At 40.3% G+C, this 217,624-nt stretch carries 217 protein-coding genes, 2 tRNA genes and 2 pseudogenes; 110 read left to right on the top strand and 111 right to left on the bottom strand.

All coding sequences use genetic code 11. The features are described 5' to 3' along the window. Positions 1–436: pseudogene (locus tag VB620_RS04785) on the bottom strand (photosystem II q(b) protein); the annotation flags it as partial. Positions 437–783: 347 nt separating this feature from the next. Between VB620_RS04785 and cofG the strand changes: the two are divergent. Together cofG and VB620_RS04775 are read left to right on the top strand one after the other, a co-directional pair. Beyond that, on the top strand, positions 784–1,749 hold the full coding sequence (cofG, locus tag VB620_RS04780) for a 7,8-didemethyl-8-hydroxy-5-deazariboflavin synthase subunit CofG (RefSeq protein ID WP_323194993.1): 966 nt from the start codon (positions 784–786) through the stop codon (positions 1,747–1,749). A 230-nt stretch (positions 1,750–1,979) separates the two neighbouring features. Then, entirely contained in the window at positions 1,980–3,269 is a 1,290-nt protein-coding gene (locus VB620_RS04775) for an ABC transporter ATP-binding protein (protein WP_323194992.1), read from the top strand. A gap of 182 nt (positions 3,270–3,451) precedes the next feature. Here VB620_RS04775 and VB620_RS04770 read toward each other — a convergent pair whose 3' ends face one another. After that, positions 3,452–4,045 (bottom strand): Uma2 family endonuclease, encoded by a 594-nt coding sequence (locus VB620_RS04770; RefSeq protein WP_323195003.1) that lies wholly within the window; start codon positions 4,043–4,045, stop codon positions 3,452–3,454. A gap of 146 nt (positions 4,046–4,191) precedes the next feature. Beyond that, positions 4,192–6,720: a mannose-1-phosphate guanyltransferase gene (locus tag VB620_RS04765; protein ID WP_323194991.1), complete on the bottom strand. Its 2,529-nt coding sequence runs from the start codon at positions 6,718–6,720 to the stop codon at positions 4,192–4,194. A 357-nt stretch (positions 6,721–7,077) separates the two neighbouring features. Here VB620_RS04765 and VB620_RS04760 point away from each other — a divergent pair, with 357 nt between their 5' ends. Together VB620_RS04760 and VB620_RS04755 are read left to right on the top strand one after the other, a co-directional pair. After that, a complete protein-coding gene (locus VB620_RS04760; protein WP_323194990.1) occupies positions 7,078–7,269 on the top strand; it encodes a hypothetical protein in 192 nt (63 codons plus the stop codon). 100 nt (positions 7,270–7,369) lie between these two features. Next, positions 7,370–7,843 (top strand): SH3 domain-containing protein, encoded by a 474-nt coding sequence (locus tag VB620_RS04755; RefSeq protein ID WP_323194989.1) that lies wholly within the window; start codon positions 7,370–7,372, stop codon positions 7,841–7,843. Positions 7,844–8,007: 164 nt separating this feature from the next. On the opposite strand, the gene VB620_RS04750 is transcribed toward VB620_RS04755, so the two are convergent. The 5 genes from VB620_RS04750 to pheT form a co-directional block, all read right to left on the bottom strand. After that, positions 8,008–8,406 (bottom strand): hypothetical protein, encoded by a 399-nt coding sequence (locus VB620_RS04750; protein WP_323194988.1) that lies wholly within the window; start codon positions 8,404–8,406, stop codon positions 8,008–8,010. A 134-nt stretch (positions 8,407–8,540) separates the two neighbouring features. Beyond that, positions 8,541–8,810: a YciI family protein gene (locus tag VB620_RS04745; protein WP_323194987.1), complete on the bottom strand. Its 270-nt coding sequence runs from the start codon at positions 8,808–8,810 to the stop codon at positions 8,541–8,543. A gap of 135 nt (positions 8,811–8,945) precedes the next feature. Then, positions 8,946–9,158 (bottom strand): type II toxin-antitoxin system HicB family antitoxin, encoded by a 213-nt coding sequence (locus VB620_RS04740; RefSeq protein WP_323194986.1) that lies wholly within the window; start codon positions 9,156–9,158, stop codon positions 8,946–8,948. 2 nt (positions 9,159–9,160) lie between these two features. Then, positions 9,161–9,349 carry a type II toxin-antitoxin system HicA family toxin gene (locus VB620_RS04735; RefSeq protein WP_271762089.1) on the bottom strand — a complete coding sequence of 63 codons (189 nt, stop codon included), beginning with the start codon at positions 9,347–9,349 and terminating at the stop codon, positions 9,161–9,163. A gap of 176 nt (positions 9,350–9,525) precedes the next feature. Then, on the bottom strand, positions 9,526–11,961 hold the full coding sequence (pheT, locus tag VB620_RS04730) for a phenylalanine--tRNA ligase subunit beta (RefSeq protein ID WP_323194985.1): 2,436 nt from the start codon (positions 11,959–11,961) through the stop codon (positions 9,526–9,528). 418 nt (positions 11,962–12,379) lie between these two features. On the opposite strand from pheT, the gene VB620_RS04725 reads away from it, so the two are divergent. Next, positions 12,380–13,330: an RpnC/YadD family protein gene (locus VB620_RS04725; protein ID WP_323194984.1), complete on the top strand. Its 951-nt coding sequence runs from the start codon at positions 12,380–12,382 to the stop codon at positions 13,328–13,330. Between the two features lie 234 nt (positions 13,331–13,564). Beyond that, the gene (locus VB620_RS04720; RefSeq protein WP_323195002.1) at positions 13,565–14,734 is read left to right on the top strand and encodes a homocysteine biosynthesis protein; all 1,170 of its coding nucleotides are present in this window, start codon (positions 13,565–13,567) and stop codon (positions 14,732–14,734) included. 89 nt (positions 14,735–14,823) lie between these two features. On the opposite strand, the gene VB620_RS04715 is transcribed toward VB620_RS04720, so the two are convergent. Further along, entirely contained in the window at positions 14,824–15,822 is a 999-nt protein-coding gene (locus tag VB620_RS04715; protein ID WP_323194983.1) for a hypothetical protein, read from the bottom strand. Positions 15,823–16,194: 372 nt separating this feature from the next. Between VB620_RS04715 and VB620_RS04710 the strand changes: the two genes are divergently transcribed. Continuing rightward, on the top strand, positions 16,195–17,067 hold the full coding sequence (locus tag VB620_RS04710) for a tetratricopeptide repeat protein (protein WP_323194982.1): 873 nt from the start codon (positions 16,195–16,197) through the stop codon (positions 17,065–17,067). A gap of 101 nt (positions 17,068–17,168) precedes the next feature. Here VB620_RS04710 and VB620_RS04705 read toward each other — a convergent pair whose 3' ends face one another. The 4 genes from VB620_RS04705 to VB620_RS04690 all read right to left on the bottom strand — a co-directional run bounded on the left by VB620_RS04705 (position 17,169) and on the right by VB620_RS04690 (position 21,420). Next, positions 17,169–17,783 carry a TMEM165/GDT1 family protein gene (locus VB620_RS04705; protein WP_323194981.1) on the bottom strand — a complete coding sequence of 205 codons (615 nt, stop codon included), beginning with the start codon at positions 17,781–17,783 and terminating at the stop codon, positions 17,169–17,171. A 301-nt stretch (positions 17,784–18,084) separates the two neighbouring features. Further along, a complete protein-coding gene (locus VB620_RS04700) occupies positions 18,085–18,591 on the bottom strand; it encodes an SgcJ/EcaC family oxidoreductase (RefSeq protein ID WP_323194980.1) in 507 nt (168 codons plus the stop codon). Positions 18,592–19,115: 524 nt separating this feature from the next. After that, positions 19,116–20,843, bottom strand: a complete 1,728-nt coding sequence (locus VB620_RS04695; RefSeq protein ID WP_323194979.1) for a succinate dehydrogenase/fumarate reductase flavoprotein subunit — start codon at positions 20,841–20,843, stop codon at positions 19,116–19,118. A gap of 259 nt (positions 20,844–21,102) precedes the next feature. After that, a complete protein-coding gene (locus VB620_RS04690; RefSeq protein ID WP_323195001.1) occupies positions 21,103–21,420 on the bottom strand; it encodes a hypothetical protein in 318 nt (105 codons plus the stop codon). 798 nt (positions 21,421–22,218) lie between these two features. Between VB620_RS04690 and VB620_RS04685 the strand changes: the two genes are divergently transcribed. The 4 genes from VB620_RS04685 (at position 22,219) to VB620_RS04670 (ending at position 25,166) form a co-directional block, all read left to right on the top strand. Next, positions 22,219–22,584, top strand: a complete 366-nt coding sequence (locus tag VB620_RS04685) for a Mo-dependent nitrogenase C-terminal domain-containing protein (RefSeq protein ID WP_323194978.1) — start codon at positions 22,219–22,221, stop codon at positions 22,582–22,584. 22 nt (positions 22,585–22,606) lie between these two features. Next, positions 22,607–22,879: a cupin domain-containing protein gene (locus tag VB620_RS04680; protein ID WP_323194977.1), complete on the top strand. Its 273-nt coding sequence runs from the start codon at positions 22,607–22,609 to the stop codon at positions 22,877–22,879. Between the two features lie 379 nt (positions 22,880–23,258). After that, a complete protein-coding gene (locus VB620_RS04675; RefSeq protein ID WP_323194976.1) occupies positions 23,259–24,005 on the top strand; it encodes a creatininase family protein in 747 nt (248 codons plus the stop codon). A 156-nt stretch (positions 24,006–24,161) separates the two neighbouring features. After that, on the top strand, positions 24,162–25,166 hold the full coding sequence (locus VB620_RS04670; RefSeq protein ID WP_323194975.1) for a phosphate ABC transporter substrate-binding protein: 1,005 nt from the start codon (positions 24,162–24,164) through the stop codon (positions 25,164–25,166). A 37-nt stretch (positions 25,167–25,203) separates the two neighbouring features. Here the strand turns inward: VB620_RS04670 and VB620_RS04665 are convergent, their stop codons facing one another. The 3 genes from VB620_RS04665 to VB620_RS04655 form a co-directional block, all read right to left on the bottom strand. After that, positions 25,204–26,595, bottom strand: a complete 1,392-nt coding sequence (locus VB620_RS04665; protein ID WP_323194974.1) for a malic enzyme-like NAD(P)-binding protein — start codon at positions 26,593–26,595, stop codon at positions 25,204–25,206. 126 nt (positions 26,596–26,721) lie between these two features. After that, on the bottom strand, positions 26,722–26,925 hold the full coding sequence (locus VB620_RS04660; RefSeq protein ID WP_323194973.1) for a hypothetical protein: 204 nt from the start codon (positions 26,923–26,925) through the stop codon (positions 26,722–26,724). Between the two features lie 314 nt (positions 26,926–27,239). Continuing rightward, on the bottom strand, positions 27,240–27,614 hold the full coding sequence (locus tag VB620_RS04655) for a cytochrome c (protein WP_323194972.1): 375 nt from the start codon (positions 27,612–27,614) through the stop codon (positions 27,240–27,242). Between the two features lie 208 nt (positions 27,615–27,822). On the opposite strand from VB620_RS04655, the gene petG reads away from it, so the two are divergent. Then, entirely contained in the window at positions 27,823–27,936 is a 114-nt protein-coding gene (petG, locus tag VB620_RS04650; protein ID WP_010995538.1) for a cytochrome b6-f complex subunit V, read from the top strand. Positions 27,937–28,012: 76 nt separating this feature from the next. Here the strand turns inward: petG and rsmD are convergent, their stop codons facing one another. Then, positions 28,013–28,561: a 16S rRNA (guanine(966)-N(2))-methyltransferase RsmD gene (rsmD, locus tag VB620_RS04645; RefSeq protein WP_323194971.1), complete on the bottom strand. Its 549-nt coding sequence runs from the start codon at positions 28,559–28,561 to the stop codon at positions 28,013–28,015. 110 nt (positions 28,562–28,671) lie between these two features. After that, the gene (gene hisH / locus VB620_RS04640; RefSeq protein WP_323194970.1) at positions 28,672–29,307 is read right to left on the bottom strand and encodes an imidazole glycerol phosphate synthase subunit HisH; all 636 of its coding nucleotides are present in this window, start codon (positions 29,305–29,307) and stop codon (positions 28,672–28,674) included. A gap of 58 nt (positions 29,308–29,365) precedes the next feature. Between hisH and VB620_RS04635 the strand changes: the two genes are divergently transcribed. Both VB620_RS04635 and VB620_RS04630 read left to right on the top strand, forming a co-directional pair. Next, on the top strand, positions 29,366–29,878 hold the full coding sequence (locus VB620_RS04635) for a peptidase C15 (RefSeq protein ID WP_323194969.1): 513 nt from the start codon (positions 29,366–29,368) through the stop codon (positions 29,876–29,878). A 41-nt stretch (positions 29,879–29,919) separates the two neighbouring features. Continuing rightward, on the top strand, positions 29,920–31,275 hold the full coding sequence (locus tag VB620_RS04630) for a DUF3370 domain-containing protein (protein WP_323194968.1): 1,356 nt from the start codon (positions 29,920–29,922) through the stop codon (positions 31,273–31,275). A 97-nt stretch (positions 31,276–31,372) separates the two neighbouring features. Here the strand turns inward: VB620_RS04630 and VB620_RS04625 are convergent, their stop codons facing one another. After that, on the bottom strand, positions 31,373–31,618 hold the full coding sequence (locus VB620_RS04625; RefSeq protein ID WP_323194967.1) for a type II toxin-antitoxin system HicA family toxin: 246 nt from the start codon (positions 31,616–31,618) through the stop codon (positions 31,373–31,375). Further along, positions 31,611–31,817: a type II toxin-antitoxin system HicB family antitoxin gene (locus VB620_RS04620; protein WP_323194966.1), complete on the bottom strand. Its 207-nt coding sequence runs from the start codon at positions 31,815–31,817 to the stop codon at positions 31,611–31,613. The genes VB620_RS04625 and VB620_RS04620 overlap by 8 nt, the downstream gene beginning before the upstream one ends. Positions 31,818–31,942: 125 nt before the next feature. On the opposite strand from VB620_RS04620, the gene VB620_RS04615 reads away from it, so the two are divergent. Both VB620_RS04615 and VB620_RS04610 read left to right on the top strand, forming a co-directional pair. Continuing rightward, positions 31,943–32,821 carry a bile acid:sodium symporter family protein gene (locus VB620_RS04615; protein ID WP_323194965.1) on the top strand — a complete coding sequence of 293 codons (879 nt, stop codon included), beginning with the start codon at positions 31,943–31,945 and terminating at the stop codon, positions 32,819–32,821. Between the two features lie 16 nt (positions 32,822–32,837). Further along, positions 32,838–33,776 carry a 50S ribosomal protein L11 methyltransferase gene (locus VB620_RS04610; protein ID WP_323194964.1) on the top strand — a complete coding sequence of 313 codons (939 nt, stop codon included), beginning with the start codon at positions 32,838–32,840 and terminating at the stop codon, positions 33,774–33,776. Between the two features lie 171 nt (positions 33,777–33,947). On the opposite strand, the gene VB620_RS04605 is transcribed toward VB620_RS04610, so the two are convergent. The 3 genes from VB620_RS04605 to VB620_RS04595 form a co-directional block, all read right to left on the bottom strand. Further along, positions 33,948–34,940: a DnaJ C-terminal domain-containing protein gene (locus VB620_RS04605; protein ID WP_323194963.1), complete on the bottom strand. Its 993-nt coding sequence runs from the start codon at positions 34,938–34,940 to the stop codon at positions 33,948–33,950. A gap of 120 nt (positions 34,941–35,060) precedes the next feature. Next, positions 35,061–35,570, bottom strand: a complete 510-nt coding sequence (locus tag VB620_RS04600) for an AAA family ATPase (protein ID WP_323194962.1) — start codon at positions 35,568–35,570, stop codon at positions 35,061–35,063. Positions 35,571–35,643: 73 nt separating this feature from the next. Then, complete coding sequence (locus tag VB620_RS04595) at positions 35,644–36,933, bottom strand: glucose-1-phosphate adenylyltransferase (RefSeq protein WP_323194961.1); 1,290 nt, start codon at positions 36,931–36,933, stop codon at positions 35,644–35,646. A 258-nt stretch (positions 36,934–37,191) separates the two neighbouring features. Between VB620_RS04595 and VB620_RS04590 the strand changes: the two genes are divergently transcribed. From VB620_RS04590 to VB620_RS04550, 9 genes are all read left to right on the top strand, one after another. Continuing rightward, positions 37,192–38,637, top strand: a complete 1,446-nt coding sequence (locus tag VB620_RS04590; RefSeq protein ID WP_323194960.1) for a glycoside hydrolase family 13 protein — start codon at positions 37,192–37,194, stop codon at positions 38,635–38,637. 62 nt (positions 38,638–38,699) lie between these two features. Then, positions 38,700–38,939, top strand: a complete 240-nt coding sequence (locus VB620_RS04585) for a DNA-directed RNA polymerase subunit omega (RefSeq protein ID WP_323194959.1) — start codon at positions 38,700–38,702, stop codon at positions 38,937–38,939. 28 nt (positions 38,940–38,967) lie between these two features. Then, entirely contained in the window at positions 38,968–39,528 is a 561-nt protein-coding gene (locus VB620_RS04580; protein WP_323194958.1) for a hypothetical protein, read from the top strand. Positions 39,529–39,567: 39 nt separating this feature from the next. Then, positions 39,568–39,933, top strand: coding sequence for a DUF1818 family protein (locus tag VB620_RS04575; RefSeq protein WP_323194957.1), 366 nt, complete (start codon positions 39,568–39,570; stop codon positions 39,931–39,933). Between the two features lie 50 nt (positions 39,934–39,983). Next, positions 39,984–40,057: transfer RNA gene (locus VB620_RS04570), tRNA-Pro, on the top strand. A 285-nt stretch (positions 40,058–40,342) separates the two neighbouring features. Further along, the gene (locus VB620_RS04565; RefSeq protein WP_323194956.1) at positions 40,343–40,558 is read left to right on the top strand and encodes a DUF433 domain-containing protein; all 216 of its coding nucleotides are present in this window, start codon (positions 40,343–40,345) and stop codon (positions 40,556–40,558) included. 2 nt (positions 40,559–40,560) lie between these two features. Then, complete coding sequence (locus tag VB620_RS04560; protein WP_323194955.1) at positions 40,561–40,881, top strand: hypothetical protein; 321 nt, start codon at positions 40,561–40,563, stop codon at positions 40,879–40,881. A 24-nt stretch (positions 40,882–40,905) separates the two neighbouring features. Further along, on the top strand, positions 40,906–41,190 hold the full coding sequence (locus VB620_RS04555) for a hypothetical protein (protein ID WP_323194954.1): 285 nt from the start codon (positions 40,906–40,908) through the stop codon (positions 41,188–41,190). A gap of 21 nt (positions 41,191–41,211) precedes the next feature. Continuing rightward, the gene (locus VB620_RS04550; RefSeq protein WP_323194953.1) at positions 41,212–41,790 is read left to right on the top strand and encodes a hypothetical protein; all 579 of its coding nucleotides are present in this window, start codon (positions 41,212–41,214) and stop codon (positions 41,788–41,790) included. 134 nt (positions 41,791–41,924) lie between these two features. On the opposite strand, the gene csaB is transcribed toward VB620_RS04550, so the two are convergent. Continuing rightward, on the bottom strand, positions 41,925–42,956 hold the full coding sequence (gene csaB, locus VB620_RS04545) for a polysaccharide pyruvyl transferase CsaB (RefSeq protein WP_323195000.1): 1,032 nt from the start codon (positions 42,954–42,956) through the stop codon (positions 41,925–41,927). Between the two features lie 42 nt (positions 42,957–42,998). On the opposite strand from csaB, the gene VB620_RS04540 reads away from it, so the two are divergent. From VB620_RS04540 to VB620_RS04520, 5 genes are all read left to right on the top strand, one after another. Further along, on the top strand, positions 42,999–43,346 hold the full coding sequence (locus tag VB620_RS04540; RefSeq protein WP_323194952.1) for a DUF2499 domain-containing protein: 348 nt from the start codon (positions 42,999–43,001) through the stop codon (positions 43,344–43,346). Further along, positions 43,343–43,651, top strand: a complete 309-nt coding sequence (locus VB620_RS04535) for a DUF3593 domain-containing protein (RefSeq protein WP_323194951.1) — start codon at positions 43,343–43,345, stop codon at positions 43,649–43,651. The genes VB620_RS04540 and VB620_RS04535 overlap by 4 nt, the downstream gene beginning before the upstream one ends. A gap of 66 nt (positions 43,652–43,717) precedes the next feature. Further along, entirely contained in the window at positions 43,718–44,488 is a 771-nt protein-coding gene (gene hisA / locus VB620_RS04530) for a 1-(5-phosphoribosyl)-5-[(5-phosphoribosylamino)methylideneamino]imidazole-4-carboxamide isomerase (protein WP_323194950.1), read from the top strand. A 28-nt stretch (positions 44,489–44,516) separates the two neighbouring features. Next, a complete protein-coding gene (locus VB620_RS04525) occupies positions 44,517–45,080 on the top strand; it encodes a hypothetical protein (RefSeq protein WP_323194949.1) in 564 nt (187 codons plus the stop codon). Positions 45,081–45,154: 74 nt separating this feature from the next. Continuing rightward, entirely contained in the window at positions 45,155–45,922 is a 768-nt protein-coding gene (locus VB620_RS04520) for an ABC transporter ATP-binding protein (protein ID WP_323194948.1), read from the top strand. Here VB620_RS04520 and VB620_RS04515 read toward each other — a convergent pair whose 3' ends face one another. Next, positions 45,923–46,693, bottom strand: a complete 771-nt coding sequence (locus tag VB620_RS04515) for a response regulator transcription factor (RefSeq protein WP_323194947.1) — start codon at positions 46,691–46,693, stop codon at positions 45,923–45,925. It abuts the gene before it with no gap. Between the two features lie 573 nt (positions 46,694–47,266). Between VB620_RS04515 and VB620_RS04510 the strand changes: the two genes are divergently transcribed. Further along, positions 47,267–47,515 carry a DUF6761 family protein gene (locus tag VB620_RS04510; RefSeq protein WP_323194946.1) on the top strand — a complete coding sequence of 83 codons (249 nt, stop codon included), beginning with the start codon at positions 47,267–47,269 and terminating at the stop codon, positions 47,513–47,515. Between the two features lie 271 nt (positions 47,516–47,786). Here the strand turns inward: VB620_RS04510 and grxD are convergent, their stop codons facing one another. The 3 genes from grxD to VB620_RS04495 all read right to left on the bottom strand — a co-directional run bounded on the left by grxD (position 47,787) and on the right by VB620_RS04495 (position 49,472). Then, the gene (grxD, locus tag VB620_RS04505) at positions 47,787–48,110 is read right to left on the bottom strand and encodes a Grx4 family monothiol glutaredoxin (RefSeq protein ID WP_323194945.1); all 324 of its coding nucleotides are present in this window, start codon (positions 48,108–48,110) and stop codon (positions 47,787–47,789) included. Positions 48,111–48,187: 77 nt separating this feature from the next. Continuing rightward, positions 48,188–48,445 carry a BolA family protein gene (locus VB620_RS04500; RefSeq protein ID WP_323194944.1) on the bottom strand — a complete coding sequence of 86 codons (258 nt, stop codon included), beginning with the start codon at positions 48,443–48,445 and terminating at the stop codon, positions 48,188–48,190. Between the two features lie 454 nt (positions 48,446–48,899). Continuing rightward, complete coding sequence (locus tag VB620_RS04495) at positions 48,900–49,472, bottom strand: hypothetical protein (RefSeq protein WP_323194943.1); 573 nt, start codon at positions 49,470–49,472, stop codon at positions 48,900–48,902. A gap of 256 nt (positions 49,473–49,728) precedes the next feature. Between VB620_RS04495 and VB620_RS04490 the strand changes: the two genes are divergently transcribed. After that, complete coding sequence (locus VB620_RS04490) at positions 49,729–51,831, top strand: S8 family serine peptidase (protein WP_323194942.1); 2,103 nt, start codon at positions 49,729–49,731, stop codon at positions 51,829–51,831. A gap of 139 nt (positions 51,832–51,970) precedes the next feature. Here the strand turns inward: VB620_RS04490 and VB620_RS04485 are convergent, their stop codons facing one another. The 3 genes from VB620_RS04485 to grxC form a co-directional block, all read right to left on the bottom strand. Continuing rightward, positions 51,971–52,693, bottom strand: coding sequence for a lysophospholipid acyltransferase family protein (locus VB620_RS04485; RefSeq protein WP_323194941.1), 723 nt, complete (start codon positions 52,691–52,693; stop codon positions 51,971–51,973). A 114-nt stretch (positions 52,694–52,807) separates the two neighbouring features. Further along, on the bottom strand, positions 52,808–53,290 hold the full coding sequence (tadA, locus tag VB620_RS04480; protein WP_323194940.1) for a tRNA adenosine(34) deaminase TadA: 483 nt from the start codon (positions 53,288–53,290) through the stop codon (positions 52,808–52,810). Positions 53,291–53,456: 166 nt separating this feature from the next. Then, positions 53,457–53,777: a glutaredoxin 3 gene (grxC, locus tag VB620_RS04475; RefSeq protein ID WP_323194939.1), complete on the bottom strand. Its 321-nt coding sequence runs from the start codon at positions 53,775–53,777 to the stop codon at positions 53,457–53,459. Positions 53,778–54,266: 489 nt separating this feature from the next. Here grxC and glpX point away from each other — a divergent pair, with 489 nt between their 5' ends. After that, positions 54,267–55,304, top strand: coding sequence for a class II fructose-bisphosphatase (glpX, locus tag VB620_RS04470; protein ID WP_323194938.1), 1,038 nt, complete (start codon positions 54,267–54,269; stop codon positions 55,302–55,304). A 236-nt stretch (positions 55,305–55,540) separates the two neighbouring features. Beyond that, positions 55,541–56,827 carry a glutamyl-tRNA reductase gene (locus tag VB620_RS04465; RefSeq protein ID WP_323194937.1) on the top strand — a complete coding sequence of 429 codons (1,287 nt, stop codon included), beginning with the start codon at positions 55,541–55,543 and terminating at the stop codon, positions 56,825–56,827. Between the two features lie 21 nt (positions 56,828–56,848). On the opposite strand, the gene VB620_RS04460 is transcribed toward VB620_RS04465, so the two are convergent. Next, the gene (locus tag VB620_RS04460; RefSeq protein WP_323194936.1) at positions 56,849–57,202 is read right to left on the bottom strand and encodes an ArsR/SmtB family transcription factor; all 354 of its coding nucleotides are present in this window, start codon (positions 57,200–57,202) and stop codon (positions 56,849–56,851) included. Between the two features lie 167 nt (positions 57,203–57,369). Between VB620_RS04460 and VB620_RS04455 the strand changes: the two genes are divergently transcribed. The 3 genes from VB620_RS04455 to VB620_RS04445 all read left to right on the top strand — a co-directional run bounded on the left by VB620_RS04455 (position 57,370) and on the right by VB620_RS04445 (position 59,695). Continuing rightward, positions 57,370–58,071, top strand: coding sequence for an MBL fold metallo-hydrolase (locus VB620_RS04455; protein WP_323194935.1), 702 nt, complete (start codon positions 57,370–57,372; stop codon positions 58,069–58,071). Positions 58,072–58,283: 212 nt separating this feature from the next. Further along, positions 58,284–58,820, top strand: coding sequence for a rhodanese-like domain-containing protein (locus VB620_RS04450; RefSeq protein ID WP_323194934.1), 537 nt, complete (start codon positions 58,284–58,286; stop codon positions 58,818–58,820). Further along, a complete protein-coding gene (locus VB620_RS04445; protein ID WP_323194999.1) occupies positions 58,820–59,695 on the top strand; it encodes a sulfite exporter TauE/SafE family protein in 876 nt (291 codons plus the stop codon). The genes VB620_RS04450 and VB620_RS04445 overlap by 1 nt, the downstream gene beginning before the upstream one ends. 203 nt (positions 59,696–59,898) lie before the next feature. Here the strand turns inward: VB620_RS04445 and VB620_RS04440 are convergent, their stop codons facing one another. Together VB620_RS04440 and VB620_RS04435 are read right to left on the bottom strand one after the other, a co-directional pair. Further along, positions 59,899–60,681, bottom strand: a complete 783-nt coding sequence (locus tag VB620_RS04440) for an ABC transporter ATP-binding protein (RefSeq protein ID WP_323194933.1) — start codon at positions 60,679–60,681, stop codon at positions 59,899–59,901. 57 nt (positions 60,682–60,738) lie between these two features. Beyond that, entirely contained in the window at positions 60,739–61,875 is a 1,137-nt protein-coding gene (locus tag VB620_RS04435; RefSeq protein ID WP_323194932.1) for a branched-chain amino acid ABC transporter permease, read from the bottom strand. 123 nt (positions 61,876–61,998) lie between these two features. Here VB620_RS04435 and VB620_RS04430 point away from each other — a divergent pair, with 123 nt between their 5' ends. The 3 genes from VB620_RS04430 to VB620_RS04420 all read left to right on the top strand — a co-directional run bounded on the left by VB620_RS04430 (position 61,999) and on the right by VB620_RS04420 (position 64,246). Then, a complete protein-coding gene (locus tag VB620_RS04430; RefSeq protein WP_323194931.1) occupies positions 61,999–62,196 on the top strand; it encodes a hypothetical protein in 198 nt (65 codons plus the stop codon). A 61-nt stretch (positions 62,197–62,257) separates the two neighbouring features. Further along, positions 62,258–62,515: a cytotoxic translational repressor of toxin-antitoxin stability system gene (locus tag VB620_RS04425; RefSeq protein ID WP_323194930.1), complete on the top strand. Its 258-nt coding sequence runs from the start codon at positions 62,258–62,260 to the stop codon at positions 62,513–62,515. Positions 62,516–62,659: 144 nt separating this feature from the next. Further along, entirely contained in the window at positions 62,660–64,246 is a 1,587-nt protein-coding gene (locus VB620_RS04420) for a glucose-6-phosphate isomerase (RefSeq protein WP_323194929.1), read from the top strand. Positions 64,247–64,480: 234 nt separating this feature from the next. Here VB620_RS04420 and VB620_RS04415 read toward each other — a convergent pair whose 3' ends face one another. Beyond that, positions 64,481–64,990 (bottom strand): hypothetical protein, encoded by a 510-nt coding sequence (locus tag VB620_RS04415; RefSeq protein WP_323194928.1) that lies wholly within the window; start codon positions 64,988–64,990, stop codon positions 64,481–64,483. Between the two features lie 195 nt (positions 64,991–65,185). Here VB620_RS04415 and VB620_RS04410 point away from each other — a divergent pair, with 195 nt between their 5' ends. Both VB620_RS04410 and VB620_RS04405 read left to right on the top strand, forming a co-directional pair. After that, complete coding sequence (locus tag VB620_RS04410) at positions 65,186–65,371, top strand: hypothetical protein (RefSeq protein WP_323194927.1); 186 nt, start codon at positions 65,186–65,188, stop codon at positions 65,369–65,371. Between the two features lie 437 nt (positions 65,372–65,808). Continuing rightward, positions 65,809–66,651, top strand: coding sequence for a CFI-box-CTERM domain-containing protein (locus tag VB620_RS04405; protein ID WP_323194926.1), 843 nt, complete (start codon positions 65,809–65,811; stop codon positions 66,649–66,651). A gap of 146 nt (positions 66,652–66,797) precedes the next feature. Here the strand turns inward: VB620_RS04405 and VB620_RS04400 are convergent, their stop codons facing one another. Continuing rightward, on the bottom strand, positions 66,798–67,049 hold the full coding sequence (locus VB620_RS04400) for a hypothetical protein (protein ID WP_323194925.1): 252 nt from the start codon (positions 67,047–67,049) through the stop codon (positions 66,798–66,800). A 574-nt stretch (positions 67,050–67,623) separates the two neighbouring features. Here VB620_RS04400 and VB620_RS20835 point away from each other — a divergent pair. Next, positions 67,624–67,746, top strand: coding sequence for a hypothetical protein (locus tag VB620_RS20835; protein WP_407674180.1), 123 nt, complete (start codon positions 67,624–67,626; stop codon positions 67,744–67,746). 160 nt (positions 67,747–67,906) lie between these two features. Here VB620_RS20835 and VB620_RS04390 read toward each other — a convergent pair whose 3' ends face one another. Next, positions 67,907–68,221: a P-II family nitrogen regulator gene (locus tag VB620_RS04390; protein ID WP_323194924.1), complete on the bottom strand. Its 315-nt coding sequence runs from the start codon at positions 68,219–68,221 to the stop codon at positions 67,907–67,909. A gap of 605 nt (positions 68,222–68,826) precedes the next feature. Here VB620_RS04390 and VB620_RS04385 point away from each other — a divergent pair. Next, positions 68,827–69,870: a sodium-dependent bicarbonate transport family permease gene (locus VB620_RS04385; RefSeq protein WP_323194923.1), complete on the top strand. Its 1,044-nt coding sequence runs from the start codon at positions 68,827–68,829 to the stop codon at positions 69,868–69,870. A 300-nt stretch (positions 69,871–70,170) separates the two neighbouring features. On the opposite strand, the gene ndhO is transcribed toward VB620_RS04385, so the two are convergent. The 4 genes from ndhO to VB620_RS04365 all read right to left on the bottom strand — a co-directional run bounded on the left by ndhO (position 70,171) and on the right by VB620_RS04365 (position 72,580). Further along, positions 70,171–70,386: an NAD(P)H-quinone oxidoreductase subunit O gene (gene ndhO / locus VB620_RS04380; RefSeq protein ID WP_323194922.1), complete on the bottom strand. Its 216-nt coding sequence runs from the start codon at positions 70,384–70,386 to the stop codon at positions 70,171–70,173. A gap of 118 nt (positions 70,387–70,504) precedes the next feature. Continuing rightward, positions 70,505–71,347 (bottom strand): DNA-formamidopyrimidine glycosylase, encoded by an 843-nt coding sequence (locus tag VB620_RS04375; protein WP_323194921.1) that lies wholly within the window; start codon positions 71,345–71,347, stop codon positions 70,505–70,507. A gap of 209 nt (positions 71,348–71,556) precedes the next feature. After that, positions 71,557–71,769: a photosystem I reaction center subunit IV gene (locus tag VB620_RS04370; protein WP_323194920.1), complete on the bottom strand. Its 213-nt coding sequence runs from the start codon at positions 71,767–71,769 to the stop codon at positions 71,557–71,559. A gap of 226 nt (positions 71,770–71,995) precedes the next feature. After that, on the bottom strand, positions 71,996–72,580 hold the full coding sequence (locus tag VB620_RS04365) for a PAP/fibrillin family protein (RefSeq protein WP_323194919.1): 585 nt from the start codon (positions 72,578–72,580) through the stop codon (positions 71,996–71,998). Between the two features lie 244 nt (positions 72,581–72,824). Here VB620_RS04365 and VB620_RS04360 point away from each other — a divergent pair, with 244 nt between their 5' ends. Next, a complete protein-coding gene (locus tag VB620_RS04360) occupies positions 72,825–73,061 on the top strand; it encodes a DUF3134 domain-containing protein (protein ID WP_323194918.1) in 237 nt (78 codons plus the stop codon). Between the two features lie 170 nt (positions 73,062–73,231). Continuing rightward, the gene (gene mraY / locus VB620_RS04355) at positions 73,232–74,335 is read left to right on the top strand and encodes a phospho-N-acetylmuramoyl-pentapeptide-transferase (protein ID WP_323194917.1); all 1,104 of its coding nucleotides are present in this window, start codon (positions 73,232–73,234) and stop codon (positions 74,333–74,335) included. A 162-nt stretch (positions 74,336–74,497) separates the two neighbouring features. On the opposite strand, the gene VB620_RS04350 is transcribed toward mraY, so the two are convergent. Then, positions 74,498–75,019 (bottom strand): MogA/MoaB family molybdenum cofactor biosynthesis protein, encoded by a 522-nt coding sequence (locus VB620_RS04350; protein WP_323194916.1) that lies wholly within the window; start codon positions 75,017–75,019, stop codon positions 74,498–74,500. A 71-nt stretch (positions 75,020–75,090) separates the two neighbouring features. Next, positions 75,091–75,429 (bottom strand): photosystem II reaction center protein Psb28, encoded by a 339-nt coding sequence (gene psb28 / locus VB620_RS04345; protein ID WP_323194915.1) that lies wholly within the window; start codon positions 75,427–75,429, stop codon positions 75,091–75,093. Between the two features lie 372 nt (positions 75,430–75,801). Between psb28 and VB620_RS04340 the strand changes: the two genes are divergently transcribed. Next, positions 75,802–77,412: an FkbM family methyltransferase gene (locus tag VB620_RS04340; RefSeq protein ID WP_323194914.1), complete on the top strand. Its 1,611-nt coding sequence runs from the start codon at positions 75,802–75,804 to the stop codon at positions 77,410–77,412. Between the two features lie 177 nt (positions 77,413–77,589). On the opposite strand, the gene VB620_RS04335 is transcribed toward VB620_RS04340, so the two are convergent. From VB620_RS04335 to VB620_RS04305, 7 genes are all read right to left on the bottom strand, one after another. Then, the gene (locus VB620_RS04335) at positions 77,590–77,853 is read right to left on the bottom strand and encodes a type II toxin-antitoxin system RelE family toxin (protein ID WP_323194913.1); all 264 of its coding nucleotides are present in this window, start codon (positions 77,851–77,853) and stop codon (positions 77,590–77,592) included. Continuing rightward, positions 77,850–78,065, bottom strand: a complete 216-nt coding sequence (locus VB620_RS04330) for a hypothetical protein (RefSeq protein ID WP_323194912.1) — start codon at positions 78,063–78,065, stop codon at positions 77,850–77,852. Before VB620_RS04330 ends, VB620_RS04335 begins: the two co-directional genes overlap by 4 nt. Before the next feature lie 228 nt (positions 78,066–78,293). Next, positions 78,294–80,525 (bottom strand): O-linked N-acetylglucosamine transferase, SPINDLY family protein, encoded by a 2,232-nt coding sequence (locus VB620_RS04325; RefSeq protein ID WP_323194911.1) that lies wholly within the window; start codon positions 80,523–80,525, stop codon positions 78,294–78,296. Between the two features lie 149 nt (positions 80,526–80,674). Then, positions 80,675–82,903: an O-linked N-acetylglucosamine transferase, SPINDLY family protein gene (locus VB620_RS04320; RefSeq protein ID WP_323194910.1), complete on the bottom strand. Its 2,229-nt coding sequence runs from the start codon at positions 82,901–82,903 to the stop codon at positions 80,675–80,677. 28 nt (positions 82,904–82,931) lie between these two features. Further along, positions 82,932–85,163, bottom strand: a complete 2,232-nt coding sequence (locus VB620_RS04315; RefSeq protein ID WP_323194909.1) for an O-linked N-acetylglucosamine transferase, SPINDLY family protein — start codon at positions 85,161–85,163, stop codon at positions 82,932–82,934. A 119-nt stretch (positions 85,164–85,282) separates the two neighbouring features. Next, the gene (locus tag VB620_RS04310) at positions 85,283–85,801 is read right to left on the bottom strand and encodes a type IV pilin-like G/H family protein (RefSeq protein ID WP_323194908.1); all 519 of its coding nucleotides are present in this window, start codon (positions 85,799–85,801) and stop codon (positions 85,283–85,285) included. Between the two features lie 734 nt (positions 85,802–86,535). After that, positions 86,536–87,858 carry a class I SAM-dependent methyltransferase gene (locus VB620_RS04305; protein ID WP_323194907.1) on the bottom strand — a complete coding sequence of 441 codons (1,323 nt, stop codon included), beginning with the start codon at positions 87,856–87,858 and terminating at the stop codon, positions 86,536–86,538. A 413-nt stretch (positions 87,859–88,271) separates the two neighbouring features. Here VB620_RS04305 and VB620_RS04300 point away from each other — a divergent pair, with 413 nt between their 5' ends. Further along, entirely contained in the window at positions 88,272–89,243 is a 972-nt protein-coding gene (locus tag VB620_RS04300; protein WP_323194906.1) for an FkbM family methyltransferase, read from the top strand. 182 nt (positions 89,244–89,425) lie between these two features. Continuing rightward, positions 89,426–90,793, top strand: a complete 1,368-nt coding sequence (gene trxB, locus VB620_RS04295) for a thioredoxin-disulfide reductase (RefSeq protein WP_323194905.1) — start codon at positions 89,426–89,428, stop codon at positions 90,791–90,793. A 38-nt stretch (positions 90,794–90,831) separates the two neighbouring features. Here trxB and VB620_RS04290 read toward each other — a convergent pair whose 3' ends face one another. After that, complete coding sequence (locus VB620_RS04290; RefSeq protein WP_323194904.1) at positions 90,832–91,245, bottom strand: putative toxin-antitoxin system toxin component, PIN family; 414 nt, start codon at positions 91,243–91,245, stop codon at positions 90,832–90,834. After that, complete coding sequence (locus tag VB620_RS04285) at positions 91,242–91,481, bottom strand: hypothetical protein (protein ID WP_323194903.1); 240 nt, start codon at positions 91,479–91,481, stop codon at positions 91,242–91,244. Before VB620_RS04285 ends, VB620_RS04290 begins: the two co-directional genes overlap by 4 nt. A gap of 149 nt (positions 91,482–91,630) precedes the next feature. Here VB620_RS04285 and VB620_RS04280 point away from each other — a divergent pair, with 149 nt between their 5' ends. Beyond that, positions 91,631–92,518, top strand: a complete 888-nt coding sequence (locus tag VB620_RS04280) for an ABC transporter permease (protein ID WP_323194902.1) — start codon at positions 91,631–91,633, stop codon at positions 92,516–92,518. Between the two features lie 76 nt (positions 92,519–92,594). Next, positions 92,595–92,777 (top strand): hypothetical protein, encoded by a 183-nt coding sequence (locus VB620_RS04275; RefSeq protein WP_323194901.1) that lies wholly within the window; start codon positions 92,595–92,597, stop codon positions 92,775–92,777. A 96-nt stretch (positions 92,778–92,873) separates the two neighbouring features. Here the strand turns inward: VB620_RS04275 and VB620_RS04270 are convergent, their stop codons facing one another. Further along, the gene (locus VB620_RS04270) at positions 92,874–95,441 is read right to left on the bottom strand and encodes a tetratricopeptide repeat protein (RefSeq protein WP_323194900.1); all 2,568 of its coding nucleotides are present in this window, start codon (positions 95,439–95,441) and stop codon (positions 92,874–92,876) included. A 98-nt stretch (positions 95,442–95,539) separates the two neighbouring features. Between VB620_RS04270 and VB620_RS04265 the strand changes: the two genes are divergently transcribed. Then, positions 95,540–96,445, top strand: a complete 906-nt coding sequence (locus VB620_RS04265; protein ID WP_323194899.1) for an ROK family protein — start codon at positions 95,540–95,542, stop codon at positions 96,443–96,445. 71 nt (positions 96,446–96,516) lie between these two features. On the opposite strand, the gene VB620_RS04260 is transcribed toward VB620_RS04265, so the two are convergent. Together VB620_RS04260 and VB620_RS04255 are read right to left on the bottom strand one after the other, a co-directional pair. Next, entirely contained in the window at positions 96,517–96,939 is a 423-nt protein-coding gene (locus tag VB620_RS04260) for a hypothetical protein (protein ID WP_323194898.1), read from the bottom strand. A 142-nt stretch (positions 96,940–97,081) separates the two neighbouring features. After that, positions 97,082–98,719 (bottom strand): CTP synthase, encoded by a 1,638-nt coding sequence (locus VB620_RS04255; RefSeq protein WP_323194897.1) that lies wholly within the window; start codon positions 98,717–98,719, stop codon positions 97,082–97,084. Between the two features lie 90 nt (positions 98,720–98,809). Between VB620_RS04255 and VB620_RS04250 the strand changes: the two genes are divergently transcribed. The 3 genes from VB620_RS04250 to VB620_RS04240 all read left to right on the top strand — a co-directional run bounded on the left by VB620_RS04250 (position 98,810) and on the right by VB620_RS04240 (position 101,809). Further along, on the top strand, positions 98,810–100,606 hold the full coding sequence (locus tag VB620_RS04250; protein ID WP_323194896.1) for an N-acetylmuramoyl-L-alanine amidase: 1,797 nt from the start codon (positions 98,810–98,812) through the stop codon (positions 100,604–100,606). Between the two features lie 211 nt (positions 100,607–100,817). After that, positions 100,818–101,117: a hypothetical protein gene (locus VB620_RS04245; protein WP_323194895.1), complete on the top strand. Its 300-nt coding sequence runs from the start codon at positions 100,818–100,820 to the stop codon at positions 101,115–101,117. Further along, positions 101,117–101,809 carry a DUF6745 domain-containing protein gene (locus VB620_RS04240; RefSeq protein WP_323194894.1) on the top strand — a complete coding sequence of 231 codons (693 nt, stop codon included), beginning with the start codon at positions 101,117–101,119 and terminating at the stop codon, positions 101,807–101,809. Before VB620_RS04245 ends, VB620_RS04240 begins: the two co-directional genes overlap by 1 nt. A gap of 67 nt (positions 101,810–101,876) precedes the next feature. Here the strand turns inward: VB620_RS04240 and VB620_RS04235 are convergent, their stop codons facing one another. Next, positions 101,877–103,715, bottom strand: a complete 1,839-nt coding sequence (locus VB620_RS04235; RefSeq protein WP_323194893.1) for a vWA domain-containing protein — start codon at positions 103,713–103,715, stop codon at positions 101,877–101,879. Between the two features lie 24 nt (positions 103,716–103,739). Here VB620_RS04235 and VB620_RS04230 point away from each other — a divergent pair, with 24 nt between their 5' ends. Beyond that, positions 103,740–103,922: a hypothetical protein gene (locus tag VB620_RS04230; protein ID WP_323194892.1), complete on the top strand. Its 183-nt coding sequence runs from the start codon at positions 103,740–103,742 to the stop codon at positions 103,920–103,922. Here VB620_RS04230 and VB620_RS04225 read toward each other — a convergent pair. Beyond that, entirely contained in the window at positions 103,869–104,507 is a 639-nt protein-coding gene (locus tag VB620_RS04225; protein WP_323194891.1) for a histidine phosphatase family protein, read from the bottom strand. The two genes, VB620_RS04230 and VB620_RS04225, sit on opposite strands and share 54 nt — an antisense overlap. A gap of 480 nt (positions 104,508–104,987) precedes the next feature. Between VB620_RS04225 and VB620_RS04220 the strand changes: the two genes are divergently transcribed. Further along, positions 104,988–105,113: a hypothetical protein gene (locus VB620_RS04220; protein WP_323194890.1), complete on the top strand. Its 126-nt coding sequence runs from the start codon at positions 104,988–104,990 to the stop codon at positions 105,111–105,113. A gap of 39 nt (positions 105,114–105,152) precedes the next feature. On the opposite strand, the gene VB620_RS04215 is transcribed toward VB620_RS04220, so the two are convergent. Beyond that, positions 105,153–105,662, bottom strand: a complete 510-nt coding sequence (locus tag VB620_RS04215) for a DUF2085 domain-containing protein (protein ID WP_323194889.1) — start codon at positions 105,660–105,662, stop codon at positions 105,153–105,155. A gap of 40 nt (positions 105,663–105,702) precedes the next feature. Continuing rightward, on the bottom strand, positions 105,703–107,814 hold the full coding sequence (gene argZ / locus VB620_RS04210) for a bifunctional arginine dihydrolase/ornithine cyclodeaminase (RefSeq protein ID WP_323194888.1): 2,112 nt from the start codon (positions 107,812–107,814) through the stop codon (positions 105,703–105,705). 285 nt (positions 107,815–108,099) lie between these two features. Between argZ and VB620_RS04205 the strand changes: the two genes are divergently transcribed. The 3 genes from VB620_RS04205 to hxpB all read left to right on the top strand — a co-directional run bounded on the left by VB620_RS04205 (position 108,100) and on the right by hxpB (position 112,008). Further along, the gene (locus tag VB620_RS04205; protein WP_323194887.1) at positions 108,100–109,785 is read left to right on the top strand and encodes an energy transducer TonB; all 1,686 of its coding nucleotides are present in this window, start codon (positions 108,100–108,102) and stop codon (positions 109,783–109,785) included. Between the two features lie 73 nt (positions 109,786–109,858). Next, positions 109,859–111,223: a tRNA (N6-isopentenyl adenosine(37)-C2)-methylthiotransferase MiaB gene (gene miaB, locus VB620_RS04200; protein WP_323194886.1), complete on the top strand. Its 1,365-nt coding sequence runs from the start codon at positions 109,859–109,861 to the stop codon at positions 111,221–111,223. 122 nt (positions 111,224–111,345) lie between these two features. Beyond that, a complete protein-coding gene (gene hxpB, locus VB620_RS04195; protein ID WP_323194885.1) occupies positions 111,346–112,008 on the top strand; it encodes a hexitol phosphatase HxpB in 663 nt (220 codons plus the stop codon). Between the two features lie 57 nt (positions 112,009–112,065). Here the strand turns inward: hxpB and VB620_RS04190 are convergent, their stop codons facing one another. Then, entirely contained in the window at positions 112,066–112,914 is an 849-nt protein-coding gene (locus tag VB620_RS04190; protein WP_323194884.1) for a lysophospholipid acyltransferase family protein, read from the bottom strand. A 98-nt stretch (positions 112,915–113,012) separates the two neighbouring features. Continuing rightward, positions 113,013–114,470 carry a protein adenylyltransferase SelO gene (locus VB620_RS04185; protein ID WP_323194883.1) on the bottom strand — a complete coding sequence of 486 codons (1,458 nt, stop codon included), beginning with the start codon at positions 114,468–114,470 and terminating at the stop codon, positions 113,013–113,015. 495 nt (positions 114,471–114,965) lie between these two features. On the opposite strand from VB620_RS04185, the pseudogene VB620_RS04180 reads away from it, so the two are divergent. The 9 genes and pseudogenes from VB620_RS04180 to VB620_RS04140 form a co-directional block, all read left to right on the top strand. After that, a pseudogene (locus tag VB620_RS04180) lies at positions 114,966–115,151 on the top strand (IS701 family transposase); the annotation flags it as partial. A gap of 269 nt (positions 115,152–115,420) precedes the next feature. Beyond that, the gene (locus VB620_RS04175) at positions 115,421–116,242 is read left to right on the top strand and encodes an alpha/beta fold hydrolase (protein ID WP_323194882.1); all 822 of its coding nucleotides are present in this window, start codon (positions 115,421–115,423) and stop codon (positions 116,240–116,242) included. A 107-nt stretch (positions 116,243–116,349) separates the two neighbouring features. Then, positions 116,350–117,825: a leucyl aminopeptidase gene (locus VB620_RS04170; protein WP_323194881.1), complete on the top strand. Its 1,476-nt coding sequence runs from the start codon at positions 116,350–116,352 to the stop codon at positions 117,823–117,825. 161 nt (positions 117,826–117,986) lie between these two features. Continuing rightward, positions 117,987–119,012 carry a phosphate acyltransferase PlsX gene (plsX, locus tag VB620_RS04165; protein WP_323194880.1) on the top strand — a complete coding sequence of 342 codons (1,026 nt, stop codon included), beginning with the start codon at positions 117,987–117,989 and terminating at the stop codon, positions 119,010–119,012. A 105-nt stretch (positions 119,013–119,117) separates the two neighbouring features. Next, positions 119,118–120,110, top strand: a complete 993-nt coding sequence (locus VB620_RS04160; protein WP_323194879.1) for a beta-ketoacyl-ACP synthase III — start codon at positions 119,118–119,120, stop codon at positions 120,108–120,110. A 247-nt stretch (positions 120,111–120,357) separates the two neighbouring features. After that, positions 120,358–121,239, top strand: coding sequence for an ACP S-malonyltransferase (gene fabD, locus VB620_RS04155; protein WP_323194878.1), 882 nt, complete (start codon positions 120,358–120,360; stop codon positions 121,237–121,239). A 162-nt stretch (positions 121,240–121,401) separates the two neighbouring features. After that, on the top strand, positions 121,402–122,268 hold the full coding sequence (locus VB620_RS04150; protein ID WP_323194877.1) for a hypothetical protein: 867 nt from the start codon (positions 121,402–121,404) through the stop codon (positions 122,266–122,268). A 193-nt stretch (positions 122,269–122,461) separates the two neighbouring features. Continuing rightward, positions 122,462–123,100 carry a lysophospholipid acyltransferase family protein gene (locus VB620_RS04145; RefSeq protein ID WP_323194876.1) on the top strand — a complete coding sequence of 213 codons (639 nt, stop codon included), beginning with the start codon at positions 122,462–122,464 and terminating at the stop codon, positions 123,098–123,100. Between the two features lie 76 nt (positions 123,101–123,176). Further along, positions 123,177–123,473 (top strand): DUF2288 domain-containing protein, encoded by a 297-nt coding sequence (locus VB620_RS04140; protein ID WP_323194875.1) that lies wholly within the window; start codon positions 123,177–123,179, stop codon positions 123,471–123,473. A 64-nt stretch (positions 123,474–123,537) separates the two neighbouring features. On the opposite strand, the gene VB620_RS04135 is transcribed toward VB620_RS04140, so the two are convergent. From VB620_RS04135 to tnpA, 3 genes are all read right to left on the bottom strand, one after another. After that, complete coding sequence (locus VB620_RS04135; protein WP_323194874.1) at positions 123,538–124,065, bottom strand: YdcF family protein; 528 nt, start codon at positions 124,063–124,065, stop codon at positions 123,538–123,540. Between the two features lie 274 nt (positions 124,066–124,339). Further along, positions 124,340–124,413: transfer RNA gene (locus VB620_RS04130), tRNA-Arg, on the bottom strand. Positions 124,414–124,598: 185 nt separating this feature from the next. Then, on the bottom strand, positions 124,599–125,012 hold the full coding sequence (tnpA, locus tag VB620_RS04125) for an IS200/IS605 family transposase (RefSeq protein ID WP_323194873.1): 414 nt from the start codon (positions 125,010–125,012) through the stop codon (positions 124,599–124,601). Positions 125,013–125,088: 76 nt separating this feature from the next. Between tnpA and VB620_RS04120 the strand changes: the two genes are divergently transcribed. After that, entirely contained in the window at positions 125,089–126,264 is a 1,176-nt protein-coding gene (locus VB620_RS04120; RefSeq protein WP_323194998.1) for an RNA-guided endonuclease InsQ/TnpB family protein, read from the top strand. Positions 126,265–126,315: 51 nt separating this feature from the next. Here VB620_RS04120 and VB620_RS04115 read toward each other — a convergent pair whose 3' ends face one another. Next, positions 126,316–127,413 (bottom strand): tocopherol cyclase family protein, encoded by a 1,098-nt coding sequence (locus tag VB620_RS04115; RefSeq protein WP_323194872.1) that lies wholly within the window; start codon positions 127,411–127,413, stop codon positions 126,316–126,318. A gap of 30 nt (positions 127,414–127,443) precedes the next feature. Between VB620_RS04115 and VB620_RS04110 the strand changes: the two genes are divergently transcribed. From VB620_RS04110 to VB620_RS04095, 4 genes are all read left to right on the top strand, one after another. After that, the gene (locus tag VB620_RS04110) at positions 127,444–128,061 is read left to right on the top strand and encodes a J domain-containing protein (protein WP_323194997.1); all 618 of its coding nucleotides are present in this window, start codon (positions 127,444–127,446) and stop codon (positions 128,059–128,061) included. Between the two features lie 176 nt (positions 128,062–128,237). Beyond that, entirely contained in the window at positions 128,238–128,975 is a 738-nt protein-coding gene (locus VB620_RS04105) for a TIGR04255 family protein (protein WP_323194871.1), read from the top strand. Continuing rightward, the gene (locus tag VB620_RS04100) at positions 128,975–129,268 is read left to right on the top strand and encodes a hypothetical protein (protein ID WP_323194870.1); all 294 of its coding nucleotides are present in this window, start codon (positions 128,975–128,977) and stop codon (positions 129,266–129,268) included. Before VB620_RS04105 ends, VB620_RS04100 begins: the two co-directional genes overlap by 1 nt. After that, positions 129,265–129,804 (top strand): hypothetical protein, encoded by a 540-nt coding sequence (locus VB620_RS04095; RefSeq protein WP_323194869.1) that lies wholly within the window; start codon positions 129,265–129,267, stop codon positions 129,802–129,804. The genes VB620_RS04100 and VB620_RS04095 overlap by 4 nt, the downstream gene beginning before the upstream one ends. Before the next feature lie 295 nt (positions 129,805–130,099). Here VB620_RS04095 and VB620_RS04090 read toward each other — a convergent pair whose 3' ends face one another. The 3 genes from VB620_RS04090 to pgeF all read right to left on the bottom strand — a co-directional run bounded on the left by VB620_RS04090 (position 130,100) and on the right by pgeF (position 132,781). Further along, entirely contained in the window at positions 130,100–130,933 is an 834-nt protein-coding gene (locus tag VB620_RS04090; protein ID WP_323194868.1) for a metallophosphoesterase, read from the bottom strand. Positions 130,934–131,021: 88 nt separating this feature from the next. Next, on the bottom strand, positions 131,022–131,840 hold the full coding sequence (locus tag VB620_RS04085; RefSeq protein WP_323194867.1) for a metallophosphoesterase: 819 nt from the start codon (positions 131,838–131,840) through the stop codon (positions 131,022–131,024). A 146-nt stretch (positions 131,841–131,986) separates the two neighbouring features. Then, positions 131,987–132,781: a peptidoglycan editing factor PgeF gene (gene pgeF / locus VB620_RS04080; RefSeq protein ID WP_323194866.1), complete on the bottom strand. Its 795-nt coding sequence runs from the start codon at positions 132,779–132,781 to the stop codon at positions 131,987–131,989. A 70-nt stretch (positions 132,782–132,851) separates the two neighbouring features. Here pgeF and VB620_RS04075 point away from each other — a divergent pair, with 70 nt between their 5' ends. Both VB620_RS04075 and VB620_RS04070 read left to right on the top strand, forming a co-directional pair. Continuing rightward, positions 132,852–133,664 carry a biotin--[acetyl-CoA-carboxylase] ligase gene (locus VB620_RS04075; RefSeq protein ID WP_323194865.1) on the top strand — a complete coding sequence of 271 codons (813 nt, stop codon included), beginning with the start codon at positions 132,852–132,854 and terminating at the stop codon, positions 133,662–133,664. An 89-nt stretch (positions 133,665–133,753) separates the two neighbouring features. Next, positions 133,754–135,427, top strand: coding sequence for a peptidoglycan DD-metalloendopeptidase family protein (locus tag VB620_RS04070; RefSeq protein WP_323194864.1), 1,674 nt, complete (start codon positions 133,754–133,756; stop codon positions 135,425–135,427). An 80-nt stretch (positions 135,428–135,507) separates the two neighbouring features. Here VB620_RS04070 and VB620_RS04065 read toward each other — a convergent pair whose 3' ends face one another. Beyond that, complete coding sequence (locus VB620_RS04065) at positions 135,508–136,170, bottom strand: riboflavin synthase (RefSeq protein ID WP_323194863.1); 663 nt, start codon at positions 136,168–136,170, stop codon at positions 135,508–135,510. A 339-nt stretch (positions 136,171–136,509) separates the two neighbouring features. On the opposite strand from VB620_RS04065, the gene VB620_RS04060 reads away from it, so the two are divergent. The 6 genes from VB620_RS04060 (at position 136,510) to VB620_RS04035 (ending at position 141,070) form a co-directional block, all read left to right on the top strand. Continuing rightward, positions 136,510–137,001, top strand: coding sequence for a bifunctional nuclease family protein (locus tag VB620_RS04060; RefSeq protein WP_323194862.1), 492 nt, complete (start codon positions 136,510–136,512; stop codon positions 136,999–137,001). 91 nt (positions 137,002–137,092) lie between these two features. After that, positions 137,093–138,223, top strand: a complete 1,131-nt coding sequence (locus VB620_RS04055; protein ID WP_323194861.1) for an aldo/keto reductase — start codon at positions 137,093–137,095, stop codon at positions 138,221–138,223. 66 nt (positions 138,224–138,289) lie between these two features. After that, positions 138,290–138,892 (top strand): Uma2 family endonuclease, encoded by a 603-nt coding sequence (locus tag VB620_RS04050; RefSeq protein WP_323194860.1) that lies wholly within the window; start codon positions 138,290–138,292, stop codon positions 138,890–138,892. A 91-nt stretch (positions 138,893–138,983) separates the two neighbouring features. Then, a complete protein-coding gene (locus tag VB620_RS04045) occupies positions 138,984–140,141 on the top strand; it encodes an AAA family ATPase (RefSeq protein ID WP_323194859.1) in 1,158 nt (385 codons plus the stop codon). Positions 140,142–140,143: 2 nt separating this feature from the next. Further along, positions 140,144–140,791 carry a DUF3226 domain-containing protein gene (locus VB620_RS04040; RefSeq protein WP_323194858.1) on the top strand — a complete coding sequence of 216 codons (648 nt, stop codon included), beginning with the start codon at positions 140,144–140,146 and terminating at the stop codon, positions 140,789–140,791. Between the two features lie 84 nt (positions 140,792–140,875). Further along, positions 140,876–141,070 carry a hypothetical protein gene (locus tag VB620_RS04035; protein WP_323194857.1) on the top strand — a complete coding sequence of 65 codons (195 nt, stop codon included), beginning with the start codon at positions 140,876–140,878 and terminating at the stop codon, positions 141,068–141,070. A gap of 10 nt (positions 141,071–141,080) precedes the next feature. On the opposite strand, the gene VB620_RS04030 is transcribed toward VB620_RS04035, so the two are convergent. Then, positions 141,081–141,287 (bottom strand): hypothetical protein, encoded by a 207-nt coding sequence (locus VB620_RS04030; RefSeq protein ID WP_323194856.1) that lies wholly within the window; start codon positions 141,285–141,287, stop codon positions 141,081–141,083. A 244-nt stretch (positions 141,288–141,531) separates the two neighbouring features. Between VB620_RS04030 and VB620_RS04025 the strand changes: the two genes are divergently transcribed. The 3 genes from VB620_RS04025 (at position 141,532) to VB620_RS04015 (ending at position 143,682) form a co-directional block, all read left to right on the top strand. Then, on the top strand, positions 141,532–142,143 hold the full coding sequence (locus tag VB620_RS04025; protein ID WP_323194855.1) for an exopolysaccharide biosynthesis protein: 612 nt from the start codon (positions 141,532–141,534) through the stop codon (positions 142,141–142,143). 142 nt (positions 142,144–142,285) lie between these two features. Beyond that, positions 142,286–143,095 (top strand): class I SAM-dependent methyltransferase, encoded by an 810-nt coding sequence (locus VB620_RS04020; RefSeq protein ID WP_323194854.1) that lies wholly within the window; start codon positions 142,286–142,288, stop codon positions 143,093–143,095. 62 nt (positions 143,096–143,157) lie between these two features. Continuing rightward, a complete protein-coding gene (locus VB620_RS04015) occupies positions 143,158–143,682 on the top strand; it encodes a hypothetical protein (RefSeq protein ID WP_323194853.1) in 525 nt (174 codons plus the stop codon). A gap of 24 nt (positions 143,683–143,706) precedes the next feature. Here the strand turns inward: VB620_RS04015 and VB620_RS04010 are convergent, their stop codons facing one another. Next, positions 143,707–144,858, bottom strand: a complete 1,152-nt coding sequence (locus VB620_RS04010) for an extracellular solute-binding protein (protein ID WP_323194852.1) — start codon at positions 144,856–144,858, stop codon at positions 143,707–143,709. A gap of 259 nt (positions 144,859–145,117) precedes the next feature. Between VB620_RS04010 and VB620_RS04005 the strand changes: the two genes are divergently transcribed. Next, entirely contained in the window at positions 145,118–145,495 is a 378-nt protein-coding gene (locus VB620_RS04005; RefSeq protein WP_323194851.1) for a hypothetical protein, read from the top strand. Positions 145,496–145,598: 103 nt separating this feature from the next. Here the strand turns inward: VB620_RS04005 and cobT are convergent, their stop codons facing one another. The 3 genes from cobT to VB620_RS03990 form a co-directional block, all read right to left on the bottom strand. Then, complete coding sequence (gene cobT / locus VB620_RS04000) at positions 145,599–146,729, bottom strand: nicotinate mononucleotide-dependent phosphoribosyltransferase CobT (RefSeq protein WP_323194850.1); 1,131 nt, start codon at positions 146,727–146,729, stop codon at positions 145,599–145,601. A gap of 4 nt (positions 146,730–146,733) precedes the next feature. Then, entirely contained in the window at positions 146,734–147,444 is a 711-nt protein-coding gene (locus VB620_RS03995) for a DUF2232 domain-containing protein (protein WP_323194849.1), read from the bottom strand. A gap of 80 nt (positions 147,445–147,524) precedes the next feature. Continuing rightward, complete coding sequence (locus VB620_RS03990; protein WP_323194848.1) at positions 147,525–148,226, bottom strand: Crp/Fnr family transcriptional regulator; 702 nt, start codon at positions 148,224–148,226, stop codon at positions 147,525–147,527. An 876-nt stretch (positions 148,227–149,102) separates the two neighbouring features. On the opposite strand from VB620_RS03990, the gene VB620_RS03985 reads away from it, so the two are divergent. After that, complete coding sequence (locus tag VB620_RS03985) at positions 149,103–153,104, top strand: hypothetical protein (RefSeq protein WP_323194847.1); 4,002 nt, start codon at positions 149,103–149,105, stop codon at positions 153,102–153,104. Positions 153,105–153,153: 49 nt separating this feature from the next. Here the strand turns inward: VB620_RS03985 and VB620_RS03980 are convergent, their stop codons facing one another. Further along, positions 153,154–153,282: a hypothetical protein gene (locus tag VB620_RS03980; protein WP_323194846.1), complete on the bottom strand. Its 129-nt coding sequence runs from the start codon at positions 153,280–153,282 to the stop codon at positions 153,154–153,156. Positions 153,283–153,439: 157 nt separating this feature from the next. Between VB620_RS03980 and VB620_RS03975 the strand changes: the two genes are divergently transcribed. From VB620_RS03975 to VB620_RS03965, 3 genes are read left to right on the top strand one after another with little or no spacing between them, the layout of a single operon-like run. Further along, positions 153,440–153,571, top strand: a complete 132-nt coding sequence (locus VB620_RS03975) for an element excision factor XisH family protein (protein ID WP_323194996.1) — start codon at positions 153,440–153,442, stop codon at positions 153,569–153,571. Further along, on the top strand, positions 153,559–153,888 hold the full coding sequence (locus VB620_RS03970; RefSeq protein WP_323194845.1) for a XisI protein: 330 nt from the start codon (positions 153,559–153,561) through the stop codon (positions 153,886–153,888). The genes VB620_RS03975 and VB620_RS03970 overlap by 13 nt, the downstream gene beginning before the upstream one ends. 8 nt (positions 153,889–153,896) lie before the next feature. Further along, positions 153,897–154,172 (top strand): hypothetical protein, encoded by a 276-nt coding sequence (locus tag VB620_RS03965; RefSeq protein WP_323194844.1) that lies wholly within the window; start codon positions 153,897–153,899, stop codon positions 154,170–154,172. Between the two features lie 35 nt (positions 154,173–154,207). On the opposite strand, the gene VB620_RS03960 is transcribed toward VB620_RS03965, so the two are convergent. The 7 genes from VB620_RS03960 to VB620_RS03930 form a co-directional block, all read right to left on the bottom strand. After that, positions 154,208–155,041, bottom strand: a complete 834-nt coding sequence (locus VB620_RS03960; protein WP_323194995.1) for a carbohydrate ABC transporter permease — start codon at positions 155,039–155,041, stop codon at positions 154,208–154,210. A 5-nt stretch (positions 155,042–155,046) separates the two neighbouring features. Continuing rightward, on the bottom strand, positions 155,047–160,494 hold the full coding sequence (locus VB620_RS03955; protein ID WP_323194843.1) for an ATP-binding sensor histidine kinase: 5,448 nt from the start codon (positions 160,492–160,494) through the stop codon (positions 155,047–155,049). A gap of 128 nt (positions 160,495–160,622) precedes the next feature. Next, complete coding sequence (locus VB620_RS03950) at positions 160,623–161,168, bottom strand: 5-formyltetrahydrofolate cyclo-ligase (protein ID WP_323194842.1); 546 nt, start codon at positions 161,166–161,168, stop codon at positions 160,623–160,625. A gap of 66 nt (positions 161,169–161,234) precedes the next feature. After that, positions 161,235–162,194: a GDP-L-fucose synthase family protein gene (locus tag VB620_RS03945; protein WP_323194841.1), complete on the bottom strand. Its 960-nt coding sequence runs from the start codon at positions 162,192–162,194 to the stop codon at positions 161,235–161,237. Between the two features lie 23 nt (positions 162,195–162,217). Beyond that, positions 162,218–163,294, bottom strand: a complete 1,077-nt coding sequence (gene gmd / locus VB620_RS03940) for a GDP-mannose 4,6-dehydratase (RefSeq protein WP_323194840.1) — start codon at positions 163,292–163,294, stop codon at positions 162,218–162,220. 598 nt (positions 163,295–163,892) lie between these two features. Next, positions 163,893–164,675 carry a sugar transferase gene (locus tag VB620_RS03935; RefSeq protein ID WP_323194994.1) on the bottom strand — a complete coding sequence of 261 codons (783 nt, stop codon included), beginning with the start codon at positions 164,673–164,675 and terminating at the stop codon, positions 163,893–163,895. Positions 164,676–164,783: 108 nt separating this feature from the next. Further along, entirely contained in the window at positions 164,784–165,929 is a 1,146-nt protein-coding gene (locus VB620_RS03930; protein ID WP_323194839.1) for a glycosyltransferase, read from the bottom strand. A gap of 235 nt (positions 165,930–166,164) precedes the next feature. Between VB620_RS03930 and VB620_RS03925 the strand changes: the two genes are divergently transcribed. Both VB620_RS03925 and rfbB read left to right on the top strand, forming a co-directional pair. Beyond that, positions 166,165–167,103: an NAD-dependent epimerase/dehydratase family protein gene (locus tag VB620_RS03925; protein ID WP_323194838.1), complete on the top strand. Its 939-nt coding sequence runs from the start codon at positions 166,165–166,167 to the stop codon at positions 167,101–167,103. Between the two features lie 396 nt (positions 167,104–167,499). Further along, the gene (gene rfbB, locus VB620_RS03920) at positions 167,500–168,579 is read left to right on the top strand and encodes a dTDP-glucose 4,6-dehydratase (protein WP_323194837.1); all 1,080 of its coding nucleotides are present in this window, start codon (positions 167,500–167,502) and stop codon (positions 168,577–168,579) included. 52 nt (positions 168,580–168,631) lie between these two features. Here rfbB and pgsA read toward each other — a convergent pair whose 3' ends face one another. Together pgsA and VB620_RS03910 are read right to left on the bottom strand one after the other, a co-directional pair. Next, complete coding sequence (pgsA, locus tag VB620_RS03915) at positions 168,632–169,153, bottom strand: CDP-diacylglycerol--glycerol-3-phosphate 3-phosphatidyltransferase (protein ID WP_323194836.1); 522 nt, start codon at positions 169,151–169,153, stop codon at positions 168,632–168,634. Beyond that, positions 169,150–169,713: a Uma2 family endonuclease gene (locus VB620_RS03910; protein WP_323194835.1), complete on the bottom strand. Its 564-nt coding sequence runs from the start codon at positions 169,711–169,713 to the stop codon at positions 169,150–169,152. The genes pgsA and VB620_RS03910 overlap by 4 nt, the downstream gene beginning before the upstream one ends. Positions 169,714–169,860: 147 nt before the next feature. On the opposite strand from VB620_RS03910, the gene VB620_RS03905 reads away from it, so the two are divergent. The 10 genes from VB620_RS03905 to VB620_RS03860 all read left to right on the top strand — a co-directional run bounded on the left by VB620_RS03905 (position 169,861) and on the right by VB620_RS03860 (position 178,443). After that, the gene (locus VB620_RS03905; RefSeq protein WP_323194834.1) at positions 169,861–171,270 is read left to right on the top strand and encodes an aspartate ammonia-lyase; all 1,410 of its coding nucleotides are present in this window, start codon (positions 169,861–169,863) and stop codon (positions 171,268–171,270) included. 135 nt (positions 171,271–171,405) lie between these two features. After that, positions 171,406–171,636 carry a type II toxin-antitoxin system Phd/YefM family antitoxin gene (locus tag VB620_RS03900; RefSeq protein WP_323194833.1) on the top strand — a complete coding sequence of 77 codons (231 nt, stop codon included), beginning with the start codon at positions 171,406–171,408 and terminating at the stop codon, positions 171,634–171,636. Then, positions 171,621–172,025 carry a type II toxin-antitoxin system VapC family toxin gene (locus tag VB620_RS03895; RefSeq protein ID WP_323194832.1) on the top strand — a complete coding sequence of 135 codons (405 nt, stop codon included), beginning with the start codon at positions 171,621–171,623 and terminating at the stop codon, positions 172,023–172,025. Before VB620_RS03900 ends, VB620_RS03895 begins: the two co-directional genes overlap by 16 nt. A gap of 111 nt (positions 172,026–172,136) precedes the next feature. Next, positions 172,137–173,108, top strand: a complete 972-nt coding sequence (locus tag VB620_RS03890; RefSeq protein WP_323194831.1) for a DUF362 domain-containing protein — start codon at positions 172,137–172,139, stop codon at positions 173,106–173,108. A 294-nt stretch (positions 173,109–173,402) separates the two neighbouring features. Next, positions 173,403–174,512, top strand: a complete 1,110-nt coding sequence (locus VB620_RS03885; RefSeq protein WP_323194830.1) for an AAA family ATPase — start codon at positions 173,403–173,405, stop codon at positions 174,510–174,512. Further along, on the top strand, positions 174,509–174,997 hold the full coding sequence (locus VB620_RS03880; RefSeq protein WP_323194829.1) for a hypothetical protein: 489 nt from the start codon (positions 174,509–174,511) through the stop codon (positions 174,995–174,997). Before VB620_RS03885 ends, VB620_RS03880 begins: the two co-directional genes overlap by 4 nt. Before the next feature lie 756 nt (positions 174,998–175,753). Continuing rightward, positions 175,754–175,939, top strand: coding sequence for a hypothetical protein (locus VB620_RS03875; protein ID WP_323194828.1), 186 nt, complete (start codon positions 175,754–175,756; stop codon positions 175,937–175,939). A 539-nt stretch (positions 175,940–176,478) separates the two neighbouring features. Continuing rightward, positions 176,479–176,991: an inorganic diphosphatase gene (locus VB620_RS03870; protein WP_323194827.1), complete on the top strand. Its 513-nt coding sequence runs from the start codon at positions 176,479–176,481 to the stop codon at positions 176,989–176,991. A 138-nt stretch (positions 176,992–177,129) separates the two neighbouring features. Beyond that, positions 177,130–177,513, top strand: coding sequence for an aspartate 1-decarboxylase (panD, locus tag VB620_RS03865; RefSeq protein WP_323194826.1), 384 nt, complete (start codon positions 177,130–177,132; stop codon positions 177,511–177,513). 12 nt (positions 177,514–177,525) lie between these two features. Further along, the gene (locus tag VB620_RS03860; RefSeq protein ID WP_323194825.1) at positions 177,526–178,443 is read left to right on the top strand and encodes an MBL fold metallo-hydrolase; all 918 of its coding nucleotides are present in this window, start codon (positions 177,526–177,528) and stop codon (positions 178,441–178,443) included. Between the two features lie 182 nt (positions 178,444–178,625). Here the strand turns inward: VB620_RS03860 and hemJ are convergent, their stop codons facing one another. From hemJ to psbQ, 6 genes are all read right to left on the bottom strand, one after another. Then, positions 178,626–179,210: a protoporphyrinogen oxidase HemJ gene (gene hemJ / locus VB620_RS03855; protein WP_323194824.1), complete on the bottom strand. Its 585-nt coding sequence runs from the start codon at positions 179,208–179,210 to the stop codon at positions 178,626–178,628. Positions 179,211–179,536: 326 nt separating this feature from the next. Continuing rightward, positions 179,537–180,385 carry an alpha/beta fold hydrolase gene (locus VB620_RS03850; RefSeq protein ID WP_323194823.1) on the bottom strand — a complete coding sequence of 283 codons (849 nt, stop codon included), beginning with the start codon at positions 180,383–180,385 and terminating at the stop codon, positions 179,537–179,539. A 51-nt stretch (positions 180,386–180,436) separates the two neighbouring features. Continuing rightward, entirely contained in the window at positions 180,437–181,513 is a 1,077-nt protein-coding gene (locus VB620_RS03845; protein WP_323194822.1) for an NAD(P)/FAD-dependent oxidoreductase, read from the bottom strand. A gap of 93 nt (positions 181,514–181,606) precedes the next feature. Beyond that, positions 181,607–182,368 carry a LemA family protein gene (locus tag VB620_RS03840; RefSeq protein ID WP_323194821.1) on the bottom strand — a complete coding sequence of 254 codons (762 nt, stop codon included), beginning with the start codon at positions 182,366–182,368 and terminating at the stop codon, positions 181,607–181,609. A gap of 2 nt (positions 182,369–182,370) precedes the next feature. Continuing rightward, positions 182,371–183,624, bottom strand: coding sequence for a TPM domain-containing protein (locus VB620_RS03835; RefSeq protein ID WP_323194820.1), 1,254 nt, complete (start codon positions 183,622–183,624; stop codon positions 182,371–182,373). Between the two features lie 161 nt (positions 183,625–183,785). Beyond that, positions 183,786–184,244: a photosystem II protein PsbQ gene (gene psbQ, locus VB620_RS03830; RefSeq protein WP_323194819.1), complete on the bottom strand. Its 459-nt coding sequence runs from the start codon at positions 184,242–184,244 to the stop codon at positions 183,786–183,788. 347 nt (positions 184,245–184,591) lie between these two features. On the opposite strand from psbQ, the gene VB620_RS03825 reads away from it, so the two are divergent. Beyond that, positions 184,592–185,020 (top strand): hypothetical protein, encoded by a 429-nt coding sequence (locus VB620_RS03825; RefSeq protein WP_323194818.1) that lies wholly within the window; start codon positions 184,592–184,594, stop codon positions 185,018–185,020. Positions 185,021–185,058: 38 nt separating this feature from the next. On the opposite strand, the gene VB620_RS03820 is transcribed toward VB620_RS03825, so the two are convergent. Both VB620_RS03820 and VB620_RS03815 read right to left on the bottom strand, forming a co-directional pair. Beyond that, positions 185,059–185,949: a leucine-rich repeat domain-containing protein gene (locus tag VB620_RS03820; RefSeq protein WP_323194817.1), complete on the bottom strand. Its 891-nt coding sequence runs from the start codon at positions 185,947–185,949 to the stop codon at positions 185,059–185,061. 292 nt (positions 185,950–186,241) lie between these two features. Beyond that, complete coding sequence (locus VB620_RS03815; protein ID WP_323194816.1) at positions 186,242–186,658, bottom strand: thiol-disulfide oxidoreductase DCC family protein; 417 nt, start codon at positions 186,656–186,658, stop codon at positions 186,242–186,244. A gap of 308 nt (positions 186,659–186,966) precedes the next feature. Here VB620_RS03815 and dps point away from each other — a divergent pair, with 308 nt between their 5' ends. Further along, the gene (gene dps / locus VB620_RS03810) at positions 186,967–187,533 is read left to right on the top strand and encodes a DNA starvation/stationary phase protection protein Dps (RefSeq protein WP_323194815.1); all 567 of its coding nucleotides are present in this window, start codon (positions 186,967–186,969) and stop codon (positions 187,531–187,533) included. A gap of 280 nt (positions 187,534–187,813) precedes the next feature. After that, positions 187,814–188,530 (top strand): pirin family protein, encoded by a 717-nt coding sequence (locus tag VB620_RS03805; protein WP_323194814.1) that lies wholly within the window; start codon positions 187,814–187,816, stop codon positions 188,528–188,530. A 169-nt stretch (positions 188,531–188,699) separates the two neighbouring features. On the opposite strand, the gene VB620_RS03800 is transcribed toward VB620_RS03805, so the two are convergent. Together VB620_RS03800 and VB620_RS03795 are read right to left on the bottom strand one after the other, a co-directional pair. Next, on the bottom strand, positions 188,700–189,701 hold the full coding sequence (locus VB620_RS03800; RefSeq protein ID WP_323194813.1) for a coiled-coil domain-containing protein: 1,002 nt from the start codon (positions 189,699–189,701) through the stop codon (positions 188,700–188,702). 136 nt (positions 189,702–189,837) lie between these two features. After that, complete coding sequence (locus VB620_RS03795; RefSeq protein ID WP_323194812.1) at positions 189,838–190,623, bottom strand: hypothetical protein; 786 nt, start codon at positions 190,621–190,623, stop codon at positions 189,838–189,840. 150 nt (positions 190,624–190,773) lie between these two features. Between VB620_RS03795 and VB620_RS03790 the strand changes: the two genes are divergently transcribed. The 4 genes from VB620_RS03790 (at position 190,774) to VB620_RS03775 (ending at position 194,634) form a co-directional block, all read left to right on the top strand. After that, entirely contained in the window at positions 190,774–191,511 is a 738-nt protein-coding gene (locus VB620_RS03790) for a class I SAM-dependent methyltransferase (protein ID WP_323194811.1), read from the top strand. 107 nt (positions 191,512–191,618) lie between these two features. Beyond that, the gene (locus VB620_RS03785; protein ID WP_323194810.1) at positions 191,619–192,809 is read left to right on the top strand and encodes an AGE family epimerase/isomerase; all 1,191 of its coding nucleotides are present in this window, start codon (positions 191,619–191,621) and stop codon (positions 192,807–192,809) included. A 185-nt stretch (positions 192,810–192,994) separates the two neighbouring features. Beyond that, complete coding sequence (locus VB620_RS03780) at positions 192,995–194,104, top strand: phosphotransferase enzyme family protein (RefSeq protein WP_323194809.1); 1,110 nt, start codon at positions 192,995–192,997, stop codon at positions 194,102–194,104. Beyond that, positions 194,101–194,634: a DOMON-like domain-containing protein gene (locus tag VB620_RS03775; protein WP_323194808.1), complete on the top strand. Its 534-nt coding sequence runs from the start codon at positions 194,101–194,103 to the stop codon at positions 194,632–194,634. Before VB620_RS03780 ends, VB620_RS03775 begins: the two co-directional genes overlap by 4 nt. Positions 194,635–194,708: 74 nt before the next feature. On the opposite strand, the gene VB620_RS03770 is transcribed toward VB620_RS03775, so the two are convergent. After that, positions 194,709–195,443: a phosphoadenylyl-sulfate reductase gene (locus VB620_RS03770; protein ID WP_323194807.1), complete on the bottom strand. Its 735-nt coding sequence runs from the start codon at positions 195,441–195,443 to the stop codon at positions 194,709–194,711. A gap of 124 nt (positions 195,444–195,567) precedes the next feature. On the opposite strand from VB620_RS03770, the gene VB620_RS03765 reads away from it, so the two are divergent. Further along, complete coding sequence (locus VB620_RS03765; RefSeq protein WP_323194806.1) at positions 195,568–196,506, top strand: methyltransferase domain-containing protein; 939 nt, start codon at positions 195,568–195,570, stop codon at positions 196,504–196,506. Between the two features lie 281 nt (positions 196,507–196,787). On the opposite strand, the gene VB620_RS03760 is transcribed toward VB620_RS03765, so the two are convergent. The 16 genes from VB620_RS03760 to rfbF all read right to left on the bottom strand — a co-directional run bounded on the left by VB620_RS03760 (position 196,788) and on the right by rfbF (position 217,399). Beyond that, entirely contained in the window at positions 196,788–198,221 is a 1,434-nt protein-coding gene (locus VB620_RS03760; protein ID WP_323194805.1) for an O-antigen ligase family protein, read from the bottom strand. Positions 198,222–198,267: 46 nt separating this feature from the next. After that, entirely contained in the window at positions 198,268–199,224 is a 957-nt protein-coding gene (locus tag VB620_RS03755) for a glycosyltransferase family 2 protein (RefSeq protein ID WP_323194804.1), read from the bottom strand. Continuing rightward, positions 199,142–200,371, bottom strand: coding sequence for a glycosyltransferase family 4 protein (locus VB620_RS03750; protein ID WP_323194803.1), 1,230 nt, complete (start codon positions 200,369–200,371; stop codon positions 199,142–199,144). The genes VB620_RS03755 and VB620_RS03750 overlap by 83 nt, the downstream gene beginning before the upstream one ends. Positions 200,372–200,427: 56 nt before the next feature. After that, entirely contained in the window at positions 200,428–201,438 is a 1,011-nt protein-coding gene (locus VB620_RS03745; protein WP_323194802.1) for a glycosyltransferase family 2 protein, read from the bottom strand. Between the two features lie 41 nt (positions 201,439–201,479). Beyond that, a complete protein-coding gene (locus tag VB620_RS03740) occupies positions 201,480–202,502 on the bottom strand; it encodes a glycosyltransferase family 2 protein (RefSeq protein WP_323194801.1) in 1,023 nt (340 codons plus the stop codon). A gap of 408 nt (positions 202,503–202,910) precedes the next feature. Further along, positions 202,911–204,761, bottom strand: coding sequence for a heterocyst formation ABC transporter subunit HepA (gene hepA, locus VB620_RS03735; protein WP_323194800.1), 1,851 nt, complete (start codon positions 204,759–204,761; stop codon positions 202,911–202,913). Between the two features lie 161 nt (positions 204,762–204,922). Beyond that, positions 204,923–205,669, bottom strand: a complete 747-nt coding sequence (hepC, locus tag VB620_RS03730) for a heterocyst development glycosyltransferase HepC (protein ID WP_323194799.1) — start codon at positions 205,667–205,669, stop codon at positions 204,923–204,925. A 646-nt stretch (positions 205,670–206,315) separates the two neighbouring features. Continuing rightward, positions 206,316–208,559 carry a GumC family protein gene (locus VB620_RS03725; protein WP_323194798.1) on the bottom strand — a complete coding sequence of 748 codons (2,244 nt, stop codon included), beginning with the start codon at positions 208,557–208,559 and terminating at the stop codon, positions 206,316–206,318. Between the two features lie 207 nt (positions 208,560–208,766). After that, on the bottom strand, positions 208,767–209,855 hold the full coding sequence (locus VB620_RS03720; RefSeq protein WP_323194797.1) for a glycosyltransferase: 1,089 nt from the start codon (positions 209,853–209,855) through the stop codon (positions 208,767–208,769). 413 nt (positions 209,856–210,268) lie between these two features. Beyond that, a complete protein-coding gene (locus VB620_RS03715) occupies positions 210,269–211,582 on the bottom strand; it encodes an NAD(P)H-dependent oxidoreductase (protein WP_323194796.1) in 1,314 nt (437 codons plus the stop codon). A gap of 56 nt (positions 211,583–211,638) precedes the next feature. Beyond that, positions 211,639–212,196: a dTDP-4-dehydrorhamnose 3,5-epimerase gene (rfbC, locus tag VB620_RS03710; RefSeq protein ID WP_323194795.1), complete on the bottom strand. Its 558-nt coding sequence runs from the start codon at positions 212,194–212,196 to the stop codon at positions 211,639–211,641. A gap of 36 nt (positions 212,197–212,232) precedes the next feature. Beyond that, positions 212,233–213,087 carry a phytanoyl-CoA dioxygenase family protein gene (locus tag VB620_RS03705; protein WP_323194794.1) on the bottom strand — a complete coding sequence of 285 codons (855 nt, stop codon included), beginning with the start codon at positions 213,085–213,087 and terminating at the stop codon, positions 212,233–212,235. Between the two features lie 71 nt (positions 213,088–213,158). Beyond that, positions 213,159–214,136 (bottom strand): glycosyltransferase family 2 protein, encoded by a 978-nt coding sequence (locus tag VB620_RS03700; RefSeq protein ID WP_323194793.1) that lies wholly within the window; start codon positions 214,134–214,136, stop codon positions 213,159–213,161. Between the two features lie 125 nt (positions 214,137–214,261). Then, positions 214,262–215,290: an NAD-dependent epimerase/dehydratase family protein gene (locus VB620_RS03695; protein ID WP_323194792.1), complete on the bottom strand. Its 1,029-nt coding sequence runs from the start codon at positions 215,288–215,290 to the stop codon at positions 214,262–214,264. A 60-nt stretch (positions 215,291–215,350) separates the two neighbouring features. Beyond that, on the bottom strand, positions 215,351–216,565 hold the full coding sequence (gene lhgO / locus VB620_RS03690; RefSeq protein WP_323194791.1) for an L-2-hydroxyglutarate oxidase: 1,215 nt from the start codon (positions 216,563–216,565) through the stop codon (positions 215,351–215,353). A gap of 60 nt (positions 216,566–216,625) precedes the next feature. Then, positions 216,626–217,399 (bottom strand): glucose-1-phosphate cytidylyltransferase, encoded by a 774-nt coding sequence (rfbF, locus tag VB620_RS03685; RefSeq protein WP_323194790.1) that lies wholly within the window; start codon positions 217,397–217,399, stop codon positions 216,626–216,628. Positions 217,400–217,624: the final 225 nt, after the last annotated feature.

Genomic DNA, 217,624 nt, shown 5'->3' with positions numbered 1-217,624 from the left:
CAACACAGATCCAAGGACGCATACCTAAGCGGTAAGAAAGTTCCCATTCACGACCTAAGTAGCAAGCTACACCGATCAAGAAGTGGAAAATTACCAATTGGTAAGGACCACCGTTGTACAACCACTCATCTAAGGAAGCTGCTTCCCAGATGGGGTAGAAGTGCAAGCCGATAGCGTTGGAGGAAGGAACAACTGCACCTGAGATGATGTTGTTTCCGTAAATTAAGGAACCAGCTACGGGTTCGCGGATACCATCGATGTCTACAGGAGGTGCTGCGATGAATGCGATGATGAAGCAAGTGGTAGCAGCTAGTAGGGTTGGGATCATGAGAACGCCGAACCAACCGATGTAAATCCGGTTGTTGGTGCTGGTGATCCACTCGCAGAAGCGATCCCATACGTTGGCGCTTTGGCGCTGTTGTAAGGTAGTAGTCATGTTTTTATGATTGCGGTTATGTATGTATAAATCAGGTAGGTGTTCTTACCTGCTGTTCACATAGTAAATGATTTATTGCGATTTGTAAAGAGTTTTCACAAAAAAGTTTACATTTTATTTGAAAAACCCCCAAACCCTGATTTTGGAAGGATAATTAAGTCTGTGCATTTGTAACATTTTATAAAAATTGTCGGGTGGGTTAGATGATCAGCAAGCTGTACATCACACCAAAAAATGAATTTCCGTCGTAACCCACCGCAAGATTTATCGGTTTTTATACCCCACCTCTAACCCCACTGGTGAGGAGGGGAGGTCATATCTGTTAACCTGTCCCTACAAAACCTCTGATGGTAACTTCACATTCCCGCATCGTTACCTATAGCCCTGCTTATACCATCGTCCCGACTTATGAATGTTTCAATCGTTGTACATACTGCAACTTTCGCACCGCACCTGGTGAAAGCCCCTGGATGACTTTATCAGCAGCAGAAAATATTTTGCTACAACTGCAAAGCCAAAAAGTCTGTGAAATACTCATTCTTAGTGGCGAAGTGCATCCCCAGTCAACCCAGCGCCAGAATTGGTTTCAGCTAATTTATGATTTATGTGAGTTAGCTTTGAAAATGGGATTTTTACCACATACTAATGCGGGAATACTGAGTTTTGCGGAAATGCAAAAGCTGAAGTCTGTAAATGTTTCTATGGGTTTGATGCTGGAACAGTTAACCCCAACATTGTTAAATACTGTGCATCGCCACGCACCCAGTAAATTACCAGAAATAAGGTTGGAACAATTAGCATGGGCGGGAGAGTTGCAGATTCCCTTTACCACGGGGTTACTTTTAGGAATTGGAGAAACTGAAGATGATGGCTGGGAAACATTAAACGCTATATCTGATTTACATCAGCGTTACCATCATATTCAAGAAGTCATATTACAACCCCACAGCCCCGGAAATCAGCAAACCTTTGATGCAGAAGCTTTTGACCCTCATCAACTACCAGAAGTGATTGCGAAAGCACGTCAGATTTTACCGCCAGATATTGCAATTCAAATTCCGCCAAATTTAGTTGAAGATGATGGATGGTTACTGGCTTGTATTGAAGCGGGTGCGGGAGATTTAGGCGGAATTAGCCCCAAAGATGAAGTGAATCCTGATTATCCTCATATTCAGGAACAAGCTTTGAGGAAAATTTTACAGCCTGGGGGGTGGGAGTTGGTGGCGCGTTTACCTATTTATCCCCAGTTTGATAGTTGGTTGACGGGTGATTTAAAAATGGCTGTGGAACATTGGCGAACTCAGATGATATAAAGCTGAAAAGTTGAGTTGTGACACAATTAAACATTTTTGCTATCCATCCACCAAGACCTGTTTCAATGGTGGATATAAGAAGAAACTTTTAGTTATGAAAGCGATCGCCTTTGGCTAAAGTGAATAAGCTGAATGAGGGATAACTACTCCCATACTCCCCTAATATCTGGGCTTGTCTAGGATTTATCTAGCAGTCAGCTATCTATTTCATACCCTTATCCCTAATACTCGTGGCGCAAGTTGTTTTAGAAAATATTTATAAAAGTTTTCCCCAGCGTAAAGGGGAAGGTGTCGCCTCTCAGACCTCTGACAGTGAGAGGAATAAAGATGAGTTACAACCAGCAGAAATTATTAATGTCTTACGGCGGATTAATCTGACCATCGCCGATGGTGAATTTATGGTGCTGGTGGGGCCTTCGGGTTGTGGGAAAAGCACTTTACTACGGTTAATTGCTGGGTTAGAGACGATGACGGGTGGGAATATTACTGTAGGCGATCGCCTAATTAATTACCTACCTCCCAAAGAACGAGATATTGCGATGGTGTTTCAAAATTACGCCCTCTATCCTCACATGACGGTGTATGACAATATCGCCTTTGGACTGCGACGAAGAGAATTAGGGGATAGGGTAACTGAGGAATCTTCACTTCCCGATTGGGCGAAAAATCTCTTGGTGGGTGTTACCAGAAAGTTACCTAAAGGACTGCGTTACATTTCTGACAAAGAAAGGCAAGTGGATCAGCAAGTGCGAAATGTTGCCCAATTATTGCAAATAGAAACTTTGCTGAATCGCTTACCCAAACAGCTATCTGGGGGACAAAGACAACGGGTCGCATTAGGAAGAGCGATCGCCCGTGACCCCCAAGTATTTTTAATGGATGAACCCCTGTCTAACTTAGATGCGAAACTCCGCGCCGAAACCCGCGCCCAAATTGTCAAATTACAACGCCAATTAGGAACCACGACGATTTACGTTACCCACGACCAAACCGAAGCCATGACAATGGGCGATCGCATTGCAATTATGAATCAAGGTCAAATTCAGCAAGTCGCCTCCCCATTAGAACTTTATAACCGTCCTGCTAACCGCTTTGTCGCCGAATTTATTGGTTCACCACCGATGAATTTTATTCCAGTGACATTTCACGCGCCATTATTAATTACCCATGAAAATTTTCGCCTCACTCTCCCAGAAATTTGGGAAAAATCTCTGCAAAAATATGACAAGCAAACCATCATTTTAGGTATTCGTCCAGAACACTTGATATTGAGCGTACCTGCTACCAAAAATTTACCTGTCAAAGTAGACTTAGTGGAAAATCTGGGTAATGATTCCTTCCTAGTGGTGAAAATTTCTCAACCTGAATCTCCAATTACTCACACAGATAATTTTCTCCAAGTCCGCATCCCACCAGATAGATTAGTCAGTTTTGGTGAGCAATTATGGTTATCATTAAATTCTGAAAAACTCCACTTTTTTGACCCAGAAACCAAGTTAGCGATATTTCCCGGAAATTAACCGCAAAATTACCAATGTTTAAACACAGATTAGGGATAGACAAAATGGCTTTGCTGAGTGGGAATATGAATTTATGGCACGCAGAGACGCAGAGGCGCGGAGAGTAAGAGATTAAGAGATGGAATTTTTGAATTTCATACTCATATTCAGCAATGCCGACAAAATTATCTGAAACCCATTCACTATGGATTTAAAATAATATTCACATCTAGAATAAAACCCGGTAAAATATCTTCCCCAGATAGCTGTGGTGGATGATCAAAAGAGAAATTTAAAACTTCTACATCTTGTCCCGGTCGATAAACTTCAACTAAAGGCGTTTGCGGGTCAATTAACCAACCTAAACGCGCACCATTTTCTCGATATTCCGACATTTTGGTGCGTAATTTATCTAAAGCATCACTTTCTGAACGCAGTTCAATCACAAAATCAGGACAAATAGGCGGGAAACGACGTTTTTCATCTTTGCTTAAAGCTTCCCAATTTTCTAACTTCACCCAAGCAGCATCAGGACAACGATAAGCCCCACTGGGTAATTTAAATTCAGTGGAAGAGTCAAAGACTTTACCCAACTTGGTTTTACGGTTCCATAAACCGAGTTCCATGTTAATATTCGAGTTTCTGATGCCGCTTTCTCCACCTGTTGGAGACATAATAATTAATTCTCCAGTTTGGGTCAATTCTAATTGCCAAGGTTCGTTAGCAATGCAGAGTTGATAAAACTGCTCATCAGTTAAACCTACTGCTGGAGGTACGTTTAAGGTGAGGCTTTCCATGCTCATGTTTTGCGAATGAAGTTAATTCCATTATCGCGCTGTCGCTTTTTGACCGCTAAACATATCTTAAATCTGGAAAATTTCCCAAAATTCAGTAGTCAGTAAATAGTCTGATAACTGACCACTGATAACTGATAACTGAATATTTACACCTCGGCTGGTTGGTGTTCCTGTTGTCTTTCTACAAAAGCCTGAACACGAGTGCGGTAGTTTCTCAGGGTGTCATCTACCCAATCACGATCATTACTATTGGCATATAAATGTACTAAAGGCTCACTAGCATCTGGTAGAACTAATAGCCAACTATCATCGTAGGGTTGGCAAATTTTCACCCCATCAATTAACTCTAAGTTTTGGGCTGGGTGTGTTTCGACTAAATAACGCATTAGCGCCCCTTTAGCGGTCCAAGGACAACGGACTGTATAGGTTTTGTGAACTACACGGGGTAATTCTGAACGTGCTGTAGCTAGCGATCGCTCTTGAATTGTCAGCATCTCAATTAACTTAGCAATGCAGAACATAGAATCAAATCCCGGATGGAGATGGGGGAAAATAAAACCAGTTTCTCCACTACCTCCTAACACTACATTGGGATATTTCTGAGAAGCCTCCATTAAAGCTGTGGGATTAGCTTTAGTGCGAATTACCCGACCATCATGACGGCGAGCCACTTGTTCCACAGCACTAGAAGCATGAACAGGTACAACTACAGTGCCTCTGGGGTTAGATGTTAAAATCATGTCTACCATTAGGGCTGTCAATAGTTCCCCCCGAATGGGAAAACCTGACTCATCTACTAAAATCAGTTGTTCGCCATTAGCCGAAACTTGTACACCAAAGTTAGCTTTCAACGCCTCCACCACATGACCTAACTGAGTCAGCAGGGCTTCCCGATCCATCACTGACATAGCGGATTTATTCACACTTGCATTCAGCACCACCGCATCAGCGCCAAATTTGTCTAACATCAGTGGTAAAACTGCGCCAGACACAGCATAAACATAGTCAATTACGACTTTTGCCCGACTGTTGCGGAGAGTCTCTACATTTAACAGCTTTTCAAAGGCTGTACAATAGCGTTCCATGACTTGACTGGGATAGGCCACATCGCCAATTTCATGAATTTGCGATCGCCGCATATCCTCTTTAAAATAAGCCCCTTCCACCTTCTTCTCCAAAGCCTTGGTGATATTAATCCCCTTAGCATCCATAAACTCAATCAAGATATAATCGGGGCGGTCTGGGTGTACCCGCACATGAATACCACCAGCCACAGACATAGTAGGTATAACTGTGCGTGCGATGGGAATAGCTGTAGCATCCAGGTTTTGAATATCCACACCGACAGACATCAAGCCAGCAATTAATGACCGAGTAACCATGCGAGAAACATTGCGCTGGTCACGGGAAACTGTCACCTTAGAGCCGGGTTTCAAAGTGGAACCGTAAGCAGAACCCAACTTGACAGCAAACTCTGGGGAAATATCAATATTCGCTAATCCTTGGACACCACGTTGTCCAAATACGTTGCGTTGAGCAGTGTTACCCCAAATCAAGTTAATATTTAAAACTGCCCCTGATTCGATTTTTTTACTGGGCCACACCCGCACATTGGGGCTAATTTGGGCTTCTTCGCCGATAGTAGATAGTGAACCCACCACAGCCGCTTCTAAGACATGGGCGCGACGGTCTACACGAGTCCCACGAGAAATTACACAGGCGCTCAGATGTGCTTCATCTCCAATAATTGAACCATTCCACAAAATTGGTCGTTTGAGGTTAGCATCAGCCCCAATAGTGACATTATCCCCAATGATGGTTCCGCCTTCAATCTGGACTCTAGCCCCAATGCGGCAATTATCACCAATCACGGCGGGAGTATCAATTATTGCGGTCGGGGCGATAAAAGTATTTTGTCCCACCCACAAATCTGGTGAAACTTCTTTATAAGCAAACTCTAGTTTTACTTTGCGTTCTAAGGCATCATACTGAGCTTCACGATAGGCATCTAAATGACCGACATCGCACCAGTAACCTTGGGCAATGTAACCATATATGGCTTCGCCTTTTTCCAGCATTAAGGGAAATAAATCTTTGGAAAAGTCGCTTTCAGTATTAGATGGCAGATAATCCAATACTTCTGGTTCCAGGATATAAATACCAGTGTTGACGGTATCAGAAAAAATTTCACTGGTAGAGGGTTTTTCTAAAAAGCGGCTAATATGTCCTTCGGCATCGGTAATTACTACCCCAAACTCCACTGGGTTAGGAACTCTGGTTAAAACTAAAGTTGCTTTGGCTTGTTTTTGTTTATGAAAGGCGATCGCCGCCGTTAAATCAAAATCTGTGATACTATCACCGCTAATTACCAAAAAAGTTTCATCCAGAAGTTCAGCAATATTTTTCACACAGCCAGCTGTACCTAGAGGCTGGTCTTCTTCCACAGCATAGGTCATCTGCACCCCAAAATCACTACCATCTTGAAAATAATCTCGCAGAACATCCGGTAGATAATGCAATGTAGCAATCACTTCTGTGATTTGATGCCGCTTCAACAAATTGATAATATGTTCAGCAATCGGTCGATTCAGAATGGGAACCATCGGTTTAGGCAGATCACAAGTTAACGGACGTAACCGTGTTCCTGAACCGCCTGCCATCAGTACTGCACGCATAAATTCTCCTTAGCTATTTGCAGCTTATACTGCTTACAGACCTTTGAGATTGTGTTGTATCTTCTTTCTTTAGTGTCCTATGGATATTGCTATTTGAGGAACTGACCTAAGAAGCATTTACTGAGAAATAAGTAAATCTACTCATCACCTTAACTTGTGTGTTCAGAGATAATTAGGATGGGAACCTACGAACATTAGTCAGCAATCTTACTAAGAATCGCCTGAAATTACGGTAACACCTGCAAGTATCAAGACAATTAAAGATTTTGTACTTTTAACAATCTGGGTGCTGCATAATGTCAATAGTATGGTACTGCTTAACTTAAATTTTCTCAGTCATAAAGGGAGTCGATGAGAATGATCGAATTAATTATTTTGGGTGTAATTGTGGTCTATGTAGGTGGTGTTTGGAAGTTATGGACTGGCTTTGAGCGAACTAATTTTAGTCGGACTTTTTCTAATCGCCTGGGGTTATCATTACTATGGCCAGCTTTATTTATTGCCAATAAGTCATATCGTCGCAATTTTAGAAAGGCTTTAAAAGGCTAGTATCCTCTATGACAAGGGAATAGGGTAAAAACGCTGTGCTTAAGTAAATTAACACTTTCTAGCCTGTAATCATATATCTGAGACTTCGGAAGTTTAAATTATGGTTCGTCCTGTTATAGTGATTGCGATCGCTAGTTCCATTGGTATTATTTCTCTCATTACCCTAGCCCAACACCGCCAGAGACCCACCCCGCAAGCAGAAGGTGACGACAATTCAGTAGTTAACGAGCGCCAGATACCTAACCCGGAAACAGAAGGTGACTACAATTCAGCAGTTACCAAATTTCCCGATGGTAGTGAAGCTATATTATTGTCATGGTTCAATAATATTCCTAGTGGTACACTCAATTGTCATAGCGCTCCCGGACTAAATCAGCCAGTTATCCACGAATTTAAACCAAATGACCTGCTTCAAGCTGATGCAGGCAAAAATAATTCTCAAGAACCCATTATTAAAGATTCGCAAAGTAAACCTTGGCTGCGGGTGAAAATAGTCAACAATCAAGGAGAAACTCCAGGAACTTGTTTTGTGAGAGCTAATCAACAGTTTATCGAACCCAATTCTTTAGAATGAAAATTATTAGTAGGCTGATTAATTACCTACTAATAACTATGAATCTCCTAGCCAGAAAACTGGTCTATAAATTTGTCATTTCTTTGGGCAAGTGTAGATATATATAAATAGCCAAATCTGGAGTTCTAAAATCTACAATTTGCTCAGAAATTACAAACTCTAGCTTATTTTCTGTTATTTAAAATATGGATAGCTGCACCCGCAGCTGCACCATCCACAGCATCACCCAGAGGTTCGTTACAACGTCCGCCAGTAATAGCACCAGCCAGACTACCAGCCACAGCACCCACTCCCGTATCTTGAGCTAAGTTACGATTTTTGCGGTTGCGTCTATTGCTATTAGCCGCGTTCACAGCAGCACCAGCCGCCGCACCTTTAACAGCATTATTAACTAAAGAACCGCATCCTCTCACAGCACCAGACGCAGCACTAGCAGCAGCACCAGTACCTATATCTCTGAGAAATTCACTAGCATCAGCCCTTTGAGCCGGAAATAAACTTAAACCACTTAAACTTGCAGCCATGAGGCTGGGTAGAACTATACGTTTTAAGATGTTATTCATGTTAGTACGTTGTTAAGCATTGAAAAACTTTTTAGTTGTCGCAACAACTAATTACATTATGATTGTTACTGAAAAAAAATCATCAGCGCATCTACTAAAAGCTAGAATTATTGATGTAATTTTCGGAATCACATTTAAAAAGCCTGAATCCACTCTTTGATAAAGTATTCCGTCCAGATACCATTTTTCCAGTAGGGGTCATTTTCCACCAACTGGCTGACAGTTGCTTCGTCTTCAGCTTCGTAAATTCCAAAGACTTTGGTACTATCCTTTGTAGGGCCAAGGGTAATCAGTACACCCGATTCTTTCTGTTTTGCTAATCCGTCTAAATGCTCTTGACGATAGGGAGCGCGTTTTTCGAGGACGTTTTCACAGTAACTTCCCCACATAATATATTTCGGCATAATTTAGGTGTTAATTCTGTAGATATCTGCCAAGAGTTTAGTATATCCCGTGTTGGCATTGCTGATTTGAAGTATGAACAGGATTTTGATTTTTTCTATATCGCCGCTATATTACCCCTTCAACAGACAATGGAATTATGCAGCTACATCAACATAATCACATTCTGTTTGCGGCTGAGGAATGTTTAATCCATCTTCTACTAATGCTTCTAAGTGAAAAGCAATTGCTTCCTGAATATTGTGTTTAACTTCTTCTATTGTGTCACCAATACTCACACATCCAGGTAAATCAGGTACGTAAGCAGAATAGTTTTCTGAAGCTTTTTCAATAATAATTGCATAACGCATGATCATTCCTCCAATTGTGCTTGTTTAAGAATACTTTTAAGAGTGCCAATTCCTAAATCTTTGGAATGTTTACCAGGAACAGTTACTGTTCCCAGTTTATTAGGGTGTTTATATTGACGATGACTTCCTTTAGTTCTCGACAAATACCATCCATCGGCTTCTAATATTTTGATAATTTCAGAAACTTTCATTGTTTACCTTATCATTTTTCACTTTTTGTTTTCAGCATAAAATAACCTTACCGATGTATTTTTAACTATTAAGTATTCATGCAAAATTACAGCACATTTTACCTGAATGAGGTACACTTGGACTAATAAGTTTAGATTTTGGATCGAATATATCCAAAATCTAAAACTACTATTAATTAACTTCTGAGGTTAACGCCGAATTTCTCCACTAAAGCCTCGCGGACTTTATTGTGAACTGGTTGTACTTCTGCATCGGTAAGGGTGCGATCGCCTGACCGATAAATTAACCGAAATGCTAAACTACGTTGTCCGGCGGGAACATTTTCACCGCGATATTCATCAAACAATTCCACTGATTCCAGCAGTCCCTTTCCGGCTTTATTAATGGATTTTTCAATGTCAGCCACTGAAACCTTTACAGGGGCGAAAAAGGCAATATCCCGATCGCTGGCTGGATAGGTAGAATAAGCATGGAATTTGGGAACCAGAATCTCATCTTGATCAAGAGCATCCAACAGCACATTAATATCAAGCTGGAACACATAGACAGAATCTGGTAAACCTTTATCCTGTCGCAATTGAGGATGGAGTTGTCCAAAAATCCCCAGTCTGTTACCACCCACCCATAAAGAAGCAGTGCGTCCTGGATGTAAACGTTCATCCCGACAATCGGGTTGATATTCCACCTTTAAGTTAAGTTGTTGGAAAACCCCTTCTAAAATACCTTTAGCGTCAAACCAGGTCATCGGGTTTTCAGTGCTACCTTTTGACCATTTACCAACAGAGCGATCGCCCCCCATAATACCAGCGATCGCATCAGTTTCCTGCAAACCGTCTTCTTCCTGCCAGAAAATGCGCCCCAGATCAAAACCATTCAGCGCACCATTTCCCTGCTCCAAATTGTATTGAAAAGCATCAATCAAACCAGCAATCAAATCAGTTCGCAGAGCCGAATATTCCACAAATAGCGGATTACTCAAAACCACCTGACGATTATTCCCAGGTTTTACCAAAGAATAATGGATCACTTCCGTTAATCCTTCCGCCCTCAAAGAAGCCCGTAACTTGCGGATTAACTCCTGATCTAAAGATAAATAACCAGCCTCAGACTTCTCTGGTAAAGTATCACAAAAATTGTCATAACCATAGAGACGGGCTAACTCTTCAATCAAATCAATTTCCCGTTCTAAATCCCGGTAACGATAGGGCGGAACTGTCACCGTCCAACTCCCTTCCCCAGAAGCAGCCAACTGACAACCCAACGCCGTCAGAATCCGCTCAACATCCGCTTCGGTGATTTCTCCTGTCTCTTCGCCCAAATCCACGGGACCCAGCAACTCATTAACCTTATCTAAACGTAAGGAAATAGAACGACTCCAACTAGATTGGTCTGGGCGAGTATCAGCAATTTCCTGTTGGACAATTACCCCATTAGCCAGTTCACTCAACAGTGATAAAGCCCGGTTACAGGCGATTTCCAACTCAGCCCGGTTGACTCCTCGCTCATATCTTCCAGAAGCCTCACTTCTTAACCCCACACTCCGGGAAGAACGACGAATAGCCACAGAATCAAACAAAGCTGCTTCTAAAACTATGCTTTGAGTACCGCTATGAACTTCCGTTTCCTCTCCACCCATCACACCCGCCAGTGCAACAGGAGTATCATTAGCAGTAATTAACAAATTTTGGGTTGATAAATTCCGGGTTTGTCCATCCAGAGTCTTCAAAGATTCCCCAGAACCAGCAAAGCGAACACCAACAGTTAAACCCTCACCACCAGCAACAGACTGTAAACGGTCTTTATCAAAAGCGTGTAGAGGTTGTCCCCATTCCCACAAAACAAAGTTAGTAATATCCACCACATTATTTATAGGACGCACCCCAGCAGATCGTAAACGCTGTTGCAACCATTCGGGAGAAGGGGCAATTTTTACCTGCTCAATGACTGTACCAATATAAGCTGGACAGGCTTGCTGCTCGGTAATTTTTAATGTTAAATTACCCCCAGCTTTTAACACTGATGCTGCACCAGGTGTAGGAATACTCAACTTACCACCAGTCAAAGCTGCGACTTCCCGCGCTATCCCCACCATACAAAGAGCATCAGCCCGGTTAGCGGTTGCAGTCACATCTAAAATTACATCATCTAAACCTAATAACGGACGCACATCACTACCCAAAGGTAGATTTTCCTGAGTAAAAATATGGATTCCGTCTGCATCGGTGGGTAAACCGAGTTCCTTTAAAGAACAAATCATCCCTTGAGAAGGGACACCGCGTAGTTTTGCAGGTTTAATTTTTAAGTCGATATTCGGTAAATAAGTGCCTGTAGTTGCTACTGGGACATAAATATCAGCCTTGACATTAGGCGCACCGCAGACAATATTTAAAGTCTCAGATGCACCAATATCTACTTGACAAACACTTAATTTATCCGCGTTAGGGTGGGGTTGACGCTCAACCACCTTCCCCACAACCACGCCATTCGCCCAAGTATGACGATCTTCAATTTCTTCTACCTCAAACCCTGCCATTGTCAGAGTTTCCGCCAATTCTTCTGGACTAAGTGTAATTTCTACCAGTTCCCGCAGCCAATTTAGAGAAATACGCATGGAGTGTGTTTGCTTATTGAAATATTGTCGAGTGCTGTACAGAGCGAATTAAGCTCGTCTTAACAGAAGTATCTTGAATCATCCTACCGAAAATTTGGGTTGAGAGCGTCGCCCGTTATTAACCCTTATCGAGCCACTTTATTGTATAAATCACTTTATTATTGAGTATAGGTGTCTCAGAATACTAGGCCGTATGTTCAAAGTCTAGAAGTAGTTTGGGTTAAGCGCAGCGCAACCAAACGAAGCCAACTAAATATTGGGTAAAACTTCGCCCAACATACAGCAGTTTCCATTTCAATAGAGTACAGATTTATCTGTGTTTATCTGTGGTTGATTATTTCTTGGTGTATCTCATCAAGCTGCAATACGCTGTATAAACAAATACTCTTGCACAATTATCAATACTATTTTAATCACAATGATGGAAATCACAGCTAACTATGATGAAACCTGGAAGGAAGTAATAGGAGATTATTTTGATTCATTTCTCACCTTCTTTTATCCAGAAATATATCCGCAAATAGATTGGACTAAAAACCCGATTTCTCTAGATAAAGAATTAGAACAGATTACCGCATCTGCCGACAGTAAAACACGCCATGCTGATAAGTTATTTCAAGTGTGGTTATTAGATAATCAAGAAGTTTGGATACTAATTCATGTAGAAGTACAAAGTCAATATGATAAAGAATTTTCTCAAAGAATGTTTATCTATAACTATCGAGCTTTTGATTTATATCAGAAACCAGTTATTAGTTTAGCCATACTAGGAGATGAAACTAACAGTTGGCGACCTAGTTGTTACCAATATGGTTTAGGAAGTAGTCAATTAATCTTTAACTTTTCTAGTGTTAAGCTTTTAGATTATCAGTGGGAGGATTTAGAGCAAAGTAATAATATTTTTGCTATAGTGGTAATGGCACATTTAAGGACTAAAGCCACTAACAGCAATTTGTTAGCTAGGGAACAGTGGAAATGGAACTTAGCTAGATTACTTTATGAAAAAGGTTATAACCGTAAAGAAATTGTTGATTTGTATAAAGTCATTGATTTAATGATGGCTTTATCTGAAGACCTACAATTAAGTTTTGAGGAAAAATTAGCTAACTATCAAGAGGAACGAAAAATGCCACTTTTAACTAACATCGAACAACGTGCTATAGAAAAAACCACAAAACAAACTCTGAAACAAAATATTATCAAACTTGTTCAAGTGCGGTTTGGTGATATTCCTGAAAATATAGTGGTAAGTATTAATCAAATTGATGATATATCTTTTTTGGAACAGATATTTGTATCAGCAATTAGTATTAATTCTGTAAAGGAAATTGCACAGCTTGTTAACTCTAGTTTATCAGAAGCAGATTAATAGATGTAGGTTTGGTTCAGCAACAGTGAAAACCAAATTATACCAATTTAATATAAAGATGCAGACAAATAACCCTATCCTAACCCTCTGCTCTCGTGGGGAGGTAACTGGAGAGGTAGAAATAATATGCAGCCTCATAAATAATTGGTATTACTAAAATTAATGTCAGGAAAAATCCGATTAAAAGAAGCAAAAAAATCGGGTTCAATTACTTATGGGAAAATTATATTTAAAATGCGAACAATTGCCGAAATCAACGAAAAAATCAGCCACCAACGTGCAGTGGTATTGACAATTGAAGAATTAAAAGCACGAGTTGCCGAAATCGGCGTGAGCAAAGTTGCGAAAGAAGTCGATGTAATTACCACTGGGACATTTGAGCCAATGGAATCCAGTGGTGCAATTATTAATTTGGGACATACTGACCCGCCAATCAAAATTCGGCGTTGCTGGATAGATGGAGTACCAGCATACTCAGGTTTTGGTGCAGTAGATTTATATTTGGGTGCGAGCTGTCCTGTAGATGTAATGGATGGGGAGGAAGTCAAGGAACAGGGTGGTGGTCACGTAATTGAAAATTTAATCGCCGGCAAACCTGTACATATAAAAGCCCAAGGACAAGTTACAGATTGTTACCCACGGGCGACTTTTGAGACGACTGTTACCCGCGAGACAATTAATCAGTTTTATTTATTTAATCCGCGTAATCTCTACCAAAATTTTATTGTAGGTGTTAATGGTGGCGATCGCTCACTGTTTACTTACCTCGGCCCTTTACAACCGAGCTTGGGAAATGCCGTTTACTCCAACCCTGGCGCGGTTTCCCCCTTGCTCAACGACCCGGATTTACAATTAGTGGGTATTGGCACACGCATCTTTTTAGGTGGCGGTATTGGCTATGTTGCTTGGGAAGGTACACAACACTTTCCCTTACAAAAACGTTTACCCAATCGTACACCCATTGGCCCTTCTGCCACCTTAGCTTTAATCGGTGATGCCAAACAAATGGATGCGCGTTGGGTGCGGGGTTGTTACTTTAAAAGCTATGGGCCTTCTTTAATGTTGGGTGTAGGTGTCCCCCTCCCGGTATTAAACGAAGAAGTAGTTAAACGCTGTAGTGTCCAGGATAAAGATTTAGTAGCGCCAATCGTCGATTTTTCCATTCCTCGGCGAGTTCGTCCTACCTTTGGATTAGTGAGTTACGCCCAACTCAAGTCTGGGCGCATCACCATAGAGGGCAAAACTGTGAGAGTTGCTCCCCTAGCCAGTATGTATTTTTCTCGGCAAATCGCCTTGGAATTAAAACAATGGATTTCAGCAGGTACTTTTACCCTCACAGAACCCGTTGCTCAAATTCCGATGGACAGATCATTTTTACCCCAAGACCGTTGGACAGATTTTTAGGACTGGGGATTGGGTATTGGAAACTAAAAATCTTTCTTTCCCCCCTGCTCCCTGCTCCCTGCCCCCCTGCCTCTTATCCCCCCTACTCCCTACTCCTGAGTTGGTTTTGTCCGTTTAATGGGCTTAGGAGTAGGTGCTTTTGGTATCGGTTTGGATACCGCCGAGAGTTCACCGGCTGTTTTCTTGATTGGTTTCGGGGTTTCCCCATTGTGTCTACGGGGAAATGGTTTTCTCCCACCCCCAGCGCCATTACGAGGGCCACCTTTAAAGTTTGGTTTGCGTTTTTTAGGCAAATCAGCGATCGCATCGGCTTTTTCTAATACCAATACGTCACCTTCTCGTTTAGCTTTAAAGTCCCAGAACTTGCTGACAGCTTTGGTGGTGAGTACACCGCGCAGTTTCAACTTAAAATATTTGGGTTTATCACTGGATTTGCGTGGAGCTTGCTTAATTTTAACCACTAAGCTCTTAGCGTCAAAAGACTGGTAAACTACCTCGCCACGTACAGAAAAACTACCATCACAAAATTCGGAGGCAGATCCCACTTTACTTGTAGATTCTTCTTGGTCTGCAAGCAAATGATCATCAGTTTCTTGCAACTCTTGCGATGCGGTATCTTGCTTCTCTTCTGTTGGCTGTTTAGCGAGTTTATCTGGCTCCCAAACGCCCACAATTTGCAGGTGTAAGCTGTCGTTCTCTTGTCTCGTGCGGGGATAAACTACCCACAAATGCTCTTGTTCTAAATCTAAATGATTTTTGACTAAGCTCATAATCCGGCCGAGTAATACGGCATTTAGCTCTACACCATCCTGGGTTAGCAGCGTACCTTGAGTAAATTGCTCGGCGCTAGCAGTATAGCGACCTCTGACTAACCCGATAGCTCGGTATTGCATCGGTTCACTAGGAGGTGGAATCGGTTGCAGACGATGAGCTAAGTTTCCATTGGAGTCAGTTTCCTTGGAATTAATAGATAAGATTTCCAGGTTTGCTACTTTATCAGAATTAGTAGCTGCCTCTTGATGGTTTGGAGGCTGATGATTGGTAGAAGAGTTAGAAAATTCAGGCGAAGGCATCAGGTCGGAAGTCATAAAAACTCCTTGCGGCGGAGATACATCCCATTTTGGGATTTAACAAAAGCAATAAAAAGCGTCTTTGTGCTGTTGGTGAAAGTATATTGGCTGTTCACAAACCTACACCAGAGCAATCAATAGAATCGTAAAGACGTTACATTTGCATTAAGACACTAATGTAACTTAGAGCCTTTACACTAGTTTCGGAAGCATATCATAAGTACAATTCTGACGGTTCCTCCTAAAGTCATCACTTAATTTAGTAGTGTGAATAGTTATTTGTTATAAAATTCACAGACAATTGGCGGGATTCCGCAAGGTTTTGGAAAATTTTCGCTTTCAAATTTATATCAATGATCAAGTCGTTTGAATTCTGGAGGAAGACAGCACGTGTCTCAATCGCGCAATCGTTGGGTAGTTAGGATCGTCTTAGCGCTAGCAGTAACTGCTTTTGTGGGTATTTCGGTAATTCCGATTATTAGCGCCATTAATAATCCTTCCCCCTCAAATCAAAGTACTGCTACCACTAACAACAGCGCCGCTTCCTCTGACCAATTATCAAAATTGCAAGACGAAGTTCGAGGTTATGAATTGGTTTTGCAACGGGAACCAGAAAATCAAACCGCTCTCAATGGCTTATTACAAGCGAGGCTGCAACTACTAAGTTTAAAACAAGGTGATATTCGAGAGGTGATTCCACCTCTGGAAAAACTCGCTCAACTTAATCCCGAAAGGACTGAATATGGGGTACTGTTAGCCCAAGCAAAACAGCAAATGGGAGATCAGGAAGGAGCAGCTCAAGCTTATCGCTCAATTTTAGACACTAAACCCGGTGATTTGAATGCTTTGCAGGGTATGGTAGCTTTATTGCTAGATCAGCAACGTCCTGAAGCCGCCGTGGGTTTGTTGGAAGAGACGATCACTAATGCTAATCAGACGAATAAGGTTCAGCCTGGAAGTGTTGATACTGTGGCTGTACAGGTTCTATTGGGTACTGTTCACGCTTCTCAACAGCGTTATCCTGAAGCTACTTCTACCTATGATCAGGCAATTAAGGAAGATCCTCAAGATTTTCGCCCGGTTTTAGCAAAGGCTATGCTTTTCCGAGAACAGGGTAAGGTCGAGGAGGCTAAACCTTTGTTTGATAGCGCTGTGGCTTTAGCCCCTGCTCAATATAAGGACGAAATTAACAGGGCGGCGGCTTTACCGAGTCCGACTCCTGCTGAATCGCCGGAAACTCCTGCTGAGGATTCAGGGGAATAGGGAGTAGGGTGTGGGGAGTGTGGGGAGTGTGGGAGGTGTGGGGAGTGTGGGAGGTGTGGGAGGTGTGGGGAAAGATTCTCAAACACCCAGTCCCCAATCCCTTAAATTCCTTCTACAGCAGCGACGATTCCGAATATCAGAAATAGACATCCGCCGGCAAAGGTGAGTTGACGTTCTGAAATGCGTCCGGCTATCAGTCTACCGCCAATGACTGCGATCGCTGTACATAAGGCGTGTCCTAAAACTGCCCCGGTCGCTACTCCCACGGTATTATATCTGGCGGCTAGGGCAATGGTGGCAATTTGTGTGCGATCGCCCCACTCTGCTACAAATGTGAGTGTAAAGGCTTCTATTAAAATTGCTAATGGGGTTTTTGACTTTGTTTGTAACTCTGCTTTTTCTACCGCCTCTTTAGCCTCATCTATTTCTTGATCACTGCTAAAATCAGACATTTTAATAGCTTGACATAACAGCTTTACACCAAAGGCAAAAAATAAAACTATTTCTGCATACTTAAGATATATTGTGGGCAGTAAAGATACTACTTGCCCGAATAGTACCGAAAGAATTGTCATCGCAGCTAAAGCCGATGCTACACCAATGAAGACTAGCTTCCGGGGGTGTTTCATAGCTAAAATCACAGCGATAAAAAAGGTTTTATCACCTAGCTCGGAAACTGTAATTAATAATAAACCCGCCGTAAATGCTGTTAACACTCTTTGAAACTCCTGAAGGATTTTTTACCTGTGTGGAGCTTCAATGAGGGTTTTGACACTTCACTAAAGCTCACACATTTTCTTGTGTAAACTCAGTGAAGGTCTCGCTACCAAATATTTTTTATTTGTCATCTGAACCAGGCTCATCACCAGTATGTTGATTCAGATGTACTGGCTTTGCAATTACAATTAATTTCTTGCCAGCAGCTACTCCCCTTCAATTTAGAATTAAATTCTATATCTTTCCCTAGTATAAGTCAAGCAAAATTCCCTACTACTGAACTTGACCTTGGCTCCAGAACTATTCAGCACCATTATTAATTGTTTCTGGCATAGCTGAAGAGTGATGTTCTGTTATTAGCCATTCATTCCCGAATTTGTGATAAACAAAAGTGTATCTGGCTTTAACATCCTCAATCTCACCATTATTTATAATTCTAAATGTATATGTGCCTGAATCAATAGCCACACCGCAATAAAGGCGAATATTACGGTCATTAATTCTACCTACGGGTTGCAGTTTTAAAAATTTGACAAAATAATCCTGAATTTCTTCATGATTTTGTCGCACTTGGTTGGAAACTGTCGGTAATAAAACAGCATTTTTAGCATAGTTCTGGGTAACTAAATTTGGATCACCAGTTTGTAAGGAGTTGTTCCATCGGTCGAAAAGTTGAGCAATTTCTGGTCTAGTAACCCTGGGACATTTCCATTTGGCTTCGACAGTATTTATTGGCAGAATACTTGCACAAGAAATTGTTGCACCAAAAATTGATAATAGGGCAGATCGAGCAATTATCCTTTTCATAACTCTTTGATTTTGATGCGACGGTGAACTGTGAATACTTCTACTTAATTGTTGTTAGTGACAAATTCAGAGGTAGTTTTGTAGCGCTTCAGTTTTTACCATAGATTGAATAGCTATCTTGAAACTATGCCCATATAAAAATCAATTAGCCCATAAATAACTATTCAGAGCAATCATCAAAAATAATTATAGTTCATCTTTTTTCGATAGTTTGTAAGATAAAAGCTTTAATTTATTTTTTATCCTATGAAAAGATAGTTAAATGTTTAAAAAATATGACTTACGGTACAGTATTTTTTAGGATAGCATTCATCGAAAAATGTAAGGGTAAAAATACCTAATGCTTTAGATATTTCTTTATTTTCTGAGTTTTAATCTGATAATTAATATGTTTTTATATGATTAGCTAATAGATTTTTCTATAAAGTCAATAAAACTCTAAAGTTTGATTATGGGGTGGATGTATTTTGGTTTATATTAAACACCCAAATCCCCAAAATCAATAATTTAATTTAGGAAGATTTCTAATACTTCCGTTCTTTTGGCTCAAACATATTAATTACTACTGGGCGATATTGAATGTTAATATCTGTTGGTGAATAATAAGCCATTGTGTGTTGGAGAAAATTACTGTCGTCTCGCTGGGGATAATCTTCACGGAAGTGTGCGCCACGACTTTCTTGGCGATTTAGGGCTGAGGCGAGAATTGTTTTTCCTACTACCATTAAGCTTTGTAATTCTAGGGCTTCTACAAGTTCTGTATTCCAACAACTACCTTTATCATCTAAATAAACTTGCGGGTATTGCTGTTGCAATTCTGTGATTTTTTGTAAACCTTCGCGCATGACTTCTTCAGTCCGGAAAACAGCACAGCATTCGGTCATACAATCTTGAAAGGCTTGACGAATTTGGTTAATACGATATTCACCAGGTTGTTCTATTAAGGCTTGTATTTGTTGCTGCGCTTGTTTGATATAGGCTGACTCATCTACATCTGGTAACTGACGATGCTGGACGTATTGAGCGATCGCCGCCCCGGTACGCTTACCATAAACTATACATTCTAGCAGCGAGTTACTACCCAGGCGATTAGCACCATGCACAGAGACGCAAGCTGTCTCACCAGCAGCAAAAAAGCCGGGAACTAAATTATCACCACTGCTGCGGACTTGACCATCAGTGTTAACAGGGATACCACCCATACAATAGTGATTTGTGGGGCGAATCGGCATCGGCTGAGTGACTGCATCCACACCTACGAGGCGATGGGCTTCTTCCCAACAGAAGGGAACACGACTCATGATTTTTTCTTTACCCATGTGTCGCAGGTCAAGATAGACACAGGGACCGCCCGCACTACCATCGGGGTGAACACCACGCCCAGCCCGAATTTCGTAAGTGATCGCCCGTGAGGTAATATCACGAGGGGCTAGTTCCATGCGACTGGGGGCATAATTTTTCATGAAGCGATCGCCTTCACTATTAATCAAATACGCCCCTTCTCCCCTCACAGCCTCGGAAATCAGCACCCCGACCGGATATAAACCAGTGGGGTGAAACTGCACAAATTCCATATCTTCTAGGGGTAAACCTGCGATCGCCGTCATTGCCAAGCCATCACCCGTAGAAGCATAATCATTAGACGTAGTATTATAAACGCGACCATAACCACCAGTCGCAAACATCACCGCCTTCGCCCGCAAAACCTCTATATGTCCATCCAACAGGTGAAACATCACCACACCCTTCGCCTCACCTGATTCTAAAATCAAGCGCATCACATACCATTCTTGATAGATATGCACACCATAACGCCGCAGATTATTAACCAACTCATGCAGAATCGCGTGACCAGTTTTATCCGCCGCATAGCAAGTGCGATTATGAGAATGTCCACCGAAAGCGCGTTGGGCGATGCGACCATCAGGTAAACGCGAAAATAAAACCCCCATGTGTTCCAAATCAATTACCACATCCGGGGCTTCCTGCGCCAAAATCGCCACTGCGTCTTGGTCTGCTAAATAATCAGAACCTTTAACAGTATCAAAAGCGTGTGCTTCCCAAGTATCTTCAGAATCAACATTTTTTAGGGAAGCCGCCATCCCGCCTTGGGCTGCTACGGAGTGGGAACGGATAGGATGAGTCTTAGCCACCAAAGCTATATTTAAACTAGGATCAGTCCGGGCGATTTCCACCGCAGCGCGACATCCCGCCAATCCACCACCAACAATAATTACATCATGTTCCAGCATAGTTAGCCCTGTTTGCAGTAAGTTGTTGTTCTATTGTAGAGAGGGCTTGATTTTTGTTTGCACATTTGCCTATTGCATCACATTTTCCTTTTGATGTTTTCTTTACTGCTTCAGAGTGATTGTTGATATCCCCTACCTCAATATATTTACTGGTAGACGAGCTATCATCCAAAATTTATCTGATTAAAGCTAAAAAAATACCCTGCGGATGACAGGGTATAAAACTGAGAATTTTGACTATTTGCGATCGCCACTTAAATTAGGTAGTGGCTTGTACTGGTTGTTGTTGAGAAATATTACCAGGTATGGGTTCAGTTTTAGTGGCTGGAGATACAGCTGTGACTTCAATATGGTTGAATAACGTAGTGACAAACGCAAACAGCAAAAATGGTAGTGATAACAGGACTACCAGACCCACAGTTACTAAAGCATAAACGGGGCGTTTAGCACCCATCAACGCCAAAGCAGATGCCAAACTAATCGTGATTGTAATTAACCAAATAATAATTTGACCATAGATATCACCAAAGGTCAGAGTGCAGACAAATCTGTATTGTTGAGTATTATTTTTGTTCATCATATTTTATCATTACTGCAATTTTATCCTATAGTTTCTACGTTAAAGCTATGTTTGCCTGGCGGTCAATTTCTCAATATTTTGGCAAGTTTTGTAATATCACTTCACAAATATTGCGTGGTTGTAAAGTATAAATTTAGTCTTGTGGCTAATCCCTTCCCTAAACTTCAATTATAATACTTGTATTTCAATTAGCATTTTTGTAAGTATTTTCTCGTACTCAACTTACTTGGCAACATACTATCAATGAGAGTATGTACTATGATCTGTAACTTCCTAAGTCCGGGATTAGTTTGTACTTATCAAAGGATATTCTGTAGTTAACTAAATAATATCCATTAGATAGTTGGTAGTAAAAGTTACATTTTAATGAGTGTTTATTCGCTAAAATATTTTCAGGCTAGGGATCTAAATAGAAATTTAGCCTCGCTGGATAAACGTTACAACCTACTTGTCCCTACAAAATCACAATTAATACTACTGGGTAGTTTATGAACGATGAATTTCACTTCCATATAGGGGATCATTATCTTAAAGATTGGAAATTCATAAGTTAATGAAATACCATTTTTATATTTTCTTTGTTATTTTGTATTTAACGGGACATTTATTGATTATCCGGTGGGTTTAAATATGAAGTAAGAGAACTTTTTACCAACAAATTCTATCGAAATTAATCACTTTGTGCTAACACTCATTTCAGCCATTAGCTCGATGGAAATGCTCAACATAGATTGTGTGGTAAATACCAAGATTCCCAAATAATTGATCAATACAAGGAAGACCTTGCTTAGAACTATGCTTAAAACAAATAATCAACATATTCTTCTACCTGCTTTTATCAAGTCCGTAGAAGTAGAATCAGGGAATCAAGTAGGTAGTAAAAACAGATTCGCGCGACCCAAATTCGACTTACTGCAACCATTGCGTAACCGACTAGACAATTTGGAAATCAAAAATCGTGGCTTTGCTCACTTTATTGCTAACTTGATTCCTGCCCAATGTCCTTTTGAGCGTGATATTGTCCTATTTGGTCGCAAAATCGCCCATATTCCTCCTATGTGTAAGCTCAATCCACTGTATGATGAATTTGTCGGCTTGCGCTTTCGGGCATTGTGTTATTTAGTAGATGAGTGTGGAGAAGATATCCAGACATACTGCTAAATCCCTACCGAGAAAACGTAGCATGGAAATTAAAATTGAGCATCAACCTAGTCAAGAATATCTTAACGAATTAGGTGTTTTCCAGTGGGGAATTTGGGAAAAAGAAATATCTAAATTTCCCTGGACTTATGATTCTCCAGAAACTTGCTATTTTTTGTTAGGTGATGTCGTTGTTACTCCTGATGGTGGACAACCAGTGCAAATGGGTAAAGGCGATTTAGTAACTTTTCCTGCTGGTATGTCTTGTACATGGGAAATTACAAGGGACGTGAAAAAACATTATTGCTTCTTTTAGTCAATAGTCTAGAATTAATTTCCTGGTCTTTTTCTGGCTTTGATTGTCCAGAATATCAACATCTCTACAATGGATTGAACTAAAATTGAATACAAGGATTAGGGATACAGTAATACTGTGTCCCTTAGAGTTTTATGTGTCGCAAAATTATGAGAGAACTAACCACAGAGACGCAGAGGACACAGAGGAAGAAAAGTTACCAAGGGTTTTTGCGTCAGTCTTGGTTATGTGTCGCAAAATGATGAGAGAAGTAACCGCAAAGGACACAAAGGAATAAGAGTTACTCAGGGTTTTTGGGTCAGTTCTAATATGGTAGTAATTTCTGTGGGAAATTTTTAAGATAGAAATTAGATATACCTAAACTAAATTGTTCTGCAAAATGCAACTACATTTAAGCACTTGGCCAGAAGTTGAAACTTATTTACAACAATCACGGGGTATTATTCTCCCCATTGGTTCTACAGAACAACATGGCCCCACGGGTTTAATTGGGACTGATGCGATTTGTGCAGAAGCGATCGCCCGTGGTGTGGGTGAAGCAACTCAGGCACTCATTGGCCCTACAATCAATGTGGGTATGGCATTACATCATACTGCTTTTCCCGGTACTATAAGTCTGCGTCCCAGCACGATGATTCAAGTAGTACGCGACTATATCACTTGTTTAGCCAAAGCTGGTTTTAGCAAGTTTTATTTTATCAATGGACATGGCGGTAATATCGCCACTCTGAAAGCTGCTTTTTCGGAAACTTACTCACATTTGGAAGATTTGCAAATCAGCAACGCACCGCAGGTACAATGTCAAGTTGCTAACTGGTTTATGTGTAGTTCTGTGTACAAACTTGCTAAAGAATTATATGGTGATCAAGAAGGTTCTCACGCAACCCCCAGTGAAGTAGCTCTGACTCAGTATATTTATCCAGAGGCGATTAAACAAGCGCCACTCTCACCAGAAGTTGCTAGTGGACACAGAATTTATAGTGCGACTGATTTCCGCAAAAGTTACCCAGATGGGCGGATGGGTTCAAATCCAGCTTTAGCAACACCAGAACATGGTAAGCAATTTTATGATTTGGCGGTGAAAGAACTCAGCAATGGGTATTTAGAATTTTTGAATGCAGAATAGGATGTCTGAGAAAACAGATTATGGCAGAATTTTAAATCTATCTATCGTCAAATACGGAATTGAGGAGAGGGAAATTGTATTAAAGTATGACAAGATACCCTTGGATGGTAGCTGAAAACCTCTATAAATTTGGTTAATTAGGGTCAATACTAAAATATGGCTACAAACAGCAAAAATCGAGAAATACTCATTCTGGTGTTGACTCTGTTGCTCACTGTTGGCATTTTAGGATTGGGTGTACGTTATTTCCCGCGATTGTCTGGACTGATGCAAAGTTCTGAGTCTCCTAATCAGGATTCCTCCCAGTCTTTAAATAATAATGATCCCTCTTCTGGTTCTAAATCTCAGCCAGTTGCGAGTTTTGATCTCAATACTTTAGATACCAGTTTACCCAACCCAACGATTTTAAGTATTGATGGCAGTGTAAGTATAGTTACTATAGTTAAGCAGTTTCAGGTTGCCTATAATTTTATCAATCCTAACTTACCTACAACTTATGGAATACCTGACGGTAAACCTAATGGTACTAATGCCGGATTGAAAAATCTGATTGATGGTAAGGTGTTGATGGCAGCTATTTCACGTCCCCTAAATGGTAGTGAGTTGGAGGCGGGAATTGTGGGAGTACCCATCGCTCGTGATGCTTTGGCTATAGCGGTAGGTGTGAATAATCCATATCAAGGCGGATTAACTTTAGAACAGTTGCGTTTGATTTTTTTAGGAGAAATAACTAACTGGTCGGATGTGGGTGGACCGAATCTCCCTATCAAAGTGATTAACCGTTCTCGTGATAGTGGGACTCATTCCTTTTTCCAGGAGTCCGTACTTTCTGGTAAATCTTTCGCTCCTGATGGTGCTAATTTTACTACTGTTGACCAAGATGAAACTACGCCAATTTTACGGGCTTTAGGTAATGATGGTATTAGCTACAGTACTGTTACCCAAGTGGAAAATCAGCAAACTGTCCGCATTTTGCCAATTAATGGAATGTCGCCTACAGATAAAGCTTTAGTGAAAAATGGGACTTATCCGATTAGTCGGGTGGTTTATTTAGCTGTCCCACGGAAAACCAGCCCAGCTGTGAAGCAGTTTTTGGAATTGGCTTTATCTCCTTCTGGACAAGAAGGTGTACAACGGGCTGGTTTTGTTCCGGTGAAGTAGGTAGTGGGCTGACAATGATTTTTCCACTCCTGTGTGATTAACTCTTGGCGATTCCTTCTTGGCGGGCGGCTTGTTGAACAGCAGCAGCGACAGCCGGCGCAACCCGTTTGTCAAAGACTGATGGGATGATGTGTTCCCGGTTTAAGTCTGAGGGTTTAACTAGGGAGGCGATCGCACTGGCGGCTTCTAAATACATATTGGTAGTAATTGTCTGGGCGCGACAATCTAAAGCACCGCGAAATACTCCGGGAAAGGCTAAAACGTTATTGATTTGATTGGGGTAGTCACTACGACCTGTGGCCATAACAGCGACAATTTTACTGACTAATTCTGGCTGAATTTCAGGAATGGGGTTAGCCATAGCAAATACAATGGGATCTTTAGCCATTGCTTGTACCATTTCTACTGTCAATACTCCCGGTGCGCTCACGCCAATAAACACGTCTGCGCCTTGCATTGCACCCCCCAGAGTCCCCTGGGCTTTAACGGCAAATTCCTGCTTTTCTGGGGTTAAATCGGTGCGACTGGTGGAAATAATGCCTTTGGAGTCACACATCCAAATTTTTTCGGCTCCTGCTTTGCGAAGTAACCGAGCGATCGCCACTCCAGCCGCACCAGCACCATTAATCACAATCCGGATTTGTGCGATGGATTTATTCACCAGTTTTAAGGCGTTAAATAAGGCGGCTAAGGTGACAATGGCTGTACCGTGTTGGTCATCATGAAAAATGGGTATATCCAGTTCGGCTCTTAATCTTTTTTCGATTTCAAAGCAACGAGGGGCTGCAATATCTTCTAAGTTGACACCACCAAAAACGGGGGCGAGATTTTTAACTGTACGGACAATTTCCTCTGTATCTTGGGTATCCAGACAGATGGGGAAAGCATCTATACCCGCAAATTCTTTGAAGAGCATGGCTTTACCTTCCATGACTGGTAAGGCGGCGGATGCACCGAGATTTCCTAAACCTAAAACGGCACTACCATCAGTAATAATAGCTACAGTATTTTGTTTGATGGTTAAATGATAAACTTGCTCTGGATCTTGAGCGATCGCTGTACAAATGCGACCAACTCCAGGTGTGTAAGCCATTGCTAAGTCAGAAACACTGTTGAGGGGAATCCGACTGGTGATGCTAATTTTACCGCCACGATGCAAATTAAAGGTGCGATCGTAAACACTGATTAATTTAATATCTGGTAATTCTTTGACTGCTTGGACAATGGTTTCGGCGTGTTCTGTACTAGCAGCATCTATAGTCAAATCACGGGTAGACTGATGGCGGGTTTGCTCGATTAAATCAATTTGTCCCAAATTACCGCCACTGGTGGCGATCGCCTGGGTAACTGAAGCGAACATTCCCACATGGTTAGGAATTTGTAACCGCAGGGTCACACTAAAACTAGAATTAGGAGTTAGCTGTGTCATTGTAATTTTTGATTTTAAGTTTTAGATTTTATCTCAAATCCTTAAGGTATTACGTCCCGCCCACGATCACCGATGTATATTTAGCAGATATTTCGCAAAATAGGATGATCTTTTACTGACAGGTGATTAGGGTCTGCGACTAACACCACTCAATATACCTGCACCAATTGAAAACAGAACAATTGCCCAAATTATATATGTGGGAATTCCATCAATTACACCAATTCCCAGCAAGAGATAAATTATGGCTGTCAGTAATAAAGCCAAACCGATAGAAACACCGAAAATGTATAAAAATCTTCTAATTTCAGAGTTAGGGGGTTGACTCACAAATATCACTCCTTAATCATGGGTGTAAGTAATTCCAGAATCACGCCACTCATTTTTGCATATTGAGATACATCAGGAGTTAATATCCGATCGTCAATTACTACAAGCAGTATTGTTAAAAATGCCTAGAACAGCCTTTTAATCAAGGCTTTTTATCCTAAATCTCAAATTTCTATCAGTGGTAATTTCACTATAAAACTTGACAAAGTAATATTTCCTACTCTGTACGTGTACAAAATATATACTCTGTTTTTAGTCTCACACACCAATACTTAGATACCTACCGTTAGCTGGAAAATTTGGACAATTTTAAACTACAACGTTTCTAAATAGCTCAATAAATCTGCCATTTCCTGCACACTAGGTTGAAATTTTGGCATAGGCGGTGTTTCGCCACTAATAACTTGGCGAATTAGCTGGTATTTTGACTTACGCTTTGAGACCCCTTGCAAACTAGGGCCAACTAGCCCATTCGCTTCCAGTCCATGACAAACAGCACAATTAATTTGAAAGATAGCGTGTCCCTGAACTGAGTCCCCTTGCAAGGAAAGGACATTTTTGACATACGGATCAGAAGCTCTCACCATTTGAACACCAAAAATGCCCAAAGGGGCTGCTAGCAGTATTACCAGAGCCAATGAGGTGATCCACTGTATCCGAGTTTCTGGTTTGGTAATTTGGTTATCCAAAAGGTTTGCCGTGAAAGTGAATTTAATAAAAGTTTTTCATCCCCTACACATAGCTTAAAAGTTCTTGATGGTGTCTGCAAGCACAAATGATAATTTTTTTATGATCATTTATTCTCTAAAAACATTGTAGAGCGAGGGATTCATCTCCAATTTGGTAGAATGAACAGCAGAAACGAATATTGAACATTTGCAAACAGGAGATTATGAAGTGGTTGAACCCCTACTCTCAGGTATTGTCCTTGGTCTGATTGTTGTGACTTTGGCTGGGCTGTTTTACGCCGCCTATAAGCAATACAAGCGCCCCAACGAATTGGGCGGTTAAAATTTCCGAGTAGAGATGCGATTCATCGTGTCTCTACAAACAGCATTTTTCTGGGACTGCATTTCCACCATTGACTCTATTGATCGATAATTCTGTAGAAAGTCAGCGCCGTGTTACCGTAAACCTTTTGGCGGCAAATTTCCCAAGTGGGGATGACTGGTGGTGTCCAACCTTGGGGATTGTGTTCTACAGCTATTTCACCATCCACAGCTAATAAATCATGGTGGGCGATCGCCTCTAACACTGGCTGATATAATCCACTAGCATAAGGTGGATCAAAGTAAATTTTGTCAAACTGCTGACCTGATAATTTTTTTAATTGCTGCACCACATCACCGCGCAATAGTTGCCATTTTTGTTCCCCATGCGCCACCTGTTGCCAATTCTGCTGAATAATAGCATTGGCTCGGCTAGATTTTTCAATTCCTACAACTAAACTGGCTCCTCTACACAAAGCCTCTGCACCCATCGAACCACTACCAGTACACACATCTAGCCAACAACACCCGGTAATTTCTCCTTGCCATATATTGAATACAGCCTCTCTCACCCGCGCACTGGTGGGTCTAGTAGCTTCCCCTGATAAAGTTTTAATTTGGCGATTCCCGTAAATTCTCAGTGTCATTGGTCATTAGCCCTTCGACTACGCTCAGGGTAAATCATTGGTCATTAGTCATGGGGAAAAACCGTGAGAAAATATTCACAACAAAGGGCAAAATCTCAGTAAAAGTTAGATTATGCAGCAATTTTTTCGCGGACTTGGGCAACAAAATTAGAGAGAATTTGCAACCCGATATTAGAAGACTTTTCCGGGTGGAATTGGACTGCTGTTAAGTTATCACGAGCGATCGCAGCTGTGATATTTTGAGAACCGTGAGTAACAGTCGCTGCTCGAATAGTGGGATCAGTCGGGTCAACATAATAAGAGTGTACAAAATATACCCAAGGATCAGCTGGCAAATGTTCCCACAAAATACTTTTTCGTTGCGTGAACTCTAATTGGTTCCATCCCATGTGGGGAATAGTAATACCTGCTTCTGGTCGGAATCGGCGGACTTTTCCGGGGATAATTCCTAGCCCTGGTTGAACACCTTCTGCACTGGATTCAAAGAGAATTTGTAATCCTAAACAGATGCCTAAAAAGGGTTTCCCAGATGAGATCGTATCTTTAATGGGTTGTTCTAAACCACGCGCTCGCAGATGTTGGACTGCGGGATCAAATGCTCCTACCCCTGGTAAAACCACAGCATCTGCCATTTCTAACTCTTTAGCAGAATGAGTAATGTGAGGAGTTGCTCCAGCTTTTTCTAAACCTTTGCAAACTGAATGCAAATTTCCCATATCGTAATCTACAACTGCAATCACTGGCATTGACCGGCTCCTTGTAAGTTTATTATGGAGGGTGTTTCTATTCTAAATAATATTTCTTATGGCGAAAAGAATACTATTAACTTCTTTTGATATTTGGTTGCGGGAGCAAAAGTCAAATTCTAGCGATGATTTATTACTGGAAGTGATTAAACTTGACTCCCTATCTCATGATTTAAAATTTCTGCGGCGTTTACCTGTAGATGAAAATCAGGCTAGTTCACAAGTAATTTCAAAAATCGCCGAACTCCAACCCGATTATATTATTTGTTGTGGGATGGCTGCTAGCAGGACAAAACTAAGTCTGGAAGCGGTTGCTAGCCATAATCAAAGTGTTTTGCCAACCACTATTAATTTGGAAAAATTAGTAACAGATGCAACAGCAATTGAGATTAGTTACGACTGTGGTAAATTTGTTTGTGAGGCTCTTTACTATGCAGTTTTGAATTACTTGTACCAAAATCGACTGCCAACACCATGTGTTTTTGTCCATGTTCCCCTGTTAAATCCAGAGAATTTGCCCCTCATCTTGGCTGATTTCTTATTAATTATTAACAATCTGGCACTTTTATAAAACCCTCTCCGTCTCTAAAGGGAACCAATTTTCTCAGTATTATGTTGTCATTATTACTAAATTTCATCCTCGCCCAAACAACACCAGCTACCCCACCCCCGGAAGAAGTGGTAAAACCCCAAGAAGTCCGCCCTTTACCGGGAAAACTGGATACTGTGCCAGTATTTAATAGCAATAGTCCGGAATTAGTTTTAAAAGAAGGAATTTTACTCTCTACTTTTCCCCAGGATGGGAAACAAGTTCCAGAGGCACATTTAAATTATCCCTTTGAAGGGCGATTTGATATTTTTGCCCACCACATTGCGAAGGCCGAACCACCGGAAGATTTGCGATCGCTGCATTTAGGAATTATCCTGCACAATCCAGGTACGGAACCAGTAACGGTAAATATTTTGCAAGCTGCAAGTTATTTAAGTCAACCAGATGCACCATTTATGCAGTTACCGGCTCAAAGTGAGAACATCTTAGGTAATATTTTTGCAGGGCCAGGCGATCGCGCGGTGTCTGATGTCTTAAGAGGAAGGCGACAAGGAACTTTCCCCGCCCAAATTGTCATTCCCCCAGGGCAGAATAAAATGTTATTAAATTTGCCCATACCAGTTAAAGAACTCACACCACCTTTAAATGGTCGCTCCACATTAATGCGGTTGCAGAGTAATGGTACTGTTTATGCAGCTAGTATGGCTTTATTTGCCCGTCAGAACGCCGATGGTAGTGAGCGTGCGCCGACTTTAGCCGAGTGGGAAAACCTACTAGAAACTGGTGAATTGTCAACTCCCAGAGATAAGGTTCCCACACCCTTAGAAGCTACCGACCAACCAAGAATTTATGGACGTGTCGCGGGAGTGGCTCAGGGTTCTCAGTGGAAATCCTTAGTTGTAGATAATCCCACAGCTAAATATTTGACAATTCCTCAAAGTGGAGAAGCCTTTTCCTATCCTTTAAGTAGCTTGCATGGCGGCACTTTAGGGACAAATCAAATTCAAACCGCACCCATGCTGGTACGTTATCCTGATACCGCTTATATGGCTCATGGTAACTATGGCATTCAATATAGTTTACAGTTACCCCTACATAATAATACTGAAAAGACTCAAAGCGTGAGTGTAGCTGTGCAGACACCAATTAAGGAAGATAATTTAGTTAAACAGGGATTACGTTTCTTTGAGACAACAGCACCGCAAGTATTTTTCCGGGGGTCAGTGCGGTTACGTTACACCGATGACAAAGGTTTCCCCAGAACGCAGTGGTCGCATTTAGTGCAGAAGCGTGGTCAACAGGGAGAACCATTAGTTTTATTGAATATACCAGCTGGCGATCGCAGACTAGTAGAAGTAGACTTCATCTATCCCCCAGATGCGACACCACCGCAAGTATTAACCGTCTCAACTCAATAGAGAATATCGCTATTTGGTAAAAATTCCCACAGTCTGATCAACTGTGGATTTAAACACATCTTTAACTTAGTTTTCGTTGGGAATTAAGTACAAATTACTACAAATTATCCAAAAGCTCTTCAACTGAAACATCAGCTTGATTCAAAATACTTTTGAGTGTTCCTACTGCTAAAGTTTTCTTGTGTAATGGGACAACACAAACTATTTCGGCCAAACTCTCATTTTCGTCAACTACTTGTTTTTTTAAGATGACATGACTTCCACTTTGTCTTGTTTGGATAAACCCTAAGCGTTCTAATGCACGAATGACTTTAGCAGCAGGTACTCGTGGTAGCTTAGGCACTTATCACCTCAAATGTAGTTAACAAACGCGGATTAGATTGGGGAACAGAAACTTCTTCCAGGTAAAGTTCAGTTGCTTCTTTGAGATTAGCGATCGCCTCTTCTATGGTTTCTCCTTGGCTAGCTGTTCCCACCTCTGGACATTCAGCTACATAAACATCTTCTTCCCAATACACAATTGCCGTTAATGTGCGAGTCATAATCAAAAATTATGGAGCGATCGCCCCAGGATGATCAACTCAATAATAGCAAGCAATCATCAGAATTTAACCGAGAATACGGTACAATCCAGAGGGATTTTTCGTGTCACCAACCCAGGTTCAGGATGGAAGCAAATTTTCTCACGGCTGTTTTTCTGCCCTTGGCTCTATTTATTATCATGTTAGGTATGGGGTTATCCTTGACCCCAGAAGATTTTAAACGAGTTGTCATTTATCCCAAAGCAGTGATTACTGGCTTAGTAGCGCAGTTAATCATGTTACCTATAATCGGCTTTGGTATTGCTTCCCTGTTTCCTCTGGAACCGGAACTAGCAGTAGGGGTAATGATTTTAGCCGCCTGTCCTGGTGGACCCACTTCTAATATGGTGACATTTTTAGCTGCGGGAGACGTTGCTTTGTCTGTCACCCTCACAGCTATCAGTAGTTTAATTACAGTTTTTACCATTCCTCTGGTAGTCAATTTTTCAATGCAGACATTTTTAGGACAAGGGACAACACTACAGTTACCTTTTCTCAAAACTGTTTTACAGATTGCAGTCATTACACTGATACCAGTAGCAATTGGCATGGTAGCAAATAAATATGCTCCCGGAATAGCCGCAAAAGCAGATAAACCTGTGAAGTGGGTATCTTTATTTTTCCTCGCGGTGGTGATTACCGGGGTATTGCTACGGGAACGAGAGAATTTTATTTCCTATGTCATTGATGTCGGTTTGGTAACTCTGGTTTTGAATTTAGTCACAATGGCTTTAGGTTTTGGAATTGCTACCTTAACCAAATTAGGAGAAAAACGCACTACGGCGATTACAGTAGAAGTAGGTATTCAAAATGGAACTTTAGCGATCGCCATCGCATCCTCCGAGACACTGTTGAATACCCCCACAATGGCCATTCCCGCAGCTATTTACAGTTTACTAATGTTTGCTACTGGTGCTGGATTTGCATGGTGGGTTAATAGTCGCCAAAGCTTGTCCAAAGCCTGAAAGTTAGGAAAATAATATGTCCTGGATCGAATTAACTCTGCATACAACCCATGAAGCCGTTGATTGGGTGTGTACCTTACTTGCGGAAACTATTGATATTAAAGATATTTATATTACAGAATATGCAGAATCTCACTCGGCTAATTCTGATTGGAAATGTACAATTCAGTTATATTTACCCAACGATATCGGGGCGCGGACAAGTGTAGAAAAAATTGAAACTTTGCTTTCCCCTTTGCATCGCACGGGAATGACCACAGCCATTGAAACAAGCATTGTTGAAACTAAAACAGATATCGCAAAACCACTCATTCATCCCATTGGGGAAAGATTTGTGATAGTTACTTCCGATACACCTGATCTTTCGGAGATACCAGACAAAATCACCTTAAAACTTCCGAAAACCCTCGCCTTTGGTAGCGGGTTACATCCAGCCACTATTCTCAGTCTGCGACTGCTAGAACGCCATCTAGAAGCTGAAATGCAGGTACTAGACTTTGGCTCAGGTTCAGGGATTTTAAGTGTAGCCATGGCAAAAATGGGAGCTAATGTTTTAGCCCTAGATAATGACAGTGTAGCTGTAGAAGCCACTCAGGAAACTGTCTCTTTGAATGGTGTAGCGCCCCAAGTCAAGGTCATGCAAGGTAGCCTGGGCTGTGGTAGTGAACTGGGGCATTGGCTGGGTGGAAACACAGTTAAAGATGTCTCAAAAATTGAAACAAAAGACACCTTCGATCTAATTGTTGCCAACATCTTTGCACGGGTACATATTGCCCTGGTTGACGATTTTAGAGCAGCATTACGTCAAAATTCACCGGGGCTACTAATTACAGCCGGATTTACCACAGATCATGAAGAAAGTGTGACCACAGCCCTAACTGAAGCCGGCTTTGAGGTAATCGATTGTGAACGATTAAACGAATGGGTTGCATTTGCCCATCAGTGTAATTCGTAGTTCGTAATTCGTAATTCGTAATTCGTAATTCGTAGTTCGTAATTCGTAGTTCGTAATTCGTAATTCGTAATTCGTAGTTTACTTAAGGTTCTTGAAGTAACTAAGTTTATACTCAGCACTCAGCACTTTTCTAGGGAGACGTTCCCCCCAAACGTCCCTACAGAGGAAACCTCAAAACTTGAACTGATCTAAATGACTGCGGGGATTGTAGGTACGGATAGCCCGAATTTTTTCATAATATTCTCGCTCTTGGGCGCTGAGGTCTTTTGATGGTGCGATCGCCACCTTCACCAACTGATCAGTACGTCCACCCTTAGTTAAAGGCCAGCCCTTACCCCGCAACCGTAAAGATTGACCAGAACGCACACCCGCAGGTAACTTCACATTCACCGAACCATCAGGTGTGGGAACATCAATTGAAGCCCCCAAAGTCGCTTCATCTGGGGTAATAGGAACCTCACACACCAAGTTATCCCCTTCAAATTGGAAAAATGAATGTGGCTGAAGTTCAACCTTTAAATATAAATCACCCCGTTGTTGAGTCATGGGGTTCAATTGACCTTTACCCCTGACCCGCAAGCGAGTACCAGTTTTAGCCCCAGAAGGAATACTAACTTCAATAGTTTCATTACCTAAACTAAAGCGCTTTTTGACACCACCAAACGCCTCAGCCAAAGTTAAAGAAATCGACGCTTCTGAGTCTTGCGCCCCACTCGTACCCACATCTTGAAACCCAAAATCATTAAAGCCGCCATAACCACTGGGTCTACTCCGAGAAGTACTATAAGAATAGCCTTGTCGCCCACCACCACGGGGACTCGGACCACCAAACCGTCCTAATAACTCATTGACAAATTCATCAAAACTGCCATATTGACTGAAATCACCCATATCCACACCAGCACCGCCGGAGGGGAAACCGTCGCCCGCTTGTTTCCAGTATTGACCGAATTGATCGTACTTTTTACGCTTATCAACATCTGATAAAACTTCGTAGGCTTCACTTACTTCTTTAAATTTCGCCTCAGCGTCCTTGTTATTGGGGTTAACATCAGGGTGATACTTACGAGCTGATTTACGAAAAGCTTGTTTAATTTCTTCTGGAGTGGCAGTTTTACTGATTCCTAAAATTGCGTAATAGTCTTTGAAGTCGGTTGCAGCCATCTACCATCCTCCTATAAAAATTCTGTTATGTTTTTTCGTAAAATGTGAGCTAGGATTTTTCCTGGGTAAAATCCCAAGAATCGGGAACTCTGATTTTAAATTAACAGACAATACAACAATTCAAGTGTGGTTCCCTCCGACAACATCGGTGCAATTTCCGTACTCCCTTTTTTCAGGAAAACAAATCAGCTTGTCAATTCCTTCTTCTAGGGTAGGGGGTGCATCCCGGAGTTGACGATACATTCGCCAGATTATTTCTTGGGGAACTTGGCGTTGACGCTGTTGATTCCGTGCTAAACACAGCCAAACAGGAGTTCTCACCCATAACCCGATAATTTTTGTAAAACCGACCTCACGGGCTAAGGCGATAATTTCCCGGCGCTTTCGCCTCTGGGCATTAGTAGCATCAAAAATGGTGGTTTGCTTTGCTGCTACTGTTTGTTTAAATTGCCTTTCTATTTCTCGCCAAATCAACAGCCAAGGTCCTTGAGTTGCTTCCGAACCAAAAAGCTGCCCCCGAATTGCATCCGTTGAAATCAGGTGCATTGGGGGGCATTGTGTGACTAATTGTTGCGCTAGGGTTGATTTACCACTACCAGGCATACCAATTAGTAAAAATAGTTGCGTCACTTTTCCTGTATTCGGGTCAATGGTTAATTAGTATTTATCACTAAAAAATCACCTAGTGAATAATAACGAGTGACTAAATTATAGTGCCGTCAGGAATTACTGCATTTTTCAAGACAACAACAATACCACTGCGGATGTAGAAGCCTTCATTTTCCCGTTCTGCTTCCTGTACGTTATCTTTATTGATAATCTTGACATCACAACCGATCTGAGCATTTTTATCAACGATCGCACGGCGAATAATCGTATTGGGACCAATACCTACGGGAATGTCGCCTTTTTCTAAAGTACATTGACGTTCCACAAAAGGTTGATAAAAGTCTGCACCCATTAATAGGGATTCTTCGATCACACAACCAGCTTCAATGCGCGATCGCACTCCCAAAACTGAATGTTGAATCCGACAATCTTTCAAAATACAACCTTCGCCCACAATTGACTCTGTGACATGGCAACTCAGCAGTTTACTCGGTGGTAAATAACGGGCGCGAGTATAAATTGGGGCTTTTTCATCGTAGAAGCTAAAAGGTGGTAAAGGTTGTTTAGTTAAAGCTAAATTCGCGTTATAAAAAGCTTCGATTGTCCCAATATCTTCCCAGTAATCATCAAATAAGTAAGCTTGGACATTGTAATCCTTGCTAGCATCAGGAATAATTTCTTTCCCAAAATCGGTACTTTCTAAAGATTCCCGCAACAACTTGATCAAAACATCTTTTTTAAAGACATAAATTCCCATCGAGGCGATATAGGGCTGTAATTTCGCTTGTTCTGGCGATAATCCCAGTATACTAGTATCAACCTTCATCCTTTCTAATTCAGCACCTTTGGGCTTTTCGCTAAAATCAATCACCCTCCCAGAATTGTCTATTTTCATCAAGCCAAAATCTGAAGCCCGGCTTTGATCTATAGGAATAACTGAAAGCGTAATATCAGCACCCGTTTCCCGGTGACGCTGGATAAACTGGCTGTAATCCATGCGGTACAGGTGATCTCCTGAGAGAATCAAATACTCATCCGCATCCCATTCATTCAACAGCCAGAGGTACTGACGCACAGCATCAGCCGTACCTTGGAACCAGTTAGGATTTTCTGGAGTCTGCTGTGCAGCTAAGACTTCCACAAAGCCCTCATTAAAGCCGGTAAAATTATAGGTACGGGCGATATGGCGATTCAGAGAGGCTGAATTAAATTGTGTCAGCACATAAATTTTGTATATCTCGGAATTGATGCAATTACTGACAGGGATATCTATCAGGCGGTATTTTCCGGCTACCGGTACGGCTGGTTTAGCACGTAGTTTCGTTAGCGGATACAGACGAGTACCCGCGCCACCACCAAGAATGATTGCTAATACTTTTTTCACAAAATTTCTCCCAACGGCCTTTCAACTCTCACCTTCAGTTTAGGACGGTCTGAGACTACTGGTAAGGGGTGATCAAAGATTCCTTTTGACTTGAGTTAAAAGAATCCTATTATTAATGGATGACTCACTAGGATAAGTGTTGCAAATTTTACCAAGAATCAAAACCCCTGTAGATATCTTGTATGGAACGTCTCTATATTTGCTTTGAGCAACACCAAAAATTGAATATCATCAGTGAGAGATGATTTAAATTAATTCATGGAAATTCAAACCCCAGACTGGGTAAAGCACGCTGTTTTTTATCAAATATTTCCAGATCGCTTTGCTAGAACCCAACAACCTCAAAAACGATTGTTAAATGATGCATCTTGGGAAAATTGGGAAACTATGCCCACACTCCAAGGTTATAAAGGCGGCGATTTATGGGGAATTATTGAGCAGTTAGACTATATTCAGGATTTAGGAATTAACGCTATTTACTTTACTCCGATTTTTCAATCAGCCAGTAATCACCGCTATCACACCCATGATTATTATCAGGTTGATCCTTTGCTGGGGGGTAATCAGGCTTTTCGGAAATTTCTGGATGCAGCCCATGAACGCAATATTAAAGTTGTGCTGGATGGGGTTTTTAATCACGCGAGTCGGGGCTTTTTCTTTTTCCACGATATTCTCGAAAATGGCCCCCATTCTCCTTGGGTGAATTGGTTCAAAATTACAGATTGGCCTCTTGCGCCTTATACGGGAGATTTACCAGCCAATTATGAAAGTTGGGCGGATAATCGAGCTTTGCCAACTTTTAACCATGATAATCCGGATGTGCGAGAATATATTATGGAAATTGGCGAGTATTGGCTAAAATTTGGCATTGATGGCTGGCGGTTAGATGTGCCATTTGAAGTGAAAGCACCAGGGTTTTGGCAAGAATTCCGCGATCGCATTAAAGCCATAAATCCCCAAGCTTATATAGTGGGGGAAGTGTGGGGAGATTCCCGTGAATGGCTAGATGGTACGCAATTTGACGGGGTGATGAATTACTTATTTACTGGGCCGACCATTGCCTTTACCGCAGGCGATCGCGTAGTTTTATCACAAGTAGAAAACCGTGATTATCAAACCACCCCACCTCTATCAGCTGCCGAATATGCCCTGAAAATGCAGGAATTACTGCAACTATACCCCTGGGAAATTCAACTCACCCAACTAAACTTATTAGCCAGTCACGACACAGCCAGATTAATCACCATTGCTGACGGCGACCAACCCAGCGTAGAATTAGCCACATTACTATTACTCACTTTTCCCGGTGCGCCTAGTATTTACTATGGTGACGAAGTTGGTTTACCCGGAGGAATCGATCCTGATTGTCGGCGTGGTTTTCCCTCCGCAGCTAATTGGAATCAGGAACTTCTCAACATTCACCGCGAATTAATTACACTGCGTCACAAACACCCAGCCTTGTGTACAGGAGATTACCAAGTATTATTCGCCCAGGGAGAACTATATATTTTTACCAGGACGTTAGGAACCGAAGAATTAATTATTGCCGTGAACGCAGATACAGCGATCGCCACGGCTAGCATAGATGCAGCCAGTTTACACACCCAACCCCAGAAAATTCTATATGGCGCTGGGGAATATCAATGGTGTGATCAAGAACTTTCCTTAACTCTTCCTCCACGCAGTGGCTGCATTCTGGGCTAAAATACGCAGCATTAAATTCTAAGTACTGCTAAACTGGGGGATAACCTCATGAACCACTGAATATGCTAAAGCGTTCCAAATTCGAGACTACCCAGTCTCAGATCATGCACCGTTCTGAAGAATTAATTAGTGCAGCTTCCAATCGCTACCGCATTACAGTTCAGGTGGCAAACCGTGCTAAACGTCGCCGTTATGAAGACTTCGACAATCCATCAGAAGATGTGATGATGAAGCCAGTATTGAGGGCAATTATCGAAATGTCCGACGAACTGACACAACCAGAAATCATTGGCGAACTATAAATTTAGACTTTTGCAGAGGTGAGTGAGGATGAGCCAAAATTTATCATTCATTCCGACCCGACTGCAACTTAGACAAGCACTCACTACTTTTATAGTGGTGGGTGTAGTGCTATGCAGTTTAGGGTTAAATAAATTACAACCTGCCATCGCCCAAAGAATCAGCCCAGGAGACATTTGGCAGCAAGTATACCAGGAAATACCAGACCTACCTAAAGAGAATCAGTACATCAGTAAAGATACTGGCACAATTGCTGAAGAAAATACCTTAGTTAGTCGCCTAATTACTTATCATATTTATCGAAAAGGACGCGCCCCCAACTATCGCTTAGATTGGAAACTTACCCTAGCCGATTACCTCAACGCCAACGAAATCATCTATGATCACTCCTATCCTGGTAATGACACATTAAAGCAAAATCCTCTAGAAAGCGATCGCACCGTCATCACCAACCTCACTCGCCAACAAAGAAACCAACTCGTACAAGTATTAACAGATATATTTAATCCCACATCTCAGAACAGCCAAACAACACCCACACCCAAAAAACCCCAATTACCCCAAACTGGTGGCGCGGAACTTCTCAAATAAAAAACCTCTTTGCGCCCCTTTGCGTTTCAAAACCAACTCATGGAACAACTCATCAAAAGCGGACAGGGTTGGCGAATTGGCTGGAAACCCAACGCCGAAAAATTCCAGGGATTATTAGGCACAGACGATTGGGCTATAGAACTCACCGCAGCCGAACTAAACGACTTTTGCCGACTATTCGCACAGCTAGCAGACACCATGAAACAACTCGCAGCTGAATTAATGGCAGAAGAGAAAATTGCCTGTGAAGCCGAAAGCGATTTATTGTGGATGGAAGTAGAAGGCTACCCCCACGCCTACACTTTGCGCCTGATATTAAATACAGGAAGGGGTGTAGAAGGTCAATGGGAAGCCGCCGCAGTGCCAGAATTACTACAAGCAGCCGGGATGTTGAAAGTTTTTTAACTTAACCCCTTGATTATTCCAGAGCTTTGCATTAGAATAATAATTCTGACCGGGGCGTAGCGCAGCTTGGTAGCGCGCCACTTTGGGGTAGTGGAGGTCGTGGGTTCGAATCCCGCCGCTCCGATTGACAAAAGACCCTAGCCTGCTAGTCTTTAAATCAAAGATTAGCGGGCTTTTTAATTTTTAAAATTCTTCTGATTCACATTTTTGACATACGTTGAAATACTAAATCAGATATCTTGGGAAAGATTTTCCAATCATAAGCATAAGCACGATCTTCTCCAATCTGACACACCCTACAAAATCCTTACCCTGTAAATCCTTAAATCCTCTATATCCTGATTCTGACAATTGCTAGTTTATAATTGATCCAAGTGTAACTTTTCCATTTACCAAGGAGGAATCAGTCATGAAGGGATGGGAAACTTTAGATGCAATAGAAAGACAATCTGATAAAGTAAGTGGAGCATGGGTATTTCGAGGAACAAGAGTTCCGGTTACTGCATTATTTGAAAATTTGCGCGATGGTGCAACAGTAGATGAATTTTTGGAGTGGTTTCCACCTGTGCAAAGATCACAAGTTGAAGCTGTACTTAATTATGAGCTTGAAGCATTAGCTGCTTAGATATGAAAATTCTTTTTGATCAGGGAACTCCAGTACCACTACGAAAATATTTAACAGATCATTCTGTAACAACAGCTTATGAAGAAGGATGGTCTAATTTATCAAATGGAGATTTATTAAAAGCTGCTGAAAATAAAGGATATGAAATACTTGTTACAACGGATCAGAATTTGCGTTATCAACAGAATTTGAGCGAACGTCAAATTACAATTGTAGTTTTACTATCAACTTCATGGCCAAAAATTCGGACACAAGTTGATAAAATTTGTTCTATTATTAATACCACTGAATTTTGTGATTATAAAGAAATCTCTATCATCTAGTTCAATTAGAAGTGTTATAGAAATATGTACATTTTTGTACATTCATTTGATGTTGATAATTTTGAAGTAACAACATCTCCTATAGCTGAAACATCGGATAAAAAAGCAACAGGCGTTATATTAAAAATACAAGTTAAATATACTAAGACTATTTATCATAATAGAATACAAGAATCTAAGGAATCTGGAGAAATTATTTGGTTGCCTCCAACTACAAAAATATCAATTTATGATGCTATAAATCTAATTTTAACGGAACGTTATGGTCTAAAAATTGAAGAAACATCACCACCTTGGATAGAAGACTAGAAACTTCCCAATCAAATTATTTTGGAAGAAAAAATCTTAAATTACACTAATGAAGTTAAACATTTAGAAACTCTAATAATCATAGAACAAGAAAAATCAAAAGTTGTAAAACGCTATCATAAACTCCTATATGAGCAAGGCGTAGATGGATTAGAACCTATTGTACGCGAGGTATTAAGAGAATTAGGTGCTACAGTAGATCACCCTATTAAAGGAGAAAATAGAGACGATGGATTACTTGAAGACCCTACAGGTCGAGAAGCAATATTAGAAATTAAAGGTAGAAGAAATAAATCTTTATCACTAGATGATGTACGCCAGCTAGACAACTGGGTCAGAGATGCACTTTATAGTGATAATCCAAAAAATAGAAAAGGTATACTTATTGTTAATATGTATTGTAATCTTCCCCTTGAACAGCGCCAAGAACCATTTCCAGCTAATTGTATTGACATGGCTAAAAACAACAAATATTGCTTATTGACTACGAGACAGCTTTATTATGCAATTTGTTTAAAGCAACAAAATGAATTTCAAGAAACAGAATTTTGGGATACAGTATTCAATACGGATGGTGTTTGTTCATTACCTGAGATTTAAGTTTAATCGAATCTTCTTCTTTGCGCCTTTGCGCCTAACGTACTTCGTACTTCGCCACGCTGATGCGTGAAACAAATCCATATCTTAATTCAGCAACGCCGAAATAATAAATTACAGATGTAGACGCAAAGTCACTACTCTATACTCAAAATATCTTTGTGCATGAAAGCACGATCTACTAAAGATTGAATTTGGTTAGATGATAGAGGCTGACCATTAGTATAGTGTTCTATCCAGGTTTTACTAATTAGATTTGGGTCATCTGGTAAACTGGCTAAATCCCATCCTGGCATTTCTAAATCTTCCATCAAACGGTTGACTTTAGGATCATAACTGAGTGCAAAACAGCGACAACCTTCAGCCGCAGCCATGATTAAGCTGTGCAGACGCATCCCAATGGCCATATCTACACCTTGATAGACACCTTTTAATAGTTGCGGATCTTCTAACATCAGAATTTTACTGACATCTGGTAATTGGGGTTGAATGGCTTCGGCAATTCCTAAATCTTCACTTTTCTGAAATGGCAACAGTAAAATAAAGGCTTGGGTCGCTTTCTGAAAATCTACTAAGGCGCGGGTTAAATTAGCTAACCGCTTTTCTGTGAGTTGGGGATGATTTCTCAAATTCACCGCTACTCTGGGCGAGGGTAAATCTGCAAGTTCTGGTACTGGCTGACTTTGTAAAGCCCAAACTGGGTCAGGCGCGAGTACACAAGGAATTTGCCAATCATTTAGTAAAGCTGCACTCACGCGATCGCGCACACTAACTCTGCTACAATATCCGAAGGAGTGTTGTGCTAACCAGCGAGTTTGGGGACGCACTAAAGGTCCAATACCTTGCGCCCAAGCCACAGTTTTTAAACCCATTTTCTCAGCCAATGCCATCAACCCGCCATAATAAAATGGACTCATGGTACTGGTGACATCTTGAATTAAACTCCCACCGCCCCAGATGAAAACATCGCAAGAACGCAAAGCCTGTAATACAGGTAAAACTTCCATGCGATTATGAGATTCTACCTGATAGCGATCGCGCGTTTCCTCTGGATTGCCAGAAAGCACCACAGGAGTCACATGAGATGGTAGCATTTGCAAAAGGGTCGCCAATAAAGCCTCGTCACCACCATTACCCTTACCGTAATACCCAGACAATAACGCCCGCATCTTTGCCATTGTGAATGTTGAATTTTAAATCTTGAATTACTTATGCACGCCCTTTCTATCCCCACCTGGATTATTCACGTTTCTAGCGTAATTGAGTGGATTGTTGCCATTTGGTTAATTTGGACTTATGGCGAACTCACCAATAACCGGACATGGGGAGCATTATCTTTTGCCATGTTACCAGCTTTAGTTAGTGCTATGTGCGCCTGTACCTGGCATTATTTCGATAATTCCCCAGCTTTAGAATGGTTGGTAACACTACAAGCAGCTATGACCTTAATTGGTAATTTTACACTGTGGGCAGCTGCGGTATTGATTTGGCGTTCCACTAAAGCAGAAGATACCACAACCGAGACTGTCACACCCGAACCTATGAAATCAAATTCATGATATCCAAAGAAACCCTATTTGCACTTTCTTTATTTCCCTACTTGGGTTTCTTGTGGTTTATTCGCCGCAGTCCCCAAACCCCACCTATCGCCCTCTATGGATTTTATGGGACTTTGGTATTTGTTGCCATTACCATCCCCGCCGCCATTTATGCAGAATTGAATTATGGCGTTTCCCTCGCCGACATTGATTGGTTACACGGGGGTGCAGAAGTTTTTTTAACCTTGGCGAATATTCTCCTCGTGGTGGGTTTCGCCCAAGCTATTAGAGAATTAAAAATGAAAGTTAAGTCCCCAGAGAAATAACTCATTTGTGGTTAAATCTCCTGGCTATTGACATCAAGTAAAAATTATGATAATAGGAATAAATAAATGGAAGTAATCCCAGCCATTGACTTATTAGAAGGACGCTGTGTCAGACTATATCAAGGAGACTACGAGCGATCGCAAGTTTTTAGCGAGAACCCAGTAGACATTGCTAAACAATGGGTTGACCAAGGCGCAACCAGATTACATTTAGTTGACTTAGATGGTGCAAAAGCAGGTAAAGTAGTTAACCTCAAAGCAATTGCAGCGATCGCCGAAGCCGTGACAGTCCCCATAGAAATTGGTGGCGGATTGCGCGATCGCACCAGCATTCAACAAGTATTTAACTTAGGAGTACAATGGGCAATTCTCGGAACCATAGCCGTAGAACAACCCCAGCTAGTACAAACACTCTGTGAAGAATTTCCCGGAAAGATTATCATTGGCATAGATGCCCGTAACGGACTAGTAGCCACTCGTGGTTGGTTAGAAACCTCCGAAATCTTAGCCACCCAACTAGCCGTACAAATGCAAGAACTCGGCGCAGCAGCCATCATCTACACAGATATCCATCGAGATGGCACACTCATCGGTCCCAACCTAGAAGCCCTCAGAGAACTAGCCGCAACCATTTCCATTCCCATAATTGCCTCTGGGGGAGTCAGTTCCGTCACCGACCTATTGAGTCTCTTAGGCTTAGAAACCCAAGGAGTCACAGGCGTAATCGTGGGTCGCGCCTTATATACAGGCGATATTGCACTCAGAGAAGCACTCAACGCCATCGGTCCCGGACGCATCCAGGATATTCCCCCCAACATCGACTCCAGCTTTGCTTAACTAAAAAATTCACCCCAGTAATTTAGCCGTGACAGCAACATCAGCCCAAAACTCAACCTCAGTGTTTAATCTGTCTCCCTTAATTCGGGTTACACTACTGAGCCTATATATAGCACTCACAGTCCCCCTACCATTCTTAGCCCAAGCAACAGCCGCACCCATCCAGCCAGAATTATTGTGGATAGGAATCAGTATAGGCTTTGTGGGTTTATATGCAGTATTGACAGAAAGAGTCATAGTAGATGATCAAGGGATTCAGGTAACTTATCCCGGCTGGGTTCCCAGCTTCTTTCGTAAAGGCTGGACATTACCCTGGTTAGATGTCAAAGAATTAAAACCCCGTTCCACAGGTCAAGGGGGATTAGTCTATTATTTTCTCAGTCAGGATGGAAAAGCCTACTTATTACCGATGCGTGTAGCCGGATTTTCCCGCCTAGTAAAAATAGTAGAAACCAAAACCGGCATAGACACCACAGACGTTCGCACCTTAGCCCAACCCTGGATGTACTTCATCCTCTTCGGATTCACCCTATTATTACTATTGGTAGATGCCTGGACAATTATCACAGCATTAGGGATGTCTCAGTTATAAATTAACCAAACATCCATTTCTTCCTTCTTCCTTTGTGTACTTTGCGTCCTTTGCGGTTCGTTTCTCCATAAAACTTGAACAATCAAACCACAGCCAAAATCAGGCTAGAACAAATTAGCTTATCCGCCAAGCTGAAACCGCAACTTCAGGGATACCCAATATTACAGGATATCTCCTTTGAAGTATTTCCAGGCGATCGCATAGCCATAGTCGGCCCATCTGGTGCTGGTAAAACCTCATTACTACGCCTCATCAACCGCCTTAGTGAACCCACCAGAGGCAAAATTTACCTTGAAAATCAGGAATATAGCCAAATTCCCGCCATACAGCTACGCCAAGTAATCACCCTCGCATTACAAGAAGCAAAACTGTTAGGAATGACAGTCCAGCAAGCCTTAGCATATCCTTTAATTTTACGAGGTTTGCCCCCAAACACAATTCAAGAAAGAATTGATTATTGGATAGAACAGCTGCACATTCCTAGAGAATGGTTGGGAAGGAATGAATTACAACTGTCTACTGGACAGAAACAACTAGTAGCCATCACCCGTGCTTTAGTTATCCAACCCCAAGTTTTACTATTAGATGAGCCAACATCAGCGTTAGATGCGGGTACAGCCGCCAATCTTGTGCAGACCTTAACTCAGATCACTCAAACTCATCAAACCACAATTTTGATGGTAAATAACCAGCTTGACTTAGCCCAGATGTTTTCCAACAGATTATTATATTTACAGCAAGGTCAGTTACTCACAAATCAAACAGCCCCTGAAATCAACTGGACTAACTTACAAGAACGCCTAATACAAGCAGAAAAACAAGCAGCCGAAGAATGGATTTAATTAAGAACTTTGACTGCTAACTGTAGAACGCGGAGGAGTAAACCTTTCCTTAGTTAACTTACTTGCTAGCTGCGGCACATTAGGTTTGAGACTTTCCATATTAAATCGATATCCCACATTCCGGATAGTTTGAATCAAACTAGGTTGACGAGGATCGAGTTCAACCTTTTTCCGTAACGATAAAACATGAGTATCAATCGTGCGCGGATTGTCAATTGCATCAGGCCAAGCGCGACGTAGTAATTCCGTCCGACTCAAGGCGGCTCCTCCAGCCTGTGCCAAAACATAGAGTAAACTAAACTCCTGGGGCGTTAAATCAATAAACTCACCGTGGAAACGCACACGGCGCTGTACCAAATCAATTTGCAAGCTGCCATAATCCAGATAAGCTGGTGCAGTAGGGGTACGCCGACGGCGAATTAGCGCCTCTACCCTAGCCAAAAACTCTTGCATTCCAAAAGGTTTGCTGAGATAATCATCAGCCCCCGCCTTTAAACCTGCGACAATATCAGCCTCATTACTACGAGCTGATAACATCAAAATTAATGGCTGTTGCTGAGAATGCAACCAACGACAAAACTCAATACCATCACCATCAGGTAAATCGGCATCAAGAATCACCAGTGTTGGCTGTTGACTTAAAAAAACTTCCCTTGCTTGATAAATGCTGGCGGCTTGATGAACACGGTATTCTAACTGTTGCAAGTGCCATCCCAGCAACGACCTTAAATGGGGATTCCCCTCAATGATTTCAATACAAACCGAACCCACAGTGGCAATACCCCTTAGCGTCGATGAATTTCAAAGTAACAAGGTCATGCTCAAGGTTTTGTAGTCTTTGTTACTTCCATTCCGATTAACTTGACATTTTCTCATTCTAAAAGTACTAAAATCCTTGACGGAAGCCTTTCCCAAAGCTGAATTACTACTATTATTTAATTTATTCTTAAATTTTTGTTAGACTAAGGAAAACCTATTTTTGGTTAAACTTCCTCCCTCAAAGGGACGAGACTAATCCCATAAACGATAACTAAACAGGGTGAAATCTACCGAAGCTATATTTAATCTTTTTGTCTAGTCGGATTAATAAATTTAGTAAAATTTGTCATCGTAATCATCCAATAAATCCCGACAGTTGACAAAAAGAATTATGAAAATAGCTGATCAAACTATCATATTCCAAAGTTTCTAGAATAGGATGGGATTACATTGTAATTGGGGGAGGATCTCTCTGACAGTAGACATTTTGTCCTTGACTTGAAGCAACGAATGTGAAAATAACACTTCACATTTCAGCGTCAATCGTTTACAATCCTCGTTCTAAACCGACTAAATATAGCAGTTATGCTCCAAGACACACAAACCATCCGCTACTACCAACGAATTACCGATGCCTTCGTCGAGTTATCCAATCGCGGTTATCGGACGGATGATCTGCGGATGTATTTGGATGGATATCTAGCCGCACTGCGACAAAGTAACATTATCGAACCTATATTGATTCATCGCTTAGAGGAGGAAGCTAGGCGCTACCTATACGATGCCTCGAATTTTGTCAGAACTCAACCAGAGGCACAACTGGATTATTATTAATGTCTTTTAACGGGTAATCCGTCCGAATGCTTTAACCATTCAACGCTGATGATTATAGCATATCTTTGGCGTTGATCAAGGCTCTAGTGCTGTGAAATTTGGAAGTATCTGATTATCTTGCTGAAGTCCACACCCACAAGGACATTGGAGATTTGAGCATTAGAATGTAGAAAAATTTGCCCAGGAGACAAACCCACTCTAGTGGGTTGCAAATCCCGGATTTTAGCTGAGTCTGCCTGGGCGGGCTTTTTTTATGTATCTCTAATAGAAATTAAGAAGCCAGCGCTACTTCTACCACTTCCTGCAATTCACCTTTTTGGTAGAGTTCAATCAAGATATCGGAACCACCCACAAATTTACCATCAACATAGACTTGGGGAATGGTCGGCCAGTTGGAGTATTCCTTAATACCCTGACGGATTTCTGGGTCAGAAAGAACGTCAACGGTTTCAAAGGGAACTGCCAAGGTGTTGAGAATCTGCACAACGTTGTTAGAAAAACCACACTGAGGCATCAACTTGTTGCCCTTCATGAATACCATGATTTTGTTTTGTTGTACTAAATTATCAATTTTTGCTTTGGTTTCTGGAGTCATGGACTTTTTGTTTCCTATGTTGCTAATAGCCAAATGTCAATAGTCAGTGTTTCAGTGGCAATTTTAACTGATCGATTTTAAGAAGCTGCTGTGGCTTGCCACGCTTCTGGGGTATAGGTTTTTACTGCCAAGGCATGAATTGCTTCAGTTGACATAGCTTGCCGCAAAGCACCATAAACTAACTGGTGTTGTTGTACAAGTCCCTTATCGGCAAACTGCGATGAAACTACTGTTACTTGGTAGTGGTCGCCGCCACCAGTCAAGTCTTGCACCTGAATTTGAGCATCAGGCATTTCCGCCTTGATCATTTCCTCAACTTGCTGCGGATTAATCATCGCAATTCCTGAAAAAACTTACTTTTCTATTATTCATCACCAACCGACTGCTGATGCAGATGGGAATTACCCATCCTACGATTAGGGATTCCTCGTTATTCTCATGGCTGAGATTGGGTTTCTTATCTAGTATTGTAGGGCAAAAACAGATTTTCCGAGTCTTAAGTTCTACCTAAATCGTGATCTACTACCACTATATAGACTGACGGTGTACACACAAATCCAAGACCTTTTAATTTGATTAGGGCGTGTTATTCACTTTAATCCTAACGCACCGAAAATTCAGGATGGGATGAAGCAATTTGATCATATTTATGTGTACACTGTAGCTATATATACGTAAAGATGATTTTTGATTATCCCTTGACTAACTTCTATCGGTTTGGGGATGAACTGGTACTTGACCCCAATGAAGCGTTAAGAAATCCTCTCTCCTTCAGGAAGAGGAGGTATGTCAACGAGGAAAAGGTGCATCCACAAAACCTAATTCAAATAGCTGTTGATAGGCTTTCGTGCCTAATTCTCGTGTAGGGTTTTGACTTTTAATAATTTGAACTAACAAGGGAACGGCTAATTCTGGCTGATTTTGCGCCCTATAGACTAATGCTAATTTATAGGTGGCTTCATCTCGCTTTTGTGCGGTTTCTAGGGCTTTTTGACGCTGGGAATCGGAAACTCGATTATCAATTCCAGTAAAGCTAGCGTTTAATTCTTGATAGAAATTAGATAGTTGATTATAAACTTGGCGTGCTTCTTGGAGTTTCTCGGCTGCTAAGGTGTAATCTTGCGAAGAAATGGCTTGATCTGCTGCTTGTATGAGCTTTTCGCCTCCATCTATACTCAAAATACTATTATTTTGGGCTGTAGGACGGAGTGTGTTGGGATCGTTGGGTTCAATAATTTCTACTTGACTATAAAGACTGGGTAGCTTTTGTATCTGAGCATTTACAGGTGATAGCAGACTGATAAATAGGATAAATGATAACGAAGTAAGGGGAATTAAAGGACGAACGGCGACAGAGTTCATGGGTTCAGTTGGTGTGACAATTAGATCAAAAAGAAATGGAAACTTCGGGTATCTTAACTCTGTTTTTGTTTTTGACGACACAAAGTTACATACTGATGTTCCTGTGATTTAGACTAAAAATTCCTTGAATAGAGTTCCCATTTTTCCCAGATAGCAGTTATTACCTATGTGCGGTATACATCAGGGATAAATACAGATAATCTAGTATCTCATTAGAGGGGGAAACCCTAGATAATTAATCACTAAATTTGCTGCTATGAATGATGACGCTAATTACTCGAATTTTGCCCCAGGTGGTGTACCAGCAAGCAGTCGGGGGATGGTTTTACAACGGGGTGGGGAAGAATTAATTTTAGAAAAGGTTTTAGACTGCTTCACTGTTCGTTTGATTGGGGAATTGACTCCGCAACAATTATCTCAGGTGATTGGTGGCTTTTGGCACGGTAGTATTCCCCAAGCAGATTTGGAAATTTTTACGGTTTTACCCCAGCAGTTAGAGTCGGCGATGTCTCAAGCGCGAGGTTCTAAAAATGTGGCTTTTGCTGGTCATGTTTACAGAATTACAAGTAATCCTGGAACTTTTGTGTATTTGAATGACCAAGTTACTGTTCAGTTTGCTTCTGGGGTAGATGCTACCACTATTGAGGCGATCGCCAGTAAATTTGGCTTGGTGAAACATAAACCTGTGTTGGGTGTGGCTGATACTTTTGTGTTTTTAGTTAGTAAAGAAGCTAGAGAAAATCCTCTGAAAATTACTAATCAGTTACAAGGTTTGTCGGCGGTGTTAGTTGCTGAACCGAATATTTTGGTGAAAAGTGAGTTACATTACAGACCCCGTGATTCTATGTATCCTCAGCAATGGTATCTTCACCACAATGGCGGAAATCAGTTGGTAGGGGGTTCTCATATTTCTGCGGAACAGGCTTGGGATATTACTCGTGGTGTGCGTTCTGTGGTGGTGGCTGTGGTGGATGATTCTTTTGATTTGCAGCATCCAGATTTGCAGGGTATGGGGAAAATTGTTGCTCCCAGGGATTTACGGAATAATGATTTTTTACCGATTCCTGGTGAGAAAGAAACTAGTCATGGTACGGCTTGTGCTGGTTTGGCGATCGCTGAAGAGAATGGGACGGGAATTGTGGGGGTTGCTCCTGGCTGTGCATTGATGCCGATTCGGAGTACTGGTTTTCTGGATGACCAATCTATTGAGGATATGTTTAATTGGGCGATTGATCAAGGAGCTAGTGTAATTTCCTGTAGCTGGGGAGCTTCTGCGGTCTATTTTCCTTTATCTTTGCGCCAACGGGCTGTGATTAGTCGGGCTGCGACTACGGGACGGAATGGTAAGGGTTGTGTGGTGATGTTTGCGGCGGGAAATGCTAACCGCCCCCTCAAAGGTACTGTGAATGAACGGAATTGGCCGGACAATTTATTACAAGGTAATACTGAGTGGTTAAGTGGATTTCCTTTACATCCAGATGTGATTGCTGTGGGGGCTTGTACTAGTTTAAACAAGAAGGCGGCTTATAGTAATTGGGGAACTAATATTGCTGTGTGTGCGCCTAGTAATAATGCTGCACCGGGATTGAGTTTTCAGGGTAGGGGTTTTTTGAATACCCAACCTGCGATCGCATCGGCTCTTCCCGGAAAAAAAATTCTCACTATCGATCAAGTTGGAGAGGCAGGTTTTGATGTTGATAATTTTACTACTAATTTCGGTGGTACTTCTAGTGCTACTCCTTTGGTAGCAGGTGTGGCGGCCTTAATTTTGTCGGCAAATTCTAACTTAACGGCGCAGGAGGTGAAGTCAATTCTGGAAGAAACTGCTGATAAAATTATTGATTCTGACCCAGATCCACAATTGGGTATGCAAGAAGGTACTTACAACAGTAATGGATATTCTCAATGGTTTGGTTATGGGAAAGTGAATGCAGCGAGGGCGGTACAAGTAGCCCAGAAACTAGCTGGTTCTGTGTTGTCTGCGAATAAATATGTGAGGGCTGACAATTCCCGTCAGGTCAGTATTCCCGATGATAATCTACAGGGAATCACCAGTGCGATCGCCATTAGAGAATCCAGCAATATTAAAGATATTCAAATAACAGTTAATATCACCCATGATTTTTTAGGGGATTTAGAAATCTATTTAATAGCTCCCAATAATCAACGGGTATTGTTGCAAAACCGCACATTAGGTTGTCGCACTAATTTACAAACAACATACACAATTGCGTCGCACCCCGCCCTCAAACAGTTACTTTCTCTTTCCGCTAGAGGAAATTGGCAGTTATGGTTAATCGACTATGCTTCCCAAGATGTCGGAAAACTCAATAGTTGGTCATTAGTCATTGGTCATTAGTCAATCAATTTTAGATTTTAGATTTTAGATTTTGGATTAGACTGCAATCTAAAATCGCTTTCTCCAAAATCCAAAATTCTTTGCTCCCCACACTCACTACTCCCTACTCCCTACTCCCAAACTACGTAAATATATATAATTATTGATTACTTAATTTTTCTAGAACGAATTTTAAGTCTGATGTGAGATTTTGGGCATTTTGTTTGATTTTACCCATCGTGTAATCTGAGACATTTAACGGCTTACCAATAGATATTTTTACCCCTGTACCCCACTGTGGATAAGGTTGGCTATAGTTAATACTCACGGGGACAATTTTTATATCTAATCCTGGTCGATTCAATTCAGCACTCAAAGATAAACGCGCAATTCCTGGCTTTAACGGGTGAACTGTGCCATCCCGATAAATATTACCTTCTGGATAAATAACTAATGTTTCTTGTTGTTGAAGTAATTCCACAGCATGACGGAGAGCAGTAATAGCAGGATTTTGAGGATCGACAGGAAACCCTCCCATACTTCTCACTAACCAGCCTTGCAGTCCTTGACACTCATTAATAGTTACCATAAATCTCAAGTCTCGCCCTGTCACACAGCGTCCAGTAGCATAGGGTAGAAGCAATGAATCCCAGCGTGAGCGATGGGTAGGAGCCAAGATCACAGGGCCAGTTAAGGGAATATTTTCTTGTCCAGTGATTTCAATTTTTCCAAAGAATAACGGTAAAAGAAAATGCTGCCCCAATAGATAGAAAAAAGGACTTAACCAAGGAGAGACCCGCGAGGTAGTATGAGCTACCTTCGTATTTGGTTTTTTACTAGCTGATATTTTTTGGGAAGTCTGATCGTAAGTATAAATTTCCATAATGGTGGTAGCTGCTGCTTGTTGCGTAAAATATAACTAACCCTTGATTAATTACACGGTAGTTTTTCTTGGGTAAATTGTGTTCAAGCTACTGGACAGTTTGATCTCTGTCTTTTATTTTTTTTGACGACGTTTGATAAACCAGGTTTGTAATTGCTGACGACAACTTGCTTCTAAAACACCTCCCAGCACTCGTAGCCGATGATTAGAAGCAGCACTATCAGGAATGTTAGTAACAGTGCGAACTGCGCCAGTTTTAGTATCGTCCACTCCATATACCAGCATTTCTAAACGTGCGTGTACAATAGCACCTGCACACATGGGACAAGGTTCGAGGGTGACGTAGAGGGTACATTGATTTAACCGCCAATTATCTAAACGTTTGGCGGCTGCTCTGAGAGCGATGATTTCTGCGTGAGCCGTGGGATCTTGGTCACGTTCTTTTCGGTTTTCACCTTCAGCAATTAAATTACCACTAGAATCAATAATTACAGCGCCAACGGGGATTTCACCTGCATCACCTGCAATTTCTGCTAAGTCTAGGGCGCGTTTCATCCATTGGCGATGTCTCAGATATTCTGGATTTTCAATTAGCATTTTCCCCTCAGTATTGAGAAAGTCAGGATTTATAGCTATGTCCATCAAAATTACGACAGAAACAGATCATGAAACCTTTACAATTAGCGAGTTTCCAGCCTGTTCCCTGTTCCCTGTTCCCTGCTATAAATCCTGACTAAAAACTGGAGCAGTATTTAGGATATTGCTATGAAAATTCTGGCTCACTGGCTAAAAGTGAGTCGAGTTGAACTTTGGTATCTAGCTGATAAAGTTCATCACAACCACCAATGTGCTGATTATTGATGAAAATCTGTGGTACTGAACGACTACCATTAGCACGTTCGGCCATTTTGTCTCTGGCTGCTGCGTCACCATCAATTTTATATTCTGTGAATTTGACACCTTTCCAAGAAAGCAACATCTTGGCACGGATGCAATAAGGACAGGTTTGCCAGGTGTAGATTTCTACGTTGGCTTTGACTCGTTCGGGATGGCGACCAAAAAGCTGGTTGAGAAAATTCAGCATATTTTTTCTTATGGAGTTTTGTTAATTATTTCTAGCCTAATTGATCGCTGGGGTGGTCAACAAAACATCTCTATAGCGGAGGATTGTAGTGAATGTAGGTACTTTAGGACTAATAAAATAGATTGAGATGAATCAAATTTATGTAGGACTTACGCATAATCTACGTTTTCTTGGCGTTCTTCTCCCAAGGGGAGACGCTACGCGTTAGCGGAGCTTTCGCTTTAGCGATAGGCGGCTTGGCGGTATGCGCTTCGCGCACGCTACGCGAACGATAAATCAAGATTTTTGGCAATTGTTGCGTAAGTCCTGTTATGGTGAAAAATCTACTGTGCTTGTGATGGTGGGAGAGAGTTATTGAACTTAAGCAGCAAAACTTAACACTTGTCTGAGTGGATAGTGTTTCCCAGGTGTATCCGCCCTTTGGTAGACTTGAAGACTGATAATAGCCAAATAAAAAGACTTCGGTCAAGCAATTTAGAGGGTGACTCTGTGGAAAATACACTTGGATTAGAGATTATTGAAGTAGTAGAGCAAGCGGCGATCGCTTCCTCAAAGTGGATGGGTAAGGGCGAAAAGAACATTGCTGACCAAGTTGCAGTGGAAGCTATGCGGGAGCGCATGAACAAAATCTATATGCGGGGACGCATTGTGATTGGTGAAGGCGAACGTGATGAAGCTCCTATGCTCTACATTGGCGAAGAAGTGGGTATCTGTACTCAACCAGATGCGAAAAACTTCTGTAACCCTGATGAATTAATTGAAATTGATATTGCTGTTGACCCATGCGAAGGCACAAACTTGGTGGCTTACGGTCAAAATGGTTCCATGGCAGTTTTGGCAATTTCCGAAAAGGGTGGTTTATTTGCTGCGCCTGACTTCTACATGAAGAAACTGGCAGCACCAGCCCCAGCAAAAGGTTTGGTAGACATTAACAAATCAGCTACTGAAAACCTGAAAATCCTCTCTGAGTGCTTAAACCGTTCTATAGAAGAATTGGTGGTTGTGGTGATGGATCGTCCCCGCCACAAAGAACTAATTCAAGAAATTCGTACTGCTGGTGCAAGAGTCAGACTGATCAGTGATGGTGACGTTTCTGCGGCTATTTCCTGCGCTTTTGAAGGTTCTAATATCCATGCCTTGATGGGTATCGGTGCTGCACCAGAGGGAGTTATCTCGGCTGCGGCTATGCGCTGTTTGGGAGGACATTTCCAAGGGCAACTAATTTATGATCCTGCTGTAGTGCAAACCGGTTTAATCGGTGAAAGCAGAGAAGGTAATCTGGCACGGCTGAAGGAAATGAACATTAATGACCCTGACAAGGTTTATAATGCTGACGAATTAGCCTCTGGAGAAACTGTTTTATTTGCGGCTTGCGGTATCACCCCCGGTACTCTAATGGAAGGTGTGCGCTTCTTTAAGGGTGGTGCTAGAACTCAAAGTTTGGTAATTTCAAACCAGTCTAAAACTGCCCGGTTTGTTGATACTATCCATTTGTTTGACGAACCTCAAAGTTTGCAATTACGTTAGTAATTTGAGGGATTAGGGACTGGGAGGAGGCAGAGGAGCAGGGGGCAGGGTGCAGAGGGGAATGAATTGGACTTGGATGAAATTCTTCTCCTTTTCTGTTCTTCAAGCTCCCATGCTCTCGCTCTTCTTCTAGGGAATGGGGAAGACTGTTCCTCATCCCTAATACCTAACTCATTTCTCACAACTAATACAAAATCATCAATAATCAACAATCCATTACCAATTACTGATAAATAATGAATATTGCAGTGGTGGGGTTAAGCCATAAAACAGCCCCAGTTGAAATCCGGGAAAAGCTGAGTATTCCAGAAACACAAATTGAAAGTGCGATCGCTGATCTGTGCAACTATCCCCACATTGACGAAGTAGCAATACTTAGCACTTGCAACCGCCTGGAAATTTACATTGTTACTAGTGAAACTGAACAAGGTATTAGAGAAGTTAATCAGTTTCTTGCCGAACAGAGTAAGTTACCTGCACAGTCTCTGCGTCAACACTTGTTTATGTTGCTCCATGATGATGCTGTGATGCATCTGATGCGGGTAGCAGCTGGGTTAGATAGTTTGGTTCTGGGAGAGGGTCAAATTTTGGCTCAGGTGAAAAATACTCACAAACTTGGGCAGCAATATAAAGGTATAAAAACAGTTCTAAATCGATTATTTAAACAATCTCTGACTGCTGGTAAACGTGTGCGGACTGAAACGAGTATCGGGACTGGTGCTGTTTCTATCAGTTCGGCGGCTGTGGAGTTGGCTCAAATCAAGGTGGCTAATTTGGCGGCTTGTCGTGTCTCTATCTTAGGGGCTGGGAAAATGTCTCGTTTGCTAGTACAACATCTGGTTTCTAAGGGTGCTGGACAAATTAGCATTGTCAATCGCTCTCAAGAACGCGCCCAGGACTTAGCCAAACTTTACCCTGAACAGTCTATTAACACTCATAAGCTATCAGAGATGATGCCTGTGATTGCCGAGAGTGATTTAGTATTTACAAGTACCTCTGCTACTGAACCAATTCTGCACCGCGCTAATCTGGAACCAATTTTAGATTCTAATCGCTCTGTGATGTTATTCGATATTTCTGTACCACGTAATGTTGACAGTGATGTGAATGAATTAGCAAATGTGCAAGCTTTTAATGTGGACGATTTGAAAGCGGTTGTGGCACAAAATCACGAAAGTCGCCGCCAGATGGCTCAGGAAGCGGAGAAACTTTTAGATGAAGAGGTGGAAGCTTTTGATGTTTGGTGGCGATCGCTAGAAACGGTCTCTACTATTAGTTGTCTGAGAAATAAAGTTGAAACCATCCGCGAACAAGAATTGGAAAAAGCTTTATCTCGACTGGGTTCGGAATTTGCGGAAAAACATCAAGAAGTCATCGAGGCTTTAACTAGGGGAATTGTGAATAAAATTTTACATGACCCAATGGTGCAATTACGAGCGCAGCAGGATGTGGAGGCCAGAAGGCACTGTATGCAAACCCTGCAAACTTTGTTTAATTTAGATGCAGGTGAGCAATTTAGCTAAGATCATGGGACATGGGGAATCTTAGCCCTTTGTCCCCCATTCTCTACTCTCTAATTGGGATAACTGTTGGGTTTGTTCTTGTAGTCGCACCGCTAGGCGATCGCACACTAAATCACACAACTGAAATAATATCGGATCAGCAATTTCATAAATTACACTAACTCCCTCTGGTGTTCTTTTGACAATACCCGCTTGGGCTAAAATTTTTAAATGCTTTGATACGTTGGCTTGTCCTAGTCCCGTTTCCGTCATAATCTCCGTGACGTTTTTCGCCCCAGTTTTTAAACAACACAAAACCTGTAGTCTACTCACTTCGGACAAGACTTTGAAATAATCTGCAACTTGGCTAAGAGCGGGGGGAAATATCTCAGACATGAAACACTAATTATCTTAATGATTTATACAGATTATTCTACTATATGGTAGAGATTATTTTACTATATAGTAATATAATAGTAAGCATAAGAAATAAATATTTAACCGCCATAGAAGCGTAAACCTCTGACCGTCAAGAAAAACACCATTTTTTTGGGGAAAATCAAATGTTATTCCGTCAACTTTTTGATGACGAATCTAGTACATATACTTATTTGATTGCTGACGAGATTACTAAAGCAGCCATTCTGGTTGATCCGGTGGTCGATAATGTGGAACGCGATCGCCAATTAATTGCAGAGTTAGGTTTAACATTGCGCTACTGCTTAGAAACTCATATTCATGCTGATCACATTACAGGTACTGGGAAATTACGTGAATTAACTGGATGCTTGGGAATTGTTCCGCAAAATGCTTTAGCTAGCTGTGCTGACAGATACATTCAACATGGAGAAATCCTGCATCTCGATGGAGTTACTATCGAAGCGATCGCCACCCCAGGACATACGGATAGTCATCTGGCTTACTTAGTTAACAGTGAACGAGTGCTAACAGGGGACGCTTTATTAATTCGTGGTTGCGGAAGGACTGACTTTCAAAGTGGCGATGCGGGAACTTTATTCGACTCAGTTACCCAAAGACTATTTACACTTGCAGACCATACCTTAGTTTACCCAGGACATGATTACCGGGGATATACCGTTTCCACCATCGCTGAAGAAAAGCAGTTTAACCCACGCTTTCAAGGACGTAACCGGGATAACTTCATCGAACTGATGAGGAATTTAGACTTACCAAATCCTCGGAAAATGATGGAAGCAGTACCAGCAAATCAACATTGCGGTAATGAATTATTAGTTCAACATTAATCGGGATTTATCCAAAATTATGGAAAACGTATCGCTAAAGCGAAAGCTCCGCTAACGCGTAGCGTGCGCGTAGCGCATACCACAAAGGACACAAAGGACACGTAAAGCCTTCGGCATAGCTTCGCTTACCGCGTAGCGTCTCCCCTTGGGAGAAGTTAAGAGGGTTTCAGAGAGTTCTTGCGTAAGTTCTATTAATATCAAAAAGTAAAAATATGAATCCACAAACTCAAGTAAAATTAGTTGATGCTTTCACCCTGAAAACATGGACTGATAAAGAAAAAGTACAGTTAATTGATGTACGTGAACCTGGAGAATATGCAGCAGAACATATTCCAGATGCTAAACTTTTACCCCTGTCTCAATTCCAAGCAGAACAAGTAGATTTCCCCCGTAATACTAAAGTTGTTCTCTATTGTCAGTCAGGGAAAAGATCCGAACAAGCAGGACAAAAATTAATCAATGCTGGGTTTTCCGAATTTGCACAACTTCAAGGAGGGATTACAGCTTGGAAGCTATTAAACTACCCCACTAAAATTAATAAGAATGCACCCATTAGCTTAATGAGACAAGTTCAAATTGTCGCCGGTTCTTTAGTATTTACCGGAGCTATTTTAGCTGCATTTGTTTCGCCGTGGTTTTTAATTTTGAGTGGCTTTGTTGGTGCTGGTTTAGTATTTGCAGGGGTGACTAACACCTGTGCGATGGGAATGCTGTTAGCGAAATTACCCTACAATCAAAATGTCAAATGATTACATGGATATTAGGACATATTCTAGCAACTGGTATTGGCGTTAGCTTAGGATTAATTGGTGGCGGTGGTTCCGTTTTAGCATTACCAACATTGGTTTATGTGATGGGAATAGAACCCAAATCTGCTGTAGTCATGACCTTAGTGATTGTCGGAACCGTGAGTTTAATTGGAGTGATTCCCCATTGGCGACAGGGAAACGTCAATTTTAAAACGGCATTTATCTTTGGTTCTGCTACGATGCTAGGGGCTTTTGCTGGTGCTAAAATCGCCAATTTACCATTCATCACAGGTACTTTGCAAATGCTCCTATTTGCAGTGATGATGTTTTTAGCGGCTGGGTTAATGATTCGGCGTAATGCTAAAACTACAACAAAAAAACCTCCCGAAAAACCAATATTAGAACTTTATCCCCAACCAGTTTGTAAATATTGTTGGTTGTGGCTGGTCAGCGAAGGTTTAGGTGTGGGTATATTAACGGGATTAGTAGGAGTTGGGGGAGGATTTGCGATTATTCCGGCTTTGGTGATTCTAGGAAATATCCCGATGAAAGAAGCAATTGGAACTTCTCTTTTAATTATTGCAGCTAATGCTGTGTCTGGATTTTTAGGCTACTGGGGAACAGTGGATTTAGATTGGAATATCATCGGTTCTTTTATTATAGCTGCCAGTATTGGCACTATTTTCGGTGCTTACCTATCTAAATATATTGATGGCAAAAAATTACAGAAATATTTTGGTTATTTTTTGTTAGGAGTAGCAGCTTTTATTTTGTTCCAAAATCGTGGGATTCTGGAAGAGTTTAGGAGTCAGAAATCTGCAAATTTGTCCTATAGTAATTCTCAAAAAATACATAGATATAGCAATCCTGTTTGATTTATATAGGACTTACGCAAAATCTAGGTTTTCTTGGCGTTCTTGGCGGCTTGGCGGTTAGATAAATCAAGATTTTTCGCAATTGTTGCGTAAGTCTTATTATAAACGGATTTTTTTAAGGAACCACAGAGACACAGAGAGCGCAGAGGTGGAGAAATACGGGGCGTTCATGTTTTATTGAGGATTGCTAAAACGGGGATAGTTTATTTTCCTAAGTAGGCTTCTAAGACTTGGGAATTGTTTTGAATTTCTGCGGGATTTCCTTCTGCTAAATTTTGACCTTCAGCCATGACCCAAACGCGATCGCACAATGTCATGATTACATCCATATTGTGTTCAATAATCAGAAAAGTCATGCCATCTTCACGGTTCCACTTCAAAATGCGATCGCAGATATCATCAATCAATCTCGGATTCACACCGGCGGCTGGTTCATCTAATAAAATTAACTTGGGATTCGTCATTAACGCCCTTCCCATTTCCAATAACTTTCGCTGTCCACCAGACAAACCCCCAGCATATTCCTGAGCTTTTTGCGCCAATCCCACAGACTCTAACAAAAACATTGCTTGCTCTTTAAATTCCTTTTCTTCCTGGGCGACAATGTGGGGTTGTAACTGTACTTGCCAAAAATTTTCCCCGGTTTGTTTTTGCGCCGCCAACAGCATATTATCTAACACCGACAGGCGCGAGAGAGTTCTCGCTACTTGAAATGTTCTAACTAATCCTTGCTGGGCGATTTGGTATGGTTGCAGGTTTTGAATGGGTTCACCATCAAAAATTACTCTCCCTTTATCTGGGTGAATAAAATTAGAAAGGAGATTGAATAAAGTAGTTTTTCCCGCACCATTAGGCCCAATTAAGCCAGTAATACTACCTTTATTCACCTCAATTTTGGCATCTTTAACCGCTTGAATACCGCCAAAACTTTTACAAAGTCCCGTAGCGGCTAACAAAGGAAGTGCAGGTGACTGATTATTTTCCATAAAAATTCCTTCTCAATTCATTAAAAATTATTATTTTCCCCAATCCCCAGTCCCCAATCACTTACCCAAAGTCAGTTCATCTTTTTTACCCAAAATACCTTGAGGTCGCCAAACCATGAGTAACATTAGAATCAAACCAATAACCATGATGCGAAATGCACCTAATTGGTCAGAAGATAGATTAGTAAAAATTTTCGGTAAAAATTCCCTGGTTGCGGCATCGTAAGTAAAGAAAATCACCGCCCCCAAGATTGTGCCAATATTATTCCCAGAACCGCCTAAAATTACCATAATCCAGGCATCAAAGGTGAGTTGTGGTTGAAAATTATCCGGGTAAATGGCGCTAATTTGCCAAGCAAAGAAAGCCCCAGCGATACCTGCGATCGCACCTCCTAACATCAGTGATTGAACTTTATACCAAAAAACATTTTTACCCATAGCTTTGGGTACTTCTTCATCCTCACGGATAGCTTTTAGCACTCTTCCCCAGGGCGATCGCACCAGAATTTCTAACCGCCAAAACACCACTGCTAACACCAACAACGACAACAACATCAAACCTGCGGCGGGTTTATAATCATACAAGCTAATCATCCCAGAAATATAAATTGCAGTTATCAAAACAGCAAAAACAATTCCCACACCCAACCGCGAAGCTAACTCTTGCTTCTTACTCAGTCTTTGACTCGCATCAGCCAACAGAGATTTCTGCGCGGTGCGAATCCATCGCCACAATGCAAACAAAGTAATCACAGCCAGAACTGTCAGCAACCCCATCATCCCCAATCTGACAAAGAAATGCGGCGTTGTCGATAAAGGTATGGGATAACTCTGCACACCAAAAGCCCCAGGTGTCCAGGTATCATTCACAGGTAACTCTTGATTATTCACCAGTAACCGAATTAATTCTCCTACCCCAATGGTGACAATAGCTAGATAATTTTCTCGCAAGCGCAGAGTTGCAAAACCAATAATCAAACCCAACACAGCAGCGACCATTGCGCCAATCACTGTGGAAACCAGTAGGGGGATTCCCTGAAGGCTTAACAACACCGTAGTATAAGCACCCAGAGCCATAAAAGCGATATGACCAAAATTAATTAACCCTGTGTAGCCCCACTGTAAATTCAGTCCTAAACTAAACAAAGCGAAAATTGCTGTAGAAATTGCTAAAAAGATGAGATATTCAACCATGTTAATTTATTTCAAATATGCGTTATCTATAATCCGTTAACTCCAGATAATCTTATCCTGTCACTCAACGTTGTCAATTTTCGGGAATAATGGTGGTGTGATTTCACCAATTTTATAGTTATTATGAATTTGCTGAGAATTAGAATCCATCACTTAATTGAGCAATTAAGTGACGAGGAATTACAAAGTGTCTGGGATAATATCTATGCTTTGCATTGCGACTCTTATATGTGGAGAGCAATACAGCAAGCCAATGAATTACAGCAGCCGTGGGATATTTTAACCCATGAAGAAGCGAAAAGAATGTTAGTCTTTTTCTAAACTAGCAGCGCTTTCCAGCTAATTTTCAGTCAACCTAAATTTTTATTAAGGTAACATCAGAGTGAGTTTGGAAGTGCGATACGCCAGGTCTTTTTTGGTAGACCTGAAGAATTTAGAGCCAGCTGTCTACCAGAGGGTGTATGATTTTGTGTTTTTTGAGTTTGCGGAAAATATGCCTCTCCATAGTCTCCCACAGTTGCGGTGTCTTGATGCTGAGGGCATTTTCCACCGTTTCACTATCGACAATTATCTAGTGGGGATTGAAATTAGGGGTGAACTTGTGAAATTTCTCCGTGTCATACCCATGCCGGATGTTTAACTTCCATCGCAAATGTTACATTAGAGGCCTGTCTGGGACGGATGCCGAATACCCAACACTTAAAACTGTATAAGGCTAGGCAGGGATGGCTGTAACCATACATTAAACTGGTTTTTGAAGCAATACTTTATTTGAGATTTCCCTATGGATGCAACGGCACTTTGGCAACGATACCAAAACTGGTTATATTTCCACGAGGGATTAGGACTTTATCTAGATGTAAGTCGGATGGGTTTTGATGAGGCTTTCGTGGAGTCGTTGCGCCCGAAGTTTGACAAAGCATTTGCGGATATGGCGGAATTAGAGAAGGGTGCGATCGCCAATCCTGATGAAGACCGCATGGTTGGACATTACTGGCTGCGAAATCCTGATTTAGCACCCACTCCAGAAGTTACCCAGGAGATTGTCCAAACTCTGGAACAAATCGAAGCCTTTGCTGAACAAGTCCACACAGGTTCAGTACATCCAACTAAAGCCAGTCGTTTTACAGATGTGATCTCCATTGGAATTGGTGGTTCCGCCTTGGGGCCGGAATTTGTCGCCGAAGCCCTCAGTCCCGACTTTCCACCCCTGAACATTCACTTTATCGACAACACTGACCCCGCCGGAATTGACCGCATTTTAACTCAGTTACAAGATAAACTATCCAGCACACTGGTTTTAGTCATCTCCAAATCTGGAGGAACACCAGAACCACGCAATGGCATGATTGAAGTTAAAGCCGCCTTTGCTAGTAAAAAATTAGACTTTGCTAAACAAGCTGTAGCCATTACTAGCCTTGGTAGCAACTTAGATAAAATCGCCCAAACAGAAGGCTGGTTAGCGAGATTTCCCATGTATGACTGGGTAGGAGGACGCACCTCAGAGTTATCTGCTGTGGGGCTTGTACCAGCCGCATTACAAGGCATAGATGTTCGCGCCATGATTGATGGTGCAAAGGAAATGGATGACGCTACCCGCGTTCCAGATGTGAAAAATAACCCGGCGGCTTTGTTAGCTTTGGCTTGGTATTTTTCCGGTAATGGTAAGGGTGAAAAAGATATGGTTGTTCTCCCTTACAAGGACAGCTTGTTGTTGTTCAGTCGCTATTTGCAACAGCTAGTGATGGAATCTTTAGGTAAAGAAAAAGACTTAGACGGAAATACTGTTTATCAAGGTATCGCCGTTTACGGTAACAAAGGTTCCACAGACCAACACGCTTACGTGCAGCAATTACGTGAGGGTGTACCAAACTTCTTTGCTACTTTCATTGAAGTCTTAGAAGACCGTGAAGGTAAATCTTTAGAAATTGAACCTGGAGTGACATCAGGAGATTTTCTTTCTGGTTTTCTCTTAGGAACTCGACAAGCGCTTTACGAAAATCAACGGGATTCCATTACAGTCACGATTCCCCAAGTCAACCCCAAAACTGTGGGGGCGTTAATTGCTTTGTATGAAAGGGCTGTGGGTTTATACGCCAGTTTAGTAAATATCAATGCTTACCACCAGCCGGGGGTAGAAGCTGGTAAAAAAGCGGCTGCGGCTATTCTGGATTTGCAATCTAAGGTTGTAGCTGTATTACAAAAGGAAAAAACCGCTTTGTCTCTGGAAGAGGTGGCGCAAAAAGCGGGTGCGGCTGAAGAAGTGGAGGCTATTTACAAAATTCTCCGCCATTTACAAGCCAATCAGCGCGGTGTGGTATTCACAGGTGATTTGGGTAAACCTGCTAGTTTGAAGGTTTCTGTGGGTTAATTAGTTTTACCCCAAATTTGTAGGTGGGTTAGCAACGGTGTGACCCACCATTATTAATTAAATTTAGAAGTGAAAATATGGATTGGTGTCACGCAGAGGCGCAGAGAACGCAGAGGTAAGAGAATTGTGTTATTTGGGGGTGGTTGGTAAGTCGCGGAGAAAGTAAAAGCGATCGCTCTTCCAATTTTGTCCTAATAAACCTATCCTAATAAATCTAGAGAATAATACCTTAATTTAATCAACCATATCGACTTGTTTAATTACATCTAAAGATAACTCTAATACCTCTGCAATTTGCTCGTCGCTCAAGCCAAACTGCCGTAATTTATTAATTTTTTCAATTTGAGTTTTATTCTTATTACGCTGCTGGGACTTAGAAGTAACAACCTGATTTTTACCTGGTTTAGTTTTAGGTTGTTTAAAACCAACATTTATACAGCCAATTAAATTACTATTAATACTATTATTACCCAAAGAAATATTCACATTTCCTTGACGTTCTAGAACTGATTTAAGATTACCTTTATCAATTGGTTCATCAAAAATATCAGATAAAATTTGTAAGAGTTCGTAACCGACATCCTTTGCATGACCTGCGCTACAACCACAAGTTTCTGCAATATCCGCATACTTTTGATGCTTTAGCGTTCCCTCAATAACTCCACGCTGCAAGTCATTAAGATGATTGCCTGTGTTAAGAAAAACAGCCTCATCCACAAGTTGCAGTAGTTCGTGAACCTGCATATTTAGGTATGTAAAGTAACATGAACAATTTTAGCAGACTTTATCCGTATTTTTCAGCTTTTTTCCGTCCTTTTGGTAACTTTTTTTTGCAATTTGCTTTTTTCCGCTTTTCAGGTTTAGGTGAGTGGTGTAAATTTGGGATAAATGAATACAAGGTTGCAGTTGAGAAGCTATATCGGAAATAGGAGATAAATCATGAGTGATAACGGCAACAAAATTGGTGAAGTTAAAACACCATCGGATACAAGCTACTACGTTTATTGGAATCAATCTACTGGGAATGTGTACGTTGCTGCCGAATATGCTGGTAACGCTTCAACAAAAGCTGAAGCCATGAAAAAAGCTAGTTATTATGCAACCACTACAAAAATTATGAAATGAATTAGGACGTTTCAGAAAGTGGCAAGCCTAAAATGATGCAAAAAATAGTAGGTTGGGTTGACTTCAGGAAATCCAACATCATTGGCAGCGTTGGGTTGCGCTTTGTTTAACCCAACATACATCTAAGGCACTGTTTTAGGCTTGTCACTTCAATGCTAATGAACTTATACCCTTAAGAAGATGCATAAACATATTTATCCTTAATTGTCAAGATCACTATACTTGATTACAGGTGATCTACATAAGTTCTAGAAAACTCTAGTAAAGTAATTCTGGATACCATTAATGACTAACCACCAAAGTAACAAATATGTCTAGCCAAATATTAGCAGGATTTGGTTGTACTTTGTTTAAACCAACCTACTTCTAAGGTAATATTTTAGGCTTGTCAGTCCACTACTAACAAACTTAGATACAAAAAATAGAGAGGTAAAAACATGAGCGGTAGCTTTACAGAAAAGATGATTCAAACTTCCACACAAGATTACAAACTTCATATAGGGAGGGGAGATTTTTATGTAGAAGAGGATAACCCTCAAAAAGCTTTCAAGGAATATATCGATGCAATGTACCATTTACGCGAATTATTATTTTATGCAAATATATTAGAGAGAGATAATCCTAGCACAGACACTCAAATCTTCAGCTTAACGTCTTTAACTAGAACTCTGATCAAAATATTAAGATGTTATTTAGAAATTACACTAGAGCATCGTAAATTTCTTTTTTTGTTGTGGTATATGAAGGATACATATACAGCATTAGGTAAATTAGAAGCGTATTTTGATGTTGATATATTAAAACTATATCAAAGTTCTGGAGAAGAAATAGACAGATATTTCAAAGATCCTAATTTAGGTGAAACAGTAGAAGTATTAGTTCAAAGAATATCTGGGCTTGCATCAACAAAAGAAGGTCTTGCAGAAATTGATAATGGTGATGAAGACTTCAAGAAATTACGGGAAAATCTGGAGGAGATATGCGCTCTTGAAATTTGTCCTGTTAGACCAAAATCTATTAATTACAGTAGCAAGAGTAGTGACGGTTGTTTTATTGCGACTGCTGCTTACTCAACACCGTTTCATCCTGATTTAGATACCTTTAGAAGTTTTAGAGATCGTAAATTGCGTTCCAATCTTTTAGGAAAAGGTTTCATTGCACTGTACTACAAGTTTAGTCCTACTATTGCAGAATACCTTAATAAAAATTTGTTACTAAAAGGATTTATAAGAAGACGCTTAGAGCATTTAGCAGCGTGGATGAGAAAGCATGAAAATTAATCATAGATTTAATTATTGTAGAGTTGGCTAGTAATCGCAGGGCAAACAAATCTAAAGCATGAAATTCATATTTTGCAACCCGCCCAGGCGGGTTTTGTTTGTATAGCCGTGATTTTTAATATCCTGGAAAAATGATTATGGCATATTTAAAATTTCCTGCGACCGTTTGATATTATTTCTTTCAGAGAGTATCCAGTTTTGGAAATTGCGATCGCACCTTGTGCCTCTAACTCTTCAAATATATGCTTATAATCACCTACCTTCTGACCCTTAGAGATAATTCGCTTATTTAGTTGACCTTTTTTGACTTCCTGCTGTTTTCCGCCCAAATCCCACAAAGCCAGCAGCAAGCGTGTTTTAGCTTGGTTAGCCTGTAAAATCTTTGTTTCCGCACCCATACCATGTGTCCTATGAGACTAATAATTATTATCATAATGTGGTTTCATAAAATTCGCCACAAAAAAATCATCATTTATCTACTAGCCATGTCCCACAAATAGCTAAGTTGAGAAATGAAAAAAAATTAACTATATAACGGTATTTTTCCTATAAAATTCACATAAATTATCAATATCAAATAGTCCTGGAGATTAGATATCACAAAACTATCCAGGTAAAACCATTAATTTTATTTAGTCACCATAACCCGACTTAATTTGTATATCTGTGCTTTCCCAAAGGCTAGTAAAATAATTATTTTATCGCCAAAATTACCCGCACCTGATTAATATCATTGTGCCTCTAACTCTTCAAATATATGCTGATAATCTACTACCTTCTGACTCCTAGAGATAATTCTGTTATTTGGTTGATGAATGCTATCCCCACGCTACAAAAAATCAACTCGCTGAGGATAACTTGAACACTCACTTGAGAGCTTTTATTTATCAGGAATTTCTCCCAAATGAAGCCCTGCAAATACTCAACAAAATTGAGTTTTATTATCCGCCTAAGTATGAAAGTTGATTGAATATGACTGAAATTGAGTTGATAGGCGAGAAAGAACGGGGTTCGGGTGAAGAACAGGCTAAACGCACTCAAAACGGCATCCTCCATCCCATAGCAGGTATTTTTGCCCATGCGTTTGTCCGGTAGCGATGACAAACGCTGGTGAAACGAACCGATTAGCGTCTCAAACAAACCCCGTCCTTACAACCGTTCTAGCTCTCTTGGATCTCTCAGATGTCATTAAAAGACCGAGATTACCAATGCTTGAACAGCTTTTTGCCAAAATAAAAATTGCTGGGGTTTTAAGTCAGAACTTGTGCGCGCGCAGTACCTCCGCGTCACAGAGATAGGTGATTCCCGAATAATCGTCGAAAAACTGCGCTGCGACCTCATCCGAAATCTTCAGGGCCATCTCCCGATCGATGGTGAGTACCTCTATCTTGATATTCGAGTAGCTGTCGCCAACGCTGGGTTGTCCTGACGAGCGTACGTTGCGACTGCCTTTACCGCCAGCCTCCATCACCGTATAACCGCTAGCACCTGCTTCGTCGATAATCTTGGCGATCTTTTTCAGCAGCAACTTTTCCGTGATGATGACTAGCTTCCTAGCTTGCTGGGTCATTTGGGTTACCTCTTAACGCGTTCTGTTATGACAATTCAAGACAATACTCTATGGTTTTGCCTTGAACAATATTTTTAAGTTTATGCCAAATATCAGCGAATCCACTACCCTCTGTGGAGAAAAATTGACTCAGATTACTGGAAGTATTTTATAAAAAAAACTTATCATTTTGTTCCTATGCCCACCATCCAACATCAGATTGCAGCAGACACTAGGTAGAATCAATGTTTCCTGCTGGCTGATCAGGGCATCGGCAGCTGCACAGTCTTTTCTCCTCGTGAGCAACAGTAGCAAGCTCTAGAGACAAATTAATAACGCCCAAGCTGATTGCGATTGACAGCGCCATCCAAGGTAATTTGGGAAGTGCAGTGATAGAAAGCGCTTCTTAATCACAACAATGTATAGAGAAAATTCTGCGATCGCAATTTACATTGACCAGACACATACGGTTTCTCTGAAACCAAAAGAAAAACTTATGGTTTGAATTGGAAATTACTTAGTATATTCATGCAGTGCGATCGCAAATTTGTGCAGATTTTCAGATAAGCTTAAGCACATACCTACTGTTCTGACCCCTCATATCTGAATTAAGGAGAAATTCCAACATGGATTTTTTGTCCGATTTTTTGCTGCGCTTTGTGTCGCAGTTACAGTCCCCGACACTCGGCTTTCTGATTGGTGGTATAGTCGTTGCCTCCCTCGGTAGCCGACTATCAATTCCAGATCCAGTGTATAAATTTATTGTTTTCATGTTGCTCATGAAAGTCGGACTGACTGGTGGTCAGGGTATCCGCAGCTCCAATCTAGCGGAGATTCTGTTGCCTGCAATGTTCGCAGTGATAATGGGGATACTTATCGTGTTCATTGGGCGCTATACGTTGTGCAACTTGCCAAAGGTCAAAACCGAGGATGGCATTGCGACCGCAGGCTTGTTCGGTGCTGTGAGTGGCTCTACCTTAGCTGCTGCCCTGACGCTACTGGAAACGCAAAAAATCACATATGAGCCTTGGGCTGCCGCACTTTATCCTTTCATGGACATCCCCGCGCTGGTGACAGCGATCGTCTTGGCCAGCATTTATACCAAAAAGCAGCGCGATATATCAAACGAGTATCCCAGCAAGCAAAGCAGTAACGCAGACACAAAGGTCAAAATATGGCCGATCATCCAGGAAAGTCTCCAGGGTTCTGCTCTATCAGCACTGCTACTCGGCCTCGCTCTAGGCCTAATAACTCGTCCAGAAAGTGTCTACGAAAGCTTTTACAGTCCCCTATTTCGCGGACTACTTTCGGTACTGATGCTAATCATGGGTATGGAAGCGGCTGCAAGGCTTAAAGAGCTACGCCAGGTGGCCCAGTGGTACGCCGTATATGCCTTTATTGCGCCGTTGCTACACGGTTTCATTGCCTTCGGTTTCGGCATGATTGCCCACTACCTCACGAACTTCTCCTATGGCGGCGTAGTTATCCTGGCCGTCATCGCTGCCTCCAGTTCAGACATCTCAGGGCCGCCCACTTTACGAGCTGGTATCCCATCAGCTAATCCTTCCGCCTACATCGGCGCGTCCACAGCCATCGGCACGCCAGTTGCGATCGCCTTGGGAATACCGCTTTACATCGGTTTAGCCCAGGCGCTGATGGGCGGCGGTTGATCCCATGTGGGTCAAGGCAAATCGCCATGAGGATGAGATGCAAATAAGCTCAACACTTTACTAATAGTTTATCAACCAAGATTCCTTTAACTCAGGATTAAGCTCGTTTGTTTTAGAACTTGTCGCACACTTTCGTGGGAAATACTCTCACTATGCGGCTTTACCTGTTTTGGTGAATTTTTCTAGAATTTGACAGACTACTAGGGAATAGGTCAACTTTGTCAGACATGGCAAAAACTCTCTTAGTGAGAACTTGCTGATCAACAAAACCCATTCCCTAGCTGCAAATCAACTATAAATTTAGTTAAACTCTTCCAACTGATCCAAACGTAACCAAATATTTGGTGTTGGTACTTTTCCAAATTTTACTAGAGCGTAATCACCTCTAAGATCAACAATTTCGCCCTCACTATCAAACAAATAAGAAGGAAGGCGAGGATCACTGGCTTTGGCTTCCAGACTATTTTCTAGTTTTTCGCGGATAGCGCGAACCATGTTTCCCTTTTTGATTGCCATAAATTTGCTCTTGAATTTGTCGATGGTTTTAAAAGGATTTTAACTTGCGGCCAGATGCAATTTCAGTTAAGAATATCTTTCCCACAAAGACACAAGGAAAATATTCGCCCCAGTCGCCTCAACTTTGACACTGGGGGCAGAAATGACTAGAACGCCCAGCTAATTTAAGGCGCTGTATGATAGTATTACACACTCGGCAGGGTTCCCCAGTCCGGTTATATACCCACGCTACACCGCCATAATTACCGTTAACCCCTTGCACATTCAAGAAGTTGCTAAAGGTTGTACCACCGGCGGCGATGCTGGTTTCCAGTACTTGAATGATGGCTGCGTGTAAAGGCTTAATTTGCTCTAGCTGCAAATCTATACAGAGGGTTGTGGGTAAAATACCACTTTTAAATAGTGCTTCATCAGCATAAATATTACCTAACCCTGCTACCACTGACTGGTCTAATAGTGCCGTTTTAATGGGACGACGGCGATTTTTTAATTTAGAGGCGAGATATTCAACGGTGAATTGGGGTGAAAAAGGGTCTACTGCTAATTTTGCTAAACCCGTCATGATGCTTTCTACTGGTTCTCCTGGGGGAACCCACCACATTTGTCCGAAGGTGCGCTGATCTACAAAGCGTAATTCTTGTTTATCCCCAAAATATAATCTGACTCTGGTGTGCTTGTGTACTGGTTGATCTTGGTCTAACCACAGTAGTTGACCAGTCATTCGTAAATGCACTCCTAACCAGGGATTCTGGGGTGCGGGTGTGAGTTCTGCTAAAAGATATTTACCACGACGATGCCACGAGGCGATCGCACTACCGGTAATTTGAGAAATAAACTCATCCATAGAAAAAGGGTAGGCGATGGTGCGGTTTAGCAACACATCCCCACCCGTAATTTTTTGGTGCAGGGTCAATTTATTTAGACCTCTGCGGATTGTTTCGACTTCAGGCAGTTCCGGCATTTAAGCTGAGTAAGCAGTATTGGGGATTACATGAGCAAAGATTGGTAACTATATAAATACCATTGCGTGGCTGATTTTACTGCCAACATCAATCCGCTAGGCGGAGTCATTACTCTTAGTCATTATTCCTGAGTTTTGAGACTCAAAAGGCGCAGAGCATAAACTCTCAACCATTAATGACTAGTTTATCCCCTTTGGGGTTTTGCCGCTTATTTCTTGGCTTTAGCCTTTGGTGCTTCTACTTCTACTAACTCGTCTAGGGCAAAGTTATTGGTGTTGATACCAGAGTAATTGACCTTATCAAACCGGACAATTGCTGCGTATTTGATGCCGCTTTGGTCTACAGAAGCCACTGTGCCTAACTCCTGAAACCAGTAGGATTCGGGGCGGAGAATACGTACTTTAGAACCACGTTGAACCATGAGTATCTTCCCTTTTAATGAACTATGGCAATATATAGGGCTATTTGATTTCACTGTACATCCTGAAGGTCGTTCAGAGAGGATTTGTTAAGTTATTTATCTACTACATCTCCCTTTTGGCACTTATCCAGGCTACAGCTGCAATTTAAAATGTGTGTCAGGCACTGCTTGACAAAAACCCCATGATCGATTAATTTCGTTCGCAACTAGAGAAATTTGCAAAAGTTCATGTTTTACTCAAAACAAATACGCTACCCTCGTTCCCCCTGCCAATTCGCAAATCGCTATCTATATAAGTGATGTCTAACCAGCCTTGCTGTTTATCACTGTTTAAGACAGTATCAAAAGCCGAAAATTTTTTCCCAGTTTCAATTTGCTGGATAAAACTGGCGGGAGAACTGTAATCTATTAAACGTTTTAAACCCAAAATCGAGCGCTGGAATTTTACTTGGATGCGTTTTTCTGAAACTGGTGTAAATTTAGCAGCTACTGTAACTAATCCTTCTAAATAAGGTAAGCCGTAAATTTCGGCTATGTTATAAACGGTGGTGGTATCGACCCGGATACATTGATAAATCTGACCAAGTTTACAGAAAGGAAGACGATCTATATTTAAAAGACCTTTGCTGGTTGTATAGATTAAGCGCCAATCACCATTGAGCAAATTCGTTGCTTCTAGGGGGCGCGGTGTAGGGTTGAAGTCTTCTAAGTTGGCGATCGCCGCTAAAATAGCCTGTTTTTGGGCTTCACTAGCGAGTAAACCCCGATTTGTTCCTGCGATCGCATCGATAAGATTTGCTTTACCAAGCATGGTTAATCACCTCAAAAATCATTAACAATCATCTACCTGAAATTGAATTAATATCTTGTGTATGTATAGAGTCCTACAAAAACCCAACAATCTATTTGTGCCAGCTTTACCACTATTAAATAAAATAATTCCGTCAGCTTGCGGATTTATTCACCCCAGAGTTGAATGGATAATTAAATTATCCCTTGTCAGTGATAAACTGCTTAATGTCTAGTTACATGAACCTTTTTGTGTGTTCGTAGATATGTTGAATTCTCCCTTAAGTGAAGCAGCCCGCAATCAACGCGCCAGAGTCATTCCATTACAGCAAGAGTTCTCGATGATGGACTGGTTGCAAATGCAAGGACGGTTGGTAGCGCGTAACGTTGAAGAAACCGGGTTGTTACAAGAACAAGAAATATCTGAGTTATTGAGTTCCGAAGACGGAATAGATGATTACGATATGGATGATGACAATAATGCAAGAATAGACGATGATTAGCCTCCAGAGGCTAGAGAGGATGACCGCAGCACGGAAGCAAAAAATCTCACATCAAAAGTGAAAGTACTTCTGAAATGGGAAAATATGAGTTTGCTTTTACCGTGTTCCATTAGGTAATATTTATTATCCTCATTGTGAAATTTTATAAGTGTGGAGTGAAGGGAATTTTTGTGGACGCTAAATTATCTCCTAACCGAGGAACAAATATTTCGGGTATTACATTAGCTTCTAGTTTAGTTGTCGCACTGACGATCGCCGCTTGGACATTAGATTACTTGGGTAATAGAAGCCCTTGGCAAGGAATGTCACTAACTTTACCATTGTTGCTGTGCGCTCTCGGTTCAGCTGCTATGGGTTTTGTCGTCATCCCCATGCTACAAGCACTGAAAACTGGGCAAATCATCCGAGAAGATGGACCCCAAGCTCATTTAAAAAAAGCTGGTACACCCACTATGGGGGGTATATTCTTTGTCCCTATAGCTGTGGCGATCGCCTGTATATTATCTAATTTTGCTACAGAAGTACTTGCTGTTTCGGCTTTAACTCTCAGCTATGGATTTATTGGCTGGCTGGATGATTGGCAAATTCTCCGCCGGAAATCAAATAAAGGTATATCTCCCAAGATGAAACTAGGTTTGCAAATTGGATTTGCAGCTTTATTTTGTCTGTGGCTAATGTTGACTCAGGAATCTCAGATTACAAATATCGCTTTACCTTGGGTAAGTTTTACACTGCCTTTAGGATTTTTATTCTGGCCTGTGGCTGGATTTGTGCTAGTTGCAGAAAGTAACGCCACTAATTTAACTGATGGTATTGATGGTTTAGCAGCCGGAACCGTGGCGATCGCTTTACTAGCATTAGGTGCTGTCATCGCCCCTGCTTACCCTGGATTAATGGTGTTTTGTGCCGCATTAAGTGGCGGTTGCTTAGGTTTCTTAGCTCATAACCGCAACCCAGCCCGCGTCTTCATGGGTGACACTGGTTCCCTCGCACTGGGTGGGGCTTTAGCGGCTGTAGCACTACTAACCAATAGTTTAGTCGCCCTGTTTATTCTCAGTGGGATTTTCTTTGTAGAAACCCTGTCTGTGATAGCCCAAGTAACTTATTACAAAGCTACTAAAGGACCCGATGGTAAAGGTAAACGTTTATTAAAAATGGCTCCTTTACACCATCATCTAGAGTTAACCGGTTGGTCAGAATTACAAGTAGTAACAGTCTTTTATATAATCGCTGTCATTTTAGCTGTGATTTGTTTAGCGACAGCACCTTTTTAAAATTTTTGAACTTTTAAAAAACTAATTTAACAAACTACTACCTCCGGATATCTGGGGGTTTTTGATTTGTCCCCAAGCAACTATAGCAGGGAGCAGGGAGCAGGGAGCAGGGGGAAGCCTTGAAACTCTTTAATTACAATGGTTTTATAATCCGTTTGTGTCCTAAGCACCTTGGGGGTTGCTATAAATTCCCATTTGACTCACCAAATGAATCATTTCTGGCAAAATTAGCTTTTCCATCCCCAAACGCACTGCATTACTGGAACCGGGAAGGGAGAAAATTAACTTATTTTGATAAACTCCAGCCACAGCGCGAGAGGCGATCGCCCGTGAACCAATTTCTTGATAACTTAAAAATCGGAACAACTCCCCAAATCCGGGTAAGGTTTTCTCTAATAATTTCTCAATCGCATCATAGGTGGTATCTCTGGGAGCAATACCAGTACCACCATTAAATATGAGTACGTCTATATTAGTATTTTTACTTAAATATTTTATTTGTTCTTGAATCTCGGCTGGCTGATCTTTGATAATTTTATATACTCCCACAACATGATCGGCAGCAACCAGCAATTGCTGAATTAGCTGACCACTTTTATCAGTTTCTGGGTCACGAGTATCACTGACTGTAATTACAGCACAGGTGACGGTTTTTCCTGAGTCTGGGTGTGGTTGTGGTGACACAATGATCGAGATATAGGGGGACGAAGAGAGGGGGAATGAGGGTGATATTTACCCCACACCCCAAGCCATATCTATTCAGCTTTATTAAATCCCAAACCGTTTTGTTCGGCATAGCGTTCCATAAAGCGCATAAAACGTTCCCATTCTTCGGCGGACTTCATAACGTGAACTGCTTCTAGTCCTTCTGCTTTACCGTTGATAAATTTACCCTTAACTTCGCGGGTAACTATTTCGCCTTCTTCGTCAATTAGGTACATCCCGGTGACTTCTTCGGTGCTACCTTCCGCCAATATTTGAGGCTTAGTAAAGATAAAGGTTGCTGTACCACTGTCACCAGTGCGCGATCGCGTCAAGCGTACTTCTGGAACTACTTCTTCGTCAATCCCTTTAGAAAACTGAATTTTGACCATGATCTGTGTATGTAAAATTTTGTAATGTAATGCTTAACTTTCCATTCTCTCATAGAAACACTCCCTGACATACTGCCTCAAGCATTTTCCCACGGTTCCCCCTTCAGATAACTTTCCAGTGCATCCGTAATTAGTTAAATTATAGTTTTGGGTTTTTGGGCGATCGCACTACCTAACTCCACCGCCGCCTAATTTCAATCTTGGAACTCAATCATGCAAATATGCATTCACATCCCATGCAAAATTGAGAAATGTATCTGCAAAAAGTATCTCAGATGTTAATTTTTGCCCTATCCTGGGTATCATCTCTAATAGATACTTATAGTAACTTAAGTAATTACCCCGTTTAGATACATTTAACTTGGTTAAAATATGAACTTCCAGCCTGCTACAGAACACATATATTTCCAATATATTCAAAAGTTAATTCCTTGCATTCAACCTGATAATTTATCTAAAATTGCCCTCATTCTGGAAAAAACTCCTTGGGATGAGCCTGAGTCGTCGGCTGATTGGAATAACATCGCAGTAGTCGCTTTAACTGAAGCAGAACAGTGTCATGACAATCTCACCATGCGCTCAATGTATCTAGAAATGGCTATTGAAGCTCTGAATAATGGTTTAAACATCGATAGACATCCTATCTGTGCAGCTCATCTGGCTTTAATTCATAGCATGATCGGTGAAGCATCACAAGCCGTAAAAATGTCATTTAACACCTTAATTAACACTTTCCAATCTGCTTATGTGTCCTCTGAAAATCAAAGCAATTTTTTAATCTATATTTTTGTAGATAACAATAAATTTTCACAAAATGAGCAAGAATCCTGGGAAGAAATTTTATTTTCCTCCAATAGTTACCAACAGGCATTATTCTTATTAAATGAGATCATACATCAAGCACAGATAGCTTTTTACACAGGGGTAAGTCGTCGGTTCTTACATTTAGCTGCTCAGCTGTCACCAAATTCAGTGAATACTATTCTCAAATTGGGAATATCTAGCTTAATGGCTGGAGAACAAGAAGGAGTTTTATATTTACATCAAGCTAGAAAGTTAGTACCAGATTCTGCACCTATTCTGCAAGCACTTTACTTGGCTTATCGCAATTTAAATCAAATAGAAGTAGCAGATTATTGGCAAAAAGTATCACGTCAATTTTATCAGTCAAATTCCCTCACTCCAGAATGGTCTTGGACTCAATTACCAGCAAGTAGTTCCTTTACTTATGTGCCTTTTGAAAGTAATATTATTTTGGCAGTTGAGCCAAGTTTGCGTAGTATTGCAACTAGTGTGTTAATTAGTGAGCAAGACTGGTTTGAGAAAGAAATGGAGTTTTGGCGCAATAGTATTAAACCCGGTATGACGGTGATTGATGTTGGAGCTAATGTCGGTGTATATACTTTTAGTGCTGCGTTAAAAGTTGGCTCTCAGGGACGAGTTTTTGCTGTTGAACCCTTCTCAGTTTGCGTAAATTCTTTAGAGGAAACTTGTAGAATTAATCAACTTTCATGGGTCAATGTTTGCGCAGGAGCTGCGAGCGATCGCAATGGTAATATAAAATTACTACTACATTCTGCTAACGAACTTAATCAAGTAGTTTCCGAAGATGAAGCCGAGAAAATGACCGGACAAGCTTTTCAAGAAGCCAAATGTTTTACATTAGATAGTTTAGTTCAGCAAGAAAACATCACCCAAGTAGATTTTCTGAAGTTAGATGCAGAAGGTCATGAAATGGCTGTGTTAGTGGGGAGTGAAAAATTAATTACTGAATTTGCCCCAGTAATTTTATATGAAAATATTGCTGGTAGCCAAGGTAGCAATATTGAAGTAGCAGAGTATTTACAGAAAATAGGCTATGAACTATTCCACTATCAACCTTATATAAACAAATTAATCCCAGCCAATTCCGATAGAGATTTTCAAGAAGAGTTAAACATTATTGCTCTAAAACCAGAAAAACGCTTCATGTTTGATTTTTGAATAAACAACTTTTCAAACAAAGTTCGTAGTCAATACTTTAGGTCTTCTGAAAAGATACTACATTCCTGACTATGAGCTTACTAAAAGACACATTTAATATGATAACTCTTGTGGGGAGGGCAAAGATGTCCTCCCTATACCTATTCAGATAAGATATGCTAGATATATAAATATAAATTATTGTTTGCGATAAATTTCTCGACGATGTTTCGCTTTAACTATAGTAACTAATAAAACATCATCTTGTATTTGATAGATAACTCGATAATCGCCTACTCGAATACAGTAAAGCGATAATTCACTTTCTAACTTTTTTACACCATCAGGACGTGGTTCAACAGCTAATTCTTGAATTTTTAAATCAATTCGTTCTCTAATCTCACTTGGTAATTTTTTTAATTGTTTTACAGCACCCTTAGTAAATTCGATTTGATATATCACAATTTTAATTCTTGCTTGTACTGTTCCCAAGTGACAGTACCATTGACTTTTGCATCTTCTAATTCAGCAACTGCATCTCTAATATCCTCTTCATCTTCACGTTCACTAATATCTAAGAGTTCTAAAACCTCTTCTAAGGTTCCTTCATAAGCCTGTTCTAGCCGTTCAGATATTGCCTTTAACAAAGCTTGCTTTTTAGTGGTAGCTTCCATGTTTATACTTATTGCAGATTTTTTCAAGTCTTACTTATTTATGTTAACTCCACTCAATTATACCAAAATTTATTCTTTCAGGTTCCTATTCAGCACTTTAGTATCTATAAAAGATTAGGATGAGCGATTTACAACAAACATATTGCAACTCAAATAACGACACATCTTAATATTATAAATCTTGTGGGGGTGGGCAAAGATACTCTCCCTTATGTACTTTTATGTACTTTAATCACCATTTTCTGTAACAAATTTTTCCCACATCTGCTGATATGCTTTCTCCATCTCCCGCGTAAACTCTTTTCCATTCCATAAAGGTGCAGACTTTTTACCCTGTTTTAACTTCCAAGAAATTTGCTGTCGTAATTCTGCATCTTTACCTAAACGTACTCCCCATTCCACATATTCCTCATCACTCCAGGCGATACCTTCTGTAATTCCTGCATTAATCATCATCGTATAACTATTGCGGGCTGAAAATTGTTGTCCCACCTTCGTGACTAAGGGAATTTCTCGCCAGAGGGTTTCTAAAGTCGTAGTGGCTCCATTATAAGGAGAGGTATCTAACACGATGTCAGCCAGGCTCAGATTGGCTCTATGAACTGCTTCTGTAGGCATAAGAGGCAAAAACTTCAAGCGATTTATATCCACATCTTGAGATTTCGCCAAATCTCCATAAAATTTCTCAGAAGCATCTTTATCAGCGTGTCCTTTAATCAGCAAATAACTATTCGGTACTTCCTTAAGAATTGCGATTTGTAATTTAGTATGTTCCAGATGACGTTTATAACCGCTTTGAGTCACAAAATAAACAACAGCATCATCAGAAATATCTAGCTGTTCTCGTCTTAGGGTGGGAACATTTACTTCAAAACCATCAACAGCAACATAGGTTTGAGGTAAACGCCAGATTTTTTCTTGGTAATAGTCTTGAGCATTTTCAGGAAGCACATAGGGGTCAGCAATAAAATAATCAATGGTTGATAAACCAGATGCATCCCATCCTAACCAAGTAACTTGAATAGGCGCAGGTTTAACGGCTAAAATTTCCGCAGAAAGGTCAAAAGTTAAACTATCCAAATCTACTAAAATATCAATACCATCTTCATGAATTTGTTTAATAACTTCATGGTTTTGCGTCGTGCCATAACTGTATGATTGGTCAGATTTTTCTCTAAACGACTCTTGTAATCCATTATCGTTTTTATCAGGTAACATCATATAGGAATAAATCTGAAAATTTTCCCGATTATGATGACTAAAGAGCCATCGAGCAATCCAACCTACTGAATGCTGTTTGAGAAAACTAGAAATATAACCTATTTTTAAAACTTTATTCTTTGATTTATTACTAGGTAGTGAATAACGATATTGTTTAATAATATCTTGATCAAAAACTTCTATATTTTTCAGGCACAAACTCATTAAATCATTTTGCAAAGGACGAATTATTGCAGGTTCATCTTGAAAGTAAGGAAAGAAGAACATCGAAGTATATAGGCGTGACACCAAACCATTATTCTTGATTATCGGAGATTCTTGAATCAGCGCAGCAATTAATTCTGCTTGTTTGTTTATCGCTTCACAAGCATCATCCCAATAGCCTGTCGAAGCCATTAATGCTCGGAGTAATGTTTGATGAGAATATACTTTTTGAGTTAATGTTTCTGAATATAAAATCAACTTTTTAGCAGTATTAATTCCTTCAGAATATTGACGTGAATCTTGGTATGCTGTACTTAATTGCAAGAGTATATCTTGATTTTCTGGACTTATTTTTAATAAAATTTGCAGGATTTTCGCTGCATAAAGATTTCTTTTCAAAAATTCCTTGATATTAATAACGCCAGAGATCACGATATATCTAAACTCACTAATATTCTGTCCTTGATGTTTGATTATATTGGTGAATATTTTAATAAAATTTAAAGTGTAACCTGCTAGAGGTGTCAATTCTAAAATATTTTTAGTAACTTTTAAAACTAAGTTACAGTCTATCTGGTTATAATCAGGAGTTGATTCCAGAATTTCAATAATATTTAATTCATCCCAGTACGCATCATCTAAGATTTTTAATTGCACTGCCAAGTCAAAACTCGACAATAAATTATTAACATCTGTGGGGTTGATGCTTCTCAGATGTTGGCGAATTGTCCAAGCTAACTCTTTCTGCTCTAGTTGTTCTTGGCGTTTTGCTTCTAACTCTAATATTTGACTTAGTTCCCCTGTCCACTGGTCAATTTGTTGGTGATCATCTGTTTCACCCATTGCTAAAAACCAAGTCAGGGGAGCTTCTTCTTCCTCACCTTGTAAGATAAAACATAATCCCAAATACCAGTAATAAACTTTTACTTCTGGTTCTGCTGTAATTGCTTGTTCAAAGTAACTGGCTGCTTTCTGATAATGTCCGTGGATAATATACTGATAGCCTTCTTCAACTTTTACAGACTGATTATTCATTCTATTTCTTCTCGATTTTATGGATAATCTATATTAATACTATTTGATTTGTAGCTAGACACTTAGAGTGCATATAGCCCAGGGGAATAGCTGCGATAGATCGCACCCTAAAATAATTAATTTATTATAGAGAAAACCTGATTCCTCTATTAATCTAGCTTGTCAACATATATTTCCCACATCTGCTGATATGCTTTCTCCATTTCACGGGTAAACTGTTCTCCATTCCATAAAGGTGCAGACTTTTTACCCTGTTTTAACTTCCAAGAAATTTGCTGTCGTAATTCTGCATCTTTACCTAAACGTACTCCCCATTCCACATATTCCTCATCACTCCAAGCAATACCTTCTGTAATCCCCGCATTAATCATCATCGTGTAACTATTGCGGGCTGCAAATTGTTGTCCGACCTTTGTGACTAAGGGAATTTCTCGCCAAAGGGTTTCTAAAGTGGTAGTCGCCCCATTGTAAGGAGAAGTATCTAACACCACATCCGCCAGGCTGAGATTAGCTCTATGAATGGCTTCTGTGGCCATATAAGGCAAAAACTTAAAGCGACTTATGTCCACACCTTTAGATTTTGCCAAATCTCCATAAAATTTCTGAGAAGCTTCTTCATCCGCGTCTCCTTTTATAAGCAAATAACTATTTGGTACTTCCTTGAGAATTTGGATTTGTAGTTTACTATGCTCCAGATGACGTTTATAACCTTTTTGAGTCACAAAATAAACAACAGCATCTTCAGGAATATCTAGTTGTTCTCGTCTGAGAGTGGGAACATTCACTTCAAAGCCGTCAACAGCAACATAGGTTTGAGGTAAACGCCAGATTTTTTCTTGGTAGTAGTCTTGAGCATTTTCGGGAAGCACATAGGGGTCAGCAATAAAATAATCAATAGTTGATAAGCCAGAAGCATCCCAACCTAACCACGTAACTTGAATTGGCGCAGGTTTAATGGCTAAAATTTCAGCACAAAGGTCAAAAGTTAAACTATCTAAATCTACTAAAATATCAATACCATCTTCATTGATTTGTTTCACTGCATCATATTTTTGTTTGGAATTATAACTATATGATTTATCAGATTTTTCTATAAACCACTGTTGTAATCCATTATCAATTTCAGTAGGTAAAATTATATAAGTATATATCTGAAATTCTTCGCGGTTATGATGAATAAACAGCCAGCGAGCAATCCAACCTACTGAATGTTGTTTCAGCGAATGAGAAATATAGCCTATTTTCAATAGTTTCTTTTCTGTTTTATTGGTAGGCAAGGAATAACGATATTTTTTTATAATATCTTGGGCGGAAATTTCTATACTTTTCCGACATAAACTCATTAAATCATTTTGCAGAGGGCGAATTGTTGCAGGTTCATCGTAGAAGTATGGAAAAAAGAACATCGAAGCGAATATACGTGATACAAATACATTATGATTGATAATAGGAGATTCTTGAATCAAGGCGGAGATTAATTCCTGTTGTCTGTTGATAGCTGCACAAGCTTCATCCCAATAACCTGTTGAAGTCATTAATGCTCTGATCAACATCATAGTTGCAAATACTTTTTGCGTTAATGTTTCCGAACATAAAACTAATTTTTTCGCAGTATTAATTCCTTCGGTATGTTGACCAGAATCTTGGTATGCTGTACTTAGCGGCAAGAGTATTTCTGGTTCTTCAGGAGCTATTAATAATAAAATTTCTAGCATCTTTGCTGCATAAGTATTTTTTTTAAAAAGACTCATAATCCTTACAGCACCAGATATCATGATATAAATAAATTCACCTATTTTTTCACGTTGCATTTTAATGATATTCGTGAAGATTTTAATTAAATCTAAGGTAAAGTCTGCAAAAGGTGTAAATTCTAAAATATCTTGAGTAACTTTTAAAATCAAATCACCTTCGACTTGGCTATAATCAGAAATTGATTCAAGAATATCTATAAGATTTAATTCACCCCAATAATCATCATCAAATATTTTTAATTGCAGTGCTAAATGAAAACTAGACAACAAATTATTAATATCTATAGGATTGATTGTTCTCAGATGTTGGCGAATTGTCCAAGCTAATTCTTTGTCGTCTAATTGTTCTTGACGTTGTGCCTCTGACTCTAATACTTGACTTAATTCCCATGTCCACAGATTAATTTGTTGCTCAGAGGATGTTTCACCCATCCCTAAAAACCAAGTCAGAGGTGCTTCTTCTTCCTCACCTTGTAAGAGCAGACACAATCCCAAATACCAGTAATAAACCTTGACATCTGGTTCAACTGTAATGGCTTCTTCAAAGTAACTTGCTGCTTTGTAATAATCTCCTTGGATGATATATTCATAGCCTTCTGCAACTTTCACAGACTGATTAATCATGATATTTCTTCTCTGTATAATTGATAATTTATTCCTGCAAATTGTCTACATATATTGACCACATCTGCTGATATGCTTTCTCCATCTCACGAGTAAACTGTTCGCCATTCCATAAAGGTGCAGACTTTTTACTCTGTCTTAATTTCCCAGAAACTTGTTGTCGTAAACTTTCATCTTTTCCAAAACGTACCGCCCATTCGACATATTCCTGATCACTCCAAGCTATACCTTCTGTAATACCAGCATTGATCATCATGGTATAACTATTACGGGCTGAAAATTGTTGTCCCACTTTTGTAACTAAGGGAATTTCTCGCCACAGGGTTTCTAATGTGGTAGTCGCTCCATTGTAGGGATAAGTATCTAAAACCACATCCGCAAGGCTCAAATTAGCTCTGTGAACCGCTTCTGATGGCATAAAAGGGAGAAACTTCAAACGACTGATGTCAATATCTTGAGACTTTGACAAATCTCCATAAAATTGACGAGAAGCATTTTCATCAGCTTCTCCTTTAATCAGCAAATAACTATTTGGTACTTGCTTAAGGATTGCAATTTGTAATTTTGCATGGTCGAGGTGACGTTTATATCCTTTTTGAGTCACAAAATAAACAACAGCATCTTCAGGAATATCTAGTTGTTCTCGTCTGAGAGTGGGAACATTCACTTCAAAGCCATCAACAGCAACGTAAGTTTGAGGTAAACGCCAGATTTTTTCTTGGTAGTAGTCTTGAGCATTTTCGGGAAGCACATAAGGGTCAGCAATAAAATAATCAATGGTTGATAAACCCGTAGCATCCCACCCTAACCAAGTCACTTGAATTGGCGCAGGTTTAATGGCTAATATTTCCGCAGAAATATCAAAAGTTAAACTATCCAAGTCTACTAAAATATCAATGCCATCTTCATGAATTTGTTTAACAACTTCATAGTTTTGCTTTGAGCCATAACTGTATGATTTATCAGATTTTTCTCTAAACCACTGTTGTAATCCATTATCTTGTTCAGTGGGTAAAATAATATAGGAATAAATCTGAAATTCTTCGTGATTATGATAATTAAATAGCCATCTAGCAATCCAACCTACTGAATGCTGTCGGAGAGAATTAGAAATGTAGCCGATTTTTAAAACTTTCTCTTTTTGGTTATCAGTATGACGGGTATAACGGAAATTTTTAATAATATCTTGGGTATTATTCTCGATATTTTTGAGACATAAACTCATCAGTTGGTTTTGCAGAGGTCGAATTATTGCGGGTTCATCTTTAATATAAGGAAAGAAAAACATGGAGGAAAATAAACGTAAGATAAAAGGATTTCTGGTGATGGGAGAAGATTCATTAATCAAAGAAATAATTAATGATTTTTGCTGTTCTAATACTGCACAAGTTTCTTCCCAATACCCTGTCGCTCGCATTAATGACCTCATTAACAAATGATTGCTAAATATTTTTTCTGGTAAACTCTTAGCTATTAAATTTAGTTGTTTTGCTGTATCAATACCTTTACTATATTGTTCAGAATCTTGATAGGCAATACTTAATTGAATTAGTATTTCGCGGTTTTCAGGAGAAATTAACAATAAATTTTCCAGTATATTTGCTGCATGAGCAGGATTCCTGAAAGAACTCATAATTTTCACAGCAGCATATATTAATATGCTGATAAAAGTTTGAGTATTCTCTCCCTGTTTATAAATAATATTAGTAAATAATTTAATCAAATTTACAGTAAAATTTTCCAAAGGTGCAAAGTCTAGAATTTCTTGGCTGACTTGCAAAACTAAATTAGAGTCAATTGAACTTTTATCAACATCATATTCCAGTATTTCTCTTAGATTTAACTCTTCTAAATATTCATTATCTACGATTTGTAATTGAATCGCTAAATGCAGACTGTGTAATAAATTATTAATATCTGTAGGATTTATGCTTCTCAGATGTTGGCGAATTGTCCAAGCTAACTGTTTTTGTTGTAATTCCTCTTGGCGTTGTGCTTCTGATTCTAATATTTCACTTAATTCCTCTATCCACAACTCAATTTGTGCGGAATCATCTGTTTCACCCATCCCTAAAAACCAAGTCAATGGCGCTTCTTCTTCCTCTCCTTTTAAGATAAAACATAATCCTAAATACCAGTAATAAACCTTTATTTCTGGTTCAACTGAAATGGCTTCTTCAAAGTAACTCGCTGCTTTTTGATAATCTCCTTTGATGAGGTATTCATAGCCTTGTACAACTTTCATCGGCTGATTTTTCATTCCCTTAGTTCTCTATTCTATGGATTATCTGTTAATAGAAAAGGCACGATACATCGTGCCTCCTAAATATTACTAAATTATTGAGTTAGTTTTAGATAAGTTTAATTCAACTAGGCTAATCAGGTACCAACTTGGGTACTACCACCAGCGCATTGTGAACCACTAGTTGGAGCAATAGCAGCAGCTCCAGGAGTATCTGTTTCGCAAAGAATAGCGATACTAGTAGCATCACTGGTAGGACCAACTTGTAAGATGGTAACAGCACCTGAATAGTCTCTGAGAACTGCAACCGTACTTTCACCAGCACTATCAGCACGTGTAGTAGCGGTATCTGTGGTTGTGTAGGTATAATTGACAGTTTGAGTATTAATACCTATACCCAAAATATCTACTGCTGAACCAAATACACTCTTCTCAGTGAAGTAAGCTTGTTGACCTTTGTTCAAGGAACCAACATAGGTTTTAGCTTCAGACTGCTTGGCTTTGTTAGCTTGGTTCAAGAAGGAAGGCAGAGCGATAGCGGATAGAATACCGATGATGATGATAACAACTAACAATTCAATGAGGGTAAAACCTTCTTCGTTTTTCTTTTTGTTGAGGATGTGTTGGAGGAATTTAGCTTTTAATTCGGTTTTCATGATAAGTAATTTCCCTGTGTTGTAAACTGTTTTCCCGTTCTAGATATAACTTACCCACTCTTGATCAGTTTCATATCACCCCCAGCAAAAAATTTTTTTATTTTCCTGCAAATCCTCCTAAAAGCCCGAAAAATCAAGGTTTTAGATTGAATGTAGATTGGGTTAAGGAGCAAAACCCAACATTACCCAAGATTTTGTTTACATAATAAAGAAGCTTTGGAGGTAATTGCACCCCATCCCAAACCCTACGTTGTACACACAAGTCGGGCAATTCTCTTTTGTGTCACAAGACCCCACCCCTAGCCCCTCCCCGCAAGCCTACCGTGTACACAGAAGTGATCTAATCGCCCCCTAGCCGCCAATTATGGGGGAACAAGAATTTTCAAAGTCCCCCAAGTTTGGGGGATTTAGGGGGCAAAACAGTCTCAAACGCAGACAGGTAGGACTTGTGTGTACACCGTAGCCCCGCAAGGGAGGAGGGGAACTGGCTTTACAGTTAAATCAGTTTTTAGAACTGAAAACTCTCTTTGGCTCAGGATGTGTGTACACCATAGCTAGGTGAGGAGAGGAGAGCATACATATAGATAGATATTGCTCGAATGACCCAAGCCATCACCGAACCGCTCCCAATACATATATGATCGGACAAGAATTTTCAAAGTCCCCCACACTTGGGGAATTTAGGGGGCAAAACAGGCACAAATCGAGGGAGGACTAAATTCCTTACTACGAACTTAGCGCTCCAGCATGACGTAACCAAAGCTTTCTAGGCTGATGAGCAACTGTTTCACTAGATTGAAGGCTGCTTCTGACTCTGTAGGCTCTAAAGTCACAGGATCTAGAGGGCGAAATTGTTGCCAACGCTCTACCAAAGCCATCATCGACTGGGGTTGCTCTAATAAAGGTATTAAGCAAGTGGCTCTTGAGTTCTCTAATTCTTTAATTCCCTCTGCGGGTGATAAATATTGACAAATCGGAAATGGTCGCAGGTCTTGTACACAAGCAATGAGTTCTGTTTGAAACTTGGGAATTTTTAACTGAGGACACAGATGTACTGTAGAAACTTGCCAATCTGAATCAGTCCATTCTGCAACTGGTAGGATATCTGGGGTTGTATCAGGATGACCACACCAAAAGTCAATCAACCTATGCACAGGATGTAGCAGTTCAAATAAATGTAGGCGTTCTTCTATAGATATATCTGGTAAGGTCATTGCTAAAAAGGTGGGTAAATTATCTGGTTCTTTGAATAAATCCAACAATTCCCACTGTCGCCAGTTCACCATACTGATAAACTCTAGGTCAGACTCTACCAAAGCTGAGAACATATCGGGGATAGTGTAACCTTTATCGCCTTGGAACAGGTAATTCATTAAAATTCTTTCTTTGCCCTCCTCTCCGTCATAATTACCATCCCAGGTGATAGCTTTCAGATGTACATGACCTTTTAAAGCCTTCATAGTGTCTTTAAGAATTTCTATTTCCATTTCTTCTGGGTTTCCGTCCATTAACCCCATCATGGTGAAAAGTTGTTGGGCGCGGAAAAAATAAACTCTCTGCAAGGCGCTATGAAGATTAGTCCGAATAATTCCCTCTGGTTTTAGCACTGCTTTCATGGCTTTTAAGCCCACGGTTATATCCGGTAACAGATACAAAAGTTCATCACAGTTAATATAATCAAATTGTTCATTTAGCTGGGGCAATTCTTCCAGGGCTAAAACATGAAACTCTGCATTTTCAAATCCATGATGTTCTAACCGTTGTTGTGCCAGTTTAATTGATTCTGCGGAGATATCAACGCCGACAATTTTGGCTCCTGGATTAGCTTCTGCTAATATTAATGATTTATAACCAGTTCCACAACCAGCATCTAAAATAACCTTACCTTTGGTATCAATAACTTTTTGGTTTCTGACATAATAAGATGTCACTAAGCTATGAATATAAAGTAGCTGAGGTTCTTTTTTAGGTGATTTATCGAGGGGAATGTGGGGATAGGGAGAACTATCAAATTGCAGGCGGATTTTTTCTAATAGTTCAGATGCTATATCTACCATGTTATGTTTCCTGATAATCAATTTTGTAGTGGGGGTAAGTAGTTACACCAGTTTTATTTTTCCCTATTTTGCATATTTTTAACACAACATAAACCAAAGTTTACCCCGAAATCCTGTATTGAGTCACAATAAGGAAAATTTGGAAGTCCCCAACAAGGTAAGGTTTACGCCGAATATGGGTGATAAGTAAGTCGGCGTGAAAGTTTCAATGTATGTCATGGCGAGTGGAACGGAGTGGAACGAAGCGATCGCAAGGGTTTTGGAATTTTTATATTTACATAGTTAGGTTTATTTGTGCCGACTTACTTATGTAGATTGAGGACTAAAGTCCTAACTACTAGCTTGTTATGATTGACAGTGTCAGATGTGGGATAGATACTAGCTGATAAAAGTACACGCAAAGGAAAGAAACTATGTCTGTTTTTCTCAAAAGTCTGAAAGAAAAAGGTTTCCTAGACCAAGTTCATCTAACAATCTGTAACATAGGATCTCGTAAATTATCATCTCAAGATGACTATGGGGCTGGTGCTTGGAATTTATTTGCTCCTAACTTGACTATTTACGGTTTTGATGCTGATGCTGATGCTTGCGAAGCTGCTGAAGCTGATTTGGAAACGCGGGGAATCAATTGGACTGAAAAACATATTCCTTTAGCGCTGGGTCAGTCCATAGAAGAGAGAACACTTTATGTGACTAAGCATCCTATGTGTAGTTCTCTGTATGCGCCCAATGAAGCATTTACAAACAGATTTGCTAGTTTGCCAGAATTATGTAATTTAGATTTTACTTTGCAGATGGAGACAACTACGTTAGATACTTTTTGCGATGCTGAAGGAATTAATACTATAGATTTTTTACAAATTGATGTTCAAGGTGCGGAACTGGAGGTTTTAAAAGGAGCATCTAAAATTTTAAGCCGGGGGGTATTGGGAATTGAGACAGAAGTGGAATTTTCACCTATATATGTCAATCAACCTTTATTTGCTGATATAGATAGCCATTTAAGGGAACATGATTTTACATTATTTGATTTAAGAAATGCTTATCGTGTGCGAGCGCGTTCCCCCATTGCATCAGCAGAGCGTCAGGGACAGTTGCTCTGGGGAGAGGCTTATTATCTCCAAGATCCGCTTAGGGAAAATTCTAATTTTCAGATTAAGGAACCAGAGAGAATTTTAAAACTAGCTTGTATAGCTGATGTTCTCGGTTTTCCTGATTATGCTTTGGAGCTACTAGAATATTTAACAGTTAATTCTGGTAGTCATCCTGAATATAACTTTGCTGAAATTATTATCGATACCTTATCTAATTTCCCTGAATTGGTGGAGAGGGGTTTAGATTCCTTGGCTGTAGTCGCTAATATTCGTCCTTTTTTAAATAATTAAAGTTGGTAGTCAGGACTTTAGTCCTCTCAAAAAATTATTGGTGGGTTACGCTCTCGCTTTAACGCAGCCATGCGTTGTGCTATACCCACCCTACAAAATTTGAAAGCAAGAGGGGGTGAGGTTCTGTAGCATTACCAGGCTAATAATGCTATATTATCCGTAGTCGTTATGAGTTTGTCCATATGAGTAACCCAACTGTAGAAAATTTAGTAATTATTGGTTCTGGCCCAGCAGGCTATACGGCGGCTATTTATGCGGGACGAGCGAATTTAAAACCTGTGGTGTTTGAAGGGTTTGAGGTGGGGGGTTTACCGGGTGGTCAATTAATGACTACGACGGAGGTGGAAAATTTTCCGGGGTTTCCGGCGGGGATTACGGGGCCGGAATTGATGGATAATATGAAGGCGCAAGCTGAACGCTGGGGGGCGGAGTTATATACTGAGGATGTGATTTCTGTTGATTTGAGTCAGCGTCCTTTTATTGTCCGGTCTTCAGAAAGGGAAGTTAAAGCCCATAGTATTGTGATTGCTACTGGTGCAACTGCGAAGCGTTTGGGTTTACCTACTGAACAGTTATTCTGGAGTCGGGGTATTTCTGCTTGTGCAATCTGCGATGGTGCAGTACCAATGTTTAAGGGTGCAGAGTTGGCTGTTATTGGTGCTGGGGACTCGGCGGCGGAAGAGTCTATTTATTTAACTAAATACGCTTCTAAGGTCAATCTGCTGGTGCGTTCTGACCAGATGCGGGCTTCTAAGGCTATGCAAGACCGGGTGTTGAGTAACCCCAAAATAGAGGTACATTGGCATACGGAAGCGGTGGATGTGTTCGGTGATGGTGAGATGGCTGGGCTGAAGGTGCGTAATAATCAAACTGGTTCAGAAGGTCAGCTTGATGTTAAGGGTTTGTTTTACGCTATCGGTCATAGTCCTAATACTGCTTTATTTGAAGGACAGTTGGAACTGGATGAGGTGGGTTATGTGATGACGAAAAATGGTTCTGTGGAAACCAGTGTGGAAGGTGTGTTTGCGGGTGGGGATGTGCAGGATCATGAGTTTCGTCAAGCAATTACTGCTGCTGGTTCTGGCTGTATGGCGGCGATGTTGGCGGAACGCTGGTTATCTGCGAGGAATTTAATTACGGAATTTCATCAGTCAGGGACGGGAGTTGATGAGTTAGCAACCGATTCTGCTAATAGGACTGAGGTGGAGGTGACGGTTGATTTTAATTTGGTGGTGACTCGCCATGAGGGGGGTTATGCTTTGAGAAAATTATTCCATGAAAGCGATCGCCTAATCATTGTTAAGTATATTTCTCCTGGTTGCGGCCCCTGTCATACCCTGAAGCCAATATTAAATAAAGTGATAGACGAATTTGAGGGTAAAGTTCACTTTGTCGAAATTGATATTGAGCAAGACCGAGATATTGCGGAAAATGCCAATATTATTGGGACTCCGACGGTGCAATTTTTTAAAGATAAGGAATTGTTGCAGGAAGTCAAAGGTGTGAAGCAAAAGAGCGAGTATCGTGAGATGATTGAGAGTTATCTTTAGAAAGTCGGGAAGTGGGTTGTCTCTATAGCACTATATACTCACTTTCCCTCTTGGCAAACTAACCTGTTAAATAAAGACACAGAAATAATCGTAGTATTTAGCAAAGTTTGTGCCTGATTAAAATCAGAATACCCGGTAATCAAAAAATCCGCATCTGCGGCTACAGCACAAGCTAAAAACTTTGCATCTTTTCTATCTTTAGGAAAATCAATTTCTACATTCACATCAATGAGCGTTATGAAGTTATCAATAATTTCAAACCATTCAGATATCACTTCATCTGTCAACTTAAACTTCCGGCGACTTAAAACTTCTTTATATTCCCTGACAATTTCTGGAGAAACTATCCACTCCCAATCAGGATGAGCAAAAATAAACTGAATAACGGATCTTGGTACTCTACCTTTAAGGATGGCGGAAACTAAAACATTTGTGTCAACAACAACTTTCATTCTCCGCGTCTGTAAGCTTCTATTTCTGCTTCTATTTCAGCTTCTGTAATATCTTCTACTCCTGGTAGCAATTGTGTTTTATCAAACAAATCTTTCATTTTCTTACTGATTTCCGCTTTTGGGTTATCCTCAGCTAAAATAATTATTTCTACTCTCTGTCCTGCTTGAAAAGGTAAATCAGATAATATTATTTGCCTTGGGTCTGTTATGGTGATGTATTTTTTGTAAGCGTTCATAATTCTGCTCTTAACTCCAGAAAAAATGAGGCATAATTCGACCTCTTTCTCAGTGTAGCTCTGTATTCACCGCTAAGGAATAACCAGAGCATCCCCAAACTGTAATCTTATATGTAAAATAGTATCTTGCTTTACGCAGGCGATCGCACATGGCCACTACTAAACGTCAGATACCGAATTTTTTACGTTTTGCCCAAAATGCTAACCTTTCCCAAAAGTTAATGCTGATTGGCATAGCTATTACCTTATTTTTCCTGTTTCTGGCGTTTTTCGCTCCCGTTTTACAAAGTCGGGGATGGTTGCAAAATCCTAGAGAGTTTCTCTCTAACCCCATTCAAGAACCACCCTCAGCCAAATATTGGTTTGGTACAAGTCGTCTGGGACATGATGTATTTTCTCGGACATTGTTTGGCGCTCAAGCTGCACTGCAAGTAGTGATTTTAGCTACAGCATTGAGTATGTTTATTGGTGTGCCTTTGGGGATGGTAAGTGGCTATCTGGGTGGTAAGTTAGATAAGGTGTTGCTGTTCCTCATGGATAGTATTTACACCTTGCCGGGGCTGCTACTGTCTGTTACGCTGGCTTTTGTTGTGGGGCGGGGAATTTTCAATGCGGCGATCGCCATTAGTATTGCTTACATTCCTCAATATTATCGTGTAGTCCGTAATCACACTGTCAGCGTTAAAACAGAAGTATTCATTGAAGCAGCGCAAGCAATGGGTGCTTCTACTTGGGTGATACTATCGCGCTATCTATTTTTTAACGTCATTCAAAGTGTACCCGTACTATTTACCCTTAACGCCGCCGATGCTATATTAGTATTAGGGGGTTTAGGCTTTTTAGGGCTAGGACTTCCCGAAGAAGTTCCAGAATGGGGACATGATTTAAGACAAGCTTTAGAAGCCTTACCCACAGGTATTTGGTGGACTACTCTATTTCCTGGTTTAGCAATGACATTAATGGTAGTAGGGTTATCACTACTTGGTGAAGGGTTAAATGAGCTTGTCAATCCTCGTCTAAGAAGAAAAAATAGATGATTGGTAATTGGGAAAAATAACTAAGAACCAATAACTAATAGAAATTAACAACTGATAAATTGAGAGACTATTTATTGTGAACGATAAATTTACTTTAATTGCAGCTGCTACTGGTGGTTTAATGCTTTCTGTGGCTTTATCTGGAATTCTCAGAGGTGAACCAGTCACAGGTTTAGAAAATTACAGCATGAATGCAAATCAAATTACTCATGTGCAAATGGTTGGTAAAAAAAGCCATAATCAAAGAAATCAAGGTTAGTTATTACCCTTGATTTATGTCTTTGGATATTTTTTATTAAACGCAGATTAAAACAGACAAACGCGGATAATAGATAATTTTTATCCGCTTCCTTATCTATTTTAGATTTACGTTTGCAACTTGGAGAATTTTTTCAAAATCATCAATTTTAATGAAAATATCTTCAGCAAATTCTTGGGGATATATAAAATGATGTAAATACCAACCAAGTAAGGTTTCACCAATGAGATAGTAATAATCTAAACTAACTAAATTACTAATCCACCAATAACAATGATATACATAATTTGGTGAAAATAACTCAATTACTTTAGTACCCGGTTGACAAAATACTAAGTTTGTTAAACCACTACCATGAGGAGAAATAATAATCTCTGCTTCGGAAAATAATAATGCTTGTTCTACGACTGACATTGATTCTAAAGTTACTGTTTCAAAACCATAGAATTTCAGCAGGTTTAAAATTTCATCTTCATTAATAATTCTACGACTTTTTGCTAATTTGCGAGTCAAATAAATCCTTTTTTTAGACTTTGTAATTTTGACATTTTCTGAAATTTCAGAACTTAAAAACTGTTGTTTTAAAAAACTACAAGTCCAACTTGGCATCCATGCAACACAACCAGGAAAAGATGGTACAATTAACTCTGTAGCTTGTAAATGTTGAATTTCCCTAATATTAAGTTGCTTTTCCTCTGGTATTTGTAATTTCATTAAAGTTTCTTTCTGAAAAGTTAATTGATTATCCACCACAAAATAGTCTATATCGGCAAAATCATAATTGCTAATTCTTAATAATTCCCATCTGGGTAAAACATCTAACATCCAATGGAAATAAACATGATTTGTTAATCCTGCTAAAATAGCAACTTTACCTTCAATAAAGTGAATAGGAGGTAATTTTTGCATTGCTAAAATAGGATGTTGGCTGGGATGTTTATCAGGATGGTTAGGACTTAATATAGGAAAATATGGAGAAATATCTGCTAGAAAATGCGATTCATCTGTCATAATAGCAGACTCAGTTTGATCAGAACTCAACCAAAATCTACCTTGAGGAATTTTCACCACATAAGATGATGGTAATTTAACTAAATTTCCAAATCTAAAACTATAATGTATTTGATTATTAATAGATTTGGGATAAGTTAATTTTACATCTATTTCTGGATAAATATTAATATAATTTTCTATGCTAAATAAATCGTTGTTATCTAACCATTCTTGAGTTGATTCATGAAAATTTCTGGGAGTCAGAACAAGCGGAATTTGTGAAAGGTCAAATCCTCCAAACTCAGATAAATTAGTTAATAGTTCATTTACTAATGATGTCACAGATGAATTGATTTCTATAGCTTTTTGAAAATAAAAAATTGCTTCTTTATTTTGGTTGTTATTCCCTAATATAAATCCTAAATATGCTAAAGCTGAGGGAGATTTTGGTTCTAGTTTAAGTTGCTGTTTTAATACATTAACTGCTTCTAAAAAATTACCATTTCTAAATAACGCAATTCCTAAAAAATGATATGCTTCTGTTAAATGGGAATTAATTTCTATGGCTTTCCTTAAATCATCAATAGCTTTTTGATAATCTCCTAATTTTAACCAACATTTACCAAGAATAAAATAAATTTCTTCTCGTTCATCATCGGGTATTTTTCTTAAAATTGTAATTGCTGCTGTAGGTTGATTTTGATTTAACAATAAATTACTTATTTCCAAATAAGCTGGTAAATCGTTGGGTTCATTTGCTAAGATGTTCTCAAGTAGCCGCAAAGATATTTCTGGGTAAATATTAACAATTAGTTTATGTATTAATAAATAGATTTCTTGAATTTCTAATCGGGAGTTATTTAGAGATTTAATTAACTCAATATCATTAGGAATAACTGTTTCCGAAAAAAATATTAAAGCTTGACAAAAATCAGGTTGTAAATTAATAGCTTGTTGGAAATAATTAACTGCTGATTGAAAATCACCTTTATGTAAAAATACAAAACCTAAATCACTATAAGCAGGTGCATAATCATTTTGGATTTTAATCACCTGTAAAAAACAATCTTTAGCTAATTCCCATTCTTTAATATAAGAGTAACATAACCCTAGTTGATAATAATAAAAATAATCTTCCTGTAAAGCAATGGTATTTTGATAATTTTCTATGGCTTTATTAAATTTTCCTAATTTATGCCAGATATAACCTTGATAAAGATATGCTTCTAAATAATCTGGTTGAATTTGAATAACATTCTGCCAACAGGAGATAGCTGCTTCTAAATCACCTTGGTTTGCTATTGTATGACCTAATTGATAATATACTTCCGCTTGGTTATTATCCCATTCTAATATAGTCGTAAAAATTTTTTGTGCTATTTCAAATTTCTGATCATCAAAATATTTTTGAGCTTGGTTTTTTAGAAAATTAATAAACTCAATTAATACAACATTTTCCTGTTCCAAATCTATATTTGCAAAACTTAATAACCATGTCATTTGACATTGTTCTTCATCCCCTTGCAAAAGCCAAGATAAACCTAAATACCAATATAAATAAATCTTTTCAGGTGCTAACTCAATACATTGTTCATAAAGATTAATAGCAATAGTAAAATCCTCTTGTTGTAAATAAATATCTGCCTGTTGTTGTAGTTCCTGAATAGTCATAATAATTAATGTTAAAATTTTTCTGTTTTTAGGAATCTCCAAGTATTAAGTATAAAATACAAAACAACCAAACTATAGGAAATTATAGGAAATAACCTGTGCAGCAAGAGCAAGTGATTGGTATTGATGTCGGGGGAACTGCAATTAAGCTGGGACGCTTCCAACCTGACGGTACTTGCTTACAATGTTTGACTGTGGCTACTCCCCAACCATCAACACCAGAAGCTGTGTTAGAGGTAATTATAGATGCGATCGCCCAAGTAGACCCTTATAATCAAGCTGTGGCCATTGGTGTGGGTACTCCTGGCCCGGCAGATAAAACCGGACGCATTGCCCAAATTGCCATCAACTTACCAAAATGGCAAAATGTACCTTTAGCCGACTGGTTAGAAGCGAAGACAGGTAAACCCACCGTTATTGCTAATGATGCTAATTGTGCCGGTTTAGCAGAAGCTTGGTTAGGTGCTGGTCGCTACTTTGACAATTTGATTTTATTAACTTTGGGGACTGGTGTTGGTGGTGCGATTATTTTAAATGGCAAACTATTTGTCGGACATCAAGGCGCAGCTGGGGAACTGGGTTTAATTACCCTACACCCCGATGGACCTATCTGTAAGAGTGGGAATTGGGGTTCTTTAGAACAGTATGCTTCAATTACAGCAATTCGTTGCCGCACAGGTAAGGAACCCTGGGAATTAGGCGCACTGGCGGCTGAGGGAGATATCAAAGCATTGACTTTTTGGCAGGAATATGGTAGAGATTTGGGTATAGGTTTAGCTAGTTTGATTTATGTGTTAACACCCCAAGCAGTTATTCTGGGTGGTGGTATCAGTGCTAGCTTTCAGTTTTTTTTCCCCGCACTTCAGAAAGAAATTGAGCAACGAGTCATGGCTACATCCCGCGCAGGTTTACAGATTTTACCAGCACAATTAGGTAATTCAGCCGGAATGGTAGGTGCAGCAAAATTAGTCATTAGTCAATCAATTTTAGATTTTAGATTTTAGATTTTGGATTAGACTGCAATCTAAAATACTCCCCACACTCCCCACACTCCCCACACTCCCCACACCCCTACCTAAGACAAAGAATATCCTGTGGACTGCTGCACAAAACTTAAGATTTTTTTATAAGATTCTGGATTACTAACTGGGCTAATAATAATAGGGATAGTACCATCAGGTAACCAAAAGGTAATTCTGCCATTAGTTTCTTGACAAAAGGAGCTAATGGATATGAGGTTAACTATATATTCTTTGCGCTCATAGATAATTTTGACCCAATAAGAATCATCTAGCTCTAATCCGCTAATATATTTCAAATATTCTCGCAGTTTTTCATAGTCGTCTAAATGAGTCTGCGGAGTCAGTACAATCGGAATAGCGGAATCAGGTAACCAAAAAGTCATTCTGCCGTTTTCTTCATGACAAAAAGCATTAACTCGCTCAAAATTGACTATATATTTTTTCCTATCGTAAAGGATTCTCACCCAGTACGCCACAACATCTCCTTCAGTTTGAAGTTTATATATAAATGAAAATGATGCACCCTGTCTATAACCAAAAATAGCTCTATTCCTGAGAGGATGTTGCTTAGTACTAATTCAAAACTCAAAAAAGCGACCTTCTTGAGTTTTGAATGGGTCAAGAAACTTCCACAGGTGTTGGTAAGTTAGACATAGAATGAGTCCGGTTAATCGCTGCTTCCATAAATCCTTTAAATAAAGGATGTGGAGTGCTTGGACGTGAATGAAACTCTGGATGAAATTGACAAGCTAAAAAGAATGGGTGGTCGGGAAACTCGACAATTTCCACTAAGCGCCCATCTGGGGAAGTGCCACTAATAACATATCCAGATTCCAACAATATATTACGATAAGTATTGTTAAACTCATAGCGATGTCGATGGCGCTCATCAACTATTTCTTTTTGATAAAGATTAGCAGCCATACTGTTAGGAACAAGATGACAAGGATAAAGTCCTAATCTCATGGTTCCGCCTAAATCAACTACCTCCTGCTGTTCTGGTAACAAGTTAATCACTGGGTAGTTAGTTTCGGGGTCAAATTCGGCACTGTTCGCACCGTTTAATCCCTGAACGTTTCTCGCCCATTCAATAACAGCGCATTGCATTCCTAAGCATAAACCTAAGAAGGGAATTTGGCGATCGCGTGCATATTGAATGGCAGCAATTTTACCATCTACGCCGCGAATCCCAAAACCGCCAGGAACTAAAATACCATCAACACCTGCTAAATAGGTTTCCGGTGATTCTTTTTCTAAATCTTCAGAGTTCACCCACCGCAAGCGCAAATCACCATAGGTATCAATAGCAGCATGACGTAGGGCTTCCACTACAGACAGATAAGCATCACTTAATCGCACATATTTCCCAACAATGGCAATTTCTACAGTATACTTAGGACTGTATAGACGTTCTACCATTGTTTGCCACTGCACCAAATTAGGCTGGCGTTGTTCCATTTGCAGCAAATCTAAGACTTGCTCTGCCAGTCCTTCTTGTTCTAGATTGAGGGGGACTTCGTAAATACTGCTAGCATCCTGGGAAGTGATGACACATTCTGGGGCAACATCGCAAAATTCTGATAATTTGCGTCTTAATCCTAAAGGTAACGTGCGATCGCACCGACAGACTAAAATATCTGGTTGAATTCCAATTGATCTCAATTCCTTCACAGAATGCTGGGTAGGCTTAGTCTTCATTTCCCCAGCCGAAGCTATCCAGGGTATGAGGGTAACGTGCATATACAACACATTTTGCCGTCCCACCTCCTTCCGTAACTGGCGAATAGCTTCTAAAAACGGTAGTGATTCAATATCACCCACCGTACCACCAATTTCCGTAATTAATACAGACGGATTCGTATCTTGAGCAACAGTCAGAATCCGCTCTTTAATTTCGTTAGTAATATGCGGTATAACCTGTACAGTCCCACCATTGTAGTCTCCGCGCCGCTCTTTATTAATCACTGCTTGGTAAATTGAACCAGTGGTAACACTGTTTAACCGTGACATGGAGGTGTCTGTAAAGCGTTCGTAATGTCCCAAGTCTAAATCTGTTTCTGCGCCATCCTTAGTGACAAAAACTTCCCCATGTTGGAAAGGACTCATTGTACCTGGGTCGATATTAATATAAGGATCGAGTTTCAAAATCGACACCGAATAATTGCGCGATTTGAGTAAACGTCCCAGACTTGCTGCTACAATGCCCTTGCCAATACTGGAAACTACACCTCCAGTTACAAAAATAAATTTAGTCATAGTATAGTAGTTGGAATTTTTAGCAACTTCTGAAAAATCATCCCGTCATTGTGCCACAGTCGCTGTGGTGAAACCTTTTGTACTGTTATCGTGAAAAAACTTCTAGGATTAGTAATATTAGGGTTTATTGTTACCTCCTCTGTAATAGCTTTGGCAGAACCATCACTTTTAGTTGTTTATCCCCGGAACAAACACCAAACAAGCTCAGAAAAAATCTTCTTCATTGGTACAGCACCAGCAAATGGACAGGTTCTCATCAATGGTAAGGCAATTGACCGCAGTCAAGCAGGCCATTTTGCCCCAAGTTTTCCTTTGCAGTTGGGAGAAAATCTCTTTACTGTACGTCACCAAAATCAACAACTAGAAATTAAAGTTACAAGGCTGGCGACCCAGCCTGAGTTACCTCAAGAATTAGGTTTTGCCAAAGATTCCCTGATTCCAGCAGCCGACATTGCCAGACTACCGGGAGAATTAATTTGTTTTAGTGCGATCGCACCTCCTAACGCCAGTGTATCTGTGAATCTGGCTAATCAAACGATTTCCCTTACACCCCAACCTCAACAGGTAACACTACCCAGTAATTTAGCTGCACTCACCGGAAATAACCAACCTAATGCCCAGTCTATCCCAGGAAAGTATCAGGGTTGCACCACTTTTGCACAACCTGTTGCTGTCTCCTCTGGTCAGAACATGATTTCTGCTGCTAAAAACAGGGATTTGGGTACACCGAAATTTCAACTAACGCTGAATGGTAAGACAATAACTCAACCAGGAACTGGCAAAATTCAAATTCTCTCACCTGCAAATTTAGCAGTTGCGGAGGTAGTAGCAGATGCAGGTGTAGCGCGTACAGGACCCAGTACCGATCATTCCAGACTCACCCCACTACCGAAAGGCACACAAGCATCAATAACAGGTAGTGAAGGTGAATGGTTGCGCCTAGACTATGGCGGTTGGATTAATAGTCGAGAAACTCGCGTTTTACCAGGTGCTATTCCCCCAAGCACAATAATTCGCAGTGTCGGATATCGCCGACTAGCTAGTACTACAGAAATAGTTTTCCCGCTACAAGTTCCCGTACCAGTGAGTGTAGAACAGGGTAATGGTCATTTTACTCTCACACTTTACAATACTACTGCTCAAACAGACACAATTCGTTTAGATGATGACCCTGTAATTTCTCGTTTAGATTGGCAGCAGGTGGCTCCAGGAGAAGCAAAATATACCTTTAACCTAAAAAAAGCTCAACAGTGGGGATATAAGCTGAAATATGACAATACAACCCTGACTTTAGCTTTGCGTCATCCACCCAAATTGGGAAGGGAAAGACAACGACCCCTATCTGGCATTAAAATTCTACTCGATCCCGGACATGGTGGCAAAGAATCTGGTGCAGTTGGTCCAACTGGATATCCAGAAAAAGATATAAATTTAGTTGTATCCAAGTTATTCCGGGATGAATTGGTGAAACTAGGGGCTACAGTGGTGATGACTAGAGAGACTGATGTTGATGTTTCTTTGGGCGATCGCGTGGCTATGATAGATCGAGAATCACCGGCGATCGCACTTTCCATACATTACAACGCTTTACCCGATAGTGGTGATGCGGAGAATACCAAGGGAATCAGCACTTTCTGGTATCATCCCCAAGCTCAAAGCCTAGCTATATTTATGCAAGATTATCTGGTGAGGAAGCTCCAGCGAACTTCTCAAGGGGTATATTGGAACAGCCTAGCTTTAGCGCGTCCCCACACCGCACCATCGGTTTTATTGGAGTTGGGTTTTATGATTCACCCTGAAGAGTTTGAATGGGTGAGAAATTCTTCAGAACAGAAGAAGCTAGCTAAGGTTTTGGCTGAGGGGGTTTTGGAGTGGTTTAAGAAATGATTTTTTCACGCAAAGGCGCAAAGTCGCAAAGGAAGAGAAGAAGGGATTTACTTATTTGTTGAAAAATAATCGGGTATAAATTTAATTTCAACTCAAGGAGACTTTTATTTTTCGTTATCAACTCTCAAATTCTCTGAGCCTCTGCGTGAACTACAACCCCAAAATCCTATAAAATCAGAAGATGTACGGCGGCAATAAATCACAAACTGATATGCTTTACAGACATGGTGACGTTCTCATTAGCAAAATTGCGTCTTTACCTATAGGTGTGCAAAAGCGGACAGGTGCTACTCTGGCTCACGGTGAAATTACTGGACATAGCCACCGTATTCAGCAAACCCAGGCGGTACAATTGTGGGTAAATGGTAGTGAACTATTTCTGGAAGTCAAAGCACCCAGTGCGACTTTAATCCACGAAGAACACCGCGCTATTCAACTACCCCAAGGGTTTTATCGAGTTTGGAAACAACGTGAATACCGCCCTGATGCTTACGTAGAGGTAGAAGACTAATGCTGAATCTCATGTCCAAGGGGCGTATCCCTAAAAAACCAGTGAAACAGCACCCCAATCATGAGCCTGTATCGCCTGAAACTGCGAGAAAACTGATTTTGGCACATCGCGCCTGGGATGGAATGCGGGTTTTAGGTAATCTGAATTTAAGCGGTGCATCGGATATTTACAATTTACCCGAAAATCTCACCTGTGAAAGCTTAGATATCAGCGACTGTGTAAATTTAACCACTCTTCCCGAAGGTCTGCACGTCACTCATGAAATTGAATTAGCTGGTAGTGGAATTACTAGTTTACCTGCGGGACATGGTTTCATTTTATGCTGGCGAGGGGTGCAGGTAACAGATGACATTGCTTTTGCATCTGACTCTATTACGGGACAGGAGATTCTCAATATAGAGAACGTGGAATTACGCCGTGTACTGATAGAGCGGTTGGGGTATGAAACATTATTGCAGCAAGTGGGGGGCTTAATCCGCGATCGCGATCAAGACGCAGGTGGAGAACGTCAACTTGTATACATTCCCTTGGAAGATGACGAACCATTAATGGTCTTAAAAGTCAGCTGTCCATCCACAGGACACATTCATGTTTTGCGCGTTCCCCCCCATATTAGAAGTTGTCATCAAGCAGCAGCCTGGATTGCCGGTTTCACCAACCCAGATGATTATCATCCTTTAATTGAAGCCTAATAATTCGTAATTCGTAATTAAGCATTGCCTAAACTCTTCTCCCCCCTGCACCCTGCCCCTCTGCCTCTTAAGTCGGTTGAACAAAACGTTTAATTTCCCCGCAAGCTATATAAGACTTACCATCAGGGGCTGTTTTTACTTCATCAACAACGTAAAGCATACCTTCCTCCCTGACTGAACGAGGAAAACGCATATTCCAATCTGGTTCATAACCATCAGAAACTACCCTCGCCCTGAGTTTACTACCATCTTTAATACACTGCACTAACACCCGACTATCCACAGTATCAGTTGTCTCCAAGTCAGCAGCACTGGCGGGACCTTTAGAAGCTTTACCCGTGTTAACTCGTTGAGTAGTTTTGCGGTTTACAAATATATCTTCTACACCGGGTTGAGCAAAACGGGTAATGTTTCCCTGGACACGGTAAAAAGTGCGATCGCTCGAAAGTTGTAATCCTTCTACAACATAGCGTGCGCCCTCAGCCCGAATTGCTCTAGGAAACTGGACATTTTTGCTGTTATCGTAACCATCCGAAACCACTTTCACCCTTAATTTACCGCCTTCCCGAACACATTCCAGTTCCACACTGTCACCGACTTCATTGACAACTGGTATTGCATAGACTTCATCACCAGCAGTCACACCACGACCTGCTAAGTCGCTACGATTCCGAGTCATTGTCTGGTAACTTTGGTCTCGCAGTTCTTTTCGTCCCGCATTACCCAAAGCTTTTTGAGCGATGCGACTTGCAAAATACTCCAGTTGTTCTATTTCTTCGGCTATTTCAAAATTCTCATTTAACCCTTTATCTTGAAGCTCTTTGACTAATAACCGTAGGGTTTGTTCAGCTTCTTGATGTTTACCATGTTCAGCTAAATCCAGGGCGATTTCTTTAGCTTTAGCAATCGTCAGGCGACTGAGTTCTAAAATGACATGACTGGAAGACGCTGCTGCTGATTCCTCGATAGTACCCACTTTAGCCAGGACATCTGCTGTACCTGACACACTTGCAATCAGATTATCTTGGACAACATCAGCGCTGTAATGTAGCTTCATCACAGGTAAATCGCCAACGGGAGCGGAGGAGATATCTAGACTCAACCCTAAAAGTTTGTCTTCTCCTTCGTAAAGCTCACCCAAATTAATTACAGGTTGACCAGATTGATTCTGAGTGACTGTAGATAGACTTAGAGTATCTACGAGGTTTACACCCTCAGCCAATTCCAGAGTTACTGTGAGGTTTTGACCGACTACGGCTCGCAGACTGTCTAACTCAATACTAAATACTTCCGTAGCTTCATCAATGCTTTGAATAAAGTAGAAATTACCATTGGCGGCTCTAGCCATACCAATTAATAAATCCTCATTAAAACCTTGAGCAAAACCTAATGTAGTTGTGGTAATTCCTTCCTCAGCTTTTTTCCCCGATGTCGCTGTCAATACCTGAGGGTCTCTAATACCCATATTGGCGTGACCATCAGTAAGTAAAAGCACACGGTTGATTTTCTGTGGGTCAAGTTGGGCTTGGACATATTCGCAACTTTGGAGCCACCCCCCGGATAAGTTAGTCATACCCCCGACTTCGACTTTGCGGATAGATTGTTTCAGTGCTGGCTTATTAATTACTGGCTGGGGTGAGATAACAGTATCTACTCGATCATCGTAAACTACTACGGAGAGAATATCATTTGATTCGAGCTGATCGACCACAGACTCAGCTGCTTTGAGTGCATGATGCAAAGGAAGACCCGCCATAGAACCGGAGCGGTCAATTACCAGAGAGAGATTAAGATTACGTCGGGGAGATTCTGGAACATCAGCCCGAAAACGGAGCAGAATATTTGTTTTTAATGATGATCCTGTAGGTAGAATAGCTTGGTCAAAGTCGTAACTGGTATTAATCATTTGATATAGCCTTCTGAGTTAACTGTGGTCAGCTACAAGCCTGATAGTGTAGGTGTATCAGTGTTGCCTTTAGTTTACCCAGAAAGCAGTATGAACTTGATGAAAAGTGAGGCTAAACTAATTTTTATCCAAGTTAGCGATCGCTATTTCATTTTAGGTTCCGGGACGAGAGCGAATATGATCGGGTATATGATGGCGATCGCCTAATATTTCTAATAAAGGCCCGTGAACGTCAAATGTAACCATACTTACCGACGCGACCAAAATATTCACCCGATAACGATAGCGTCCTAAATCAATTCCCAGTAAACTGCAAAGCATAATCCGAATCGTGGCTTTATGGGAAACCACTAAAACATTACCTTCGGGGTGTTTTTCTTGAATTTCAGCAATTACAGGCATAGAACGGTTAGCAATATCTACCGCAGTTTCTCCACCAATCGGTGCATTCCAAGCAGGTTCGGTCAACCATTTTACATAGTTTTCTGGGTAATTCTCTTTAACAAATAATTTACTCTTGGTTTCCCAGTCGCCGTAACTACCTTCTCTTAGTCCGTCACGTAACTGCATCTCCATACCAATAGCATCGCAAAATGGCTTGGCAGTGGCCATTGTCCGCTTCATTGGGCTAACATAAGCGGCTGACCACTTCAAATTTTGATAAGCATCAGCAAAACTGGATGCCATCTGCATCCCTTCAGAAGTCAACTCCGCATCAGTTTCACCACAGAAATTACCACTTTGACTAAAAGTAGTTTCACCATGTCGCAGTATATATAAATTCAGTGCCATAGCTTATATCACGATGAGGATAAAGGAGTTTGTTTGACATACTCCCCGCCCCAGAAGGGACAGGGATTCTAGGATACTGGCGGAAAATGCGGACTCAAGCCCGTCTAACTTTTCCTCTCCTACTGGAAAATGCCCTCACCAGTTGGATTATTCCAAACTACCAGAGTTGGTTTTCTGACTTTAGGCTTCGTAGAACTTAATTGAGTCGGTGCATTTTACCGCTAGCAACTCGTTTCTTCCCAACTAAACTACTCAGCTACATTCTTACAGTGCGTCTAAGATTTTACCAACCCAACTTCTGGGTCGAACCCTATACCTTAAGTATGTCGAAAAACTTGCCATTTATTTTACAACGATTACAGACTATGATGCATCAAGATTCTTTGCCTAAATCACGCTCTCGAAAGCCGTCCTGAAGAGACGGGGCTTTACACCCCATTTTTTGGTAAAAATAAACTACCATTAATCTTCCAATCGAGTGTGTTATACCACAACAAAGTCATCAACCACAAAAGTCAATCAACCACAAACTGGGGTGTGGGGAGTGTGGGGAGTGTGGGGAGTGTGGGAGGTGTGGGGAGTGTGGGAGGTGTGGGAGTGGGTTGAAATCCTTTTGGTGTCTAAGTGTGATTATCTGTTGATGTTCTAACTTGCTTTTAGCTGCGACTCATGGAAAATCGGCATAGTAAATAAACCCCAAGCCAAACCCGTAATTAACCCAAAGGGTGTCACCAAATAATTATTAAAATCCCATAATCCAAAAATCTGTGCAGCCAACTCCAAAGGATAAGCCATCATCAACACACTAGCCAAAGCCGCACCATTCCAACCATATTGACTTAACCAATAAAAACCCTGACCACCAGTCACCCCATATAACAAACGAGTAAAGAGCAACCCCGTCACAGTACCATAGCAACGCATACACACAGCCATAATAAACGGGGGTGCTAAATCCAAACCCATATCAGGTTGCGGACAAACATGATTACCCATGAAATAAATAATGTCCGCAATTATCCCCAGCAAAGACACATCAGACGCAGCCAAAAAAGGAGCAACAGGAGGGCCAAAAACCATCCCTACCAACAGGAAATCAGCAATAAAACTCACCCAATTAACCTGCAAACCTTCCTGAAAAGCTAGTCTTGCCATTCTTCTTCTTTGCGCCTTTGCGCCTTTGCGTGAAACATTCTTAACCTACACTAGCAACATAGGGATTTGTCAACTTCTCCAACTGCTGAATCAACAGACTGAGGAACAAACCGACATCTGTCACCACACCCACGGATTCCACAGAACCGCGATCGCTTAACTTAGTAACTACAGCCGGATTAATATCCACACAGACCATTTTCACCCCAGCCGGAGTCATATTCCCCACACCAATAGAATGCAGCATGGATGACAGCATCAAAACCATCTCCGCACCTTCAATCAGTTTGGCGTATTCTTCCTGCGCCTGAATTAGATTCATTTGGGTATCAGGTAAAGGTCCATCATCCCGAATAGAACCAGCTAGGCTAAAAGGCACATTGTTAGAGACACATTCATACATGACCCCACCTTTAATTACTCCCGCTTCCACAGCCTTAGCAATGCTGCCATAACGACGGATAGTATTAATAGCTTTGAGGTGATGGCGATGTCCACCCCGGACGGCTACACCCCTCTTCATATCTACACCGAGGGAAGTTCCCATCATATTTTGCTCCATGTCGTGGACGGCGATCGCATTGCCACCCAAGAGTGCCTGGACATATCCTTCCCGAATCAGTTGCGCCAAATGTTCGCCGCCGCCAGTGTGAATCACCACAGGTCCCGCAGTGACAACTACTTTACCACCAGCATCCCTAATTTTACGTAGTTCCCAAGCCACTTGCTCAACCACAAGTTCCACACGTCTTTCGCTGGAAACCCCGGCTGACATAAAGCTAAATTCTTGAGAATTACGCTGTTCGCGGGATTCTGTTTTGCGGACGGTACGGATACCGAGGACATCGACAATTACGCTGTCACTTACTTCTAAATCACGTAATAATTTACAGCTAGCTACCAAACCATTGGCAGTTTTAGTAATGGCGATCGCTCCATCCATGCGCTGATTCTCCACCTTCACCCACTGACCATTAATCCGTACTTCCGTAGGATAAATTGTACTTACGTAGAAATCATCAGGAGCCACCCCAGCTTGAATCACAGGCTGTAACTTAGCATCTCGTTCATTTTGGGGTAAATCGACAGCACCCAAATCAATTAACTGAGAGATGATTTCTTCCATCACCTCATGGGAAGGCGCTGACACCCGCACCTCAGCCGCAGATGTGCTTTGGCGTTGTTCTCCCAAGTTAAAATTCATTACTTGGAAACTTCCACCAGTATCTACAATCAAATCTAAAGCCCGGTTAATCAAACCAGAATCTAGCAAATGCCCTTCCATGCGAATCACCCGGCTTTCTACCGAGACATTGGCATGAATGTCTGTATCTAGTGGTTCTGTGACTCGTAGTGTCAGACATTTAGCTGCACCACCTGCTTTCAGAAATTCTGTCAGAGGCGTTTCAATGACTCGGAAACCGACATCGGCTAAACGTGCTTTTAAAGCATTGCTAGCCTTATTCATAATCACGATGCTTTCCACATTCACCGTATTACAGGCAAAGTTGACCGCATCAGCTTCAGTAATGGCTATGCGCTTTTCTGGTGCAACTCGCATTTCTATTAAGCGGTTGGAATAAGCATCAAAAGCACCGGGATAATATAATAAATAGCCATTAGCTAAAGGACAGAAGCAAGTATCTAGATGATAGAAGCGCTCATCAATTAATCGCAGGGATAACACCTCAATATCTAGCCATTTAGCTAAGTAAGGGTGAGAATCCAATTCTGAACGGAAACCATATCCAGCCCATAACCAACGTCCTTCCCGATCTAAAAGTGCATCTCCCGCACCTTCAAACGGTAAATCTTTAGGGAGCAAATTAACTGTATAACCGTTTTCTTCAAACCAAGTTTGAAAGAAAGGCTCTTCTCCTTGACGTTCTTTGTGCAAAAATCGACTGAGAACGACATTTTCTCCCAGAACTAAGCCAGCGTTAGCCGTGAATACCATGTCAGGCCAACCAATCTGGGGCGTAACTAAATCGACAATGGCGTGTTTTTTCAGGACTTCGTAAAGTTTCTGCCATTGTTCTACGGCGCGATCGCGCGAAGACTTGTGAATATTCCCTTCCATCCAAGGATTAATCACATAATCCACATCGTAGTGGTCAGGGGCGCACATCAAAAAGCGAATCGAGGAAGTCATACAAATATAATTACGAGCGTTGAGATGCTACAAGCCTACTGCAAAGAAGGTTTTTTGTGGTGATAATTTTTGGAAATCAGTTATTAACCCCTTGTTAAACTTACTCCTAGTTTTTTAGATCAATTCTCAATATCAACTCCCAAAAAACTTCGCTACATACAAACCCAAAAACTCAGAAAGAATCAGTCTTTTTTCAGATCACCGAAAAAATTTACTCGTTGACTTGTTATTTTCAACTGGGCGTTTTATTATAACTGAATAATTGAGAATAAATAGCATTAAGATATGGGATTCTCTGGAATTACTATTAAATATCGTTCGCAAGAAAATGAAGCTCTGAAGAATTTTCTAATTTACAGTCTGATTGCTTCTCTAGTGCTACATATTGCCTTACTGTCATTCGCCATAACTAATCTACTGAAGAAAACACCAGTAGATATAGAAGATGAACCCATAGATGTCACAATTATTGATTTTCCTCTTGAGGAACTAGAAAAAGCACCTGAAGAGATGCTCAAAGAAGAGCAAATACCAGAACCTAGCAAGATTATTCCCACTAACAATAACTCACCCACCCCAGCCAGAAACGAAGTAGTTGCACTGGAGTCGAAGCCACAAATTACGCCAACAACCTCTGTTACACCACCAATTCCCAAAATGGAGAGTTTCACAACTCCACCAGTTCCACAAGCCCCACCACCACCACAAATACAAAAAACAACAGCCCCCACACAGCCAACTAGCCCCCCCCGACAACAAGCCATAGCCAAATTAGAATCTTTACTGACATCAAAATCATCAGAATCCAGAATTGCTGCACCTCCGAAAAATCAAAGTAGCGAAAAACTCCAAGAATCATTAACTGGGGTCCGAGATTCCAGAGTTAGCCAGGAAACTAATGTCAACAGTAATATTGCTGCACCCCCGAAAAATCAAAGTAGCGAAAAACTCCGAGAATCATTAACTGGGGTCCGAGATTCCAGAGTTAGCCAGGAAACTAATGTCAACAGTAATATTGCTGCACCCCCGAAAAATCAAAGTAGCGAAAAACTCCGAGAATCATTAACTGGAGTTCGAGATTCCAGAGTTAGCCAGGAAACTAATGTCAGCAGTAATATTGTGGCAAATTCAAGTAAACCTAGTACAACCAATGCAGTATCCACAGCCAGTACAGGTAATAGCACAAACAATACAAGAGTCCCACGTGCGATCGCCCCAGTAGCCACAGCGCCAGCCAGTGTACCAAAACCTAGTAATAGTCAGGGTAATTCTAATGGTTCATTGAGTGGGCGTGCAGCTTGTGTTCAATGTAATACTAGCTATCCAGAGTTTGCGAGAAGGCAGGGCATCGAAGGCAAAGTAAAAGTAGCAGTTGATACTGATGCCCAAGGTAATGTCACAAATGTTAAGATTCTTAGCTCTAGTGGTAACAGAAGATTGGACGAAGCAGTCAAGAAACAAGCCGCTAATTGGAAATTGAAACCCTCAGAAAGTGGTAGACAACGCGTGTCAATAGATACAGAGTTTGCTCTGGAAGGTTCACGAAGATATCGCCAAGTCCAGGAACGGAAAAAGAAGCAAGAAGCAGCAGCCACAGAGAGAAGTCCTCAGACCACAACTACCAAGACTCCTACACCCAGCAAAAAGGAAGAAAGCATGAGACCACAACCAGAGTCTGCACCATCTTCCAATGAAGCCAAACCTGTAACCATACCAGTCAGAACACCTAGTCAGCCTACTGAGAACAGTACGACAGGTTCATCCTCTGAAACTGAGACAAATCCTACCCCTAGCCCAGAAAATATGAAAGATTCTTTGCAGAACGAGAGAACACCAACACCAGAAGTAGACACAAATCGTCGTCCGCGTGCAATAGAAAATACTCCTTCTACTAATGAAAATCAATTGCAAAATTCTTTACATCAAAATGTAGAACCAGCAGAGTCATCAGAAAGTGGCAGTCAGGAGTAACGAATAGGACTCTTGTTTCAATAAGATAGAATAGGGATAAATTCTATATACTTGCTAATCAGCATCATTGCCCATGACCACTTCTAATCGCCGTTACCACATTATTACTTTCGGTTGCCAAATGAATAAAGCCGACTCCGAGCGCATGGCTGGTATTTTAGAAGACATGGGCTTTGAATGGTCAGAAGATCCTAATGATGCAGATTTAATTCTCTATAATACTTGCACGATTCGAGATAACGCTGAACATAAGGTATATTCTTACCTCGGTAGACAAGCCAAACGCAAGCATGAGCAGCCTAACTTAACATTGGTTGTTGCTGGTTGTGTTGCTCAACAAGAAGGGGAAACTCTGTTACGACGAGTGCCAGAACTGGATTTGGTCATGGGACCACAACACGCCAACCGTCTCAAAGATTTGCTGACTTCGGTTTTAGAGGGTAATCAAGTTGTGGCTACTGAGTCGGTTCACATTATGGAAGATATTACCCAGCCACGAAGAGATAGCAGTGTAACTGCTTGGGTGAATATAATTTATGGCTGTAATGAACGCTGTACTTATTGTGTAGTTCCTAATGTGCGTGGTGTAGAACAATCCCGGACTCCAGAAGCTATCCGGGCGGAAATGGAGGAATTGGGGCGACAAGGTTACAAGGAAATTACCCTACTCGGTCAGAATATTGACGCTTACGGGAGAGATTTACCGGGAACAACTCCAGAAGGTCGGCATCTGCATAATTTCACTGATTTACTTTATTCTGTGCATGATATCCCTGGCATTGAACGGTTGAGATTTGCTACTAGTCATCCCCGTTATTTTACTGAAAGATTAATCCAGGCTTGTGCGGAGTTGCCCAAGGTGTGTGAACATTTTCATATTCCCTTTCAATCAGGGGATAATGAACTATTGAAAGCTATGTCACGGGGTTATACTCACGAAAAATATCGGCGGATTATTGATACAATTCGGCGGTATATGCCTGATGCTTCCATTAGTGGTGATGCTATTGTGGGCTTTCCGGGAGAGACAGAAGCGCAGTTTGAAAATACTTTAAAGTTGGTGGAAGATATTGGCTTCGATTTGTTGAATACGGCTGCATATTCTCCGCGCCCTGGTACACCGGCAGCTTTGTGGACAAATCAACTCAGTGAAGAAGTTAAGAGCGATCGCCTACAAAGATTAAACCACTTAGTTAACGTCAAAGCCTCCGAGCGATCGCAACGTTATATGGGAAGAATCGAAGAAGTCTTAGTGGAAGATCAAAATTCCAAAGATCCCACCCAAGTTATGGGACGCACCGGCGGGAATCGTTTAACTTTCTTTACTGGTGATATTAATTTATTGAAAGGTAAAATTGTCAAGGTAAAAATCACCGAAGTTCGGGCTTTCAGTTTGACAGGTGAACTTGTAGAAGTGCGCCAAGCAGTCACAGTGTAATTTTACGGCTAGATTAGTCTGCATGGTGTCCCTCAAGCCGGAATTTCCTTTAAATTAACTTTTGAGAGTTCCCAGCCAGGTATACTCATTATTCTTGAGATGGACGCTTAAAGGAGATGGAGATGATAGACTCGGCAATTATCTTTGATATGGACGGTTTGTTGATCAACAGCGAACCTTTTTGGCGCAGAGCGGCAGTAGAGGTATTTAATGCCCTGGGAATACCGCTAGAAGAAAGTATGTGCCATCAAACAATGGGTTTGCGAATTGATGAAGTCGTCAGCTATTGGTGTGCAAAATTTCCTGGGACACCTACGAATCAGTCTGAAGTTGCTGAACAGATTGTTAATGGTGTCAGCGAACTGGTGACGACCATCGGAGAACCCCAACCTGGTGCAGTTGAAATAGTACAACTGTGTCAGCAGATGCACTTACCATTGGCATTGGCTACCTCATCGTCAATGCGTCTCATAGAAGCAGTGCTAAATAAGCTAGGTTTGCAAGACACATTCGATGTTGTCAGTTCGGCTCAGACAGAGGAATTTGGCAAGCCTCATCCAGCAGTGTATCTGACTACTGCCCATCGTCTTGGTGTACAGCCGAAAAAGTGTGTGGCATTTGAAGACTCAATTACTGGTATCATCAGCGCCAAAGCTGCTTCTATGCGATGTATTGCTGTCCCAGCACCAGCAGAACGGGAAGATCCTCGATTTGCGATCGCAGATGTCAAGCTAGATTCACTGGAACAAATCAACGAATCGTGGCTGAAGGAGTTTATCTCCTAATCTCCCTAATATCTAGTCTGTCTATTTTCACCAAAAACCAACCTAAACTTTTCTTAATCAGACCTTAGCACCGAGTTTAACTAATTGGTCTAACTCTTGCTGCATTTCACTGACAACTAATTCATAACATTCATTCACATATTGGCGATCGCTCGCCGCCTCCCGTCCGTAGCGTTCAAATACAATAGGTTTACACACCTGTGTTTGCATGGGTATTGGTAATGGGAAATTCGGAAGCGGTCCAATTCCTAATCCCCAAGGTAATCCCAGATAAATAGGAAAGACCACCGGATCAATGCCAAACAACCACGGCATTCCCCATTCATGGAATTGTTGTAAAACTTTATACAAATCAGTCAACACAATTAGAGTATCGTGAGCGCCAGCAGAAATCACCGGGACAATCGGGACATTTTCTCGTAGCGCCAGCTTAATAAATCCTTGTCTTCCAGCAAAATAAATTGTATTCCGTAAATGATGCGGTCGAAACACATCCTCTGCTCCCCCAGGATACACCAGTACACTAGCCCCAGAACGCAACGCCGTGTAAGCCATTTTCGGATGAGCAATAACTGCTCCAGTCTTAGCAGCTATTTTTGCTATGTCTGGAGCCACTTCCCAAACTGTAGGATGCATCAGACCGTAAATAGGTCTCTCTAAGCCAAATTTGCGGAACCAGTCATACATCATCATCGACATATCAGGAGCCGCCAGCCCTCCGTTATGAGAACCAACAAACAGAACTTTTTCTTGGGGTGAAATATGATGCCAACCACTAGTTTGAACTCGAAAATAGTAATGATAGAAAAAGCTCAATAAGGGCATCAATAATTCAATAAACTTTGGATCTCGCGCATCCAAAGACCAACCAAGTTTATTTTCAATTTTATCTTTCGCTTCTAACATCTAGGCGTGTTGATTGAATTAGTTCAAATTCGATTATTGCTCTGATTAGAGTCAGATTTATTTAGTATATTTGCTTCAATTATACTATATTTTTACATCTACTTTTGAGATTGAATTTTTTTAACTAAATCATTAAAAGGTTGCCAATTATCTTCTTGAGCAATGGGTTCCCAAACTGATTCAATGATTGGTCTTAATAATACTGTTTGGGGATTACTCTTGATTAGAGTTTGGGCAATTACAGCCATCTGTTCTGGTGCAAAATTATTGAGAATTTGATGATATATTACACACCAATTATTCAAAATATTAGATGCACCTGATGTTGGCATAATATCCGCCCCGTTTAGTACCAGAGTCGAATCCTCTCGCCATTTAGTCGAAAAAGTTCGCGCTATTTCAGAGAAAAACAGATGATAACCAATTTGGCTTTCTTGTAAAAATTCAATAGTTAAATCTAATAGCTGATTTGCTTCTGGAAAATCTAACTTTTCAAAGCCCAGTTTTTTCCACATTAATCTCCGGTATTCAGCTTGGTAATAACCATTGAATTTTGTTAATGCAGAATCCATTTCTCCCTTGTCAATAATTGCCTTTAATGGTTCCTGGAGTAATTCTAAATTTAACTGACAAATACTAGGTTGATGACTATAACAGTAGCGTCTATAGTAGTCAAAATATGCAGCTGTAAAATATGGGTCATAAGTAGGAATAAAAGCATAAGGGCCATAGTCAAAACTTTCCCCCGTAATTGACATATTGTCAGTATTCAGAACTGCATGACAAAAGCCAGCCGCCATCCACTGCGCTACTAGTTCTGCTACCCGTTTGACTAATTCTGCATAAAATAAAACATATTGATTTTCTTTGCCCATTAAATGAGGATAATAATATTCAATTACGTGATCTAAGAGTTTCTTGCTTAAATCTGGTCGCTGCAAATAATGTAGGCGTTCAAAAGTGCCAAAACGTATATGGGAACTGTTCATCCTCACCATTACACATGAGCGAGTCGGTGAAGGTTCATCACCACGCCATAGGGATAAACCAGTTTCAATCATTGTCAAACAGCGAGAGGTACGTACACCTAATTGGTGTAATGCTTCTGCTGCTAAAACTTCTCGCATTCCGCCTTTAAGGGTCAGCATTCCATCACCACCACGGGAGTAGGGTGTTTTACCGGAACCTTTAGTACCAAAGTCGTACAATTCGCCATCCGTGGCGCGGACTTGTCCGTAGAGAAAGCCTCTACCATCACCCAAATTGGGGTTATATGTCCCGAACTGGTAGCCGTGGTAACGTAGTGCTAATAATGGTTTGCGTCCGTGAAATTTACCAAAGGCGGTGATAAAATCTTCATCTGTTACTGCTTGAGGGTCTAGTCCTAAACGCGGTAGTAGTGCATCATTGCGCCACCGTAAAATATGTTGGGGAAAATCCGCCGCTATCACTTCGTCGTGGTAATCATTACCTAAAGACTCTAATGCTGGTTCGTAGTTGAGGGTGAGAAAGGGATGGTCAGAATTTTCGTTGTGGGAAGTTTCGGCTAAATTCATAAAGGAGAAATGCTCATTGATTCTATCTTTTATCCTACCGCAGCCAGTGTGAAGTGTATGACTATCAATATGAATTTGTCTTTAGCTGTTAAATTTAATATTTTGATTTGATCATAGAAGTTATTATCTTAAATTTAGGGATTGCTACTGCATATTTGCTGATTTTTGACAATCAATTATTTAAGCAAGAATAATGTTGTTTGAATTATGTATAAAACAGAAGTATTGATATTTATCATGGCATTTCTATTGTAGATTAGTTACATTGAAAATGTTAATCATGAGACCATTTAGTTAGAGAATGTTTGAAAAGTCTTATTGTCGGTAACAAAACATTCTAGATCCCTCTAAATCCTCCTTTATCAGGGATAATTAAGTGCCTAAAATCACAGCCGAACACTTTTAAAACAACCTCTTAAGACTGAGAGCATCCCACTTTGGAAGATATACGAGTAATGGGAGAATAAAAAAGAAAACCCAAGCAAGTAGGTTATTCTCCTCATGACCCCAGAAAAACAAGCACATCCACAAGTATCCCTACAGGAAGTAGTGAGGATAAATTCGGCACATTTACTAAATACGTTAAAACAACAAAGATTAAATAAGTTAAAGAAAAAATTAGATGGTCAAGCAATCACGTTAGTAATAGATGAAACAGGAGATAGGAAAAAAGGTAAAAAGAAAGTTGAAGATGTTAATCATCTCTTGTCTGTCCGTTGTGCTTACCTCAATGGTTTACTTGCTATCTAATATTTCTGCCGAACTGGGATGCTCCCCAATTTTTTTAATGAATATTTTTGAATTGGTGTTTCTATATATGACTAGCTGATAAAGTCATACTTTTTGGGGAATTGAGTTAATCTTAATTGTTTAGGTTATATTCAATGTGGTTTTTACTACACAGGTTATGATTTTATCATAAAACCAAAAAGTTAAATTTAAATTTACCCATGCCAAAAGTTGAGTTAAAGCCTTGTTTCCTGATTCCTAATCAAGTGCAACTAGAGCATCCGTTGTTTGTCTATTTACCAGGATTGGATGGCACTGGTGAATTATTGCGATCGCAAACTGCGGGTTTAGAAGTCGGCTTTGATGTCAGGTGTTTAGCGATCCCCAGACAAGACCTCAGTAACTGGGATGTCTTAAGCAATAACGTCTTAGACTTGATTCATGGGGAATTAGAAAAAACCTCTCAAAGACCAGTTTATCTCTGTGGTGAGTCATTTGGAGGTTGTTTGGCGATGAAAGTAGCAACCCAAGCACCACAGTTATTTAAGCGAGTTATATTAATTAACCCAGCATCAGCCTTTCAGCTGCGTCCTTGGTTGACCTGGACATCCCAACTGACTAACTTCGTTCCAGAATACTTTTATGAGGTAGGCGCACTCGGTTTATTACCCTTTCTAGGCTCGTTATCACGTATTCCTCGCCACCTGCGCCATGAACTGCTGAAAGCTATGCGTTCTGTACCCCCGGCTACAGTCAACTGGCGATTGTCTCTACTGAAAGAATTTAGTGTAACTGAAGCGCAGTTAAGACAGCTAAACCAAGCAGTTTTACTCATTGCTGGTGCTGGCGATCGCCTATTACCCTCCGTAAACGAGGCTAAACGCTTGGTAAATATTTTACCTAATCCCCAGGTGGCTATATTACCTGAAAGTGGACACGCCTGTTTACTAGAAAATCAGATCGATCTCTATGAAATCTTACAAGAGCAAAATTTTGTAGAAGAACATCAGATCAAATCCCAGCAGGGAGTAGGCTTAACCTGAGTGCCGCTTCCGAGTAAGTCTCAGAAGTAAAAACTAGGGATGTGTGAGCCAAAATTGAATTTTAAGTAATACTGGTACAAGCAGCAAAACTTAAATAAAATCACAAAATGAAAATTCAACCTAGTGACGCGCCACTATTAAACTGGACAGGGGATACTTTAGCCCTGGGATTATTTGAAGATGCAGTAGCGTTAACTGGTGACCTAGCCAAATTAGATCAGCTGTTTGCCGGCGTTTTAAAAGAACTGATTGCTGAAGAAGAATTTACCGCCAAAGCCTACAGCACTATTTTTACTCGTGTTACTGGTAGTAGCTCTATCAGGAAAGTAATTTTAGTGGGTTTGGGAAAAGCAGAAGCTCTGAAAGCAGAAACCCTACGACGGGCGGCGGCGGCTGTGGCTAGGGTGGCAAAAAAGCAAAAAAGCAAAAATCTGGGCTTGAGTTTTCCATTGTGGAATAACGACTCAGCAGCAACGGCTCAGGCGATCGCCGAAGGTACACAACTAGCACTTTTTCAAGACAACCGCTTTAAATCTGAGCCAGAAGATAAAGGCATAAAAATTGAAACCATAGATTTACTGGGGTTAAGTGGACAGGAAGCCGCCATTACCCGCGCTGATCAAATCGTGTCGGGAGTAAACTTAGCCAGAGAATTGGTAGCAGCACCAGCCAATGAAGTTACACCCATTACCTTGGCAGAAACAGCCCAGGCGATCGCCACTGAACACGGCTTACAACTACAAATTTTAGAACGGGAAGACTGCGAAAAATTGGGTATGGGAGCTTTTCTGGGAGTTGCTCAAGCTTCAGAATTGCCACCAAAATTCATTCATCTCACATACAAACCCCAAGGTACAGCCAAACGCAAACTAGCAATTATTGGTAAAGGTTTAACCTTCGATTCCGGCGGACTCAATATTAAAGGTGCTGGTAGCGGTATCGAAATCATGAAAATTGATATGGGTGGTGCTGGTGCGACCTTTGGTGCAGCCAAAGCCATTGCCCAAATTAAGCCAGATGTGGAAGTTCATTTCATTTCCGCCGCCACGGAAAACATGATTAGCGGTCACGCCATGCACCCAGGAGACATCCTCAAAGCATCCAACGGCAAAACCATAGAAGTTAACAACACCGATGCTGAAGGGCGTTTGACCTTAGCCGATGCCTTAGTATATGCAGACAAATTGGGAGTAGATGCGATCGTTGACTTAGCCACCCTCACAGGTGCTTGTGTTGTGGCTTTGGGTGAAGATATTGGCGGCTTATTTACTCCCGACGATGCCATAGCCTCCCAGATCGAACAAGCTGCCGAAAGCGCTGGTGAAAAAATATGGCGGATGCCAATGGAAGAAAAATATTTTGAAGGACTGAAATCTGGGATTGCCGACATGAAAAACACCGGGCCGCGTCCTGGTGGTTCCATTACTGCGTCACTTTTCCTCAAGCAGTTTGTTAAAGACACCCCTTGGGCGCACTTAGACGTTGCTGGCCCAGTGTGGGCAGATAAAGACAACGGTTACAACAGCGCCGGGGCTACAGGTTACGGCGTGCGGACCCTAGTTAATTGGGTCTTAGCACAGTAGGGAAAGAAGAAGCAGGGGAGCAGGGGGGAAAGATTTTTAGTCCCCAGTACCCAATCCCCTAAAGTAGTAATAACGACCTAAATAATACGGTAGTCACAAACTTCCGGTTTTTGAGCAAAGCCATCTGGTAAAATTTGTAAGGTTTCTAGTAGCTCTAAGCAATGGGATCGACTGGTGTACGGATAGCAATTGACGCAATGGGAGGGGATCATGCACCCGGTGAAATCGTTGCCGGCGCACTACGCGCTAGTGAAGAATTGGGTGTAAAAGTATTATTAGTTGGTGATCCCCAACAAATCGCAGCTGCCCTGCCCCCAAAAACTAATTTGGAGCGGGTAGAGATCGTTCCTGCGGAGGAAGCGATCGCAATGGATGAGGAGCCTTTGAATGCCGTCAGACGCAAACGCAAGGCTTCGATTAATGTGGCGATGGATTTAGTCAAACAAAAACAGGCAGATGCTGTCTTTTCTGCGGGACACTCTGGGGCAGCTATGGCATCAGCTTTGCTTCGTCTCGGACGATTGCCAGGAATTGACCGCCCAGCCATTGGCACGGTTTTTCCAACAGTCAAAGCTGGTAAACCAGTACTGATACTTGATGTTGGTGCTAATGTTGACTGCCGCCCTAAGTTCTTAGAACAGTTCGCTGTTATGGGGTCAACTTATAGCCAGTATGTATTAGGTATTCCTAAACCTGAAGTAGGTTTGTTGAATATTGGTGAAGAAGACACCAAGGGCAATGAAGTAGCTCTACGCGCCCATCAGTTACTCAGAGAAAATTCCCAAATTAATTTTATTGGTAATGCAGAAGGGCGTGATGTCCTTTCCGGTAACTTTGATGTGATTGTCTGTGATGGATTTGTAGGTAATGTGTTATTAAAATTTGCCGAAGCAGTAGGAGAAGTAATTCTGCAAATATTGCGAGAAGAATTACCCCAAGGATTGCAAGGTCAAATTGGTACGGCAATTTTAAAACCTAACCTGAAGCGAGTTAAACAGAGAATGGATCACGCCGAACATGGTGGTGCTTTGCTTTTAGGGGTAGCCGGAGTCTGTTTTATTGGCCACGGTAGCTCTCAAGCTCCTTCTATTTTTAATGCCATTCGCATGGCAAAGGAAGCTGTAGATAATCAGGTGCTGCAAAGACTTCAGTCCCAGTATGAAATTCTACAGCAGGAAACAACTTAGAAGTTAGTCACAAAACTAGCGATCAATAGCTGGAAAGGAGTCATTGGTCAATAGGAAAAGACTAATGACTCATGACTAAAAGGCTTATAGCTTGGGAGACGAGGAGTGGAAAACTTAGGCATAGCAATTACAGGAAGCGGTTCGGCAGTACCAAAAACTCACCTCAGTAACCAGGAACTGACTGAACTGGTGGAAACTTCGGATGAGTGGATTACCTCAAGAACAGGAATTAGTCAACGGTGTTTAGCCTTGCCAACTGAGTCAGTGAGTAGCCTCGCTGCTGATGCTGGTAGTCAGGCGATCGCGGCGGCGGGAATTAAAGCGACAGACCTCGACTTGATTTTACTAGCCACATCCACCCCTGACGACTTATTTGGCAGTGCTTGTCAAGTTCAGGCAGAATTAGGCGCAACTAACGCCGTAGCCTTTGATTTGACAGCCGCTTGCTCTGGGTTTGTATTTGGACTAGTCACTGCTGCCCAATATATCAAAACAGGTGTTTATCAAAATGTACTGTTAATTGGGGCCGATATCCTCTCGCGCTGGGTAGATTGGGAAGACCGACGGACTTGTGTCTTGTTCGGTGACGGTGCTGGAGCAGTAGTATTGCAAGCCAATCAAAGCGATCGCCTATTAGGATTTTCCCTCAAAAGCGATGGTACACAAAACCGCTACCTTAACCTTGCCTATGCCCCCTCTTCCCAAGAATTACTCCCCAACGTCAAAGTCACTAAAGGCACTTACCAACCCATCACCATGAACGGCAAAGAAGTCTACCGCTTTGCTGTGCAAAAAGTCCCAGAAATTATTGATAAAGCTTTATTTCAAGCTAATCTCACTGTTGACCAAATAGATTGGTTACTATTGCACCAAGCCAATCAGCGCATTCTGAATGCCGTTGCTCAACGCCTAAATATTCCCGAAGAAAAAGTAATTAGTAATCTTGCCAATTATGGTAATACCTCCGCCGCATCTATTCCCCTAGCCCTAGATGAAGCCGTGCGGCAAGGCAAAATTAAACCTAATGAAATCATCGCTGCATCTGGCTTTGGTGCTGGACTCACTTGGGGCGCAGCTATCTTTAAATGGGGAAGATAAGAGGCAGGGGAGAAGATAAGAGGCAGGGGAGCAGGGTGCAGGGTGCAGGGGGGAAGAAAATTTTCGGCGTTGCTGAATCAAAGTATGAAATGCCAAAATTACCATTCTTGTTCTTCGTACCTTTGCGCCTTTGCGCCTTTGCGTGAGACAAATTCATACTCTCAATCAGCAACGCCAAATTTTCCATCTCAATCCCCGATACCCAATGACCAATGACTAACGACCAATGACAAATGACAAATGACAAATGACTAAAACTGCATGGGTGTTTCCCGGACAAGGTTCTCAAGCCTTGGGAATGGGAATTGATTTACTAGATATACCTACCGCTAAACAGAAATTTGCTGAAGCCGAAGCAATTTTGGGCTGGTCTGTAACGGACTTATGCCAACACGAAGAAGAAAAGTTATCACAGACGCTCTACACACAACCAAGTCTTTATGTAGTAGAAAGTATCCTAGCTGATATCCTCCGGGAACGGGGACACAAACCAGATGTAGTTGCTGGTCACAGTTTAGGTGAATATATTGCCCTGTATGTTGCAGGTGTATTTGAGTGGTCGGCTGGATTACGCTTAGTCAAGCGTCGTGCTGAACTCATGGATAGTACCGCAGGTGGTATGATGACTGCTCTGATGAACTTTGACCGCGAACAGTTAGAAGTAATTCTTGCGGAAACACCAGATGTAGTTTTGGCTAATGATAACAGTCCGGCTCAGGTGGTGATTTCTGGAACTCCAGAGGCTGTACGCTTAGTTATGTCGCAGGTGAAAGCTAAACGCGCTATACCCCTAAAAACCTCTGGGGCATTTCACTCACCCTTAATGGCAGCTGCGGCGGCGGAGTTCCAAGACGTTCTAGAATTAGTAGAATTTCAGCCGGCTGTTTTACCAATATTATCTAATGTAGATCCGATTCCATCTACTGATTCTCAGATCATCAAGCAGCGTCTCAGCCAACAAATGACAGGCTCGGTACGCTGGCGAGAAATTTCTCTGGAATTAGCAACACAAGGTGTTGAGCAAGTAATGGAAATTGGCCCTGGTAATGTGCTAACTAATTTAATTAAACGCACTACCCCGGATTTAAGTTTAAAAAATGTGCGTAATGCTGCTGAATTGCCAGTTTAGTTTTTCAAGCTAAATCATGAGCAAAGGAGAGTCAACCTTATGCATACACAGTTGTCTGATCATGAAAGAGAAATAGCTCTGAAATATCAATTTGGCAAGTTTCTCAAAATTGATGAAATCCCGTGCAAAAATTATTTTGCACGTAATGAATTGGTGGGGACAGTGATCATTAGTTTGACATTTGCCACTTTTATGAGTGCTTTTCTGATAGGGCTTTTTTCGTCGCTCATTGAGGGACTTAGCAATATCTGGGAATTATTGAATCTCAAACCCTTAAATTCACTCAATTTGTTATCACCTTCAGGCAAACTACAAAATACATTAACTCTGCAAATTACGTTTGGTGTATTTTTAGTCCTGGTTTTCTGGATGTTTTTTGTTTCTTCTAAACTAAAATATGCTGAGAGAATTGTTGCTTTTGAGCATGGTTTTTATCAGATAAAGTTAGGTTTTTTCCGACGAGAGCAAGAGATTCATTGTAGATATGAAGATATTAAGTATATCAGAATTTCCGGTAGCGAATCTGCGACCTATGTGAATGGTAAACCGACCAGTTATACTCACATTATCAGCTATCAATATTATATGGGAAAGCGTCAAAAAATGCCGCCTTTTGGTATTTATGCTGATGTGGCAGGTTGTAGTTCTAAGTCACTGGTCTTATTTAAATTGATTGGAAAATTATTCAAATCCAGATTGATGCCTCAAATCATGGCAGACTTGCAAAGTGGTAAAGAGGTTGATTTTCAGGGATTCAAAGTTAGTGATCAAGGGATTAGAACGAATCAGAAATCATTCTATCCTATTAATCAGATTAAAGAGTTGAGATTTTATCTGGATTCTGATGGTGATGGATTTGAACTTGAACCTAAGCCAGAATTTAAGGATAACAAGAACTGGCGACATTGGGGTAGTAGAACTGTGTATATTCGTTCCATTGACAACCCTCATCTATTCCTGGAAGTCCTAGAGATGCTCAAAATACCTGTCAATTTTGATGCACTTCCTGAATTAGCCAATATTAAGTAGATATAGTCATGGGATTGGCGGGATGTTGTTTAGAACTGAACAGTGATACAAAGATGCAACTGAGCCACTAGCGTACAAGATGTTATTGTCGCACCTGAATAGTCTGTAAATAAGCTAAATCTAACTCTCCTGAATGACTAAAAGCGATCGCAATGGCTTATGCTAAATTTGAATCTTAGTTGAATTATCTTCCGTGACCAGAGAACGCGAACCTTTAATCAGTCTGGCACTTTACCACGCTTTTAAGTGGTCTATTGTCAGCCCTATGCTTCATGCTTACTTTCGGGGGCGCATTTATGGGGTGGAAAATGTCCCCCAATCAGGGCCGCTAGTGGTAGTGAGTAATCATGCTAGTTACTTTGATCCACCCATTGTCTCTAATTGTGTACGTCGTCCAGTGGCTTACATGGCGAAGGAAGAATTGTTTGAAGTCCCGGTTTTGGCGCAAGCAATTAAATTGTATGGTGCTTATCCAGTGAGTCGGGGTAGTGGCGATCGCAATTCTATCCGTTCCGCCCTAGAGTATCTTGATAATGGCTGGGCTGTAGGTGTTTTTTTAGAAGGTACTCGTACTCCCGATGGTAAAATTACAGATCCTAAACGAGGGGCTGCATTACTAGCTGCGAAGGCGAAAGCACCATTCTTACCCGTGAGTTTATGGGGTTCTGACAAGATATTACAAGCAGGTTCGGCTATCCCTTGTGCTGTTCCTTTAACTATTCGCATTGGTAAGTTAATTGATGCACCCAGTTCGACTAATAAGGAAGAATTACAAGCTGTTACCCAACAGTGTGCGACAGCAATTAATGAGTTACATGATTTAGGACGTTAGAAGCATGGCGATCGCCCCCTGAGTCAAAGCATAAATTAAGGTAAAATCGGCGGTAGAATCATCAAGACGGGGAATTATGTCGGATTTAAGAACAGAACTCACAGAAAATCTAGATGAAGCTGAGTGGGATTGGCTAATTCCTCACGTTGTACAACGGGATGCGGTGATTGTCGTCGCCCAGAGTTTAGATTTGCTGGATGTGGGAGTGGCGATCGCCAGTAATCAAGTGTCATCTGTGCAACAATGGATGAATGAGCAATTAATAGCTAAACCTTCAACTACACAAATGGGAATGTGGAATAGCGATCGCACAAAGCGATTTCAAACTTTGATTATTCAGCCCTATGTTCTCATCCAAGAAATGACAGTATAAGAAAATATCACAGCAATTCTGGGAATATTTGGGTGGATCTCCATCTATCCAAATCCCCCCCCATTCACCGTTTTTTGAGATGTTCTGCACCAGTATAACCAGTCGCCACCCACATTAAAGCCCTCGCTCCATCACGGATAGATTTATCGACAGGTTCACGCATATTTTGGGAAGGTACTACCACAGGTTTTAATTGAATACCTCGACTTCCGAAAACTATCTCCCCAATCACACGGGCGCGAGGCATATGGAACTCCGAAGTAATTAAGTAAACACTCTTAATACCTTTAGCTTGTAACTCATCTACTAATGTAGTAAAATTAGTAACAGTATCTACTGCTTGATAATCCAAATATAATCTTTTCGGATCAACTCCAGCTTTAGCAAAGACACTCTGAGTTGATTGCGGTGGACTACCACCAGAAATCCAAATCGGTAAACTTGGATGTTCCCTGGCAAAATTGGCAGTGAACTTTTCTCGTTCTAAACGCGTCGTAGAACCACCCAATACTAACACTGCTTGGGGTGGTACCTTTTCAATTTTCGATTCTTGGTATCCCAACCAAACAAATAGAGGTAGGGCGAAAACCATAAATCGAAATGAATGACCTATAAATAATCTATGGTTCTTCAAGGCTCTATAATTTATTCTGTTGAGTCCAGGATTCCATCAGAAAAAAGATTAGCAAGTATGTAGGTTAGCAGATTTTGGAAAAATCCAGTTTAATATCCAGAATACTTTTATTTAATACATGGTCAAACACTTATTAACAGGAGATATAGAAATTGACCCTGTACATAGACTTGGAGCCGGAACATTCAATAACTATTCCAACTCCCCTGTTTATAGACTTTTGTTCTGATAACGGGACTGGCCAGGCTCGAACCGGCGACCTAGCGCTTAGGAGGCGCTCGCTCTATCCATCTGAGCTACAGCCCCAATTATAAGTCTTATTCTAGCAGATGGCAGTTACTATGATAGCAATAGTTTTAGCTTAAACAGCAAGAAGCCTCTGACTTAGCACTATCGTGGTAAGTGATGAGATGAATTGCGCGTGAGTTGACGACAGTCTCCCGACCAATGAGACAGCGAGGAAGGGAGACACGGAGGAAACGAGCATTTCCTTATTCTTCCGGTGAATTTTGATTTTCAATATATTTTCGTAACGTTGAAATAGTTATCCCACCACAACTAGCTACAAAATAAGATCCGTTCCAAAAAACATCTTTCCAATAAATTTTTGCTAGATGCTCTGAAAATTCTTGGCGTAATTTTCTAGAAGAAACTGATTTAAGATTATTTATCAGTTTGCTTAATTCTAAGTCCGGGTGGTACTGAAATAAGCAATGAATATGATCTTCCTCTCCATTGAACTCCACAAGCTTGCAGTCCCATTTTACTAATAGTTCCTCTAAGATAAGATGAAGTCGCTGCAACATCTCTCCAGTCAAGGCTTTGCGTCTATATTTTGTCGTCAAAACTAGATGTACTTTTAAATCGCTGACCGACCTTCCTTTCGATACAAAATCATTTTTCACAAGCTTATTGGCATATCTATTATAGTTAGTGTATGCTAAAACAGCAACACCAACACCAGAAAAAAGCAAAAATCAGGTGCGGATATCATACCAATACAAAATTAAGCCGACGAAAGAACAGGCAGAAAAGATTGACGAAACGCTAGAAAAATTGCGTTATCAATATAATTATTTGCTTGCTCAACGGTTTAATTGGTATGAACAAAACCGTTCTCCTATTGATAGGTGTTCCATTTTCGTTTGTCATTTACCAGAACTCAAGGATAAGCCAAATTATTACAGCCAAAAAGCATCATTAACTCAACTTAAAAAAGACCGTCCTTGGTACAAATGTATTCATTCTCAGGTGCTACAAGAAGTTCCTAGAAAAGTTGAATTAGCCTTTGACCGATGGCTGAAAGGTGATGTTAATGGCAAAAAATCGGGCAGACCTAGATTTAAAGGTGCGGGGCAATATAAAACATTTATATATCCTCAATTTAAGATACATTATTTTGCTGACAACAAAATAACGCTTTCAAAAATAGGTGATGTAAAAGTAATTGTTCATCGTCAAATACCCGATGGGTTTGATATTAAAACTGTGTCTGTCACCAAAAAAGCAGACGGATATTATACAACTCTAAGCCTTGATGATAAAACAGTTCCATCCGTTAAGCCTGATTTTAATGCTAATAATATTGTTGGTATTGATGTAGGACTAATTGATTTTATTGTTACATCGGACGATGGAAGGATTGCAGCCCCTAAGTTTCTGCGTAAGGCTGAACGTAAATTAAAATCCGCGCAACGTCGCGTTTCTCGTAGAAAAAAAGGGTCTAATCGTCGTAAAAAAGTGATTAAAAACCTGGGTATTCAACACAAGAAAGTATCAGATACCCGCAAAGATTTCCACTTTAAGACTGCAAACAATCTACTAAAAAAGTACGATGTGATTGCTGTAGAGAAGTTGAATATAAAAGGACTCGCTAGAACATGGTTGGCAAAAAGTATTCATGATTCTGGTTGGGGACAATTTATAGCGATTCTTTCAAACAAAGCCGAAAATGCTGGTTTGAAAGTAATCGCTGTAAACCCAAGCGGGACAAGCCAAGAATGCTCTAGTTGTGGTCACAAAATTAAAAAGCCGCTATCTCAAAGAATGCACAACTGTCATGTATGTCATGCGAGTTTGTGCAGAGATTTGAATGCGGCTATAAATATCAAGAACCGTGGGACACACGGTCTTAAAGCTCAACTAATGTCTTCATAGAGGAGTCGTTGAGAAGCCCACACTCACCTGAAGGGGAGTGTGTGGAGTATGTCACCTAGAGTACCAAGAATTATCCCAAGAACCGCCACCGATTTCTAAACCACAAACAGAGCTTTGTGCTTTCAGGATTGTCTGAGATTTACTATTAGTTAATTTTCGTAATTCCAAATTTAACTTTCCTTGCATGGTATCCCGACAACAAAATAATAAACCATTGGCTGTTGGCGCACGCAGGGGTGTACCCGGTAAATTAGTAGTTCCGGTTAATTCAATCTCATAATCTGAGTTTCTAGCCCACATTTGCCATCTACCCCAGGGCTGAATATTCCATTCTACTTTGGCATTCCAAGGAACAAATTCATAAAACTTACCTTGATAATGCAAGCCAATCATAGCCACAGATTCCATCCACCACAGAACACCGCGCCTACCACCACCAGCAGTTAAGGCTAAATCAGGTTCGCCATCAAAGCTATTACAATTTAACCAAAACCATTTTTGGGGAAAAGCACCGCCCCAATTCTTTTCTCCGTAAGCGGGAGCGTTGGTAAATTCATAAATTTTACCATTCCAATCAATCCAACCACTGGCTGAACCGTGAGCCATTAAAATTTGCCAACCAGGTTCAAAAATCTGTAACGATGATAGCCAACCGGCGGTTGATTGTTGAAGACTATTTTGATTTCCCCAATAGTAGATGGGTTGGATTTCGTATCGCCAACGGCAATAATTACCAGTTGCGGGATCATGAATCTCTCCCTGATTTAAAGTGGCTGTAGCTTGATAGCCTTCTTGAATATGATCTTCAAACTCGCTGGGAATAAGGTATTGAGGAGGGGTTTTGAGGTGGGTTTTACCCCAATGACCTAATGCAAGAACGTCTTTACTACCCCAGAATTTTTGGACATCAGGAAAGGTCCGACATATATATTCGTCATTTACCCCCAGGACTTGGGCTGCACCACCGCTATAGGATTTACTACCAATGGGGTCTTCGATGGAGTACATGAAGGCGAAGGTTTGACCACAATCGGGTAAAGTTACGCGATAATACCAACCTTCGAAGAAGCGGCGACTACTACCATCCCAATGGTATCCACTATGAGGGGTTTGGGTTAAATGAGGAAATTTTACGGGAATAGTTAACATATATCTATATTGTTGCCTATTTCTGGGAGTATGCGCGATCGCCTTGAGATAAATGATGCTTATAAAATTTTAGGACTTACACCGGGTGCATCACCAGAACAGGTGAAGCAAGCTTACCGTAAGTTGGTGAAAATTTGGCATCCTGACCGCTTTTCTGACCCACAGCAGAAACAGGAAGCAGAGGAGAAAATTAAAGATATCAATATAGCTTACAACAAACTCAAGTCGGAACTGCCCCATACTGTGACTGAGCCAGAAAATACCGCCAGTAATCAAGTAAATATCTCTGTGAAGCGCTGGGATGCGGAGACTTTTTATAATTGGGGAGTGGAGAATGCTAGCCAGGGAAAATATGAGGAGGCGATCGCAGATTTCACCAAAGCCATTCGTCTAAATCCTAATTATGTGGAAGCATACAAATATCGGGGCTTCGTTTGTGATCAACTGGGATTTGAATATCGAGCGAGTTCTGATTTAAATAAAGCCGAATCCTTAGAAAGGGGAGTCAGCTATGAAAATATTTATTCTGGTGCGAGATATTCCCGATGGTCAAGGTCATCCAGACCTGTCTTTAAGCGTAAATCCCTTTTATCCAGATGGTGTCAGCAAATTAAAAGGCTGTTGAGGATGAACAGGCGATCGCACTAGAATGTGTAATCTTAAAGTAGAGAATATATATTCTCTGCAAATTTAATTCACTCATTGCTAACTCCCTATCAAGCCATAATTTACAGCCAAAGCAAGGAAACAATTGAAGATATTTATTGTAAAAGGATTGTAATGTACATTGCCTCTGTTGACACAGGCAGTTTACGATAATTAGTATGCAAGCACGAAAACACTACTCACGCCCTCCAATAACTGAAGCATTGATTGATATACAAGTTCAACTTCCACAAGAAGTTAACCTTGATATTTTGGCACAGGTATATTTAAGTATTCAAACAGAGTACCCCAAGCGAGAAGAAATGCTTATGTTTCAGGGGCAAATGACTGCTGGTGCTAGTGTTGAGGCTACAGCAAGCCAATCTCAAATCGGCTACAGGATCTTTAGCGACGACCAAAAGCAGATTCTGCAATTACGTTTGGATGGCTTCACTTTCAGTCGGCTTGCTCCCTACGACTGCTGGGAAACATTTCGGGATGAAGCAAAGCGACTGTGGAGTATCTATCAGTCTTTGGTAGATCCACAGGCCATTACTCGGTTAGCGGTAAGGTATATTAACAGGCTAGATATTCCACTACCTGTTGGTGATTTAAAAGATTACTTAAGGACATTTCCTGAAGTTTCCTCTAACTTGCCGCAAGGACTAAGTGGCTATTTTATGCAGCTACAAATTCCTCAAGAGAAACTAGCAACAATGCTTGTTATCAACCAAGCACTAGTTCCTCCTCCAACACCTGATTTTATTTCTATATTGTTGGATTTAGACTTGTTTCTAGAACGGGATATTCCCCAAAATGGAATAGAACTTTGGAACATTGTGGAACAAATGCACGAACAGAAGAACAGAGCTTTTGAGGCTTGCATTACAGAATATACAAGGGAGTTGATGAACTAATGGCTACAATAACCCCTCCACGTCCTAATGACACCTTAACCCTACCCAGATTAATTGTACTTGAGCCAAGAGCTACCTCTCAGTTACAAAGTCCAGAAGGACGAAAAATAGCAGAGGTCACAGAAAATGCTTTGCAAGTTTTAATTCAGATCAAAGAATACTTAGAATCTATTAAAACTATTGGTGAAGTAGATTACAATGTAGTTCCACCAAAACGCTCAGAGCGGGTAGTGATGCGCGCCCAGTTCAAGGGGCGTAAAAAACCCATGCCCTATTTTTTAGAGGAAGAATGATAATAGACCCTTTTTGGGTGCAGGTTAATGAACCAACTCTCAGGCAAGGTGATTACCTGCCTGGGTGTCTTGTACCAGTCCCATTATTTGACCCTACAACTTTTGGAAAAAAAAATAATGAAACTCAAGAAGTAGAGGTAGAAGTAAACGAACTAGATTTAATTGTTCTCACTCAAAGTTGTGATTTAGATAACAAAAAAGTTAGTCAAGTAGTTGTATGTACAATTAATCATATTTTAGAATTTGAGGAAGCCAACTCAGAATTTGCCAAAAAGGGAAAGTGGAACGAGGTTTTAAAGGGTAAAATTGAGGGTTTACATCTACTTGCATCGCCAACTGACCCTGGCAATAATAGGGAAGCTCTGGTTGTAAATTTTAGAGAAATATATAGTTTACCTTATGAATATATTGTGAAACACTCCACAGATATCGGTTCTAGGTGGCGGTTAAAATCTCCTTACTTAGAACACTTTTCTCAAGCATTCGCAAGATTATTTATGCGAGTTGGTTTGCCGTCTTCAATTCCACGTTTTTAGAGAGAAAAATTACTGGCACTATTGTTTAATAGTGTGAATATGTAAGTGAATGGGGCGATTCTCCAGTATTTCAGGAATAGTTACTGTTGACTCCTGGCGTGTTGTCAATAATATAGATACCGCTAGCTAAACTGACCCATAAAGATCCAAATATTAAGAAAAGTTACGAAAACTGTCCACTTTACTTGAGTTATTGTAAGCTATTTCTGAAATTTTCTCACAAAATTGTAAATTTAATAAGCCGCCATAGGTTACTGATACTTTTCCATCGTAACTCGTGGCGGTTTATGAATAACTAGAGGCTGACTAAAGTAATTACAGTCACTTCTGGGGGACAAAATAAACGTCCTGGGCGATAAGTTCCTAAACCGCGACTGACGTATAACTGATTTTGAGATACTTGATGAAAACCTTTTGTCCATTCCCAATACTGCACGACTTTCCCACAATCTCCTAGTAATAATGGTTTCCAACGGCGGATTTTTGCAGGAAGTTTTTTGAGGAACTTTTGATAATGACAAATCACAGGTCCAAATCCTGGGATGACAATATGACCTCCGTGAGTATGTCCAGATAGTTGCAAATCTACTCGCCATTTTTGCAAAATTTTGGCAGTATCTGGATTGTGGGATAAGACAATGCGGGGTGTATCAGAATTGAGTATATCCATTACTGGTGCGGGGTTAAATTCCCGTGACCAATATTCAGCTAGCCCTACTATGGGTAATTGTTTTCCTAGAGGATAGGCGATTTCATTCCACAGGACATGAATCCCAGCGCTAGTTAGTGCAGATGTGATTTCTGTTTTTGAATGCTTGTAATGTATATCGTGATTTCCGAGTACGGCGTAAATACCAGAACTACTTTGTAAATGTTTGAGTCGTGAGGCTAGTTGGTGAATTGGTGTAGGATCATCGGTTACATAGTCACCTGTTAAGAGAATTATATCGGGTTCGGCTTCGTTAGTGGCTTCTATAGCCTGTGCTAATAATTCTTCAGAAATTCTGATTCCATCATAATGAAAATCTGTCAACTGTACCAGCTTTGTACCTTGTAAAGATTTTGGTAAATCCGCAATCTTAACCGTTAATTCATCTACTCTTAAACGTCCGGTAAACAACCAGTGCATAGTGCAACAGATACTCCTTATACCAGTATTTACAGCTTATCAAAAATTCAAACATCCTCTTCATTTAATGTCAAAACTTCAGGATGATTTATGCTCTTTGGAGGATAATTTCTGTAATTTCTGGGGGACAAAATAAACGTCCTGGTAAATAAGTTCCTAACCCGCGATTAACATATAGTTGATTGGTTCCCAGTTGATGTAAACCTTGCGCCCATTCCCAATGGTGGATGAAAAAGCTTTTTTTTCGCCTAGAGGGAAAGGGATATCGAATTTGTTGCTGAATTTTTTGGTAACAAAGTAATATGGGACCGATTCCTGGAATGACGATTTGTCCGCCGTGTGTGTGACCCGATAATTGCAAATCTACGCGCCATGCTTGCAATAATTCCGCAGTATCTGGGTTATGAGATAAGACTATCCGAGGTGTGTCGGGGTGGAGTTGGTTCATGACTGCTGCGGGATAGAATTCTGGGGAATAACGATCTGCTAGTCCTACTAATGGCAATTCTATTCCCCAAGGATAGGCGATTTGATTCCACAGGACGTTAACGCCAATGTTGGTGAGGGCGTGGGTAATTTCGCTTTTTGAGTGTTTGTGACGAATATCATGGTTACCCAGGACTGCATAAATACCAGCTTGACTTTGTAGTTGTTTGAGTTGTGAGGCTAGGGTGTGTATGGGTTCTGGGGTGGTGGTTACATAGTCGCCAGTTAATAAGACTAAATCTGGTTTTAATTGGTTGCTAGTGGCGATCGCCTGTGCTAATAATTTATCCGACAGTCGCAGACCATCATAATGAAAGTCCGACATTTGCACCAATTTCTTACCTTGTAAAGATACAGGTAAATCTGTAATCTTAACCGTTAATCTCTGTATACTCAACGGTCCAGATAACAACCAGTGCATAACATCTTTAGTAAAATTTAATTATAGAGTAATACAGATAATTAACTGCCAATTAATGTATGTATTTTTTAACTTGATCGACTTGTGACCGAAGCTTATAGAATGATAGAGACAGTTTAGCTAAAACATCATCCTTTAATTGTTAGTTAGCTGACAATTCCTGACCATTGAACTTTTTTATGTTGGTCTCGACGATAAGAAAAGAAATATTCTGGTGTTTGGTAAGTACAGTGAGGGGCGATCGCTATTTGTGCGGTGCTAATACCCAAATTTTCCATTTGTAAAGCATTAATTCGGCGCACATCTAACTTAACTTTTCCGGGGTTGGGGTCTGGGAATAGGGGTGAATTGGGTAACTGATGTAAAGCATCAATAATTTGCTTTTCTGCTGTGTGGGGTGTAATGCTAGCGCCAATTTCCGCCGCTACCTCCAGAGACACTTGGTAAACTTCACCGCCGATGGCGGGTCCCATAGCAATGCGTAAATCATCGAGTTGACTACCTTGGTCTTGTAGTCGGGCGATCGCTTGAGGAACAATCTTCGCAGCTGTCCCCCGCCAACCCGCGTGTAGTGCGGCTACTTGTCGAGTTTTAACATCCCCAATCAATACAGGTGTACAATCGGCGCTGGCTACCCACACAGCTTGTAGTTGCTGTTCGGTAATTAAACCGTCCCCCAAAGCCAAAACGGAATCTCCTGACCCTGTAACATCGTTTCCACCTGCTGTTAACTTGCTATGGATTTCTTGGGGAGTCAGAACTATATTGCCATGTACCTGTTTTAAACGATAAGCTGGTGCTTCTGGGTGCAGAACTTTTGTTAGATCTTCAGGCGATCGCGGCCAAAACTGCTGAGTAAAAAAGCCGTGTTGCCAATCTTGGAGAAGACTACAAGTAAGATAGGGTAGTCCTTGCCAATTGTGCCAGTTCCAAGTGTGCATCTTGAACCAAACCTCAACAGAAATCAATCAATCAATGCTAACTTGAACAACGGGATTTCGGTTAACTGCTGTGGGATTTAATCGGCAACTCTGGGAAAATCATTTAGAATCGGGACTGAGGTATAGTGATTTACCAACGTCCTTACATATTTTTGAAACTGTTCCGTCAACTAATCAGACTCTGTGGGCTTTACTGCAACAGGGGGCGGATAAAAATTCCGTAGTAATTGCTACTCAGCAAACTGCTGGTAGAGGACAATGGGGGCGTGAGTGGATTTCTCCAACAGGGGGACTATATCTTTCGGTAGGTCTTGTACCTACACTAGAAGCTAGTGATAGTTATCAGCTCACCTTAGCTACTGCTTGGGGAATTGCGGCTGAATTGCGTCAGTGCGGTATAAGTGTGGGCATAAAATGGCCTAATGACTTAGTATTGCAGAATCGCAAACTCGGCGGTATTTTAACGGAAACAAAAGTCCACAATGGCAAGATCATACAAGCAGTGGTTGGTGTCGGGATTAACTGGACTAATTCAGTACCAGATACTGGCATCAATCTCCAATCTTGGCAACTTTCCCAGCCGACTCAGGCTATTTCTAGTCTAGAAATGCTCACTTCCACTGTTTTATCCGGGATAAAATCCGGTATAGACTGTCTCAGCCAAGAAGGAATAAATGTACTCTTGTCTCGATATTTAGATTTATTGACAAATATCGGTGATCAGGTGTATATCAATAATCTTTTAGGCACTGTGGTGGGCGTAACTTCACAGGGGAAACTCCATGTATCTTTTGACGTGTATGATCCCAATCAGATAAACAAACCAGAAATTTATGTCGAACCCGGTACAATTAGCTTGGGTTACAGTAAATCTTCTATTTGATTTGAGGTTTGTTCAAAATTTCGCTCTCTGGGCAATACAAACCACTGACATCATCTCTTTAGGCTAATTTAAAACAACTGAGAGAAACAATGACGCAGCGCCATAAATCTGCCCATCACGATTTAAATAACTCAAAAAAACGGAATCCTTACGGAAATCTGCTCCATATCTATGCATCTACTCTACCAGCACAAAGTTTTTTCTTGCTGAGTAGTGCTAGTTTCTTAAGTGGCGGCTTGGCAATTGCCCAAACAGAAACGGGTATAGATAATATTGTTCCTACTACTGAAAGTTCGTCAGCAAATGTAGTTATTCCAACTAAGGTTGAGAAAAATACTGTTTCTGCTGTACCATCTCCAGCAAAGTCGGATCTCGTACAACGTCAAGCTGACTTGACAGAAAGATTACGTAGTAGACAAGGGGTATCTACTCCAGAGACAAGTGTGACTTTGGAGAAACCCAAAACTGAGGTTTCTACTCCCAAAGCAAATGTCATTTTGGAGAAACTCAAAACTGAGGTTTCTGCTCCAGAGACAAGTGTGACTTTGGAAACACCTAAAACTCAGGTTTCTACTCCCAAAGCAAATGTCATTTTGGAGAAACCTAAAACTGAAGTAGCTCAACCTCCGAAACTCCGCACTTTACCGGAGAAACTCCCAGAAATTGCCCAACCTTCAAATAGCTCCAACAGCGCCACTACTGCAACGGCTGGGAAAACCAAGGATTATAATAACGTCTATCTTGATCCTACCAATTACAGCACTAACACCCAGGCTACTTATAAAGCACCTAACTCGGTGGTGCTAACAGAACGCTCTAGTGGTTGTCAAACCGTTTTACCATCTGGGGAAAGTGTATTAAGTAGTAGTTGTGTGCCATCTGCACAGAATCAGCCAGTAGCTAGTTCTGATGCTAAAACTACACCTAATTGGCTGAAAGCTAGCCAAAATACTCCAGTAGAAAATGCTCCAGTGGCTCGACCAGTAGCTATTAATACACCAGTAGCTCAACCAGTAGCTCAACCAGTAGTGCGACCAGTAGCCACTAATAATAGACAGACTGCATCTAGTGGTGTGAGTAAAACTGCATCTGGACTGAGGCGTTTTCTCCCTAAACCCAGCGATTTCGTAAGTACTTCAAACCAGGGGTCGGCGATCGCATCTAGTGGTGAGACTCTACCCCCACCAATGACAGCAGCTAATGTTGCACCCCGCACTAGTAAAGTGGCTTATGACTTCCCACTAGCCTCGGTATTGCCACAAATTCCCTTTACCGGGAACCTGGCTTATCGTGGTGATGGGGATATGATTTTTCCTCTTTCAATCCCGGCTCGGATTACTTCCATGTTTGGTTGGAGAACTCATCCCATTTCAGGCGATCGCCGCTTCCACGCCGGCACAGATTTAGGTGCGCCTACAGGTACACCAGTCATAGCCGCCGGAGACGGTACAGTGCAAACTGCTAACTGGATGGGTGGTTATGGTTTAACCGTCATTGTTAATCACCCTTCCGCCGAACAAACCCTTTATGCTCATTTGTCAGAATTATTTGTGCAACCCGGTCAAAAGGTAGAACAAGGAACTATCATTGGGCGAGTGGGTAGCACTGGTAACTCTACAGGGCCTCACCTACACTTTGAAGTCCGCCACCTCAAACCAGAAGGTTGGGTTGCTGTTGACTCAGGTGTACAATTACAAGTTGCTCTCAATCAGCTAGTACAAGCTTTACAAACAGCTAGAGTGACAGGAGAACCAGATAGCTAGGACTGGGACTGGGAACTGGGTATTAGGGATTGGGAAGTAACAATCTTTCCCCCCACACCTCCCACACCCTGCTCCCTAATTTACACATACCCATTTTCTGCTAAAAACTCAGGTGTTACCATATCGGTTTTTAAGTGTTTTCCAGCAGGAGAAAGAAATTTCTCAACGTATTTACCGAGAATATCCCCTTCTAAATTTACCCAACTGTCAGGAACAAGATCGTGGAGATTTGTCTCGTCATAGGTCAGGGGAATAACTGCAACTGTGAACTGAGATAATTCCGGTTCATAAGCAGCTACGGTGAGGCTGATACCATTTACAGCAATGCTACCTTTGGGGACAATATACCGCGCGATCGCTTCGGGTGCAGTAAAAGTCATTTCCCAAGAACTAGCTGTTTGTTCAGCAGCCACTAATTGACCTCTACCATCTACATGACCCATGACAAAGTGACCGCCTACTTTGCCCCCCACCCGCAGGGACGCTTCTAAATTGACGTATTTCCCTTGTATTTCCTCATCTCCTAAAGTCGTGCGGCGCAGAGTCTCCGGTGAAGCAGTGGCGATAAACCCATTATTTAAAATTTTCTCCACTGTTAAACAAACACCATCTACAGCCACACTATCGCCATAAGCTAAATCCTGCATAATGACTACAGAAGACTGACTTACAAAGGTAATTTGCCAAGAGTCGCCCCCTAACCCTTTCATTGTTCCTATGGCTTGGATTAATCCTGTAAACACGGCTTTTTTCTCAAACTTATTCTAGTTATTGTCTAATTCTGCCCAAAATTCACTGTAATTCTGACATTAATGCCGAACATTTTAAGTATAATTTCTGACTGTTTTTATTATAAATTTATTAACACATTCGTATCATTCACAAGGCATACTTGGTTAATAAGGTTATGTTCTAAGTAGACCACATTGACTTACTCTGGTCTTCTCCAGAAGTTCACGGTTTAATAGAAGCAATTATAGAGAACAATGGTTATGTTTATTCTCACCTCAAAGTTACCGAAGAAAAGGGTATTATTTATGACAGAGCGCCCAATCATTAACAGGATTGTAGAGGCTTAGACAATGATTGAAATGAGAGTCGCTGGCATAGCATTAGATGCCATAACCCGCAGTCCCATCGTACTTTTGAAAGATGCCTCAGATCGGCGGGCTTTGCCAATTTATATTGGACAGGAACAGGCGAAGGCAATTATGGGGGCGTTAGAAAATCAAAAGCCTCCCAGGCCATTAACACACGATTTAATTGTGAATCTTTTAGAGTCATGTTCCATGATTCTAGAAAAAGTAATTATTCACTCCTTACAAAAGGACACATTTTATGCAGCCTTAATTGTTCAGCAGGGTGAAATCAAAAAAGAAATTGATGCGCGTCCCAGCGATGCGATCGCCATTGCTCTCCGTACCAATTCACCCATCTGGGTCATGGAAGAAGTAGTTTCTGATGCTTCCATCCCTGTAGATCGTGACGCTGATGAAGCAGAACAGCAAGCCTTCCGGGAATTTATCTCCAATCTTCGTCCTGAAGACTTAATTAAGCGCTTTGGTAATCAGTGACTGGGAGTTGGGGACTGGGGACTGGGATTTGTGGCAAAATCATTTTCTCTAGCCTCATCTCTTCCTCATCTTCTTAGTCACCACCAAGCCTATGCAATACCGACGCTTTGGAAAAACAAACCTATACCTCTCGGTTTTCTCTTTGGGAACAATGCGCTACTTGGCTGATAGCGAAAATGCTCGCCAGACCATAGCCACAGCACTAGCCTTGGGAGTAAATCATCTCGAAACAGCCAGAGGTTATGGCAAAAGTGAAGAGTATCTCGGTGCAGCTATCAAAAGCGGACTATCACTACCCCGTTCTCAGGTTTGCATCACCACCAAAATCCCGCCGACAAATGATGCTGATAGTATGCGTCGGTGCATCAACGAATCCCTAGAACGATTAAATCTCGATTATCTAGATTGCTTAGGGATTCATGGCTTAAATACTTGGGAGCATCTCCAGTGGGTACAAGCCAACAATGGCTGCATGAAAGCCGTCCAGGAAGCTGTTGATGACGGTCGAGTGCGACACGTTGGTTTTTCCACCCACGGTTCATTAGATATAATTCTATCAGCAATCAATACAGACTTTTTTGAATTTGTCAATCTCCATTATTACTATTTTTTCCAACGTCATACCCCAGCAATTCAGTTAGCTACTGAAAAGGACATGGGCATTTTTATCATTTCCCCAGCTGATAAAGGTGGTCGCCTCTACACCCCACCCCAAACATTAATAGACCTTTGTCAGCCTTATTCACCTTTAGAATTAAATTATCGATTTTTACTCAGTGATCATCGGATTACTACCTTGAGTGTTGGTGCAGCTAACCCAGACGAATTAAAAGAACCGTTAGCATTTGCTGATAGCGATCATCAATTAATGCCAGAGGAAATCTTAGCATTTCAACAGTTAGAAAAATATCAAAAAACTACATTAGAAACTGATAAATGTAGCCAATGTTATGCCTGTTTACCTTGTCCAGAAAATATCCATATTCCCGAAATTCTAAGGTTAAGAAATCTGGCAGTAGCCTATGAAATGAATGATTATGGAAAATATCGTTATGGAATGTTTGAAAATGCTGGTCACTGGTTCCCTGGAATGAAAGCTAACCGTTGTACAGAATGCGGTGAATGTTTACCGCGATGTCCAGAAAACTTAAATATTCCTGCTTTACTAGAAGATACTCACGAAAGATTAAGCGGTAAAAATAGAAGAAGACTGTGGGAATAATTCGTAATTAAGATGATTGGACTGAACACGTTAGAATATTTGTAGGCATCGCTACAGGAAAAAACTATGCAAGTCAAACAACAGCGATATTATACGCCAGAGGAATATTTAGCCTTAGAAGAGGCTGCTGATTATAAAAGCGAATATATTGACGGGGAAATAATTCCAATGGCAGGTGGAACAATAGATCATAACCAAATCGCACTCAACCTAAGTAGTGAGTTGAATTTTGCTTTCAAACGGCAAAACTATCGAGTTTTTATGGGTGATGTTCGTCTATGGATACCGCAAAAGCGTATCTATACTTATCCTGATGTGATGATTTTGGCAGGTGAACCAGAATTTTTCAATAACCGAAAAGATATAATTGTTAATCCACAGGTGATTTTTGAGGTTTTATCAAAATCGACCAAAGGCTATGACCGTGAGAATAAATTTGAGGCTTACCGAACTATTTCTACGTTTCAAGAGTATTTACTAATTGACCAAACCCGGATTCATGTAGAGCAATTTTCTAAGACTGGGAAAAAGCAATGGTCGCTACGTGAGTATGATGAGGAAGATCAGGCGATCGCACTCAATACTATACCCTTTGAAATTTCCCTACAAGATTTATACAACAAAGTTAAATTTGAGCCTGTGGAGTCGAATGTTGATGAATACAGTTGAAGCAGACGCTAGTTTTGCTAAAGTGAGAAGTATCACAACTACTTTTACTAACACCAGTCATTAGCTCTTTGTTGTCTCTGGCTAAAAAATTATGTTAAAGAGCGTAAAAATAGAGAATTTTCGAGGTTTCAAATCTTTCGAGCTTCAGCAGCTAGGTAGAATTAATCTGCTCGTGGGTGAAAATAACAGTGGTAAAACATCCATATTAGAAGCTATTCAACTCTTATGCTCACGGACTAATCTTGAGCCACTCGGTGAAATAATGATCAATCGCGGTGAATATTTTTGGAGTGATAATCTCAGAGAAGAACGTGAACTTGATATCTCTCATTTATTTTATAATCATGAATTTCAGCTAGATAATACATTTTCAATTTCAGGAATTAACGATGATGTTAAAGAGAATTTTTCTATAACTATAGTTGAACAAAAATCACAGATTTATTCTTCTTTGAATGAGTCTAATTTGGATGAGGAAGTCAAAAAAAAATTTATTGCCGATTTTTTATTTAGTCATGTCACAAAAGCCATAAATTTAAAAGTTATTTGGCAGCAAGAAGAAGAAACAGAATTTTTAAACTTACGTTTATCAGATAATAACTGTTTAGATTTAAAATTAATTAAAGGTTCTAGCCGGGATGAAAAAAATAACGCACCTAGAACTATATTTATTAATTCTTCTTCTCTAAATACTGCGAAAATGACAGAGTTCTTTGATGAAGTAGTGTTAAATCCTGAAGAAAAATTAGTAACGGAAGCACTGAGAATTATTGATAAAAAAATTGAACGTATTGCTCCAGCCAATGTCCAAAAAGCTAGTCAAATGATGAGATTACGTTCTGCTGAATCACATACTGGCTTTTATGTACGTCTTGCTGATAGTAAACAGCGTGTACCAATTGGCAGTATGGGGGATGGTATTTGGCGCATCTTAGGAATTATACTAGCTACTGTGTGCGCTAAAGATGGATATTTATTTATAGATGAAATTGATACGGGACTCCATTTTACTACCATGTCCGATATGTGGAAAATGATTTGGCAAACAGCCAAAAAATTAAATGTACAAGTTTTTGCCACTACACATAATAGTGATTGTTGGCAAAGTTTAGCCGATATTGCAGAACAAGAAGATACAACTGAAGATGGTATTAGAATTCATAGAATTGAAAAAGGTAAAGAAAAAAGTATCGTTTTTATTGAACCTGAAATTGTGATTGCTGCTGAAGAAAATATTGAGGTTCGTTAATAATGCCAAGCAAGGAGGAGAAATCGACAAAGCGGCTAATTGTTGAGGGTGACCAAGATAAGCGAGTAATACCGTATCTTATCGAAGCGAATGGAACTCCTTGGCCAAGAGGTAACGAACCAGTTTATATCAAACCTCGCGGTAGTAATGATTTTAATAGTCATTGGATATCTACTCAACTGAAAGGAACAGGATTGACCCATCTTGGTTTGATACTAGACGCAGATGAAAATTCATCGACTAGTTGGGAAAGTATTAGAAATGCTTGTTTACCAAGTATTCGTGATATTCCTCAAGAAATACCTGAAACCGGACTTATTCATATTACTAATACTGGAATTAAATTTGGTATCTGGATTATGCCAGATAACCAACAAAAAGGTATGCTAGAAACTTTTTTAGCTTATATGATTTCTCATGAAAACCAACCACTCTGGAAATATGCTCAGGAAATAGTCGCAGAATCAAAAAATCGAGGAGCAAAATTTATACCTTTTCATCATGATAAAGCTTGTATTTACACATGGTTAGCATGGCAAGATCCACCAGGACGACAACTACATAATGCTATTGAAGAGAAAATTCTGCATCCAAAGCATCCAAAGGCACAGGTATTTGTTAACTGGTTTAAAAATTTGTACGATTTATAACCTGGTGATATTTAGAATAAGCTAATTGCACCCTATAAATATATTAAATATGATAAAAAAAGGGTAAACGTTGAGAGACCACTAATGACTACCACCAAAATTCACTTAGTTGTTGGCATTCATAACGTTACCCTAACAGTGTTTTATACTGAAGAAGATGATTCCTGGCAGTTCCGGTTAATTAGTCCTGGTGGCGCAGTATTTGGTGAGCGTAAGCTTTACTATACGCCCAAAGCAGCCGAGAAAGCAGCACGAGAATGGATGGAACAAGGCAATTAAAAGCACAAGATCAATTTTCCATTTCCGCCAGTCCCTCTAAATGAAAAGCCAAATTATTCAGCGCCATTTCAATTTCAGAACTGTAAGGAATCCTGCGCCATTTTGGGGTAGTAGCATTGTCCATCGCAGTTGTTTCCAGATATTCAGCAACAACCTTGAGTTTTTCGGGATCTGTAGTAGCTGTTGCTAAATTTTCTAAAAATTCTTGAGGTGTCATCGATTTCCTACAAATAAGTAACAGTATGAAAATTCAGTACTGCTATGAGGATAACTACTGCACCATCATCAGTCTGTTCACCATACTCATGTTTTCCACTGTTATGTTCTGTTAATTGCACCTATGATCAAAAACAATATTTCATTAAACTCTCAACTTTCTCCTCAAACTCCCGAACTAGTTAATATAAATTACAGTCAATTAAATTATTGCTACTTCCTAAATTATCATTACCTGAAATCTAATGGCCCTGAGATTTTCTCAAGACGTGAAGTTACTCCTGCAACGCCTAGCGGAAAACCCACTGACTCTAGGTAATATCATCTCAGAAACTTCAGAACGCGGTTTTAGCTTAGTCATTGCATTATTAGTATTACCCTTTTTATTTCCGACACCACCAGGCTTCAGCACCGCTCTTGGTATTACTTGCTTGTTGATGTCAGCACAGATGGCTTTAGGAAGGCGTAAACCTTGGCTACCAAAAAAGATTGCTAGTATAAAATTTCCACATTGGTTTGCCCAACAATTATTACAAAACTTACAACGATTCACTAAGTGCTTAGAAAAAATCTCCCGCCCGCGTTTTGAAAAACTTACTCAACATCAGATGACTTGGCGTATCAATGGAATATGTCTTACTTGGTTAGCATTATTATTAATGTCGCCATATCCTCCTTTCTCCAATTCGGTTCCCGCTATTGGAATGTTACTCTTGGCAGTAGCGACCATTGAATCTGATGGCATATTGATGGCTTTGGGCTATATCATCACTATTTTAAATACTTTGTTTTTCGGGTTTGCTTTTTATGTATTATATTCAGGAGCTACTTATTTAATACCTAGTATTTTTCGGTAGACTATACCAGTCTACGAAGAACTTACTTTAAAATAAAAATAATTCCATATTGTCTATCTACTGGATAAAAATGCTAATCTTTCTAGAGTTTATTAATAAAAATATTGATTGTATACCTGTTTAAAAGCTGATTAAAGTCATCATGAAAAACGATACTTACCAAAACCCCGAATTTTCTCCTGAAATTCCCCCTAATAATGATTGGGATAGTCACCTTTATGAAGAGCAACACGCTTTCGTTTGGGAATATGGAGAAAAATTGCTGGAATTGCTCAATCCTCAACCAGGAGAATCCATTTTGGATTTGGGATGTGGTACGGGACAACTCACTGAAAAAATTTCTCTGAGTGGTGCAGAGGTAATGGGAATTGATAGTGCATCTGCGATGGTTGAGAAAGCTAAACAAAACTATCCCCATTTATTATTTGATGTCGCTGATGCCAGAAACTTTCAACTAGACCAGCCATTAGATGCAGTATTTTCTAACGCGAGTTTGCATTGGGTCAAAGAACCAGAAGCGGCGATCGCCTGTGTGCATCAAGCACTAAAATCAGGAGGGCGTTTTGTCGCCGAGTTGGGTGGTAAAGGAAACGTACAGGCCATAACCGAAGCTTTGTACAGTGGTTTAGACGTACTGGGTATCCCCAAACTAGAAATATCAAATCCTTGGTATTTTCCCAGCATTGGCGAATACACCACCCTCTTAGAAAAGCAAGGTTTTGATGTCACTTATGCCATCCTATTTAACCGTCCCACTCCCTTAGCAGACAAACAAGCCGGAATAGCCAACTGGATTAAAATGTTTGCGGGCAACTTCATATCAGGATTATCTCCTGACCAAAAAACACAACTTGTTCATCATGTAGAGCAGTTACTTTCACCGCAAATGTACTGTGATGGTACTTGGAAGGCTGACTACAAAAGACTTCGTTTTTTTGCCCTCAAAGTTTAGCCAACACCGATAAATGATCACCACATTAAAGATTAAGCGTGAATTAAAAATGCTGTAGGTTTATGCTGAGAAACAAATTATTTAGCCCCAAAATATCGCTCTTTTTACTGCTAACTATTCACCTCAGTACAATTTTTCTGATACCAATCTCACCTTCACTAGCAGAAATAGCCCCAATCCCATCGCCTTCAGATGCGCCTGTGGAACATGAGTCTCAAGGTACTGTAATCACAGTCAATACCATTAACCCAGAAGGATTAACTACACCTAGTTTATGGTGGGAAAAACAAAATTCACAAAACAAGCTTTTAGATAAATGGATCACATATCCAGCTAACGACAAAGAACCTGCTAGAGTTGACCTCATAGTTAATCAGCAAATTTGGAGCTTGCTAGACTATATAGAACGCTACGACTTTGTAAATCGCTTAGGTAACAGTGCTAGACAGGAAAGTCACAATTTGCGAGTTTTGAATGATCAAAACAACCTTTTGGCAACTTATACCTGTAATTTTGTCACAACTCCAGCATCATGCCGTATCCAGATAAATAGTCAAAATAGATTAGGATTGTTGCGTTCTTTCTAAAAGCTAGCTAGTCAACCTAATTTCCTATTCTTGCTTAATTTTGGCAAACAAAGACTCATACTGCTCAATTACTGATGGAGATAAGGACAGCAGAAATTCGCTTTTGTCGAAAACTTCACTATTACTCTGTAATAGACTTTTAAATGGTTCCTGAAGGTCAGATGGGACATTATTAGAAGAAATTGGCGAATTACTTCTAGTTAACAGAGATATTTGTTCCGCAATCGTTGGTTGCAAACAAAAATCAACCCACTGGGATGAAAAAGTATCTTGCTTCACTCCTTTGGGACGTACCCATAAATCCGCCCAGATTGCTGTTCCTGATTTGGGGACCAATGCAGTCAATTGGGGATAACGCGGCAGCAAGGGTATGATATCGCTAGACCAACCAACAGCTAGCCAAGTATCTCCAATAATGAGCGGTTCTAGGTAATGATTGGAACTGTAAAACTTGACTTGTCGGTTGAATTTCCTGAGTTCATTTTCTAACTCTGGTATGGTGTCGAGATTTTCTGTGTTGTAGGATTTTCCTAGCTTTTTCAAAACTAGACCGATGACTTCTCTAGATTGATTGACTACAGAAATTCGGTCTTGCAATTCGTCTCGCCACAAATCATTCCAATCCTCTGGTGTCCAACCCAAACTCTGAAATTTTTGACGGTTATAAATAATTATGGTACTACCCCAACGGTAAGGAGCAGCCCAAACTTTGCCTTGAGTATCCAGATTTCCTTGCTCATTGCGCGTTACCAGTTGTTGCCACCTTTTATCTAAAGCAGACCACTGTTTTACCTCTGTTTCTTCTAGTGGTTGAATCAATTTCTGTTCAATGGCGGCTTTCAGCCAATAATCGCCTAATGTCACTAAGTCAGATGCAACTGCTGGTGAGGATTCCCTAAATGGGATAAAACGACTCCAAAATGATTCATCAGTGGTTTTTGATGGATTTTGCCAACCTTGCAATTGTTTAAATAAATCCTGTATCTGCTCAACAGGAGTAAAATTTAACTCGATTTTTTGCTGTAGACTTTTCTGAAACTGACGAACTATCTGACCGGGTATGGAACCTTTTAATAACTGGATATGGAATTGAGTCTGGTTGCTATTACCACAACCAACTAACATCTGTGAAAGAGCCAGTCCACCAGCACCCATCAAAAAAGATCGTCTTTGCATCAACTTTGAATTTTGAATTTTGGACTTTTGACTATACATAAATCAAATATGTGAAATTATACCCTAATTGCTTATGAGACTGTATTTTCAGAATACGTCAGGTCAAACTCAGTGAGATGCTAGGAACTCCAAAGCGGGGGGAAAATATTTACTGATCATATCTTGATAAATTTTGGGAAAAATTAAATAATTCAAAAGTAAAGTTGATATCACCTGTAAACTGCGTAACATGAAGAAAATATCCAGAAGACGGTATTAAATGGAGTCATTACAAACGCAGATCCTGAATTTAAGTCATAAAGTTGATGCTATTTACCAGCTAATTGAAAAACTTGAGAGTAAAGTTGCTCAAGGTTTCTTGGAATTCTCTGTAGCAAATACACGGGAGAAGAATGATTGTGGGGACAATAGTGATGATATGGGTCGCTACCAGTTCAAAGGACAGATGAGTTTGCATCCCCAACTGGAACATAAGGATATCTTGATGGATGGGATGTCTTTGGAGATCCATCGCCAAGGTGGGGATAAGAATTTAACACCGGAAATTCAAATACAACGACTAACAGCACAGTTGACGGCAGCATATAATCGTATTGCTGCTTTGGAAGAACAGTTAATGAAAATGAGAATTCATTAAATTCAGGACTTACGCAGCAATTACCAAAAATCTTGATTTATCGTTCGCGTAGCGCATACCGCCAAGCCGCCAAGAAAACGTAGATTATGCGTAAGTCCTAAAATTATAGATAATTGATCAGCTGTTCTAGTTGAGCTTCAATAGCTGTTAAAAGTTGATGTTGTTGCCAGTTTTGGTGGAGATAGGCGGCGATGCAAGCAGACCCAGCCCCTATACCTTCTTTTACAAAGCCCTGCTCATAGGCTTGGAGTTGGGGATAACGGGAGTTAGCAAAACTTAATTGTGTCGCCAGTAGAGGAGGGATTGTTTTTCCTAAGCTGAGGGCTAAGTCAACAGTGTTACCCGTGGGATCTTCTGCTACCCAACGAGTTGTACCCACGACTACTTCTGCTGGTTCCCAAGATAAGCTGTAGGCTTCGGCGATCGCATTAATTAAAGCATAAACCGCCAGCATTTGTGTCCCACCCGCTAGCAACACCCCACAATGACGACTAGCTGCGATCGCCATTCCCGCTACCACCACCTGCATAGGATCACCTACCGCCGCCACCAGAGCTAAAGGATCTATTACCACCGACGAGGAAGATAATAAATTTACCCCGGTATTTCTCATCCTCTCCAGTCCAGATTGAACTACTGTCCACTTTTGGGTATGATTACATACAGGATGACTACTGTTGACTTTACCCTCTGCATCTATACCTAAACCAGTTAAAATGGCCAGAGCAGTTGTCGTACCTCCCACAACGCACTCACCTAAAATCACATATCCTGATTGAACGCTAGCAGCCAGGCGTTCTCCCCACAATAGCCCTTGCTTCAGTAAATGGTGTACCCTACTAATTTCCATCGCAGCACCTTGACTCAAACACTTAGCCGGAGAGCCACCCAAATCAATCACTGGTACAGCCGGAGGCTGAGGTAAGCCAGCGTTAAACAAATAAACGGGAATATTCAGAGCCTCAACAACAGCACGAGAAATTATCACAGGTGAAGCACCCGCAGTTAGTGGTGGTAAAGGATAGAGAGGTTTTCGTCCTCCGCCATAATATAAAAATTCCGCATCAGCACAAGCCGTATACCGTCGAGCTTCTGGAGTACTACCAGCCGCCGAAATACCTGGAATTAGACCAGTATCAGTAAAACCTAAAACACAGGCAAATACAGGTAAACAATTCCTATACTTAGAAATCCATTTCTCACCCTGTTCTACTTGGGTATAAATACGAATCAATTATTCAACCTTCATAATCCATAAGAACCTGCACCCATTCTGGCGGACGGGGAATAGAATTTCCCAAGCGATCCAATAATAGCCATGCTGCTAGGTGTACCATAAACAGATAAATAAAATTATTCAGGACAATTAAAGCGACAGCTCCCATTTGCACCAAAAACAAACTCGGACTAGCTAATAATTGCAGCCTCAGAAATGCCCACTCTATGAGTTCCGTTACCTGGTTAATTGCATAAATCCACAGGTCTTCACCCGACAATACAGACAGCAACCACAGGCGAAAAAATACCCCTAATGAACCCAAAAGTGTACCCAAAGTGATAGATACAATCCAGGGAACACGACGATGCCAGGTTGCGCCTAAAAGCACACCCATAAAAGCAAAGGGCATAACAAATAATAAACTACGAACCGGCCCCATTAGCACTGATAGTAGCAAACCGGAAGTAATAGCAGCCATCCAGGCAGCTCTTTTACCCCAACGTAGGTAAACTAAAGCTATGGGTACGGGAAACAGTATTCTTAATACCGGGCCTAAAGGAAAGTAGAAATTAATAAACCAAATCAAGCTAGCTGCACTGGCTAAAAATGCTGTTTCCACCATGCGTAAAGGCGCATCAACTTTTATTTTAGGTTGCTTCAACTGCTGTTTATTCAGAGAGTTGGGAACCGGGGATGGGGTTTCATCTGGTAGGGAATCTGAAATGCTCATGGTGAAAAAAGTGTGAATGACTTTGCGGTCAGTCTTCCACTATAGTGATTACTGCGAATTGGTGATCAATTAAAGGTTTTTTAAACAATCATCTTTTCCAAAGCTGACACATCAGGAATATAAATTGTGTCACTATATCGCTTAATCAAGTCTTTTTTTTCTAATCTTGTTAATACTCTAGTAACAGTTTCCCTGGCTAGTCCACTCAAACTACTCAGTTCTCGGTGAGGTAAATTGGGGATTTCTGTACCAGTTTTTCTTTGAGTTCCCTGTCCTTCTGCCAGAAATAACAAAGTATCTGCTACTCGTGACTGACTATCAGATTCTCGCAAGCGCAGCCTACGGTTAACTTGTCGTAAACGTCGAGCCATTAATTGTGACAATCGCAGTCCCGCTAAGGGTTCTGTGTGCAGTAACTTGACAAAATCCTGAGAGGGCATACTGCCAATCATTGTCGGAGTCAGGGTAATTACATCAGTAGAGCGTGGTACTTCATCTAATGCTCCCATTTCACCAAACAATTCGCCTTTACCAATTATATTCAGTGTCACCTCTTTTCCTTCTAGGTTATAGGTACGAATTTTTACCCATCCATCTAGGATAAAATATACAGCGCCACCCCAGTCATTTTCCAGAAGAATTACTTGGTTGCTAGGGTGTGTACGGGTAACAAGATGGGTAAGAGCTAATTGAATAGCAGATTCTGGCAACCCTTGGAAAAAGGGAGCCGAAGATATAATCCCAGGATCGCTGGTGGCTTGCACAGTATATCGGTCTTCCATTAGGACAAGTTTATTTAAGCTGTTATATATAAAACAAACAAAGGCTTACATCCAGCTTAAACTATCAAAGTATAACCTTTGTAGTTAATGGCTATAGAAAGGTAAATGGGAATGAGACACAAGAAAAATAGGATAGGGTGTACTGAGTTTTCAAAGTATCAAATATTAGTCACAAGGGTGATAATCACTTAGTTGGGAGATGTTTGGGGAATCAACTTCATAGCCAAGTTGATCACCATAAAATATCAACAAACAAGATCCATGATACTCAATATATTGACACACACTCCAGAATCAGTGACTAGGGGTTATGAGTTAAAACGGTAATTCCAGGTAAAACCAGTTTGATATTGCTTCGCCCATAGGATCACCTTTTACCCGAAAGATGTTTGCTTCGGATGATGACATTTGGCTAGCAAGCGTATGTAATATACCATTTAATAGCTAAATTTATTTGGCTTTTCGCTGATATTACCCGTATAAATGAAGAGGACTTGAGGTTTCATGACGCGTAAATTTTTGCTAATGTAATATTTTTAGCTGTTAATCCAGAAAAAACTCACGCAAAAAATGCCCTCTTGCCATTCGGACATTGGTTAGTTACCTTAAGTTCTCATGTAAGTGCGATCGCTGTAGCATTTTTGGAAGTTTTGCCACTAGATGCTTCCGAGAAGCTGTAAAATCGCGTTTATGTTAAGAGAACAAAGCAGGTGATATAAAAATAAATTTGGAATACTTTATGTATTTCTAGATGCGAGATAGCCATTAAGTTAATGTATAAAACGATTCTAGTGAGGATTCATCAGGGTTCCCCACTGTGGAAAGTTCATAATTTTCATATAAGTTCAAGTACAGTTCTAGCTAAGGTAATTTAAAGTGACTTCCCGTGCAGATGAAATCCAAAAATTGATTGCAGACATTGACAACTTACTCAATAACAGTAGTAAACGCCTATCTAGGCTGTTGTCTCATCAAGCGCCGGAAACCAAAGAAGTTTTAGAGAAAACTCGTAACTTCCTGGTTCAACAAAAAGAGCGTGAGATTGTCAATAATAGTGACCCAGAACCAGAGGCGCAGAGGTCGCCTTTATTAGAGAAATTTGTTAATAAAGTCAATAACCAATCTTTAGCACAGCCAAACCCAACTGAACAGGAACAAGTTAACTTACTATTACAGCAATTAATACAGCCTTTCCAAGCAGAATTAGCTGCCATGATGGAAGAGCGAGCAAATCTAGTACAGGAAATTAGACAGCTAGAGCAAAGAAGACTGCATAACTACTCTTTAAGCCAGCAATGGGCTAACCAAGAACAGATGATTGCGGAATTTTTGCAGTTACTCATCAGCCGCATTCCATCTAATTTAACGCCACAGACGGGGGCTAATTCTGACAGTGAAAATCAGCCCAGAAATACAGAGTTAGTCTCCTCTGAGAGTCAATCTTTCTTAGAAACATCAGAACAGGCGGAACGGTTAACCCATTTGACCAGGGAACTGGATCAACGTCTACTATCCCTGGATGGGACTGTGAATTTTGTATTTGAGGCACTACAGCGCAATATAAATACTTATCATGAGTCTTTATATCAGGGGTTGGCGAGAATGCACAGTAGGGGTGTGCAGGGTGAGCAATTAATGGTGAAGTTTCTGAATAATTTAACGCAGCTGTTGCAGCAACAAGTCCCGATGGCTGTGTTATCTTTTTCAGAGTTAGAAAATAATCAACCTCTATCTCCGCTACCATCATTACCAACTGAGGGGACTAGTATTGCAAAAAATGTCATCCCATCAGTGGATACAACAACTCAGCCGCAGGAATTAAACACCCCAGAGGCTTCGTCTTCACTGATATTTAATGAAGAAGATATGGTTGTTGCAGATGATCTGGATGCAATGCTTTTAGAGCTTGGTGTCGATGATTATTTATCATCTAGTTATTCTGACAGTGCAGAGCAGCAGGATGATTTGGATTTAATTGGTGATGAAGTAGACCAACTTTATGCGAGTTTACTGGGTACTGATGATTTTTATAATGCGAGCTTTGATGTAGAAAGTCTATCGTCGAATATTTCTGAGACTACACCTGCAATTGATGGTTTAGAGCCGGAGGTAATTGCAGAAGATAATATTTCTGAGACTACACCTGCAATTGATGGTTTAGAGCCGGAGGTAATTGCAGAAGATAATGTTTCTGAGACTACACCTGCAATTGATGGTTTAGAACCGGGGGTAATTGCAGAAGATAATGTTTCTGAGGCTACACCTGCAATTCAACCAAGGGAAGAGATTCCAGATCCTTGGTTTGAGACACCAGAGATTGAGTCGGAGTCATGGAGAGAGTTGTTTTTTGAGGAAGATAGCAACGACCAGGAAGAACTAACGACGGATTTATCGGGGTCGTCGTCTACAGAAGTGGTATTGGCTGAGAATTTAGAGATGCCGCCCACCAGTGCTGATACAATTACATCTCTGAGTGAGTTATTTGGTAATGTGGTGGCTGAAAAGCTGGTTGTGAAAACAGCAGCAGTAAATACCCCAGAACAGAATTTGAGCCATCAGTCGGAAGTCGTGGTTGATGTTCCAGAGCAAAGGTATGTAGATAACTACATTTCCGCCTCGCCAACCGAAAATTTGCTTTCCCCGGAGGAGAGTCAATCTGTAAATCTGCCGGATATTACTTTGGATGAACAGCAGATTCAACAATTGAATCAGGATTTAGATACTTTTGATGATACGCTGCCCCCGGATGTGGATTTGGATATTTTCGCGGATTTTGAAAGTAGCATAGATCAGCCAATTGTGAGAGATTCTGAGACGCTGGATTTGGCTGAGTCTGATATGGATGTATTCCAGGTTAACCCGATATCTTGGCCGCAAACAGAAGCGGATTTAGATTTTAGCCCCTCAACTGAAAAACTAGGGAAAGTTAAAAAGCCTGAAATAGAAAGTTCTGTAATTTCAATTTCTGATTCTGGAAATGATCCAGATGTGGGGCTGAGTATCCAGGATTCACGGTGGTATCTAGGTCTAGATGTGGGTACAACTGGAATTTCTGCGGCTTTGTTAAATCGTTCCCATTCTGTGGTTTATCCTATCTGTTGGTCGGCGGATAATGTGGAGGGAGTTACGGCGTTTCCACCATCATTTCGTTTACCAGCAGAGGTTTATCTGCCGAGTGATTCTGTTCCTCCAGGAGAGGCTGGAAATGTTGAGGTGCAGGAGATGGCGGAACATCAGAAGCATAATTTTTACTCGGTGCAGTTGAAGCCATATTTACAGGTAGCTATTCCATATAAGAATGAAGAACAACAATGGGAACCTGTGTTGCAGTTCAATAAGTTTTCGGCGGGTCCTTTGGTTTGGGTTGTGCGATCGCTTTCTAAGTTATTGTTGACTTTAAAATCAGATCGTCACAGTACAACTCAAGGTTTAATCGCTAGTGCTGTGGGTTTAAGTGTAGAAAGTTTTTATAACATTATTAATAATCTGGCTGGTGTGATTTGCAGTTGTCCATCTGGCTGGTCGGAACAATATCGCTTTAATCTGCGGGAAGCTGTATTAACTAGTAAATTAGTGAAACATCCTCAACAGGTATTTTTTGTGGAGGAAGCGATCGCCAGTTTATTGAGTATACTGGATCACCCTAATGGTCAAGCTGTCCAAATTAGCGATTCCCAAGGTTTACATCCAGCTAAACTTAGTGATGATTCTGTGGTTGGTAACACTTTTGTGATTAATATTGGGGCAACAACAACAGAAATGGCACTGGTTGACATACCAGAAAATGGACAACAATTGACCCATAATAATTTCATGCTCCATAGTTTTGCCTACGCTAGTAATGGCATTGAGCAAGATATTATCTGTCAGTTGCTGCTTCCCCCCAAATATCGCCAAAGCCGTGAACTCAATCAGGAAGACAGTCAAACAGATACCACAAATTCTTGGCAATGGCAAACTGCAATTCCTGATTTAGATCAAATGCAGTGGGACAGTTTGGGATTGGAAGAATTAGATTTACCGCAATTAGGAGAACCAGATACCACTGCTCGCATTCGTCTCCAGCAGAGGTTAGAAAGTTCTTTGTTAGGTCAGGCGGTGTTAGATGCAGCGTTGGCTTTGAAGCTGATTTTACAACAGCAAGATTCTTATACTTTGGAATTAGCAGATCAAAAATGGGTATTACAGCGTAAGGATTTAGAAAACCAGGTATTTATCCCCTTTGTCCGCCGCTTAAACCGAGAATTTAACAAGTTATTAGTAGCTCGTGGTATACCTACCGAAGCAATTAATCAAGCTGTTTTAACTGGCGGTGTGGCTTCTTTAGGGGCTGTGAATAATTGGTTACGCCAAAAACTGCCTAATACGAAAATTATTCAAGATTCCTATTTGGGTGAAAACGGCGCTCCTCGGTGTAGTCGGGTAGCTTATGGTTTGGCGATGTTACCGTTACATCCCCAGGTTTTAGAAGAACCAAAGCAACAGTATACAGATTATTTTTTGTTTATGGAGTTGTTGCGATTGTTACCAGATAGAACTTTATCTTTTGACGAGGTTCGTCAGCTATTTGAGGGTTCTGGGATTAATACGAGCATTTGTCAGCAACGCTTATTGGCTTTTATGGAAGGTGAGTTACCGGCGGGTTTGATACCTGCAAAACCAAATGATACTTGGGTGAGCCACAATTCTCAGAATAACTCTGATTATCTGGCGATCGCATCCGCACCACTATTTGAAAAGCAAGGAAATCTCACTTATCGTCCCAATTCAACACAAGTAGCAGTTGTGCGTCGCTATTTAAATGCGATTAAAGCTAGCACTAAACAACCAATGGAGGAGCCTTATACAGTTAATTTGGCTTTACAGGTGAATGGTTAAGTGAGATATCACGACTGATACTGCTTCCATCCAAAAAAGTTAACTAATGCTAACAAGAGCCGGCTTTTTCTTCTTGCTTCATGCTGAAAGTGTAGGCACTATCCCCTTCGGGATTCAGCCAGGGTAAGCTCATGGGGGAAACTACGCTAGTTAAACCCCCAAGACCGCGCTGTTTCATTAGTCCACAGGCTAACACGGTCAACCTCACCGTTTCTTAACTTAATTTACGAGCAGCATTTATCACATTGAAACACTTTTTGAGGTAATGATAGAGATGATTTTATTGCCTAGCATAATTTTCCTGATCACCAGTATTTAGACGCAAGTAGACAAGTATCTCTGATAGCGAAGACACATATCGAGATTTTTTCTCTCGTCAATTTATCCAAGACTCTTTAAAAGAATATCAAATTAAGGTTTTAATTTTTGATTCTTTAACCCAGGAGATTGTTTTATGGAAAGAATAAATTACTCACAAATTATTCAAGATATTTTAAGCAGCCATTCGACTAATGATATAGCCAATGGGACGGAAATTCAACTGCTTTTTGATACGGAACGTCATCACTATCAAGTATTAAATATTGGTTGGAAACAACAAATTAGAACCTATGGGGTGATTATTCATGTTGATATTAAAGATGATAAAATCTGGATACAAAGAGATGGTACAGAAATCGGTATTGCTAATGAATTGATAGCTGCTGGTGTCCCTAAAGAAGATATTGTTTTAGGATTTCATGCTCCTTATAAGCGGCAATTTACAGGTTTTGCAGTGGGATAATAAATCCTTTGAGTAAATTATTTAATTATGAAAATATAGCTGAAAAATCTCATTTTTATTCCTTACGTGATCAATTATTATTTATGTTTGCGCCAGAATTACGCCAGGAATATGAAAATTATGTCAGTCAACAAGCCGCAAATTCTGGATATAGAACATTAGTTACTTCTAATTTACAACAAGCCTCAGATTTAACAGTTGCTAATCTTTTTCACTATTTTAATATTAGAGATGAATCACAAGAAGAAGTAGATAACCCTATTTCGTCACTTTCGGTAACTTAAAATCTGAACCCTCCTTTCTTCCTACTCCCTAAAATTTAGCCTTTAACACCAGTACCAGTTTCTGTGGGTACTATATAACGCTGTAAAAATACAAATAATAGTAGTATTGGGGCAATGGAAATTATAGAACCAGCCGCTACTAATCGCCAGTCTAAAGAAAATGTCCCCTGTAATTTTGCTACTCCTAATGGGAGGGTGTATAACTTCTCGTCTTGGATAACAATTAAAGGCCAGAGAAAGTCACTCCAGGAACCAATGAACACGAAAATAGACAGGGTAACTAATGCTGGGCGAATTGCTGGTAACATGATATGCCACCATAAGCCTAATTCGGAAATACCATCCATGCGGGCTGCTTCTTCTATTTCTTTGGGGACACTCATAAAGGCTTGTCGCAGTAAAAAGATGCCAAATGCTGAGGCTAAACTGGGAAAAATTATGCCTAAATAAGTATTTCTTAAGCCTAGTTGGACTGTCAAAATGTATAGGGGAATCATGACTATTTGAAAGGGAATCATGATTGTAGAAATGATGGCAATAAAGATAGAGTTACGTCCAAAAAATGATAGTCTGGCTAAGGGATAAGCGGCTAAAGAACAAAATAGTAAATTGAACCCCACGGTCAGCACTGCTACTAAGGTACTGTTATATAGGTATTGTCCGAAGGGTAGCGATCGCCATACAGTGAAGAAATTATCCAGCGTAGGTTGACTGGGTAATAACTGCGGGGGTGACTGTAAAAGATTTTCGCTAGGAGACTTTAAAGCTGTACTGATTAGCCACAGCAACGGAAATAGGGTAACAAGTGCGATCGCACCTAATAACCCATAGATTAAAATAAGTTTTAGTCGTGAATTAGGAATATTCAAGTTACTCAATTTTTCTCCTGAACATTGATCGGTAAGGTAATGATAAACTCTGTACCCTCTCCTGGTGTGGATTCAACTTCAAGGTTACCACGATGCTTATCTACCACAATTTGCCAAGCGATCGCTAGTCCTAATCCTGTTCCTTGACCCACAGGTTTAGTAGTAAATAGATGGTCAAATATTTTTTCTCTGACTTCTGCTGATATTCCCACACCGTTATCACGAATCCTGACAAAAACACGATTTTTATCTTGACTTAAACGAGTTTTAATAGTAATAATATTGGGATTTTCGGCAATCTCAAAGAAAGTATATCCTGCGTTGGCTTCCTCTAAAGCATCAATGGCGTTACTTAACAAATTCATGAAAACTTGATTAATCTGTCCAGCAAAGCATCTAATCTGAGGTAAATGATCATAATCTTTCACCACTTGAATATCTGGATGCTGGTCATTAGCTTTTAAACGATGTTTGAGAATTACCAGAGTGCTATCAATACTATCGTGAATATTATAAATAACTGGGATATCTCTATCCGAGCGCGAAAAAACCCGGAGACTATTACTAATACCCCGCATCCGCTTAACACTCTCTTCCATTGTAGAAATTAAGTTGGGTAAATCAGATCGGATATACTCCAAATCGATCTTTACTATTTGTTGAGTAATTTCTGCCACTGGTTGGGGATAATGCTGTTTATAGAGGTCAATTAAACTGAATAAATCCTGCACATATTGCACAGCAGGTTCCAAATTACCTGCAATAAAACCGATAGGATTGTTAATTTCGTGAGCGATTCCAGAGACAAGATTACCTAAAGCCGACATTTTCTCACTTTGTACCAGTTGCAGTTGTATTTGCTGTAAGTCCTGGAGAGATTTTTCAATTTGTTGAGCATAATTCTGAGACTGCTGATAAAGACGCGCATTTTTCAAAGAAATAGCCGCTTGGGAACAAATTAAATTGAGAATTTCGACGCGATCGCTTGTAAATGCCCCAGTCGTCAAGTTATTTTCTAGATATAATATTCCCAGCAATTTGCCTTGATGCAGAATCGGAGTACACAACAAACTCTTAGGCTGTTGCTCCACAATATAAGGATCAGCCAGTAGTGATGGATGCACAGATGCGTTAGTAATTATCGCCGATTCCTGTCGCCGCTTCACCATATTAATTAAACTCAGAGGTAGCTCTAAACTATCCTCCACAGGAATTGATTGTAAAACAATCGGTGTTTGTGTAGAATTTGCGATCGCCTCAATCATCAACTCCTGCTGATCCAGCAACATTAATACACATTTTTCCGCTCCCGCATTCGCAATCATCACCTGCATCAAAGTAGCCAGCAGATTTTGCAACTGAATTTCATTAGATAAAGTTTGAGAAACTTTCAAAACTGTCTCTAAATCCAGAGTAAATGAAGCATTCACAGAAGATGACTCACTGTTACTGCTTTGTGACAATGCCACAATAGTTTCATCTTTAGCCAATAATTTGGGATTCTGGGAAAAAATTGGCTCTAAAAGTTGTCGATACTGCCGTTTTAAATCCTCGACCTTAGCTTTAGCGCCCCAACGGATATAACCATAGTATGCTTGCAACATATACTCTTCGGCAATGCGATTTTTTCCCCAATCTAGATAAAATCTAGCCGTCAATTCATTTGCTAAGGCTTGATTATGAATGAAACCATTGGTTGCAGATAACTCAATAGCATGGTCATATAAATCCACTGCTGCTAAAGTTTTTCTATTCACCCGGCTCAGTTCTGCCTCTACTAGGCAATATTTATTCAGAAAATTCTCTGGACAATTATCAGCCCAAATTTTCAGTTGTTTCTGATTAGTTATGACCTGTTTTTCATATTCGTTTTTTTCATCCTGATTAGCCTCATCATAGAGATTCAATAAAATTAGCGAATAGTAAAAATTATATTCCGAATAAGTTGTATGCCCAGCAATACTATTGATAATTTCACTAGCGGCTAAAGCATCTTTTAATCCTTGCTGAAAATTCCCATTAATGCAGGATAATTGCATTTGTAAAACATAATAAATTCCTAATCCAAAAAAGCTTTTGCTAGCAATACATTCTTCTATAAATTGATTTTTAGGCAAATCATAAATTGAAACTTCTTCCATTTCTGCTGTAGTGCTTAATAATTCTAGAATAAAAAACCTAACTCCTTTTAAATTATAATCAGCAGATTGGTTTTTAGTATTAATTATAAATGGCAAATACTGTAAAATATACTCTAGAATAATATCTAGCTGAGTTCCTTGAAATAATTGATTACAAGTCTTACCAGAAATGTGATATCCCGCGTATTGTAGTTCTCCAGAATTTAATCCAGCTTCATAGCCTTGATCATGAAGTAGAGTGATACCTTTAATTGGTTTAGCCCAGAACTGAATAAAACTCGCCAGCACAAAACTTGTTTGAGATACTTGAGCTAAATAATTAAACTTTTGACTCAACTTCACGCCCAATAAACCAAACTCATAGCCAGATTGATAATCCCCCATGAATGTGCCTAAAATCAGCCCATAGCCTGAATATCCCATGGCAGATTCTGCCAAATTACCATACTGGATGGAGAGATTCATAGCTTTCAGGGAAACCAGCATATATAAATTAAAGTTGGAACTGATATAGCTAGGTGGAACTAAAGCAACTAATAATCTCACTACTAATCTTTGCTTCATATCTACCATTTCTGGTAAATCAATCAATGTAGAAATTTGGCGATCGCCAATATTTTCTTTTGCTGCGGCTAATTCTTTTTGTACTGCTGCATCTAAATCTGGTAAATCAATCTCCACATCTAGCAAACGTAATGCTTTTATTCCAGTTTCAATCGCCTCTAATAACTGTGCTTTGACAATGTATTCTACAATTAATAATTCATATATCTCACCTTGGTCACAAGGCGATTTTGCTTTCAAGAGAATTTTATCAATTAATACCAAAGATTTTTCAAAATCACCATTCAGAAACTCAGATTCTGCCAGTTCTTTATATAAAGCAAATGTGGAATTATAATCATTGTTCCAACCATCTTCACCAAGTAGATTAATTCCATGAGTAAAGTATTCCACAGCAGAAGCATAAGCTGTAGATATTTTTGCTTTACTTCCAGCCATAATATTTAGTTGAATCAGTTTATTTTTATCAACTACTTCCGTAATTAAATTAGCTCCAATATTCAACTGATTTACAATTTCAAAAATTTGATCATCCCCTGCTAATTCCGACAGGTTATTTAATAACAACTTGCCAATTTTTAAATGAGTTTTCTGTTTTTGATCATCTGGAATTAGTGCGTATGCAGCTTGCTGTACTCGGTCATGTAAAAAGCGATATCCAATAGATTTAGGAGCAGTTGGCAATTGTATGTATTCATCACCCTGGAAAAACTTATAAACATCTGTCAAAGGCAATATCAAACTCTCTTGTAAAGCTTTCCAGAGATTTATTGCTGTTTCTGTCTGGGATTTCTCATATACAACTGCTAATGTTGCCAAATCAAAAGAGTTACCAATACAAGCTGCTAATTGTAAAATTTTCTGAGATTCTGTAGGTAATTTCTGTAACTTAGCCGCCATGAAGTCTAATATATCATCGGTTAATGATAAAGCTTTAATTTCACTGATATCACATTGCCAACAAGCATTTTCCCGATTAAAATTAATCCACCCATCTTCATATAAAGACTTAATAAACTGGTTCGTAAAAAAAGGATTTCCCTGAGTTTTTTGATATACTAACTCTGTCAATGGTGCAGCCAAATCTAGAGAGCAACTAAAAGTATCAGCCACTAAATGACTTAAATGAGATTTACTCAAGGGAGGTAAACTAATTATGTTAACGACAGTCCCACTTTTATAGATTTCATCTAGAGTTAATACCAAGGGATGAATTGAGTTGACTTCATTATCTCGATAGGCTCCAATTAATAGCAAATAGCCATTATTAGTTTCAGCCATGAGTAACTGCATCAACTTCAAGGATGCCGAATCTGCCCATTGCAAATCATCCAAAAAAATAATTAAAGGATGATCTGGGTTAGTAAAAACGCGAATAAATTTTTGAAATAGTAAATTGAAGCGGTTTTGAGCTAAATTACCTGAGAGTTTTGGTATTGATGGCTGTTTTCCAATAATCTGTTCTAGCTCAGGAATGACTTCAATAATTACCTGACCTTGTTCACCCAATGCAGCCATAATCAGGGATTTCCACTGCTGTAGTTGAGTATCCGTTTCTGACAGCAATTGAGCCATCAAATCTTTAAAGGCTTGCACAAACCCTAAAAATGGAATATTACGCTGGAACTGCTCAAATTTACCTTTAATGAAGTAGCCACGTTGTCGCGCAATGGGTTTATGTATTTCATTCACCACAACAGTTTTGCCAATCCCAGAGAAACCAACCACCATAATTAATTCACTACTTCCTAAGCTGATGCGCTCAAAGGCTGCTAGTAGTTTATTAACCTCTATTTCCCGACCATAGAGCTTTTCAGAGATCATAAAACGCTCTGAAATATCCTGCTCACCTAAGTCAAAGTGGGGAATCTGATGTGTTTCTTCCCACAGGTGCAAGCATCGTTCCAAGTCATATTTTAGCCCTAAAGCACTTTGATAGCGCTCTTCGGAATTTTTAGCCATCAATTTACTGACAATATCGGATACCACTTGGGGAATATCTGAATTGAGTTCATGGATAGCAGGAGGTTGTTTAGCTATATGACAATGTACCAATTCCATAGGATCATCAGACTCAAAAGGCAAATGTCCCGTGAGAATTTCGTAGAAAGTAATACCGAGGGAGTAGAAATCACTGCGATAATCAATACCTCGATTCATCCGTCCGGTTTGTTCCGGAGACAAATAAGCTAGAGTTCCTTCTAAGATATGAGGGTTATAAAGTTCTTGAGTTTCTCTAGGTAAAAGGGAAGCAATAGAGAAATCCACCAGCTTCACTTCTCGACTATGGGGGTTAATGAGGATATTAGCTGGTTTAATATCTTTGTGGATAACTCGACACTTGTGGACTTGATCTAGAGTGGTGACAAGTTGTAAAGCAATAGGGAAAAATTCCCGGAGAATATCAGTATTGTGATTACCTTGAGTTTTCAAATCAAGATTTTGCCATTTGCTGATTTCTTCTTTCAGAGAAATTCCCCCAAAGTCTTCCATGATCAGAGCATACCGATTACCATAAGGCTCTAAACTATAGGGCTGGACGATACCAGGAATATCCAGATTTTTGGTAATGGTGTATTGGTTGCAGAATTGAACCAGTTGATGAAACTGGGGGTATTGATTCCGCATGATTTTAATCACAACGGGGGTAGAGTCAGCTTCTATCTTTCCCCGATACACAATGGTACTGGAACTTTCATAGATGGTTTCACCAATCCAATAACCAGGGATTTCTAAGTATATTCTCATTAAAATCAAGAATTTGACACTTAACAGTCACAATTCGGTTTATACTTAGTATACTCAATATCCTGAAGGAAAATCATAAAGGATAATTAATCATTAAGTCTACTGGTAGAATTACGAAAAAAATTGGTTCAAATATAGTATTTTTCAGTAATTACTGATTTTAATGGCTGATCCCAAGTATCAATGGGTACTTCCGATAAATAAGCAAAATCAAAGACAATGCCGATAGTAGGTTTATCGGCCCAAGGTGATGAACTGAGTAAGCGGTCATAATATCCACCACCATAGCCCAGACGATATCTTTGATAGTCGCAAGCTACACAGGGAACCAGAATTACATCCACTGCCGCAGGTTGAATCACGGGAGCATGAATATCTGGTTCCAGAATGCCATAAGCGCCGATGTGCAGAGGATCTTGAGGTTGCCACAAATGCCAACTTAGAGAGTCACCAACACAACGAGGAAACCCCCAATTATAGCTAGTATCTGTAAATAGTGGACTCAGGTCTGGTTCTTGACGAAAACTAAAATAAGCCAGTACGGTTTTAGCCTGACTAAATAGAGGATAACTTTGCAACTGTCTACAAATGCGATCGCTGCGTTCTCTCCATTCACCCATAGACATTGATTGCCGTTTTCCGATCAAAGTCCGACGTAAATCAACCTTCCCCATTGCCAAAATCTCTGCGAACCTTTGCGTTAAAAAAAGGTGGGCATCGCCCACCCCTAGCTATACAATTTATACTGATGCCATAGAAATCGCGTGTTGCCGATACCAATCAATGGTATTTTTTAACCCGTCTTTAAAGCTGACTTCAGCTGTAAAGTTAAAAGCTTGCTTGGCGCGTTCAGTATCTAAACAGCGCCGTGGTTGGCCGTTAGGTTTATCTGTTTCCCAGACAATTTCACCATCAAACTCCATCAATTCACAGATGAGAGTAATTAAATCGCGGATAGAAATTTCCTGACCAGTTCCTAAATTAACAGGCTCAGAGTCATTGTAGGATGTAGTACCCATAACAATGCCTCGCGCTGCATCTTGGGAATAGAGAAACTCACGAGTAGGGCTACCATCACCCCAAACGGGAAGTTGTTTTTCTCCCTTGATCTGGGCTTCATGGACTTTGCGAATTAAAGCCGGAATCACGTGAGAACTTTTGGGGTCAAAGTTATCTTCAGGTCCGTATAAATTAACTGGTAACAAGTAAATACCATTAAAACCATACTGCTGGCGATAAGCTTGTAACTGCACTAGTAAGGCTTTTTTAGCAACTCCATAGGGAGCGTTAGTTACTTCTGGGTAGCCATTCCAGAGGTCATCTTCTTTGAATGGTACTGGTGTAAAGTTGGGATAAGCACAGATAGTACCAACACAAACGAATTTTGCTACTCCAGCTTGATAGGCAGCGTGGATCAGCTGAGTACCCATGATCAAGTTATCGTAAAATAACTCTGCGGGTTTTTCACGGTTTAGGCCAATACCACCAACATGAGCTGCTAAGTGGATAATAATGTTTTGCTGGTCAACTGCACGTTGGCAATTTTCCCAGACACGTAAATCATGGTCACGCGATCGCGGTATTGTAATTTTGGCACTATCAGCCCCAGCCTGACACAGCTGATCGATCACCTGACGACCCAGAAAACCTGCGCCACCAGTGACGAGAATCCGTTGATTTTTGAGTTCTAAGGCAGTCATAATTTTATTATCTACGGTATAAATCAGAAGTGAAGAGCGCCCAGTTCTTGACGAATAGTAGCCATATCATTAGAAGGTATAGCATTGCCATTGGGTGAAGTATGACCCAAAGCCCGCAAGTCTGCTTCTACCATGAGAGCCACTAATTCGTCAAAGGTGACTGATGGTTCCCAACCCAACTTTTGTTTTGCCTTTGTCGGATCGCCAATCAATAAGTCTACTTCCGCCGGACGAATATAGCGATCGTCAAACTCAACATAATCTTCCCATTTGAGGTTGACATAACTAAAGGCTTTTTCCAAAAATTGCCGCACCGAATAAGTTTCACCCGTAGCGATTACGTAATCATCAGGCTGTTCTTTCTGCAACATTAACCACATTGCTTTTACATAATCTTTAGCGTAGCCCCAATCTCGTTTGGAATCGAGATTACCCATATAAATTTTCTTCTGTTGACCCGCCACAATTTTAGCCACTGCTCTGGTAATTTTGCGGGTAACAAAGGTTTCACCCCGCCGTGGTGACTCGTGGTTAAACAGTATGCCATTACAAGCAAATAAATTATAAGACTCACGATAATTCACTGTTTGCCAATGGGCGTAAACTTTGGCGCAAGCATAGGGACTGCGGGGATAAAACGGCGTTGTTTCGCTTTGGGGTACTGCTTGGACTAAACCAAACATTTCTGAGGAACCAGCTTGATAGAAACGTACTTGAATACCTGTGCGTTGCTGGTAGTCCCTAATTGCTTCTAATAAACGCAGTGTTCCCATTCCCACTGCATCAACTGTGTATTCTGGTGAGTCAAAGCTGACTCTGACATGAGATTGAGCGCCCAAGTTATAAATTTCTGTGGGTTGGACTTGTTCTAAAATCCGGCGTAGGGTCGTACCATCAGTTAAGTCACCATAGTGAAGAAATAACCTCGCCCCCTCTTTGTGCGGATCTTCATACATATGATCAATGCGGTCTGTATTAAAGGTTGAAGTCCGGCGAATAATACCATGCACTTCATAACCTTGCTCTAGCAAAAGCTCACTCAGGTATGAACCATCTTGACCAGTAATACCAGTAATTAAGGCGCGTTTTTTTTCGGTCATGCTGTATTTTTCCTTGTTATTTTGGGTAAGATGTCTATATCTTGATTTATACAAGTTAGCACTTAAAGACCAGATTGCCTCATGGTATGACCTTTCTGTTGTGAGTCAGTTAAATTGAGAGGTTATTTGCTGTAGTTATATAATCGATCAAGTACAAATAAGTAACTTACTCAGAGCAATTTTTACTTAATATCAATTCTGAGGAAGGATGTAGATTATTTTGATCCCTATGATGTTGGTGACGTAGATGGTCGCTTTATATGGGTCTTAAGGTCAAATATAAAACAAAGGCACAGAGGAGCCAGTGCAGTTTTGGTGGTTTCCTTCATGAGCCAGTAGCTTAACACTGAGAAATCAGAAATATAGGTTTTTACAAATTATTTACCAGATAATTAAACCTTCAGAATTAGGGAGTGTTTAGTCCTTCTAGTTACTTTGACTCAGTACAAGTTGCTCAGGGCGAGCCTGTTCCCTGGTATAACTGGATTATAATATGAGTTAAAATTATGCTCATCAAGTGTGGGATATTGACAGCAAAATTGCTGAGTGATTTCTAGTTAAATCAGCACTCAGCAATAAGTAGAATTTGAGTTGTGTTTTAGTAGGCTCCGTTATTTTTGGGTATAATAACGACATCAATTGTTTTAAAAATTATCCATAAATCCAGCCACAAATTTCTAAATTTGACATAATGCAGGTCTATTTGAACTCTTCTGGGATAAGGAATGTCATTACGTCCAGAAACTTGCCATAATCCAGTAATTCCTGGACGGATTGTTAAAATATGATCAATGTGACAACCATATTTAGGAAGTTCTGAAGCTACTAAGGGGCGGGGTCCAACAACACTCATATCTCCTTTGAGAACGTTCCAAAATTGAGGAAATTCGTCTAAGCTAGTAATTCGCAAAAAATGCCCAATTTTGGTAATTCGGGGGTCTTTTTTGAGCTTAAAGCTGCTTTCAAATTCCTGTCGCAAATGGGGCGATGTTTCCATGATTTGCAAGAGCATTTCATCCGCGTTGCTGACCATTGTACGAAATTTAATACAATTGAAGGTCTTGAAGTTTTTACCTACCCGTTTTTGGACATAAAAAATTGGACCTTCTGAGCTAGAAACAATCAGTAAGGACAAAATTAAATAAACGGGGAAAAACAAAATCAAGACTAACAGGGAAAACACTATATCAAATAGTCGTTTAGCGAACTCTCCGTTTAAACCCTGAACAGACAAACCTCTAGGTTTCAGCTTAGGCGTTTTGGTTTTTTGGCCGCGTCTTAAAAAAATACGCGTAGACGCGCTAGTATCTTGCCGTTGGGCTTTGCCATTCCTGAAGGGTAGGTATCGCTTACCGGAGAGGAGTGAGCTCTGGGCAGTCATCATACTCCTTAATTATCCACACCACACATAATCCCAATCTTAAAGCCAAACTGAACTGCTTCTGGGGATAAATTACCAAAAGCCCACAAAAAAACTAATTAAATGCTGCTAATTAGTTTCTGGGTGTTGTTTTTTGTGGCATTGATCTATAAATTTGAGATAGCGATCGCCAAAAACTTGTGATGAAAATTGGGAGGCGTGCGATCGCATATACTCGGAATTAAAAGCACCTTGATAAATTTCAAATTTTTCTACTGCCTCCATAACTGCTGCTACTGTTTGTGTTCTAAAAAATAGCCCTGTGGCTGTATCCATATCAGAACCCAAATCTCGCACGGTTTCTAAAGCACCACCTACACCATAGGCAATTACTGGAGTACCACAAGCTTGAGCTTCTACTAAAGCGATGCCAAAATCCTCGCAGGCTGCATATACAAACGCTTTAGCTCTCGCCATATATTTTTTTACCACATCATCAGGCTGCCATCCTAATATTTGAATATTAGAGTTAGCTAAATCACGAATTTTGCTCATTTCTGGCCCTGTACCAATAATTACTAGTGGTAGCTGTAACTGATTAAAAGCTTCGACTATTAAAGATACTTGCTTATAACTGACTAACCGGGAAACTGTCACATAAAAATCTGATTTTTCAGCTAAAAATGGCAAATTATCAACGTTGACTGGGGGATAAATAACCGTTGCTTCTCGCCTATAACAGCGCCAAATCCGCCGAGCTGTATGTTGGGAGTTAGCGATGAAATAATCAACGCGATTAGCACTCAAGACATCCCACTGGCGCAAACTATGCAATAAATACCGGGTTATCCAGCCAGCAGCACCATTACCCAACTTACTTTGGTGGAGATAATCAAAAGTTAAGTCCCAAGCATAGCGCATGGGGGTATGGCAGTAACAAATATGCAATTGATTGGGGGTTGTGATGACTCCTTTAGCAACAGCATGGGATGAGGAGAGAATTACATCATATTGCCGTAAGTCCAATTGTTCAATAGCTAACGGCAATAAAGGCAGGTATTTCTGCACGCCATTACGAGCATAAGGCAACTTTTGTAGAAATGTGGTGCCAATCTGACGTTGATATAGATAACTTTCGGAATTGCTGGATTCAAAATCAATTAGGGCATATAAATTGGCATCAATGTGATTCAGAATTTCCTGCACGACTAGTTCTGAACCGCCTGTAGCTTGCGGTGTCAGCCACTCATGAACCAAAGCGTATTTCAAGGACACTGCTGACTTTCATAGATAGGGAAAACTCATCAATTTACAGGGTGAATTGACAAGTTTGTTTGTGAACGAGAAATGGGAACTACCCCAGATTGAGCATGAGACGTAATTATCTCAAAATATGTTCCAGATAGATACTGCAACCTGATAACCTCAAATTAGGGAGTGGGGAGTTACTTCGACTGCGCTCAGTAACCGGGGGAGTGGGAAACATATAAAAATTACAAACGGGGAATTTATGCGAATTTTGATCATGGGTGGTACTAGGTTTATCGGTGTTTACCTCACTGAACTGCTGGTGGAACAGGGACATGAGGTGGTACTGTTCAATCGTGGTAATCGTGTATTACCCCCTTTGCCGGGATTAGGACAAATTATAGGCGATCGCACTAACGCCACTCAATTAAAGGAAAAATTATCATCAGAAAAATTTGATGTTGTTTTTGATAACAATGGCCGGGAACTCACTGATACTCAACCATTAGCGGAAATTTTGCAAGACCAAGTGCAACATTTTGTGTATATGAGTTCTGCGGGGGTGTATCTCAAATCTGATCAATTACCGCACATCGAAGGTGATGCTGTAGACCCGAAAAGTCGTCACAAGGGTAAGCATGAAACAGAAGCTTACTTAATGCAACAAAATGTACCTTTTACTGCCATTCGCCCTACTTATATTTACGGGCCGAAGAACTATAACGATTTGGAAAGCTGGTTTTTTGATAGAATTGTGCGCGATCGCCCTATCCCCATTCCTGGTAATGGCTTACATATTACCCAGTTAGGTCATGTCAAAGATTTAGCCCAAGCGATGACACAGGTAATCGGTAATTCCCAAGCTATAAGACAAATTTATAATATTTCGGGCGATCGCTTTGTAACCTTCGATGGTTTAGCCCGTGCTTGCGCCGTAGCTGCTGGTAAATCACCGGATGCTGTGAAAATTGTGCATTACGACCCCAAAAAATTTGATTTTGGCAAACGCAAAGCCTTTCCCATGCGAGTCCAGCACTTCTTTGCATCAGTCAACAAAGCCATGACAGAATTAGCTTGGCGACCTGAATATGATTTAATTTCCGGATTAGCTGATTCCCTAGAAAACGATTATCTCAAAACTGGGCGGAATCAAGCTGAAATTGATTTCTCTCTGGATGACGAGATTTTACAAGCTATTTAGAGATTTTCCCGGAGATTGTCGGCTTTCCTGTTTGACTATGGAAAGCCAATTTCCACTGGGGTAATTACGATATATTATGACTGAATTATCACCAGATTCACCTGATAACATTTTTAGGACTTACGCACAGTCTACAAGTTCTTGGCGTTCTTGGCGACTTGGCGGTTCGATAAATTAAGCTTTTCCGCAATTTTTGCGTAAGTCCTAATTTTAATTCAGAGTTAGTTTTTTAATAATAGGACTTACGCAAAATTATGAAAAAACGTTCGCGTAGCGCATACCACAAAGGACAAAAAGGACACGTTCGCGTAGCGTCTCCCCTTGGGAGAAGTCAAGAGGGTTTGAGAGAGTTCTTGCGTAAGTCCAAAATAAGTTAATTAGGGGTTTTTATCAGATATGCAAACAGTTTTAGTAACGGGTGGTGCTGGTTTTATTGGTGCTAATTTTATTCTGCAAGCTAGAAAAGCAGGATGGGCTAATATTATAAATTTGGATAAGTTAACTTATGCTAGTAATTTAGGAACTTTAGCTGAATTACAAGAAGATCAAAACTATCATTTTATCCAGGGAGATATTGGTAATTTAGAGTTAGTCACTTATTTATTAGAAAAATATCAGCCAGAGGCTGTGATTAATTTCGCGGCTGAAAGTCATGTTGACCGTTCTATTTTAAGTCCTGAAGATTTTATTCAAACTAATGTAGTGGGTACATTTAAATTATTGGAAGCTAGTCGGTTTTACTGGCAAAAATTATCCTCTGCAAAACAGCAAAGCTTTCGCTTTCTCCACGTATCTACCGATGAAGTATACGGTTCACTCAGTCCCCAAGACCCAGCTTTTCGGGAAGATACACCCTATGCACCTAATAGTCCTTATGCAGCATCTAAAGCAGCATCTGACCATTTTGTGAGGGCTTATTATCATACTTATGGATTCCCTACTTTAACTACAAATTGCTCTAACAATTATGGTCCGCGTCAATTTCCTGAAAAGCTGATTCCTCTAACTATCCTCAATGCAATAGAAGGAAAACCCTTACCTATATATGGGGATGGGCAAAATATCAGAGATTGGCTGTATGTTATCGACCATTGTGAAGCTATTAACCTAGTTTTGCAAAAGGGAAAAGTCGGCGAAACTTATAATATTGGTGGACTTAATGAAAAAACTAATTTAATCGTTGTAGAAAAAATTTGTGCAATTCTTGATGAGTTAGCACCTAAAGCTAATTTTTCCCATTCTTCTTTAATTACCTTTGTGAAAGACCGTCCGGGACATGATCGAAGATATGCTATTGACTGTAGTAAAATAAGTCATGAATTAGGCTGGAAACCTCAAGAAAATTTTGATAGTGGTTTATTGAAAACTGTGCAGTGGTATCTCAATAATTCTGATTGGGTGAATCAGGTACATTCAGGTGAATATAAATCCTGGATAAAACAAAACTATGAAAATCGTGTTGGGGGTAAGAGTTAAACGCAAAGGGGCGCAAAGGTGAACGCAAAGGGGTGCGGAGAGGGAGTTATCGTTAATGGTTGGTGGTATCTTTTGCAGGTGGAATGAGATAAATTCCGCCAGATATTAATGTTAAAGTCACTGAAACCCAAAAAGCTATCAAAGCGGGAGTTGACCACACAGTTGATAAAGGTGCAATTAATAGGGCTATTGCTATTATTTGACTGACGGTTTTCAGTTTACCCCAAATATTTGCCCCTGTGATGATAGTTTGATTGACTCGCCAACCGGCGATCGCCAATTCCCGTGCTAAAATCACAAATACGCCCCAAGCGGGAATTTCTCCTAATTCTACTAACACTAATAACGGCGCAAGTACGAGTAATTTATCCACCAAAGGATCGAGAAATTTACCTAAATCAGTAATTTGATTGAGTTTTCGTGCTAAATAACCATCTAACCAGTCAGTTAACGCTGCGACTAAAAATATTGTTAAACATATCCATCTAGCTTCGGGTGTGGGATTATATAAACCATACAGTAAAAACGGTATTCCCAAAAGTCGAGAAAATGTAATGGCGTTGGGTAAATTCATAATTTTAAACAATCAAATAATTGCCCTAATGTCAACTGTAAATTACTCACTAATTCTGGTAATGGTAATATATCTTGTTCCTCTTCTAAAAATATTGGTTGCTGCTGATGGGGATAAACTATAACATTATATTCTTCTGGGTCAATTAACCAACCTAAGCTAGTACCATGATTTAAACAATATAAAATATTTCTGGTTACTTTGGTGGTGTTTTGTTGAGGAGATAAAATTTCAATTGTCCAATCTGGATAAGTATTAAATACATTGGCAACATTCCCTTTTTCATCAACAGGGATTCTCTCCCAAGCAAATACCGCTACGTCTGGAACAATTGAACGTCCGCCAAATGTACAGCGTAATTCTGGAAAGGCTAAAGCAATTTTTCCCGGTTTGACTATACTATTAATTGTCGTAATTAATTCACCTTGAATTGTACTATGTTTACCTTGAGGCATAGGTTTTTGAATGATTTCGCCGTTGATATATTCGCTGGCTGGTTCTGTTTCTGGTAATTGTAAAAATTCTGCTAAAGTTATCTGGCGCGTTGGTGTTTTTATCATAATATTTTGCTGATGCTATTTAACATCAAGTTTAGCTTAATTGAATCTGTGTAATTCTTGGCTGCTTGTGTATCTTGGGAAAAAAATATCAGCAAATAGTCTACTTGCATGGCATGATCTGTATTTTGAGATTATCCACAAAATCCTATGACTGAGAATACAGATTTTCGGATTGAACGCGATTCAATGGGCGATCGCCAAATCCCTAGTAACGCTTATTACGGCATTCAAACACTACGGGCGATAGAAAACTTCAAAATTAGCGGCATTAAGCCCTTGCCTACTTACGTAGATGCCTGTTTAATCATTAAAAAAGCTACCGCTATCGTCAACGGAGAATTAGATTGCATTCCCTCAGATATCAGTCAAGCAATTGTACAGGCGGCTGATGAAATCCTGAGTGGGAAGTTACGAGATCAGTTTGTGGTGGATGTTTACCAAGCCGGTGCGGGAACTTCTCACCACATGAATGTGAATGAGGTTTTAGCAAATCGCGCCTTAGAAATTCTCGGCGATGAAAAGGGTAATTACAAACGGGTTAGCCCCAACGATCATGTAAACTACGGACAGTCTACCAATGATGTGATTCCCACAGCTATCCGCATTGGGGGTTTATTAGCACTTACTCATACATTACACCCAGCTTTGGAAAAAGCGATCGCATCATTAGAAACCAAAGCCGAAGAATTTCAGCACATCGTCAAATCAGGGAGAACCCACCTCCAGGACGCTGTACCTGTGCGTTTAGGCGAGAACTTCCGGGCCTGGGCGCAGATATTATCAGACCACCAAAACCGCATATATACAGCCTCTGGGGATTTAATGGTTTTAGGTTTAGGTGGAAGTGCAGCTGGGACAGGAATGAATACCCATCCCCAATATCGCGCCCGTGTAGTAGAAGCCATTGCCGAATTGATAGGATCACCCTTAGAACCTGCACCCCATTTAATGGCAGCAATGCAGAGTATGGCTCCCTTTGTCAACGTTTCCGGCGCTTTACGCAACTTAGCCCAAGATTTAGCCAAAATATCCCATGATTTGCGGTTAATGGACTCAGGACCCAAAACCGGTTTTAAAGAAATTCAATTACCTCCAGTGCAGCCTGGTTCCTCAATTATGCCCGGTAAATATAACCCAGTCATGGCAGAGATGACATCAATGGTATGCTTTCAGGTAATGGGCTATGATAATGCGATCGCCTTCGCCGCCCAAGCAGGACAATTAGAATTAAACGTCATGATGCCCCTCATTGCCTATGACCTGATTCACAGCATTGAAATTCTGGGTAACACCATCACCGCCCTCACAGAACGCTGCATAGAAGGAATTACCGCCAACAAAGAACGTTGTTTAGCCTATGCCGAAGGCAGTTTAGCATTAGTCACAGCACTTAACACCCACATTGGTTACTTAAACGCCGCAGCTGTAGCCAAAGAATCTTTAGAAACTGGTAAATCTCTCAGACAAATTGTCTTAGAAAAAGGCTTAATGACTGAAGCAGAATTAGCAACCGTCCTCAACTTAGAACAAATGAGCGCCATTGTTCCTTTAACATAATTTGTGTCAAAATCTCCCCTCTTCTTAGCCAGGAGAGGGGTGGAGTGTGAGGTAAAAAATGAGATTGGGAATGCGATCTTCAAGTTTGCTACTATATATATAGTAATAGTAGTTGAAATAGCTGATAATCCAATTATGAAAACAGTTGATAAAAGTCAATTAAAAGCTAATTTATTAGAATTTCTGCAACTTGTAGAATTAGAAGGTGAAGAAATTTTAGTTACTGATGGATGTAACCCAGTAGTGAGAATTTCTCAGTACGAAAAACCTCCGACAACCGCAGAAATATTTAAAAATATGCGTGGGAAAGTCAAGTATTTTGAAGATTTAACTACCCCCACTACTGAAGAATGGCAGGAAGTATAAAAGTTATCCTTGACACCTGCGCTCTTATCTGGTGGAGTTTAGACCCAGATAAACTTTCTCAACGCGCAAAAGAAGTCTGTGACTACATGGAGAAGGAAAAGAATGGTTTAGTTACATCAACTTCAGTCTGGGAAATAGCTATCAAGATTAAAAACAAAAAATTAGATTTAGGAGTAGATATTGATGAGTATGTCACCACTCTCAAAAAGTCTGATGTTATCCGTATTATCCCAATTGATGAAGACATTTGGTTAGAAAGTGTCAATCTAGAATGGGAACACCGAGATCCAGTAGATAGAGTAGTTGTAGCTGTTGCTAAAATCAATCATGCTGCTATTATCACAGCAGATAAAAAAATAGCTAATTTCTACCCTTTAGTAATTTGGTAAATTTTAATCTAAATACTCATATCCTCTAATTTTTGCTCAAACTTCCTGGTTTCTGACCAAAAATAGATTTTATTTATATAATTATGGCTATATTAATACATAATATTATCCATGCAGACGCAAAAACCATCAGTCAGCCTAATTCAAGCTACCTCCTACGAAAGCGAGGCTTTACGGGCATCTTTAGTTACCCTGCTGGAACCTTTCGGCGGGATATCTGCCTTTGTGAAACCAGGAAATAGAGTATTACTCAAACCCAATCTCCTCACAGGTTCCCGTCCTACCAAAGAGTGTACAACTCGCCGAGAACTGGTTTATGAAGTCGCCCAGATGGTAATAGCAGCTGGTGGTCAGCCATTTTTAGGCGATAGTCCCGCCTTTGGTAGCGCCAAAGGAGTCGCAGAAGCTAATGGCTATCTCCCGCTTTTAGAAGAATTAAATATACCCATCATTGAGTTCCACGGTAAACGTTACGAAACAGTCAACGAAGACTTTAATCATTTGCGGCTATGCAAAGAAGCGATGGAAGCAGATGTAGTGATTAACTTACCCAAAGTCAAATCACATACACAGTTAACTTTAACAATGGGAGTAAAAAACCTCTTTGGTTGCGTTCCTGGTAAAATGAAAGCTTGGTGGCACATGGAAGCTGGGAAAGATGCTGACAAATTTGGTGAAATGTTAGTAGAAACTGCCAGAGCAATTAACCCCAATTTAACTATTTTAGATGGTATTATCGGTCACGAAGGTAATGGGCCGAGTGGTGGCGAACCTCGTGATTTAGGAATTTTAGCCGCAGCTATAGATGTATTTGCTTTAGACAGGGCAATTGTAGACATCCTTAATGTCCCACCCGAAAAAGTCCCCACAGTTGCAGCTTCTCAAAGGTTGGGTGTTTGTCCAGAATTAGCCGAGATTGATTTTCCAAATTTACATCCTGATTTACTGAAAATCACAGATTGGCAACTACCAGATAAGTTAACGCCCATTGATTTTGCCATGCCGCGTGTGATTAAATCTACCTTTAAACATCTCTATATTAAGTTTCTCAAGGAACCAATGAGTGTTTATAGTAGAGGATGATCACTGGAAAATTAGGCGTTATTAAAATCTGGCTTTAACTGTTGAGAAATCAAACGGAATGGCGAGACTTAATAACGTCTGAAATTATTACAATATGAGTTAATTACTACATGGAAATATAAATTTTTGCAGTAGTAATAATTTAATGATTTAGTTACTAGCAATGAAAAATAGAAGCACCACATATATAACCCGCATAGGCAATTTTCCTCTAATAAATTTGGTATCTCAACCTATAATGTTTATATACGATTATAATTTTATTCACGTCCTACTACAGAGAATGTTTGAATTATGCTCCAAAGATTATATGTACACAACTATCGATGTCTAGAAAACTTTGAACTTACCATGAAAGAGATGTCATCTGCTCTCTTAATTGGCAAAAATGGTGCTGGTAAATCAACTATTTCTTCCGCGTTAGAGGTATTTCAATCTATTGGTAGAGGTATCAATAGAGTTGGACAACTTGTACAGTCCCAAGATTTTGCTCGTGGGAGGTCTGATGTTCCTATTCGGTTAGAGATAGAAGTATTACTTGAGAATAAATTATATAAATATGTCCTAGCTCTAGAATTACCAGAAAACTTTAAAGAAATGCGAGTTTTTGAAGAGCAATTATTAGTTGATCACAATACACTTTATTCTCGAAAAGAAGCACAAGTTAATCTTCATTCTACCTTCCAGAATCGGGAGGCTCAATTTTTAGTCGATTGGCATTTGGTAGCCCTACCACTGATTCAGGAGCAGTCTGAAACTGATCCGCTTCACACTTTCAAGATTTGGCTAGCTCATATAATTATATTAGCACCGATTCCCAGCTTAATGACTGGAGATTCCTACGGCGAAACTTTAGAACCAAAACGAGATGGTGCAAATATTGGCGAGTGGTTTTCTGGTTTACTTGGTAGATATCCTGCTGCTTACAGGGAGATTGACAAATATCTACGAGAAATTATGCCAGATTTTCAAGATTTTCTCAATGAACTTATTGGTAAAGACTTCAAAAGCTTGGTTGTTCGATTTGAAGAAAACAATGCAAATCTCAGTGTGAACTTTGAAGACTTATCCGATGGTGAGAAATGCTTTTTTCTCTGTGCTGTGGTGTTAGCAGCTAATAAGTTCTATGGACCACTTTTTTGCTTTTGGGATGAACCGGATAACTATCTTTCTATCTCAGAAGTTGGACATTTCATCACTTCACTGCGACGCTCATTTAAGAACAGTGGACAAATTTTAGCAACTTCTCATAACCCTGAAGCTATCCGCAAGTTTTCTAATGAAAATACCTTTTTGCTTGATAGAAAAAGTCACTTAGAGCCTACTTTAATTAGACCGCTTAGTGATATATCTCTGACGGGGGATTTGATAAATGCCTTGATTTGTGGCGATATCTCATTATGAGCATTAACAAGAATAAACCGCACGTTTTTATCTTACCTGAAGATGATGCTAATCGCCAGCTTGCCAACGGATTTATTCAAGATTTAAACGTGAATGCTCGTGCTATTCAAATTCTACCAATTGCTAATGGGTGGAAAAAAGTTGTTGATAAGTTCATGAATGATCATGTCCGTAAAATGCGACAATATCCACAAAGTATGATGGTGTTACTCTTGGACTTTGATGAGTGTGAAGATAGATTAATTTATGTAGAAAGTCATATTCCCGAAGATATAAAAAATAGAGTGTTTGTTTTAGGAGTACAATCTAATCCAGAGAGTTTAAAGAGATATATTCAAAAGACTTTTGAGGCTATTGGAGAAGCACTTGCTAAAGATTGCTCTGAAAATAAGAATGAATTATGGGGACATCCCCTTCTCATACATAATCAAACTGAGTTAGAACGAATGATTTTATCTGTTAAACCATTTCTGTTCCCAAAATAGATCCATAAATACAGCAAAGTTAACCTCAATGAGTTAAAGAAGGGAAGGAAGCTAGAAAGGATTGGCGAAGTTTTACTCAAAAATAGGATGAGAAGCTGAATTGACAATCTACCCATATATAGATTGACAAAAGCGAAGTATTATTGCTTAGAGTTGGCTTTGATGATGTGGGAATTTTTATTTGGTGCGATCGCCCCATCATTAGCTTCAAATCTCAGTGTTATAACTGTATTTTAATACTTTCTTAATATTTATTATAGTCAAATTCACAGAGTCTTACTGATTTTTAACTACGGAAGATTTATCTAAAAAAATATTTTGTTCAGAGAAATATAGTTATGTAAATTTTCGGGTATATTAACTGTGACTAAAACTAGCTAAATCGTTAAAACTATTGTTGCCACAATATTTTAAAGTGTTACAATAATATTATGGTTATCTAGTTGAAATAAATAATTAATATATGCTCAGATAAAAAAGGTGATTTATCATGGCAGTATTTAACCTTTACTTAACCTGTGAATAAGAAATTACATTCCAGAAGTGTAAATTATTAATCACTAGGTCAAGGTGTCAACGTTTTTCTGTAACTTTGTATCAAAAAGTGCAGTTAAAAAGCTGCAATTATGACAATGGTCAAAAGGGGTGAACTTTTTGACTGCTACATAGTTGACAGAGAAAAAATAGTTAGAATAACATCAAGACTCTCTTTACAGAGAGTAAACCTCCCAAAAAAGTGACGAATTTCAAATTTGTATGGATGCAAATAGCCAGTCTGCCAGCCCTACCGATACATATTCCCATCGTTTGGCAGACATTGTGGGAACTGCGATCGCTCTAGTGACTCTAACACTACCTGTGTTTGTCATTGCCCACTACTCGACTGATGTTTCAAATAACCAGCAAACGCAAACCTACACACTGCCAAGAAGTGGAAATTAAACAACAGTTGCAAGCATTATTTCACAGCAAGTTAACTCGAAAAAGGAGAAAGCAGCTTGTGAGCTAATATTTTGGATGTATATTTAACTGTGCATAATCTGGATCTGTATTGTCTTCTGACTGATTCCGATATATGTATGGCAAGTTTTTTACTGTCTTACCAGATATAGATATCTGAATTATCGAAAGCGTTGCGGGGAGTTCTCACAACGCTTTTTGCTGTTTTGGCTAGATGTATACTTGCGATGTTGAATAATTACATCCATATTTGGGTAAGAAGTTCATCTGGGCTAGAGAATTTTACAAACATGATTTATGTGGCGTATCTCAGCGAATCACCGAATTTATGCGGTCGTGAAACGATAAAATATATAAGCTCAGTTGAAACTCTTACGCAATCGTGAAAATTCTGCATGAGGGAGAAATTCGCAAAGGGCGATGATTAGCCCCAGAATCCCCGGCGATTTATTGCGGGAAGTGTCAAAGAAGGAGCCAAACTCAGTGCTACTTAAATTTATCGTTATCAGAGGAGTTTTTTTGTGGACTTATCCCGTATTCCAGCCCAGCCAAAACCCGGTCTACTCAATGTTTTAATTGAAATCCCTGGTGGGAGTAAAAATAAATACGAGTTTGACAAGGACTTGGAAGCCTTCGCTTTAGATAGAGTGCTTTATTCTTCCGTAAGATATCCTTATGACTACGGCTTTGTACCGAATACTCTAGCTGATGATGGCGATCCTTTGGATGGGATGGTGATTATGGATGAACCAACCTTCCCTGGCTGTGTGATACCTGCACGACCCATTGGGATGTTAGAAATGATTGATGGCGGCGATCGCGATGAAAAAATTCTTTGTGTTCCTGACAAAGACCCGCGTTACGCTGGAGTAAAATCACTGAAAGATATAGCACCACATCGCTTAGATGAAATCGCTGAATTTTTCCGCAGTTATAAAAATTTGGAAAAAAAGGTGACAGAAATTCTTGGTTGGCAAGATGTTGACAAGGTTTCAGCTTTAGTCGAAAAATTCATCAGGGCTGCTAAGGCATAATCTCAAAGTTATGAGTTATAAGTTGTGAGTTATGAGTTGTATTTTTAACTCTTAACTTCTAACTCTTAACTGTCCATCACCTGTAAAGAGACAGTAGTCGGTTAGAATTTGCCAAAATTGCTTCAAAATCTGAAAAAAATGCAGCGCACTATCCTTTTAGCAAAAATTCATAACTGTACTCTCACCGGAGCGAATATTAACTACGTGGGTAGTATTAGCATCGATAAAGTTTTATTAGAAAAAGCGGGAATTTTACCTTATGAACAAGTGCAAGTAGTGAATAATGCCAACGGTGAGCGTTTTATTACTTATACAATACCGGCTCCGGCTAATTCCGGAATAATTGAACTAAATGGGGCGGCGGCACGTCTAGGCATTCCAGGCGATCGCGTGATTATAATGGCTTATGGGCAGTTCACTCCAGAAGAGTTAAAAAATTACTCTCCGACAGTAGTCATTGTGGATGAAAAAAACCAACTTTTAGAAGTGCGGCACTACGATGATCTCCTCAGCAAGGTTTAACTGGCAGGAAAAATGTCAAATTTTCAGTTATCGGGTTGCCAAAGTTACTTAACAGAAGAGCCAATGATTCACCACAGTAGTCCTGTTGGTCAGTTTCTGGTGAAGTTTTGGGGTGTCAGAGGTTTAATTCCCACTCCATCTAGCCGCACCAAGCGCTATGGAGGGAATACTGCTTGTATAGAAATATATGTAGCCGGTAAACATCTAATTTTTGATGGTGGTACAGGTTTACGGAAGCTGGGAAAAACTTGGCAGAAACTAGAGAAACCAGTAGAAGCGCATTTATTTTTTACGAACTCTCAATCAAATCACATTCAAGGATTCCCTTTTTTTGCGCCAGCATTTGTCAAGGAAAATTGTTTCCATATTTATGGTATAGCGGCCTCAAATGGCGCTTCTATTAAACAATGTCTGGGTGATCAGATGCTCCAGCCTCTATTTCCCTATCCTATCCAGGCAATGCAATCTGAGTTGCGATTCTACCACCTGAATCCAGGCTGTGAGATTAACTTAGATGATGTCACTATTACCACAGCATTAATACATCAAAGTCAAAAATCAGTTGGCTATCGCGTCACTAATGAAGAATATACTGTTGCCTACGTTACAGATTTACACAACAATCTTCAGCAGATAGAACGCGATCGCATTTTACGGATTGTTCAAGATGCTGATTTACTCATTGCCAATGCTACCTACAATCCTCCCACAGCTTATAACTATGAGTCCACTGATGTCCATTGGAAAACTGCTGTAGAGTTGGCAAACATTGCAGGGGTGAAACAGTTAGTTATTTCTCAACACCACCCTGACGATAGCGATGATTTTCTCGACAAAGCACAACTAGAAATTCAATCTGTCTTTCCTAACGCCTTACTAGCCAGTGAAGGTTTAGTCTTATCTGTAGATAATCAGTCAATATCTTCATAAAAGAGTCGCTGATAAAACCACACTCACCCGTTCGCGCCATCGTGTTGCAAGGCATAGGGGAGTGTGTGGAGTAATTGACATACCTCCTCGTCCTAAAGAAGCGAGGATTCCTTGACACTTCGCTGGAACACGCCACAAGTGTTCTTATCGTCCCTCCATGTCCGTGTCACGCAATTGTAAATCTAACTTTGTTCTTGAGGGACTTGTGGTATTTCTGCTGTCAGCTTTTCTTTATCCAGACGGCGTTTTTTCGCATAAAGCTGAATCGTCACCGCCATTAAAATTATCAAGCCGAAAACTCCCCAAACTGTAATATCTGTGGGGAGATTATTCTTGAACACAGCCAATAACACAATTACCAGCAACATGACTGTAGGCGCTTCATTTAAAGCCCGTAACTGCTGACCACTCCAGCGACATTCATCTGCTGCTAACTGCTTCATCAGACGACCACAGTAATGATGATAACCGAGTAAAATCGCAACGAATAATAGTTTAATATGCAACCAACCTTGTTTTAAAACTTCCGGTTCCGTGCTTAATAAACCGATTGCCATTGCTACCGTCACCAACATTCCTGGCGTGGTAATGATATTGTAGAGCCGCTTTTCCATAATCTGATACTGATTTTTCAGTATGGTTTTGGCTGGTTCTGGCTCTTGATTTGCTTCCACATGATAGATGAATAAACGTACCAAGTAAAATAGACCGGCAAACCAAACTACAATCCCTATAAGATGAAATGCTTTAAACCAGGAATAAGCCATGAATTCAAATCTCCCTCAATGTGATTTTGATGCCTTTTTAGTGGTAATAAAAACTCGAAAAATGCAGTCTTAGATAATATTATAAGTCTGCCACTATAGCATTATTTACTAAGCTTAACTATACTTTAACTTAAAGAAATAAAAACAAATATATTATTATTTCCTTGTTTTATTTATAGCAATTTAAAAGTCAATGAAGTACATATTTTAATATGATCAATTCTGGGGATTTGGCAGCATTACCAGCCTTTGTATACTGCCAATCAAATGTGCTGTATGATTGCTTGTATATAATATCTATTTTTTCTAGATGTATTAGCCAATCACTAAGTATTTGTCCGCCGCACAAAAGGTAAGAGGTCTTGTAAAATCGTCTTGTGGTAGTGTTCTTGGGGATAATGCCCGACATTATTAAGTTTTATTAATTCGGCATCTGGTACAGAATCAGCAAACTTTTGGGCTACATCTACACTTAACCAAGGGTCGATCATTCCCCACTGAATCAGAATAGGTTGTTGCCATTTTTGAAAGCCAGATTCTATTTCTGACATGGCTTGGTCTAGTTGCAAATTGCGAACAGTGGCGAGGAGACTCCGCCCGGCTGTGGAAGCCTTTAAAAATGGTTTACGATAGATATCTAAGTCTTTATCTTCGATGCGGTAACGACTCCCACCTTCCAGAGTCCGATCAACTAAAAGTGGGTCTTGGGTCATCATTTCACCAGCCAATGGTAGGCCTAGTTGTTTAATTTTCCAAGGCAATTTGACTGTAGAGGAAATGGGGGTATTTAAAATAGCGATATTCGCAACTTGTTCTGGATGACGCAAGGCATATTGTAAGCCGACAGAACCTAAAAAGCCTTGGACAACTAAAGAAAACCGTTCTAGTTTTAAGGCTTGAACAAATCCTTCTAAGGACGTAATAAATTTATCTGGTGTGTAAGCAAAGTCCCATTTTTCGGGTTGGGCGGAGAAACCATAACCAATCCAATCCGGTGCGATCGCTCTATTTCCCTGACTTCCTAAAGCGGGCATAATATTACGCCAACTGTAACTTTGTGATACTAAACCGTGTAGTAATAATACAGGTAATAAATCTGTTCTGCCAATGGGTTCACACTCACGATAGAACCATTGTAGAGAATCAACTGTGATTTTATGTTCTGTTAAAGACAAGATATTTTCCTAATAAAACGCCAAAAGACTAAAAGCTATTTTTTATAATCGTTAGGATATCATCTCACGAATTGCGGCAGCTGTGGCTGGTGCGAGTAAAACACCATTGCGGTAATGTGCAGTAGCGAGGAGAACATTGGTAAATCCTGAGAGTTTTTCAATAACTGGTGCGGGACGACCTTCGGGACGGGGGCGTAAACCTGACCAAGTGCGGATTATTTCGGCTGGGGCTAAATCTGGACAAAATGCGATCGCCTGATGCCAAACTTTCTGGAATAATTCCTCACTAGGTGGAATCTCATCGCCATTACTAGAAAACTCCACCGTTGCACCCACCCAATAATTACCACCCCCAACAGGGACAATATGTACATCATTACCTGTAACCACTGGCTGAAAATCAAGATTACCTAATGGTTGTTCCAAACGTACTTGTAAAGCTTGTCCCAACACCGGACGAATCTCAACCACTTGGTTTAACTGGGCTGTCAGAGGTGTAGAACCAAGTCCCGCAGATATCACCACCCAATCAGCCGCAATTTTGCCCTCTGTAGTTTCCACTGTAATAGAGTTGTTAGTTGGTGAAATCCCCAAAACATTCACACCAAATTTGCCAGCGACTCCATTGTGTTGCGCCGCCTCAGCTAAAGCTAAAGTCAAAGTAGTGGGATTCAGTTGACGGTCTTGAGGAGAATAAACCGCCCTAGTAATATTGGCGATCGCAATTTGCGGACAATAATTTTTGAGTTTGGCTGTATCCCAAAGTTCCAACTTCCAGCCCTGAGACTGGCGGACTGCGGCCAGATTTTCCCATCGGGCTAAGTTATCTTCCTCCCCCAACAGACTCACAATACCTTGGCGGTTAAAAGGGATTTTGCGCCCTGTGATGGCTTCTAACTCCGGAATTAAGGTTTCATAACGTTGAAGGCTAGTTTCTCGCCTCCGCCATGCTTGACCTTTGATTTTCTGACTAATCACCCCCATTAAAACCCCCAGAGCAGCCCCTGTGGAAGCTTGGGCGGGTGGTTGACGGTCGATGACTGTGATTTTGAGGTTTTTAACTAAACTAAGTTCATAGGCTATGGTAGCCCCCACGATACCACAACCGATGATGACTACATGACTCATTGTTTTTGGGAGAATTGAGAATAAACCACAAATGCACACAGATATTTTATCGATCTCTATCTGTGGTTTCTTACTTAACTATCGTGGTGGAATTTAGGGCAGATCAGTGTTATTAGCCGGGAAAAATTCCTGCTGTTTCAACCCAAAAATATTAGCTACCAAAGAGTTAGGAAAACTCTGAATTTTTTGATTATGAGCTTGTACGGCTTGGTTATAACGCATCCGTTCCACAGCGAGACGATTTTCAGTCCCGGTTATTTCATACTGGAGATTAGTAAATAATTGGCTAGATTGCAATTGGGTATTAGCAGCCGCATTTTTCGTAAAACTCCCAATTGCTTGATTAATTTGGGCAATAGCATCAGCTTTTTTTTCAGGAGTTTCTGCTTGTAAGTAAGCTTGACGCGATCGCTCTAATAAATCAACCAACTCTTTTTCTCGTTGAGCATTACCTTGTGTGACATTGACCAGATTGGGAATTAAATTAGCGCGGCGCTGGAGTTGATTTTCTACTTGCGCCCAGGCTGCATCCACTTTATGTTTACTGTTTTGAATTGAGTTGTAAGTCCAGCCAGTCCAAACAGCAAATACTGCTACCATACCTGCGCCAGTCATCAAAACTTTTTGACGAAATTTGGCTGACTTTTTTTGTGCTGCTTGTTTTTCTTGTTCTCGTTTTTTAACATCTTGAATTGCTTGCTGAATAAATTCCACAGGAATATCAACTTCTTCTCCTGCGGCTACTAACTCAGCAGAGGAATAACCTTGGCTGTGATTCGCATAATAGCGCGAAGCTAACTCCAGCACCTCCGGCGCAATTTCTTCGGGAATTCTTCCTTCTTGATTGTTCATCATATTTACCAACTACCACCAGCACCACCGCCACCACTACTACCGCCACCAAAATCTCCACCTCCACTATAACCGCCACCGTAACTACCGCCACCACTACTACCGCCACCACTACTACCGCCACTGCCACTACTACCCAGAGGAGGTGGGGGAGGTGGAGGAGGTAAACGGGGAATTTTTTCTTCCATTTCGTTGTGATAATTACAACAATAGCAGTGATCAACAATCAGTCGTTTTCCCGAACGATATTGCGTAGGTTGTTTAATAGTTTTCTCAGTGCGAATAACAGTCAATTCTTGACAATGTGGGCATTTTTTAAATTGACGTGATTTACTTTCCTGAGCAACCAGATGAAATCCCTGACCTGTTTGCTGGCTACAATGAATACATTTCCAGCCCTCAAAATTGACGCTACCTATATTTTGTGCTACTTTTTCCTGTTTATTTAGATGTGGCTCAATTACGGTTGCGTTTACTTTTTCCATCGGCTGTTGACAATCAGCACACAAAAAACTGTAATTGCCTTGTTTTTTACGTGTACGCCCTTCTGGTTTAATTAGGCTTTTCACAGGGCGGTTGACGAGAAAAACAACACTTCCTATTGCTAATACCCCACCCCCTACTAATCCAGCCATTAGTCCCCATCTGGAGTTATTAGCCGTCGTCACTTCTGTTGTGGGTAGAGTAGCAGCTTGAGCAGGAGTTGTGGGTAGAGTAGCAGCTTGAGTAGGATCTGATCCTAAAACCAATACCAGCGCCTTAGTTCCCGCTAGCGTCCCACCTGCAAAATCACCTTTTTTAAATTCCGGGGTAATTTGAGTACTGATAATGTTGCCGACTTTGGCATCAGGTAGAATGGCTTCAATCCCGTAACCTGTTTCTATTTCGACGCGGCGATCGCCTACTGAGATTAAGAATAATACGCCATTATCTTCTCCTTCTTTACCAATCCCCCAATAATTGAATAATTCCGTCGTAAATTCTTTTGGTGAAGCGGCCGGTGCTGTTTGTGGTACTGTGACTACAGAAATTTCTGTCCCATTTTTCGCCTCTAAATCAGCAATCATCTGATTCATTTGGGCTTCTGTTTCATCGTTGAGGACATCTGCCATATCAGTTACCCAACTCCCCGATACTTGTCGAGGATTCGGTACTTCTTCCACTGTCAAGGCGAAACTAGATAAGGGAGAAAGGACTATAGATGCAGAAAATATACTCAGCCAAAAATTTTGTTTTGGTTTTAGGAAACTTAATTTCATATTTTCCTCTATCAGACATAAGTCTAAATTGATTGCTAATTAATGAATCAATTCATAGATGAGGCATTACGGACAAGATGCTAAAAATAATCAGAGTATAAATAAAGGGTAGAGATATAAAAACTTTCCCCCTACCCATCGAAACTAGTTACTTAAATTGCTTATGCTTCTCCATTTGTATCAGGAAGCAGTTGGAAGAATTTATCAATGTCTTGGATCGCTGCTTGGTAGTTACTCAAAGCCGATTGAGTATTACTGTCTACCGCAGCTTGATCAATTTTCACCAAGTCGTTTAATAAATCTCTGTTAATTTGACGTGCTGTCTTTTGGTCATTGGGTAAGAGGTTGGGAATGATATAAGTCATGCTTGACCTAGCTTCGGTCATAGGACCATGTATAAAATTATTGACATCAATCCAATCCTTTTTGTTGATTAGGGTTTTCAGTTCTCCAGCGCGATCGCGCACAGTCTGGATTTTCGGAACGTATTCCCCAATTCTCTCCAGTTGAGTGGCTGTGTAAGTGGGAGGTGCAACTGTGACGCTAGGGCTACCACAACTGATGAGGAATGTTGCCAATAATACTAAAAGCAGAGAAAAAATCGAGCGGTGACGCATCATAAAATCAACTTAATCTGTTTTGTGTATGGGGATTTACAGTGTAATTTTAGATCGCTGCGGTGATCTATCGTTCTACTTAACAACGGATTTTTGTGAAAATCCTAGTTATAGAGGGAATATTTTCGGTAAAAAAACTAGTGACTGTGGGTGTTGCGGATAAAATTCAGTATAATTACTCAAGATAAGTCTTTTAATTCTCAAAACAGCTAAATTGTGAGGAAAGCATAATTTTATATTTGCGAAACTTCAACGGTGTTGATAAGCTAAAACACCAATATAATCAGCTTTCTGGCGGTTTTTTGTCGTCAAATTCCCTCTAGATGGGCAAAATGTAGGAGTGTTTTTTCGTGAATGCATCTGAACAAGCTACAAACCTTGAACTCGCCAGCAAGATTGCTACGGTAGTGAATTTGTTTAAATTCGAGTTTCCTGATGCTAAATCGGATCTCAAACCCTGGAAGGATGACCCAGAAACCAGGGATTTACTAGATCCAGATTCTATAGATATCGGTTTTCACTTTCCGGGAATCAGTAAATCTTGGCGTAGTCGCAGTATTTTAATTCAAATCCGCTTTTACCAAGACCCCATAAATCAGTCACGGCGTGCTATTGGTTTAGAAGTGGCTGGATTTGACCATCGCGGTGAGGCTTGGCGATTGTCTACTGTGGAAAACTGGAGTTTTTTGGGAATGTGTGAACCTGCGCCCCAAGTTGGGGAAAAACTCAAGGAAATTTGTCGCCACATTTTAGATGTATTTAATCAAGAAAGTATTTAATCTGGGTTGCTCAAACACCTCAAGGGTTGAGAAAAACGTTAATTAAATTCACAAATCGACTCCGGTTTAACAGGACAGGTTTGGTTTGCGATCGGGTTATTTTTAATATCCAGAACCTTCAAATTAGTCAGCGCTGATAATGGCTGGATTTCACTGATTTCATTGGAGTCGAGGAAGAGAACAGTCAAATTAGTCAGCGTCGATAATGGCTGGATTTCACTAATTTTATTGGAGTTGAGCCAGAGATAAATCAAATTAGTCAGCGCCGATAATGGTTGGATTTCACTGATTTCATTGGACTCAAGCTTGAGAACAATCAAATTAGTCAGGGCTGATAATGGTTGGATTTCACTAATTTTATTGGAGGTAAGGCTGAGAACAGTCAAATTAGTCAGGGCTGATAATGGCTGGATATCTCTGATTTCATTGGAATCGAGGCTGAGAGAAGTCAAATTAGTCAGGGCTGATAATGGCTGGATATCTCTGATTTCATTGAATTCGAGGCTAAGATCAGTCAAATTAGTCAGCGCCGATAATGGCTGAATTTCACTAATTTTATTGGAGGTAAGGCTGAGATTAGTCAAATTAATCAGCGCCGATAATGGCTGGATATCTCTGATTTCATTGGAGCCGAGATTGAGAACAGTCAAATTAGTTAGTGCCGATAATGGCTGGATATCTCTGATTTCATTGGAGCCGAGCGTGAGATCAGTCAAATTAGTCAGCGCCGATAATGGCTGGATATCTCTGATTTCATTGGAGTTGAGCCTGAGAGAAGTCAGCTTGGTAAGCTTTTCGTTAGCCTGTTGGCAATTTTGAGTATTAGCCTGTTCTAACAGGCTCTCAACTGTATGTCTTGTTTCTGGAGATAAAGTTGATTTTTGCTGACACCAATCGCTAAAGCTTTTAGGAGTTACGAAACGAGCCATAACAGTCTTTGTGTATAGTGCCAACGTAGTACCAATTATTAAACCAATTATTAGGGAAAATTTTATTTTCATAAATTATAGGACTTACGCATAATCTACGTTTTCTTGGCGTTCTTGGCGGCTTGGCGGTTCGATAAATCAAGATTTTTGGCAATTGTTGCGTAAGTCCTGAATTACTTTAAGTTTTGGGGTAGGACAAAGAAAATTGCAAATCAGAAAACCCGAAATAACTTAATATCAGGAGAAAGTCGAAGTTAGAGAATTTATTTCTGGGTAATCCCAAAAGCCGTAATTATTGGTAATGCTCTGGTTTACAGCTACCATCGACACAATAAGCTGATTGATAGGTACTTGTACGCTTGCCAAAAAGAGTATAGCGGTTGTCGCGGATTTGTTCATAAAAGCGATCGCCTACCCATTTCATCCCAGGTAACGCCCGATAAGCTTCCACGAATATATTTCCCATCGGTAATAATCGCCCAATTTCCTCAGCCGCATCACTACCTTGCCAACGTTGTTGGGGTGTATTAGCATCAATTAAAATCATTCCCTGTTCGCAAGCTTGGGGTGTGACTCCCCACTGTGACAATGTTTCCTGATCTTGCATGGGGGCGTAGCGAAACAATTTTCCTTGGTCTAATTTCTCTAGCAACTGCACTAAGGTGACGCAGAGATTGCAGTTTCCGTCGTAAATAACATAGTAATTCATGAAAATAATATTTCTATGGGTATAGTTTAAAATTTACAATACCCGGAGGAAGAGAGTCAAATTTAACTGGCTTGTGGCGCTGATTTTTGTATGATTAAATAATTGGCGTAAGCTTTTCTGAGTAGGGACTTGACAGCTATCAACAGCGATTATATTTGACCATTCTAATTGAGAATATTTAGCTAATCTAAAGATTATATATAAAGACAATAATTCATGGAGACATAAATGCCATCTACCCAGAGAGAGTTACAAAAACTTAGCTAATATTTGTAGACTATTTGTGTCGCTGAAATAAACGTAGAATTTTGACTAATAACAACACACTTACATCACGCCTTTATCCTACCCGCATTGATATTCCTGCGGAAAAGAGAAAGCAAATTGTGGTAATTCTCAATCAAACCTTAGCTGCTACTGCGGATTTAAAAACCCAAGCCAAGCAAGCACACTGGAACGTGAAGGGAAAAGACTTCTTTCAGTTGCATGAATTGTTTGATGAACTGGCGGGGGAATTAGAAGAATACGTTGATATGGTCGCCGAACGGGTGACAGCTTTGGGTGGTTACGCATTAGGAACTGCAAGGGCTGCGGCTAGTAATTCCATATTGCCAGAATATCCCTTTGATATTTTAGAGGGTAAAGATCATGTTGCCGCTTTAGCAGATCGTTTTGCAGCCTATGGTAAACATATCAGAGATGCGATCGCTCAAACGGATAACTTAGGCGATGCTGACACCGCCGACCTCTACACCGAAATTTCCCGCACCATTGACAAACGACTCTGGTTCTTAGATGCTCATTTACAAGTAGCAGAAGTCAAGGGTGAAAATGGTACAGCTAGTAATACTCAAAAAACAGCCGTACTTCGCTAAGTATTCTTCCTCAAATCAAGGCTGAAATTTCTCAATTGTCTTGATTGCTAAAAAGACATAAGCTTCCAAACTCCAGTTTTGCTACAGACTGGGGTTTTTGGCTATTCTGGATAACTGCGTAGTAACTTTTTGGTAACTACATTACTTTTTAGTGCGTACTTTTCATTAGTAGGAATATATTTTATATTGAACTAAGTTAAGTCAAATAATTGATTTCTGCAACCAACTAATAAAAAAGTAGATTGCCTGATTTCACAAGTAATAATAAGGAAATAATCTTATGTCTCAAAACACAATTAACTACCTAATTCACGATAGAAACGCTCGTGGTCACGCTGAGTTTGGCTGGCTTGATAGTTATCATACATTTTCCTTTGGCAATTTTTACGACCGCGATCGCATGGGATTTCGTACCCTGCGAGTAATTAATGATGACCGCATCGCCCCTGGTGGTGGATTTCCTACCCACAGTCACCGCGATATGGAAATCCTCACCTATGTATTATCAGGAGCAGTGGAGCATAAAGACAGCTTGGGTACTGGTTCCATAATTCGCCCTGGTGATGCACAGATTATGAGTGCGGGAACTGGAATTTCTCACAGTGAATTTAACCCCTCACAAACCGAGCCACTGCACTTATTGCAAATTTGGATTTTACCCAATAAGCAAGGAATAGCACCCAGGTATGAACAAAAATCATTTACTGTAGAACAAAAGCGCGGTCAACTACGCTTAATTGCGGCTAAAGATGGGCGTGATGGTGCAGTGACAATTCACCAAGATGTAGATTTATATGCGTCTATTTTAGAGGCTGGTGATGTTGTGAATTATCACGTTAAACCTGAGCGTTATGCTTGGTTACAAATTGCTGAAGGTGTCGCAAATTTGAATGGTGAGGAACTCAGAGCCGGTGATGGGGTGCAAATTAGTGGGGAAGAAAAACTGCAAATTAGTACCGACATTAGCACAGAGTTTTTACTTTTTGATTTGGGTTAATCGGGATTAAGAATTTCCTCCAAAATCGTAGGGTGGGTTAGCGACAGCGTAACCCACTATTATCTATTAAACTACACAAAAACAAACTTGAGTAATTTTACTTTATCTCAATCTTTAGTTATAAACAAAAATTATTTCTTAACTTTCCGTCTAAACTATTTAAGCAATTTTATAGTAAATCTTGGTTTCTTTTTAAAGCTTTCTTTAAATATTTAATTGATTTTTCCAAATTTTTGATTTCTTCCTTATTTTTCTCCTTGTCAATAAGTAAATCATCTAGTTTATCTTCAAGTGAGTGAATAAATTGTCTTTGGAGTTTAATGACTTCCCTAGCTAAAGGAAGTTCTTTTTCAATAAAGACAATTTCTCGAAAAATTACTTCCAGTTTAGCTGCTTGTACGAGAGCAGAATCTGGGGCTTGAGCAAATAAAGCGCTAATACCAGCACTAGCACTAGCACTAGCACCAGCGCCAAGAATTGCACCACCAGCAACAAGTACTGTAAAACCTCCAGCCATACCAAAACCACCTACTGCAATAGCACCTCCTCCAAGAGCTGCTAAAACGGCTGATACTGCTGCTGCACCAGATAAACCGGGTGCTAGTATGGGTGCTAGTAGATATGCTATTGCGGGAGTAAAAAATGCTGATGTCACTGCCAATACAACTGCGCCTACCAAAATCCAAGGATTAAAACCATTTTCATCTTTAATTCCTTTAATTGCTTCCTTATAATTAGACTTCAAACGCCTAATAATTTCAGAATCTTTATCTAGTATTCTGGCAAAAGACTTTAACTTTCTTATTAATTCATCTTCATTAAATCCTAAATATTTAAATTTTTCATCATCATCATGCCCAAGTAAATAATATGCTTTAAACAGAGTAAGTTCTAGTAAAATATTATATGAAGTCAACTTGCTTCCTGATTCATTTATATGTTCTTTTGCTTGCATTTTAAGTGAATCAAAATCATTAGTTATTTTTAGCGTATCATTAGGAAAGTTCTCTTTCAAGAAAAGTTCTATTGACTCTTGCCAGCAAGACAACCATCTATTTTTCTGGTATTTCTTATGTAAATCTTTCTCAATTATGATATCTGCTAAAACTAGATGGTATTGAAAAATAAACATTATTAGTGTTTGTCTTGCATTTAAGCTAAATTCTTCCATGATTAAATACTTTTTAAAAGTTAGTACAGTATAAGTATCTTACTTGTTAAAATATACCATAACTATATTAATAGCAGAAATACTTGTTGTATATTTTACTACTAGTGACATCTGCCGTACACTACTCTTACTTGTTCTAAAAAGAGTTTAGGAAGTTATCCCAGTGTTCTATAAGTTCTATTTCAGAAGCGGATTCATCACTTTCTGGAGGGTTTTCTTGTTGATATTTTAAATATTCTTCTGCTGTAGGAGTCAAAACTTCATTTGACTGAGATTCATCCAGGTTATTTATTTGCGATAGTATTTCTATTTTTTCTAAATTCTCCCTACTATTTTCTCCCAACAATCGCCTCAATCTTTCATCTATTGGATGGATCTTCTTTATTCTTTCTTCAAGAAATCCAAGAGTTAAATCAGAGTAGTATGGGTAGAAATAATCATTTTTTATAAAGTCAAAAACCGAGCGACCCCAAAAGCTCTCTACCAAAGGATCTAATAGTTGAAGCGAATAGAGCAAAGTTAGATCATCTGGTGCCTTTTCTGTGTTCGTTGTTGAAAGGTGAATAATTTGATTCCTTAATTTACCAAATTCTTGATACTGTTTAAGTCGCTCAATTTTAATTCCAGTCGTTGCCCAAAGTCTACTAGGTAACTCTGAGTAGCTTAAAGTGCGTCCTTTTTCAAGTAGTTCAATTAGCCCAAGAGTATCGTTAGACTTTTCGTCTAAAGTGGGCAATTGGGAGAAAATCAATAGTGGATGTTCTTGAGCAATTCTAGCTTTTAAAAGTATTTCTGCTGCATGAGCCGTATGTACTACACACATAAGCTTATCATTGTGAACCGCTTCCATAAATGCGTCACGGAAAAGAAGCATCCCCGTTTTTCTCATATTCCGGGGAACATCTCTCATAGATTGATCCATATTTTTCGGAGTAATACCATTGTTATTCACCTAGTTTAGCCACAAACAATTAAGATCAGTGTGATTGCTATAAATATTTGGGTAGGGGTTTGAGAATGATAGCTACACTAGGAGTTAACCGAAACATAATCTAGGAACCGCAGAGATAGAATGTCTAAAAAGCGTAATTCACCAGACCCAATTGAGCTTTTCCCCTCCCAAAGTCCCTATAAATCAGAAAACTGGCAGGAGATAGTGGCGCAGGTGGGGTATCGCTTTAACCGACAGTACCAACAGCAAGATTTGGAATTACCCGCAGAATTACAGGAAATGCCCATTTATCAAGAATGGGTGTCTGGTCTGTTGTCGGGGAGAATTGTTTCTCCTTTTTGGGAAATTGCTCAACCGAAAAAAAACCAGCACTGTTTGGATATTGGCTGTGGTGTCAGCTTGTTAATCTATCCTTGGCGGGATTGGTTAGCATATTTTTATGGACAGGAAATTAGCACCGTGGCGCGGGATACTCTCAATTCTCGTGGACCGCAACTAAATTCTAAGCTGTTCAAAGGTGTGGAATTGGGGCCAGCCCATCAATTAAACTACTCCGCAGACCAATTTGATCTGGCGATCGCCACAGGATTTAGTTGCTATTTTCCCCTAAAATACTGGAGTGCTGTCTTAGTTGAAGTCAAGCGCGTCTTAAAACCAGAAGGATATTTTGTCTTTGACATCCTTAATCCGCAACAGCCTTTAGCAGAAGATTGGGCAGTTTTAGAAACATATCTCGGCGCTGAAGTATTCCTAGAACCTCTAGCTGAGTGGGAAAAAATGATTAAAGCCACTGGTGGAAAAATCGTGGCGAGACAGTCAGGAGAATTATTTGATTTATATAAAGTCAAGTTTTCATAGACAGCTCATTTCTGCCTGAGAACAAGATTTAACATAGCTATCAGGCGATCGCCATCATTAATAATATAGTTAAATTATTGGTTGTGGCAGAAAATGACAAAAAATCTATGGGGTACGACTTTAAAACACTAGCTGACCTTTATAAAAACGCCCTTCTCAATGACGTACTGCCATTTTGGGAAAAAAACTCCCTCGACTGGCAACATGGCGGCTATTTCACCTGTCTTGACCGTGAGGGTCAGGTTTATGACACAGACAAATTTATCTGGTTACAAAATCGCCAAGTGTGGACTTTTTCCATGCTATACAACCAACTGGAAAAGCGGGAAAACTGGTTAAAAATCGCTCAAAATGGGGCTGATTTTCTCGCCCAACATGGCAGAGATACACAAGGGAATTGGTACTTTGCCCTCACTGGTGCAGGTGAACCACTGGTGGAACCCTATAATATATTTTCTGATTGTTTTGCCGCCATGTCATTTAGTCAATATGCCTTAGCTTCTGGGCAAGATTGGGCGAAGGATGTGGCAATGGCAGCTTATAATAATGTCTTGCGCCGCAAAGATAACCCTAAAGGTAAATATAACAAGACTTATCCCGGTACACGCCCCCTGAAATCCTTGGCTGTACCGATGATTTTAGCTAACCTCACCCTAGAAATGGCATGGCTGTTACCCAGTGAAATCCTGGAAAATGTCCTAGCTAGCACTGTTCAGGAAGTAATGACCGATTTTCTCCACCAGGAACAGGGGCTGATGTATGAAAATGTCGCCCCTAATGGTGACCACATTGATTGCTTGGAAGGGCGGTTAATTAATCCTGGTCACGGTATCGAAGCCATGTGGTTTATTATGGATATCGCCCAGCGAACCAACGATACTCAGACTATTAATCAAGCCGTTGATGTGGTGCTAAATATCCTCAATTTTGCCTGGGATAATGAGTACGGCGGGTTATATTACTTTATGGATGCAGATAGTCATCCTCCCCAGCAACTGGAATGGGATCAAAAGTTGTGGTGGGTGCATTTAGAGTCTTTGGTAGCATTAGCAATGGGCTATCGCTTGACCGGGCGTGATGACTGTTGGGAATGGTATGAAAAAATGCACCATTACACTTGGTCACATTTTCCTGATTCAGTATATGGCGAATGGTTCGGCTATCTCAATCGCCGTGGGGAAGTCTTGTTAAATCTCAAAGGTGGTAAATGGAAGGGCTGTTTTCATGTCCCCCGTGCATTGTATCTCTGCTGGCAGCAGTTTGAAGCTTTAGCTTTGAAGGATGTTGGTAAAGTTTAATTTATTAGCGTTGCTGAATCAAAGTATGAAATGCCAAAATTACCATTCTTGTTCTTCATACCTTTGCGCCTTTGCGCCTTTGCGTGAAACAAATTCATATTCTCAATCATCAACGCCAATTTATCCTGACCTGAGAATAATGGGATACTATATCCCCTATTGCTTTTATGTGTATGTGGAGAGTGATGAAAAAAGAGATCAATTTAATTGCTGTAGCCGAACAATTTACGTCTCCAGGTCAGGTTACAGGGATTCAATCCTTGGGAAACGGTAATATTAATGACACTTTTCTGGTAAGTCGGGATTCTCCAGAGAGAAATCATTTTGTGTTGCAACGCATTAATACCCAGGTGTTTCCCCAGCCAGCACTGGTAATGCAGAATATGCAGATTTTAACAGATCATGTTGCCGAACGCCTAAAACGCACCCCAGTAAATCGGCGTTGGGAAATTCCCCGTGTATTATTAACTCCAGATAGTCAAAACCTCTGGCTAGATGAACATGGAGACTATTGGCGGGCTATAAGCTTCGTAGAAAATGCCCAATCATTCGACACCTTACCAGATAATGCACACGCTGCCGAAATTGGCTACGCCTTGGGGATGTTCCATGATCTCATTAGTGATTTACCCCCAGCAAAACTAGTCGATACGTTACCAGGATTTCATATTACACCCCAGTATTTTCAACAGTACCAGCAAGTCTTAGCGACATCTCAGCGTCAGTCATCCCCAGAGCTTAATTATTGCTTAGAATTTGTTAGCGATGCCTACGGCGGCAAGACAATTGCAGATATCTTAGAAAATGCCAAAGCTACAGGGAAATTACCACTACGCCTAATGCACGGCGACCCCAAAATAAATAACGTTTTATTTGATACTGTAACCCAAAAAGCAGTCAGCATCATCGACCTGGACACCGTGAAGCCAGGACTAGTACATTACGACATCGGCGACTGTTTGCGGTCTGCTTGTAATCCAGTGGGAGAAGAAACAGAAAATTGGCAAACGGTTTATTTTGATACAGATATCTGTCAGGTAATTTTACAGGGTTATCTGGATGTCGCCCAAGGGTTTCTCACCCAGTCTGAATATACCTACATTTACCCAGCCATTCGTCTGATTACCTGGGAATTAGGACTAAGATTTTTGACTGATTATTTAGCCGGGGATGTCTACTTTAAAATTAAGTATCCAGAACACAACTTAGCCAGGGCGTTAGTACAGTTTCATCTGACTGCAAGTATCGAATCTCAAGCAGCCAAAATTGAGCAAATTATCGCAGATTTGACATGAAAAATCAGGCATTTACCCTCAAACCCTTTCAGGAATCTCTGCCTAATTTGCAGATTACAGGTAATATTACCCGGTCTGCAAATCAACTTAGCCTCAGTTACCAGCTTGTGGGAGATTTAACACAAGTTGAGATTCCGCCCTTGTCAGATACACCAACACGCAAGTATCAACTCTGGGAAAATACTTGTTTTGAGTTCTTCTTGGGTATTCAAGATGCACCAGATTATTGGGAATTTAACCTTTCCCCCGCCGGACATTGGAATGTGTATCATCTTGATGGCTACCGTCAAGGAATGCAGGAAGAAACCGCTTTTAATATTCTTCCGTTTACTGTCCAGCAGCAATCCGATAGTTTAACCCTGGTTTTAGATGTGGATTTGGGTAAAATCGTCAGGGAAGAACAACAAATTGTAGTAGGAATTACTACCGTAATTAAAGATAAAATCAATAATATTACTTACTGGGCTTTAACTCATTCCGGAGCCGAGGCTGATTTTCATCTGCGAGATAGTTTTATGATTGACCTGTAAACTTAGTAAATCCACAGTAGGGCGATCGCCATCATCGAGTATTCTGATAATAGATAGCGATCGCATACATTCAACTATTTTTCTAAATTCCCCGCGTGTAAACCGCACTCCTTCATAGTCGATTCTTCCCACCACCAACGGCCTTCCCGTTCATGCTGATTAGGTAACACAGGTCTAGTACAAGGTTCACAGCCAATACTCACAAAACCCCGTTCATGCAGTTTATTGTAAGGAACATCTAAAGCCCGGATATATTCCCACACCTGTGCAGAAGACCAATTTGCCAAAGGGTTGAATTTAATTAATTCATGGTCTGGGGTTGAAAAAGCACCATCAACTTCAATCACAGGAATATGGTTGCGTGTACTAGGGCTTTGGTCTTTGCGCTGTCCGGTAATCCAAGCATCCAGAGTATTCAGTTTGCGGCGTAAAGGTCTAACTTTGCGAATTCCACAGCATTCCTTGTGACCATCTTGATAAAAACTAAACAAGCCCTTTTCCTCTACCAAAGCTTGAACTTCCGCAGCATCAGGGAATTGAACCTCTAATTTAATCCCATAATGTTCTCTGACCTGATCCAATAACTGATATGTTTCTGGGTGTAAGCGTCCCGTGTCCAGCGTAAAAACACGGAAGTCTTTAGTAATTTTAGAGGCAAGATCAATCAGAACTACATCCTCAGCACCACTAAAAGAAATGCAGAGATTGTTAAAAGTGTCCAGGGCAAACTTGATAATTTCCCTGGGTGTTTTTTGACTATATTCTGCTTCCAAGGCCGCAATATTTAAATTTGTCGGGGTAGCTACCATTTTTTTATTATTCTCTGTTTCAGCAACCTGAATTTTACCAAGTTTAAGATCCCCTTATCTACACAGGAATCAACAACCTGGAGAATAGGATAGAATTTTTAAGCAATGTTAAGGACTGATTTCCATGACTTGGTTGTTTTCTGCCCTGGGACTACTCACTGCACTATTAACCCTGGGAATCCTATTATATTTAATCACCGCTCGTCGTTATCAATCATCTAACTCCGTCGCCAATTCCTACGATGAATGGACAGAAGATGGGATTTTGGAATTTTACTGGGGCGAACACATCCACTTGGGTCATTATGGGTCGCCACCACAACGAAAAGATTTTCTGGTTGCTAAATCTGACTTTGTACATGAAATGGTACGTTGGGGCGGTTTAGATAAATTACCCGCCGGCACAACTGTTTTAGACGTTGGCTGTGGAATTGGGGGTAGCAGCCGCATTTTGGCTAAGGATTATGGATTTGCTGTCACAGGTATTACTATCAGTCCTCAACAAGTGCAACGCGCCCAAGAATTAACCACCGACGGACTTAATGCCCAGTTTCAGGTAGATGATGCGATGGCACTTTCTTTCCCTGATGCCAGTTTTGATGTGGTTTGGTCGATTGAAGCGGGTCCCCATATGCCCGATAAAGCTGTTTTTGCTAAAGAATTGATGCGGGTGTTAAAGCCTGGGGGAATCCTCGTGGTGGCTGATTGGAATCAACGGGACGACCGCCAACAGCCCCTAAATTTTTGGGAAAAACCTGTGATGAAACAACTATTAGACCAATGGTCTCATCCCGCTTTTGCCAGTATTGAAGGGTTTGCGGAACTTTTGGCGGAGACGGAATTAGTTCAGGGAGAAGTGACTACGGCAGATTGGACACCCGAAACTCTTCCTTCCTGGTTAGATTCTATCTGGCAAGGAGTAGCCCGACCTGCGGGATTAGTGCGTTTTGGGATATCTGGTTTAATTAAATCTCTGCGAGAGGTTCCGACTCTGCTATTAATGCGGTTGGCTTTTGGGAAAGGTCTGTGTCGGTTTGGGATGTTCCGCGCTGTTAGGAGATGATGAGGGTTAATGAACCACAGAGGCGCAGAGTTCACAGAGGAATAGAGAAGACCACGGCGATAAAATTGCTCGTGTCGCTTCTTTCTCAGCAATGATGTGACTGAGTTTCCCGCATACAGCGAGGTTTTATGAGGAAACGAACCACAAAGGACACGAAGGACACAAAGCGAAGAGGGTTTTAGAGGGTTCTTGCGTAAGTCTTAAATTCATCCGTCTTCATCTGCGTTTAATTATTCTGGAAATCTGATTCTATGCAGTTTTGTCTTAATTTGGGATGAGTCCTAAAGATGTGTATTTTGATGCTGATAGTACTTGTGGGCAGCCATAGCCATCGCTAAAAATCCCCACAGAATCATCCCAGCGATACTCAACATGGCACTATTACCAACTAATTGCAGACAAGCAGTTAAACCAATAGCGCGGGAGGCGCTGACAAAACTATCAAAATTCGCTTCGGTATATTTGAGAACGCTGACAATTATTAATAATAACCCACCCAGATAAGGGATAGCACCTAACCAACCCAAGGTGAAAAACATATCTAAAATGCCGCTATCCAGAACAATTACTTCTATTTGACCTGTTTCTTCGTTGACTGTCCAGATATTGCCTAACCCATTTCCTAAAACATTAGAAAGAGCTAAACTTAAATTTCTGTCGTAGCTACCGGCTCTATCTTTAAAGCTAGTATCATCTTCTAAGTTAGAAAAACTTTCTAAGCGTTCTGCAACTACAGTAGAAATCGGCTCAATGTTTGTCAATGGGACAACACACATTATCATTACTAAAATGATGGTAATGAGGCGCATTTGAATCCGCGCTTTTACCGAGCCAAAAATCATTACTACTCCTAGTAACCAACCCAACCAACTAGTACGTACTTGTGTGAGTAAAAAGGAGAGATAACCAACGGCTGAGGCTGGAAAAATTAAGGTTCCGGAACTGGTAAATAGTAATAATAGACCTGTTTGCATGACATAGGCAAAGGGTCCGGGTGAGTGTAAGGTACTCCAGACGCGCATTCCAAAAGGTTCAGGATCTCCGGAACTGGTAAACATTTGGGATTCTATTAACCAGTATCTATCCCACTCAGGTGCTACGACAAATTGGTAAATACCATAAGTTCCTAAAATCAATACGCCCCATAGAAAAACACGTTGAATATTCTGGCGGTAGCTGGGATAATCTCGCCAGTTAATAAATAGGTGAAAGGCAAAGATAATGGGACTGAGCCAATCTAAAAATCCCCTTGCTACAGGTATGGGTCCATTATAAATTAGACCGACTAAACAACCGTAAAATACGCCAATAAATGCCAAAATAAACGGCAAACCTCCCTGATTGGAAGCGCGGGGGGAGTGTCTTAAAAAACTGGCTAGGGTGACAAATACTACTAAATAAGGGGCGATGAGCATCTGACGGGTAGGGTCCCAGCCGACGCGATAGTCAATTAGGCGAGTCGCTAAGGGGGTGAGGAACCATATCCACCAAGTAAAGCCGATATAGAGGATGGGATGGCGTAAGTATAAAAATATGGCTACGAGTAAAGCTGTTGCGGGATATACTAAGCGCAATAAACTAGCTGCACCGGCAAAGTAGCAAACTACAGTCAGCAGCACGAAGCCCAGAATAGCTAGCCAACCTTGCAGCGATCGCTCTGAGGGAAAAAAATGAGATTCTAAAAAAGTATTAAAGTGAATCTGTTTGGAAATCACAATGAATCTACCAATTTAATATTTAAAATTTCAGAACCAAAACTATCTAAGAAGTTAAATTTTCCATTCTTAATGAGGAACTGGGACTTTTTAATTCTTGATATGCTTGCCAACGTCCACGCCAAGATAGAAGTAATTTTTTGCCAGCAATTTCACCTTGAGTTGGTAAAAGTCGCAGCCACTGGATTAAACCTAAATTTTCTCTTGTCCCTACTAATAATGACCATAGCAAAAATATGATCTGGCGCGATCGCGGTAAATGTTCTAGTAAAACTAAAGTTTCATTATGCACTAAATTCAGAAAGGCAACTTCATTAAAGTTGTGGCGCTGGTCTTCATCAAACCGTTGGGCTGGATAATGATCTACCGCCACCTGCGGATCATAAATCATCTTCCAACCAGCCCGTTTTAAAGTTAAACTAAATGCCATTTCAAAATGTACCTGCGCTCCCGTACCACGCATTCGTTGATCAAATTTTAAATGCCCAATGGCTTGGGTACGAAAACTCATGTTGACACCTTTAAGAACATCAACTTCACGGGGTGCGCCTACTCCTAAATGATGGTTACCAATTACACGCCCCCACCACTGCAATTTACCCACTGTGGCTTCTTTACCGTCTTCAATTTTGTCGCTGTAGTGTACCCAATCCCGACCACCGACACCACCAATGTTGCTATCACTGAGAAAGTGAGCGTTAATTTTTTCTAACCAATCAGGGTGGGGTGCTGCATCGTCATCAGTAATGGAAAGAATATCTCCGACTATGGCTGTCAATCCGGCGTTGAGTGCGGCGACTACTCCCGGTTGTGTCACCTGGACAATTTGCAGGGGTAAGTTTTGGTGATGGAATTGGGCGAGAAATTCCCAAGTTTCAGCATCAGTATCCCGAACCACGACAATTAATTGATCAACTGCTTTAGTTTGGGCTTGTAGTGCTAACAGGCAGCGTGACAGATCCAATGGACGGCGATAAGTGGGGATGAGAACTGTATTTCTCATGATTGATTAATTCCTCAAATAAATCGAGATATGTTTGTGCCATCTTCGTCCAACTATGTTGTTCGGCGACTACACGGGCGGCTTTACCCATTTTTTGGCACAATGTGCGATCGCCTCCAGCACAATCACTACTTAGTAACTGCAATGCTTTGGTCAACGCATCAGGATCATCTGCATCCTCTAAGACTATTCCCGATTCGGTTGTGACTAAATCGGCTGCACCAGTAGAACTAGCTGTAATTACAGGTAAACCAGAAGCCATTGCTTCAATAACTACTAAGCCAAAGGGTTCATAACGGGAAGGGAAAACTAAGAAATCCACAGCCTTCATTAATTCTGGGACATCAGACCTCTGTCCTAAAAAATGCACTCTTTCACCCAATCTCAGTGATTCTACTAATTGCAGATATGGGCTTCCTTGAGTATTTCCTGCTACTGCTAGATGCAACTCAGGAACTTGTACTAAGGCGTGTAAAACTGTATCTAAGTTTTTACGAGCTAGTCTAATATCTCCCGCAAATAGTGCTAAAGGTACGCCTTTGGGTAGTTGCCATTTTTGGCGAGGCGCACCGCTAATTCCTGGGGAAAACTCTTGTAAATCAACCCCATTTAAAATCACTTTGATCGATGTTGGCGGTACACCGATAGCTAATAAATCATCCGCGACTTTTTCAGAAACTGCTACTATGACTTGAGCTTTAGCAAAAGCCTGTTTTTCCCAGTAAGCATTTAAAGTTGTGTATAGCCACTGATAAAAGTTGTATACAAAATTATATGATTTTATTTGAGTTTTTTGAGTGTTAAATTTCAGCCAAGAGTTATGGACAAAATGCACTGCATTTACATTTCCCGGAGCATTGGTAATTGCCCCATTGACTTTTACGACATCAAGTTGGGAACGATGTTTATTTAACCACTTTGTACTTTTAATGGCAAAAACCATGTTACGTACAAATTCTGTTGGCCAGCCCTTTACAGAAATGGGAACCCATTTAACATGGTGGCTTTGCTGTAATTCTAAATCTACATAACTGGCTAATAATGTGATATTATAACCGCGCCGAATTGCCTCTTGTACAACTTCGTAATTAACTCTACCCTGACCATCACCTTTTTGTACTGTATGGGTAACAATGCAAATTTTCATTTATTACCTCTTTGATGAATTTTAAAATCAGCAATTATTGGTTTAAAAACCTAGATTTAGTTTGATTCAGGTATTCCTAAGACTGGATTAGCTAAAATCTTAGGAGTAAAGCTGAGAACTAGAGCGACAATGGTGCGGAAATTAAATTTTTGCTGTTTCAGTGCTGACCAAAGATAAGAACGTGCTAATTTAGTCTGTTGATTTCTGAGTAAACCAATACCTAAAGTTGTATGAGATTCTAACCATTTTTTTTGAAAATGTGGTTTTAATTCCTGTATTCGAGTATCTTCTATAAAGAGTTTGTAGCAGAAAATTTCGCTTTTGGCTTTGCGGATTTTAGCCTCAACATTTTTATTACCACTTAGCTTAGTATCAGTTTGCTCATGTTCTCGATAGAGTGTGAGTCTTTCGGGGTGATAGTAAGCACCATAACCGGATATACAGCAGAGGTAGGTTAAATATAAATCCCACATCCCGCCAATTTCTGCGGGAATATTATCCCAATTAATGATGTGATTCCGAATTAAACAAGCGGCAGCAGTGGGGATACTTTTATCTATTAAGCCAATCTTAGCAAATGGTTGATGAACTCCTGCGGCTAGTTGATGGCGTTGATAACTATGTGTATTTAATTCTGTGCCAGCATGGTTAATGTTGCTATTTTGATCAATAATATATTGGTCACAAAATGCCAGAATTAAATCAGAGTTTGCTTCTAGTGGTGGTACCAGTTTGGCTAAGAAATCCTCTTTCCACATATCATCATCATGAAGGCTAGCTACATATTTACCAGTAGCCATTTTGAAGCCATGCATCTGATTAGTAAGCATTCCCATGTTTTGCGGTTGTCGCCAAAAGCGAATGCGGGGATCTGCAAAAGATGCAACAATTTCTTCAGGACTTTCTGAACTACAATTATCAGAAACAATTATTTCAATATTTTGATATGTCTGGTTAACAGCACTGGCGATCGCCAGCTTGAGATACTCTGGTCGATTATAAGTGGGAATAATCACACTCACCAGAGGCTGGTTTAATTCTAATGTGGGATTATTGATGTTATTCATATTCCAATACTGATTTTATGGATGAGTATATAACTGACGGATTAACCTACTTTTACAGAAGGTTTGAGAACTGAATAAACATATTGATAAGATTGAGTAAGCATGGACATAATCATGTCCAGAAATTTTCTTAACTCTAATTTCTTACCTGCTTTAGTAATTTGGTAATCTGGGATGTCACTCATACCTATTGATTGAGCATACTTACGACAAGCTTCCCAGTCATAAGCCCAAATGTCTTCTGTCCAAAAGCGTTTAATGCCGTATTTATGAAAATAATGCAGCACTTCAAAATCGTAGTGATAATACTTTTGCTTGATAATTGTATGCATATCAATTCCCCGTTTTTCCCATCCTGTAAACCACTCTTGGGCAGCAGTTTCTAATTTACCAAGACTCAAGTAATCAGGTTTTGAAGTATAGCGCGATCGCCTGCTTAGAGGATGACTAACTTCTAGGACATTCTCGATTACACTATACATACGTAATTTCGAGGCGTGCGCATCCACACGAGTGACAGCATAGTGCATCACTTTAATATCATGAATATGCAATCTGGTGGCATATTCCGGCATAGGAATTCTCACACTATGAATTTTCTGTGGCTGATGTTCCGCACCATCATCGACATAACCCAAGGGTGTCAAAATACCTGTTCTCAGACATTGATGAGTTGTGACAAATAAATCTGGTTTTTCGAAAAATAATACTGTTCCTGGCTTGGCTTTGAGCATTGTTTGCCAGCTTTGAGTATGAATAGCATTAGCTGCTAATATTTCATCAGCATCTAAAGCTAAAATAATTTTATGTTCTGGAATTAAATCTCTGGCTGCTTGAATTAATAACAACTGCCGACCTGATTCGTTAAAGTTTTCTGATTTATTTTCAATCAGTGTCACCTTGGGATATTTTTGACAAATATCCTGACTACCATCAGTGGAATTTTGATCGGCAATAATTATATGGTCAGCAAATTGACTAGTAACAGATAAAAATCGATCTAAAATCCAAGCTTCATTTTTTATAGGCGTGATGACGACAATTTTGGGTTTTTGGGTTTCCATTGTTAATTTCTAGATATGAAGAGTAAAAAATTGGGAACAATTGACTATGACATAGGTAAATCGCTGGCATGAAAATAAAGAATAGTTTTTTCGTAAATTACTTTTAGGCGCTGAATATGAAGATAAATGGTGAACTATTCTTCAAATCAAGTTAGTAGGCGATACCTAATTCCAGGAATATTAGCATTTACCAAAGATGCTAAATAAGTTTCAAAACTACCACTCTTGATGTTAACTTCGGAGCAGCGATAAATCATTTTTTGATCAACCAGTGCATAACTAATATTAATTTTGCTTATTTGTAGTTAAGCGTGGGATGATTTAGCGCTGATAATCTGAACTCTGTAGAAAAATTCTCGTTCAACTGAATTAATTGTGCAAGTTTCTACGATTAAATCCGGATAAAATTTAGCCAGCTTGACCCATTTCATATTGAGTCTTGTGATATTCCCAGAGCTTGCCTTTAAGTTGTAGTAATTCTTGATAATTACCTTGCTCAACGATGCGTCCTTGTTCTAATACCACGACCTTATCAGCCTGGGCAATAGTGGAAAGACGGTGAGCGATTGAAATCACCGTTCTACCTACAGATAGCTGTTCGATAGATTCCTGAATTAGACGTTCAGTCATGGAATCTAAGGCGCTGGTGGCTTCGTCCAAAATCAGAATTTCTGGGTCACGCAACAAAGCACGCGCGATCGCAATTCGCTGGCGTTGTCCTCCAGATAAACGCACACCCCGATCCCCCAACTGTGTATTCAAACCTTCAGGCATTTCATCAATAAATTCTAGTGCATTTGCTAGTTGAGCAACCTGACGAATTTCAGCCTCAGTCGCCCCTTCAGTACCGTAGGAAATATTCTTACCCACAGAAGTATTGAAAATAAATGTATCCTGACTAACAACAGCTATTTTCTGCCGTAAAGAATGAATATCAAATTGACGGAGATTGATCCCATCAATCAAGACATTTCCTTCTGTAGGATCATAAAATCGAGGAATTAAATCAATCAATGTACTTTTACCAGCACCAGTACCACCAACTAATGCAGTAGTTTTACCCTTCTCAATACTCAAGGTAATATTATTTAGCACTAAAGTCTGAGGATCATAACCAAAATCAGCAGAAACTATATCAATTGAATACTGTAACCCAGTAAATTTAATATAGCCATTTTGCAAATAGGTTTTATTGTCACTTCTGATCAATTCTTTAATATTATCTGCTGCCCCTTCCAGTGTGCTGAGATGCGCTCTAGTACCATTAATATCCTGCACAATTGGCACAACCCGAAAAAGCACAAAGAAAAATGTTAGTAAAGAAGCAACTTGTAGGGTTCCATTGACAACAAATACAGTAAACGCAAAAATAATCATCCCCACTAGAATCGTACTAGCTATAGCTTCAGCTAGAGGTCTGACAAGGGCCCAATTTAATATAACTTTAGTAGAAGTGCTAACTACTTCATCGCTAGCATTATAGAAACGTTCACGTTCAAAATCTTGAGTAGAAAATGCCTGAACTGTGCGAATTGCATTGATAAACTCCATAGCTATAGAGGTAAAGTTGCCATTAGCAATGGAAGTACTAAAACTCCTTTCTCTAGCGCGGGCATTAAGTGTTGATAATCCTACTCCTACTAAAGTGAACAACAAAAAAGAAATAATAGTAAGCTGCCACGATAATAAACACATCGAGACAAAATAAACAAAAGCAGTAATCCCTCTGGTCATCAAAAAAGATGCCCCACTAAACCACTGTTTCATCCGTTCAATTTCAGTGGTAATTGTATTAACTAGTTCACCAGAGCGAGTTTGAGCAAAGTAACTTAAAGGTAAACCTTTTAACTGCTCAAATATTTGTTTCCGTAAGCGGTCAGCTAATAATAATTGAGATATTTCTATGTATACGTGTGATAAATAGTTGAACCCAGCACGTATCCATGCACTCAATAAAATTAATAAAGATATGCGATATAGTCTATTAATCGTTGATGCATGAGCCGCTAAAATCCACTTATCAAACCAGGCAATTCCTATTTGTATGGGTTCAGCATTAGGAGTAGTCAAATTTTGCAGAAAGGAAAGTAAAAAACCAATACTAAAACCTTCAAAAGTTGCTGCCAGAAATGAAAATACTACAGCGAAAATAGCCACTTTGGGAAAGTTTTTAAATTCTCGGAGTATTAAATAATTTTTTTGCCAAAATTTACTAGCCTTAAAGCGATCGCCTATTATTTGAGAAACTGGAATATACATTAATATTTTCTCACAAAAATGTGTTTAATTAAATCAATCATGTAGATGCTTAATAACTCTTTGGTTTTAGTTAACACAAAGAATTATCTACTTTTTTTTGCAGTGTGGGTTATAGTAACAGGACTTACGCACCTTAGCACTCAATTTAATTCACAAGAAACTCAGAGTATTTGGCTATCTAAATGCAACACACTAGATTTTTTCCATGTCTCTGTTACCTCGACCTCTGATAGTTGATTTCTCTGCTTTTGTCCCTCTAAAGTGACCCGCACAGCATTTTCTAAAGTGCAACTACGAGATCCCATTAAAGTCATTTCACCTTTGAGTACATTCCACAACTGGGGTAGATGGTCTAAATCATATTTACGCATCCAATAACCTAAAGGTGTAATATTTTGATTTGCAGTTGTAGAGAATTTAATGGCACGAAATACTTTCCCTTGCTCTCCCACTTGCCACTCAGTGGTAAAAATAGATCCTGATGAGTTTAATTTTAACACCACAAATAATCCCAGCATAATTGGAGTCATGAGGATGAGCAAAAATAAAGCAGCAATGGCATCGATAAGTTTTTGCCAAAGTCTTTTTTTTGGTTGTTTGTTGCCAGGAAGTAGGTGGAGAAATATAGGCTTACCTGCTTGTTTACTGGCTTCTACCCAAAATCTGAGATAATCTTCACCCACCTTGGGATCTATGCTCACCAAATTTACTAGAGAATGTTTTAAGCAATTTACTAATAATTTCTGGTTATGTAAAGAAGGTAGATAAATCTGTTTAGTTTCTGAAGTAGATTTTACCAATAATTGACCGCGCCGCCATTGGAGTGTACAGTATGGAAAACAGTGATTTTTATTTTTCTGGGTTGCAGAACCAGAATTGGGGAGAGTAGGAATTAATGAAACTGTCATAATGTCTTTGGATCTATACAATAGTGAATTGCTGAGTTAATATTTAAGGCGATTAATGCCAAAGACTCCAAACCTGATTTTTTGTTTGTGCAAAAATATGTTGTTTTAAATTGCACTAAATATCAGCCCTTATTTTGGTGAATAATGCCACTGGTGAAAAGATGTACAAATAATAAAGTACTCAGTATAGTATTAGGAAAAATACTGATAAATCTGACTGGAAAATGCGGGTTCATCTCTGATGAATAGAGAAGATCAGAAAGTGCAGAGAAAAAATCACCCGTTTTAGTTATGACTACCTATTTTTTTGATCAATCTTGCAAAACCAGTTGACTGTTATCTTTTAGCTGTTGAGAAGGGGCTTTAATATCTAGGATATAAGAGTTTGCAGAAATTACTCTAGGCTGAGATAAATTCTTTATTTAGTCTTTAAACAGTTAGTTATTTTTCTAGTTAATTATAAAGCTGCTGTGAATACATATAATTTAAAGTAATAAAAATACAATAAAAAATAGCTATTTTAAACATTAAGCGATCGCCGCTAAATATCTTCAAAAAATCATCCAAAAACAGATATGTGCGATCCCATACAAAAATGAGCGATCGCACATCATCTAAAATATGTAAATTTCCAGAAAGATACAACTTATTCTTCTACCGCTTGTTGCAGCGCCAATTGAGCAGACCGAGACGGCTGGGGATAATGTACATAGGTACTACCAGAATTTGAGACCCCATTAGCCACAACCCCAATTAAGTTCAACTTACTCAACATCGCTGTCGCTTGAGCTAATTGGCTGCGAGTTACCTTACTCATACTGGCTGCTAGCACCACACTCCGACAAGATGAAGCTGTCAGCATCGCATCCACCAAACCGAGAACAGGGGGAGCATCGATGAGTACCAAATCATAATTATCCTCAAATGCCTTCATCAATTGCATCATTCGTGGTGAACTCAACAGATGTGCCGGGTCAACTGGTATCGGTCCAGCAGTTAAAATATCGATGTAAGCTGAACCTAAACTAGGAACACCAATCTGGTGAGGGATAGTTACATCACTAGCCAAAAGAGTAGATAGCCCTTGCTCATTAGGAAGATTCAGCTGTTCATGCAGACTAGGTGCTCTCAAATTGGCATCAATTAGTAATACCCGTTTGTGTAGACGAGCCGCACTCATAGCCAAACCCAAAGCCAAAGCAGACTTACTCTCATCAGGTAAAGCTGAGGTAATCATCAAAGACTTCAAGTTAGGCACAGAATTTAAAAGTTCAATATTCTTAAAAATTAAATCTAGCGATTCCCAGCGCGGTGGCGATTGTAACACCTGTATTGTCCACGGAGCCAGAACCTCTGGTTTACCAAAAGGTAACTTGATGATTGATTCCTTATTTCTGCTAGTTGGTAGTTTAGGAGTAGTTCCTAACAAAGGTAAAGAAACCTGCTTTTCCAATTCAGCCGTAGTATGAACAGCATCATCAGACGCTTCTCGAATAAAAGCAACAATACCTCCCAACATCAACCCCACCACTGCACCCAACAACAGATTCTGCTTGAGATTAGGGCCTAAATATATCCCCAATTGCGGTTCTTCCACAACTTCCCAATTAAACCCACCCTTTGCCAGTTCTTGGCGTAATTTTTGCTCCGCTCGCAGTAGTTCCTCTAATCTTTCACGGCTAAATTCTAGCTGTGGCATAATGCGATTGTAATAAGCCAACAGAGGCGGAAAGCGTTTGATTTCCACACGCAATTGATTTTCTTTCTCCGCCAAAGTTTGATCGCGGGCGCTTAAAGCAACTATAGTTGTTTGGGTTTCCACCAACTGACTAGCCAGGTTAAGGTCAATTTCACCGAATTGTCCTTGTTCCAAAAGCGGAGCTTCCGAGGGAAATGCACCATTAGATTCTATGCCTAAAGTTCGACTCACCTCTTGTTGCAATAATTTCTTCTGGCTTTCCAGTTGTTCTCGCAGCTTTTGTACAGTAGGAGTTTCATCCGTAAACCGCAAACGCTCTTGAGCTAGTGCTAGTTCGGTTTTTTGAATTTCGTTGAGCAATCCTTGGTAGCGAGTAGACTGACTCAGACGAGAAGCCACCAGAGCATTTTGTGGAGAACGCTTCAGTTGTTCCTGCAAAGATTTTTGGCGTGCTACAGCCTCTTGATACTCGGAACGAGTAGTACGGCGTTCTTGTTCAATAGTATTTAAAGAGTCTTCTAGGGCTTTAGCTTGTGACTCAGGATCGATTAAATTTTGGTTGCGGCGAAATCTTTGGAGGTTAGTTTCCGAGGCATTTACTTCCTCGCTAGCTTTACTTAACTGTTCTCTAATAACTTGTAACCCTTTTTGTAACCGCGTATCCTGCTGCTGTTTGTTATATTCCACATAAACTTGGCGAATTGCCGCCAGAACACTTTGTGTTTTTTGTGGATCTTCGGCAGTGTAGTCTACTTGGAAAATTTTTGTCGCCACATTATCTTCTGGATTCCTGAGTTGATTCAGAACTAAAGAGGTTTTAATTTCCTTGACAGTGATATCAGGATACTCAGATTTGAGTTTGTCAATTGCCTGTTGGATAAGTCCTGAACTTTGCATCAGGTTCAACTGCGTAGCTGTATCTATCTGAATATCAGGCTCAATAAATTGACTGTCTACTCCTTCGGCTTCTGGCCTACCTTGATAGTTAGGTTCTACCAGTAGCTGCATCGAGCTTTTGTAGGTAGGTTTTGTCCTAGAAGTCAGCACAGCTGACATGGTAATGGAAGTAATCAATACTGCTAAAAACCAAGGGAATCTGCGCAGAAATATTTTAAATAACTGTCCATAACTTGGTTCTGTATTAGAGTTATTAACCTGATTTATACCGGGACTAAGACTAGGTTGATTCATGTTTATTATCCTTGGCTGCGAGATGCTACGCGGAGCTTACTTCCCCGTAGGGATACAGTTATACTAATTTGCAATTCGGACTGGGGCTAGGCTCACAGCCCAGCTATGGCGTAATTTATAATTGAAACAATCCCACGCCATCTTGGTTTCTAGGTTAATCAGCCTTGCCCTGTTTGCGAGAATTGAGATAAAATATCTAAGTATTGGTTAATTTTGACTACAAGTTTGCTCAATAAGCTCCTCAACCTTTCTAAAAAACACTGGTTCTGAAAAATTGTTCACTGCATGATTACGAATATTTTCATAATTCCAAGTGATTCCTCCGGACTCTAGTAATGCAGCTTGTATGGAATCCGGTGTTTGTCTATGAAAAAATACACCTGTTTTTCCGTCTATCTGTGTATCTAATACTCCACCGGCTCCGTAGGCAATGACTGGTGTACCACTAGCATTGGCTTCCACTGGAACTAATCCATAGTCTTCTAAAGCCGCAACTATCACAGATTTAGCTTTAGAAAATAAATCTTTGCGTTGAGCATCACTAACGTGTCCTAAAAACTTAATATTATCTAGGGCTTTGGCTTTGAGACGTTCTTCCTCTGGTCCATCACCTGAAATTAATAATTGCCAACCTAGCCAATTAAAGGCCTCGATGATGATATCTAGGCGTTTATAGCTAATCATCCGCGCCGAGGCTAGATAGTATTCATCTTTTATATCGGAAAACAAAAAATTATTTGTATCAATGGGATAGTTAATGGTAATTGCTTGTTTGTTGTAAATTTTTTGAATACGACGGGCAACTACACTGGAATTGGCAATGTAAAGGTCAGGTTCTTGAGCATATTTCAGGTCTACATTTCTCATGAGTTGAAAAATTTGTTCAATTAGCGGTGCAAAATATCGATAGTCTCCATACTCTCGTAAATAAGTTTCGGTATCCCACAAAAAACGGGTAACATTATGACAAAAACAAATATGTTTGGCATCTGGACGTTTACGGACTGCTTTGGCAAAGCTGGTACTACTACTAATAATCAAATCATAATCTTGGAGATCCAAAGCCCGAAATGCAGGAAAATATAAAGGAGCCATTAATCTAAAATACTTTAATGCGCCGGGAATTTTTTGCAAAAAAGTAGTTTTGACTATGCGCTCACCCATATCAATAGTTTTTTCTGGATTATACAATGAGGTGAAAACATCGGCTTCGGGATAACGCTTGCACAGTAATTCAAAGACGCGTTCTGCTCCACCGCGCTGGGTTAAGTAATCATGGACTAGAGCAATTTTCATAGTTTATCTAAGTTTCTGTTTAAGTTGGTGGCAAAACTCTCTAGCAAGTTGCTCTGCACAAGTTTAGTGTTGAGAATTATCCATGACTATGATCATATCTTCCACCTCTCAGTACAAAACCAGAAAACTTAAAAATAGCTATATACACCAGATTTTTATGGGATTCTATCACTAATTTTAGGGTTTTGATTTTAATACTTTGTGATGCAATAAAATCAATTTTTTTTGGTGCAAGATATCAGCCTCCCAGAAAGGCAGTTTTGATTCCCCCAAAATATGAAAGAAACACTTTCTTCTTAACTCTCAGTGTTTCTAACCTGATGTATCTGTCGCAGATTCCCTCAAACCCATAATCAGGGAGCTTGAGGGGATCTCAGCCTTAGCTGAATGTGTAGATATAGAAGATACTGATGCTAACCAACGGTGGCGAGAACTTTTTCTGATGCAAAATAGGCGTTTTGTTCGGCGCGTAGTTGGTCGCAAAGTCTACCTACAGGTAACTCTACATCATCGTAAGTGAGGACTTGATCCTGGGGAATATCTCGTTTGAGACGACAGCCTTCAGCTAAACCCATTGGGAGTAGTTTTTGCTGTTGGACAATGGGGGAATTTTCACATTGACCATAGGTCATGTAGTAGCCAATACCATCAAGGGTTTCCCCTGCTTTGAGATTGATTTTGGCGGTGGTGATCACATCCACTAGTGGCCCTGCTAGGGGAGATAAGACGGCATCTTGAAACAGGACAGCACGAGCTACAGATAATGGCACTTCAAAATGGCAGAGGTGATAGGGAGTGTAGAAGCTATATAAGGGGCCTTGACCTAATTTGTATAAATCGAGATAGTGACGTTGTTTGGGGTCTTCGTGGGTGGCAAATACGAACACACCGGGGCCAGGTTTGGCTCCAACGACATAATCAACGGTTCCACCCAGTTGCTTGAGTTGATCAACATCGTACATTTTGGTCATTTCATCAACATGACCGGTGAAGTTGTAGCCTAGCATTCCGCGCTGGGCGACTTTCATTCCTGTGGCGTTGGCAACGATCGCCTGCTCAAAGGAAATTTTAGTTCCATCGGCAAAGCTGGTGACCATCTGGGCTTTTTGACCCCAACGTTTTGCAAATGCTTCTTGGGTTGTAGGATTGCGATAGGGGTCTTGGAGTCCTTTAATGTTACCGCACAATAATGGAGTCAGGCCAATACTTTTGACAAATCGGTAGAGATTCATTTCTACCCCTGGCTGATCACCATCACAGGCGCTGAGAATGACTCCGGCTTTGTCGGCGTAGACTTTGAGGATGGGTCCAATTGTACCGTCGAGTTCAGCATTCATCATAATGACGTGTTTGCGATGGGCGATCGCATCCATGACAACATGAGCGCCAAATTCTACTGCACCTGTGACTTCAATAATGGCATCAATGCCTTCGGCTTGGCAGAGTAATGAAGCATCTTCGCTGACTGCATATTTATGGTTAGCGATCGCCTCTTCTAATTCAGTCACATTTGTAACAACTTGAATATTTTCTTGTCCCGCTTCTACATAAGCTCGTTTTGCTGCATCCACCTCACGGCTAAAAATAGCCACCAACTCCATTCCCGGAACTGAATTAATAATTTGATTAGCAATTCCCCGACCCATAAAACCAGCACCAATCATCCCCACTTTCACCGGATTTCCGGTGGCGGCGCGAGCTTCTAAGGCACGATCAATAATAATCATTTGCTAAACTCCTCTATTAATTATTTGCTGCAAGTAATCGTTAAATTCTTCACTATTTATCTAGCATCTGCACTACCAACAGGAATCTTTTCCAGTAGCGTCCAATTCAAATCTTTTTCCGAAATTTCAGTTACCTCTAAAGGCCATTCAATTTTAAAAAATGGATCATCATAGCGAATACCTCTTTCATATCCTGGTGTATAAAACTCACCAACTTGATATATAACTTCAGTCTCATCTTCTAGTGCTTGATAGCCGTGAGCAAACATTTCTGGTACATACAAACCCAGACGATTTTCTGGTGTTAATTCCACACCAATATGTGATAAAAAAGTGGGTGACTCAGGACGCATATCAATAATTACGTCATAGATAGCACCTTTAGTACAGCGAATTAATTTTGTTTCTGCGGCTGGAGCCACTTGATAATGCATTCCCCGCAGTGTCCCTTTCTTATAGTTAAAAGATAAGTTACATTGAGCCACTGTAGGTTTTAAACCATGTGCGGCAAATTCTTCAGCGCAGAAACTCCGAGCAAAAAAACCTCGATGATCTGGTTTTTGTTCTAGCTCAACAATGAATGCGTCTTTGAGTGCAGTTGTGGTAAAAATCATAGAAAATTATCCGTGTTTTAGCAGATTTAGATATGACTAATTGAATTGTGTTGTTACTGGTGCTTTCTCTTCATCAAATTCTCTATTTAAATTTGGTCTAGGATAGTCATTATTCCAGTAATGAGCGCAAAGTTCCGGACGCTTAGGGGGATTAGCAGTATAGACAAAAAATAGCGTTGACCGTTCTTCTGTGCGGAGAGTGCCATGATGTAAAATTCTTCTGGTATCAGCAAAAATAACTGTACCGGCTGGACCTGGGCAAGATTTCCAAGCAGATTTTGGTACAATCTTATTTAGGGTTTGATCATCAATTCCTCCTAAGTTTTTAATTTTGCTTTTAATTCGATAAGCTTTTGATGGAGAAATTAAAGATATTGGCACGTATTCAAACGGTCCATGTTTTTCTTCTACATCATTTAAGTAAACAATAATTTTGAGAACTCGGCGGTCTTCTATATCTTTATGCCATAGCAGTGTCTGGAACTGCTCTGTGTTGGCAAAGTCTTTACGTAAATGTACACCATGATAAGCAACGGGAAGACCGATGTAATTTTCAATAATATTGAACAGCCTTTGTTCCTTTCCCCAGTTATAAAATGATGGTATATCTGTAACGATGTAAATTTCCGGTGGATTTTTGCTTGAATTACTGTAGTTAGCTGTTCCCATAGTTGGCAGTAAACTGTAAGCATAACTCAGTAGTTCTGAGGTGGAATTTAATCCTAATTCCGTGAGGTTTGTAATGTGAATACCATCACGTTTAATAGATTCAAAAATTATGCGATCGCTTTCTGCCAATGCAGGTAAATTTTTGGTATGCTGCCAACGGTTTAATCTAAAACTTAATTCAGAATATGTGGAAGAGGTTTTGTACATCAGGTTTTTAAACATGATAGTAAACTTTATTTACTAGTTGATTTATAGTGTGATCCCTGATAATTATTAAATTGCGCTTCTGGCTGTTAAGCTTCACTAGCTTTGGAAACTTGCAATTCTTTTAAAGGTATAAACTCAAAAGCAGAAATTCCGAGTAAAGCTAAAAAAGGAATGACTATTTTGATGGCAGATACAGGCCATCTTTTTAAAGCACCTAAAAATACCTTTAAATTGACTTCTCTACCATTTTTTAATAGCATTCTTCTACAAAAATGCTGAGAATATCCATTTTGCTGAAGTTTTAAAATAACTTCAGGTATATGTTTATATTGCATTAAAAGTGCAGATTTTGGTTCTTTTTCCCAATAACTCACCCCAACAATACATTCTAGAAAAATCTCTTTCGTGACAATTACACTGCCATTCGCAGCACAATACCCAGCTAAATATGCTAAAGATATCCAGTTATTGGCAGCATCTGGCCATATTTCTAAAGCGTGTTTTACTAGGTCAGTACGGTAAACTGTCGCGGTCAGAAAAATAACTGCACCAACACTTTTATCAAAACAATGTTCAAAGATGGCTTTACCATCTCCGATACCATCTTCAGTATCAGCATCAAACCAGCGATTACCAACTATGGTTGGGGGATGAACTGATTCACCAGTAATTTTATTACGCCCAGAAAAATTCAGAAATAATAATGATAGATCCTCATTATTCTGGATTTTATTGATAACATAGGCAACAGCTTTATTCTGAATGGGGTCATCATCACCAATTGTCCACACATATTTAGTATTGGAGGAATTTAAGCAGTACATGATATTTTTCATGACTCCTAAATTCTGGTGATTTTTATTAGCCTTAAATATCACACTTGTGAACTTTTTTTGCCATGCTTTAATGATATCTTGAGTATGATCAGTAGAACAATTATCGGACACTAAAATTTCACAATCCGATTCAAAACCCTGAATAGCCAGAGAAAGCCATGCTAATTGTTGATCAAGCAACTCAGCCCGATTATAAGTAGGAATGGCAATAGTCAATAATTTATTCATTATTAATTTAGGTGTTTTTCTCTAGGATAAAAACTACTGTATTTCATGTAGATTGAGTTCAGATAAAATACTTCCGAATTGAAAATATATAATTCGGAAGATTCCTCAAACTCCCCAGAAGAAAATTACTTTGTATTCCAGAAAAAATCTGTGTCAATTTGCTGAGTCCGAATTAAATACTCTAGCTGTTTTAAGCGAGTAAAGCCTCTAAACAAGAAGGTATCTTCAGCCATATCAATTTGATTGAATAACTCAAAGAGTTGCTGTGCGCCCAGTTGAGCATTCCAATCACACTTGAATCCTGGTAGGATTGTGTTGATTTTCTCGAAAGATACCCGATAACTGCGGTTATCTCCTCCGTTACTGCCAAAACTCAACTGACAACCGGGGAAAGTATCCGCAATAATTTCGGCAATTTCTTTGACTCGATAGTTATTGCTGGTATCGCCTACATTAAATATTTGGTTGTGTACCACATCACGGGGTGCTTCTAGCGCACAAACAATGGCTTTGCATATATCTAGTGCATGAACTAATGGCCGCCAAGGTGTACCATCACTAATCATTTTGATTTCTTTGGTAGTCCATGCCAACCCTGCCAAGTTGTTTAAAACAATATCAAACCGCATTCTAGGGGAAGCACCAAAAGCTGTAGCATTCCGCATAAATGTAGGGGAGAAATCATCATCAGCTAATAGTTTGACATCTCGCTCTACGAGGGTTTTGCAGTCTGCGTAAGCTGTTTGGGGATTAATGGGAGATTCTTCGGTGACATCACCCTCAGTTGCAACGCCGTAAACACTACAAGAAGACATATAGATAAAACGACGCACACCCATTGTTTTAGCTAAGTTAGCTAAACGAACTGAACCTACATGATTAATGTCGTAGGTGATATTGGGTGATAATTGTCCTGTGGGGTCGTTGGAAAGTTCTGCCATGTGAACTATGGCTTCCACTCCTTCTAAATCTTCAGGAGTGATGTGACGAATATCTTTATTGAGAGTTTTGGCTGTCACCTCAGTACCGTTGTATAGCCAACCAACTTTATAAAAACCTGTATCTACACCAATAACTTCGTGTCCTTTGTCAATTAATAGAGGAGGTAATAGTGAACCTAAATAGCCTTCTGTGCCAGTTACTAAAATTTTCATGTTTGTTTAATCCTATCTGTTCAAAAAATGCTGCGTAGGGAGTGAGTGTTAGTAACTTTGCTATGTGGTTACTACAGTCTGAAGATGAGATGGTTGGGGAATTTGCGTCACAATAGCTTTGCCAATTTCCAAAGAAGAAGTAGCGGCTGGGGAAGGAGCATTGCATACATGGATGGAGTTTTGACCGGGTATGATCAAAAAGTCATCGACTAATTTGCCGTTGTTCATCAGTGCTTGAGCGCGAACTCCTGCATGGGTGGGGATTAAATCCTCGGCTTGGACTTCGGGAATCAGCTTTTGCAAACTTTTCACAAAGGCGGCTTTACTTAAAGACCTGATGATTTCTTGAATGCCTTCATCTGCGTGTTTAGCTGCTAGTTTCCAGAATCCAGGGTAGGTGATGACTTCGGCAAAATCTCTGAAGTTAAAGTCGGTTTTTTTGTAACCTTCACGTTTGAGGCTGAGAACTGCATTTGGCCCTGCATGAACGCTACCATCAATCATCCTGGTGAAATGAACGCCCAGGAAGGGGAAATCTGGATTAGGAACGGGGTAAATGAGAGTTTTGACCAGATAACGTTTTTCGGGTGTGAGTTCGTAATATTCTCCGCGAAAGGGAACGATTTTGGCTTGGGGTTCTACTTTATTTAATTTAGCTAGGCGATCGCTATGTAATCCGGCACAATTGATCAAGAAACGGGTGGTAAAATTGCCGTTGTTAGTTTCCAGTACCTGATGTTTCTCACTAGAAACGATTTTTAGCACTTTGGTATTCAGGCGTAAATCTCCACCCTGCTGCTCAATTAATTCGGCATATTTCCGGCAAACTTGTTTGTAATTAACAATACCAGTCGAAAATACCCGAACTCCACCTACACAACTAACATGAGGTTCGATTTCTTTAACTTCTTCAGGGCTAATTCTTTGGACTTGTATGCCGTTTTCTAAACCACGTTGATAGATGTTTTCTAAACGAGGTATTTCTTTTTCCTCAGTCGCTACAATAACTTTGCCGCAAACTTCATGGTCAATGCCATGTTCTTGGCAAAATTCCACCATTGAGTGACTACCATCACGGGAGAATTTAGCTTTAAAACTTCCTGGTTTGTAGTAAATTCCAGAGTGAATAACTCCGCTATTATTACCAGTTTGGTGAAACGCCCAATTATTTTCTTTTTCTAGGACTAAAATTCGTGCATTGGGATAGCGCTTACCTAAAGCCATAGCTGTAGACAGTCCAACTATTCCGCCACCGACAATGGCAAAATCATACATAGATATTATGGTACTTGAAATGATTGTAAATCAGTATTTTGTGGAGTTAAAATTTATCAACTACCATACTTTCCAAGGAGCATGATCACTTTTCCATAGCTCTTCTAGGTAGTTTTTATCGCGTAAAGTATCCATTGGCTGCCAAAAACCATGATGTTTAAAAGCAGATAGCTGATCCATCTCAGCCAGTTTTTCTAATGGTTCTTTTTCCCAAACTGTAGAATCATCCGCAATCAAGTTCAGTGCTTCTGGTTCTAAAACAAAGTAACCGCCATTAATCCAAGCTCCATCACCTTCAGGTTTCTCCCGGAAACTGTGAATTTTAGTTTGCTCATGTCCTAAAGAAATAGCACCAAAGCGTCCTGCGGGTTGCACTGCACTGAGTGTCCCTAAAGTTTTTTGTTCTTGATGAAACTTAATTAAATCTGTGATATTGATGTTACTGACACCATCACCATAAGTAAAACAAAAAGTACTGTTACCTAGATGCTCACTAACCCGTTTTAAGCGTCCACCTGTCATGGTGTTATCCCCTGTATTCACTAAGGTTACACGCCAAGGTTCAGCATAACCAGAATGTATATTCATCTGGTTAAATCGCATATCAAAGGTAACATCTGACATATGTAAAAAGTAATTAGCAAAATACTCTTTAATGATGTAACCTTTATATCCACAACAAATTATAAAATCATTAATGCCGTGAGCAGAATAGGTTTTCATGATATGCCAAAGGATTGGTTTACCACCAATTTCAACCATTGGTTTAGGTCTGATACTAGTTTCTTCACTGAGGCGTGTACCAAGTCCTCCAGCCAGAATTACTGCTTTCATACAATTACCTTTTTGGAGATTTGTCGCTAAATTATTGTCTAAATTTTTCGAGATGAAGAGGATGCACTGTGGGAAAAAATTGCGGCAATAATATCTTTATTCACGTCAATAATATAACTATTTTTTTCGTTAAATTGATGAAGAAAATGTAAATGATTTTGTTTAATATATAAAATATATATGAATATTTATTATAATAATAAAAATAAGTAAACATGATAAGCA

The organism is Nodularia harveyana UHCC-0300 (assembly GCF_034931085.1).
In the GTDB taxonomy this organism is placed as follows: domain Bacteria; phylum Cyanobacteriota; class Cyanobacteriia; order Cyanobacteriales; family Nostocaceae; genus Nodularia; species Nodularia harveyana.
The sequence above is the reverse complement of the archived record's forward strand: the minus strand, read 5'-3'. Positions and strand labels throughout refer to the sequence as shown.

Coding starts and splice junctions, on each gene's coding strand:
- VB620_RS04105 (WP_323194871.1), top strand. CDS start 128,238: ATGCAAGCACGAAAACACTACTCACGCCCTCCAATAACTGAAGCATTG.
- VB620_RS04235 (WP_323194893.1), bottom strand. CDS start 103,715: ATGATTAATACCAGTTACGACTTTGACCAAGCTATTCTACCTACAGGA.
- pgsA (WP_323194836.1), bottom strand. CDS start 169,153: ATGAATTTACCCAACGCCATTACATTTTCTCGACTTTTGGGAATACCG.
- argZ (WP_323194888.1), bottom strand. CDS start 107,814: ATGACTTCCTCGATTCGCTTTTTGATGTGCGCCCCTGACCACTACGAT.
- VB620_RS03835 (WP_323194820.1), bottom strand. CDS start 183,624: ATGAAATTAAGTTTCCTAAAACCAAAACAAAATTTTTGGCTGAGTATA.
- VB620_RS03785 (WP_323194810.1), top strand. CDS start 191,619: ATGGGGTACGACTTTAAAACACTAGCTGACCTTTATAAAAACGCCCTT.
- VB620_RS04245 (WP_323194895.1), top strand. CDS start 100,818: ATGCTTTACAGACATGGTGACGTTCTCATTAGCAAAATTGCGTCTTTA.
- VB620_RS03840 (WP_323194821.1), bottom strand. CDS start 182,368: ATGATGAACAATCAAGAAGGAAGAATTCCCGAAGAAATTGCGCCGGAG.
- pgeF (WP_323194866.1), bottom strand. CDS start 132,781: ATGCACACTTGGAACTGGCACAATTGGCAAGGACTACCCTATCTTACT.
- VB620_RS04510 (WP_323194946.1), top strand. CDS start 47,267: ATGCTCCAAGACACACAAACCATCCGCTACTACCAACGAATTACCGAT.
- VB620_RS04325 (WP_323194911.1), bottom strand. CDS start 80,525: ATGAATAATCAGTCTGTAAAAGTTGAAGAAGGCTATCAGTATATTATC.
- VB620_RS04185 (WP_323194883.1), bottom strand. CDS start 114,470: ATGAATTTAGCCGAAACTTCCCACAACGAAAATTCTGACCATCCCTTT.
- VB620_RS03950 (WP_323194842.1), bottom strand. CDS start 161,168: ATGGGGAAGGTTGATTTACGTCGGACTTTGATCGGAAAACGGCAATCA.
- VB620_RS04745 (WP_323194987.1), bottom strand. CDS start 8,810: ATGCCGAAATATATTATGTGGGGAAGTTACTGTGAAAACGTCCTCGAA.
- rfbB (WP_323194837.1), top strand. CDS start 167,500: ATGCAAACAGTTTTAGTAACGGGTGGTGCTGGTTTTATTGGTGCTAAT.
- VB620_RS04410 (WP_323194927.1), top strand. CDS start 65,186: ATGAGTGATAACGGCAACAAAATTGGTGAAGTTAAAACACCATCGGAT.
- VB620_RS04460 (WP_323194936.1), bottom strand. CDS start 57,202: ATGTCTGAGATATTTCCCCCCGCTCTTAGCCAAGTTGCAGATTATTTC.
- VB620_RS04095 (WP_323194869.1), top strand. CDS start 129,265: ATGATAATAGACCCTTTTTGGGTGCAGGTTAATGAACCAACTCTCAGG.
- VB620_RS03995 (WP_323194849.1), bottom strand. CDS start 147,444: ATGAGCATTTCAGATTCCCTACCAGATGAAACCCCATCCCCGGTTCCC.
- rsmD (WP_323194971.1), bottom strand. CDS start 28,561: ATGACACTGAGAATTTACGGGAATCGCCAAATTAAAACTTTATCAGGG.
- VB620_RS04385 (WP_323194923.1), top strand. CDS start 68,827: ATGGATTTTTTGTCCGATTTTTTGCTGCGCTTTGTGTCGCAGTTACAG.
- VB620_RS04360 (WP_323194918.1), top strand. CDS start 72,825: ATGTTGAATTCTCCCTTAAGTGAAGCAGCCCGCAATCAACGCGCCAGA.
- VB620_RS04630 (WP_323194968.1), top strand. CDS start 29,920: ATGTTGTCATTATTACTAAATTTCATCCTCGCCCAAACAACACCAGCT.
- VB620_RS04435 (WP_323194932.1), bottom strand. CDS start 61,875: ATGGTTGAATATCTCATCTTTTTAGCAATTTCTACAGCAATTTTCGCT.
- VB620_RS04175 (WP_323194882.1), top strand. CDS start 115,421: ATGCCAAAAGTTGAGTTAAAGCCTTGTTTCCTGATTCCTAATCAAGTG.
- VB620_RS04725 (WP_323194984.1), top strand. CDS start 12,380: ATGATGGAAATCACAGCTAACTATGATGAAACCTGGAAGGAAGTAATA.
- VB620_RS03795 (WP_323194812.1), bottom strand. CDS start 190,623: ATGGATCAATCTATGAGAGATGTTCCCCGGAATATGAGAAAAACGGGG.
- VB620_RS04685 (WP_323194978.1), top strand. CDS start 22,219: ATGCTTAAAACAAATAATCAACATATTCTTCTACCTGCTTTTATCAAG.
- rfbF (WP_323194790.1), bottom strand. CDS start 217,399: ATGAAAGCAGTAATTCTGGCTGGAGGACTTGGTACACGCCTCAGTGAA.
- lhgO (WP_323194791.1), bottom strand. CDS start 216,565: ATGTATGATTTTGCCATTGTCGGTGGCGGAATAGTTGGACTGTCTACA.
- VB620_RS04205 (WP_323194887.1), top strand. CDS start 108,100: ATGGGATTCTCTGGAATTACTATTAAATATCGTTCGCAAGAAAATGAA.
- VB620_RS04490 (WP_323194942.1), top strand. CDS start 49,729: ATGAATGATGACGCTAATTACTCGAATTTTGCCCCAGGTGGTGTACCA.
- VB620_RS04390 (WP_323194924.1), bottom strand. CDS start 68,221: ATGACCCAGCAAGCTAGGAAGCTAGTCATCATCACGGAAAAGTTGCTG.
- cofG (WP_323194993.1), top strand. CDS start 784: ATGGTAACTTCACATTCCCGCATCGTTACCTATAGCCCTGCTTATACC.
- VB620_RS04555 (WP_323194954.1), top strand. CDS start 40,906: ATGTACATTTTTGTACATTCATTTGATGTTGATAATTTTGAAGTAACA.
- VB620_RS04055 (WP_323194861.1), top strand. CDS start 137,093: ATGCAATACCGACGCTTTGGAAAAACAAACCTATACCTCTCGGTTTTC.
- ndhO (WP_323194922.1), bottom strand. CDS start 70,386: ATGGCAATCAAAAAGGGAAACATGGTTCGCGCTATCCGCGAAAAACTA.
- VB620_RS04760 (WP_323194990.1), top strand. CDS start 7,078: ATGATCGAATTAATTATTTTGGGTGTAATTGTGGTCTATGTAGGTGGT.
- hxpB (WP_323194885.1), top strand. CDS start 111,346: ATGATAGACTCGGCAATTATCTTTGATATGGACGGTTTGTTGATCAAC.
- VB620_RS03805 (WP_323194814.1), top strand. CDS start 187,814: ATGTCTCAAAACACAATTAACTACCTAATTCACGATAGAAACGCTCGT.
- VB620_RS04135 (WP_323194874.1), bottom strand. CDS start 124,065: ATGGTTTTCGCCCTACCTCTATTTGTTTGGTTGGGATACCAAGAATCG.
- hepA (WP_323194800.1), bottom strand. CDS start 204,761: ATGTATATTCCAGTTTCTCAAATAATAGGCGATCGCTTTAAGGCTAGT.
- VB620_RS04215 (WP_323194889.1), bottom strand. CDS start 105,662: ATGGCAAGACTAGCTTTTCAGGAAGGTTTGCAGGTTAATTGGGTGAGT.
- VB620_RS04050 (WP_323194860.1), top strand. CDS start 138,290: ATGCAAGTCAAACAACAGCGATATTATACGCCAGAGGAATATTTAGCC.
- VB620_RS04280 (WP_323194902.1), top strand. CDS start 91,631: ATGGCCACTACTAAACGTCAGATACCGAATTTTTTACGTTTTGCCCAA.
- VB620_RS04090 (WP_323194868.1), bottom strand. CDS start 130,933: ATGCACTGGTTGTTTACCGGACGTTTAAGAGTAGATGAATTAACGGTT.
- VB620_RS04030 (WP_323194856.1), bottom strand. CDS start 141,287: ATGACACCTCAAGAATTTTTAGAAAATTTAGCAACAGCTACTACAGAT.
- VB620_RS03970 (WP_323194845.1), top strand. CDS start 153,559: ATGGAAAGAATAAATTACTCACAAATTATTCAAGATATTTTAAGCAGC.
- VB620_RS04225 (WP_323194891.1), bottom strand. CDS start 104,507: ATGGCACTGAATTTATATATACTGCGACATGGTGAAACTACTTTTAGT.
- VB620_RS04755 (WP_323194989.1), top strand. CDS start 7,370: ATGGTTCGTCCTGTTATAGTGATTGCGATCGCTAGTTCCATTGGTATT.
- VB620_RS04285 (WP_323194903.1), bottom strand. CDS start 91,481: ATGAACGCTTACAAAAAATACATCACCATAACAGACCCAAGGCAAATA.
- grxC (WP_323194939.1), bottom strand. CDS start 53,777: ATGCTGAATTTTCTCAACCAGCTTTTTGGTCGCCATCCCGAACGAGTC.
- VB620_RS04560 (WP_323194955.1), top strand. CDS start 40,561: ATGAAAATTCTTTTTGATCAGGGAACTCCAGTACCACTACGAAAATAT.
- VB620_RS04770 (WP_323195003.1), bottom strand. CDS start 4,045: ATGGAAAGCCTCACCTTAAACGTACCTCCAGCAGTAGGTTTAACTGAT.
- VB620_RS03765 (WP_323194806.1), top strand. CDS start 195,568: ATGACTTGGTTGTTTTCTGCCCTGGGACTACTCACTGCACTATTAACC.
- VB620_RS03875 (WP_323194828.1), top strand. CDS start 175,754: ATGGATGCAAATAGCCAGTCTGCCAGCCCTACCGATACATATTCCCAT.
- psb28 (WP_323194915.1), bottom strand. CDS start 75,429: ATGGTCAAAATTCAGTTTTCTAAAGGGATTGACGAAGAAGTAGTTCCA.
- VB620_RS03750 (WP_323194803.1), bottom strand. CDS start 200,371: ATGAAAATTTGCATTGTTACCCATACAGTACAAAAAGGTGATGGTCAG.
- VB620_RS04375 (WP_323194921.1), bottom strand. CDS start 71,347: ATGCCGGAACTGCCTGAAGTCGAAACAATCCGCAGAGGTCTAAATAAA.
- VB620_RS03705 (WP_323194794.1), bottom strand. CDS start 213,087: ATGTTTAAAAACCTGATGTACAAAACCTCTTCCACATATTCTGAATTA.
- VB620_RS04270 (WP_323194900.1), bottom strand. CDS start 95,441: ATGACTATTCAGGAACTACAACAACAGGCAGATATTTATTTACAACAA.
- VB620_RS03695 (WP_323194792.1), bottom strand. CDS start 215,290: ATGAAAATTTTAGTAACTGGCACAGAAGGCTATTTAGGTTCACTATTA.
- VB620_RS03845 (WP_323194822.1), bottom strand. CDS start 181,513: ATGAGTCATGTAGTCATCATCGGTTGTGGTATCGTGGGGGCTACCATA.
- VB620_RS04675 (WP_323194976.1), top strand. CDS start 23,259: ATGCAACTACATTTAAGCACTTGGCCAGAAGTTGAAACTTATTTACAA.
- VB620_RS03780 (WP_323194809.1), top strand. CDS start 192,995: ATGAAAAAAGAGATCAATTTAATTGCTGTAGCCGAACAATTTACGTCT.
- fabD (WP_323194878.1), top strand. CDS start 120,358: ATGACTAAAACTGCATGGGTGTTTCCCGGACAAGGTTCTCAAGCCTTG.
- VB620_RS03720 (WP_323194797.1), bottom strand. CDS start 209,855: ATGAAAATTGCTCTAGTCCATGATTACTTAACCCAGCGCGGTGGAGCA.
- VB620_RS04500 (WP_323194944.1), bottom strand. CDS start 48,445: ATGATTAATCCGCAGCAAGTTGAGGAAATGATCAAGGCGGAAATGCCT.
- VB620_RS04315 (WP_323194909.1), bottom strand. CDS start 85,163: ATGAAAAATCAGCCGATGAAAGTTGTACAAGGCTATGAATACCTCATC.
- VB620_RS03935 (WP_323194994.1), bottom strand. CDS start 164,675: ATGACTGCCCAGAGCTCACTCCTCTCCGGTAAGCGATACCTACCCTTC.
- hisA (WP_323194950.1), top strand. CDS start 43,718: ATGGAAGTAATCCCAGCCATTGACTTATTAGAAGGACGCTGTGTCAGA.
- VB620_RS04415 (WP_323194928.1), bottom strand. CDS start 64,990: ATGCAGGTTCACGAACTACTGCAACTTGTGGATGAGGCTGTTTTTCTT.
- VB620_RS03990 (WP_323194848.1), bottom strand. CDS start 148,226: ATGGAAGACCGATATACTGTGCAAGCCACCAGCGATCCTGGGATTATA.
- VB620_RS04340 (WP_323194914.1), top strand. CDS start 75,802: ATGAACTTCCAGCCTGCTACAGAACACATATATTTCCAATATATTCAA.
- VB620_RS04320 (WP_323194910.1), bottom strand. CDS start 82,903: ATGATTAATCAGTCTGTGAAAGTTGCAGAAGGCTATGAATATATCATC.
- VB620_RS04455 (WP_323194935.1), top strand. CDS start 57,370: ATGTTATTCCGTCAACTTTTTGATGACGAATCTAGTACATATACTTAT.
- VB620_RS04040 (WP_323194858.1), top strand. CDS start 140,144: ATGCCAAGCAAGGAGGAGAAATCGACAAAGCGGCTAATTGTTGAGGGT.
- VB620_RS04085 (WP_323194867.1), bottom strand. CDS start 131,840: ATGCACTGGTTGTTATCTGGACCGTTGAGTATACAGAGATTAACGGTT.
- VB620_RS04310 (WP_323194908.1), bottom strand. CDS start 85,801: ATGAAAACCGAATTAAAAGCTAAATTCCTCCAACACATCCTCAACAAA.
- VB620_RS03905 (WP_323194834.1), top strand. CDS start 169,861: ATGACTGAGAATACAGATTTTCGGATTGAACGCGATTCAATGGGCGAT.
- VB620_RS04635 (WP_323194969.1), top strand. CDS start 29,366: ATGGCGAAAAGAATACTATTAACTTCTTTTGATATTTGGTTGCGGGAG.
- VB620_RS04255 (WP_323194897.1), bottom strand. CDS start 98,719: ATGACTAAATTTATTTTTGTAACTGGAGGTGTAGTTTCCAGTATTGGC.
- VB620_RS04495 (WP_323194943.1), bottom strand. CDS start 49,472: ATGAACTCTGTCGCCGTTCGTCCTTTAATTCCCCTTACTTCGTTATCA.
- VB620_RS04035 (WP_323194857.1), top strand. CDS start 140,876: ATGACTACCACCAAAATTCACTTAGTTGTTGGCATTCATAACGTTACC.
- VB620_RS04440 (WP_323194933.1), bottom strand. CDS start 60,681: ATGGAAAATAATCAGTCACCTGCACTTCCTTTGTTAGCCGCTACGGGA.
- VB620_RS04100 (WP_323194870.1), top strand. CDS start 128,975: ATGGCTACAATAACCCCTCCACGTCCTAATGACACCTTAACCCTACCC.
- VB620_RS04575 (WP_323194957.1), top strand. CDS start 39,568: ATGGAACAACTCATCAAAAGCGGACAGGGTTGGCGAATTGGCTGGAAA.
- VB620_RS04580 (WP_323194958.1), top strand. CDS start 38,968: ATGAGCCAAAATTTATCATTCATTCCGACCCGACTGCAACTTAGACAA.
- VB620_RS04015 (WP_323194853.1), top strand. CDS start 143,158: ATGCTGAGAAACAAATTATTTAGCCCCAAAATATCGCTCTTTTTACTG.
- VB620_RS04370 (WP_323194920.1), bottom strand. CDS start 71,769: ATGGTTCAACGTGGTTCTAAAGTACGTATTCTCCGCCCCGAATCCTAC.
- VB620_RS03900 (WP_323194833.1), top strand. CDS start 171,406: ATGAAAACAGTTGATAAAAGTCAATTAAAAGCTAATTTATTAGAATTT.
- VB620_RS03715 (WP_323194796.1), bottom strand. CDS start 211,582: ATGATTATTATTGATCGTGCCTTAGAAGCTCGCGCCGCCACCGGAAAT.
- VB620_RS03880 (WP_323194829.1), top strand. CDS start 174,509: ATGAGCATTAACAAGAATAAACCGCACGTTTTTATCTTACCTGAAGAT.
- csaB (WP_323195000.1), bottom strand. CDS start 42,956: ATGCGGGCGTTATTGTCTGGGTATTACGGTAAGGGTAATGGTGGTGAC.
- VB620_RS04115 (WP_323194872.1), bottom strand. CDS start 127,413: ATGTTAACTATTCCCGTAAAATTTCCTCATTTAACCCAAACCCCTCAT.
- VB620_RS04010 (WP_323194852.1), bottom strand. CDS start 144,858: ATGCAAAGACGATCTTTTTTGATGGGTGCTGGTGGACTGGCTCTTTCA.
- VB620_RS04430 (WP_323194931.1), top strand. CDS start 61,999: ATGAATTTGCTGAGAATTAGAATCCATCACTTAATTGAGCAATTAAGT.
- plsX (WP_323194880.1), top strand. CDS start 117,987: ATGGGATCGACTGGTGTACGGATAGCAATTGACGCAATGGGAGGGGAT.
- VB620_RS04365 (WP_323194919.1), bottom strand. CDS start 72,580: ATGCTTGGTAAAGCAAATCTTATCGATGCGATCGCAGGAACAAATCGG.
- VB620_RS04300 (WP_323194906.1), top strand. CDS start 88,272: ATGTCTGTTTTTCTCAAAAGTCTGAAAGAAAAAGGTTTCCTAGACCAA.
- VB620_RS04240 (WP_323194894.1), top strand. CDS start 101,117: ATGCTGAATCTCATGTCCAAGGGGCGTATCCCTAAAAAACCAGTGAAA.
- VB620_RS04330 (WP_323194912.1), bottom strand. CDS start 78,065: ATGGAAGCTACCACTAAAAAGCAAGCTTTGTTAAAGGCAATATCTGAA.
- VB620_RS03775 (WP_323194808.1), top strand. CDS start 194,101: ATGAAAAATCAGGCATTTACCCTCAAACCCTTTCAGGAATCTCTGCCT.
- VB620_RS04665 (WP_323194974.1), bottom strand. CDS start 26,595: ATGACACAGCTAACTCCTAATTCTAGTTTTAGTGTGACCCTGCGGTTA.
- VB620_RS04045 (WP_323194859.1), top strand. CDS start 138,984: ATGTTAAAGAGCGTAAAAATAGAGAATTTTCGAGGTTTCAAATCTTTC.
- VB620_RS03800 (WP_323194813.1), bottom strand. CDS start 189,701: ATGGAAGAATTTAGCTTAAATGCAAGACAAACACTAATAATGTTTATT.
- VB620_RS03945 (WP_323194841.1), bottom strand. CDS start 162,194: ATGACTGCCTTAGAACTCAAAAATCAACGGATTCTCGTCACTGGTGGC.
- miaB (WP_323194886.1), top strand. CDS start 109,859: ATGACCACTTCTAATCGCCGTTACCACATTATTACTTTCGGTTGCCAA.
- hisH (WP_323194970.1), bottom strand. CDS start 29,307: ATGCCAGTGATTGCAGTTGTAGATTACGATATGGGAAATTTGCATTCA.
- VB620_RS04670 (WP_323194975.1), top strand. CDS start 24,162: ATGGCTACAAACAGCAAAAATCGAGAAATACTCATTCTGGTGTTGACT.
- VB620_RS03860 (WP_323194825.1), top strand. CDS start 177,526: ATGTCAAATTTTCAGTTATCGGGTTGCCAAAGTTACTTAACAGAAGAG.
- VB620_RS03755 (WP_323194804.1), bottom strand. CDS start 199,224: ATGAGAAATACAGTTCTCATCCCCACTTATCGCCGTCCATTGGATCTG.
- grxD (WP_323194945.1), bottom strand. CDS start 48,110: ATGACTCCAGAAACCAAAGCAAAAATTGATAATTTAGTACAACAAAAC.
- gmd (WP_323194840.1), bottom strand. CDS start 163,294: ATGACCGAAAAAAAACGCGCCTTAATTACTGGTATTACTGGTCAAGAT.
- VB620_RS04005 (WP_323194851.1), top strand. CDS start 145,118: ATGGAGTCATTACAAACGCAGATCCTGAATTTAAGTCATAAAGTTGAT.
- VB620_RS03890 (WP_323194831.1), top strand. CDS start 172,137: ATGCAGACGCAAAAACCATCAGTCAGCCTAATTCAAGCTACCTCCTAC.
- panD (WP_323194826.1), top strand. CDS start 177,130: ATGCAGCGCACTATCCTTTTAGCAAAAATTCATAACTGTACTCTCACC.
- VB620_RS04605 (WP_323194963.1), bottom strand. CDS start 34,940: ATGGCTGCAACCGACTTCAAAGACTATTACGCAATTTTAGGAATCAGT.
- VB620_RS03955 (WP_323194843.1), bottom strand. CDS start 160,494: ATGAGAATATACTTAGAAATCCCTGGTTATTGGATTGGTGAAACCATC.
- VB620_RS03980 (WP_323194846.1), bottom strand. CDS start 153,282: ATGAAACAGCGCGGTCTTGGGGGTTTAACTAGCGTAGTTTCCCCCATG.
- VB620_RS04585 (WP_323194959.1), top strand. CDS start 38,700: ATGCTAAAGCGTTCCAAATTCGAGACTACCCAGTCTCAGATCATGCAC.
- VB620_RS04405 (WP_323194926.1), top strand. CDS start 65,809: ATGAGCGGTAGCTTTACAGAAAAGATGATTCAAACTTCCACACAAGAT.
- VB620_RS04025 (WP_323194855.1), top strand. CDS start 141,532: ATGGCCCTGAGATTTTCTCAAGACGTGAAGTTACTCCTGCAACGCCTA.
- VB620_RS03895 (WP_323194832.1), top strand. CDS start 171,621: ATGGCAGGAAGTATAAAAGTTATCCTTGACACCTGCGCTCTTATCTGG.
- rfbC (WP_323194795.1), bottom strand. CDS start 212,196: ATGATTTTTACCACAACTGCACTCAAAGACGCATTCATTGTTGAGCTA.
- VB620_RS04420 (WP_323194929.1), top strand. CDS start 62,660: ATGGATGCAACGGCACTTTGGCAACGATACCAAAACTGGTTATATTTC.
- VB620_RS04735 (WP_271762089.1), bottom strand. CDS start 9,349: ATGAAAGTTTCTGAAATTATCAAAATATTAGAAGCCGATGGATGGTAT.
- VB620_RS04765 (WP_323194991.1), bottom strand. CDS start 6,720: ATGCGTGCAGTACTGATGGCAGGCGGTTCAGGAACACGGTTACGTCCG.
- VB620_RS04070 (WP_323194864.1), top strand. CDS start 133,754: ATGACGCAGCGCCATAAATCTGCCCATCACGATTTAAATAACTCAAAA.
- VB620_RS04750 (WP_323194988.1), bottom strand. CDS start 8,406: ATGAATAACATCTTAAAACGTATAGTTCTACCCAGCCTCATGGCTGCA.
- VB620_RS03820 (WP_323194817.1), bottom strand. CDS start 185,949: ATGGCTCGTTTCGTAACTCCTAAAAGCTTTAGCGATTGGTGTCAGCAA.
- VB620_RS04465 (WP_323194937.1), top strand. CDS start 55,541: ATGAATATTGCAGTGGTGGGGTTAAGCCATAAAACAGCCCCAGTTGAA.
- hemJ (WP_323194824.1), bottom strand. CDS start 179,210: ATGGCTTATTCCTGGTTTAAAGCATTTCATCTTATAGGGATTGTAGTT.
- VB620_RS04400 (WP_323194925.1), bottom strand. CDS start 67,049: ATGGGTGCGGAAACAAAGATTTTACAGGCTAACCAAGCTAAAACACGC.
- VB620_RS03740 (WP_323194801.1), bottom strand. CDS start 202,502: ATGGAAACCCAAAAACCCAAAATTGTCGTCATCACGCCTATAAAAAAT.
- VB620_RS04720 (WP_323195002.1), top strand. CDS start 13,565: ATGCGAACAATTGCCGAAATCAACGAAAAAATCAGCCACCAACGTGCA.
- VB620_RS04540 (WP_323194952.1), top strand. CDS start 42,999: ATGCACGCCCTTTCTATCCCCACCTGGATTATTCACGTTTCTAGCGTA.
- VB620_RS03885 (WP_323194830.1), top strand. CDS start 173,403: ATGCTCCAAAGATTATATGTACACAACTATCGATGTCTAGAAAACTTT.
- VB620_RS04740 (WP_323194986.1), bottom strand. CDS start 9,158: ATGCGTTATGCAATTATTATTGAAAAAGCTTCAGAAAACTATTCTGCT.
- VB620_RS04060 (WP_323194862.1), top strand. CDS start 136,510: ATGATTGAAATGAGAGTCGCTGGCATAGCATTAGATGCCATAACCCGC.
- VB620_RS04680 (WP_323194977.1), top strand. CDS start 22,607: ATGGAAATTAAAATTGAGCATCAACCTAGTCAAGAATATCTTAACGAA.
- VB620_RS03700 (WP_323194793.1), bottom strand. CDS start 214,136: ATGAATAAATTATTGACTATTGCCATTCCTACTTATAATCGGGCTGAG.
- VB620_RS04290 (WP_323194904.1), bottom strand. CDS start 91,245: ATGAAAGTTGTTGTTGACACAAATGTTTTAGTTTCCGCCATCCTTAAA.
- VB620_RS04140 (WP_323194875.1), top strand. CDS start 123,177: ATGTCGGATTTAAGAACAGAACTCACAGAAAATCTAGATGAAGCTGAG.
- pheT (WP_323194985.1), bottom strand. CDS start 11,961: ATGCGTATTTCTCTAAATTGGCTGCGGGAACTGGTAGAAATTACACTT.
- VB620_RS04565 (WP_323194956.1), top strand. CDS start 40,343: ATGAAGGGATGGGAAACTTTAGATGCAATAGAAAGACAATCTGATAAA.
- VB620_RS04305 (WP_323194907.1), bottom strand. CDS start 87,858: ATGGTAGATATAGCATCTGAACTATTAGAAAAAATCCGCCTGCAATTT.
- VB620_RS04700 (WP_323194980.1), bottom strand. CDS start 18,591: ATGAAAAGGATAATTGCTCGATCTGCCCTATTATCAATTTTTGGTGCA.
- VB620_RS20835 (WP_407674180.1), top strand. CDS start 67,624: ATGACTGAAATTGAGTTGATAGGCGAGAAAGAACGGGGTTCGGGTGAA.
- psbQ (WP_323194819.1), bottom strand. CDS start 184,244: ATGATGCGTCACCGCTCGATTTTTTCTCTGCTTTTAGTATTATTGGCA.
- VB620_RS03925 (WP_323194838.1), top strand. CDS start 166,165: ATGCGAATTTTGATCATGGGTGGTACTAGGTTTATCGGTGTTTACCTC.
- VB620_RS04020 (WP_323194854.1), top strand. CDS start 142,286: ATGAAAAACGATACTTACCAAAACCCCGAATTTTCTCCTGAAATTCCC.
- VB620_RS04190 (WP_323194884.1), bottom strand. CDS start 112,914: ATGTTAGAAGCGAAAGATAAAATTGAAAATAAACTTGGTTGGTCTTTG.
- VB620_RS03790 (WP_323194811.1), top strand. CDS start 190,774: ATGTCTAAAAAGCGTAATTCACCAGACCCAATTGAGCTTTTCCCCTCC.
- VB620_RS04590 (WP_323194960.1), top strand. CDS start 37,192: ATGGAAATTCAAACCCCAGACTGGGTAAAGCACGCTGTTTTTTATCAA.
- VB620_RS04615 (WP_323194965.1), top strand. CDS start 31,943: ATGGAAGCAAATTTTCTCACGGCTGTTTTTCTGCCCTTGGCTCTATTT.
- hepC (WP_323194799.1), bottom strand. CDS start 205,669: ATGACAGTTTCATTAATTCCTACTCTCCCCAATTCTGGTTCTGCAACC.
- VB620_RS04485 (WP_323194941.1), bottom strand. CDS start 52,693: ATGGAAATTTATACTTACGATCAGACTTCCCAAAAAATATCAGCTAGT.
- VB620_RS04535 (WP_323194951.1), top strand. CDS start 43,343: ATGATATCCAAAGAAACCCTATTTGCACTTTCTTTATTTCCCTACTTG.
- VB620_RS04450 (WP_323194934.1), top strand. CDS start 58,284: ATGAATCCACAAACTCAAGTAAAATTAGTTGATGCTTTCACCCTGAAA.
- trxB (WP_323194905.1), top strand. CDS start 89,426: ATGAGTAACCCAACTGTAGAAAATTTAGTAATTATTGGTTCTGGCCCA.
- VB620_RS03770 (WP_323194807.1), bottom strand. CDS start 195,443: ATGGTAGCTACCCCGACAAATTTAAATATTGCGGCCTTGGAAGCAGAA.
- VB620_RS04610 (WP_323194964.1), top strand. CDS start 32,838: ATGTCCTGGATCGAATTAACTCTGCATACAACCCATGAAGCCGTTGAT.
- VB620_RS04690 (WP_323195001.1), bottom strand. CDS start 21,420: ATGAACAAAAATAATACTCAACAATACAGATTTGTCTGCACTCTGACC.
- tadA (WP_323194940.1), bottom strand. CDS start 53,290: ATGCTAATTGAAAATCCAGAATATCTGAGACATCGCCAATGGATGAAA.
- VB620_RS04110 (WP_323194997.1), top strand. CDS start 127,444: ATGCGCGATCGCCTTGAGATAAATGATGCTTATAAAATTTTAGGACTT.
- VB620_RS03815 (WP_323194816.1), bottom strand. CDS start 186,658: ATGAATTACTATGTTATTTACGACGGAAACTGCAATCTCTGCGTCACC.
- VB620_RS04695 (WP_323194979.1), bottom strand. CDS start 20,843: ATGCTGGAACATGATGTAATTATTGTTGGTGGTGGATTGGCGGGATGT.
- VB620_RS03910 (WP_323194835.1), bottom strand. CDS start 169,713: ATGATAAAAACACCAACGCGCCAGATAACTTTAGCAGAATTTTTACAA.
- VB620_RS03725 (WP_323194798.1), bottom strand. CDS start 208,559: ATGAATCAACCTAGTCTTAGTCCCGGTATAAATCAGGTTAATAACTCT.
- VB620_RS04170 (WP_323194881.1), top strand. CDS start 116,350: ATGAAAATTCAACCTAGTGACGCGCCACTATTAAACTGGACAGGGGAT.
- VB620_RS03745 (WP_323194802.1), bottom strand. CDS start 201,438: ATGAATAACATCAATAATCCCACATTAGAATTAAACCAGCCTCTGGTG.
- VB620_RS04715 (WP_323194983.1), bottom strand. CDS start 15,822: ATGACTTCCGACCTGATGCCTTCGCCTGAATTTTCTAACTCTTCTACC.
- VB620_RS04620 (WP_323194966.1), bottom strand. CDS start 31,817: ATGACTCGCACATTAACGGCAATTGTGTATTGGGAAGAAGATGTTTAT.